General features: G+C 72.0%; 197 protein-coding genes, 5 tRNA genes, 1 pseudogene and 1 riboswitch (2 of these 204 cut by a window edge). Of the genes and pseudogenes, 78 read left to right on the top strand and 125 right to left on the bottom strand.

Annotated features, from left to right (window positions below):
• The 3 genes from smc to ACFZP7_RS24885 form a co-directional block, all read right to left on the bottom strand.
• Positions 1-1,816 carry the 5' portion of a chromosome segregation protein SMC gene (smc, locus tag ACFZP7_RS24895; RefSeq protein WP_385635779.1) on the bottom strand. It extends 1,739 nt beyond the left edge of the window, so only the first 1,816 of its 3,555 coding nucleotides appear in the window; the start codon lies at positions 1,814-1,816; the stop codon falls past the left edge of the window.
• 276 nt (positions 1,817-2,092) lie between these two features.
• Positions 2,093-2,305: a hypothetical protein gene (locus ACFZP7_RS24890; protein ID WP_003973418.1), complete on the bottom strand. Its 213-nt coding sequence runs from the start codon at positions 2,303-2,305 to the stop codon at positions 2,093-2,095.
• Between the two features lie 380 nt (positions 2,306-2,685).
• The gene (locus ACFZP7_RS24885; RefSeq protein ID WP_019328759.1) at positions 2,686-2,967 is read right to left on the bottom strand and encodes an acylphosphatase; all 282 of its coding nucleotides are present in this window, start codon (positions 2,965-2,967) and stop codon (positions 2,686-2,688) included.
• 186 nt (positions 2,968-3,153) lie between these two features.
• On the opposite strand from ACFZP7_RS24885, the gene ACFZP7_RS24880 reads away from it, so the two are divergent.
• Together ACFZP7_RS24880 and ACFZP7_RS24875 are read left to right on the top strand one after the other, a co-directional pair.
• A complete protein-coding gene (locus tag ACFZP7_RS24880) occupies positions 3,154-4,344 on the top strand; it encodes a CAP domain-containing protein (protein ID WP_031019191.1) in 1,191 nt (396 codons plus the stop codon).
• A 73-nt stretch (positions 4,345-4,417) separates the two neighbouring features.
• Entirely contained in the window at positions 4,418-4,825 is a 408-nt protein-coding gene (locus ACFZP7_RS24875) for a helix-turn-helix domain-containing protein (RefSeq protein ID WP_030971580.1), read from the top strand.
• A gap of 34 nt (positions 4,826-4,859) precedes the next feature.
• On the opposite strand, the gene mutM is transcribed toward ACFZP7_RS24875, so the two are convergent.
• From mutM to ACFZP7_RS24830, 9 genes are all read right to left on the bottom strand, one after another.
• Positions 4,860-5,720, bottom strand: a complete 861-nt coding sequence (gene mutM, locus ACFZP7_RS24870; RefSeq protein ID WP_385635776.1) for a bifunctional DNA-formamidopyrimidine glycosylase/DNA-(apurinic or apyrimidinic site) lyase — start codon at positions 5,718-5,720, stop codon at positions 4,860-4,862.
• Positions 5,721-5,808: 88 nt separating this feature from the next.
• Positions 5,809-6,654 (bottom strand): ribonuclease III, encoded by an 846-nt coding sequence (rnc, locus tag ACFZP7_RS24865; RefSeq protein ID WP_046250962.1) that lies wholly within the window; start codon positions 6,652-6,654, stop codon positions 5,809-5,811.
• Between the two features lie 7 nt (positions 6,655-6,661).
• Entirely contained in the window at positions 6,662-6,835 is a 174-nt protein-coding gene (gene rpmF / locus ACFZP7_RS24860; protein WP_003951102.1) for a 50S ribosomal protein L32, read from the bottom strand.
• A 2-nt stretch (positions 6,836-6,837) separates the two neighbouring features.
• Positions 6,838-7,482: a DUF177 domain-containing protein gene (locus ACFZP7_RS24855; RefSeq protein ID WP_019328754.1), complete on the bottom strand. Its 645-nt coding sequence runs from the start codon at positions 7,480-7,482 to the stop codon at positions 6,838-6,840.
• A 156-nt stretch (positions 7,483-7,638) separates the two neighbouring features.
• Positions 7,639-8,790 (bottom strand): cell division initiation protein, encoded by a 1,152-nt coding sequence (locus ACFZP7_RS24850; RefSeq protein WP_385635774.1) that lies wholly within the window; start codon positions 8,788-8,790, stop codon positions 7,639-7,641.
• Between the two features lie 142 nt (positions 8,791-8,932).
• A complete protein-coding gene (gene coaD, locus ACFZP7_RS24845) occupies positions 8,933-9,412 on the bottom strand; it encodes a pantetheine-phosphate adenylyltransferase (protein ID WP_019328752.1) in 480 nt (159 codons plus the stop codon).
• A gap of 26 nt (positions 9,413-9,438) precedes the next feature.
• Positions 9,439-10,026, bottom strand: coding sequence for a 16S rRNA (guanine(966)-N(2))-methyltransferase RsmD (gene rsmD / locus ACFZP7_RS24840; RefSeq protein ID WP_062132845.1), 588 nt, complete (start codon positions 10,024-10,026; stop codon positions 9,439-9,441).
• Positions 10,027-10,102: 76 nt separating this feature from the next.
• Positions 10,103-12,310 (bottom strand): ATP-dependent DNA helicase RecG, encoded by a 2,208-nt coding sequence (gene recG / locus ACFZP7_RS24835; protein ID WP_385635772.1) that lies wholly within the window; start codon positions 12,308-12,310, stop codon positions 10,103-10,105.
• A 94-nt stretch (positions 12,311-12,404) separates the two neighbouring features.
• Entirely contained in the window at positions 12,405-14,237 is a 1,833-nt protein-coding gene (locus ACFZP7_RS24830; RefSeq protein WP_385635770.1) for a DAK2 domain-containing protein, read from the bottom strand.
• 264 nt (positions 14,238-14,501) lie between these two features.
• Here ACFZP7_RS24830 and rpmB point away from each other — a divergent pair, with 264 nt between their 5' ends.
• Positions 14,502-14,687 carry a 50S ribosomal protein L28 gene (gene rpmB, locus ACFZP7_RS24825; RefSeq protein ID WP_003993230.1) on the top strand — a complete coding sequence of 62 codons (186 nt, stop codon included), beginning with the start codon at positions 14,502-14,504 and terminating at the stop codon, positions 14,685-14,687.
• Between the two features lie 144 nt (positions 14,688-14,831).
• Here the strand turns inward: rpmB and thiD are convergent, their stop codons facing one another.
• Together thiD and ACFZP7_RS24815 are read right to left on the bottom strand one after the other, a co-directional pair.
• Positions 14,832-15,644 (bottom strand): bifunctional hydroxymethylpyrimidine kinase/phosphomethylpyrimidine kinase, encoded by an 813-nt coding sequence (gene thiD / locus ACFZP7_RS24820; protein ID WP_220672404.1) that lies wholly within the window; start codon positions 15,642-15,644, stop codon positions 14,832-14,834.
• 32 nt (positions 15,645-15,676) lie between these two features.
• Positions 15,677-16,645 (bottom strand): thiamine-phosphate kinase, encoded by a 969-nt coding sequence (locus ACFZP7_RS24815; RefSeq protein WP_019328746.1) that lies wholly within the window; start codon positions 16,643-16,645, stop codon positions 15,677-15,679.
• Between the two features lie 228 nt (positions 16,646-16,873).
• On the opposite strand from ACFZP7_RS24815, the gene ACFZP7_RS24810 reads away from it, so the two are divergent.
• On the top strand, positions 16,874-17,107 hold the full coding sequence (locus ACFZP7_RS24810; protein WP_019328745.1) for an Lrp/AsnC family transcriptional regulator: 234 nt from the start codon (positions 16,874-16,876) through the stop codon (positions 17,105-17,107).
• Positions 17,108-17,343: 236 nt separating this feature from the next.
• On the opposite strand, the gene ACFZP7_RS24805 is transcribed toward ACFZP7_RS24810, so the two are convergent.
• From ACFZP7_RS24805 to ACFZP7_RS24795, 3 genes are all read right to left on the bottom strand, one after another.
• Entirely contained in the window at positions 17,344-18,513 is a 1,170-nt protein-coding gene (locus tag ACFZP7_RS24805; RefSeq protein WP_029394057.1) for a D-alanine--D-alanine ligase family protein, read from the bottom strand.
• Between the two features lie 104 nt (positions 18,514-18,617).
• Positions 18,618-19,628, bottom strand: coding sequence for an NAD(P)H-dependent glycerol-3-phosphate dehydrogenase (locus ACFZP7_RS24800; protein WP_385635767.1), 1,011 nt, complete (start codon positions 19,626-19,628; stop codon positions 18,618-18,620).
• Entirely contained in the window at positions 19,625-20,434 is an 810-nt protein-coding gene (locus ACFZP7_RS24795; RefSeq protein ID WP_385635764.1) for a lysophospholipid acyltransferase family protein, read from the bottom strand. Before ACFZP7_RS24795 ends, ACFZP7_RS24800 begins: the two co-directional genes overlap by 4 nt.
• 143 nt (positions 20,435-20,577) lie before the next feature.
• Here ACFZP7_RS24795 and cofC point away from each other — a divergent pair, with 143 nt between their 5' ends.
• On the top strand, positions 20,578-21,216 hold the full coding sequence (cofC, locus tag ACFZP7_RS24790) for a 2-phospho-L-lactate guanylyltransferase (protein ID WP_019328741.1): 639 nt from the start codon (positions 20,578-20,580) through the stop codon (positions 21,214-21,216).
• A gap of 9 nt (positions 21,217-21,225) precedes the next feature.
• Positions 21,226-21,429: a hypothetical protein gene (locus ACFZP7_RS24785; RefSeq protein ID WP_019328740.1), complete on the top strand. Its 204-nt coding sequence runs from the start codon at positions 21,226-21,228 to the stop codon at positions 21,427-21,429.
• Positions 21,430-21,564: 135 nt separating this feature from the next.
• Here ACFZP7_RS24785 and ACFZP7_RS24780 read toward each other — a convergent pair whose 3' ends face one another.
• The 4 genes from ACFZP7_RS24780 to leuC form a co-directional block, all read right to left on the bottom strand.
• Positions 21,565-22,224: an HU family DNA-binding protein gene (locus ACFZP7_RS24780; protein ID WP_019328739.1), complete on the bottom strand. Its 660-nt coding sequence runs from the start codon at positions 22,222-22,224 to the stop codon at positions 21,565-21,567.
• Positions 22,225-22,361: 137 nt separating this feature from the next.
• A complete protein-coding gene (locus tag ACFZP7_RS24775) occupies positions 22,362-22,592 on the bottom strand; it encodes a hypothetical protein (protein ID WP_029394056.1) in 231 nt (76 codons plus the stop codon).
• 276 nt (positions 22,593-22,868) lie between these two features.
• On the bottom strand, positions 22,869-23,462 hold the full coding sequence (leuD, locus tag ACFZP7_RS24770) for a 3-isopropylmalate dehydratase small subunit (protein WP_030971555.1): 594 nt from the start codon (positions 23,460-23,462) through the stop codon (positions 22,869-22,871).
• 5 nt (positions 23,463-23,467) lie between these two features.
• Positions 23,468-24,898 (bottom strand): 3-isopropylmalate dehydratase large subunit, encoded by a 1,431-nt coding sequence (gene leuC, locus ACFZP7_RS24765; RefSeq protein WP_030971553.1) that lies wholly within the window; start codon positions 24,896-24,898, stop codon positions 23,468-23,470.
• 197 nt (positions 24,899-25,095) lie between these two features.
• Here leuC and ndgR point away from each other — a divergent pair, with 197 nt between their 5' ends.
• Complete coding sequence (gene ndgR, locus ACFZP7_RS24760; RefSeq protein ID WP_010984119.1) at positions 25,096-25,812, top strand: IclR family transcriptional regulator NdgR; 717 nt, start codon at positions 25,096-25,098, stop codon at positions 25,810-25,812.
• 165 nt (positions 25,813-25,977) lie between these two features.
• Here the strand turns inward: ndgR and ACFZP7_RS24755 are convergent, their stop codons facing one another.
• The 10 genes from ACFZP7_RS24755 to ACFZP7_RS24710 all read right to left on the bottom strand — a co-directional run bounded on the left by ACFZP7_RS24755 (position 25,978) and on the right by ACFZP7_RS24710 (position 30,877).
• Positions 25,978-26,472, bottom strand: a complete 495-nt coding sequence (locus ACFZP7_RS24755; protein WP_030971550.1) for a DUF4188 domain-containing protein — start codon at positions 26,470-26,472, stop codon at positions 25,978-25,980.
• A gap of 337 nt (positions 26,473-26,809) precedes the next feature.
• Positions 26,810-26,882, bottom strand: a tRNA-Glu gene (locus ACFZP7_RS24750).
• A 43-nt stretch (positions 26,883-26,925) separates the two neighbouring features.
• Positions 26,926-26,997 (bottom strand) — tRNA-Gln (locus tag ACFZP7_RS24745).
• Between the two features lie 20 nt (positions 26,998-27,017).
• Positions 27,018-27,090, bottom strand: a tRNA-Glu gene (locus tag ACFZP7_RS24740).
• A gap of 62 nt (positions 27,091-27,152) precedes the next feature.
• Positions 27,153-27,225 (bottom strand) — tRNA-Glu (locus ACFZP7_RS24735).
• 39 nt (positions 27,226-27,264) lie between these two features.
• Positions 27,265-27,336: transfer RNA gene (locus ACFZP7_RS24730), tRNA-Gln, on the bottom strand.
• Between the two features lie 93 nt (positions 27,337-27,429).
• A complete protein-coding gene (locus tag ACFZP7_RS24725; protein WP_385635761.1) occupies positions 27,430-28,164 on the bottom strand; it encodes an HAD family hydrolase in 735 nt (244 codons plus the stop codon).
• 102 nt (positions 28,165-28,266) lie between these two features.
• On the bottom strand, positions 28,267-29,751 hold the full coding sequence (gene gltX, locus ACFZP7_RS24720) for a glutamate--tRNA ligase (protein ID WP_385635759.1): 1,485 nt from the start codon (positions 29,749-29,751) through the stop codon (positions 28,267-28,269).
• Complete coding sequence (locus tag ACFZP7_RS24715; RefSeq protein WP_019328732.1) at positions 29,744-30,520, bottom strand: fumarylacetoacetate hydrolase family protein; 777 nt, start codon at positions 30,518-30,520, stop codon at positions 29,744-29,746. The genes gltX and ACFZP7_RS24715 overlap by 8 nt, the downstream gene beginning before the upstream one ends.
• A 168-nt stretch (positions 30,521-30,688) precedes the next feature.
• A complete protein-coding gene (locus ACFZP7_RS24710; protein ID WP_030971546.1) occupies positions 30,689-30,877 on the bottom strand; it encodes a hypothetical protein in 189 nt (62 codons plus the stop codon).
• 602 nt (positions 30,878-31,479) lie between these two features.
• On the opposite strand from ACFZP7_RS24710, the gene ACFZP7_RS24705 reads away from it, so the two are divergent.
• The 8 genes from ACFZP7_RS24705 (at position 31,480) to ACFZP7_RS24670 (ending at position 42,198) form a co-directional block, all read left to right on the top strand.
• On the top strand, positions 31,480-35,370 hold the full coding sequence (locus ACFZP7_RS24705; protein WP_385635757.1) for a nitrate- and nitrite sensing domain-containing protein: 3,891 nt from the start codon (positions 31,480-31,482) through the stop codon (positions 35,368-35,370).
• A gap of 9 nt (positions 35,371-35,379) precedes the next feature.
• Positions 35,380-35,793 (top strand): roadblock/LC7 domain-containing protein, encoded by a 414-nt coding sequence (locus ACFZP7_RS24700; protein WP_003973453.1) that lies wholly within the window; start codon positions 35,380-35,382, stop codon positions 35,791-35,793.
• Positions 35,794-35,904: 111 nt separating this feature from the next.
• Positions 35,905-36,303 (top strand): DUF742 domain-containing protein, encoded by a 399-nt coding sequence (locus ACFZP7_RS24695; protein WP_019328729.1) that lies wholly within the window; start codon positions 35,905-35,907, stop codon positions 36,301-36,303.
• Positions 36,284-36,859, top strand: a complete 576-nt coding sequence (locus ACFZP7_RS24690) for an ATP/GTP-binding protein (protein WP_003973455.1) — start codon at positions 36,284-36,286, stop codon at positions 36,857-36,859. The genes ACFZP7_RS24695 and ACFZP7_RS24690 overlap by 20 nt, the downstream gene beginning before the upstream one ends.
• Positions 36,860-37,269: 410 nt before the next feature.
• Entirely contained in the window at positions 37,270-40,545 is a 3,276-nt protein-coding gene (locus ACFZP7_RS24685; protein WP_046251770.1) for a nitrate- and nitrite sensing domain-containing protein, read from the top strand.
• Between the two features lie 10 nt (positions 40,546-40,555).
• The gene (locus tag ACFZP7_RS24680) at positions 40,556-40,969 is read left to right on the top strand and encodes a roadblock/LC7 domain-containing protein (protein ID WP_004983065.1); all 414 of its coding nucleotides are present in this window, start codon (positions 40,556-40,558) and stop codon (positions 40,967-40,969) included.
• Between the two features lie 94 nt (positions 40,970-41,063).
• Entirely contained in the window at positions 41,064-41,636 is a 573-nt protein-coding gene (locus ACFZP7_RS24675; RefSeq protein ID WP_019328727.1) for a DUF742 domain-containing protein, read from the top strand.
• Positions 41,617-42,198, top strand: a complete 582-nt coding sequence (locus ACFZP7_RS24670) for an ATP/GTP-binding protein (protein WP_009314218.1) — start codon at positions 41,617-41,619, stop codon at positions 42,196-42,198. Before ACFZP7_RS24675 ends, ACFZP7_RS24670 begins: the two co-directional genes overlap by 20 nt.
• A gap of 250 nt (positions 42,199-42,448) precedes the next feature.
• Here the strand turns inward: ACFZP7_RS24670 and ACFZP7_RS24665 are convergent, their stop codons facing one another.
• The 3 genes from ACFZP7_RS24665 to ACFZP7_RS24655 all read right to left on the bottom strand — a co-directional run bounded on the left by ACFZP7_RS24665 (position 42,449) and on the right by ACFZP7_RS24655 (position 46,765).
• The gene (locus ACFZP7_RS24665) at positions 42,449-42,646 is read right to left on the bottom strand and encodes an acyl-CoA carboxylase epsilon subunit (RefSeq protein WP_031019155.1); all 198 of its coding nucleotides are present in this window, start codon (positions 42,644-42,646) and stop codon (positions 42,449-42,451) included.
• Positions 42,647-42,663: 17 nt separating this feature from the next.
• Positions 42,664-44,247, bottom strand: coding sequence for an acyl-CoA carboxylase subunit beta (locus tag ACFZP7_RS24660; RefSeq protein ID WP_086875687.1), 1,584 nt, complete (start codon positions 44,245-44,247; stop codon positions 42,664-42,666).
• A gap of 154 nt (positions 44,248-44,401) precedes the next feature.
• On the bottom strand, positions 44,402-46,765 hold the full coding sequence (locus ACFZP7_RS24655) for a polysaccharide lyase 8 family protein (protein ID WP_385635754.1): 2,364 nt from the start codon (positions 46,763-46,765) through the stop codon (positions 44,402-44,404).
• 138 nt (positions 46,766-46,903) lie between these two features.
• Here ACFZP7_RS24655 and hpnR point away from each other — a divergent pair, with 138 nt between their 5' ends.
• Entirely contained in the window at positions 46,904-48,397 is a 1,494-nt protein-coding gene (gene hpnR / locus ACFZP7_RS24650; protein ID WP_385638515.1) for a hopanoid C-3 methylase HpnR, read from the top strand.
• A gap of 91 nt (positions 48,398-48,488) precedes the next feature.
• Positions 48,489-49,046, top strand: a complete 558-nt coding sequence (locus tag ACFZP7_RS24645; protein WP_019329789.1) for a YceI family protein — start codon at positions 48,489-48,491, stop codon at positions 49,044-49,046.
• Here the strand turns inward: ACFZP7_RS24645 and ACFZP7_RS24640 are convergent.
• Together ACFZP7_RS24640 and ACFZP7_RS24635 are read right to left on the bottom strand one after the other, a co-directional pair.
• Entirely contained in the window at positions 49,033-49,584 is a 552-nt protein-coding gene (locus ACFZP7_RS24640) for a cysteine hydrolase family protein (protein WP_385635751.1), read from the bottom strand. The genes ACFZP7_RS24645 and ACFZP7_RS24640 overlap by 14 nt on opposite strands.
• A 4-nt stretch (positions 49,585-49,588) precedes the next feature.
• Positions 49,589-50,203, bottom strand: coding sequence for a TetR/AcrR family transcriptional regulator (locus tag ACFZP7_RS24635; RefSeq protein ID WP_371848174.1), 615 nt, complete (start codon positions 50,201-50,203; stop codon positions 49,589-49,591).
• A 76-nt stretch (positions 50,204-50,279) separates the two neighbouring features.
• Between ACFZP7_RS24635 and ACFZP7_RS24630 the strand changes: the two genes are divergently transcribed.
• Positions 50,280-51,173, top strand: a complete 894-nt coding sequence (locus ACFZP7_RS24630; protein ID WP_051890460.1) for a DMT family transporter — start codon at positions 50,280-50,282, stop codon at positions 51,171-51,173.
• Between the two features lie 186 nt (positions 51,174-51,359).
• Positions 51,360-52,544: a Cmx/CmrA family chloramphenicol efflux MFS transporter gene (locus tag ACFZP7_RS24625; RefSeq protein WP_385635748.1), complete on the top strand. Its 1,185-nt coding sequence runs from the start codon at positions 51,360-51,362 to the stop codon at positions 52,542-52,544.
• 126 nt (positions 52,545-52,670) lie between these two features.
• Here the strand turns inward: ACFZP7_RS24625 and ACFZP7_RS24620 are convergent, their stop codons facing one another.
• The 6 genes from ACFZP7_RS24620 to ureA form a co-directional block, all read right to left on the bottom strand.
• Positions 52,671-54,026 (bottom strand): hypothetical protein, encoded by a 1,356-nt coding sequence (locus ACFZP7_RS24620; RefSeq protein WP_019329783.1) that lies wholly within the window; start codon positions 54,024-54,026, stop codon positions 52,671-52,673.
• A 72-nt stretch (positions 54,027-54,098) separates the two neighbouring features.
• Entirely contained in the window at positions 54,099-55,703 is a 1,605-nt protein-coding gene (gene cimA, locus ACFZP7_RS24615; RefSeq protein WP_019329782.1) for a citramalate synthase, read from the bottom strand.
• Positions 55,704-56,056: 353 nt separating this feature from the next.
• A complete protein-coding gene (locus ACFZP7_RS24610; RefSeq protein WP_192341266.1) occupies positions 56,057-56,671 on the bottom strand; it encodes a TetR/AcrR family transcriptional regulator in 615 nt (204 codons plus the stop codon).
• 12 nt (positions 56,672-56,683) lie between these two features.
• Positions 56,684-57,703: an agmatine/peptidylarginine deiminase gene (locus tag ACFZP7_RS24605; protein WP_385635744.1), complete on the bottom strand. Its 1,020-nt coding sequence runs from the start codon at positions 57,701-57,703 to the stop codon at positions 56,684-56,686.
• Between the two features lie 43 nt (positions 57,704-57,746).
• Complete coding sequence (locus tag ACFZP7_RS24600; protein ID WP_086878183.1) at positions 57,747-59,459, bottom strand: urease subunit alpha; 1,713 nt, start codon at positions 59,457-59,459, stop codon at positions 57,747-57,749.
• Positions 59,456-60,250, bottom strand: coding sequence for an urease subunit gamma (gene ureA / locus ACFZP7_RS24595; RefSeq protein WP_385635741.1), 795 nt, complete (start codon positions 60,248-60,250; stop codon positions 59,456-59,458). Before ureA ends, ACFZP7_RS24600 begins: the two co-directional genes overlap by 4 nt.
• Positions 60,251-60,406: 156 nt before the next feature.
• Between ureA and ACFZP7_RS24590 the strand changes: the two genes are divergently transcribed.
• Positions 60,407-61,852 carry a cytosine permease gene (locus ACFZP7_RS24590; RefSeq protein ID WP_385635738.1) on the top strand — a complete coding sequence of 482 codons (1,446 nt, stop codon included), beginning with the start codon at positions 60,407-60,409 and terminating at the stop codon, positions 61,850-61,852.
• A 60-nt stretch (positions 61,853-61,912) separates the two neighbouring features.
• Here ACFZP7_RS24590 and ACFZP7_RS24585 read toward each other — a convergent pair whose 3' ends face one another.
• The 5 genes from ACFZP7_RS24585 to ACFZP7_RS24565 form a co-directional block, all read right to left on the bottom strand.
• Positions 61,913-63,001: a branched-chain amino acid aminotransferase gene (locus tag ACFZP7_RS24585; protein WP_385635735.1), complete on the bottom strand. Its 1,089-nt coding sequence runs from the start codon at positions 62,999-63,001 to the stop codon at positions 61,913-61,915.
• A gap of 259 nt (positions 63,002-63,260) precedes the next feature.
• Positions 63,261-64,304 carry a 3-isopropylmalate dehydrogenase gene (locus ACFZP7_RS24580; protein WP_385635733.1) on the bottom strand — a complete coding sequence of 348 codons (1,044 nt, stop codon included), beginning with the start codon at positions 64,302-64,304 and terminating at the stop codon, positions 63,261-63,263.
• Between the two features lie 75 nt (positions 64,305-64,379).
• Positions 64,380-64,511 carry a hypothetical protein gene (locus ACFZP7_RS24575; protein WP_007444772.1) on the bottom strand — a complete coding sequence of 44 codons (132 nt, stop codon included), beginning with the start codon at positions 64,509-64,511 and terminating at the stop codon, positions 64,380-64,382.
• Between the two features lie 310 nt (positions 64,512-64,821).
• On the bottom strand, positions 64,822-66,453 hold the full coding sequence (gene pruA, locus ACFZP7_RS24570; RefSeq protein WP_223780560.1) for an L-glutamate gamma-semialdehyde dehydrogenase: 1,632 nt from the start codon (positions 66,451-66,453) through the stop codon (positions 64,822-64,824).
• A 49-nt stretch (positions 66,454-66,502) separates the two neighbouring features.
• Positions 66,503-67,429, bottom strand: a complete 927-nt coding sequence (locus tag ACFZP7_RS24565) for a proline dehydrogenase family protein (RefSeq protein WP_019329772.1) — start codon at positions 67,427-67,429, stop codon at positions 66,503-66,505.
• 164 nt (positions 67,430-67,593) lie between these two features.
• On the opposite strand from ACFZP7_RS24565, the gene ACFZP7_RS24560 reads away from it, so the two are divergent.
• On the top strand, positions 67,594-68,868 hold the full coding sequence (locus ACFZP7_RS24560; protein ID WP_385635730.1) for a PucR family transcriptional regulator: 1,275 nt from the start codon (positions 67,594-67,596) through the stop codon (positions 68,866-68,868).
• A 158-nt stretch (positions 68,869-69,026) separates the two neighbouring features.
• Here the strand turns inward: ACFZP7_RS24560 and serA are convergent, their stop codons facing one another.
• From serA to ACFZP7_RS24530, 6 genes are all read right to left on the bottom strand, one after another.
• Positions 69,027-70,616, bottom strand: a complete 1,590-nt coding sequence (serA, locus tag ACFZP7_RS24555; protein ID WP_019329770.1) for a phosphoglycerate dehydrogenase — start codon at positions 70,614-70,616, stop codon at positions 69,027-69,029.
• A 262-nt stretch (positions 70,617-70,878) separates the two neighbouring features.
• The gene (gene ilvC / locus ACFZP7_RS24550; protein ID WP_019329769.1) at positions 70,879-71,877 is read right to left on the bottom strand and encodes a ketol-acid reductoisomerase; all 999 of its coding nucleotides are present in this window, start codon (positions 71,875-71,877) and stop codon (positions 70,879-70,881) included.
• A 139-nt stretch (positions 71,878-72,016) separates the two neighbouring features.
• Complete coding sequence (ilvN, locus tag ACFZP7_RS24545) at positions 72,017-72,541, bottom strand: acetolactate synthase small subunit (RefSeq protein ID WP_019329768.1); 525 nt, start codon at positions 72,539-72,541, stop codon at positions 72,017-72,019.
• A 21-nt stretch (positions 72,542-72,562) separates the two neighbouring features.
• Positions 72,563-74,407, bottom strand: coding sequence for an acetolactate synthase large subunit (locus ACFZP7_RS24540; RefSeq protein WP_029394301.1), 1,845 nt, complete (start codon positions 74,405-74,407; stop codon positions 72,563-72,565).
• A gap of 255 nt (positions 74,408-74,662) precedes the next feature.
• Positions 74,663-77,692 carry a putative bifunctional diguanylate cyclase/phosphodiesterase gene (locus tag ACFZP7_RS24535; RefSeq protein ID WP_385635727.1) on the bottom strand — a complete coding sequence of 1,010 codons (3,030 nt, stop codon included), beginning with the start codon at positions 77,690-77,692 and terminating at the stop codon, positions 74,663-74,665.
• Between the two features lie 393 nt (positions 77,693-78,085).
• On the bottom strand, positions 78,086-79,027 hold the full coding sequence (locus ACFZP7_RS24530; protein ID WP_193516808.1) for a 2-hydroxyacid dehydrogenase: 942 nt from the start codon (positions 79,025-79,027) through the stop codon (positions 78,086-78,088).
• A gap of 75 nt (positions 79,028-79,102) precedes the next feature.
• Here ACFZP7_RS24530 and ACFZP7_RS24525 point away from each other — a divergent pair, with 75 nt between their 5' ends.
• Together ACFZP7_RS24525 and ACFZP7_RS24520 are read left to right on the top strand one after the other, a co-directional pair.
• The gene (locus tag ACFZP7_RS24525) at positions 79,103-80,101 is read left to right on the top strand and encodes an aldo/keto reductase (protein WP_019329764.1); all 999 of its coding nucleotides are present in this window, start codon (positions 79,103-79,105) and stop codon (positions 80,099-80,101) included.
• Between the two features lie 102 nt (positions 80,102-80,203).
• A complete protein-coding gene (locus ACFZP7_RS24520) occupies positions 80,204-81,370 on the top strand; it encodes a sorbosone dehydrogenase family protein (RefSeq protein ID WP_078855222.1) in 1,167 nt (388 codons plus the stop codon).
• A 9-nt stretch (positions 81,371-81,379) separates the two neighbouring features.
• On the opposite strand, the gene ACFZP7_RS24515 is transcribed toward ACFZP7_RS24520, so the two are convergent.
• The 15 genes from ACFZP7_RS24515 to ACFZP7_RS24445 form a co-directional block, all read right to left on the bottom strand.
• On the bottom strand, positions 81,380-81,565 hold the full coding sequence (locus ACFZP7_RS24515; RefSeq protein WP_019329762.1) for a DUF6191 domain-containing protein: 186 nt from the start codon (positions 81,563-81,565) through the stop codon (positions 81,380-81,382).
• A 35-nt stretch (positions 81,566-81,600) separates the two neighbouring features.
• The gene (locus tag ACFZP7_RS24510) at positions 81,601-84,690 is read right to left on the bottom strand and encodes an AAA family ATPase (RefSeq protein WP_371848180.1); all 3,090 of its coding nucleotides are present in this window, start codon (positions 84,688-84,690) and stop codon (positions 81,601-81,603) included.
• A 104-nt stretch (positions 84,691-84,794) separates the two neighbouring features.
• The gene (locus ACFZP7_RS24505) at positions 84,795-84,980 is read right to left on the bottom strand and encodes a hypothetical protein (protein WP_019329760.1); all 186 of its coding nucleotides are present in this window, start codon (positions 84,978-84,980) and stop codon (positions 84,795-84,797) included.
• A 216-nt stretch (positions 84,981-85,196) separates the two neighbouring features.
• Positions 85,197-85,778 (bottom strand): hypothetical protein, encoded by a 582-nt coding sequence (locus ACFZP7_RS24500; RefSeq protein WP_030970765.1) that lies wholly within the window; start codon positions 85,776-85,778, stop codon positions 85,197-85,199.
• Positions 85,779-85,813: 35 nt separating this feature from the next.
• Positions 85,814-86,398, bottom strand: coding sequence for a GNAT family N-acetyltransferase (locus tag ACFZP7_RS24495; protein ID WP_164287777.1), 585 nt, complete (start codon positions 86,396-86,398; stop codon positions 85,814-85,816).
• Entirely contained in the window at positions 86,376-88,622 is a 2,247-nt protein-coding gene (locus ACFZP7_RS24490) for an MMPL family transporter (protein WP_385635723.1), read from the bottom strand. The genes ACFZP7_RS24495 and ACFZP7_RS24490 overlap by 23 nt, the downstream gene beginning before the upstream one ends.
• A gap of 223 nt (positions 88,623-88,845) precedes the next feature.
• Positions 88,846-90,360 (bottom strand): Asp-tRNA(Asn)/Glu-tRNA(Gln) amidotransferase subunit GatB, encoded by a 1,515-nt coding sequence (gene gatB, locus ACFZP7_RS24485; RefSeq protein ID WP_019329756.1) that lies wholly within the window; start codon positions 90,358-90,360, stop codon positions 88,846-88,848.
• Between the two features lie 15 nt (positions 90,361-90,375).
• Complete coding sequence (locus ACFZP7_RS24480) at positions 90,376-90,615, bottom strand: hypothetical protein (RefSeq protein WP_019329755.1); 240 nt, start codon at positions 90,613-90,615, stop codon at positions 90,376-90,378.
• Complete coding sequence (gene gatA / locus ACFZP7_RS24475; RefSeq protein ID WP_019329754.1) at positions 90,612-92,105, bottom strand: Asp-tRNA(Asn)/Glu-tRNA(Gln) amidotransferase subunit GatA; 1,494 nt, start codon at positions 92,103-92,105, stop codon at positions 90,612-90,614. The genes ACFZP7_RS24480 and gatA overlap by 4 nt, the downstream gene beginning before the upstream one ends.
• Before the next feature lie 5 nt (positions 92,106-92,110).
• On the bottom strand, positions 92,111-92,407 hold the full coding sequence (gene gatC, locus ACFZP7_RS24470) for an Asp-tRNA(Asn)/Glu-tRNA(Gln) amidotransferase subunit GatC (protein WP_003973500.1): 297 nt from the start codon (positions 92,405-92,407) through the stop codon (positions 92,111-92,113).
• A 272-nt stretch (positions 92,408-92,679) separates the two neighbouring features.
• Positions 92,680-95,190 carry an EAL domain-containing protein gene (locus ACFZP7_RS24465; RefSeq protein WP_385635720.1) on the bottom strand — a complete coding sequence of 837 codons (2,511 nt, stop codon included), beginning with the start codon at positions 95,188-95,190 and terminating at the stop codon, positions 92,680-92,682.
• Between the two features lie 258 nt (positions 95,191-95,448).
• Positions 95,449-97,650, bottom strand: a complete 2,202-nt coding sequence (ligA, locus tag ACFZP7_RS24460) for an NAD-dependent DNA ligase LigA (protein ID WP_127434415.1) — start codon at positions 97,648-97,650, stop codon at positions 95,449-95,451.
• A 15-nt stretch (positions 97,651-97,665) separates the two neighbouring features.
• A complete protein-coding gene (locus ACFZP7_RS24455) occupies positions 97,666-98,667 on the bottom strand; it encodes a methionine synthase (RefSeq protein ID WP_385635717.1) in 1,002 nt (333 codons plus the stop codon).
• A gap of 136 nt (positions 98,668-98,803) precedes the next feature.
• A complete protein-coding gene (locus ACFZP7_RS24450; protein ID WP_029394293.1) occupies positions 98,804-99,493 on the bottom strand; it encodes an SDR family oxidoreductase in 690 nt (229 codons plus the stop codon).
• Between the two features lie 27 nt (positions 99,494-99,520).
• Positions 99,521-100,060, bottom strand: coding sequence for a TIGR00730 family Rossman fold protein (locus ACFZP7_RS24445; protein WP_019329748.1), 540 nt, complete (start codon positions 100,058-100,060; stop codon positions 99,521-99,523).
• Between the two features lie 90 nt (positions 100,061-100,150).
• Here ACFZP7_RS24445 and ACFZP7_RS24440 point away from each other — a divergent pair, with 90 nt between their 5' ends.
• Together ACFZP7_RS24440 and ACFZP7_RS24435 are read left to right on the top strand one after the other, a co-directional pair.
• Positions 100,151-100,492 (top strand): DUF427 domain-containing protein, encoded by a 342-nt coding sequence (locus ACFZP7_RS24440; RefSeq protein ID WP_385635714.1) that lies wholly within the window; start codon positions 100,151-100,153, stop codon positions 100,490-100,492.
• A gap of 37 nt (positions 100,493-100,529) precedes the next feature.
• Complete coding sequence (locus tag ACFZP7_RS24435) at positions 100,530-101,309, top strand: alpha/beta fold hydrolase (RefSeq protein ID WP_385635712.1); 780 nt, start codon at positions 100,530-100,532, stop codon at positions 101,307-101,309.
• 45 nt (positions 101,310-101,354) lie between these two features.
• Here the strand turns inward: ACFZP7_RS24435 and mnmA are convergent, their stop codons facing one another.
• The gene (gene mnmA, locus ACFZP7_RS24430) at positions 101,355-102,485 is read right to left on the bottom strand and encodes a tRNA 2-thiouridine(34) synthase MnmA (RefSeq protein WP_019329745.1); all 1,131 of its coding nucleotides are present in this window, start codon (positions 102,483-102,485) and stop codon (positions 101,355-101,357) included.
• Positions 102,486-102,545: 60 nt separating this feature from the next.
• Between mnmA and ACFZP7_RS24425 the strand changes: the two genes are divergently transcribed.
• Positions 102,546-103,259, top strand: a complete 714-nt coding sequence (locus ACFZP7_RS24425) for an N-acetylmuramoyl-L-alanine amidase (protein WP_385635708.1) — start codon at positions 102,546-102,548, stop codon at positions 103,257-103,259.
• A 12-nt stretch (positions 103,260-103,271) separates the two neighbouring features.
• On the opposite strand, the gene ACFZP7_RS24420 is transcribed toward ACFZP7_RS24425, so the two are convergent.
• The 3 genes from ACFZP7_RS24420 to ACFZP7_RS24410 form a co-directional block, all read right to left on the bottom strand.
• Entirely contained in the window at positions 103,272-104,441 is a 1,170-nt protein-coding gene (locus ACFZP7_RS24420) for a cysteine desulfurase family protein (RefSeq protein ID WP_019329743.1), read from the bottom strand.
• Between the two features lie 90 nt (positions 104,442-104,531).
• A complete protein-coding gene (locus ACFZP7_RS24415; protein ID WP_019329742.1) occupies positions 104,532-104,798 on the bottom strand; it encodes a hypothetical protein in 267 nt (88 codons plus the stop codon).
• 35 nt (positions 104,799-104,833) lie between these two features.
• The gene (locus tag ACFZP7_RS24410) at positions 104,834-105,001 is read right to left on the bottom strand and encodes a hypothetical protein (protein WP_031020026.1); all 168 of its coding nucleotides are present in this window, start codon (positions 104,999-105,001) and stop codon (positions 104,834-104,836) included.
• A gap of 115 nt (positions 105,002-105,116) precedes the next feature.
• On the opposite strand from ACFZP7_RS24410, the gene ACFZP7_RS24405 reads away from it, so the two are divergent.
• Complete coding sequence (locus ACFZP7_RS24405) at positions 105,117-105,752, top strand: TetR family transcriptional regulator (protein ID WP_385635705.1); 636 nt, start codon at positions 105,117-105,119, stop codon at positions 105,750-105,752.
• 48 nt (positions 105,753-105,800) lie between these two features.
• On the opposite strand, the gene ACFZP7_RS24400 is transcribed toward ACFZP7_RS24405, so the two are convergent.
• Positions 105,801-106,661: a thioesterase family protein gene (locus ACFZP7_RS24400; RefSeq protein WP_125538460.1), complete on the bottom strand. Its 861-nt coding sequence runs from the start codon at positions 106,659-106,661 to the stop codon at positions 105,801-105,803.
• 50 nt (positions 106,662-106,711) lie between these two features.
• Positions 106,712-107,443 carry a TioE family transcriptional regulator gene (locus tag ACFZP7_RS24395; protein ID WP_355161339.1) on the bottom strand — a complete coding sequence of 244 codons (732 nt, stop codon included), beginning with the start codon at positions 107,441-107,443 and terminating at the stop codon, positions 106,712-106,714.
• 60 nt (positions 107,444-107,503) lie between these two features.
• Here ACFZP7_RS24395 and ACFZP7_RS24390 point away from each other — a divergent pair, with 60 nt between their 5' ends.
• Positions 107,504-108,706, top strand: a complete 1,203-nt coding sequence (locus tag ACFZP7_RS24390) for an erythromycin esterase family protein (RefSeq protein ID WP_385635701.1) — start codon at positions 107,504-107,506, stop codon at positions 108,704-108,706.
• On the opposite strand, the gene ACFZP7_RS24385 is transcribed toward ACFZP7_RS24390, so the two are convergent.
• The 9 genes from ACFZP7_RS24385 to ACFZP7_RS24345 form a co-directional block, all read right to left on the bottom strand.
• On the bottom strand, positions 108,684-109,370 hold the full coding sequence (locus ACFZP7_RS24385; RefSeq protein ID WP_019329736.1) for a trimeric intracellular cation channel family protein: 687 nt from the start codon (positions 109,368-109,370) through the stop codon (positions 108,684-108,686). The genes ACFZP7_RS24390 and ACFZP7_RS24385 overlap by 23 nt on opposite strands.
• An 81-nt stretch (positions 109,371-109,451) precedes the next feature.
• A complete protein-coding gene (locus tag ACFZP7_RS24380) occupies positions 109,452-110,870 on the bottom strand; it encodes an ABC transporter ATP-binding protein (RefSeq protein WP_385635699.1) in 1,419 nt (472 codons plus the stop codon).
• 35 nt (positions 110,871-110,905) lie between these two features.
• Positions 110,906-112,003: an ABC transporter ATP-binding protein gene (locus tag ACFZP7_RS24375; RefSeq protein ID WP_019329734.1), complete on the bottom strand. Its 1,098-nt coding sequence runs from the start codon at positions 112,001-112,003 to the stop codon at positions 110,906-110,908.
• A complete protein-coding gene (locus ACFZP7_RS24370; RefSeq protein ID WP_046248335.1) occupies positions 112,000-112,998 on the bottom strand; it encodes an ABC transporter permease in 999 nt (332 codons plus the stop codon). Before ACFZP7_RS24370 ends, ACFZP7_RS24375 begins: the two co-directional genes overlap by 4 nt.
• 106 nt (positions 112,999-113,104) lie before the next feature.
• Positions 113,105-114,904: an ABC transporter substrate-binding protein gene (locus ACFZP7_RS24365; protein WP_355515579.1), complete on the bottom strand. Its 1,800-nt coding sequence runs from the start codon at positions 114,902-114,904 to the stop codon at positions 113,105-113,107.
• A gap of 70 nt (positions 114,905-114,974) precedes the next feature.
• Positions 114,975-115,982, bottom strand: a complete 1,008-nt coding sequence (locus ACFZP7_RS24360) for an ABC transporter permease (protein ID WP_030970732.1) — start codon at positions 115,980-115,982, stop codon at positions 114,975-114,977.
• Positions 115,983-116,297: 315 nt separating this feature from the next.
• Complete coding sequence (locus ACFZP7_RS24355) at positions 116,298-117,095, bottom strand: enhanced serine sensitivity protein SseB C-terminal domain-containing protein (RefSeq protein ID WP_030970730.1); 798 nt, start codon at positions 117,093-117,095, stop codon at positions 116,298-116,300.
• A 124-nt stretch (positions 117,096-117,219) separates the two neighbouring features.
• Positions 117,220-117,987, bottom strand: coding sequence for an enhanced serine sensitivity protein SseB (locus ACFZP7_RS24350; protein WP_031020036.1), 768 nt, complete (start codon positions 117,985-117,987; stop codon positions 117,220-117,222).
• 79 nt (positions 117,988-118,066) lie between these two features.
• Positions 118,067-118,735, bottom strand: a complete 669-nt coding sequence (locus ACFZP7_RS24345) for an AAA family ATPase (RefSeq protein WP_019329728.1) — start codon at positions 118,733-118,735, stop codon at positions 118,067-118,069.
• A 179-nt stretch (positions 118,736-118,914) separates the two neighbouring features.
• A riboswitch (glycine riboswitch) is annotated at positions 118,915-119,008 on the top strand.
• A 160-nt stretch (positions 119,009-119,168) separates the two neighbouring features.
• On the opposite strand from ACFZP7_RS24345, the gene gcvT reads away from it, so the two are divergent.
• The 4 genes from gcvT to ACFZP7_RS24325 all read left to right on the top strand — a co-directional run bounded on the left by gcvT (position 119,169) and on the right by ACFZP7_RS24325 (position 123,556).
• On the top strand, positions 119,169-120,302 hold the full coding sequence (gcvT, locus tag ACFZP7_RS24340; protein WP_385635693.1) for a glycine cleavage system aminomethyltransferase GcvT: 1,134 nt from the start codon (positions 119,169-119,171) through the stop codon (positions 120,300-120,302).
• Positions 120,303-120,431: 129 nt separating this feature from the next.
• Entirely contained in the window at positions 120,432-120,809 is a 378-nt protein-coding gene (gene gcvH, locus ACFZP7_RS24335; RefSeq protein ID WP_019329726.1) for a glycine cleavage system protein GcvH, read from the top strand.
• Positions 120,810-120,823: 14 nt separating this feature from the next.
• Positions 120,824-122,086, top strand: a complete 1,263-nt coding sequence (gene glyA, locus ACFZP7_RS24330; RefSeq protein WP_046248338.1) for a serine hydroxymethyltransferase — start codon at positions 120,824-120,826, stop codon at positions 122,084-122,086.
• Between the two features lie 102 nt (positions 122,087-122,188).
• Complete coding sequence (locus ACFZP7_RS24325; protein WP_030970714.1) at positions 122,189-123,556, top strand: L-serine ammonia-lyase; 1,368 nt, start codon at positions 122,189-122,191, stop codon at positions 123,554-123,556.
• Positions 123,557-123,630: 74 nt separating this feature from the next.
• Here the strand turns inward: ACFZP7_RS24325 and ACFZP7_RS24320 are convergent, their stop codons facing one another.
• From ACFZP7_RS24320 to ACFZP7_RS24310, 3 genes are all read right to left on the bottom strand, one after another.
• The gene (locus tag ACFZP7_RS24320) at positions 123,631-123,945 is read right to left on the bottom strand and encodes a hypothetical protein (RefSeq protein WP_107053340.1); all 315 of its coding nucleotides are present in this window, start codon (positions 123,943-123,945) and stop codon (positions 123,631-123,633) included.
• Positions 123,946-124,164: 219 nt separating this feature from the next.
• Positions 124,165-124,962, bottom strand: a complete 798-nt coding sequence (locus ACFZP7_RS24315) for a DUF2690 domain-containing protein (protein ID WP_385635691.1) — start codon at positions 124,960-124,962, stop codon at positions 124,165-124,167.
• Positions 124,959-125,759, bottom strand: a complete 801-nt coding sequence (locus ACFZP7_RS24310) for a peptidoglycan-binding protein (protein ID WP_030970707.1) — start codon at positions 125,757-125,759, stop codon at positions 124,959-124,961. The genes ACFZP7_RS24315 and ACFZP7_RS24310 overlap by 4 nt, the downstream gene beginning before the upstream one ends.
• 374 nt (positions 125,760-126,133) lie before the next feature.
• Here ACFZP7_RS24310 and ACFZP7_RS24305 point away from each other — a divergent pair, with 374 nt between their 5' ends.
• Positions 126,134-129,805, top strand: a complete 3,672-nt coding sequence (locus ACFZP7_RS24305; protein ID WP_385635688.1) for a protein kinase domain-containing protein — start codon at positions 126,134-126,136, stop codon at positions 129,803-129,805.
• Here ACFZP7_RS24305 and ACFZP7_RS24300 read toward each other — a convergent pair.
• Complete coding sequence (locus ACFZP7_RS24300; protein WP_127441002.1) at positions 129,747-130,775, bottom strand: helix-turn-helix domain-containing protein; 1,029 nt, start codon at positions 130,773-130,775, stop codon at positions 129,747-129,749. The genes ACFZP7_RS24305 and ACFZP7_RS24300 overlap by 59 nt on opposite strands.
• Positions 130,776-130,933: 158 nt before the next feature.
• Between ACFZP7_RS24300 and ACFZP7_RS24295 the strand changes: the two genes are divergently transcribed.
• Together ACFZP7_RS24295 and ACFZP7_RS24290 are read left to right on the top strand one after the other, a co-directional pair.
• Entirely contained in the window at positions 130,934-132,349 is a 1,416-nt protein-coding gene (locus tag ACFZP7_RS24295) for an MFS transporter (RefSeq protein WP_385635685.1), read from the top strand.
• 130 nt (positions 132,350-132,479) lie between these two features.
• Positions 132,480-133,037, top strand: a complete 558-nt coding sequence (locus ACFZP7_RS24290) for a glycoside hydrolase family 25 protein (protein ID WP_385635682.1) — start codon at positions 132,480-132,482, stop codon at positions 133,035-133,037.
• Positions 133,038-133,051: 14 nt separating this feature from the next.
• Here the strand turns inward: ACFZP7_RS24290 and ACFZP7_RS24285 are convergent, their stop codons facing one another.
• A complete protein-coding gene (locus ACFZP7_RS24285; protein ID WP_385635680.1) occupies positions 133,052-133,768 on the bottom strand; it encodes an NADPH-dependent F420 reductase in 717 nt (238 codons plus the stop codon).
• A gap of 108 nt (positions 133,769-133,876) precedes the next feature.
• Positions 133,877-134,089: an EF-hand domain-containing protein gene (locus ACFZP7_RS24280; protein ID WP_019329705.1), complete on the bottom strand. Its 213-nt coding sequence runs from the start codon at positions 134,087-134,089 to the stop codon at positions 133,877-133,879.
• Between the two features lie 157 nt (positions 134,090-134,246).
• Between ACFZP7_RS24280 and ACFZP7_RS24275 the strand changes: the two genes are divergently transcribed.
• Positions 134,247-134,885: a GNAT family N-acetyltransferase gene (locus ACFZP7_RS24275; RefSeq protein ID WP_109202760.1), complete on the top strand. Its 639-nt coding sequence runs from the start codon at positions 134,247-134,249 to the stop codon at positions 134,883-134,885.
• Positions 134,886-135,044: 159 nt separating this feature from the next.
• Here the strand turns inward: ACFZP7_RS24275 and ACFZP7_RS24270 are convergent, their stop codons facing one another.
• From ACFZP7_RS24270 to ACFZP7_RS24250, 5 genes are all read right to left on the bottom strand, one after another.
• Complete coding sequence (locus ACFZP7_RS24270; RefSeq protein ID WP_019329703.1) at positions 135,045-135,659, bottom strand: ADP-ribosyltransferase; 615 nt, start codon at positions 135,657-135,659, stop codon at positions 135,045-135,047.
• 165 nt (positions 135,660-135,824) lie between these two features.
• Complete coding sequence (locus tag ACFZP7_RS24265) at positions 135,825-136,328, bottom strand: ATP-binding protein (protein ID WP_019329702.1); 504 nt, start codon at positions 136,326-136,328, stop codon at positions 135,825-135,827.
• Between the two features lie 296 nt (positions 136,329-136,624).
• Positions 136,625-137,392 (bottom strand): enoyl-CoA hydratase/isomerase family protein, encoded by a 768-nt coding sequence (locus tag ACFZP7_RS24260; protein WP_019329701.1) that lies wholly within the window; start codon positions 137,390-137,392, stop codon positions 136,625-136,627.
• An 89-nt stretch (positions 137,393-137,481) separates the two neighbouring features.
• Complete coding sequence (locus ACFZP7_RS24255) at positions 137,482-138,744, bottom strand: Ig-like domain-containing protein (protein ID WP_385635677.1); 1,263 nt, start codon at positions 138,742-138,744, stop codon at positions 137,482-137,484.
• Between the two features lie 177 nt (positions 138,745-138,921).
• Complete coding sequence (locus tag ACFZP7_RS24250; protein ID WP_031020057.1) at positions 138,922-140,160, bottom strand: Ig-like domain-containing protein; 1,239 nt, start codon at positions 140,158-140,160, stop codon at positions 138,922-138,924.
• 177 nt (positions 140,161-140,337) lie between these two features.
• Here ACFZP7_RS24250 and glgX point away from each other — a divergent pair, with 177 nt between their 5' ends.
• The 8 genes from glgX (at position 140,338) to ACFZP7_RS24210 (ending at position 154,960) form a co-directional block, all read left to right on the top strand.
• A complete protein-coding gene (gene glgX / locus ACFZP7_RS24245) occupies positions 140,338-142,605 on the top strand; it encodes a glycogen debranching protein GlgX (RefSeq protein ID WP_127441005.1) in 2,268 nt (755 codons plus the stop codon).
• A gap of 348 nt (positions 142,606-142,953) precedes the next feature.
• Positions 142,954-144,354, top strand: coding sequence for a sulfatase (locus ACFZP7_RS24240; RefSeq protein WP_046250199.1), 1,401 nt, complete (start codon positions 142,954-142,956; stop codon positions 144,352-144,354).
• A 291-nt stretch (positions 144,355-144,645) separates the two neighbouring features.
• Complete coding sequence (locus ACFZP7_RS24235; RefSeq protein ID WP_385635673.1) at positions 144,646-146,565, top strand: ABC transporter ATP-binding protein; 1,920 nt, start codon at positions 144,646-144,648, stop codon at positions 146,563-146,565.
• Positions 146,562-148,433 (top strand): ABC transporter ATP-binding protein, encoded by a 1,872-nt coding sequence (locus tag ACFZP7_RS24230; RefSeq protein WP_385635670.1) that lies wholly within the window; start codon positions 146,562-146,564, stop codon positions 148,431-148,433. Before ACFZP7_RS24235 ends, ACFZP7_RS24230 begins: the two co-directional genes overlap by 4 nt.
• A 25-nt stretch (positions 148,434-148,458) precedes the next feature.
• The gene (locus ACFZP7_RS24225; RefSeq protein ID WP_385635668.1) at positions 148,459-150,267 is read left to right on the top strand and encodes an ABC transporter ATP-binding protein; all 1,809 of its coding nucleotides are present in this window, start codon (positions 148,459-148,461) and stop codon (positions 150,265-150,267) included.
• A complete protein-coding gene (locus ACFZP7_RS24220; RefSeq protein ID WP_030970670.1) occupies positions 150,264-152,033 on the top strand; it encodes an ABC transporter ATP-binding protein in 1,770 nt (589 codons plus the stop codon). Before ACFZP7_RS24225 ends, ACFZP7_RS24220 begins: the two co-directional genes overlap by 4 nt.
• 292 nt (positions 152,034-152,325) lie before the next feature.
• The gene (locus ACFZP7_RS24215; RefSeq protein ID WP_385635665.1) at positions 152,326-154,371 is read left to right on the top strand and encodes a M4 family metallopeptidase; all 2,046 of its coding nucleotides are present in this window, start codon (positions 152,326-152,328) and stop codon (positions 154,369-154,371) included.
• A gap of 79 nt (positions 154,372-154,450) precedes the next feature.
• A complete protein-coding gene (locus tag ACFZP7_RS24210; RefSeq protein ID WP_029394280.1) occupies positions 154,451-154,960 on the top strand; it encodes a DUF1990 family protein in 510 nt (169 codons plus the stop codon).
• 24 nt (positions 154,961-154,984) lie between these two features.
• Here ACFZP7_RS24210 and ACFZP7_RS24205 read toward each other — a convergent pair whose 3' ends face one another.
• Positions 154,985-157,603, bottom strand: coding sequence for a glycosyltransferase family 1 protein (locus ACFZP7_RS24205; RefSeq protein WP_385635663.1), 2,619 nt, complete (start codon positions 157,601-157,603; stop codon positions 154,985-154,987).
• A gap of 312 nt (positions 157,604-157,915) precedes the next feature.
• Between ACFZP7_RS24205 and ACFZP7_RS24200 the strand changes: the two genes are divergently transcribed.
• From ACFZP7_RS24200 to glgB, 4 genes are all read left to right on the top strand, one after another.
• Positions 157,916-160,027 (top strand): alpha-1,4-glucan--maltose-1-phosphate maltosyltransferase, encoded by a 2,112-nt coding sequence (locus ACFZP7_RS24200; protein WP_385635662.1) that lies wholly within the window; start codon positions 157,916-157,918, stop codon positions 160,025-160,027.
• Entirely contained in the window at positions 160,024-161,724 is a 1,701-nt protein-coding gene (gene treS, locus ACFZP7_RS24195; RefSeq protein ID WP_086878758.1) for a maltose alpha-D-glucosyltransferase, read from the top strand. The genes ACFZP7_RS24200 and treS overlap by 4 nt, the downstream gene beginning before the upstream one ends.
• Before the next feature lie 99 nt (positions 161,725-161,823).
• Complete coding sequence (locus tag ACFZP7_RS24190; RefSeq protein WP_385635660.1) at positions 161,824-163,224, top strand: maltokinase N-terminal cap-like domain-containing protein; 1,401 nt, start codon at positions 161,824-161,826, stop codon at positions 163,222-163,224.
• A 41-nt stretch (positions 163,225-163,265) separates the two neighbouring features.
• A complete protein-coding gene (glgB, locus tag ACFZP7_RS24185; RefSeq protein WP_385635658.1) occupies positions 163,266-165,785 on the top strand; it encodes a 1,4-alpha-glucan branching enzyme in 2,520 nt (839 codons plus the stop codon).
• Positions 165,786-165,798: 13 nt separating this feature from the next.
• Here glgB and ACFZP7_RS24180 read toward each other — a convergent pair whose 3' ends face one another.
• The 4 genes from ACFZP7_RS24180 to ACFZP7_RS24165 all read right to left on the bottom strand — a co-directional run bounded on the left by ACFZP7_RS24180 (position 165,799) and on the right by ACFZP7_RS24165 (position 170,433).
• On the bottom strand, positions 165,799-168,063 hold the full coding sequence (locus tag ACFZP7_RS24180) for a HelD family protein (protein ID WP_385635655.1): 2,265 nt from the start codon (positions 168,061-168,063) through the stop codon (positions 165,799-165,801).
• Between the two features lie 119 nt (positions 168,064-168,182).
• The gene (locus tag ACFZP7_RS24175; protein WP_019326796.1) at positions 168,183-168,497 is read right to left on the bottom strand and encodes a thioredoxin; all 315 of its coding nucleotides are present in this window, start codon (positions 168,495-168,497) and stop codon (positions 168,183-168,185) included.
• Between the two features lie 11 nt (positions 168,498-168,508).
• Positions 168,509-168,907, bottom strand: a complete 399-nt coding sequence (locus ACFZP7_RS24170) for a MerR family transcriptional regulator (protein ID WP_019326797.1) — start codon at positions 168,905-168,907, stop codon at positions 168,509-168,511.
• 128 nt (positions 168,908-169,035) lie between these two features.
• A complete protein-coding gene (locus ACFZP7_RS24165) occupies positions 169,036-170,433 on the bottom strand; it encodes a C4-dicarboxylate transporter DctA (protein WP_019326798.1) in 1,398 nt (465 codons plus the stop codon).
• A gap of 154 nt (positions 170,434-170,587) precedes the next feature.
• On the opposite strand from ACFZP7_RS24165, the gene ACFZP7_RS24160 reads away from it, so the two are divergent.
• From ACFZP7_RS24160 to ACFZP7_RS24135, 6 genes are all read left to right on the top strand, one after another.
• Complete coding sequence (locus tag ACFZP7_RS24160) at positions 170,588-172,291, top strand: ATP-binding protein (protein WP_385635652.1); 1,704 nt, start codon at positions 170,588-170,590, stop codon at positions 172,289-172,291.
• Positions 172,288-172,992, top strand: coding sequence for a response regulator (locus tag ACFZP7_RS24155; protein ID WP_031016347.1), 705 nt, complete (start codon positions 172,288-172,290; stop codon positions 172,990-172,992). The genes ACFZP7_RS24160 and ACFZP7_RS24155 overlap by 4 nt, the downstream gene beginning before the upstream one ends.
• A gap of 106 nt (positions 172,993-173,098) precedes the next feature.
• Positions 173,099-174,478 carry an extracellular solute-binding protein gene (locus ACFZP7_RS24150; protein WP_385635650.1) on the top strand — a complete coding sequence of 460 codons (1,380 nt, stop codon included), beginning with the start codon at positions 173,099-173,101 and terminating at the stop codon, positions 174,476-174,478.
• Entirely contained in the window at positions 174,475-175,362 is an 888-nt protein-coding gene (locus tag ACFZP7_RS24145) for a carbohydrate ABC transporter permease (RefSeq protein ID WP_385635648.1), read from the top strand. Before ACFZP7_RS24150 ends, ACFZP7_RS24145 begins: the two co-directional genes overlap by 4 nt.
• A gap of 1 nt (position 175,363) precedes the next feature.
• The gene (locus ACFZP7_RS24140) at positions 175,364-176,257 is read left to right on the top strand and encodes a carbohydrate ABC transporter permease (protein WP_385635646.1); all 894 of its coding nucleotides are present in this window, start codon (positions 175,364-175,366) and stop codon (positions 176,255-176,257) included.
• An 89-nt stretch (positions 176,258-176,346) separates the two neighbouring features.
• Complete coding sequence (locus ACFZP7_RS24135; RefSeq protein WP_030970624.1) at positions 176,347-177,060, top strand: helix-turn-helix transcriptional regulator; 714 nt, start codon at positions 176,347-176,349, stop codon at positions 177,058-177,060.
• A gap of 89 nt (positions 177,061-177,149) precedes the next feature.
• Here the strand turns inward: ACFZP7_RS24135 and ACFZP7_RS24130 are convergent, their stop codons facing one another.
• Entirely contained in the window at positions 177,150-178,175 is a 1,026-nt protein-coding gene (locus tag ACFZP7_RS24130) for an ATP-dependent 6-phosphofructokinase (protein ID WP_019326805.1), read from the bottom strand.
• A gap of 253 nt (positions 178,176-178,428) precedes the next feature.
• On the opposite strand from ACFZP7_RS24130, the gene pta reads away from it, so the two are divergent.
• The 3 genes from pta to pyk all read left to right on the top strand — a co-directional run bounded on the left by pta (position 178,429) and on the right by pyk (position 183,240).
• Positions 178,429-180,522 (top strand): phosphate acetyltransferase, encoded by a 2,094-nt coding sequence (gene pta, locus ACFZP7_RS24125; protein ID WP_019326806.1) that lies wholly within the window; start codon positions 178,429-178,431, stop codon positions 180,520-180,522.
• Complete coding sequence (locus ACFZP7_RS24120) at positions 180,519-181,736, top strand: acetate kinase (RefSeq protein ID WP_031016337.1); 1,218 nt, start codon at positions 180,519-180,521, stop codon at positions 181,734-181,736. Before pta ends, ACFZP7_RS24120 begins: the two co-directional genes overlap by 4 nt.
• A gap of 73 nt (positions 181,737-181,809) precedes the next feature.
• Positions 181,810-183,240, top strand: coding sequence for a pyruvate kinase (gene pyk, locus ACFZP7_RS24115; protein WP_030970621.1), 1,431 nt, complete (start codon positions 181,810-181,812; stop codon positions 183,238-183,240).
• Positions 183,241-183,337: 97 nt separating this feature from the next.
• Here the strand turns inward: pyk and ACFZP7_RS24110 are convergent, their stop codons facing one another.
• From ACFZP7_RS24110 to ACFZP7_RS24095, 4 genes are all read right to left on the bottom strand, one after another.
• Positions 183,338-184,780 carry a hypothetical protein gene (locus ACFZP7_RS24110; RefSeq protein WP_385635642.1) on the bottom strand — a complete coding sequence of 481 codons (1,443 nt, stop codon included), beginning with the start codon at positions 184,778-184,780 and terminating at the stop codon, positions 183,338-183,340.
• Entirely contained in the window at positions 184,770-185,360 is a 591-nt protein-coding gene (locus tag ACFZP7_RS24105; protein ID WP_019326810.1) for a DUF6114 domain-containing protein, read from the bottom strand. Before ACFZP7_RS24105 ends, ACFZP7_RS24110 begins: the two co-directional genes overlap by 11 nt.
• 117 nt (positions 185,361-185,477) lie before the next feature.
• Entirely contained in the window at positions 185,478-186,110 is a 633-nt protein-coding gene (locus ACFZP7_RS24100; RefSeq protein WP_019326811.1) for a DUF6230 family protein, read from the bottom strand.
• Between the two features lie 654 nt (positions 186,111-186,764).
• The gene (locus ACFZP7_RS24095; protein WP_385635638.1) at positions 186,765-187,742 is read right to left on the bottom strand and encodes a tetratricopeptide repeat protein; all 978 of its coding nucleotides are present in this window, start codon (positions 187,740-187,742) and stop codon (positions 186,765-186,767) included.
• A 248-nt stretch (positions 187,743-187,990) separates the two neighbouring features.
• Here ACFZP7_RS24095 and ACFZP7_RS24090 point away from each other — a divergent pair, with 248 nt between their 5' ends.
• Entirely contained in the window at positions 187,991-188,626 is a 636-nt protein-coding gene (locus ACFZP7_RS24090) for a TetR/AcrR family transcriptional regulator (RefSeq protein WP_030970610.1), read from the top strand.
• Positions 188,627-188,753: 127 nt separating this feature from the next.
• Here ACFZP7_RS24090 and ACFZP7_RS24085 read toward each other — a convergent pair whose 3' ends face one another.
• From ACFZP7_RS24085 to ACFZP7_RS24065, 5 genes are all read right to left on the bottom strand, one after another.
• Complete coding sequence (locus ACFZP7_RS24085; RefSeq protein ID WP_030970608.1) at positions 188,754-190,454, bottom strand: methylmalonyl-CoA mutase; 1,701 nt, start codon at positions 190,452-190,454, stop codon at positions 188,754-188,756.
• A 93-nt stretch (positions 190,455-190,547) separates the two neighbouring features.
• On the bottom strand, positions 190,548-190,889 hold the full coding sequence (locus ACFZP7_RS24080) for a DUF3817 domain-containing protein (protein WP_030970606.1): 342 nt from the start codon (positions 190,887-190,889) through the stop codon (positions 190,548-190,550).
• Positions 190,890-190,945: 56 nt separating this feature from the next.
• Positions 190,946-191,455: a MarR family winged helix-turn-helix transcriptional regulator gene (locus tag ACFZP7_RS24075; RefSeq protein ID WP_019326816.1), complete on the bottom strand. Its 510-nt coding sequence runs from the start codon at positions 191,453-191,455 to the stop codon at positions 190,946-190,948.
• Between the two features lie 77 nt (positions 191,456-191,532).
• On the bottom strand, positions 191,533-191,826 hold the full coding sequence (locus ACFZP7_RS24070) for an MTH1187 family thiamine-binding protein (RefSeq protein ID WP_019326817.1): 294 nt from the start codon (positions 191,824-191,826) through the stop codon (positions 191,533-191,535).
• Entirely contained in the window at positions 191,823-192,167 is a 345-nt protein-coding gene (locus tag ACFZP7_RS24065) for a DUF3817 domain-containing protein (RefSeq protein ID WP_109202746.1), read from the bottom strand. Before ACFZP7_RS24065 ends, ACFZP7_RS24070 begins: the two co-directional genes overlap by 4 nt.
• Positions 192,168-192,344: 177 nt before the next feature.
• On the opposite strand from ACFZP7_RS24065, the gene ACFZP7_RS24060 reads away from it, so the two are divergent.
• From ACFZP7_RS24060 to ACFZP7_RS24045, 4 genes are all read left to right on the top strand, one after another.
• Positions 192,345-192,977, top strand: coding sequence for an AIM24 family protein (locus ACFZP7_RS24060; RefSeq protein ID WP_030970605.1), 633 nt, complete (start codon positions 192,345-192,347; stop codon positions 192,975-192,977).
• 2 nt (positions 192,978-192,979) lie between these two features.
• The gene (locus tag ACFZP7_RS24055) at positions 192,980-193,630 is read left to right on the top strand and encodes an AIM24 family protein (RefSeq protein ID WP_385635636.1); all 651 of its coding nucleotides are present in this window, start codon (positions 192,980-192,982) and stop codon (positions 193,628-193,630) included.
• Entirely contained in the window at positions 193,627-194,403 is a 777-nt protein-coding gene (locus ACFZP7_RS24050) for an AIM24 family protein (RefSeq protein ID WP_030970603.1), read from the top strand. Before ACFZP7_RS24055 ends, ACFZP7_RS24050 begins: the two co-directional genes overlap by 4 nt.
• A 101-nt stretch (positions 194,404-194,504) precedes the next feature.
• On the top strand, positions 194,505-194,981 hold the full coding sequence (locus ACFZP7_RS24045; RefSeq protein WP_210902097.1) for a MarR family winged helix-turn-helix transcriptional regulator: 477 nt from the start codon (positions 194,505-194,507) through the stop codon (positions 194,979-194,981).
• A 19-nt stretch (positions 194,982-195,000) separates the two neighbouring features.
• Here ACFZP7_RS24045 and ACFZP7_RS24040 read toward each other — a convergent pair whose 3' ends face one another.
• Together ACFZP7_RS24040 and ACFZP7_RS24035 are read right to left on the bottom strand one after the other, a co-directional pair.
• Positions 195,001-196,428, bottom strand: coding sequence for a cell wall metabolism sensor histidine kinase WalK (locus ACFZP7_RS24040; RefSeq protein ID WP_031016319.1), 1,428 nt, complete (start codon positions 196,426-196,428; stop codon positions 195,001-195,003).
• Entirely contained in the window at positions 196,425-197,093 is a 669-nt protein-coding gene (locus tag ACFZP7_RS24035; RefSeq protein WP_019326824.1) for a response regulator transcription factor, read from the bottom strand. The genes ACFZP7_RS24040 and ACFZP7_RS24035 overlap by 4 nt, the downstream gene beginning before the upstream one ends.
• Positions 197,094-197,226: 133 nt before the next feature.
• Between ACFZP7_RS24035 and ACFZP7_RS24030 the strand changes: the two genes are divergently transcribed.
• Positions 197,227-197,994: a PepSY domain-containing protein gene (locus ACFZP7_RS24030; protein WP_385635633.1), complete on the top strand. Its 768-nt coding sequence runs from the start codon at positions 197,227-197,229 to the stop codon at positions 197,992-197,994.
• On the opposite strand, the gene ACFZP7_RS24025 is transcribed toward ACFZP7_RS24030, so the two are convergent.
• From ACFZP7_RS24025 to ACFZP7_RS24015, 3 genes are all read right to left on the bottom strand, one after another.
• Entirely contained in the window at positions 197,903-199,222 is a 1,320-nt protein-coding gene (locus tag ACFZP7_RS24025; protein ID WP_385635630.1) for an MFS transporter, read from the bottom strand. The two genes, ACFZP7_RS24030 and ACFZP7_RS24025, sit on opposite strands and share 92 nt — an antisense overlap.
• A 319-nt stretch (positions 199,223-199,541) precedes the next feature.
• Entirely contained in the window at positions 199,542-200,498 is a 957-nt protein-coding gene (meaB, locus tag ACFZP7_RS24020) for a methylmalonyl Co-A mutase-associated GTPase MeaB (protein WP_019326827.1), read from the bottom strand.
• A gap of 49 nt (positions 200,499-200,547) precedes the next feature.
• Positions 200,548-201,771 (bottom strand): acetyl-CoA C-acetyltransferase, encoded by a 1,224-nt coding sequence (locus ACFZP7_RS24015; RefSeq protein ID WP_385635628.1) that lies wholly within the window; start codon positions 201,769-201,771, stop codon positions 200,548-200,550.
• Positions 201,772-201,920: 149 nt separating this feature from the next.
• Here ACFZP7_RS24015 and mce point away from each other — a divergent pair, with 149 nt between their 5' ends.
• From mce to ACFZP7_RS23980, 7 genes are all read left to right on the top strand, one after another.
• Entirely contained in the window at positions 201,921-202,361 is a 441-nt protein-coding gene (mce, locus tag ACFZP7_RS24010; protein ID WP_019326830.1) for a methylmalonyl-CoA epimerase, read from the top strand.
• A 233-nt stretch (positions 202,362-202,594) separates the two neighbouring features.
• The gene (gene scy / locus ACFZP7_RS24005; RefSeq protein WP_385635626.1) at positions 202,595-206,578 is read left to right on the top strand and encodes a polarized growth protein Scy; all 3,984 of its coding nucleotides are present in this window, start codon (positions 202,595-202,597) and stop codon (positions 206,576-206,578) included.
• 207 nt (positions 206,579-206,785) lie between these two features.
• Entirely contained in the window at positions 206,786-207,718 is a 933-nt protein-coding gene (locus ACFZP7_RS24000; protein ID WP_019326832.1) for a cellulose-binding protein, read from the top strand.
• 95 nt (positions 207,719-207,813) lie between these two features.
• Entirely contained in the window at positions 207,814-208,791 is a 978-nt protein-coding gene (locus tag ACFZP7_RS23995; protein ID WP_030970588.1) for an ABC transporter ATP-binding protein, read from the top strand.
• The gene (locus ACFZP7_RS23990; RefSeq protein ID WP_019326834.1) at positions 208,788-209,564 is read left to right on the top strand and encodes an ABC transporter permease; all 777 of its coding nucleotides are present in this window, start codon (positions 208,788-208,790) and stop codon (positions 209,562-209,564) included. Before ACFZP7_RS23995 ends, ACFZP7_RS23990 begins: the two co-directional genes overlap by 4 nt.
• A gap of 133 nt (positions 209,565-209,697) precedes the next feature.
• Positions 209,698-211,011, top strand: coding sequence for an ABC transporter ATP-binding protein (locus ACFZP7_RS23985; RefSeq protein WP_385635624.1), 1,314 nt, complete (start codon positions 209,698-209,700; stop codon positions 211,009-211,011).
• On the top strand, positions 211,008-211,877 hold the full coding sequence (locus tag ACFZP7_RS23980) for an ABC transporter permease subunit (protein WP_029393652.1): 870 nt from the start codon (positions 211,008-211,010) through the stop codon (positions 211,875-211,877). Before ACFZP7_RS23985 ends, ACFZP7_RS23980 begins: the two co-directional genes overlap by 4 nt.
• Before the next feature lie 7 nt (positions 211,878-211,884).
• Here ACFZP7_RS23980 and ACFZP7_RS23975 read toward each other — a convergent pair whose 3' ends face one another.
• Positions 211,885-212,217 (bottom strand): hypothetical protein, encoded by a 333-nt coding sequence (locus ACFZP7_RS23975; protein WP_019326837.1) that lies wholly within the window; start codon positions 212,215-212,217, stop codon positions 211,885-211,887.
• A 253-nt stretch (positions 212,218-212,470) separates the two neighbouring features.
• Here ACFZP7_RS23975 and ACFZP7_RS23970 point away from each other — a divergent pair, with 253 nt between their 5' ends.
• Positions 212,471-213,499: an LLM class flavin-dependent oxidoreductase gene (locus ACFZP7_RS23970; RefSeq protein WP_030970585.1), complete on the top strand. Its 1,029-nt coding sequence runs from the start codon at positions 212,471-212,473 to the stop codon at positions 213,497-213,499.
• 75 nt (positions 213,500-213,574) lie between these two features.
• Here the strand turns inward: ACFZP7_RS23970 and ACFZP7_RS23965 are convergent, their stop codons facing one another.
• On the bottom strand, positions 213,575-213,967 hold the full coding sequence (locus ACFZP7_RS23965; protein ID WP_019326839.1) for an SCO5389 family protein: 393 nt from the start codon (positions 213,965-213,967) through the stop codon (positions 213,575-213,577).
• A gap of 280 nt (positions 213,968-214,247) precedes the next feature.
• Between ACFZP7_RS23965 and nucS the strand changes: the two genes are divergently transcribed.
• Positions 214,248-214,919, top strand: a complete 672-nt coding sequence (gene nucS, locus ACFZP7_RS23960) for an endonuclease NucS (RefSeq protein ID WP_019326840.1) — start codon at positions 214,248-214,250, stop codon at positions 214,917-214,919.
• A gap of 71 nt (positions 214,920-214,990) precedes the next feature.
• Here nucS and ACFZP7_RS23955 read toward each other — a convergent pair.
• The 4 genes and pseudogenes from ACFZP7_RS23955 to ACFZP7_RS23940 all read right to left on the bottom strand — a co-directional run bounded on the left by ACFZP7_RS23955 (position 214,991) and on the right by ACFZP7_RS23940 (position 220,062).
• Positions 214,991-217,650: pseudogene (locus ACFZP7_RS23955) on the bottom strand (ATP-binding protein).
• 276 nt (positions 217,651-217,926) lie between these two features.
• Positions 217,927-218,250 (bottom strand): STAS domain-containing protein, encoded by a 324-nt coding sequence (locus ACFZP7_RS23950; protein ID WP_003973611.1) that lies wholly within the window; start codon positions 218,248-218,250, stop codon positions 217,927-217,929.
• A 185-nt stretch (positions 218,251-218,435) separates the two neighbouring features.
• Positions 218,436-219,284, bottom strand: a complete 849-nt coding sequence (locus ACFZP7_RS23945) for a 3-hydroxyacyl-CoA dehydrogenase family protein (protein WP_019326842.1) — start codon at positions 219,282-219,284, stop codon at positions 218,436-218,438.
• Positions 219,285-219,420: 136 nt separating this feature from the next.
• The gene (locus ACFZP7_RS23940; protein ID WP_385635621.1) at positions 219,421-220,062 is read right to left on the bottom strand and encodes a TetR/AcrR family transcriptional regulator; all 642 of its coding nucleotides are present in this window, start codon (positions 220,060-220,062) and stop codon (positions 219,421-219,423) included.
• Positions 220,063-220,143: 81 nt separating this feature from the next.
• Here ACFZP7_RS23940 and ACFZP7_RS23935 point away from each other — a divergent pair, with 81 nt between their 5' ends.
• From ACFZP7_RS23935 to ACFZP7_RS23925, 3 genes are read left to right on the top strand one after another with little or no spacing between them, the layout of a single operon-like run.
• A complete protein-coding gene (locus ACFZP7_RS23935; protein ID WP_385635619.1) occupies positions 220,144-220,926 on the top strand; it encodes an ABC transporter ATP-binding protein in 783 nt (260 codons plus the stop codon).
• Between the two features lie 17 nt (positions 220,927-220,943).
• On the top strand, positions 220,944-221,693 hold the full coding sequence (locus ACFZP7_RS23930; protein ID WP_019326845.1) for an ABC transporter permease: 750 nt from the start codon (positions 220,944-220,946) through the stop codon (positions 221,691-221,693).
• Between the two features lie 13 nt (positions 221,694-221,706).
• Positions 221,707-222,279, top strand: coding sequence for a cob(I)yrinic acid a,c-diamide adenosyltransferase (locus ACFZP7_RS23925; RefSeq protein ID WP_385635616.1), 573 nt, complete (start codon positions 221,707-221,709; stop codon positions 222,277-222,279).
• Between the two features lie 37 nt (positions 222,280-222,316).
• Here the strand turns inward: ACFZP7_RS23925 and ACFZP7_RS23920 are convergent, their stop codons facing one another.
• Positions 222,317-222,931 (bottom strand): hypothetical protein, encoded by a 615-nt coding sequence (locus ACFZP7_RS23920; protein WP_030970576.1) that lies wholly within the window; start codon positions 222,929-222,931, stop codon positions 222,317-222,319.
• A 152-nt stretch (positions 222,932-223,083) separates the two neighbouring features.
• Here ACFZP7_RS23920 and ACFZP7_RS23915 point away from each other — a divergent pair, with 152 nt between their 5' ends.
• The 3 genes from ACFZP7_RS23915 to ACFZP7_RS23905 all read left to right on the top strand — a co-directional run bounded on the left by ACFZP7_RS23915 (position 223,084) and on the right by ACFZP7_RS23905 (position 226,877).
• Positions 223,084-224,280 carry a sensor histidine kinase gene (locus ACFZP7_RS23915; protein WP_385635613.1) on the top strand — a complete coding sequence of 399 codons (1,197 nt, stop codon included), beginning with the start codon at positions 223,084-223,086 and terminating at the stop codon, positions 224,278-224,280.
• On the top strand, positions 224,277-224,918 hold the full coding sequence (locus ACFZP7_RS23910; protein WP_019326849.1) for a response regulator transcription factor: 642 nt from the start codon (positions 224,277-224,279) through the stop codon (positions 224,916-224,918). Before ACFZP7_RS23915 ends, ACFZP7_RS23910 begins: the two co-directional genes overlap by 4 nt.
• 135 nt (positions 224,919-225,053) lie before the next feature.
• The gene (locus tag ACFZP7_RS23905; RefSeq protein ID WP_019326850.1) at positions 225,054-226,877 is read left to right on the top strand and encodes a glycoside hydrolase family 18 chitinase; all 1,824 of its coding nucleotides are present in this window, start codon (positions 225,054-225,056) and stop codon (positions 226,875-226,877) included.
• Between the two features lie 87 nt (positions 226,878-226,964).
• Here ACFZP7_RS23905 and ACFZP7_RS23900 read toward each other — a convergent pair whose 3' ends face one another.
• The 4 genes from ACFZP7_RS23900 to ACFZP7_RS23885 form a co-directional block, all read right to left on the bottom strand.
• Positions 226,965-227,411, bottom strand: coding sequence for a DUF2550 domain-containing protein (locus tag ACFZP7_RS23900; protein WP_019326851.1), 447 nt, complete (start codon positions 227,409-227,411; stop codon positions 226,965-226,967).
• Positions 227,412-227,553: 142 nt separating this feature from the next.
• Positions 227,554-227,928 (bottom strand): F0F1 ATP synthase subunit epsilon, encoded by a 375-nt coding sequence (locus ACFZP7_RS23895; protein ID WP_019326852.1) that lies wholly within the window; start codon positions 227,926-227,928, stop codon positions 227,554-227,556.
• 131 nt (positions 227,929-228,059) lie between these two features.
• Positions 228,060-229,508, bottom strand: coding sequence for a F0F1 ATP synthase subunit beta (gene atpD, locus ACFZP7_RS23890; protein ID WP_031016295.1), 1,449 nt, complete (start codon positions 229,506-229,508; stop codon positions 228,060-228,062).
• Positions 229,508-230,103: the 3' portion of a F0F1 ATP synthase subunit gamma gene (locus ACFZP7_RS23885; protein WP_019326854.1), read on the bottom strand. The gene runs 322 nt beyond the window's last position; only the last 596 of its 918 coding nucleotides appear in the window; the start codon falls outside the window, past its right edge; it ends in the stop codon at positions 229,508-229,510. Before ACFZP7_RS23885 ends, atpD begins: the two co-directional genes overlap by 1 nt.

Here is a 230,103-nt window from a genome sequence, read left to right as displayed (position 1 = left end):
GCCGCCGCACGGCGGGCATCAGCTCCTGCGGGCCCCGGACCAGGTCGGCGGCGTACGGCGCGCCGGCGGCGCCGGGCCGGTCCGTCGCGTCGTCGGGCGCTCCGGCGAGCAGCAGAGAGGCCCGGCCGGCGTCCTGCTTGCGCAGCAGGCGGAGGGCGTCGGCGGCGGCCGCCGGGGAGGTCACGGCGAGCGCGTCGGCGGCGGCGCCGAAGGCGGTGGCCAGGGCGGCCTCGTGACCGGGCGTCACGGTGAGGAGCCCGGCGGCCGGGCCGAGCAGTCCGGCGAGCCGGTCCTTCGCGGCGAGGACCGCGCCGGTGCCGTCCTTGCGGCGCAGCCCGAGGGCCAGGGCGTCGTGCCGGGCCTGGGTCGCCGCGCGTTCGCGCTCCGCCGCGGTGGCGGCCTCGCGGGCGGCGCTCAGGGCGGCCTCCGCCTCGGCGAGCCGGTGTTTGGCCGTCTCGTGCCGCTCGGCGAGTTCCTGGTCGTCGGCGTCGAGGCCGTCGACCTCGGCCCGCAGTGCCTCGTACTCCTCCTGCGCGGCGGCGGCGCGCTCCCGGGACTCGTCGCGGGCCTCGGCCAGCCGCTCGATCTCGGCCTGGGCGGAGGCGGCGCGGGAACGGGCGGCGCCGACCTGGCCGCTGAGCCGGGCCAGTCCTTCCCGGCGGTCGGCGATGGCGCGGGCGGCGTCCTTGAGGCGGCGCTCCTCCAGGGCCAGTTCGCGTTCGAGGTCGGCGCGGTGGGCGACGGTGTCCTCCAGGGCGCGTTCCGCCGCCTCCAGGGCCGCCTCCAGCTCGGCCTCCTGTTCACGGACGCGGGCGGCCTCGCGCTCCAGTTCCTCGGGGTCCCGGCCGCGGCGCTCCTCGGGGGGCGCGGAGGTGGCGCTCTTCACCCGGGCGTCGGCCAGCGAGACGGTGCCGCGCACCCGTTCGGCGAGCTGCGACAGTTCGTACCAGGTCTGCTGGGCGCGCTGGAGGCGCGGGGTGAGCCGGCGGACCTCGTCCTCCAGGTCCGCCTCGCGGCGCAGTGCCTTGCCCAGTTCGCGCTCGGCGGCTTCCTTGCGTTCCTTGAGCGCGGCCTCGTCGGCGATCTCGGCCTCCAGCGCCTCACGCAGCCGTACGAGGTCGTCGGCGAGGAGGCGGAGGCGGGCGTCCCTCAGATCGGCCTGGATGACGGCTGCCCGGCGGGCGACGGCGGCCTGGCGGCCCAGCGGCTTGAGCTGCCGCCGCAGCTCGTCCGTCAGGTCCTGCACGCGGGCGAGGTTGGCCTGCATCGCGTCGAGCTTGCGGAGCGCCTTCTCCTTGCGCTTGCGGTGCTTGAGGACGCCGGCGGCCTCCTCGATGAAGGCGCGGCGGCCCATCGGGTCGGCGTGCAGGACGGAGTCGAGCTGGCCCTGGCCGACGATGACGTGCATCTCGCGGCCGATGCCGGAGTCGGAGAGGAGTTCCTGGATGTCGAGGAGGCGGCAGGTGTCGCCGTTGATCTGGTACTCGCTGCCGCCGTTGCGGAACATGATCCGCGTGATGGTGACCTCGGCGTACTCGATGGGCAGGGCCCCGTCGGAGTTGTCGATGGTCAGCGACACCTCGGCCCGGCCCAGCGGCGGGCGGCCGGTGGTGCCGGCGAAGATGACGTCCTCCATCTTGCCGCCGCGCAGCGACTTGGCGCCCTGCTCGCCCATGACCCAGCTGAGCGCGTCCACGACGTTGGACTTGCCCGAGCCGTTCGGGCCGACCACACAGGTGATGCCGGGCTCGAACCGGAGCGTGGTCGCCGAGGCGAACGACTTGAAACCGCGCAGGGTCAGGGCCTTCAGGTGCACGCCGTCGGACTCTACCTCTCGCGGGTGTCTCACTCCATGAACCGGTGAACCGCCGCGGTTTCACGGGTGAACGCGCAGGGCACATCAGACGTTGAAGAGGGTGAAAGGATGCGCGGGGCAGCAACGGCGGGGGCCGAAGCCACGGACGCTGGGACTGGGGGAAGAAAGAAGGGACGCCGAAGCGTCCCTTGCAGGCTCTGACACCTGGGCGATGGTAGGGGCGGGCCCGACCACCACTGCCGTGTCGTAGTGGAGCGGTGCAGTGATCAGCAGTGATCAGGTGAGCGCAGGCTCCGCCTGGTGTGCGTCAACGCTCTCCATGCTCTCCATGATCCTGTCGTGAGAAGCGGCAGCCGCCAGCGCGTCGTTCTCCGCCTGGATCCGTCCGAGCTCGGATTCCAGGTCCTGGACGCGCTGCTGGAGCCGTCGCATCTCGGCGAGGAGTCGCGGGTCGGAGCCGCCGACGTAACCGAGAAGCGCCTTTGCCATGATGGATGGTCCTCCACAATGAGTGACCGACCGAAGCGGTGTGGGTCGTGTAGGAATCGCACCCGCGGTGCTTGGCACTATGGAGTTTTTTCTGCCGTTCAACCATGCCAAACAGCTAAGGTGCGCGGGGCTTTCAGCGTCTCACCAAAAAGTTTGACGGTCAACACGATCACGCCCCGTATTGGCGGGCGCCCGGGGGCACGCGGCCGGGAAACGGCGACGCGGCGACTCCTGCGGGCCCCTGGGGGCGTGGCGATCATCCTGGGTGCGGAGCCTGCCACGTCATCGCCGTTCTTGGCAACCACCTGCCCGTTTCTCCCTCGGACGCCCTCGCCCGGGGTTCCGCGCCGGGCTTCTCGGCACCCCCGAGCCGCCCGGTGTCAACGGATCGCGAAGCCCTCGTAGCCGCCGCGGGGTGTGTCCCAGATCTCGGTGACTCCGTCCACGCGTCCGGGCGTGTCGTCACCGCGCAGCCACTCGAGCAGCCCCTCGCAGCGCTCGCGCGGGCCCTCCGCGACGACCTGGACCCGCCCGTCGGCCAGATTGAGAGCAAAACCACTCATCCCGCCGAGCTCCAGCGCCCTCGCGCGCGTGAACCAGCGGAAACCCACGCCCTGGACCTGCCCGCGCACCCACGCGACCAGCCGTACATCCTCGCTCATGGGTGCAAGCTAACCAGTCAATGTCTCGCCGGACACTTCACCCCCTTGCGCCATGCGGTACCGTCCCCACCCAATGAAACTCACCTGAAACTCACTCGAACGTGTGAGTTCCGTGTTGATCGTGAGGACACGTCGACCGCGAGACACGTGCCGCGTGAGGACCGCGAGGACGAGGAAGGCCAGAACATGGGACGCCACCGACGCTCCGCCGCCGGCCGCGCCGCCACGGGCCGCGCCGCGGGGGGCCGGCCGACGGACGGCACGACGGAGGGGGCCGGCCGACCGCCCGCTCCCGGCGACCGCCCCACCATGGGGATCGCGCCCTACCTGAACCCCGAGGCCTACGCCGAGGTCCGCGCGAAGAGCGACGCCTACCTGTTCGCACCGGACGACGCCCCCGCGGGCGACGGAGGCGACGGCGGTCACCCGCGGGCCGGCCGCACGGTCCCGTTCCCGAGCGAGGGCTACAGCCCCGACGAGGGCTCCCCGCGTGCGGGAGCGCGCCGCCGGCGCAAGAAGAAGGCCGTCACCCCGGTCCGCACCGGACTCCTCGGGGTCTCCGCCGCCGTCGCCATCGGCACGGTGGCGGTGGCCACGGGCGCGGTGCCCGGCCTCGACAACTACCGCATCGGCGGCGCCTCCGACGGGGGCGACCGGGTGCAGGCCCGGGACGTCCCGACCAACACCCCCTCCGGGCAGGGCGGCACCTCCGGCAGCGCCGAGGCCGGGCGGGGCGGCGACACCGCCACCGGCCGCGGCACCGACCGGTCGTCCGCGCCGTCGTCCACCGCGTCCTCGCCCTCGAAGGCCCCGGCCTCGAAGTCCCCGTCGCAGAAGCCCTCTCCCTCGGCACCGGAGTCGAAGCCTGCGGCCCCGGCCGAGACGCCGTCGAAGACGGCGGAGCCGGAGTCGACCCCCGGCAAGAAGCCGAAGCCCGCGCCGTCCCGCCCGGCCACGAAGGAGCCGGCGAAGCCCAGCGCGCCCGCCGCCGCGTCGGACGAGGCCGTGGCCGGGGCCCAGGTGCTCAAGCTCGTCAACGACGAGCGGGCCAAGGTGGGCTGCCGCCCGCTGGCCGCCAACAGCGCCCTGACCGGACTGGCCGAGGACTTCAGCCGCTCCATGGCGGAGGAGGGCTTCTTCGACCACACCGACCCCGGCGGCGCGACCCCCTGGGACCGCGCCGAAGCGGCCGGGATAAGCAACCTCGGCGGCGAGAACATAGCCCGCGGCCAGGCCGACGCCCAGGCCGTGATGGACGCCTGGATGGACAGCCCGGGCCATCGCGCCAACATCCTGAACTGCGAGTTCCAGACCCTGGGCGTCGGCGTGCACTTCGGCTCCGGCGGCCCCTGGTGGACGCAGAACTTCGGCTACTGACGTCCGGCCCGCGGCACTGCCCGCCGCTCCGCGCGCCCTGCGGGGCGGCGCTGTGCTCACGTACGCTGGAGACATGTCGACCACGCAGGAGCGCACGGCGGAGCAGGAGCTGCCGTACGACGTGTTCTCCCGGGCCTGTCCCTCGCGCGGCACCCTGGAGCACGTCACGGGGCGCTGGGGCGCGCTGACGCTCGGGGCGCTGTACGAGGGGTCCTTCCGCTTCAACGAGCTGCGCCGCCGTGTCGACGGCGTCAGCGAGAAGATGCTGGCCCAGACGCTGCACGCGCTGGAGCGCGACGGCCTGGTGCACCGCGAGGCCCAGCCGACCAACCCGCCGCGCGTGGACTACGAGCTGACGGCGCTGGGGCGGGAGGTCGCGGGGCGGCTGATCGCCCTCATCGAGTGCCTGGAGGGGCGGATGGACGAGGTGCTGGCGTCGCGGGAGCGGTACGACGACGCGCGCCGGACGCCCGCGGTGTGATCGACGGCGGTGTGATCGGCGGCCGTGCGGCGGCTCACGGGGTGATCCTCGGCGGGCGCTGGCACTTCGGACAGAAGTAGCTGGAGCGGTTCATCCACGGGCGGCGGCGCATCGGGGTGGCGCAGCGGCGGCAGGGCAGTCCCTCGCGGCCGTACGCGTCGAGGGACCGGTCGAAGTAGCCGGACTCGCCGTTCACGTTGACGTAGAGGCTGTCGAAGCTGGTGCCGCCGACGGCGAGGGCCGCGTTCATCACGTCCCGGACGTGGCGGAGGAGTTCGGCGGTGCGCGGGCGGGTGAGGGTCGCGGTGGGGCGCTCGTAGTGCAGCCGGGAGCGCCACAGGGCCTCGTCGGCGTAGATGTTGCCGACGCCGCTGATCAGGGACTGGTCGAGCAGGGCCCGTTTGACGGTGGTGCGCTTGCGGCGCAGGGCGACGTGGAAGGCCGCTTCGTCGAAGAGGGGGTCGAGCGGGTCCCGGGCGATGTGCGCGATGACGTCGGGCAGGCCGTCGGGGCCGGTCTCGTGCAGGGACAGGCCACCGAAGGTGCGCTGGTCGACGAAGCGGAGTTCGGTGCCGAGGGCGTCGGCGAAGCGGACGCGGACGCGCAGGTGCTTCTCGGCGGGCGCCTCGTGCGGCTGGACCAGCAGCTGGCCGCTCATGCCGAGGTGGGCGAGGACCGCCTGGCCGGTGTCCTCCAGGGGAAGCCACAGGTACTTGCCGCGGCGGCTGGGCGTGCCGACGCGGTGGCCCTTCAGACGGTGGGCGAAGTCGTCGGGGCCGGCGAGGTGCCGGCGCACGGCGCGCGGGTGCAGCACCTCGGCGTCGGCGACGGTGCGGTGGGCGACCCAGCGCTCCAGACCGCGCCGGACGACCTCGACCTCGGGCAACTCGGGCATGGCATCCCCTCGGGTGGGCCGGTGGACGAACCGAACGCCCGCCCCGGGTACGGGGCGGGCGTTCGGGACGTGCGGTGGAACGGGTGGGTCAGGCGGAGGCCGACGAGGTGTCGGCGGCCTCGTCGGCTTCGGCGGACGGCTGGTCGGCCGTCGCCTTGGCACGCTCGTCCGCCGCGGTCTTGATCGACCGCCACGCGGATTCCGCGGCCTGCTGCTCCGCCTCCTTCTTGCTGCGGCCGGTGCCGGTGCCGTACGAGACGCCTCCGACGCGGGCGGCAGCAGTGAAGGTCTTCTCGTGGTCGGGACCGGTCTCCGTGACCAGGTACTCGGGGACGCCGAGCCCTTCGGTCGCGGTGAGCTCCTGGAGGCTGGTCTTCCAGTCCAGGCCGGCACCGAGGTTGGAGGACTTCTCGATCAGCGGGTCGAACAGGCGGTGCACCAGTTCGGAGGCCGCGTCGAGGCCCTGGTCGAGATAGACCGCGCCGATCACCGCTTCGAGGGTGTCGGCGAGGATGGACGCCTTGTCCCGGCCCCCCGTGCCCTCTTCACCGCGGCCGAGCCGGATGAAGGAGCCGAGTTCGAGCCCGCGGCCCACCTCCGCCAGCGCACGCGAGTTGACCACCGCGGCCCGCAACTTGGCCAGCTGGCCTTCGGGCAGGTCGGGGTGGGTGCGGTACAGCGTGTCCGTGACGACGAGGCCGAGGACGGAGTCACCGAGGAACTCCAGCCGCTCGTTCGTCGGCAGGCCGCCGTTCTCGTACGCGTAGGAACGGTGGGTCAGCGCACGCACCAGAAGGGCGGACTCGAGCCGGTAGCCGAGCCGCCCTTCCAGAAGCGTATGGGACGAGGCCTGGTTGTTGTCCGCCTTCTTCTTGGCGGGTGGGTCCGCCTTGGCGTCATCCGCCTTCTTGGGGACTGACACAGTGCCTCTCACCAGCCGCTCAGACCTCGAGGACCTGGCGCTTGTTGTAGGTGCCGCAAGACGGGCACGCGATGTGCTGCTGCTTGGGCTCGTGGCAGCGCTCGCACGCAACCAGGGTGGGGACCGCAGCCTTCCACTGCGACCGGCGGTGGCGCGTGTTGCTGCGCGACATCTTCCGCTTCGGAACAGCCACGGCTACTTCTCCTGCTTCTCGTCGACGCCGGCTTCGGCGCCGCTCATCTCGTCCTTCTCGCCGTCTCCGAGTGAACCGGCGAGTCCCTGCAATGCCGCCCAACGAATGTCGACGGCGTCATGGTGGTGGTCCGGGTCGTCCGCCAGGCGTGCTCCGCACTCGGAGCACAGACCCGGGCAGTCCTCCCGGCACACCGGCTGCATCGGCAGTGCGAGCACCACCGCGTCGCGCAGCACGGGTTCGAGGCCGATCAGTCCGTCCTCGACGAAATACCTGTCTTCGTCGTCCTCGGCGTCGTCGCCCGGTTCCGCCACAGGGCGGCCCCGGTCGTCGGCGTCAGGGTACGAGAACAGTTCCTGGAAGTCCGCTTCGAGCTGCTGCTCCAGCGGCTCCAGACACCTTACGCACTCCCCCTCGGCCTTGGCACGGGCGGTGCCTGTGACGAGCACCCCTTCCATGACCGACTCGAGCCGGAGATCGAGTTCCACCGGGGCGCCTTCCGGCACCGCGATGACTCCCTGGACACCGAAGTCCTTGGGAGCGTCGACCGTGCGGGACAGGCGCTGGAGCGCACCGGGCCGCCGTCCCAGCTCGTGCGTGTCGAACACGAGGGGGTCGCGGTGGTCGAGGCGCGCGTTCAGAACCATTCCTGCTTTCGGTCTTCGTGGCTGGGGTGCAGCTGGGGGGGACGCCGCCCTTCGGTGTTCCCGGGCAGCAGCGATCGCGGACATACGCGCGACCGAAGAGCCAGGATACTGGACCATTGGCTCATGGCCCAATCCGGGCCGTGGGCGGCGACCGGGCTAGAGACCGCGGCCCTGTTCGTAGGCCCTCAACTGCTCGGCGCTGATCATGCTGGTGTCGAAGAGGCTGGTCTCGTCGAGCGTCTGCGGCTGCGCCTGCGGGGGCTGTGCGGGCTGCTGGGGCTGGGGCTGGGCGTAGCCCTCCTGGCCGCCGTAGGTCTGCTGCTGGGGGTCGTAGCCCTGGATGGGGGCCCCTCCCGCCGGAGCGTAGCCGGAGGTGGGGGAGTAGGGGTCGGCGGTCTGCTGCGGGTAGCCGTAGCCGTCCTGGCCGCCGTACGCCTGCTGGTAGCCGTACGGATCGGGCTGCTGGGCGTAGCCGTACGCCGGCTCGTGGGCGGGCATCTCCGGCACGGCCGGCGCCGGTGCCGGCGCCTGGGCGGCCGCCGGACGCCGCTCGTCGTACTCGTGGCGGCGGGGCTGCCCGGCAGGGGTGTCGGAGAGGGCGGCGAGGTCGGCGAGGTAGTCGGCGTCGCTGGAGTGCTGGACGGTGGTGGTGTCGTCGGCGAGGGCGCCGAGGTCGTCGGTGGCGATGCGGCCGTGCAGCTTCTGACGGCCCCGGCCGACCGCCTCCAGGGTCTTGGCGAGCACCGCCTCGAAGGCGCCGAGCTTGGTGTCGACGTAGGCGTCCGCGTCGCGGCGCAGGGTCTCCGGGTCGTGGCTGCGTTCGGGGGCGTCCTCGTCCTCGTAGCCGTTCTCGTCGAGGCCGGGGCCGGTGCCGAGCAGCTTCTCGCGACCCCGGCCGACGGAGCCGAGGGTCTTGGTGAGGACGACCTCGAAGTTGGCGAGCTTGGAGTCGACGTAGTCGTCGGCCTCGGCGCGGACCTCCTCGGCCTCCTGGCGGGCCTCGGCGAGGATGCGGTCGGCCTCGGCCTGGGAGCGGCGGGCGACCTCGGTGTCGGAGATCAGCGAGCCCCGTTCGGCGTGGGCGCTCTCGATGATCCGCTCGGCCTCCTGGCGGGCCTGCGCGACCATCTGCTCCCGGTCGCCGATCAGCTCCTGGGCCTGGGCGAGGGAGCCGGGCAGTTCGGCGCGCAGTTCCTCCAGCAGCGAGAGCAGTTCGGCGCGGTTGACCACGCACGAGGCCGACATGGGCATGGCGCGGGCGCCGGAGACCATCGCGGTGATCTCGTCGAGCTTCTTCTGCACGTCCACCGTGTGCTCGCCACTCTCTACAGCTGTGTTGGAGACGGACGGGACGACTGTACGACCCTGGGGCGTCCGGGGGACACCGGGTGACGGATCGTCAGCCTCCGGGAGCCGTGCGGGGGCGGCGCGGGGGCGCCCGGTCCCGCGCTCAGTCCCTGCGCAGGCGCTCGGACAGGGCTTCGAGGACCAGCGGCGGCACCAGGTGCGAGACGTCGCCGCCCCAGGTGGCGACCTCCTTGACCAGGGAGGACGACAGGAAGCTGTAGGTGGGGTTGGTGGGGATGAAGAGGGTCTCCACACCGGAGAGGCCGTTGTTCATCTGGGCCATCTGCAGCTCGTAGTCGAAGTCGCTGACCGCGCGTAGGCCCTTGACGATGGCCGGGATCTCCCGCTGCTTGCAGAAGTCGACGAGGAGGCCGTGGAAGGACTCCACGCGCACGTTCCCGTACTCGGCGGTGACCTGGCGGATGAGGTCGATCCGCTCCTCGATCTCGAACAGGCCCTTCTTGGCCTGGTTGATCATCACCGCGACGTAGACCTCGTCGTAGAGGCTGGAGGCACGGGCGATGATGTCGAGATGTCCGTTGGTGATCGGGTCGAACGACCCGGGACAGACGGCGCGGCGCACTTGAGTTCCCTCGCTCTCCGGTCCGGTCATCGTGCGTCTTCGCACGTAGAGGCGGCGCGACCGTACCAAAACGTTCCCTCGCCGTAGCGCCGGGTCCGGATCGCGTCGAAGCCGTCCGGCCAGCGGAATTCGCCGCCTCTGGTGCTGCGCTCCACGGTGACGAGCGCTTCGTCGGCGAGCCAGCCCTCCGACTGGAGTGTGAGCAGGATCTCCCGAAGATCGTCGTCGGAGACGGCGTAGGGCGGGTCCAGGAAGACGATGTCGTACGGCTCGGCCGGGGCCGGGTTGCGGATGATCTGTTCCGCCTTGCCGGCCCGGACTTCGGCGCCGGGCAGCCCGAGCGACTTGACGTTCTCCCGGACGGTGCGGGCGGCGCGGGCGTCGGCCTCGACGAGCAGGACGTGTCCGGCTCCCCGGGACAGCGCCTCCAGGCCGACGGCGCCGGAACCGGCGTACAGGTCGATGACCCGTTCGCCGTCGAGGGGGCCGCCGAGCAGGGACTGCCAGGTGGAGAAGAGTCCCTCGCGCGCGCGGTCGGAGGTGGGACGGGTGCCGGTCCCCTGCGGGACGGCGAGGCGGCGTCCGCCGGCCTTGCCGGCGATCACGCGGGTCATCTGTGGGTCCTCGGTAGTCGGATGCGTGCGTTCAGTCTGGCAGGCAGGCCGGGCCCGCGCCCCCGCGGCCGTGCCCTCAGCCCTTCTCCAGGTACTGCTCCCGCTCCTCGTCCAGGAGGGCGTCCAGGGCCGTGCGCAGCTCGGGCAGGCCGGTCAGCTCCGGGTCGGCGGCCACCACCGCCGCCGCCTCCCGTCTCGCCTCGGCGATGATCTCCTCGTCCTCGATCACCGCGAGGACCCGCAGCGAGGTCCGGGCTCCGGACTGCGCCTGGCCGAGGACGTCGCCCTCGCGGCGCTGTTCGAGGTCGATGCGGGACAGCTCGAAGCCGTCGAGGGTGCCCGCGACGGCGTTCAGTCGCTGGCGGGCGGCGCTCGCCTCGGGCATCTCGGTGACCAGCAGGCACAGCCCGGGGGCCGAGCCGCGGCCGACGCGGCCGCGCAGCTGGTGGAGCTGGGAGACGCCGAAGCGGTCGGCGTCCATGATCACCATCGCGGTGGCGTTGGGGACGTTGACACCGACCTCGATGACGGTCGTGGCGACCAGGACGTCGGTCTCGCCGGCGGCGAAGCGGCGCATGACGGCGTCCTTGTCGTCGGGCTGCATGCGGCCGTGCAGGACCTCGACCCGCAGGCCCCGGAGCGGGCCCTCGGCCAGCTGCTCGGCCACGTCGAGGACGGCGAGCGGCGGCCGCTTCTCCGCGTCCCCTTCGGGGGACTGTCCGGCGCCCTTCTTCGGGTCGTCCTCGTCGCCGATGCGCGGGCAGACGACGTACGCCTGGTGGCCGTTGGACACCTCCTCGCGGACCCGCTCCCAGGCCCGCGCCAGGAAGTGCGGCTTGTCGGCGGCCGGGACGACGTGGCTGGCGATCGGGGAGCGGCCGGCCGGGAGCTGGTCCAGGACGGAGGTCTCCAGGTCGCCGAAGACGGTCATGGCGACGGTGCGCGGGATGGGCGTGGCGGTCATGACGAGCAGGTGCGGGGGCTGTTTGCCCTTGCCGCGCAGGGCGTCGCGCTGCTCGACGCCGAAGCGGTGCTGCTCGTCGACGACGACCAGGCCGAGGTCGTGGAACTGGACCTTGTCCTCGATCAGCGCGTGGGTGCCGATGACGATGCCGGCCTCGCCGGTGGCCAGGTCGAGCAGGGCCTGACGGCGGGCGGCGGCCCCCATCGAACCGGTGAGCAGCACCACCTTCGTGGCGTGCTCGGCGCCGCCCAGCATGCCGCCCTCGGCCAGCTCGCCCATCATCTCGACGACGGACCGGTGGTGCTGCTGGGCGAGCACCTCGGTGGGGGCCAGCAGCACGGCCTGCCCGCCCGCGTCGACGACGGCGAGCATGGCGCGCAGGGCGACCATCGTCTTGCCGCTGCCGACCTCGCCCTGGAGCAGCCGGTGCATCGGGTGGTCGGTGGCGAGGTCGTCGAAGATCTCGCGGGAGACCTTCCGCTGGCCGTCGGTGAGGGTGAAGGGGAGGCGGTCGTCGAAGGCCGTGAGCAGACCGTCCGGGCTCGGCTTCCTGGGGACGGCGGGGAGCTGGGTCTCGGCGTGGCGGCGGCGGGCCAGGGCGACCTGGAGGACGAACGCCTCGTCCCACTTGAGGCGGGCGCGGGCGTCCTCGATGTCCGCCTTGGTGTGCGGGCGGTGGATCTTGAGCAGCGCTTCGGGCAGGGAGACCAGGCCACGGCCCTCGCGCAGGGAGTCCGGCAGCGGGTCGACGGCCTCCTGCGCGCTGGGCAGGACCGTCTGGATCGCCTTGGCGAGCTTCCAGGACTCCAGCTTGGCGGTGGCCGGGTAGAGGGGGATGAGGGCGCCCGCCCAGGACTCCACCGTCTCGTCGCCGTCTCCGTCGCCGCGCAGCAGTTCGTACGCCGGGTGGGCCAGTTGCAGGCGGCGGTTGAAGACGGAGACCTTGCCGGCGAACATCGCGCGGGTGCCCGGCAGGAGCTCCTTGTGGGGCTTGTGCACACCGTTGCCGAAGAAGACCAGCTGGAGGCGGCCGCTGCCGTCCGTGATGGTCACCTCCAGCCGCTGGCCCTTGCCGCGCGGCGCCTTGGAGGAGGCGAAGGTGTGCAGGCGGGCGTCGGCGACCTGGGCGACCACCGTGACGTGCTCGTCCATGGGCAGGTCGGCCAGGTGTGTGAGCTGTCCGCGCTCCTCGTACCTGCGGGGGTAGTGGTGGAGGAGGTCGCCGACGGTGTGCAGGCCGAGGTGCTCGGCCATCACCTTCGCGGTGGCGGGGCCGAGCACCTTCTTCAGGGGTTCTCGCAGTGCGGGCACGAGATCCATTGCACACCACGCCACTGACAAAGGCCCGTACGCCCCGGGAGGCGCGGGAGTCGGGAGCGGCCCGTCCGGGGGGTGCCGCGCCGACCGGCGGCGGCTACTCCACGCCGACCAGCAGCAGCGCGCCCTGCCGGCCGCCGCGGTAGACCACGGTGTCGACGGCGAGGTACGCCTCCCGGACCCGGGCCTCCAGGTGGGCGGCGACGCTCTCGGGGGCCTCGTCGCCCAGGACGAGGGTGACCAGTTCGCCGCCGGCCGCGAGCATCCGGTCCAGGACGGTGGCCGCCACGTCGGTGACGTCCGTCCCGATGACCGCGACGTCACCGTCGACGAGGCCGAGGACGTCACCGGCCTGGCAGATGCCGGCGGTGGTCCACGACCGGTGTTCGGCGACGGTGACCTCGGCGTACCGGGTGGCGCCGGCCGCCGAGGTCATCGCCACCACGTCCTCGTCGAAGCGCCGGCCGGGTTCGTGCACGGCCAGCGCGGCGATGCCCTGGACCGCGGAGCGCGTCGGGATCAGGGCGACCCGGACGCCCTCGGTCCGGGCCTGCTCGGCCGCCGCCGCGGCGGTGTGGCGCAGCTCCGCGTCGTTGGGCAGCAGCACGACCTCGCGCGCGTGCGCCCGCCGCACCGCGTGGACCAGTTCCCCGCTCGCGGGCGGCTCCCCGGGGCGGGCGAGCACGGTGGTCGCGCCGGCCTCGGCGTACAGCCCGGCCAGCCCCTCCCCCGGCACGACGGCCACCACGGCACGCTGGGCCCGTTCCCGGGGTGGGCGCTCGGCGTGGGTGGTGTGCGCGTCGCCGTGCCCGAAGTGGGTGATGCGGATCCGGTAGGGCCGGCCGGCCTCCACGCCCGCCTCCACGGCGGCGCCCGCGTCGTCCACGTGCACATGGACGTGCCAGAGTCCGTCGCCGCCGACGACGACGAGGGAGTCCCCGAGGGCGTCGAGCCGTTCCCGCAGCCGCGCGACGGCCGTGTCCGCGGCTTCCAGGAGGTAGATCACCTCGAAGGCCGGCCCACCGAGCCCGTCGGTGTCGTCACCGTCGGCGTCGTCACGGTAGGCGTCGTCACCGTGGACGCGGTCCGGGGAGACGCCGTCCACCGGGCCGTGGGCCGGGGAGCACTCGGCCACGGGGGCCGCCGGGCCGTGCGCCGCGCGCGCGGGCGGCTCCGGGGCCCGGCCCGTGAACGTCTCCACGAGGGCCGCGAGGACGGTCACCAGTCCGTGTCCGCCGGCGTCGACCACACCGGCCCGCTCCAGGGCGGGCAACTGCTCCGGCGTCGTGGCGAGGGCCGCGCGGGCGCCCTCATGGGCCGCGCGGGCCACCTCGGCGCAGTCGCCCTCCGCCGCGTCGGCCGCGTCGGCGGCGGCCGTGGCGACGGTCAGGACGGTGCCCTCGACGGGGTGGGCCACGGCCTGCCGGGCGGATTCGGCCGCGTGCCGCAGAGCCAGCCGCAGGCCCGGGCCGTCGGTGTGATCGCGGTGATCCCCGTCATCCCCCTCAACACTGCGGTCGGTGTGACCGGTGTGAGCCGTCTCACCGCCGGCCGCCAGCACCTGGGCCAGGCCGCGCAGCAGCTGCGCGAGGATCGTGCCGGAGTTGCCCCGGGCGCCGATCAGCGCGCCGTGCGCCATGGCGCCGACGGCCTCGGCCAGCGAGGGCCCCTCGCCCCGCCCCACCACCCGGCCCGGCTCCGCACCCGGGGGCTCCCCCGTGCGCACCGCGTGCGCCGCGAACACCGCCTCCACCGCGGCGACCGCCGACTCGACGGTCAGGTACAGGTTGGTGCCGGTGTCTCCGTCGGCGACCGGATAGACGTTGATCGCGTCGATCTCTGCGCGCGCCCGCCCCAGCGCGCGCAGCGACAGACCGCACCAGGTACGCACCGCCGCAGCGTCGAAGAACCTCTGCGGCACCTGCGCCACCTGCGCCTCCCTGAGCTGCTGGACGTGGCTGGCAGCGTAGACCTCGCGGGGGTGTCCACCGGAAGAGGGCCGGGGGCGGGCCCCTGAGCTGCCGTGGTAGTTTCGTTGTACGGGAGCAGCCGTTGTATGCTGCTCCGGTTGCCCGATCCCGATCGGGCTCTCCCCCTGGCACCGCCACTCAGATCCCGGTCGTTCGCGTCCGAGACCTTGATCCCGGCATGCCGGGATCAACCGTAAGTGCATCTGAAGTCTTTGGAGTGACCCGTGGCTGCCAACTGCGACGTCTGCGGCAAGGGGCCGGGCTTCGGCAACAACATCTCGCACTCGCACCGCCGTACGTCCCGTCGCTGGAACCCCAACATCCAGCGTGTGCGTACCGTGGTCGGCGGGACGCCGAAGCGCGTGAACGCTTGCACCTCGTGCATCAAGGCCGGCAAGGTCTCGCGCTGACGCGTCAGCTGAGCGCGCGGCCACAGCCTGGTCCGCTGCACGAAGCCGGCCCACCTCTGGTGGGCCGGCTTTTCGCCTTTGGCCGGGCTTTCCTCCCTGCCCGGCCCTCCGGCGTCATGGAGGAGGCGGCCGCCTCCCCCTGGCTCAGGCGGTATCCCGCCTGAGCGCCCAGCCGTGATCCACGGGCCCGATACCGCCGCCGAGCGCGAACCCGGCCCGTATCGCCCCGGTGACGTACTCCTTGGCCGCCGCGACCGCCTCGGGCACCGGCCGCCCCTGGGCCAGCCCGCAGGCGACGGCCGAGGCGAGGGTGCAGCCGGTGCCGTGGGTGTGCCGGTTGTCGAGGCGCGGGGCGCGCAGCCAGTGTTCCTCACCGCCGTCGGTGAGCAGGTCGACGGCGTCGCCCGCCAGGTGGCCGCCCTTGATCAGCACCCAGCGCGGCCCGTACTCCAGCACGGCCGCCGCGGCACGGCGCAGATCGGTCTCCGTCTCGACGCGTACGCCGGTGAGTTGGGCGACCTCGTCGAGGTTGGGGGTGGCGACGGTGGCGACCGGGAGCAGCTTGGTGCGGACCGAGTCCAGCGCGGAGGCGGCGAGCAGCGCGTCCCCGTGCTTGGAGACGCCGACCGGGTCCACGACGGCGGGGGCGTCGGTGCCGGCGATCAACTCGGCGACCGTCTCGACCAGTTCCGCGGAGGACAGCATCCCGGTCTTGACGGCCTGGACGCCGATGTCGTCGACGACGCTGCGGTACTGGGCCCGCACCGCCTCCACGGGCAGCTCCCAGGCGCCCTGCACGCCGAGCGAGTTCTGCGCGGTGACCGCGGTGAGCACGCTCATGCCGTGGGTGCCGAGGGCGAGCATCGTCTTGAGGTCGGCCTGGATGCCGGCGCCGCCGCCGGAGTCGGAGCCGGCCACGGTGAGGACGTTCGGCAGGTCCGCCCCCCGCTCGCTCATCCCTCGGTCGCCCCTCATGCCTCGGTCGCCCCTCATGCCTCGACCTCCCCGCCGAAGTGGTCCCAGCCGCCCTTGCTGGTCCAGGGCGCCCCGTCGACGGTCACCTGGGGCAGCGCGGAGGGATTGAGGACCTCGCCGATGACCTTCCAGCGGGCGGGCAGCTTCACGTCCGGCGGGAAGGTCGCCACGATCGCGTGGTCCTCGCCGCCGGTGAGCACCCACTGCATGGGGTCGACACCGACGGCCTGACCGATGTCGTTCATCTGGGTCGGGATGTCGATCTGGCCGGAACGGATGTCGATCCGGACCTTGCTGGCCTCCGCGATGTGGCCCAGGTCGGCGATGAGTCCGTCGCTCACGTCGCACATGGCGGTGGCGCCGAGGCCCGCGGCGGCCGGACCCGCGTGGTACGGCGGCTCCGGGCGGCGGTGGGCCTCGACGAAGGCGCGCGGCGAGCGGAAGCCCCGGGAGAGGACGGCGAAGCCGGCCGCGGACCAGCCGAGCCAGCCGGTCACCGCGACGAGGTCGCCGGGCTGGGCGCCGCCCCGGGTGACGGGCTCCTGGTTGCGCAGGTCGCCGAGCGCGGTGATGGAGACGGTGATGGTGTCGCCGCGTACGACGTCGCCGCCGACCACGGAGGCGCCCGCGACCTGGCACTCGTCGCGCAGCCCGTCCATCAGCTCGGTCGGCCAGGTCACCGGCAGTTCGGCGGGGACGACCAGCCCGAGCAGCAGCGCGGTCGGCACCGCGCCCATGGCGGCGATGTCGGCCAGGTTCTGCGCCGCGGCCTTGCGGCCCACGTCGTACGCGGTGGACCAGTCGCGGCGGAAGTGCCGCCCCTCGACGAGGATGTCGGTGCTGGCCACGACCCGGCGGTCGGGCGCGGCCACCACCGCGGCGTCGTCGCCGGGACCCACCCGGACCGCCGGGGTGGTGGTGAGACGGGAGGTGAGCTCCCTGATGAGCCCGAACTCCCCGAGCTCACCAACAGTGCCCTTCATTGCCTTGACTCCCCTTCTGTCCCTGTCCGTGCCCGGTCGCGCGTCATCTCTGTCCTCGTTACGGTCGAAATGACCGTCGCCACGCGGTGGCGTGCTCGTCAACTCGTGTCATCGCGGCACCCCGGCGCGAACGGCCCGTCCCCCGCGGGTCTCCCCGCGGGGAGCGGCGACGCGATACCGTGGCGTTCCTTTTCCCCACATGATCCTCGTGGCCGCTCTGGAGGTTCCGTGGTACAGGCGTACATCCTGATCCAGACGGAGGTCGGCAAGGCGTCGACCGTCGCCGAGACGATCAGCAAGATCCCTGGAGTGATCCAGGCCGAGGACGTGACAGGACCCTATGACGTCATCGTCCGCGCCCAGTCCGACACCGTCGACGAGCTGGGTCGCATGGTGGTCGCCAAGGTCCAGCAGGTGGACGGCATCACCCGCACCCTGACCTGTCCGGTCGTTCATCTCTAGCCCCTCCCCCGCTCGGTCTCGCCTGTCGATCGCCGTCGCGGGCTGTCCCTCGGCAGACGACGGCGAGTCGGCGGCGGTTCCCGCGCTTCCCGGCCCGGGCGCGTCGGTCACCGAGTTGTGGCGGAACGCGGACCGGACACTGCCGCCCGCGGGCGGCGGGCTGGGAAACCCGCTGATCATACTGCGAGAAGGCGGCCCCCGAGGGGGCCGCCTTCCGGTGATCGCGGGCGGGAGCGTCAGCGCAGTCCCGTGGAGCGCCGCAGCGCCGCCTGGACCAGCCGGTCCACCAGCTCCGGGTAGGCGACGCCGGTCGCCTGCCACATCTGCGGGTACATGGAGATCGGTGTGAAGCCCGGCATGGTGTTGATCTCGTTGATCACGAACTCGTCGTCCTCGGTGAGGAAGAAGTCCGCGCGCACCAGCCCCTCGCAGGAGGCCGCGTCGAACGCCTCGACCGCGAGCCGGCGGACCTCGGCGGTCTGCTCGTCCGTGAGCGGGGCGGGGACGATCCCGGGCGTGGAGTCGATGTACTTGGCCTCGAAGTCGTAGTACGCGTGCTCCGAGGGCGGCGGGATCTCGGCCGGGACGGAGGCCCGGGGGCCGTCCTCGAACTCCAGCACCCCGCACTCGATCTCCCGGCCGCGCAGCGCCGCCTCGACCAGGATCTTCGGGTCGTGGCGCCGGGCCTCCTCGATCGCCTCGTCGAGGCCGGCGAGGTCGTCGACCTTGGTGATGCCGATCGAGGAGCCCGCGCGGGCGGGCTTCACGAACAGCGGCCAGCCGTGCTCGCCGGCGAAGTCGACGATCTTCGCGCGGGCGCCGGAACGGTCCTGCTCCCACTCGCGGGGGCGGATCACCACGTACGGGCCGACCTTGAGCCCGTAGGAGGTGAACACCGCCTTCATGTACTCCTTGTCCTGGCCGACGGCCGAGGCGAGCACGCCCGAGCCGACGTAGGGCACGCCGGACAGCTCCAGCAGGCCCTGGAGGGTGCCGTCCTCCCCGTAGGGGCCGTGCAACACGGGGAAGACGACGTCGACCTCGCCCAGCGCCTTGGGCACGGAACCGGGTTCGCTGTAGACGACCTCGCGGTTGGCGGGGTCGACGGGGAGCACCACGCCGCCCTCGGTCGACTCGGCCAGTTCGTCGACGTCGGGCGTACGGCGGTCGGTGATCGCCATGCGTTCCGGTTCGTCGGCGGTCAGGGCCCACCGGCCGTCCCGGGTGATGCCGATCGGCAGGACGTCGTACTTCGTCCGGTCGATGGCCGCGAGGACGGCGCCGGCGGTGACCACGGAGATCCCGTGTTCGGAGCTGCGTCCGCCGAACACGACGGCCACGCGCGGCTTGCGAGGGGGCTGCTCCGGACTCTGCTCGGGGCTCTGGGGGAGGTTCTCGGTGCTCATATCGCGTTGAGAGTACCCGCCCCCGGTGCCGCGAGACAGCGTCGGCGGGGCCGCGTGGCGCGGGCGTGACCCGGGCGCCGGGCGGGATTCCGGTCGGGTGTCGCTCAGCGTCGTTCCGGCTTCGCGCTGCGCGACATCAGCTCCTTCACCGCCACCATCGGGGCCTTGCCCTCGTGGACGATCGCGACGACGGTCTCGGTGATCGGCATGTCGACGCCGTACCTGCGGGCCAGATCCAGCACCGACTGGCAGGACTTGACGCCCTCGGCGGTCTGCTTGGTGACCGCGATGGTCTCCTGGAGGGTCATGCCCTTGCCGAGGTTGGTGCCGAAGGTGTGGTTGCGGGACAGCGGCGAGGAGCAGGTCGCCACCAGGTCGCCGAGGCCGGCCAGGCCCGAGAAGGTCAGCGGGTCGGCGCCGAGGGCGACGCCGAGGCGGGTGGTCTCGGCGAGGCCGCGGGTGATCAGGGAACCCTTGGCGTTGTCGCCCAGGCCCATGCCGTCCGCGATGCCGACGGCCAGCCCGATCACGTTCTTCACGGCGCCGCCCAGCTCGCAGCCGATGACGTCGGTGTTGGTGTACGGGCGGAAGTAGGGCGTGTGGCAGGCGGTCTGGAGGCGCTGGGCGACCGATTCGTCGGGGCAGGCGACCACGGCGGCGGCCGGCATGCGGGCGGCGATCTCGCGGGCCAGGTTGGGGCCGGTGACCACGGCGATGCGCTCGGGGCCGACCTTGGCGACGTCCTCGATCACCTCGCTCATCCGCATCGCGGAGCCGAGTTCGACGCCCTTCATCAGCGACACCAGGACCGTGCCGGGCGCCAGCAGCGGCGACCAGTCGGCGAGGCCCGCGCGCAGGGTCTGGGAGGGCACCGCGAGGACGGTGAAGTCCGCGCCCCGCGCGGCCTTGGCGGCGTCGGTGGTGGCCCGCAGGTTGGCGGGGAGTTCCACGCCGGGGAGGTAGTCCGGGTTGGTCCGGGTGGAGTTGACGGCGTCGGCGAGTTCGGCGCGGCGCCCCCAGAGGGTGACGTCGCAGCCGGCGTCGGCGAGGACCATGCCGAAGGCCGTGCCCCAGGACCCGGTGCCGAAGACGGCCGCCTTGACGGGGTCGCTCACGTGCTCTGCCCTTCCGCCTGCTGCGGCTGCTCGTCGTGCTGCTCGTCCGTCGCCCGTTCGCCGCGCCGGGTCTGGGCCTGGGTGCGGCGGCGCTGCTCGATCCGCTCGCGGCGCGGGTCGTAGGGCGTCGCGGGGGCCTTCTCGCCGCGGATCTCCTCCAGCTGGCGGGTGACGGCGGCCATGATCACCTCGGTGGCCTCCTTCAGCACCTCCGCGGTCATCTCCTTGTCGTAGAACCGCGACAGGTCGACCGGCGGGCCCGCCAGCACGTGGTGGGTCTTGCGCGGGAGGAGGTGGGGCTTCTTGGCGTAGGGCGGCAGCAGTTCGTTGCAGCCCCACTGGGCGACCGGGATCACCGGGCACTTGGTCTGCAGGGCGACGCGCGCGGCACCGGTCTTGGCGGTCATCGGCCAGCCGTCCGGGTCGCGGGTGAGGGTGCCCTCCGGGTAGAAGGCGACGCACTCGCCGCGCTCCACGGCGTCGATCGCGGCCCGGAAGGCGCTGAGCGCGTCCGTGCTCTCGCGGTAGACGGGGATCTGTCCGGTGCCCCGCATCGCGGCACCGACGAATCCTTTCTTGAAAAGACCGCTCTTCGCCAGGAATCGCGGGACCCGCCCGGTGTTGTACTGGTAGTGCGCGTACGCGAAGGGGTCGACGTGCGAATTGTGGTTCACGGCGGTGATAAATCCGCCATCGGCCGGAATGTTCTCCATTCCCCGCCAGTCCCGCTTGATCAGAACCACGAGCGGCGGTTTGCAGATCACCGCGGCGAAGCGGTACCAGAAGCCGATTCTGCGGCGGGGCACGCTGACACCTTTCCTCCAGGGCCTGGGGCCGGACAAGTGTCGCCCCGGGCCGCCCGTCTGTCGAGAACACCGTACGCCCCGGCGAGTGAACCGGCGGATCTCCCAGGTGACAATGGCGACGACGAGAGAAGGACGGAACGCTCGTGCAGTGGACCTTGGTCGTACCCGTGAAGCCCCTCGCCCGGGCCAAGAGCAGGCTGGCGGACACCGCGCACGACGGGGTGCGGCCGGGTCTCGCGCTGGCGTTCGCACAGGACACCGTGGCGGCCGCGCTGGCCTGCCCGGAGGTGGCGGATGTGGCAGTCGTCACGGACGACGCCCGGGCGGGGCGGGAGCTGGCCGGACTGGGCGCCGGGGTCGTCGCGGACGAGCCGGGCGGGGGTCTGAACGCCGCCCTGGCGCACGGGGCGGCCGTGGTGCGGGCGGGACGTCCCGCCCTTCCGGTGGCCGCGCTCAACGCCGATCTTCCCGCACTGCGGCCGGCCGAATTGACGCGGGTCCTGGCGGCGGCCGCCGAATTCCCGCGCGCTTTTCTCGCGGACGCGGCCGGAATCGGCACGACGCTGCTGGCCGCGATGCCGGGCCGGGAATTGGCTCCCGCTTTCGGGACGGATTCCCGGGCCCGCCACCGGGCGTCCGGCGCGGTGGAACTCCGTCTCGACGAGGTGGATTCCGTACGGCAGGACGTCGACACCGGGGGCGATCTGCGCGCCGCGCTGACGCTGGGGGTGGGGCCCCGGACGGCCGCGGTGGCGGCGCGGTTGCTGATCGCCGGGCAGTAGGCTTCCGGCATGCAGGCGACCGCATACACGTACGACCCGGAAAAGCGCAGCGGGCAGGTGCTGCTCGACGACGGCACGCCCGTGCCCTTCGACGCGGCGGCGTTCGACGCGGGGGGCCTGAGGCTGCTGCGGCCCGGGCAGCGGGTGCGGATCGAGACCGAGGGGTCGGGCGCGGAGCGGCGGATCACGCTGGTGACGTTGCAGACCTTCTGACCGGCCGGGTGCCCGGTCCGGGCGCGCACACGCCGCGGGCCGGACTCCGAGAGGGAGTCCGGCCCGGCGCGTGAGTGCCCTGCGACCTGCCGCGTGCCGCTGCGTTCCGTGATGCCGCCGCTTCGTGCGGTGCCGCTACTTCTTGCGGGCGGTGGCCTTCTTGGCGGTGGTCTTGCGGGCGGTCGACTTCTTGGCCGGGGCCTTCGTCGCCGTCGCCTTCTTCGCGGGGGCCTTCTTGGCCGTGGTCTTCTTCGCCGCCGCCGTGGTCTTGGCGGTGGACTTCTTGGCGGGGGCCTTCTTCGCCGCCGCCGTGGTCTTCGCCGCCCCGGTGGTCTTCTTCGCGGTCGTCTTCTTCGCCGCCGCGGTCGTCTTCTTGGCCGCGCCCGTGGTCTTCTTCGCGGCGCCCGTGGCCTTCTTGGCGGCGGCCTTCTTGCCCGCGGCCTTGGAAATGGTGGGCGGCGGGCCGGAGAGGCTGCCCTTCGGGGCCTTCTTGACCGCGATGTCGTTCTTCGGGAGCTTCTTCGAGCCGCTCACCAGGTCCTTGAAGCCCTGGCCCGCGCGGAAGCGCGGCACGGACGTCTTCTTGACCCGAACCCGCTCGCCCGTCTGGGGGTTGCGGGCGTAACGGGCCGGGCGGTCGACCTTCTCGAAGGAACCGAATCCGGTGACCGAGACCCGGTCGCCCGCGACCACCGCGCGGACCAGGGCGTCCAGGACCGCGTCGACGGCGTCGGCGGCCTGCTGGCGACCGCCCAGCTTGTCGGCAATCGCTTCTACGAGCTGCGCCTTGTTCACGTCTTCCCCTTCGGAGACATCGCCAGAACGAATGTGTTCAAGCTTTTTCGCACGTTAGGCAGATATATACCGCAAATCAAACACGAAACGGGCTAATCACCCTTGTGCCGCAACGGACTCGGGCCGCCCCGGCCTGCTCAGCCGTCCTCTTCGGGGAACCGACCCTCGTCGAGGTCCGCGTTGAACCGCTCCAGGCGCCGTTCCGCACCGGCGAGATCGTGTTTGGCCGCGGCCGTAATGACCAGCAGCTTCCGGGTCAGCGCCATCCGTACGCCCTCCGGGACTTGCAGTGCGCGCACTCTTGTGTGCGCTTCCTTGAGCCGGGACGCGACCGCCGCATAGAGCTGGAGTTGGCCGTCGTGTTCCATGCACAGATTGTGCCATCTGGGGCGAGTTGTCGCCTGCGCAGGGGGCAACTGCCGCCTCGACCGGCCTTTCGAACCCACCCGGAAGACGCGCCTCCACGACACCGGTACCCCGCCAACCACGCCTCTAACGTGGGACGTTGACCGTCCGGGCCGTGAGAGCCACCGTCCTGCGGACGCAGAAAAGGCTGTACCCCCGATCGGGCCGATCGGGGGTACAGCCGGGGTGTCGGGTGGCCGAAACTCGACCTTGCCGGGGCCTCGGAGGAGGCTCCGGTGTCAGACCTGGAGGGTCTGCGGCTTGAACGACGGGCGCTTCGCCTCGTACGCGGCGATGTCCGCCTCGTTCTGGAGGGTGATCGAGATGTCGTCCAGCCCGTTCAGCAGCCGCCAACGGGAGTTCTCGTCCAGCTCGAAGGAGGCGGTGATGCCCTGCGCGCGCACCTCGCGGGCCTCCAGGTCGACCGTGACCTCGGCCTGCGGGTCGCTCTCCGACAGCTCCCACAGCGCGTCGACGATCTTCTGGTCCAGGACCACCGTGAGCAGCCCGTTCTTCAGCGAGTTGCCGCGGAAGATGTCGGCGAAGCGGGAGGAGATCACGGCCTTGAAGCCGTAGTTCTGCAGCGCCCAGACGGCGTGCTCACGGGAGGAGCCGGTGCCGAAGTCGGGGCCGGCGACCAGGACCGTGGCGCCCTCGCGCTCGGGCCGGTTGAGCACGAACTCCGGGTCCTTGCGCCAGGCCTCGAACAGCCCGTCCTCGAACCCGTCCCGCGTCACCTTCTTGAGCCAGTGGGCGGGGATGATCTGGTCGGTGTCGACGTTGGAGCGGCGCAGCGGGACGGCCCGGCCGGTGTGGGTGGTGAATGCTTCCATGACTCTCAGACTCCAGCGGGCGTGGGGACGTCGGCGGCGGACAGGTCGGCCGGGGAGGCCAGATGGCCCAGCACGGCCGTCGCGGCCGCGACCTGCGGCGACACCAGGTGGGTGCGGCCGCCCTTGCCCTGCCGTCCCTCGAAGTTGCGGTTGGAGGTGGACGCGGAGCGCTCACCCGGGGCCAGCTGGTCCGGGTTCATGCCCAGGCACATCGAGCAGCCCGCGTGCCGCCATTCGGCGCCGGCCTCCTTGAAGACCACGTCCAGGCCCTCGGAAACGGCCTGCAGACCCACCCGCGCCGAGCCGGGGACGACCAGCATGCGTACGCCGTCGGCGACTTTGCGGTCCTTGACGATCTCGGCGGCGGCGCGCAGGTCCTCGATGCGGCCGTTGGTGCAGGAACCTACGAAGACGGTGTCCACCTTGATGGAGCGCAGCGGCTGGCCGGCCTCCAACCCCATGTACTCCAGGGCCTTTTCGGCGGCGAAGCGCTCCGAGGCGTCTTCGTACGAAGCCGGGTCGGGGACGGCGGCGGACAGCGGCGCGCCCTGGCCCGGGTTGGTGCCCCAGGTGACGAACGGCGACAGCTCGGCGGCCTCGATGACGACCTCGGCGTCGAACTCGGCGTCGTCGTCGGTACGCAGCGTCTTCCAGTACTCCACCGCCGCGTCCCAGTCGGCGCCCTCGGGGGCGTGCGGGCGACCCCGGAGGTAGGCGAAGGTGGTCTCGTCGGGGGCGATCATGCCCGCCCGGGCGCCGGCCTCGATGGACATGTTGCAGATGGTCATGCGGGCCTCCATCGAGAGCTTCTCGATGGCCTCGCCCCGGTACTCCAGGATGTAGCCCTGGCCGCCGCCGGTGCCGATCCTGGCGATGATCGCGAGGATCAGGTCCTTGGCCGTGACGCCCTCGGGCAGTTCGCCGTTGACGGTGATCGCCATGGTCTTCGGGCGGGCCATGGGCAGCGTCTGGGTGGCCAGCACGTGCTCGACCTGGGAGGTGCCGATGCCGAACGCCAGCGCGCCGAAGGCGCCGTGCGTGGAGGTGTGCGAGTCGCCGCAGACCACGGTGGTGCCGGGCTGGGTCAGGCCCAGCTGCGGGCCGACCACGTGCACGACGCCCTGCTCGACGTCGCCCAGCGGGTGCAGCCGGACGCCGAAGTCCGCGCAGTTCTTGCGCAGCGTCTCCAGCTGGGCCCGGGAGACCGGGTCCGCGATGGGCTTGTCGATGTCGAGGGTCGGGGTGTTGTGGTCCTCGGTGGCGATGGTCAGGTCGAGCCGGCGCACGGGGCGGCCGCTCTTGCGGAGGCCGTCGAAGGCCTGGGGGCTGGTCACCTCGTGCAGCAGGTGCAGATCGATGAAGAGGAGGTCGGGCTCGCCCTCGGCGCGCCGGACGACGTGGTCGTCCCAGACCTTCTCCGCGAGTGTCCTACCCATCGCTTTCCCTCCGGCCGACGGCAACGCGACGGCCCAACTAGAGATCTTGGGGAAGCGGCGCCCGCACCCCTGTGTTTCCGGGCGACCGCCACCAGGCCCTTTGGTCACGGGCCGCTGTGACTTCCTGCCACCAAGAGTGGCGGGTTCCACGGAAAATTGAACTTGCGTTTCACAGAGTGAGACGGGAGTATCGTTGCATGGACAACAGTAGCGGCGTCGGCGTTCTGGACAAGGCGGCCCTCGTCCTGAGCGCTCTGGAGTCCGGCCCGGCCACCCTCGCGGGACTGGTCGCGGCGACCGGACTGGCACGACCCACGGCCCACCGCCTGGCCGTGGCGCTGGAACACCACCGCATGGTGGCGCGTGACATGCAGGGCCGTTTCATTCTCGGCCCGCGCCTGGCCGAGCTGGCCGCGGCGGCCGGCGAGGACCGCCTGCTCGCCACGGCGGGCCCGGTCCTCACCCACCTGCGTGACGTGACGGGCGAGAGCGCCCAGCTCTACCGCCGCCAGGGCGACATGCGCATCTGCGTCGCCGCGGCCGAGCGCCTGTCGGGCCTCAGGGACACGGTCCCGGTCGGCTCCACGCTCACGATGAAGGCCGGTTCCTCGGCGCAGATCCTCATGGCCTGGGAGGAGCCCGAGCGCCTCCACCGCGGCCTCCAGGGCGCCCGCTTCACGGCGACGGCCCTGTCCGGCGTGCGGCGCCGCGGCTGGGCCCAGTCCATCGGCGAGCGCGAGCCGGGCGTCGCGTCCGTCTCCGCGCCCGTGCGGGGCCCCTCCAACCGCGTGGTGGCCGCCGTCTCCGTCTCCGGCCCCATCGAGCGCCTGACCCGCCACCCGGGCCGCATGCACGCCCAGGCGGTCATCGACGCCGCCGGCCGCCTCTCCGAGGCCCTGCGCCGCACGGGCTGACCGCCACCCGGGCACGCGACCCCAGAAGGGCCCGCCTCAACGCCGCGGCGGGCTCTTCCCGGTGGGGGCCGGGCGTGCGGAAACACCCCGTGGACGGGACGCCGCCGGCATGCGGCTCCCCGCCCCCCGGGCCCTGCCCCGCGATCGGCCGACGGCACGGCCCGTTCAGGCGGCCTTCTCCCCCTTCGACCGGTGGGCGAACCGGTCCTTCGCGTACCGCCCCCGGGCCTCCAACGGCACCTGACCGTGCGCGTCCGCCAGCCCGAACGCCGGCATGTCCCCGTAGATCGCCTCGTACGACCCCTCCGGCACGACGTACGCCTCGTGCCAGATGCCGACATGACCGCGCACCCTGCCGCCCCGGTCCATCCGGTTGACCCGCGCCCACACGACGCGGTGGAACGCGTCCGCCGCGCTCGCGTACGCGTACAGCTTCTCCTTCGACTCCCAGTACTGGACGAGGTAGTACGTCCGCGGGGAGGCCGTGAGCAGCACCCGCGACAGCAGCCCCCGTCCCGGGTCCCTCTTCAGTTCCGCCAGCATCCGGAACATCGCCAGCATCACGGGCAGCCAGTGGTGCACCGCCCAGAACCTGTTGATCCGCATCCCGATCAGCAGGACGACGACGTCCCCCCGAGCGTCCGCGGTCGTGAGCCGCATCGTGCGGCCCGTCCGTTTCCCCGCGTTCTCCGTGCTCTCCGTGTTCCCCGTGTCAGCCATGCTTGGACAGTGCCGCTCCCCCATGAAGGGCGCAAGACATGCGACTCGCTCAACTGAGCAACCGCAGCGGTGTCTCCACCGCGGAGTACGACGAGGCGCCTGGGCGCCGGCTGTGACGGGGGCGCCGACCGGCTCGCGCCGTACGCGGAGTTGGCGCGTCGCACCGCCGCCCCGGACCTGGACGACCTCTTACCCGCGCCGGCCGGTGCACGGCTTCGAGTGGACCGCCGACGGACACGACGAAGGCCCTCCGCCGAAGCGGAGGGCCTTCTCGATGTACCCCCGACCGGATTCGAACCGGCGCTACCGCCTTGAGAGGGCGGCGTGCTAGGCCGCTACACAACGGGGGCGTGGATCCTGCGAGCGTGGAAACTGCATCGCCGCAGGTCCGAGCTGGTCTACCTGGACTCGAACCAAGACTAACTGAACCAGAATCAGTCGTGCTGCCAATTACACCATAGACCAATGTGGTTTAGACCAGTCAGTACCCCCGACCGGATTCGAACCGGCGCTACCGCCTTGAGAGGGCGGCGTGCTAGGCCGCTACACAACGGGGGCCCTAGCGATCCTGCATCGGGGTCGGCGGGAGCTACCCTGACCGTCCCCGCGGGAAGGATCTGTACCCCCGACCGGATTCGAACCGGCGCTACTGCCTTGAGAGGGCAGCGTGCTAGGCCGCTACACAACGGGGGCTTTGCGGATCATCTCCGCGGCGCAGATAAGCTCTGCGAGCTGGCCTACCTGGACTCGAACCAAGACTAACTGAACCAGAATCAGTCGTGCTGCCAATTACACCATAGGCCACTGGAACGCAAGCCCCTGGGGGGATCTTGTTCTAGTTTCGCGCTTTCGGTTCCCGGACCTTTCGGCCCGCTCCCCGGCGGCGCAGGAAGAACATTACCTGAAGGTGGACGGGGCTCCAAAACGAGTATCGGCACCGAGGATCGCCGGGAGTTCGGACAGGGACGCGATGCGGCGCGGTCCGGCGGGCGGGTCGAGGGTCGCGTACGCGCCGCCGCGGTCGACCCACACCGACAGCAGCCCGGCGTCGGCGGCCCCCCGGCCGTCGATCTCCGGGTGGTCCCCGACGTAGGCGGTCTCGTGCGGGGCGAGGCCCAGGGCGTCGCAGGCGGCGAGGAAGGCGCCGGGCTCCGGCTTGGAGATGCCCAGCTCGGCGGCGCACAGGATGGCCTCGAATCGGTCGTGCACGCCGAGGACGCGCAGCTTGCGGTCCTGGACGGTGAGGCTGGAATTGGAGAGCACGGCGTGCCGGTGGGTGCCGGCGAGGGCGTCCAGGACCGGCAGGACGTCGGGGAAGAGGGACCAGGCGGCCTCGTAGTGCGTGACGTAGCGCTGGAACCAGTCGTCGGCCTCGGCGTCGGTCAGCTCGGGGCGGCCGAGGAAGACCCGGGTGCGGTCGCGGCGCTGTGTGACGAAGTCGACTTCGCCGGCCGAGAAGCGCGCCCACTGCTGGTCGGTGATCTGCCGCCAGCGCACCAGCGCCTCCTCGGCCGTCCCGTACCCGGCGAGGAGCCCCTCGGCGATCAGGTGGGCGCGCATGCCCTCGCGGTCGGCGGTGGTGTAGTCGAAGAGGGTGTCGTCCACATCCCAGACCACGGCGCGGATGCTCATGATCCGACGGTAGCGCCGCCGGGCCCGTCGTGTCCGGAGTACGGCGAAGGGGCGGCCCCGGAAGTCCGGGAGCCGCCCCTGGGGCGCGGGTGCGGTGCGCGGTCAGGCCGCGAGCCGCGCCAGGGCCGCGTCGATGCGGGTCAGCGCCTTCTCCTTGCCCAGGACCTCCAGGGACTCGAAGAGGGGCAGGCCGACCGTGCGGCCGGTGACGGCGACGCGGACGGGGGCCTGGGCCTTGCCGAGCTTGAGGCCGTGGGCCTCGCCGGCGGCCAGGACGGCCTCCTTCAGGGACTCGGGGGAGGTCCAGTCGGCCGCGTCCAGCTTCTCGCGGGCGGTGCGCAGCAGGGCGTCCGAGCCCTCCTTCATCGCCTTGGTCCAGCTGGCCTCGTCGAAGACCGGCTCCGGCAGGAACAGGAAGTCGACGTTGTCGGTGATCTCGGAGAGGACCTTCAGGCGGGTCTGCGCGTGCGGCGCGATCGCCTGCCACTTCGCCTCGTCGAAGTCCTCCGGCGCCCAGGGGGCGACGGGGGCCTTCAGCCAGGGGCGGCAGCGCTCGGTGAAGTCCTTCACCTCGAGCATGCGGATGTGGTCGGCGTTGATCGCCTCGCACTTCTTCAGGTCGAAGCGGGCCGGGTTGGGCTGGACGTCGGTGACGTCGAAGGCCGCGACCATCTCCTCGATCGTGAAGATGTCCTGGTCGGCGGAGAGCGACCAGCCGAGCAGGGAGAGGTAGTTGAGCAGGCCCTCGGGGAGGAAGCCGCGCTCGCGGTAGAGGTTCAGGCTCGACTGCGGGTCGCGCTTGGAGAGCTTCTTGTTGCCCTCGCCCATGACGTACGGCAGGTGGCCGAAGGCGGGGGTCTCCTTGGCGACGCCCAGCTCGATCAGCGCCTTGTAGAGGGCGATCTGGCGGGGGGTGGAGGAGAGCAGGTCCTCGCCGCGCAGGACGTGGGTGATCTCCATCAGGGCGTCGTCGACCGGGTTGACCAGCGTGTAGAGCGGGGCGCCGTTGGCGCGGACGATGCCGTAGTCCGGGACGTTCTCCGGGAGGTAGGTGATCTCGCCGCGGACCAGGTCCGTGAAGGTGATCGCCTCGTCGGGCATCCGGAAGCGGACGATGGGCTCGCGGCCCTGCGCCGTGTACTCCTCGACCTGCGCGTCACTCAGGTCGCGGCAGTGGCCGTCGTAGCCCGAGGGCTTGCCGGCGGCGCGGGCGGCCTCGCGGCGGGTGTCCAGCTCCTCCTGGGAGCAGTAGCAGCGGTAGGCGTGGCCGGCGTCCAGGAGCTTCTGGGCGACGTCCCGGTAGACGTCCATGCGCTGCGACTGGCGGTACGGCGCGTGCGGGCCGCCGACCTCGGGGCCCTCGTCCCAGTCGAAGCCCAGCCAGCGCATCGAGTCCAGGAGCTGCTGGTACGACTCCTCCGAGTCGCGGGCCGCGTCGGTGTCCTCGATGCGGAAGACCAGCGTGCCCTGGTGGTGCCGGGCGAACGCCCAGTTGAACAGGGCGGTGCGGACCAGACCCACGTGGGGGTTGCCGGTGGGGGACGGACAGAAACGGACGCGTACGGGGGAGCCGGGTGCGCTAGCCACGCTTGACAACCTTGTTGGTGAGAGTGCCGATGCCTTCGATGGTGACGGCGACCTCGTCGCCGACGTTGAGGGGGCCGACCCCAGCCGGGGTGCCCGTGAGGATCACGTCGCCGGGGAGCAGCGTCATGGCCTCGGAGATGTTGACGATCAGGTCCTCGATGGAGTGGATCATCTCGCTGGTGCGGCCGAGCTGGCGCTGTCCGCCGTTGACCGTCAGCTGAATCGTGAGGTCGGCCGGGTCCAGGTCGGTCTCGACCCAGGGGCCCAGCGGGCAGGAGGAGTCGAAGCCCTTGGCCCTGGCCCACTGCTTCTCGCGGCGCTGCACGTCACGGGCGGTGACGTCGTTGGCGCAGGTGTAGCCGAAGATCACGTCCTTGACGCGCTCGCGCGGCACCTCGCGGCACATGCGGCCGATGACGACGGCGAGCTCGGCCTCGTGGTGCAGTTCCTCGGAGAAGGAGGGGTACTGGATGGCGTCGCCGGGGCCGATGACCGAGGTGGACGGCTTGAAGAAGGCGAACGGGGCGTCGGGCACCTCGTTGCCGAGTTCCCGGGCGTGCTCGGCGTAGTTGCGGCCGAAGGCGACGACCTTGTTGGGCAGGACCGGCGGCAGCAGCCGCACCTTGCTCAGGGGCACCTTGGTGCCGGAGAGCTCGAAGTCCGCGAACGGGATGCCCTTGATGATGTCGAGGACGAGCTGGTCCGGCTGGTCGCCCTCGACCGCGCCGAAGGCGACGTTCCCGTCGATGGAGAACCTGGCGATGCGCACGGGTTGCTTGGCCCCTCGCTGAGCTGGCTGGAGTCTGACGCTCCAGGCTAACGCGGCAAGGCGGGGGCGCCTCGCGCATGACCGCCTCCCTCTCGGGGTGGCGGTTCGCGGCGCGGGCGCCCTGGTGTTCCGTGCGGCCGGCTGAACGTGCCGCGGCCGGCCGGCGTACTACTCTGCGGCGGAGGCTCCGACGGGGATCTCCATGAGGATCGTGCGGCGGGGGTTGGCCGTCTGGGTGGGGAGCTCGACGGCGTGCTCCGGCAGCTCCGGCGTCTGCAGTTCGTCGGCGCCGTCGAGGTGGGCCAGCGTCGTGCGTCGCGGGTTGGCGATCTTGTGGAACATCAGCGTCGTCTTCACGGTTGTACGGAACCCTGTCGTGTCGGGGCGCCGGAGGGGCTGCAAGGAGCCCTGCGGGGGCGCGGGTTGTCGGTTTTGCCTTCTCTGTAAAGCGTCAGGCTAAACATGCGATTCCCCGCCTCCTTGACCGAGGCCCATGATCAGCGTGTGAGTTTGCTCACTTATCAAGGGTCAAACCGGTCAATTCAGGCTGGTGCCCCACCCAGACGAAACAGACATTGCCCACCTGAAGCCATCATTCCGCTCCTGATCATGTCGACTGGGACACCTTCCCCGGTCCGGCGAATCGCGGGCTTACGCCCGTTTTGCGGGTGATCATTTTCTACGTCCGGTGATCCGCCCCTCACGTGCTGTCACCTCTGTCACGGCGTGGTCCACGGGCCTTGTTGGAGATCCGGCACTGTGCTGGAATCTCACGGACCGCTGCGGGATCGAGCCGGTGCACAGGGGGCGCACACCAGCGCCGAGCGGCGGCGAGAAGGGGGAACCAGCGCCGGTCACTCACGACCACCACGGGGGCGTATTCAGGGCGCCCCTATGACGCCGACACCGTGCCCGACCGTTGACGCGGACGGGTGCCTGGTCCAGAGGTTGCGACGCTAGTGCAGGGACGTTTCAAGAGGGATGGCAGCGCTTCGGCGGAGCCGGAGCCGCAGCACGGCGGGACTGGCCCCAAGGCCGTCAGCTCCTCGCCCCAGCACGCCCAGAACCCGGGCCAGGCGCAGCCGAGCGACGGCAAGGACGGCGCCGGACGCCCCGGCCAGGGGGCGGCCTCCGCCGCGGCCGGCCAGCAGCCGCCCGCCAAGCCGGCCAAGGGCTCGACCGGCCCGGGCCCGCGAATAGCCCTGCGCAACTGGCGGATCTCGACCCGCCTGGTGTCGCTGCTCGCCCTCCCGGTGGTCGCGGCCACCTCGCTGGGCGCGATGCGCATCAGCCAGTCGATGGACGACATCCAGCAGCTCGACAACATGAAGCTGCTGACGGAGATGACCAAGCAGGCCACGGAGCTGGCCGCCGCGCTCCAGGAGGAGCGCGACCAGTCCGCCGGTCCGCTGGCGCACGGTTCGTCGTCCGGCGCGATCACCGTCAAGGGCGACCGCGAGCGGACCGACCGCGCCCGCAAGAACTTCCTCGACAGCTCCGAGGCGATCGACGCCGCCAGCAAGGACGGCAACCTCGTCGGCGTCCGCGACAGCCTGGTCGGCCTCGCCGGCGACCTGAACGACCTCGAGCGCATCCGGAGCAACGCCTACCAGGCCGAGGACAACTCGACCCAGACCGTCGAGGCCTACCACCGCCTGATCACCCACCTGCTCGACCTCTCGCAGGACATGGCGGAGGCGACCAGCAACCCCGAGATGATCCAGCGCACGCGCGCCCTGGCCTCCTTCTCCTCGGCCAAGGAGTACGCGTCCATCCAGCGCGCCGTGCTCGCCGCCGCGCTCCCCGCGAACACCACCGACAAGGCCGACCTCGCGGAGAACGACCGGCTCTACGCCGAGTCCGCGCTGCAGAGCCAGAAGTCCGAGATCCGCAGCTTCACCAGCATCTACGGCGACGGTGCCGAGGAACTCCTCAAGCCGATCTCCGAGGGCAACCCGGTGATCGAGTCCTCCGACGCCTACGCCGGCCGCGCACTCGCCAAGAAGGACGCCCTCGGCGGCCTGGACAAGCGGTCCTACCAGGACTGGCTGGACGACTCCTCCACCAAGATCCAGCAGATGAAGAACATCGAGCTGAAGCTGCTGGAGGACATGGAGCAGCAGGCCCGTGAGCTGCGCAGCGAGTCCGAGCGCGAGGCGATCATCTCGGGTGTCGTGATCCTGCTGGTGCTCGGTGTCTCCCTGGTCGGCGCCTTCGTGGTGGCCCGCTCCATGATCCGCTCGCTGCGCCGCCTGGAGGACACCGCGACCAAGGTCGCCCAGGACCGCCTGCCCGAGCTGGTCAAGCAGCTCTCCGAGACCGACCCGCAGGACGTCGACACCTCGGTGGAGTCGGTCGGCGTGCACTCCCGGGACGAGATCGGCCGTGTGGCCGCGGCCTTCGACGACGTGCACCGCGAGGCGGTCCGCCTCGCCGCCGAGCAGGCCCTGCTGCGGGGCAACGTCAACGCGATGTTCACCAACCTCTCGCGCCGCTCCCAGGGCCTCATCCAGCGTCAGCTCTCGCTCATCTCCGAACTGGAGTCCCGCGAGGCCGACCCGGACCAGCTGTCCTCGCTCTTCAAGCTCGACCACCTCGCGACGCGCATGCGCCGTAACGGTGAGAACCTCCTCGTCCTCGCCGGTGAGGAGCCCGGCCGCCGGTGGACCCGCCCGGTCCCGCTGGTCGACGTGCTCCGTGCCGCCGCCTCCGAGGTGGAGCAGTACGAGCGCATCGAGCTGGCCTCCGTGCCGACCACCGAAGTGGCCGGCCGGGTGGTCAACGACCTCGTGCACCTGCTCGCCGAGCTGCTGGAGAACGCGACCTCGTTCTCCTCGCCGCAGACCAAGGTCAAGGTCACCGGTCACGCGCTGCCCGACGGCCGGGTGCTGATCGAGATCCACGACACCGGCATCGGCCTCTCCCCCGAGGACCTCGCCGCGATCAACGAGCGGCTCGCCTCGCCGCCCACCGTGGACGTCTCCGTCTCCCGCCGCATGGGCCTGTTCGTGGTCGGCCGTCTGTCCCAGCGCCACGGCATCCGCATCCAGCTGCGTCCGTCCGACTCCGGTGGTACGACCGCGCTGGTCATGCTGCCCGTCGACGTCGCCCAGGGCGGCCGCAAGCCGCAGCCCAAGCCCGGCCAGCAGGGCGCCGGCAACGGCGGTCCGGCCGCGGCCCAGGCGGCCGCGGGTGTCGCGGCGGCCCGGCGCGGCGGCGGCCAGGGCGGCGGTGCCTTCGGCGGTGGCGGTGCCCTCGGCGCCGGTGCCCCGGGCGGCGGCCGGCTGGCCTCCGGGCAGGGACCGCGGGCCGCACTGCCCGGGCGCGACGCGGGCGGCCGTCCGGGTGCGCCGGGCGGCGCGCGCGGACCCCAGGCCCCCGCGGGACCGGGCGGGCAGAACCGGCAGGCCCCGGCCGGAGCCGGTGCCGGACAGGCACCCGGTGCACCGCAGGGCCTGCAGGCCGCGGGCATGAACGCGCCGCAGGGCGGCGCCTCGCAGGGCAACGCTCCGCAGGGTCAGGACATGTTCGGCGGCGGACGCGGCCCCTCGGCACCCGCGCAGCCCCCGCAGCCCCCGCAGCGCGGGAAGCGCCGGGGCAACGGCAACGGTGACGGCGACGCCGACCAGGGCCGTCGTCCGCAGCTGCCGCCGCGCGGCGGACCGCGGGCCGAGCTGCCCGGCGGCAACCCGCAGCCCCGCACGCCCAGCTGGAGCGACGAGAACGCGCAGCCGTCCGTGCCGCGCGCCTCCCTGGACGCCCCGCGCGGCCACGAGGAGCCGGACAGCGGCCGTACGGCCCGCGCCCCGCACCACGACGACCGGCAGGGTCCCGGCTCGACCACGGAGATGCCGGCGGTGCCCGCCCTCGGCGAGACCCAGGGCCCCGGCGCCACGGCCGAGTTCGCCCGCCCGGACTTCGACGCCCCGGCCCCCCGCCGGGAGGACCCGCAGAACACCGGCGGGTTCGGCCGGCAGCCGCAGGACCCGTTCGGGCAGGACCAGTACGGTGCCGGCGCACCGCACGGCGACCGGTTCGCGCGGCCCGAGCCGGCCGCGCCGCAGCACAACGGTGGCTTCGTCCGCTCGGACGTCTTCGGCGGGCAGCCCGGCCAGACGGGTCCGCACGCCGGCCAGGCGGGTCCGAACGACCCGGCCGCCACCGGCGGTTTCCCGGGCGTCCAGGGGTACGACGACGGCGGCACCGGGCAGCACCGGCTGCCGGAGCGCCAGTCCCCGGCCTCCACCGGTCAGTTCGAGTCTCCGCAGGTGAACGGCGCGAACGGCTTCGCGGCCCCGCAGCCGCCCGTTCCCCAGCAGCGTCCCGCCGCCCAGGAGCCCCAGATCGGGACGGCCGCCCAGCGGCCGAACGACGGCTGGGCGCTTCCTCCGGCCTCCGGTCCGGGCGACGGCCGCACACCGCTGTACGACACGCTGGAGACCAACTGGTTCCACGGCGACCGTGAGGCGAGGGCCCAGCAGGACGCCCCCACCGCGGCCCCGGAGCCCCAGGCCTCCCAGCCCCAGACCCCGGCGGCGCCCCAGCGGCCCGCCGCCTCCGCCTGGCGCAGCTCGCCCAACGACGACCTCGTCCGACAGGCCGAGCGCGTCCGGCAGCCCGCGGCAGGCGGGGTCACCACCTCCGGCCTGCCGCGCCGGGTCCCCCGGGCCAACCTCGTCCCGGGCACGGCTCAGCAGCAGTCCCACCAGAACGGTCCGCAGGTCTCGCGCGCGCCCGACGACGTGCGCGGCCGGCTGACCAATCTCCGTCGGGGAATCGCACAGGGCCGTCAGGCCGGTACCAACCAGACCGGCAGCTACCCGCGGCCCACTCACCAGCAGGAGCGTTAGTTGAGCCCGATGAGCCAGGCGGCACAGAACCTCAACTGGTTGATCACGAATTTCGTGGACAACACCCCGGGGGTGTCCCACACCGTCGTCGTGTCCGCCGACGGACTCCTCCTGGCGATGTCGGAGGGCTTCCCGCGCGACCGCGCGGACCAGCTCGCGGCCGTCGCCTCGGGGCTCACCTCGCTGACCGCGGGGGCGTCCCGGATCTTCGAGGGCGGCAACGTGGCGCAGACGGTCGTGGAGATGGAACGCGGGTTCCTCTTCCTCATGTCCGTCTCGGACGGCTCGTCCCTGGCCGTCCTCGCGCACCCGGAGTGCGACATCGGCCTCGTCGGCTACGAGATGGCGCTCCTGGTGGACCGCGCCGGCGCCGTGCTCACGCCTGACCTGCGCGCCGAGCTACAAGGAAGTCTGCTCCACTGATCGGCCCCGGCACCACCCGTGTTACCAAATCACCGTCCGGCCGCCACAATCCCCCCACCGGCCTCGTCAGACGGCACGACTGACCGACCTGCTGTCCCGCCCGGAGGATTCATGACCCCGCCCACCGCCTCTCATGATCCGTACGCGGAGCCGTACGAGGACGAGGGCGACCAGCCACTGGTCCGTCCCTACGCGATGACCGGTGGCCGGACCAGGCCGCGCTACCAGCTCGCCATCGAGGCGCTGATCAGCACGACGGCCGACCCGGCAGCGCTCATGGGGCTCCTTCCCGAGCACCAGCGCATCTGCCACCTGTGCCGCGAGGTGAAGTCGGTGGCCGAGGTGTCGGCCCTGCTGGCCATGCCGCTGGGCGTGGCCCGGATCCTCGTCGCGGACCTCGCGGAGGCCGGGCTCGTCGCGGTGCACCAGCCGGGCGGCGACGAGAACAACGGCGGTGCGCCGGACGTGACACTGCTCGAAAGGGTGCTCAGTGGACTTCGAAAGCTCTGACGGAGGGCGGGCGACCACCTCCGCGAAGATCGTGGTGGCCGGCGGCTTCGGCGTCGGCAAGACCACGTTCGTGGGCGCCGTCTCCGAGATCAACCCCCTGCGCACGGAGGCCGTGATGACCTCCGCCAGCGCCGGGATCGACGATCTCACGCACGCCGGTGACAAGACGACCACCACGGTCGCCATGGACTTCGGCCGCATCACGCTCGACCAGGACCTGATCCTGTACCTGTTCGGCACGCCCGGCCAGGACCGCTTCTGGTTCATGTGGGACGACCTGGTGCGCGGCGCCATCGGCGCGGTGGTGCTGTGCGACACCCGCCGGCTGGCCGACTGCTTCCCGGCGGTGGACTACTTCGAGAACAGCGGTCTGCCGTTCGTCGTCGCGCTCAACGGCTTCGACGGTCAGCAGCCGTACTCCCCGGACGAGGTGCGGGAGGCGCTGCAGATCGGCCCGGACACCCCGATCATCACGACCGACGCCCGGCACCGCGCCGACGCGAAGAGCGCGCTGATCACGCTGGTGGAGCACGCGCTGATGGCCCGGTTGCGGTAGGTACGCAGGCGAGCGCAGTCAAGTCGGCAGTGATCTACGGCAGTTGTCGTAGACGGAATGGAGCCGGCTGTGTCCTTTGACACGGTCGGCTCCACCGTTCATAACGTTTCGGCAGAGGAATCGGGTGGTATCGACACGCGACGCGGTCAACTGGTCTCGCTGCGCGCACGAACGCCCCGTCTTTTGACGGGCCTCGCTCTTTTTGACCGTTTTATCTGGGGCTTACATCACGTGTAACCCCGGCGTTCGACTGTTTGGAAGAGCGCAGGTCGCCGTGCTGGAATGCCAGAACTGCCCGATGGTCAATGACGCGCGAGACGTACTCACCGGTAGCGCGTACTCGTGACGGACTGGGCTCTGAGACACAGCGGCACGACGTAGGTGCCGACCGCCGAGAGGTTGTTGGTCGAGTGAGGCGAAGCAAGAACAGTCCCGAGCCATCGGCCCGGGGCAACTTCACCCCGCCGCCGCGTACAGCGGCGCCCGCCCCCGTGCCCGCTGCGGAGACCAAGGAGGAGCCCGCCCCGAGCGGCGGCCGTTTCTCCCCGCGCAACTGGCGGGTCACCACCCGGCTGAACGCGATCCTGCTCATCCCCGTGCTGGTCGGTCTGGTCATGGGCGGCTTCCAGGTGAAGAGCTCGATCGACACCTGGCAGGACGCCGAGGACGCCGAGAGCACCGCACGCCTGGTCCAGGCGTCGCTGAACTACGCGAACGCCCTCTACAACGAGCGCGACACCACCGCCGCCCCGCTCCTGCAGGGCAAGGGCGAGCAGGACACCGCGGTCGTCCAGGCCCGCCAGGCGACCGACAAGGCGGCCGACGCCTTCGACGAGGCCGCCCAGGGCATGCCGTCCAAGCCCGGCCTGGAGCGCCGGCTGAAGGTCTTCCGCGACCAGGAGCCCAAGCTCCAGTCGCTGCGCGCGGCCGCCTACACCCCCAAGCTCAAGGGCGTGGAGACCGAAGAGGGGTACACCGGCGTCGCCCACCCCCTCATGGAGTTCGCCAACGAGCTGGGTCTGGGCACCGGCAACATCACCTCCTACGGCCGTACCGTCTACGCCATCTCCCTGACCAAGGCGGCGCTCTCGCTGGAGCGTTCCATCGGCATGCACATGCTGGTGAAGCCGGGTCCGGAGCCGAGCCACCTCGCCAGCCAGCGCGTCGCCCTCTCCTCGTACGCCTACCTGGAGCGGATCGCGATCGAGGAGTACATCGGCGGCGGTACCGAGGCGGACGCCCAGAAGCTCGAGGACGCCGAGGCGCGGCTCAAGGAGGACGGCGCGGCCATGGCCAAGGAGGCCAAGGCCAAGGACCCGGACTACGTCCCGCCGCCCACCAACCCGACCACCATGGTCTCGGAGCTGGCCCAGCTCGGCTCCACGGACACCAGCGCCCGCGCCGACCTGGCCGAGCAGGGCATCACGCCGGACAACTGGTGGGCGGTCAACACCCTCAAGTTCGACGCGTACCAGAAGATCGAGTCGGACCTCGCCGACAAGGCGGTGTCCGAGGCGTCGGCCATCGCCGACGACGCCGAGCAGGACGCCTACATCACCGGTGCCGCGGTCGTCGTCGCGCTGCTCGCCGCGTTCGTCCTGGCCGGCATGGTGGCCCGCCAGATGAGCCGCTCCATGCGCCAGCTGCGCACCGCCGCCTTCGGCATCGCCGAGCAGCGCCTGCCGATGCTGGTCGACCAGCTCTCCCGCACCGACCCCGGCCGGGTCGACACCCGAGTCGCGCCGATCCCGATCACCTCGACCGACGAGATCGGCGAAGTCGCCCGCGCCTTCGACCAGGTGCACCGCGAGGCGGTCCGGCTCGCCTCCGAGCAGGCCCTGCTGCGGGGCAACATCAACGCGATCTTCACCAACCTGTCGCGCCGCAACCAGTCGCTGATCGAGGGCCAGCTGACCCTGATCACCGACCTGGAGAACAACGAGGCCGACCCCGACCAGCTGGAGAACCTCTTCCGGCTGGACCACCTGGCCACCCGCATGCGCCGCAACGGCGAGAACCTCCTGGTCCTCGCCGGCGAGGAGCCCGGCCGCCGCTGGGACCAGCCGGTCCCGCTGGTCGACGTGCTGCGGGCTGCCTCCTCCGAGGTGGAGCAGTACGAGCGCATCGAGCTGTCGGGCGTCCCCGAGGCCGAGATCCACGGCCGTGCCGTGACCGACCTCGTGCACCTGCTCGCCGAGCTGCTGGAGAACGCCACCACGTTCTCCTCCCCGCAGACCAAGGTCCGCGTCACCGCGACCCGGCTTCCCGACGGCCGCGTGATGGTCGAGATCCACGACAAGGGCATCGGCCTGACCGCCGAGGACTTCGCGGACATCAACCACAAGCTGGCCAACCCGCCGACCGTGGACGCCGCGATCTCGCAGCGCATGGGCCTGTTCGTGGTCGGCCGGCTGTCCGACCGGCACGGCATCCGCGTCCAGCTGCGTCCCTCCGGCGAGCAGGCGGGCACCACCTCGCTGGTCATGCTCCCGGACGCCATCACCCACGGTGGCGGCGGCGAGCAGCAGCAGCGCGACGAGTTCACCGTCTCGCAGATCATCCCGGAGCAGAACTTCCCGACCGGCGAGAACTTCGCCCAGGTCGGCCAGCCGATGCGGACCGCCGCCGAGCTGGGCTTCGACGACAGCCGGTACGCCGACGTCCCCGACGACATACGCGAGCTGGACCCTGTCGGCCGCTCGCTGATGCGCGAGGAGCGCCGGGCGGCCCTGGAGGCCCAGTCGCACCCCGAGCTGACCGGCCCCGAGGAGCACGGCGGGCGCGAGGAGGCCGAGGCCCCCGGCTACCAGGACCAGTTCACCGGGCAGCAGCCGGTCTACGAGCAGGGCCAGGGCGGTTACCAGGACCAGCAGACCGGCGGCTACGACCAGCAGGCGTACGCCGACCAGCAGCAGGCGCCGTACCAGGACCAGCAGCAGACGTACGACGAGCAGTACTTCGCGCCCAACGGCGGCCTGCCGCAGGGCGAGGGCTACCCGGCGGGCGGCGGCTTCCAGGACCCCGCGTTCGCGGAACCGGCCCGCAACGGCCACCAGTCGGCCGGCTCCGGCGCTCCGGAGGGCTACTCGGCCTTCGAGCAGCGGCGCCACCAGGACGACTGGCCGCAGCAGGACGGCTATCAGAACGGCTATCCGGACCAGTACCCCTCCGGGGCACCCGAGGCGGAATCCGCGCAGGCCGCTGACGTGAACGAGGCGGACCGCGTAGGCTTCGACCGTCCGGGTCCGGCCGCCTCCGCCACCCACGAGCTGACCGACGCCGGTCTCCCCCGCCGCGGATCCGCCGGGGGCGGCGCGGGCAGTGCGGGGCACGTGGGCCAGGAGACGCCGGCCGACACGGCCGGTGCGAACGGCACGGACAACTGGCGGTCGGCCAACGACGACCGCTGGCAGCAGGCCGCACAGCTGCGCAGGCCCAAGGCGGGCGGGGTGACCTCCTCGGGGCTGCCGCGCCGGGTACCCAAGGCCAATCTGGTCGAGGGCACCGCCGAATCCACTCCACAGGGAGGCCCCCAGGTCTCCCGCGCTCCGGAGGACGTCCGGGGCAGGCTGAGCAACCTGCGGCGCGGCGTCGAACGGGGCCGCAACGCAGGCAGTGAAACGAACGGCCAGGACACAAGGAATGAACACCGTGGTCCTGACAGCACCTACAACCAGGAGCGTTAGTGTGAGCCCGATGAGCCAGGCGGCACAGAACCTGAACTGGTTGATCACCAACTTCGTGGACAACACCCCGGGGGTGTCCCACACGGTGGTGGTCTCCGCCGACGGACTCCTTCTCGCGATGTCCGAAGGGTTTCCGCGCGACCGCGCCGACCAGCTGGCGGCCGTCGCCTCCGGCCTGACCTCGCTGACCGCCGGTGCCTCGCGCATCTTCGAGGGCGGCAGCGTGAACCAGACGGTTGTGGAGATGGAGCGGGGATTCCTCTTCATCATGTCCATCTCCGACGGTTCCTCCCTCGCGGTTCTCGCACACCCGGAGGCGGACATCGGTCTCATTGGGTACGAGATGGCCCTCCTGGTGGACCGTGCCGGCACGGTTCTGACGCCCGATCTGCGGGCGGAGCTCCAAGGGAGCCTTCTCAACTAAAGGACAGACGGTGCGTTTTGGCGTCCCGTGGCCGTAAAGTTTCGGGACGCGGCTCCACAGTGATGGATGCCCGGCACAGTCGGAGGAGGAAAAAGTGGCAACACCCCCAGGCGGTCCGTCTTCGGGCAACTGGTCGTACGGCCCTGCCCAGGGCCAAGGCGACGGCTCGGCGAACGGGTACGGCTACCCCTCCGTCCCGGACCACCGGCAGCCGTACGCGCCGCAGGGCCCCGGCCCTTCGCCGTACGACCAGCCGCAGGCTCCGCGCATCCAGCCCGTGCAGCCGCAGCGCCGCACCCCTGAGCCGGCGCCCGCGGGGGCGTCGAACAACCCCCTGGTGCGCCCGTACGCCATGACGGGCGGCCGCACCAGGCCGCGGTACCAGCTCGCCATCGAGGCGCTGGTGCACACCACCGCGCAGCCGCACCAGATGCAGGGCCAGCTGCCCGAGCATCAGCGGATCTGCAACCTCTGCCGGGAGATCAAGTCGGTGGCCGAGGTCTCGGCCCTCCTGACGATCCCTCTCGGCGTGGCCAGGATCCTCGTCGCCGACTTGGCGGAGGCGGGACTGGTCGCCATCCATCAGCCCGGCGGCGACGAGAACGCCGGCGGCCAGCCAGACGTGACACTGCTCGAAAGGGTGCTCAGTGGACTTCGCAAGCTCTAGCGGCGGTCCTTCCCGCTCCACCACTTCCGCGAAGATCGTGGTGGCGGGCGGCTTCGGCGTGGGCAAGACCACGTTCGTCGGCGCTGTCTCGGAGATCAATCCGCTGCGCACCGAGGCCGTGATGACATCCGCGTCGGCGGGCATCGACGACCTCACCCACACGGGGGACAAGACGACCACGACGGTCGCCATGGACTTCGGACGCATCACGCTCGACCAGGACCTGATCCTGTACCTCTTCGGTACGCCCGGCCAGGACCGCTTCTGGTTCATGTGGGACGACCTGGTGCGCGGCGCCATCGGGGCGATCGTGCTGGTCGACACGAGGCGGCTCGCCGACTGCTTCCCCGCCGTCGACTACTTCGAGAACTCCGGTCTGCCGTTCGTGATCGCGCTGAACGGGTTCGACGGACAGCAGCCGTACAACCCGGACGAGGTCCGGGAGGCGCTGCAGATCGGCCCGGACACCCCGATCATCACGACGGATGCGCGGCACCGGGCCGACGCGAAGTCCGCGCTGATCACGCTCGTCGAGCACGCGCTGATGGCCCGTCTCCGCTAGCACTTCCTCAGCCTGCGGGCAGTCGTGCCGCCTGGGGCGGCACGGGTGGGCGCAGGCGGCACCCCGCTGCGCCGGGTTGCGTTACGCCCCCTGCGGCCACTGGGCTGCCGGGGGCTGTTTCGTTGCCGGGTGCGGGTGGTTCGTGGCCGGTCGCGCAGTTCCCCGCGCCCCTGGGTGGGCTGCCCCTGGCCCGCGTCACGCGTAGAGGCCCCCTCCTGGGCGGAGGGGGCCTCTACGGCGTGTCGCGGCGTCAGCGCCAGCTGTGCGGGGCGCGGAAGCCGGGCTCGCGTTCCAGGCGGCGCCAGCCGGCCCGGACGCGGCCGCCGCCGTGGGTCGGGGCGATCTCGGCGGGGCGGGCGGCGGCGCGGGCGAGGAGGAGGGCCGTGAGGGCGGCGACCTCCTCGGGCTCGGCGTGGCCCTTCTCGACGCGGATGTCGGCAGGGGACATGGTCGTGGCTCCTCGGGTCACTGCGGCGGGTTGCCGTGCTTGCGGGAGGGCAGGTCGGCGTGCTTGGTCTGGAGCATCGCCAGGGACTTGATCAGCACCTCGCGGGTCTCGGCGGGGTCGATGACGTCGTCGACCAGGCCGCGTTCGGCCGCGTAGTAGGGGTGCATCAGCTCGGTCTTGTACTCCTTGACCATGCGGGCGCGCATGGCCTCGGGGTCCTCGGCCTCGGCGATCTGCCGGCGGAAGATGACGTTGGCGGCGCCCTCGGCGCCCATCACCGCGATCTCGTTGGTCGGCCAGGCGTAGGTGAGGTCGGCGCCGATGGACTGGGAGTCCATGACGATGTAGGCGCCGCCGTAGGCCTTGCGCAGGATCAGGGAGATGCGCGGGACGGTCGCGTTGCAGTACGCGTACAGCAGCTTGGCGCCGTGGCGGATGATGCCGCCGTGCTCCTGGTCGACGCCCGGCAGGAAGCCGGGGACGTCCAGGAAGGTGACGATGGGGATGTTGAAGGCGTCGCACATCTGGACGAAGCGGGCGGCCTTCTCGCTGGCCTCGATGTCCAGGACGCCGGCCAGGGCCTGCGGCTGGTTGGCGACGATGCCCACGACCTGGCCGTCGAGGCGGGCCAGGGCGCAGATGATGTTGCGGGCCCAGCGCTCGTGGACCTCCAGGTACTCGCCGTCGTCGACGATCTCCTCGATGACCTTGGCCATGTCGTAGGGACGGTTGCCGTCCGCCGGGACCAGGTCGAGGAGGGTGTCGCCGCGGCGGTCCGCGGGGTCGCCGCACTCGTGGCGGGGCGGGTTCTCCCGGTTGTTCTGCGGGAGCATCGACAGCAGGTAGCGGACCTCGGCGAGGCAGGTCTCCTCGTCGTCGTAGGCGAAGTGCGCCACACCCGAGGTCTCGGCGTGGACGTCGGCCCCGCCCAGACCGTTCTGGGTGATCTCCTCGCCGGTGACCGCCTTGACCACGTCGGGACCGGTGATGAACATCTGCGAGGTGTCGCGCACCATGAACACGAAGTCGGTGAGGGCGGGGCTGTAGGCCGCGCCGCCCGCGCACGGGCCGAGCATCACGCTGATCTGCGGGATGACCCCGGACGCCTTGGTGTTGCGCTGGAAGATGCCGCCGTAGCCGGCGAGCGCCGAGACGCCCTCCTGGATCCGGGCGCCCGCGCCGTCGTTGAGGGAGACCAGCGGGGCGCCGGCCGCGATGGCCATGTCCATGATCTTGTGGATCTTCGTGGCGTGCGCCTCGCCCAGCGCACCGCCGAAGATCCGGAAGTCGTGCGCGTAGACGAAGACCGTCCGGCCCTCCACCGTGCCCCAGCCGGTGATCACACCGTCCGTGTACGGCTTCTTGGCCTCCAGCCCGAACCCGGTCGCCCGGTGCCGCCGCAACTGCTCGACCTCCCGGAACGACCCCGGGTCCACCAGCAGCTCGATCCGCTCCCGCGCGGTCAGCTTACCCTTGGCGTGCTGCGCGGCCGTCGCCTTCTCGCTCGGCCCGGCCAGTGCCTGCGCACGGATCTCGTGCAGCTCGGCCACCCGCCCGCGCGCGTCCGTCGGCTCACCCGGCGCCTCATCCAAAACGGTCATGTAGCGACTCTACGAACCCGACCAAGGAATGCGAGCCGTCGACTCCGTACAGTGTCCGGCGCGTTTTCCTGGTAGCACTGAACAGAACCCCCATGGCATGCAGCCTTTTCGACTGCTCAGGGGGCCTGTTGCTTGTAGAGGTCGCACAAAGTCGTCAGGTGAGAGTCACCTCACATTCATGGGTGGTACATACCACCCCTGGGGTGACGCGCAGGTGCAGTCGGCGGCCCGTCGAGAGGATCCGGACCGTCTCGTCGGCTCGCACCACGGCGCGTACGGGGTGGTCCCAGATGATCTCCAGGGGTCGCCCCGTGCGCGGCGGTTCGCTCACGCAGAGGGTAGCGGTGCGGCCCCGGCGCCGGACCAGCACGCTCGCCCCCGCGGTGGAGGTGAGCGGTCCCGCCGTACCGGCCTGCCAGAAGTTGGCCGCCGTGAGGCCGAGCGGGGGGACGGCGACGGCCTGGCGGCGGCCGTCGTTGGCGAGGACGGTCAGCCGGTGGCGGTCGGTGGCACGGCGGGCGACGGCCCGCGCGGAGGCGCCGGGCATGAGGACGTAGAGGTAGGTGGCGTCGGTCGGGTCCGTGCCGTGGTCGAGCCAGAGGGTCTGCCAGCGGCGGGTGCGGCGCTCGGAGGTGCTGGTGGTGTTGATGTCGGACCAGGCGCCGGTGCGGTCCTCGCGCAGGGTCCGCAGCTCGCCGTCGGGCACGATCCAGCCGCCGTGGCCCTCCAGGTGGGCCCAGTGGCGGCCGCGGACCAGGGCCTGGGTGCCGCCCTCGCCGAGGTTGCGGTTGTCGACGACGGTCTCGACCGGGACGCCGTCCGCGCAGCTGATGCCGGCGCCGAGGCAGACCACCTCGTCGTCGAGGAAGAACCAGGACTTGCGGGCCTCCAGGGTCGAGCCGAGCCCCTTGAGGTGCTGCCCGACGGCCGCGTACTCGCCGTCGGTGGCGCCGCCGACCCAGCGCACGTCGGGCTTGGGCGCGCCCCACTCGCCGCCCGCGCGGTCGGCCAGGCGTCGGGTGGAGACGGTGGTGCCGGGCAGCCGGTACCAGTCGACCGTCGGCCAGAACCAGTCCGTGTACTGGTCGGATCGGGTCCCGTTCGCCCACCAGGTGAGCATGCCGGCGCCGGTGTGCCAGCCTCGCGGGTTCTCGCCGTTGCCGCACTCGTAGTGTGCGATGCGGTCACTGGCCATGGCGAGGCCGGCGGTGAAGGCGGGGCGGCGGTGGACGGCCCGGTCCATGGCGGCGAAGAGCCGGTGCCCGACGGGCTCGGGCGCGGCCTCGACGGGCGCGTCGGCGATCGCGTGCAGCCGGGCCAGGTCGGCGACCGGGAACTGCGGTGCCGTGAGGACCGGGGTGACCGTGTCCCGTTCGATCCAGCCCTTGATCCTCGCGTACCAGCGTTCGCGCTCGGCGGGGCTCGCGCCGCCCGCGAGGACCGCCATGGCGGCGATGATCTGCTGGCCGTGGAAGTGGTCGCCGCGCATGACGTGCAGGTCGTCGCTCTTGAGGTAACCCCGGCTGATGGCCCGCCCGTTGACGGTGTCCATGACGAGTCCGTCGTGGATCAGGGGCGCGTAGGCGTGCTCCACGCTGTCCAGGACGATCTGTCTGCCCGGGTCGGTCACCTCCCACTCGGAGCCCGCCAGCAGGGTGAACAGCCGTCCGAGGCCGTCCAGCATGACCTGACCGTACGTCCCCGAGTAGGCGACCCAGGTGTGCTGCACGAAGGAGCCGTCGGCGTAGAGGCCGTCGCCCTCGGTCACGTAGGGGAAGACCGGCGAGAGGGCGTCGCGGGCCAGGGCGATCTTCTCGGGGGCGCGGCCCAGGATGCCGCGCAGGGCGACGGAGCGGCACAGGTCGACGCGGTTGGCGCCGGTGGAGGTGCCGGAGTAGTCGCGGAGCATCGCCTCGGGGACGAAGTGGTCGACGGCCGCGCAGGCGGCGGTGACGCGGTCGGGGCCGAGCCGGTCGTACAGGGCGGCCGTGATGTCCATCAGGAGGCGGGGGCTGCCGATCTGCCATTCCCACCAGTTGCCGTAGCGGGTGGTGGAGGGGTTGTACACGGTGGCCGAGAGGTGGTCGAGGCCGCGCAGGATGCCGGCGAGCAGGGCCTGGTCGCCGGTGGAGCCCGTGCCCTGCTGGACGTACGCCTGGGTCATGGTCCACAGGCGGCCGTAGGCGAAGGTGATGCCGGCGGGCGGGTCGAAGGGGTGGCCGGGCCACAGGGAGGTGGGGGTGGGGTCCATGGTGGCGTGATGGTCGCGGGCCCGGGCCCCGGTGTCGGCGAGGCGCGAGGCGTACGGTTCGGCGGCGGGGTCGTAGCCGGCGCCGAGGGCGATGGCGAGCCAGCGGTTGCGGAGGGTGTCGTAGGGGTCGGCGCGTACCGCGGCGGGGGCCGGGGCAGCCAGGGCGGGGGTGAGCGCGGCGGCCAGTCCGGTCGCGAGGAGGAAGGCGCGTCGGCTGGGTCCGGCACCGGTACGGCGGGCGTGCGGCCACAGGGAGGTCATGCCCATGTCCCTTCCCCGATCCGGGGTCGGCCAGGCGGCGGTACGGGGGCTGCGGCGGCGAACGGGAGGGGTTACGAAAAGGGGGCCCGACCGCCGTTCCGGTTCGCCTCCGTTCCGGTGCGCCCAGACCCCGACGAGGTGACCATGCGCCTGCTGCTCGTGCATCCCAGCGCCCTGATGTACTCCGAGATCTTCCTGCGCCTGGAACCGCTCGGGCTGGAACGGGTGGCGGGCGCCGCCCGCGACGCGGGCCACGAGGTGCGGGTCGTGGACCGCCAGGTGCTCAGCGAGCGGGTGCTGCGCGACGAGGTGCGGGCGTTCCGGCCCGAGGCGCTCGGGATCTCGCTGAACTACCTGGCGAACATCCCGGAGGCGATCGAGCTGGCGGTGAAGGTGAAGCGGGTGGTCCCGGACTGCTTCGTCTTCTTCGGCGGGCACAGCGTCTCCTTCGTCGCCGAGGACGTGCTGGAGCAGGCGGCCGGGGCGGTGGACGCGGTGGTCCGGGGCGAGGGCGAGCCGGCGATCGCGCCGCTGCTGGAGGCGGTGCGCGACGGCGGGGTCGACGGCGTCCCCGGCATCGTCACCGCCGCCGGACGCGGTCCCGCGCCGCTGATGATGCACGGCATCGACTCCCCGCTCCCGGCCCGCGACCTGATGCGCAACCGGCGCCGCTACTTCATCGGCGAGCTGGACCCGTGCGCCTCCATCGAGTTCACCCGCGGCTGCCCGTGGGACTGCTCGTTCTGCTCGGCCTGGACGTTCTACGGCCGCAGCTACCGCAAGGCCTCCCCCGAGGCGGCGGCCGAGGACCTGGCGCGCATCCGCGAGCCCAACGTCTTCATCGTGGACGACGTGGCCTTCATCCGGCCCGAGCACGGCAACGCCATCGCCGACGAGGTGGAGCGGCGCGGCATCCGCAAGCAGTACTACCTGGAGACGCGCAGCGACGTGCTGCTGCGCCACCCCGAGGTCTTCGAGCGGTGGGCGCGACTCGGCCTGCGCTACATGTTCCTGGGCATGGAGGCCATCGACGCCGAGGGGCTCGACCTGTTCCGCAAGCGGATCAGTCCGGACGAGAACGTCCGTGCGCTGGAGGCGGCCCGGCGGATGGGCATCCAGGTCGCGATCAACCTGATCGTGGACCCGGCCTGGGACGAGGAGCGTTTCCGGGTGGTGCGGGAGTTCGCGCTGTCGGTGCCGGAGATCGTGCACTTCACGGTGATGACGCCGTACCCCGGCACGGAGATCTGGCACACCGAGTCACGCCGCCTGACCACCCGCGACTACCGCCTCTTCGACATCCAGCACGCGGTGGTGCCGACGACGCTGCCGCTGGACCGGTTCTACGAGGAGCTGGTGCGGACCCAGGCCGTGATCAACCGCAAGCACCTTGGCCTCAGGACGGCGTTCGGCGCGGCCCGGATCCTCGGCCGGAACCTGCTGCACGGGCAGACGAACTTCGCGCGGATGCTCTGGAAGTTCAACCAGGTCTACAACCCGCGCCGGCAGTTCGCGGACCACGGCATGCCCGTCCGGTACGAACTCCCGCTGCCGCGGCCCGTCGACGTCGGCGACCGGCGGCAGCTGTACGTGCACACCCGGCCCGCTCCGCAGACGTCGCCGCCACGCCGGTCGTAACCGTTGAAGGCCCCGCGGAATAGGACTAGAGTCGGCACCGTTGAACTGGTTGAACATTCAACATCACGGGCGAACCTTCCTGGAGGACACCATGACCACGACCCCCGACCTCGCGACCCTGACCGGCGAGTACACCATCGACCCGGCCCACACGACGATCGGCTTCACCGCGCGCCACGCCATGGTCACCAACGTCAAGGGCAAGTTCCTCGACTTCAGCGGCACCCTGCACCTGGACGGCACCGACCCGGCGAAGTCCACGGCGACCCTCGACGTCACGATGGACAGCATCGACACGGGTTCCGCCGACCGCGACGGCCACCTCAAGAGCTCGGACTTCTTCAAGACGGACGAGTTCCCGAAGATGACCTTCCGTTCCACCTCGGCGGAGTCCCTCGGCGGCGACGACTACCGCATCACCGGTGACCTCACGATCCTCGGCACCACCCGGCCGATCAGCATCGACCTGGAGTTCAACGGCGCCGCCAAGGACCCGTTCGGCAACGAGCGCGTCGGCTTCGAGGGCAAGGCCGAGATCAAGCGCTCGGAGTGGGGCCTGACCTGGAACGCGGCCCTGGAGACTGGCGGCGTGCTGGTCTCCGACAAGATCAAGCTCAACTTCGACATCTCGGCGATCAAGCAGGCCTGAGCTCGACGTCGGCGGCGGCCCGGACCCGGATACGCCGGCCGGGCCAGCCGATCGTCCGGTAGATCGCGTTGCACTGCGCGATCGAGTCGTCGGCCGGCACCAGGCGGCCCGCGTCGGCGGGGGTCCGCCGCGAGGTGGTGTGCCCGTCGGCCACCACGACCAGGTCGTACCCCCGGCTCAGCGCCTGCCGCGCCGTGGTGTCCACGCAGACCTCCGTGGCGAAACCGGTGACGACGACCTCGGTGACGCCGAGCCCCCGCAGGAGACCGTCGAGGTCGGTGCCGAGGAAGCTGTCGGGGGTGGTCTTGTCGACGACCGGCTCCCCCTCGCGCGGCGCCAGCTCAGGCACCACCCGCCACCCCTCGGTGCCGGGCACCATGCCCTCGTCCCGCTGCCGGACGGTCACCACCGGTACCCCGGCCGCCCTGGCCCGTTCGCTGAGCCCCGCGATCACGGCCACCGTCTCGGCGGCCCGGTGCGCCAGGGCGACGGTGGCGTTCTGCATGTCGATGACGAGAAGCGCGGTACGGGACGGCATGGGCTCACCGTAGCGGCGCCTCCCGCGAGGGCGCCCCGTTCTCCAGCAGTCCCCGCGCCTGGTCGAGGGCCGCGCCGAAGGGGTCAGGGAAGACCCCGAGGCCGTGCGCGACCAGCGCTCCCTCGTGCAGCAGCATCAGGGCCCGCCCCAGACGGTCCGCCCCGGCCGGGTCGACCCGGCGGGCCAGGCCGGTGAACAGCTCCAGCATCCACCGCTTCTGCCCGGTGATGACCGCGTACGCCGGATGGGCCGGGTCGCTGATCTCCGCGTGCGCGTTGATCATGCTGCACCCCTTGGCCCCGTACTCCGCCGCCCACACCCGCGAGGCCTCGAAGACGGCCGCCACCCGGTCCGCCGTCCCCTCCCCCGCCGCGTCCAGCCGGCCGGCGAGCAGCGCCCGCCAGCGCTCGTCGCGTCCGGCCAGGTACTCCACGACGATCTGCTCCTTCGAGCCGAACCGGTCGTACAGCGTCTTCTTGGTCACCCCGGCCTCGGCGGCGATGAGATCCACCCCGACGGCGTGGATGCCGTGCGCGTAGAACAGCCGCTCGGCGGCCTCCAGCACCCGTCGCGCGCCGGGCGTCATCCGGACGCGGCGCGGTTCCTCTTTCGACCCCATGCTGCCCAGTATACCGATCTGTATAGTGGGCACCCGAGACGAGTAAACCGATCTGTCTACTCGGGATGTGGTCGACGTGAACGCCCTGCTCTCGGTCGCCTTCGTACTGTGCTGGAGCTCCGGTTTCATCGGCGCCAAGCTCGGCGCGGGGACCGCGGACGCGAGCACGCTGCTGATGTGGCGGTTCCTGCCGCTCGCGGCGGTCCTGGTCGCCGCCGCGGCCCTCTCCCGGAAGGCGTGGCGGGGCCTGACGCTCCGGGACGCCGGCCGGCAGGTCGCCATCGGCGCGCTCTCCCAGAGCGGCTACCTGCTCAGCGTGTACTACGCCATCCAGCTCGGCGTCTCCAGCGGCACCACCGCCCTGATCGACGGCGTCCAGCCGCTGGTCGCCGGTGCGCTCGCCGGGCCCCTGCTCCGGCAGTACGTGTCCCGCCGGCAGTGGCTGGGACTCTGGCTGGGTCTGGCCGGTGTCGCCACGGTGACCGTGGCCGACGCCGGGGCGTCGGGCGCGGACGTGTCCCGGTGGGCGTACTTCATACCCTTCCTCGGCATGCTGTCCCTGGTGGCGGCCACCTTCCTGGAAGGCCGCTCGCCCAGGCCCGTCGCGCCCCGGGCGGCGCTCACGATCCACTGCGTGACCAGTGCCGTTCTCTTCTCGGCGCTCGCGGTGGGCGCCGGGGCCGCGGTCCCGCCCGCCGACTCCTCGTTCTGGACGGCGACCGCCTGGCTGGTGGTGCTGCCCACCTTCGGCGGCTACGGGCTGTACTGGCTGCTCCTGCGCCGGTCGGGCCTCACCGAGGTCAACACGCTCATGTTCCTCATGGCTCCGGTCACGGCCGTGTGGGGCGCCCTGATGTTCGGCGAGCACTTCGGCGTGCAGACCGCGATCGGCCTGGCCGTGGGCCTCGCGGCCGTCGTGGTCGTGCGGCGCGGGCGAAATCCGGTCGCGCCGCTCGCCGCGAGCCGCTAATGTGCCCGGCGTGAACAGCCCCGAAGCGTCCAGACTCCGGCCACCGGTCCTCCGGTGGCTGTTCGTGATGCCGGGCCGCGGGACGCGCTGAGCGCGTACCCGTAGTCACCGCCGCACACCACCGCCCCCGGACGGCCGTCCGCCGTGTCGTGTTTCGCGTCGACTTCCGGGTGCGGGGTTTCTTTCATGCCGTTCGCTCTTCTTCTGCTGGGCCTTGCCGTGTTCGCCCAGGGAACGTCCGAGTTCATGCTGTCCGGGCTGGTGCCGGACATCGCGAGGGATCTACGGGTCACCGTGCCCGCGGCGGGGGCCCTGACCTCCGCCTTCGCGGTGGGGATGGTCGTCGGGGCGCCGTTGATGGCGGCGCTCGGGCGGCGCTGGTCGCGGCGGGGCGCCCTGCTGGGCTTCCTGCTCGTCTTCCTCGCCGTCCACGTGGTCGGTGCGGTCACCGACCGTTTCGAGGTGCTGCTGGCCACACGGGTGGTGGGTGCGCTGGCCAACGCCGGCTTCCTGGCCGTGGCGCTGGTGACCGCCGCCGGCCTGGTGGCGCCGGGCGCCAAGGGGCGGGCCACGGCCACGCTGCTGGGCGGTGTGACGCTGGCCTGCGTGGTCGGGGTGCCCGCGGGAGCGCTGCTCGGTCAGGTGTGGGGCTGGCGCTCGGCGTTCTGGGCGGTGGCGTTGCTGTCGGTGCCCGCGGTGATCGCGGTGGCCCGGTCGGTACCGGGCGGGGCCGCCGACGCCACGCCTCCCCCGCTGGTGGACGAGGTGCGGTCGCTGCGCAGCCCGCGGCTGCTGCTCGCGCTGCTGCTGGGAGCCCTGGTGAACGGGGCGACCTTCTGCACGTTCACCTATCTCGCGCCGCTGGCCACGGAGGTCGGCGGGCTGGACGACGCGTGGGTGCCGGGGGTGCTCGCGCTGTTCGGGGCGGGCTCGTTCGTGGGGGTGAACGTGGGCGGGCGGTTCGCCGACCGCAGCCCGGCGTCGGTGGTGGCGGCGGGCGGGGCCGCGCTGGGCGCCGGGTGGTGCCTGCTGGCGCTCGGCGCCGGGCACCCGGTCCTGCTGCTCGGGCTCGTGTGCGTGCTGGGCGCGCTGTCCTTCGGGGTCGGCTCCACGCTGATCTCCCAGGTGCTGTACGCGGCACCGGACGCCCCGACCCTGGCCGGCGGTTTCGCGACGGCCGCGTTCAACGTGGGCGCGGCGCTGGGCCCGTGGGCCGGAGGGCTGGCGATCGGCGCGGGGTACGGGTACCGGTCGCCGGCGTGGATCAGCGCGGGGCTCGTCGTCTGCGCCCTGGCCCTGACCGTCGCGACGTCGGCCCGCGGCGCGGTGGGCCGGCCCGACGGGACGGCAGGCGTGCCGCGCCGGCCGTAGAACCCGTGGTGGGGTGAGGTGACCGTGGGGCCCTGATCCTCGTACTGGATGTACTCGGGTCAGGGCCCGGTGCGACGAGAGTGCGTGCGTGGCGTCGCGGGGCAGACGGGAGTTCGACGACGGGGCCTAGAAGCCTCCGCCGAAGTCCCCGCCGCCTCCGAAGCCGCCGCCCCCGCCGAAGTCGCCGCCCCCGAAACCGCCGCCGAAGTCACCGGGGTCGAAGTCCCCGCCCGTGACGTCGCCGCCCTCGTGGCCGCCGAAGTCGCCGTACCCGCCGCCGTAGCCCGCCCCGTACGCCGGACCGGCCATCATGCCGCCGAGCATCGTGCCGACCAGCAGCCCGGGCAGGATGCCGCCGCCGAAGTAGCCGCCGGCCCAGGGGCCGTAGGCCGGGCCCGCGTCCCAGTAGGGGCGCCGGCCGTACTCGGTGTCCACCTCGCGGATCATGGGGTCCTGCCCCTCGGACAACCGGGTCCGGTCGGCCGCGCAGACCGGGACCTGCCGGGTGGTGCCGCCCGGCGGGGTCCAGGTGACGTCGGCGACGGACGGGCCGTGGCGGGGGTCGAAGAAGCAGGGCGGACGGCGTTCGGGCAGCGGCCTGCCCGCGCGCCGGGCCGCGAGCTGGGACAGCGAGAAGCGGCCGTCCTCCAGGGCCTGGGTCACCGCACGGACGTCCTCCGGCCTGCGGGCGTCGGCCATGTACGTCTTGGCCTGCTCGTAGGCGTCGAGGGCCCGTGCGTAGTCCGCGCGCATCGCGTCGTCGGCGCCGGGCTCGCCGGGGTGGAAGTCGAGGCGGTCGAGTTCCTCGCCGAACGCCGTGATGTCCTCGTCGACCACGACCCGCAGCTTCTCCAGCGACTCCCGCTGCTCCGCCTCGCGGCGGCGCCGGTTGCGCCGGGAGACCGTGTAGAGGCCCGCACCGCCGGCCACCACGACCGCTCCCGCCGCGATCAGGGCGCCGGTCGAGACGGCTCCCCCGCCCCCGGAGTCCCAGGACGCCGGGGCGGAGCCGCGGACGCTGCGCAGGGCGTCGTCGACGAAGTCGTTCAGCTGGGCCTTGGCGTCACCCGCGCCCTGGGCGGCCGTGACGAGGTTGTTCACACCCTGCCGGCTCAGCACGCTGCTGTCGGCGCGCGCGTCGAACCGGTCGCCGAGCCGGACACCGTACAGACCGGTGATGCCGGTCTCGGTGCGCAGGTTCTGGAACAGGTTCCCCGTCGGGTAGTCGGCCGGGAGGACCGCGACGAAGACGGGTTCGTCCGCCTCCTCGATCTTGTCGGCGAGCGCGTCGGCGTCCGACTTCGACAACAGGTCGGTGGCGGCCGGGTCCACGTACACCGGACTCTCGCGCAGCGCCGCGCCGATCTCGGAGACATCGGTGGCCGCCTGTGCGCCGGGCGCACCGGCCATCAGCACCGCCAGCGCGGCGATGACCGGCGCGACCAGGAGGCGTATGAGGACTTGGACACGTGCGCCCTTCATACGTTCGAAAGTACCCGAATAGCCCTGAACAAGACATAAGTACGGGTACCGGAAATGACGGGCCGGCCGCGGTCACTCCGCGGGCGCCACCCCCGCCCGCAGCAGCCCGTACGTGTACGCGTCCTCCAGGGCCTGCCAGGAGGCGGCGATGACGTTCTCCGCGACGCCCACCGTGGACCACTCCCCCGTCCCGTCGGTGGTGGAGATGAGGACCCGGGTGGTCGACTGGGTGCCGTGGACGCCCTCCAGGATGCGGACCTTGTAGTCGACGAGGTCCAGCTTGGCCAGCTCCGGGTAGATCTTCTCCAGGGCGACGCGCAGGGAGCGGTCCAGGGCGTTGACCGGGCCGTTGCCCTCGGCGGTGGCGACGATGCGCTCGCCCTTGGCCCAGAGCTTGACCGTCGCCTCGTTGGCGTGGGAGCCGTCGGGGCGGTCCTCGGTGATCGCGCGCCAGGACTCGACGTCGAAGTACTTCAGCGGCCTGCCCTCGGCCTCCGCCCGCAGCAGCAGCTCGAAGCTGGCGTCGGCGGCCTCGTAGGTGTAGCCCGCCAGCTCCCGCTCCTTGACCCGCTCGACGACCCGGCCGACCAGTTCGCGGTCGCCGCCGAGGTCGATGCCCAGCTCCTTGCCCTTCAGCTCGATCGAGGCCCGGCCGGCCATGTCGGAGACCAGCATCCGCATGGTGTTGCCGACCAGCTCGGGGTCGATGTGCTGGTACAGGTCCGGGTCGACCTTGATGGCCGAGGCGTGCAGTCCGGCCTTGTGCGCGAAGGCGGAGACACCCACGTAGGGCTGGTGGGTGGAGGGCGTGAGGTTGACGACCTCGGCGATGGCGTGGGAGATGCGGGTCATCTCGCGCAGCCGGCCCTCGGGCAGCACCTTCTTGCCGTACTTCAGCTCCAGCGCGGCCACGACCGGGAACAGGTTGGCGTTGCCGACGCGCTCGCCGTAGCCGTTGGCCGTGCACTGCACGTGGGTGGCGCCCGCGTCGACCGCGGCGAGGGTGTTGGCGACCGCGCAGCCGGTGTCGTCCTGGGCGTGGATGCCGAGCCGGGCACCGGTGTCGGCGAGCACCGTGGCGACCACGGCCTGGATCTGCGCCGGGAGCATGCCGCCGTTGGTGTCGCACAGGATGACCACGTCGGCGCCCGCCTCGGAGGCGGCCCGTACGACGGCCTTCGCGTACGCGGGGTTGGCGCGGTAGCCGTCGAAGAAGTGCTCGCAGTCGACGAAGACCCGGCGGCCCTGGGCCTTGAGGTGGGAGACCGTGTCCGCGACCATGGCGAGGTTCTCGTCGAGGGTGGTGCGCAGGGCCAGCTCGACGTGCCGGTCGTGGGACTTGGCGACCAGGGTGATCACCTCGGCGCCGGACTCCAGCAGCGCCCTGACCTGGTGGTCCTCGGCGGCGGTGGCGCCCGCGCGACGCGTGGAGCCGAAGGCGACCAGCTGGGCGTGCTGGAAGTCGATCTCCTCGCGGGCGCGGGCGAAGAACTCGGTGTCCCGCGGGTTCGCGCCGGGCCAGCCCCCCTCGATGAAGCCCACGCCGAAGTCGTCCAGGTGCCGTGCGATGGCCAGCTTGTCCGCGACCGTGAGGTTGATGCCCTCGCGCTGCGCGCCGTCGCGCAGGGTGGTGTCGAAGACGTGGAACGAATCGTCGAGTGCGCTGGGTGCGGTCATGATCTGAAGGCTCCTGTATGGGATCTCGGTCTACCGGAATGACCGGTTCCACCGTCCGTCTATGATCCCTCGCGCTCTCTTCCCGGCTGGGGGTGGGCCAGGAAAACGAAAAACCTCTCGCGGGTGCGAGAGGTCTGCGCGCGGGTCGAGGACGACGGTGTCCACCCGTACCTGGTCGTACGTGGTGGTCACTGCGGACCGGCGCGCCTGCTGCCAATAATCATGGCGAACGAGAGCACGTCGGCAGTCTGGCACAGTCCGTCCCCCTGCTCACCGTCCGTCTCAGGATGCGAGCAGCGGCCGTCCGGAACCGGGCGCCCCGCGCGTCGGGGACGCCGTCCCCGTCCGGCCGCTCAGGTCGCGGCGTAGAGGCCGTCCGCCAGGAACTCCCGCACGTGGCCGAGCACCTGCTCCCGGTCCGTGCCGCGCAGTCCGATCGCCACGTGGATGGCGAAACCGTCGAGGAGGGCGCGCAGCCGGGAGGCGAAGCGGTCGGGGTCGACGGCACGGAACTCACCGCGCGAGACCCCTTCGGCGAGCAGCGCGACGAGATCGCGGTGCCAGGCGCCCTCGATGGCGGCCTGCCGGTCGCGGGCGGCGGATTCGGCGGCGGCGCTCTGCGAGCGGTTCCAGACCTCCAGCCACAGCGTCCAGTGCGGGTCGCGGTGGCCTTCGGGGACGTACAGGTCGACGTAGGCGTCGAGGCGTTCGCGGGCGGTGCCGGGCCGGGTGAGCAGGCGTCCGCGCGCGACGCCGAGGCGGCCCTCGCTCCACTCCAGGGTGCGCAGCAGCAGCTCGTCCTTGGAGTGGAAGTAGTAGAGGAGGTGGCCGCTGCTCATGCCGACCTCGCGGCCGAGCGCCGCCATGGTCAGCTTCTCCAGGCCGCGCTCGGCGATCATCTCCATGGCGGCGGCGAGGACGTCCTCGCGGGGCGGTGCGTTCTTCCGCGCTCGCTCCGCACCGGCCATGGCTGACTCCTTCTAGACCCTCGGCTGCTGTTGCGTGATGCAGTGGATGCCGCCACCGCCCGCGAAGATCGTACGGGCGTCCACCAGGGTCACCGTGCGCTCGGGGAAGAGGCGGCGGAAGATGCCCGCCGCGAGTTCGTCGTTCGGGTCGTCGAAGGCGCACAGGACGACGCCGCCGTTGCACAGGTAGTGGTTGATGTACGAGTAGTCGACCCAGTCGCCGTCCTCGTCCTTCAGGACGGTCGGGGCGGGGACCTCGACGACCTCCAGGCGGCGCCCCTGGGCGTCGGTCTGGCCGCGCAGGATCTCCAGGTACGTCCGCGAGCGGGCGTGGTCGGGGTGGGCGGGGTCGCGCTGGCTGTGCACGACGACGGTGCCCGGGCGGGCGAAGGCCGCGACGATGTCGACGTGGCCCTGGGTGCCGTACATCCCGTAGTCGCCGGTCAGGCCGTGCGGGAGCCAGATCGCCTTGGTGGTGCCGAGCTTGGCGTGGATCTCCTCCTCGACCTGCTCACGGGTCCAGCCGGGGTTGCGGCCGGCGCCGAGCTGGACGGTGTCGGTCAGCAGGACCGTGCCCTCGCCGTCGACGTGGATCGCGCCGCCCTCGTTGACGAGCGTGCTGCTCAGCGCGGGGACGCCGGCGAGGTCCGCGACATGGCGGGCGATCTTGGAGTCGTGCTCCCAGCGGGCCCAGTCCTGGGCGCCCCAGCCGTTGAACACCCAGTCCACGGCGGCCAGTCGGCCCTGCCCGTCCGTCACGAAGGTCGGGCCGATGTCCCGCATCCAGGCGTCGTCCAGCTCCCGCTCCACCAGCTCGACGTCCGGCCCGAGCAGCTCGCGCGCGGACTCTCCCTGACCGGGCCCGTGCACCATCGTCACCGGCTCGAAGCGGCGCACCGCACGGGCCACGGAAGCCCAGGCCGCACGGGCCTCGGCCAGCTCCTCGGCGTCGCTGAACGTCGGGTTGGGGCCGGGCCAGGCCATCCAGGTGCGTTCGTGCGGGGCCCACTCGGGGGGCATGCGGAAGGTCATGGAGGTGTCCCAGGGGGTCGGAGGAGGATCAGCCGGAGGAGGATCAGAGGAAGTAGAGACGGTTGAGCGAAACGGACTCGGCCGGCTCGGAGCGCAGCGGTTCCCCGTCGAGGGTGACGAGCCCGGTGCGCTGGTCGACGTCGACGGCGCCGGTACGGGAGTTCAGGCGCAGGTCGGCCGGTCCGATGCCGCGCGTGCCGCGCACGGCGACCCGGCGCCGGCGGGTCGGCATGGTGTCGTTGCCCTGGTCGAGGGCGGCCTGCGCGACGAAGGCCACCGATATCTCGGCCGGGGTGGCGCCGTGGGCACCGAACTGCGGGCCGAGGACCAGCGGTTCGCAGGTGTCGGTGGCCGCGTTGGGGTCGCCGACCACGCCGTACGCCGGGAAGCCCGACTTGAGGACCAGCTGCGGTTTGGCTCCGAAGTGGTCCGGGCGCCACAGCACGATGTCGGCCAGCTTGCCGACCTCGATCGACCCGACCTCGTGGGAGAGGCCGTGGGCGATGGCGGGGTTGACGGTCAGCTTGGCCATGTAGCGCAGGACGCGCTCGTTGTCGTCGTCGCCGTCGGCGCCGAACTGGGCCTTCATCTTGCCCGCCATGGCGAAGGTACGGCGGACCGTCTCGCCGGCCCGGCCCATGCCCTGCGCGTCGGAGGAGGTGATGCCGATGGCGCCCAGGTCGTGCAGCACGTCCTCGGCGCCCATGGTCCCGGCGCGGATGCGGTCGCGGGCCATGGCGGCGTCGCCCGGCAGGTCGGTCTTCAGGTCGTGGACGGAGACGATCATGCCGTAGTGCTCGGCGACCGCGTCCCGGCCGAAGGGCAGGGTGGGGTTGGTGGAGGAGCCGATGACGTTGGGGACGCCGGCCATCTTCAGCACGTTGGGCACGTGTCCGCCGCCGCAGCCCTCGATGTGGAAGGCGTGGATGGTGCGGCCCTCCAGGACGCGGAGGGTGTCCTCGACGGAGAGGCATTCGTTCAGGCCGTCGCTGTGCAGGGCGACCTGGACGTCGTGCTCCTCGGCGACGCGCAGGGCGGTGTCCAGGGCGCGGGTGTGGGCGCCCATGTCCTCGTGCACCTTGAAGCCGGACGCGCCGCCCTCGGCCAGCGCCTCGATCAGCGGGGCGTCGTGGGAGGACGAGCCCCGGCCGAGGAAGCCGATGTTGACGGGCCAGGCGTCGAAGGCGCCGAACGCGTGCTTGAGCGCCCAGGGCGAGTTGACGCCGACGCCCCAGACGGGGCCGAACTCCTGCCCGATGATCGTCGTCACGCCGGAGGCGAGCGACGCCTCCATGATGCGCGGGGAGAGCAGATGGACGTGGGTGTCGACGGCACCGGCGGTGGCGATGAGCCCTTCGCCGGAGACGATGGTGGTGCCGGTGCCGACCACGACGTCGACCCCGTCGAGGGTGTCGGGGTTGCCGGCCCGCCCGATGCCGCTGATCCGCCCCTCGCGGATGCCGATCGACACCTTCCGGATGCCCTGGACCGCGTCGATCACGACGACGTTGCTGATCACGACGTCGCAGGTCTCGCGGACGGCGGCGGCCTTGAGGTGCAGTCCGTCGCGGGCCGTCTTGCCGAAGCCGGCGAGGAACTCGTCACCGGCCAGCTGGCTGTCGGACTCGACGCGGATCACCAGCCCCGAGTCGCCGAGGCGGATGCGGTCGCCGGCGCGGGGCCCGTGGGTGGCGGCGTAGGCGCGCGGGTCGACGTGGACGGACTCGCTGATCTCGCGTCCCTTCGAGCGGCTCATCGCCCGCCTCCTTCCGCCGCTTCCGGCTGACCCGGCTGTTCCGGCTGTCCCGGCTGTCCCGGCTGACCCTGCACGTCCCGTACTCCTTGTTCTTCCCGCACGTCCCGCCCTTCCCGGGCGACCCCCAGGTATCCGCAGGCGGCGGCCCGGCGGAGGGCCTCCGCCTTCGCCCCCGGTGCGTCCAGCGGTCCGTCGACCAGGCCGGCGAAGCCGATCGCGATCCGTCGTCCGCCGATCGGCACGAGGCCGACCTCGGCGCTCTCCCCCGGCCCGAAACGGACCGAGGACCCGGCGGGGACGGCCAGACGCATGCCGTAGGCCCGTTCGCGGTCGAAGTCGAGGCGCGGGTTGGCCTCGAAGAAGTGGAAGTGGGAGGTCACGGAGACCGGCACGGTCGCGGTGTTGGTGACCGGCAGCCGCACCGCCGCCTCGGGCTCGGCGTGGTCGGGCCCGGGCAGCAGGGCACCCGGCGCCTCGTCACCGAGACCGCCGCCGATGGGGTCGGAGACGACGGCGAGCCGGGACCCGTCGTCGAAGACGGCCTCCACGTGCACCTCGGTGACCACGTCCGCGACGCCGGGCAGCACGTCGTCGGGGCCGAGCACGGACCGGGCGCGCTCGATCGCCTCGGCGAGCCGGGCGCCGTCGCGCGCGGCCTCGCACACGGTGTCCGCGATCAGCGCGGTCGCCTCCGGCACATTGAGCCGCAGCCCCCGGGCACGGCGGGCCCGGGCCAGCTCGGCCGCCCCGAAGAGCAGCAGCCGGTCACGTTCCGTGGGAGTCAGTCTCACGACGTGGCACCTCCTTGCCGTCCACACATTAGAGCATCACTCTAAACATCGATTCCCCGTGACGGAACCATTGACGGACGGTACAGGCGGACGTCACATTGAGCGTCGCTCAAATCGTCGCTCACATCCCTGGACGGCCGTCGAAGGAGACCAGCCATGCCGATCGAACAGCGCGGAGTCGACACCATCCCCGAGGAGGAACGCACCAGCGGGCCACGGGATCTCGTCTCGATCCTGCTGGGCTCCAACCTCTGCCTGGGCGTGATCGTCTTCGGCTGGCTGCCGCCGTCCTTCGGCCTGGGCTGGTGGGCGTCGGTCGGCTCGGTGGTGGCGGGCACGGTGGTCGGCACGGCCCTCACCGCGCCGCTGGCCCTGATCTCGCTGCGCACCGGCACCAATCTGTCCACGTCCTCCGGCGCCCAGTTCGGGGTGCGCGGACGGCTGGTCGGCTCGGTGGTCGGGCTGCTCCTGGCCCTCGGCTACACCGCGCTGACCGTGTGGATCGGCGGGGACGTGGTGATGGGCGTGCTCGGCCGGCTCGTCGGTCTGCCGCAGGGCGGCGCCGCGTACGCCGTCGTCTACGGACTGCTCGCCGCGGCGACCGTCGCGGGCGCGGTCTACGGGTACCGGGTGCTGCTGGCGATGTCCCGGGTGCTGGCCTTCGGGATGACCGCCCTGCTGGTCCTCGGTCTGATCGCCTACGCCCCCGACTTCACGACCGCCGCGCTGCCCGAGGCGGGCGGGTACCTGCTGGGCGGGTTCTGGCCGACCTGGCTGCTGGCCGCCGTGGCCGCCGGCCTCTCCGGGCCGATCGCCTTCATCACGCTGCTCGGCGACTACACCCGCTACATCTCCCCCGCCCGTTTCTCCTCCCGCCGGGTGCTGCGCGCGACCTGGCTGGGGCTGATGCTGGGTCTGCTGGTGCCGCAGCTCTTCGGCACCTTCACCTCGTACGCCGCCCGCGCCGCCCTGGACTACGCCGGCCCGCTGGTCGACGCCGCGCCCACCTGGTACCTGGTGCCGCTGCTGCTCGCCGCCTCCGCGGGCTCGGTCGGCAACGCGGGGCTGATGCTGTACTCCATGGGCCTGGACCTGGACGCCATCCTGCCGCGCGCCTCCCGGGCCCGGGCCACCTGCGCCGTCGCGGTCGTCGCCACGGCCTGCGTCTTCTTCGGCCACTTCGCCTGGGACGCGCAGTCGGCGATGACGTCCTTCGTGCTGCTGCTGACCGCGATCGGCACCCCGTGGGCGGTCGTCACCCTCATCGGCTTCGTCCGCTGCGGCGGACGGTACGACGCCGACGCGCTCCAGGTCTTCAACCGCCGGGCGCGGGGCGGGACCTACTGGTACCGCGCCGGCTGGAACGTGCCGGCCACGGCGGCCTGGGCGGCGGGCGCGCTGGTCGGCGTGCTGGCGGTCTCCCTGCCGTCGTACGAGGGTCCGCTGCTGGCGCTCACCGGCGGCGTGGACTGCAGCTTCCTGCTGTCGGGGCTGGTGGGCGGGGTGGTGTACGTGCTCCTGCCACAGCCCCGGGCCCACGCACCGCGGAGCGCGGGACCCGCCGGCTCAGCCCGTCCGGCGCTCGAGGACGAGGCCGTCTAGGCCGGAGCGGGGGCCCGGGGCGAAGCCCCCGGCCAGGCCCGCCCCGGCGCCGGGCGGTCCTCAGACCAGCTGGTGCATCCAGCCGTGCTTGTCCTCGGCGGTGCCGCGCTGGATGTCCAGCAGCGCGTCGCGCAGCCGCTGGGTGACCTCGCCGGTCTCGCCGCCGCTCTGCTGCCACTGGGCCCCGGCGCGCTTGACCGTGCCGACCGGGGTGATCACGGCCGCCGTACCGCAGGCGAAGACCTCGGTCAGGGTGCCGTTCTCCGAGTCGCGCTGCCACTGGTCGACCGAGATCCGGCCCTCCTCGGCCTCATAGCCGAGGTCACGGGCGACGGTGAGCAGGGAGTCGCGGGTGACGCCCTCCAGGATGGAGCCGGTGAGCGAGGGCGTGACGATCTTGTTTCCGTACACGAAGTACAGGTTCATGCCGCCCAGTTCCTCGACCCACTTGTGCTCGACCGCGTCGAGGTAGCAGACCTGGTCGCAGCCCTTGGCGGCCGCCTCGGCCTGCGCGAGCAGGGAGGCCGCGTAGTTGCCGCCGGTCTTGGCGTCGCCCATGCCGCCGGGGACGGCGCGGACGCGGTCCTCGGAGACCCAGATGGAGACGGGCTTGACGCCGCCCGGGAAGTAGGCGCCGGCCGGGGAGGCGATGACCAGGAAGAGGTACTCGCCCGCGGGCTTCACGCCCAGGCCGACCTCGGTCGCGATCATGAACGGGCGCAGGTAGAGGGACTCCTCGCCGCCGTGCGCCGGCACCCACTTCTCGTCCTGGCGCACCAGCGCGTCGCACGCCTCGATGAAGGTCTCCACCGGCAGCTCCGGCATGCCGAGCCGGCGCGAGGACGCCTGGAAGCGCTGCGCGTTCTTCTCCGGGCGGAAGGTGGCGACGCTGCCGTCGGGCCGGCGGTACGCCTTCAGGCCCTCGAAGATCTCCTGCGCGTAGTGCAGGACCATGGTGGCCGGGTCGAGGGAGAGCGGGGCGTACGGGACGAGCTGTCCGTCGTGCCAGCCACGGCCCTCGGTCCACTTGATCGTCACCATGTGGTCGGTGAAGTGGCGGCCGAACCCGGGGTTGGCCAGGATCGCCTGGCGCTCTGCGTCGGAGAGCGGGCTGGCGGAGGGCTTGAGCTCGATCGTGGGCGTCGTCATGGGTTGATGTCCTTCACCGGTTTGATTGTGACGGGCCGCTGTCACGCCCGTACGGCCGGTGGCCGGTGCTAGGACGTCCGAGCATTCCCTCAAGTCGCGGCTTCGCGTTCGATTATCGCGCGTGTCCCGCGACGGATGAAACGGGGTGAATGCGGCCCAGGGTTCGATGGTCGCACCTGGCGGACGCAGGAGAAAGCCGCCGGGTGCCTTGTTTTTCGGACCCGGCGGCTTCGAAAGGTTGGATTTCGAGCGTGCCGGGTCAGCCGGCTACGCGTACGGCGAGGGCGTCGCCGATCTCCGAGGTGGAGCGGGCGGGCTTGTCGCCGCGCTCGCCGAGATCGGCGGAGACCGCGTCGTCGATGCGGGCGGCCTCGGCCTCGTAGCCGAGGTGGCGCAGGAGCAGGGCGACGGAGAGGACCGTGGCGGTGGGGTCGGCCTTGCCCTGGCCGGCGATGTCGGGCGCGGAACCGTGGACCGGCTCGAACATCGAGGGGAACTCGCCGGACGGGTTGATGTTCCCGCTCGCGGCGACGCCGATGCCGCCGGAGACGGCCGCGGCGAGGTCGGTGATGATGTCGCCGAACAGGTTGTCGGTGACGATGACGTCGAAGCGCTCGGGCTGGGTGACGAGGTAGATCGTCGCCGCGTCGACGTGCATGTACTCGGTGGTGACCTCGGGGTACTCCTCGGCCACCTTGTTGAAGACGTTCGTCCACAGGTGACCGGCGAAGGTCAGCACGTTGTTCTTGTGGATCAGCGCCAGCTTCTTGCGCGGGCGGGCCTGCGCGCGGGCGAAGGCGTCGCGCACGACGCGCTCGACACCGTAGGCCGTGTTGACGGAGACCTCGGTGGCGACCTCGTGCTCGGTGCCCTTGCGGATGGTGCCGCCGTTGCCGGTGTACGGGCCCTCGGTGCCCTCGCGGACGACGACGAAGTCGATCTCCGGCTGGCCGGCGAGCGGGGTGGCGACGCCGGGCAGGAGCTTGCTCGGGCGGAGGTTGACGTGGTGGTCGAAGGCGAAGCGGAGCTTGAGCAGGAAGCCGCGCTCCAGGACGCCGGACGGCACGCTCGGGTCACCGATCGCGCCGAGGAGGATGGCGTCGTGGGCCTTGAGGGCGTCGAGGTCGGCGTCGGTGAGGGTCTCACCGGTGGCGTGGTACCGCCGGGCACCGAAGTCGAACTCCTTGGTCTCCAGCTTCACATCCTGCGGAAGGACGGCGGAGAGGACCTTCAGACCTTCGGCCACGACCTCCTGGCCGATGCCGTCACCGGGAATCACTGCGAGTTTGATGCTGGGAGACATGACGGCACCCTACTGCTCGTCCCACGGGATGACATGCGGCGTCCGGCATTCGGACGCCACTGTCGTCCGCGCGGCTCAGTGACCGGTGGCGCCGCCGTTGTCCCGGCGGTCGAGGGCGCGCTGGAGGGCGGCGGCCGCGTTCTTGCGGTCGGAGTCGCTCGTACGGGAGAGGTGGCGGACTCGGCGGCGGACGGTGGTCTCGGCCATGGGAATCGACTCCTTCGGCACAGCACACGGAAGGGTGCGGAGAAAGGGGATTGCGTGAGGCCGGAAGGGGCGGGGAGCGCGATGCCGCAGGGGTTGCCTGCACGGGGCCCGGCTCACGACCGCCCTTCGCTCGATCGAGCGGGACGTTCGGCTCCTACAAAACTAAGGGAGCGCGGAGCGTCTGTCTCCACAATTACTCGGACTTCCTACTATCTGAGACGGTGGCCTCGGCCACACCGCACCGACCTGCGAAAACGCCGACGGGCCAGGTCGGGTGACCTGGCCCGTCGGCGGGCGTACCGAGGGGGCGTCAGCCCATGTGCGGGTACGTGTAGTCGGTCGGGGCGACCAGCGTCTCCTTGATGGCGCGGGTCAGCGTCCAGCGCATCAGGTTCTGCGGGGCACCGGCCTTGTCGTTGGTGCCGGAGGCACGGCCGCCGCCGAAGGGCTGCTGGCCGACGACGGCGCCGGTCGACTTGTCGTTGATGTAGAAGTTGCCGGCCGCGTAGCGCAGCTTCTCCATCGTGTACGCCGCCGCAGCGCGGTCGTTGGAGATGACCGAGCCGGTGAGGGCGTAGTCGGAGACGGACTCCATCTGGGTCAGCATCTCGTCGTACTTGTCGTCCTCGTAGACGTGCACGGCGAGGATCGGGCCGAAGTACTCGGTGCGGAAGACCTCGTTCTCCGGGTCGGTGCACTCGATGACCGTCGGGCGGACGAAGTAGCCGACCGAGTCGTCGTAGGAGCCGCCGGCGACGATCGTGCAGGCGTCGTCCTCCTTGGCGCGGTCGATGGCGGCCTTGTTCTTGGCGAAGGACCGCTCGTCGATGACGGCGCCGATGAAGTTCGACAGGTCGGTGACGTCACCCATGGTGAGGTAGTCGACCTCGGCGGCGAACTCCTCCTTGAAGCCGTCGTTCCAGATGGACGCCGGGATGTACGCGCGGGAGGTGGCGCTGCACTTCTGGCCCTGGTACTCGAAGGCACCACGGGTCAGCGCGGTCTTGAGGACGGCGCGGTCGGCGCTCGGGTGGGCGACCAGGAAGTCCTTGCCGCCGGTCTCGCCGACCAGGCGCGGGTAGGTGCGGTACTTCTCGATGTTGTTGCCGACCGTCTTCCACAGGTGCTGGAAGGTCTTGGTCGAGCCGGTGAAGTGGATGCCCGCGAGGTCCCGGTGCTCCAGGGCGACCTCGGAGACCGCGATGCCGTCGCCGGTGACCAGGTTGATGACGCCCTTGGGCAGCCCGGCCTCCTCCAGCAGCTGCATCAGCAGCACGGCGGCGTGGGTCTGCGTCGGGGACGGCTTCCAGACCACCACGTTGCCCATCAGGGCCGGGGCGGTGGGCAGGTTGGCCGCGATCGCGCTGAAGTTGAAGGGCGTGATCGCGTAGACGAAGCCCTCCAGCGGACGGTGGTCCATGCGGTTCCACACGCCCGGGGAGTTGGCCGGGGGCTGCTCGGCCAGGATCTGGCGGGCGTAGTGGACGTTGAAGCGCCAGAAGTCGACCAGCTCGCAGGGGCTGTCGATCTCGGCCTGCTGGGCCGTCTTGGACTGGCCGAGCATGGTGGAGGCGGCGATGGTCTCGCGCCACGGGCCGGACAGCAGCTCGGCGGCGCGCAGGATGATCGCCGCGCGGTCGTCGAAGGACATCGCGCGCCACGCGGGGGCGGCGGCCAGGGCGGCGTCGATCGCGTCCTGGGCGTCCTGCTGGGTGGCGTTGGCGTACGTGCCCAGGCGCGCCTTGTGGTTGTGCGGCTGCACGACGTCGAAGCGCTCACCGCCGCCCATCCGCTTCACACCGCCGATGGTGCAGGGCAGGTCGATCGGGTTGTCGGCCAGCTCCTTGAGCTTGGCCTCCAGACGGGCACGCTCGGGCGAGCCGGGGGCGTAGCCGTGCACCGGCTCGTTGACGGGGGTGGGGACCTGGGTCACAGCGTCCATGGGTTCCGTTACTCCTTGACTTGAGCGGGTTGTGCGAGCGGGTGCGGGCTCAGCCCTTGCTCACCATCGAGCGGGCGAAGAACCGGAGGTTGGCCGGCTTCTCCGCCAGACGGCGCATGAAGTAGCCGTACCAGTCGGTGCCGTAGGCGGTGTACACGCGCATGCGGTGGCCCTCGGCGGCGAGCCGCAGGTGCTCGTCGCCGCGGATGCCGTACAGCATCTGGAACTCGTACTCGTCGAGCTTGCGCCCGGCGGTGCGGGCCAGCTCCTGCGCGATGGAGATCAGGCGCGGGTCGTGGGACCCGATCATCGGGTAGCCCTCGCCCTCCATCAGGGTCCGCAGGATGCGCACGTACGCCTTGTCGATCTCATGGCGCTGCTGGTAGGCGACCTCGGCGGGCTCCTTGTAGGCGCCCTTCACCAACCGTACGCGAGAGCCGTTGTCGGCGAGCCGGCGCGCGTCGGCCTCGGTGCGGAAGAGGTAGGCCTGGATGACGCAGCCGGTCTGCGGGAAGTCCTTCCGCAGCTCCTCGTGGATGGCGAACATCGAGTCGAGGGTGGTGTGGTCCTCGGCGTCGAGGGTGACGGTGGTGCCGATCGCGGCGGCGGCCTCGACGACCGGGCGGACGTTCTTCAGGGCCAGCTCGTGGCCGCCGTCCAGCGCCTGGCCGAACATCGACAGCTTCACGGACATCTCGGCGCGGGTGCCGAGGTCCAGCGGCTTGAGCCGGTCGATCAGCTCCAGGTACGCGTCGCGGGCGGCCTCGGCCTGCTCGGGGGTGGTGATGTCCTCGCCGACGACGTCCATCGTCAGCTCCAGGCCCTGGTCGGTCAGCTCCCGGATGATCGGGACGATCTGGTCGACCGTCTCGCCGGGGATGAACCGGTCGACGACCGGCTTGGTCACGGGCGCGGCGGAGACCAGCCGACGCATCCGGTCGCTGCGGGACGCGGCGAGAATCACGGGACCCAGCACGGGGCACCTCCACTTACCAACCAACACAGGGCCGCCACCCGACGTTTCGGGAACGGCACGGAGAACCACCGTGAAATCTAAGGATGACCCCGATCGTGGGCCATCGACAGCTGTCACGCATCCGTGCGGCGGATCTCAGACAGATGTATGAAGGCGGCGCACAAATGCGGCAGAATGCCCGCGTGACGTCGGATTCCAGAGGTTCCGCAGGCTCCGGGAGCACCAGTGGTGACTACCAGGAGCTGGTCGACGAGATCTCCGAGCTGCTGGGCGCCCCCGCGACCCTGGAGAACCGCGACTTCGAGCTGATCGCCTTCGGCGCCTACGACAGCGAGGGCGACCTCGACCCGTCCGCCCTGGATCCGGTGCGCACCCGCTCGATCCTGACCCGGCGCTCCACCGCGGCCGTCCGGGCCTGGTTCGAGGGCTTCGGCATCGCCCGCGCCAAGGGCCCGGTCCACATTCCGCCGACCCCCGAGGCGGGAGTCCACCGCGGACGCACCTGTCTGCCGGTACGCCATCGGGGTGTCGTCCTCGGTTATGTGTGGCTCCTGGACACCGACCCCGGACCGACCGAGCGGCAGCTGGCCGCCGCCATGGAGGTCACCGGCCGGATCGGCGCGCTGCTCGCGGACGAGGCGCAGCACGGCGCGGACCTGAGCCGGGAGCTGCGGGCGGTGCTGACCGCCGAGCGCGACTGGCAGCGGGACATGGCGGTGGCCGAGCTGCGCACCGCGCTCGGCGCCCGCGCGGACACCCCGCACGCGGTGGTGTGCGTGGCGCCCTGGCCGTCGGCCGATCCCGACGACGCCCCGTCGGTGCGCACGGTGCCGGGGGCGACGGCGCTGTGCACGGTGCCGTGGGGCACGTCGGCCCAGTCGCTGGCGCTGCTGGTGCGGCTGCGCTCGGCGGACGTGCTGACCCCGGCGGCCTCGGCGGCGGGGCGGCTGCTGGAGCGGGCACGGGGTGCGTCGGCCGGGGCCGCCCGGTCGGCGGCCGGGGCCGTGGCGGCGGCCCGGACGGGTGCGGGGGCGGCGGCGGGGGTGTCGGCCCCACGGAGCGGACTGGCGGAGCTGGGGGCGGCCTGGCGGGAGGCGTCGGCGGCGGCCCGGGCGGCTCGCGCCGAGAGCCGGTTCGCCCCGGTCGCCGAGTGGACGTCCATCGGGGCGTTCCGACTGCTGACCGAGCTGCCGGAGGGGTCGGCCCACGATCCGGCCGTGCGGGTGCTGCTCTCCCCCGCCCACCGCGAACTGGCCCGCACCGCCGAGGTCTACCTGGACTGCGCGGGTCAGGCCGGCCGCACGGCCGCCGAGCTGGGCATCCACCGCCAGACCCTGTACTACCGCCTCTCCCGCGTCGAACAGCTCACGGGACTGGACCTGGACGACGGTGAGGACCGGCTGCTGCTGCACATGGCGCTGAAGCGCGCCCGGCTGTAGCCGGGTCGGACAGGTGACGTCGCACCGGGTCCGGGTACGGCGCCGGGAGGCGCACGGAGAACGCCGGACGGACGGGAGATCCCAGTCCGTCCGGCGTCCGGGGAAGAGCCGTTCGGGGTGAACGGGTTCCGGGGGCGGCGGCTCCCGGAGGCGGTCGCTCAGACCAGGTTCACCGACCGGGCCGACGTCGCGCCGATCTCGGCCGCGACCTCCGCCAGCACCGCGGAGGGCACCGTGTCGTCGACGGTGAGCACGGCCAGCGCCTCGCCGCCGACGGTCGCGCGGGCGACCTGCATACCGGCGATGTTGATGCCGGCCTCGCCGATGACGCGGCCGACGGTGCCGACGACGCCGGGACGGTCCTCGTAGCGCAGGACGAGCATGTGGTCGGCGAGGGCCAGGTCCACGTCGTACTCGCCGACGGCGACGATCTTCTGGAGGTGCTTGGGGCCGGCCAGCGTGCCGGAGACCGACACCTCCTCGCCGTCCTGGAGGGTGCCGCGCACGGTGACCACGTTGCGGTGCTCGGGGGACTCCGAGCTGGTGGTCAGGCGGACCTCGACGCCGCGCTCCTGGGCGAAGAGCGGGGCGTTGACGTAGGACACGGTCTCGTCGACGACGTCCTCGAAGACGCCCTTGAGGGCGGACAGCTCCAGCACCTTCACGTCGTGCTGGGTGATCTCGCCGTAGACCTCGACGTCGAGGCGGACGGCGACCTCGCCGGCGAGCGCGGTGAAGATGCGGCCGAGGCGCTCGGCGAGCGGCAGACCGGGCTTGACGTCCTCGGCGATGACACCGCCCTGGACGTTGACCGCGTCGGGGACCAGCTCACCGGCGAGGGCGAGACGGACCGACTTGGCGACCGCGATGCCGGCCTTCTCCTGGGCCTCGTCGGTGGAGGCGCCGAGGTGCGGGGTGCAGACGACCTGGTCGAACTCGAAGAGCGGCGAGTCGGTGCAGGGCTCCTTGGCGTACACGTCGAGGCCGGCGCCGGCGACGCGGCCCTCCTTGAGCGCCGAGTACAGCGCCTCCTCGTCGACGATGCCGCCGCGCGCGGCGTTGACGATGCGGACGCTCGGCTTGACCTTGCGCAGCGCCTCGTCGCCGATCAGACCGAGGGTCTCGGGGGTCTTGGGGAGGTGGACGGTGATGAAGTCGGAGACCTCCAGCAGCTCGTCCAGCGACAGCACCTTGACGCCCATCTGCGCGGCGCGCGCGGGCTGCACGTAGGGGTCGTAGGCGACGACCTTCATGCCGAAGGCCGACATGCGCTGGGCGACCAGGGCGCCGATGCGGCCGAGGCCGACGACGCCGAGGGTCTTCTCGGCCAGCTCGACGCCGGTGTACTTGCTGCGCTTCCACTCGCCGTTCTTCAGCGCGGCGTTGGCCTGCGGGATGTTGCGGGCGGTGGCGACGATCAGGCCGCAGGCCAGCTCGGCGGCGGTCACGATGTTGGAGGTCGGGGCGTTGACCACCATGACGCCGGCCTTGGTGGCGGCGGAGACGTCCACGTTGTCCAGGCCGACACCGGCGCGGGCGACGACCTTGAGCTTCTTGGCGGCGGCGATGGCCTCGGCGTCGACCTTGGTGGCGGAGCGGACCAGGATCGCGTCCACGTCGGCGATGGCGGGGAGCAGCTCGGCCCGGTCAGCGCCGTTGCAGTGGCGGATCTCGAAGTCGGGGCCGAGCGCGTCCACGGTCGCGGGCGACAGCTCTTCGGCGATGAGTACGACGGGTTTCGAGCTCACGTGAGTCCTCACAAGTCCAATGCGGACGGCCGTCCCGACGGCCGCATTCGGTGTCGCTGAGCCGCGTGGAAGACGCACGACGCTGTGGGCCTGACGCGTATGTTGTGCAGCAGTCTAGTGGCGTGGCGGACGTCGTCCTGCGCCTCTGCGGAAGGATCACCCGTCCGTGGCTGGACGGGTTGGACAACGCCGTACCTCCGACGTTACCCCGGGTTCGCCGAAGGGGCCGGGGCGATGTCGCCCCGGCCCCCGGCGCTGAGGCTTACGCCTCCTCGTCGACCCAGCTCATGAGCTTGCGCAGCTCCTTGCCGGTGGTCTCCAGCAGGTGCTCGGAGTCCTGCTTCTTGTACTCGTTGTACTTCTTCAGACCGCCGTGGTACTCGTCCATCCAGTTCTTGGCGAAGGTGCCGTCCTGGATCTCGGCGAGGACCTTCTTCATCTCGGCCTTGGTGGCGTCGGTGATGATCCGCGGGCCGGTGACGTAGTCGCCCCACTCGGCGGTCTCGGAGATCGACCAGCGCATCTTCTCCAGGCCGCCCTCGTACATGAGGTCCACGATCAGCTTCAGCTCGTGCAGGCACTCGAAGTAGGCGATCTCCGGCTGGTAACCGGCCTCGGTCAGGGTCTCGAAGCCCGCCTTGACCAGCGCGGCGGTGCCACCGCACAGCACGGCCTGCTCGCCGAAGAGGTCGGTCTCGGTCTCCTCGGTGAAGGTCGTCTTGATGACGCCGGCGCGGGTGCCGCCGATGCCCTTCGCGTACGACAGGGCCAGCGCGAAGGCGTTGCCGGAGGCGTCCTGCTCGACGGCGGCGATGCAGGGAACGCCGCGGCCCTCCTCGTACTGACGGCGCACCAGGTGGCCCGGGCCCTTGGGGGCGACCATGCAGACGTCCACGCCGGCCGGGGGCTTGATGAAGCCGTAGCGGATGTTCAGGCCGTGACCGAAGAACAGGGCGTCGCCGTCCTTCAGGTTGTCCTTGATGTCCTTCTCGTAGACCTCGGCCTGGATGGGGTCCGGGACCAGGATCATGATGACGTCGGCCTCGGCGGCGGCCTCGGACGGGCTCACCACGCGCAGGCCCTGCTCCTCGGCCTTGGCCTTGGACTTGGAGCCCTCGTGCAGACCGACGCGCACGTCGACGCCGGAGTCGCGCAGCGACAGGGCGTGGGCGTGGCCCTGGCTGCCGTACCCGATGACCGCGACCTTGCGGCCCTGGATGATGGACAGGTCGGCGTCGGCGTCGTAGAACAGCTCGGCCACTGGGTTCTCTCCTTGAGTGCAGGTGTTGCGTCCCACCGTATGCCGGTGGGGGGAAGGGAAGTTTCGGGGTCTCGGAATGCGGGCGGCCGGCGGGACCGCGGCCGCCCGTTTCCGTCGGTATGCGGACCGTTTTCCGCTGTTACGCGGACCGGTCGAGTGCGCGCAGCGAGCGGTCCGTGATCGAACGGGCGCCGCGGCCGATGGCGATCGTGCCGGACTGGACGAGTTCCTTGATGCCGTACGGTTCCAGCATCCGGAGCATGGCCGACAGTTTGTCGCTGCTGCCGGTGGCCTCGATGGTGACGGCCTCCGGGGAGACGTCGACGGTCTTGGCGCGGAAGAGCTGGACGATCTCGACGATCTGGGAACGCGTCTCGTTGTCGGAGCGCACCTTCACCAGAACGAGTTCGCGCTGGACGGCCTGGGTGGGCTCCAGCTCGACGATCTTGAGCACGTTCACCAGCTTGTTGAGCTGCTTGGTGACCTGCTCCAGCGGGAAGTCCTCGACGCTCACCACGATGGTGATGCGGGAGATGTCGGGGTGCTCGGTGACGCCGACGGCGAGGGAGTCGATGTTGAAGCCGCGGCGGGAGAAGAGGGCGGTGATCCGCGCCAGGACGCCGGGGGTGTTCTCCACCAGGACGGAGAGCGTGTGCTTGGACATGGTCTCTTCGGTCTCTCTCGCTCAGTCGTCTTCGTTGTCGCCGAAGTCGGGGCGGACGTCCCGGGCGGCCATGATCTCGTCGTTGGAGGTGCCGGCGGCGACCATCGGCCAGACCATCGCGTCCTCGTGGACGATGAAGTCGACGACGACGGGGCGGTCGTTGATGGAGTTGGCCTCCTCGATGACCTTGTCGAGGTCGGCCGGGTCCTCGCAGCGGATGGCGTAGCAGCCCATGGCCTCCGACAGCTTGACGAAGTCGGGGACCCGGGTGCCGCGGGCCTCCGGGTTGACGTCGTCCGGGCCGGAGTGCAGCACGGTGTTGGAGTACCGCTGGTTGTAGAACAGGGTCTGCCACTGGCGGACCATCCCGAGGGCGCCGTTGTTGATGACGGCGACCTTGATCGGGATGTTGTTCAGGGCGCAGGTGGTCAGTTCCTGGTTGGTCATCTGGAAGCAGCCGTCGCCGTCGATCGCCCAGACGGTCCGGTCGGGGACGCCGGCCTTGGCACCCATGGCGGCCGGGACGGCGTAGCCCATGGTTCCGGCGCCGCCGGAGTTCAGCCAGGTGGCGGGCTGCTCGTACTGGACGAAGTGCGCGGCCCACATCTGGTGCTGGCCGACGCCGGCCGCGAAGACCGTGCCCTCGGGGGCGAGCTGCCCGATGCGCTCGATGACCGCCTGCGGGGAGAGCGACCCGTCCTCCGGCTGGTCGTAGCCGAGGGGGTAGGTGTCGCGCCAGCGGCTGAGGTCCTTCCACCAGGCGCTGTAGTCGCCCGTGTTGCCCTCGCTGTGCTCCTTCTGGACGGCCTGCACGAGGTCGGCGATGACCTCGCGGGCGTCGCCCACGATCGGCACGTCGGCGGCGCGGTTCTTGCCGATCTCGGCCGGGTCGATGTCGGCGTGGACGATCTTGGCGTACGGGGCGAAGCTGTCCAGTTTGCCGGTGACGCGGTCGTCGAAGCGGGCGCCGAGGGCGACGATCAGGTCGGCCTTCTGCAGCGCGGTGACGGCGGTGACCGCACCGTGCATGCCCGGCATCCCCACGTGCAGCGGGTGGCTGTCGGGGAACGCGCCGAGCGCCATCAGCGTGGTGGTGACGGGCGCTCCGGTGAGTTCGGCAAGGACCTTCAGCTCGGCGGTGGCCTGCGCCTTGAGGACGCCGCCGCCGACGTAGAGGACCGGCCGCTTGGCGGCGGTGATGAGCTTGGCGGCCTCGCGGATCTGCTTGGCGTGCGGCTTGGTGACCGGGCGGTAGCCGGGCAGGTCCATCACCGGCGGCCAGGAGAAGGTGGTCTTCTTCTGGAGGATGTCCTTGGGGATGTCGACCAGGACCGGGCCGGGGCGGCCGGTGGAGGCGATGTGGAACGCCTGCGCGATCACCCGGGGGATGTCCTCGGCCTTGGTGACCAGGAAGCTGTGCTTGGTGACCGGCATGGTGATGCCGACGATGTCCGCCTCCTGGAAGGCGTCCGTGCCGATCGCGGAGGACACCACCTGGCCGGTGATCGCGACCAGCGGCACGGAGTCCATGTGCGCGTCGGCGATCGGGGTGACCAGGTTGGTGGCGCCGGGGCCGGAGGTCGCCATGCAGACGCCCACCTTGCCGGTGGCCTGCGCGTAGCCGGTGGCCGCGTGGCCGGCGCCCTGCTCGTGGCGGACCAGGACGTGGCGCACCTTGGTGGAGTCCATCAGCGGGTCGTACGCCGGGAGGATGGTGCCGCCGGGAATGCCGAATACCGTGTCGACTCCGACCTCCTCGAGGGAGCGGATGAGGGACTGCGCGCCCGTGACGTGCTCGGGGGCGGACTGTCCTCCGGATCGGGGCCGGGGCTGCGGGTGATGGGCCCCGGTGGCCTGCTCGGTCATCGGCATTCTCTTCTCGATGCTGAGGGTTGACGCTGAGGGTTCTGCGAGGTTTCGGGCGGTGTGTGGCTGTTGCCCAGGGGTGCTGGTGCAACAAAAAACCCCTCGTGCCGTAAGGCAAGCGAGGGGAGCGCGCCGGGTGTGGGTCGCGGGGAGTCCGGGGTCGGTCCGGACGTCACCTGCTCAGCCGACGCGCTTTCCAAGTACGAGAATTCGGGTGCGCATGGCACTGACCCTCCACCCGGCACGCACCCACTGTCAAGTGGGTGGGACGGGAGTCTCATTATGTGAGCGAAGGGCCGTGCCACCATGCAGGACGGCGGGCAGACTCGCCGTGACACCGCCCGCGAAGACGGGCTCGGCCGGTCCGTGCGGGACCGGGTAGTGGCCGGTCCCGAGCGCTCTGCGCAGCCGGTACTCGTCCAGCGGACCGGAGAACGCCATGCCCTGCCCGTGCGTACAGCCCATCGCGCGCAGGGCGACGATCTGCTCGGGCAGGTCCACCCCGTCGGCCACGGACTTCAGCCCCAGGTCGGTGGCGATGCGCAGCAGCCCACTGGTGATCTTGTGCAGCCGCGCCGACTCCACGACGCCCTCGACCAGGCCGCGGTCGAGCTTGAGGACGTCCACGGGCAGCCGCCGCAGCGCGGTGATCGCCGCGTAGCCGCTGCCGAAGCCGTCCAGGGCGACGCGGATGCCGACCCTGCGCAGGGCGTTGAGCCGGCGGTCCAGCTCGTCCAGGCCGACCCGTGGGTCGATGTCCGACAGCTCGATCACCAGAGCACCGGGAGGCAGCCCGTGTCTGGTCAGCAGGGCCTCCACGGTCCCCAGCGGCATGGAGCGGTCCAGCAGGCGGCGGGCGCCGATCCGTATGGCCACCGCCACCGGGAGTCCGGCCGCCGCGCGCTCGGCGGCCTGCTCCACGGCCTCCTGGAGCACCCAGCGGTCCAGCTCGGCGGTCTTGTCGCCGTCCTCGCTCACCCGCAGGAACTCGGCGGGTGTGAACAGCACCCCCTGGGAGGAGCGCCAGCGCGGCTGGGCGCAGACCGACGTGATCCGGCCGTCCGTCAGGGAGACCACCGGCTGGTGCAGCAGCGCGAACTCCCCGTCCTGCAGCGCGGCCCGCAGACGCGTGGCCAGCTCGGCCTTGCGTACGACGTCCTGCTGCATCTGCGGTCTGTACAGCTCGACCCGTCCCTTGCCGCCGGCCTTGGCGCGGTACATCGCGAGGTCGGCGTTGCGCAGCAACTCGCCGGCGCCGAGACCGGGTTCGGCGAAGGCGACGCCGATGGAGGCGTTGACCCGGACGTCGTTCCCGTCGATGAGGTAGGGCTGCGAGAGGGTGTTCCTGAGACGGTCGGCGAGTTCCAGGATGTGCCGCTCGCGGGCCGGCCGCTCCCGGGCGGCGCCCTCTCCGACGATCAGGGCCGCGAACTCGTCGCCGCCCAGCCGGGAGGCGGTGTCGCCCTTGCGGACGGCCTCCTGGAGTCTGCGGGCGGCCTGGACCAGCAGCTCGTCGCCGGCCTGGTGCCCGATGGTGTCGTTGACGCCCTTGAAGCCGTCGAGGTCGATGAAGAGCACCGCCGTGCCGCGCAGGGCGGCGCCCCGGTCGGAGGCGCGGCGGCCGGACAGGGCCTGCTGGACGCGCCGGGTGAACAGGGCCCGGTTGGGCAGGTCGGTGAGCGGATCGTGTTCGGCGTTGTGCTGGAGCTGCGCCTGCAGTCGCACTCTCTCCGTCACGTCCCGGCTGTTGAAGATCAGGCCGCCGTGATGGCGGTTGACGGTGGACTCCACGTTGAGCCAGCCGCCCTCCCCCGAGCGGAAACGGCACTCGATGCGGGTGGTGGGCTCCTCGACCGGGCTGGCGGCGAGGAATCGGCGCACCTCGTGCACCACGCAGCCGAGGTCCTCCGGGTGGATCAGCCCGGCCAGCTCGCTGCCGACCAGTTCCTCGGCCGGGCGTCCGTAGACCCCGGCGGCGGCCGGGGAGACGTAGCGGAGGATGCCGTTGGGCGCGGCGATCATGATGACGTCGCTGGAGCCCTGGACCAGGGAGCGGAAGTGGTTCTCCTTCTGGGCCAGTTCCTGGGTGAGGGTGATGTTGTCGAGCAGCATGATGCCCTGGCGCACGACCAGGGCGAGCACCACGGTGCCGCCGGTCAGCAGCACCACACGGTCGACGCTGCGGCCGTTGAGGACGTTGTAGAGGATGCCCAGCGTGCACACGGCGGCGGCGAGGTACGGCGTGAGTGCGGCCAGCGAACCGGCGATGGGCCGGGCGGCCGGGTACCGCCCGCGCTCGCCCCCGGGGCCCGCCCCCGGCGCGGACCCGGGCACGGCCGGCGGCGCCGGGGGGTGGCCGGTGGAGCCGCGCTGTCCGGGCACGTGCTCGCGCACCACGCGGGTGTGCCCGCCGGTCCGCTCCTCGTCCGCCGCCCGACCGTGCCGGGAGGCGGCCCACGGGGCGTAGGCGAGCAGCAGCGATCCGGCGAACCAGCCCGCGTCGAGCAGTTGCCCGGAGCGGTAGCTGTTGTGCAGCAGGGGCGAGGTGAACAGGGCGTCGCACATCACCGTCAGAGCGAGTGCCCCGATGGCGGTGTTGACGGCGGAGCGGCACACCGGCGAGCGCCGGAAGTGCAGCGCGAGCACCATGCTGACGAGCGCGATGTCGAGCAGCGGGTAGGCGACCGAGAGCGCGGTCTCCGCCACGCTGGCACCGGCACCGGCCTTCGCCGCCTGGGCCAGCGCCAGGCTCCACGCCAGGGTCAGCAGCGAACCGCCGATCAGCCAGGCGTCGAGGCCCAGGCAGATCCAGCCCGCCTTCGTCACCGGCCGTTTGGCCAGCACCAGCAGGCCCACGATGGCGGGCGGCGCGAAGCAGAGGAAGAACAGGTCCGCGTAGCTGGGGCTGGGCACGGGCTGCCGCAGCACGACCTCGTACCACCCCCAGACGGCGTTGCCCAGGGAGGCCATCGCCGAGGAGAGGGCGAACAGCAGCCAGGCGGGCCGGAAACGGACGCGACGTCTGCGGGCGTAGACGAAGCAGGAGACGGCGGCGGCCCCCGCTGCGGCGCTCAGCCCGAAGTCGCCCATGATCTTGGCGAGGTGGTCCGAACCCCAGCCGAACGCGGAACCGACGGCGTATCCCGCGCAGACCAGGGCCAGGACGAGCTGGCGGACCAGGGCCGGTCCACCGGCGGCGGACGACGGCCGGTAGGACACCGGTCCGGGCGCGGGCTGCGTGCGCAGCGCTCCGTCCAGCGTGGGTACGGGAGTCGGCGGGCTCACCGGGGCCTCCCGGTCCGCGCCGCTCCGGTGTCCCGCGGGCCGCGCTGTGCCGGGTGCGCCTGCTTCCTGCGGCCGCCGGGGCGGCGCTGGTGAGGACACGACCGGACGTGCCGGCCGGACCTGTCCCGTCGGCATGTCGTCGTGGTCGTGCGCCAGGGTCGTCGGCGGCGGCTCCGCCGCGTCGGGTCGTTCGTCCATAGGCCGTGCATCGCCCGTCGCCCCCCTCACAGTCTGAGATCCATCCCCGGCGCCGACCGGTGCGCGGCGCGTCCCCTGTCGGACGATACACCAGGATGGTCACTCAGGGACATAGGTTCTCTACGCTCCGTGACGACCAGCGGATATGCCCGTACCCACCGCGTCCGGAAGGTCGCGGAGGGTACCCGAAGCGGATTACGCGCCCGTCGTCAGGATCACGTTGCGCAACGGCTCCCGGTTCACGAAACGGCTCAACTGGTCCACCAGCAGCCGCTTGGCGCGCGGCAGGAAGGCGGAGGTCGGGCCTCCGGCGTGGGGGCTGACGAGTACGCCCGGAGCGTGCCACAGCGGGTGGCCCGGCGGCAGCGGTTCGGGGTCGGTCACGTCGAGGGCGGCGGTGATGCGTCCGCTCTCCAGTTCGGTGAGCAACGCCTTCGTGTCCACGACCGGGCCCCGCGCGACGTTGACGAGCAGGGCGCCGTCCTTCATCCGGGCCAGGAACTCCGCGTCGACCAGTCCGCGGGTCTCCTCGGTGAGCGGTGTGGACAGGACGACGACGTCCGCCTCCGGGAGCAGGGCGGGCAGTTCGGTGAGCGGGTGCACCGGGCCGCGCGCCGTGGTGCGGGCGGAGCGCGCGACGCGCACGACCGGCGCGACCTCGAACGGCACGAGCCGGTCCTCGATCGCGGCGCCGATCGAGCCGTAGCCGACGATGAGCACCTTGCGGTCGGCGAGCGCGGGCCGGAAGCCGCCCAGCCACTCCCCCCGGTCCTGCGCCCGGACGAAGTCGGGGACGCCGCGCAGGGAGGCGAGGATCAGGGCCAGGGTGAGTTCCGCGGTGCTGGCCTCGTGCACGCCGCGGGCGTTGCACAGCCGCACGCCCGCGGGCAGGTGCGGCAGTCCGGGCTCCACGTGGTCGATGCCGGCGGAGAGGGTCTGGACGACCTGGACGGAGCGCATCTCGGGCAGCGGGCGGGTGCCGACACCGCTGGGCTTCATGTAGGGGACGACGTAGTACGCGCAGTCGGCCGGGTCGGCGGGGAAGGTCTCCTCGCCGTTCCAGTAGCGGTAGGCGGGGCCCTCGGGGAGGCCCTCGATCTCGTCCGGCGGGATGGGCAGCCACACGTCAGCAGTCATGGTCAGGAGGCTATGTCAGGGGTGCGGAAGGGCAGAGGTTAGGTTGGGTGACCTGACGAGGGAGGGTCACGACCGGTGGAGCGCAGGACGATCGGCGCGACGGCACTCGCGGTGGGGGCCGTCGGACTGGGGTGCATGCCGATGAACTGGGCGTACAGCGCCTCCCGGCAGCGGGGCGAGGAGTCGGTGAGGGCGGTGCACCGGGCCCTGGACCTGGGCGTCTCCCTGCTGGACACGGCGGACATGTACGGCCCGTTCACCAACGAGCTCCTGCTGGGACGGGTGTTGAAGGAGCGGCGGTCGGACGCCTTCGTGTCGACCAAGGTCGGGCTGCTGGTCGGCGACCAGCACATCGTGGCCAACGGCCGCCCCGGATACGTGAAACGCGCTTGCGACGCCTCCCTGCGTCGCCTCCAGACGGACGTCATCGACCTCTACCAGCTGCACCGCGCCGACCCCGAGGTGCCGGTCGAGGAGACCTGGGGGGCGATGGCGGAGCTGGTGCGGGCCGGGAAGGTGCGCGCCCTCGGGCTCTGCGCGGTCGGCGCGCGGTCGGCCCGGCGGCCGGGCGCGCGTCTGCACGACGCGACGGTGCGGCAGTTGGAGCGGGTGCAGCAGGTGTTCCCGGTGAGCGCGGTCGAGGCCGAGCTGTCGGTGTGGTCGCCGGAGGCGCTGCGGACGCTGCTGCCGTGGTGCGTCTCGCGCGGCGTCGGCTTCCTCGCCGCGATGCCGCTCGGGAACGGCTTCCTGACCGGCACGCTCACGCCCGGTCAGGGCTTCGAGCCCGAGGACCTGCGCGCCCGGCACCCCCGCTTCACCGCCGAGATGATGGCCGCCAACCAGCCGATCGTGGCGGGTCTGCGCCGGATCGCGGCCCGGCACGGGGACGCGGTCACGCCGGCGCAGGTCGCGCTGGCCTGGGTGCTGGCGCAGGGACCGCACGTGGTGCCGGTGCCGGGCACCAAGCAGGAGCGCTGGGTGAGCGAGAACGCGTCGGCGGCCGGTCTGCGGCTGACCGAGCAGGACCTGGCGGAGGTGCGCGGGCTGCCGGCGGCCCAGGGGTCGTGGGAGTAGGACGCGCGGTCACCGGTTCGGGATTCGGCGTTCGGGAACTCGGAGGGCGCCCGCGGTGTATGACAAGGAGAACCCGCCGCGTCGAAGGGACCCTGTCGACCCATGATCGTGCAACGACGAGTCGTGTCGGCCGTGACGGCCGCCGCCGCCCTGCTGCTGACGGCCGGCTGCTCCTCCGACGGCGGTCAGCCGTCGGGTGCGGACGGCAGCCCCTCCCCGAGCAGCACGGCGGCGCAGTCGCCTTCCGGCTCGGCCGCCGAGCAGACCCCGCCCGCGAAGGGCTCCGTGAAGGTGGTCCGCACCGTCGCCACCGGGTTGAAGAGCCCCTGGGGGCTGGCCCCGCTGCCCGGCGGCGGGCTGCTGGTCTCCTCCCGCGACGAGGCCACGATCACCCGGGTCGACGAGAAGACCGGCGAGAAGACGGAGCTGGGCGAGGTGCCCGGAGTGGCCGCGTCCGGCGAGGGCGGTCTGCTCGGCATCGCGCTCTCCCCCGACTACGCCTCGGACCACATGGTCTACGCGTACTTCACCTCCGCCTCGGACAACCGGATCGTACGCATGCGGTACGACGAGAAGAAGCCGTCCGGCGAGCAGCTGGGTGAGCCGGACACGGTCTTCCGGGGCATCCCCAAGGGAGTGATCCACAACGGCGGACGGATCGCCTTCGGTCCCGACGGGATGCTGTACGCGGGCACCGGCGAGAGCGGCGACACGGGCCTGTCCCAGGACAAGGAGTCCCTGGGCGGCAAGATCCTGCGGATGACCCCGGACGGCGAGCCGGCTCCGGGCAACCCCTTCCCCGACTCCGTCGTGTACTCGTACGGCCATCGGAACGTGCAGGGGCTGGCCTGGGACGACCGGCAGCGGCTGTTCGCCTCGGAGTTCGGGCAGGAGACCTGGGACGAGCTGAACGCGATCAAGCCCGGCGACAACTACGGCTGGCCCGAGGCCGAGGGCGAGGGCGGCGGCTCCGGCTTCCACGATCCGCTCGCCCAGTGGAGCACCGACGAGGCGTCCCCGAGCGGTATCGCCTTCGCCGGGGGTTCGGTGTGGATGGCGGGCCTGCGCGGTGAGCGGCTGTGGCGGGTGCCGCTGAAGGGGACGGAGGCCGCGGCCGACCCGCAGGCCTTCCTGGAGGGCGAGTACGGGCGGCTGCGCACGGTGGTCGCGGCGGGCGGCGACCGGCTGTGGCTGGTGACCAGCAACACGGACGGCCGGGGCGACGCGAAGGGCGACGACGACCGCGTCCTGGAACTGCGGGTCACCTGACGGGTGCCGTCACTCGTCGGGCGCCTCGGTGGGCGGCGGGACGTGGACGACGACCTTGCCCGACGCGAGGTCTATCGGCCCGTGGCCCGGATCGCCGTCGCCGACGTCCTCGCGGGTCAGCTCCAGCCGGTTCTGCTCGTCGCGGGTGTGCTTGCGGCCGGGGGAGAACAGTTCCTCGAATGCGTTGAACACCATGCCTCCGTCCGTCGGCGTCCCTGACAGCGTATGCCTCACTCGGCCGAACCGGACACGAGCGGACCGGCCGGGAAGAGCGCCAGCCGGTGGGCGACCGCCGCCGCCTCGCCGCGGCCGGAGACGCCCAGCTTGGCCAGGATGTTGGAGACGTGGACGCTGGCCGTCTTCGGGGAGATGAAGAGTTCCTCCGCTATCTGGCGGTTGGTGCGGCCGTCGGAGACCAGGCGCAGCACATCGCGTTCCCGGCTGGTGAGGCCCAGGGCCTCGGCCGGGTCGGCGGGGGCGCGCTCGGGCCCGGCGGCGCGACCCAGGGTGAGGCGGGCGCGCCGGCCGAGCAGGTCGACGGCGTCGGCCAGCGGACGGGCGCCGAGGTGCCGGGCGACGGTACCGGCCAGGCGGAGCAGTTCCGTGGCGCGGGCGCGCTCGTCCTCACCGCCGGTGTCCAGGAGGGCGGCGGCGAGCCGGTGGCGGACCCGGGCGAGTTCGTAGGGCCGCTCCAGGCACTCGAAGGCGGTGACCGCCTCCGTCCAGAGCGCCGGGGTGTCCCGGCCCTCGGCCCGGTGGAGTTCGGCGCGGACCCACTTCTCGTGGGCGAGCCAGACCGGTGCGCCGGTGGTCAGCGTCTTGGCGGTGCCCGCGAGCCGTTCCAGGGCCTCGGTCCGTCCCTCCTCGGCGGCCGGCAGCCCGCGGGCGTCGGCCTCCGCCTGGACGGCGGACAGCAGCAGCGGCCAGCCGTAGCGCTGGGTGCCGGGCGGCAGGCCCGCGTCCAGCACCCGGCCGAATTCGGCGCGGGCCTCCTGGACGCGGCCCTCGGCGGCGGCGATGCCGAGGGCGAGGGCGGCCAGCGGGAGGCGGTACTGCGGCATGGGGTCGTGCGTGCCGTAGGCGGCGCGGGCCTCGGCGAGCAGCCGGGCGGCCTCGGCCGTCCCGCCCCGCGCGAGGGCGATGAAGGCCCGCTTGAGGGCGGCGCCGCCGCGTGGGGCGGGACCGCGCCCCGGGGCCGAGGCCCGCGCCGCGGCCTCCAGCGCCTCGTCCCAGCGGCCGAGCGAGATCAGCGACTCGGAGAGATTGCCCCACACCCATGCCTCGGACTCCAGCAGCCCCATGCGCCGGGTGATCTCGACACCCTCGCGCAGGATGCCGATCGCCTCCTCGGAACGCCCGACGCTCTCCAGCACGGAGGGCAGGTTGACGTGGCTGCGGGCCACCACGGCGGAGCGCCCCTGCGCCACCACCTGATCCCTGACCTGGAACATCTCGGCGAGTCCGGCGTCGATGTGCCCCGCGTCGACCATCAGGCCGCCCAGCGTGAGCCGGGCGTTGAGCTCGATGTCGGCGGCGCCGACCATGCGCGCGTACTCGACGGCCCGTTCGGCGGCGACGACCGCGTCCGGACCCGGGTCGTGGAGCATCGACCAGTTCGCGGCCATGGCCAGCACCTCGGCGTGCACCTGGGAAGGCGGCAGGCCGCGCACCAGTTCCTGGGCGATGCCCAGCTCCCGCCAGCCGTCGCCGCGTCCCTGGGCCTGGACCAGCAGGGAGCGCTGCGTCCAGAACCAGGCGGCGCGCTGCGGGTCCCGGCCGCTCGCGGGCATGCCCGCGCCCGCCTCCTGCTCCTCCTCCAGCAGGCGCAGCGCCCGCTTGGTGATCTTCAGGGCGCGTTCCCGCTCCCCGCACAGACGGCCGGCGACGGCGGCCTCCGCCATCAGGTCGAGATAGCGCAGGGGCGCGGTGGCGGGATCGCAGCCGCAGGGCGGGTAGACCTCGGTGTAGTCGACCGGGCGCAGGGTGGCGCGGACCTCGTCGGGGACGGAGTCCCACAGCTCCATCGCGCGTTCCAGGAGCCTCAGTTGCTCGGAGTAGGCGTGGCGGCGGCGGGCCTCGACGGAGGCGTCCAGCACGGCAGGCAGGGCCCTGGCGGGATCGTGGGCGTGGTACCAGTAGCTGGCCAGGCGCATCACGCGCTCGGCGGCGGGCACCAGCGTGGGGTCGGCGTCCAGGGCCTCGGCGTAGCGGCGGTTGAGGCGGGAGCGCTCGCCGGGGAGCAGGTCGTCGGCGACGGCCTCGCGGACCAGGGAGTGCCGGAAGCGGTAGCCGTCCCCGTCGGGCGCGGGGAGCAGGATGTTGGCGCCCACGGCGGCGCGCAGGGCCTCGATGAGGTCGTCCTCGGCGAGGGAGGCGACGGCGGCGAGCAGCCGGTACTCGACGGTGGAACCGCCCTCGGCGACGATCCGGGCGACCCGCTGGGCGCTCTCCGGCAGGGCCTCGACGCGGACCAGGAGCAGGTCCCGCAGGGAGTCGGTGAGGCCGGTGCAGCAGCCCTCGTGGGCGGCGACGGCGAGTTCCTCGACGAAGAAGGCGTTGCCGTCGGAGCGTTCGAAGATCTCGTCGACCTGGAGCGGGTCGGGTTCGTACGCGAGGATGCCGGCGATCTGCCGGCCCACCTCGTCGCGGGTGAAGCGGCCCAGCTCGATGCGGCGGACGGTGCGCAGCCGGTCGAGTTCGGCCAGCAGGGGGCGCAGCGGGTGGCGGCGGTGGATGTCGTCGGAGCGGTAGGTGGCCAGGACGACGAGGCGGCCGGTGCGCAGGGTGCGGACGAGGTAGGCGATCAGGTGGCGGGTGGAGGCGTCGGCCCAGTGCAGGTCCTCCAGGACGAGGACGACGGTGTGCCGGGCGGCCACGCGCTCCAGCAGGCGGGCGGTCAGCTCGAAGAGCCGGGCCATGCTCTCCTCGTCGTGCCGGCCGCCGCCGGTGACCGGGGCGCCCTCGCCCAGTTCGGGCAGCAGCCGGGCCAGCTCCTCCTCCTGCCCGGCGGCGGCGTCCGCCAGCTCCCCGGGGAGTTGGCGGCGCAGGGCGCGCAGGGCGGTGGAGAAGGGCGCGAAGGGCAGCCCGTCGGCGCCGATCTCGACGCAGCCGCCCAGCGCGACGACGGCGCCCTGCCGGCGTGCGGCGTCGGCGAACTCCTCGACGAGGCGGGTCTTTCCGACGCCGGCCTCGCCGCCGAGCAGCAGGGCCTGCGGCTCGGCAAAGGCGGCGCCCTCGAGCGCCTCGTTCAGGGTGGCCAGTTCGCCGGCGCGGCCGACGAACACGGGACTGACGGACCTGGTCTCCACGGGAGGGAGCATCGCACGCGAGTCCGGCGGCGGCGCAGCTGTTTTCGCCAGGTGGACCGCGGACGGTACGACGACGGGGAGGGCGGCCGTGCGGCCGTCCTCCCCGTGTCCCCCGTTCACGCGGCCCGGGCGAACCGGTGCCGGCGGAAGCGCGACGTATGGCTCTCCTCCGGCGCGGCCGTGCGCCGGGCGTCCCGGCGGGCGGCGCGACGGGCACGGACCGCTTCGCGGGCCAGCCGGGCCTGGTCGGCGCGGCGGATCAGTTCGGTGGCGCGGGTCTGCTGGATCTCGTACTCGAACACGGTGTGTCTCCTGGGGTGAGGCCGGTTGTCGCTTCGCTGTCCTGCGATGCCTCAACCTTCGCCGCCCAGGGGGGTCCGCCACATCGGGTAAGTTCCGCATCTTCGGCGCCGGGCGGGGCCTTAGACGCGTGTGAGGGTGCTCGGACACGCCTAAGGGGTCCCAGGGCACGCGCCGTGAGGCGCGTGGATTCCCTAAGACCCCTCCGAAAGCCCTGGTCAGCCGGTGGACGGCAGACCGAGCAGGATGTCCGTGTACTTCAGGACCGCGAGCAGCAGGCCGATGACGCCGAGGGCGACGCCCGCCCAGGAGACCGACTTGATCCAGGGGGCCTGCGGGCGGCCGGGCGCGCCGAACGCGGGCCGGGCCAGCACCACGACGCCGACGATCAGCGCGACCAGGGCGAACGCTCCGCCCCACAGCGCGGTCGCGTGCCAGGCGTCGCCGTAGCCCTTCTCGATCAGCGTGCCGACGTTCGACGACGAGGAGGTCTCCAGCTGGCCGATCAGCGACTCGCGCGCGGAGGCCACGGTGCCGACCCAGCTGCCGGTCAGCGAGACGATGCCCAGCCCGGCGGAGACCACGGCCGCGGCGCCCTGGCCGACTCCGGTGGAGCCCTCCTTCTCGACGGCGCCGCCGGCGGCCGCCTGCGACGCCGTGTCGTCGTCCGTGTCCGCGGCGGCGTCCTCGGCCTCCCCGGCCTCCCCGACCGTCTGATCCGTCGCGGCCTCCTCCTCGGCCTTGACGGTCTTCTCGTCGTCGGTCTTCACGCCGGTCTCGTCCACTGTCTTCGTTCCCATGCCTCGCACCGTACGGACGCTGTCTGAGAGGTCCCTTAATGATCCCTTTGAACGGCACGCGCGCGTGCCTCGCGTGCCGCACGCCACTCGGGCGCCAGCACCGCCCACACCTCGATGTCCTGGCGGACACCGCGGTGGACGGAGCTTTCGCGCAGCACGCCCTCACGCATCATGCCGAGTCGCCGGGCGGCGTTGACACTCGGGGTGTTGGCGGACGACGCGTGCCACTCCACGCGGTGCATGCCGCGCTCGTCGAACGCCCAGTCGATCAGGACCCGGGCGCCACGCGTGACCAGGCCCTTCCCCGTCCCGGCGGGCTCCAGCCAGCAGCCGATCTCGCAGACGCCGGCGGCGGCGTCGAAGACCCTGAACAACAGTCCGCCGACGAGCTTGCCGTCCAGCCACAGCCCGTGCAGGAAGCCGCTGTCGGCGGCGTGCCGGTCGGCGTAGGACTGGAGGATCTCCCGGGCCGAGGCGACGTCGGTGGCCTTCGCGCCGAAGGGGATGTGCTGTGTGATGAACTCCCGGCCCCGGTCGAGGTGGGCCAGGAACTCCTCGGCGTGCCAGGTCTCCAGGGGGCGCAGCTCGGCTCCGTCGTCACCCAGTGGTATCGCGTACATCCTGCTGTCGTTCCTCCTCCGCAAGGACGTCCGCCACTTCGGCGTCCGTCGCCGCGGCCAGCCTCTCATGGGCGGCCCGGCACTCGGGCGGCTCGATGCTGATGCGCGGCAGGAGCTTGTCCAGGCGGCGCGGAAGCCACCAGTTGGCGCCGCCGAGCAGGTGCATCAGGGCGGGCACCAGGAGGGTGCGCAGGACGAAGGCGTCCAGGGCGACGGCGGCGGCGAGCGCGATGCCGAACATGGCGATGACGCGGTCGCCGCTGAGGACGAAGGCGAGGAAGACGGAGATCATGATGACGGCGGCCGAGTTGATCACCCGGCTGGTCTCGGCCAGACCGACCCGGACCGCGCGGCGGTTGTCGCCGGTCTCGAGCCATTCCTCGTACATCCGGCTGACCAGGAAGACCTGGTAGTCCATGGAGAGCCCGAAGAGCACCGACACCATGATCACGGGGAGGAACGGCTCGATCGGGCCGGCGCTGCCCAGGCCGAGCAGTTCGCTCCCCCAGCCCCACTGGAAGATCGCCACGACGATGCCGAAGGAGGCGGCGACGGCGGCGACGTTCATCGCGGCGGCCTTGACCGGGATGCCGATCGAACGGAAGGCGAGCAGGAGCAGCAGGCAGCCCAGGCCCACGACCACCCCGACGAAGAGGGGCAGCTTGCCGACGATGACGTCGGCGAAGTCGTCGTAGCCGGCCGTCACGCCGCCGACGTGCACGTCGAGCGCGGTGCCGGTCTCGGCGCGGGGCAGCACCTCCGCGCGCAGCCGCTCGACCAGTTCGCTGGTCTGCGGGGACTGCGGGGACGACTCGGGTACGACGGTGAGGTACGCGGTGTCACCCGCGGAGTTGTAGGACACCGGTGTCACCGAGGCGACGCCCTCGGTGGTGCGCAGGGAGGCGTCGAGGTTGTCCAGGGCGAGCCGGTCCTCGGCGCCGCCGACCTCGGTGACCAGGGTGAGCGGGCCGTTCACGCCGGGTCCGAAGCCCTCGGCGAGGAGGTCGTACGCCTGGCGGGTGGTGCTGCCCCGGGGGTCGTTGCCCTGGTCGGAGGTGCCCAGCCGCAGCCCGAGGGTGGGCAGGGCGAGGACGGTGATGACGACGAGCGCGAGGGCGCCGAGCAGCTTGGGGTGGCGTTCCACGAACGCCGACCAGCGGGCGGCGAACCCGGTGGGCAGCTCGGGCTCGGGCCCGTGCTCGGCGAGCCGGCGCCGCTCGCGCCGGCTCAGGGCGCGCGGGCCGATGTACGACAGCAGCGCCGGCAGCAGTGTGACGGAGGCCGCGACGGTGAGGACCACGGTCAGCGAGGCGGCGATGGCCACGCCGTTGAGGAAGCTGAGCCGGAGGATCAGCATGCCCAGCAGGGCGATGCACACGGTCGCACCCGCGAAGACGACGGCTCGCCCGGTGGTGGCGACGGCGTTCTCGGCGGCCTCCGCGACGGTGAGCCCCCGCTTCAGGCCGCGCCGGTGCCTGGTGACGATGAACAGCGCGTAGTCGATGCCGACGCCGAGGCCGATGAGGGTGCCCAGCATGGGCGCGAAGTCGGCGACGGTCATGGCGTGGCCGAGCAGGGTGATGCCGGCGTAGGCGGTGCCGACGGAGACCAGCGCGGTGGCGATGGGCAGCAGGGAGGCGGCGAGGGAGCCGAAGGCGAGGAAGAGGACGACGGCGGCGACGGCCACGCCGACGGCTTCGGCGAGGTGGCCCTCCGGCGTCTCGGTCAGCGCGACGGCGCCGCCTCCCAACTCCACCTGGAGCCCGTCGGTCTCAGCCGCCTTCGCGGTGTCGACGACGGCCCGCGCCTGCGCCGGGTCGATGTCCTGCGAGGCGTCCTCGAAGGTCACGGTGGCGTAGGCGGTGCGGGCGTCCTCGCTGATCCGCGGCGCGTCCGCGTCGTCGTAGGGGTTGGTCACCGCGGCCACGCCGGGGAGGTCCGCGATGCGGTCCAGGGTGCGGGTCATGGCCTGTTCGACGCCGCTGGCGCGCACGGTGTCGGTCGTCGTGTGCCAGACGATCGTGTCGCTGTCGCCGCCGAGGCCGGGGAAGCCGGAGGCGAGCAGCCGGGAGGCACGGTCGGAGTCGGTGCCGGGCACGCCGTAGTCGTTGGAGTACGCCGAGCCCGCGACGCCGGCGGCCGCGGCGACCCCGCCGAAGGCGAGGAGCCAGAGCAGGACGGTGACGAGACGACGTCGAACACACCAGCGTGCGAGGGCTGCCACGAACGTGCTCCCAGGTGTCTATTTGTGGATCTTTGACCGGGAACAGTCGTCCTTGGTGTGAACCGCCCGCAAAGAACGCATGAGCAATGCGCAATCACTCTTGCAGGCGAAAGTGATCGTTTGCCGACTTAGTGGGCTTATTCACAACAACGGCCCTGGGGAACTCGTCGTGGTGACGGGTCCCCAGGGCCGTCGGTGCCGGGCCGCTGGAGTGCTCGGGGGCTCAGCCCTCGGAGACGCCCAGCTTCTCCAGGATCAGCTCCTTGACGCGGGCCGCGTCCGCCTGGCCACGGGTCGCCTTCATGACGGCGCCGACCAGGGCGCCGGCCGCGGCCACCTTGCCGCCGCGGATCTTGTCCGCGACGCCCGGGTTGCCGGCGATGGCCTCGTCGACGGCCGCGGTGAGCGCGCCCTCGTCGGAGACGACCTTCAGGCCGCGCTTGTCGACGACCTCGTCCGGCGTGCCCTCACCGGCGAGGACGCCCTCGATGACCTGGCGGGCCAGCTTGTCGTTGAGGTCGCCCTTGGCCACCAGTTCGGTGACCCGGGCGACCTGCTCCGGCGTGATCGCCAGCTCGTCCAGGGCCTTGCCGGACTCGTTGGCGGCGCGGGCCAGCTCGCCCATCCACCACTTGCGGGCGGAGGCCGCGTCGGCACCGGCGTCGATGGTGGCGACGATCGGGTCCAGCGCGCCGGCGTTGAGGATCGCCTGCATGTCGGTGCCGGAGATCCCCCACTCCTCGCGGAGCCGGTTGCGGCGCACCAGCGGCAGCTCGGGCAGGCCGGACCGGATCTCCTCGACCCACTCGCGGGACGGGGCGACCGGCACCAGGTCGGGCTCCGGGAAGTACCGGTAGTCCTCCGCCTCCTCCTTCACGCGGCCGGAGGTCGTGGACCCCGTGTCCTCGTGGAAGTGGCGGGTCTCCTGGATGATCGTGCCGCCCGACGAGAGCACCGCCGCGTGGCGCTGGATCTCGAAGCGGGCGGCGCGCTCGACGGAGCGCAGCGAGTTGACGTTCTTCGTCTCGCTGCGGGTGCCGAACTTCTCGGTGCCGTTCGGGCGCAGCGACAGGTTGACGTCGCAGCGCATCTGGCCCATCTCCATGCGGGCCTCGGAGACGCCGAGGGCGCGGATGACCTCGCGCAGCTCGCGGACGTAGGCCCGGGCGACCTCGGGGGCGCGCTCGCCCGCTCCCTCGATCGGCTTGGTGACGATCTCGATGAGCGGGATGCCGGCGCGGTTGTAGTCGAGCAGGGAGTGCGAGGCGCCGTGGATACGGCCCGTCGCGCCACCGACGTGCGTCGACTTGCCGGTGTCCTCCTCCATGTGGGCGCGCTCGATCTGGACGCGGAAGGTCTCCCCGTCCTCCAGCTGCACGTCGAGGTAGCCGTCGAAGGCGATCGGCTCGTCGTACTGGGAGGTCTGGAAGTTCTTCGGCATGTCCGGATAGAAGTAGTTCTTCCGGGCGAAGCGGCACCACTCGGCGATCTCGCAGTTCAGCGCGAGACCGATCTTGATCGCCGACTCGACGCCGGTCGCGTTGACGACCGGGAGCGCGCCGGGCATGCCGAGGCAGACGGGGCAGGTCTGGGTGTTCGGGTCGGCGCCGAGCGCGGTCGAACAGCCGCAGAACATCTTGGTCTTGGTGCCGAGTTCGACATGGACCTCGAGGCCCATGACGGGGTCGTACGACGCCAGCGCGTCCTCGTACGACACCAGGTCGGTCGTGGTGGTCACGGTGTAACTTCCCTCTCAGCCCAGCAGGACGTCGTCGTCGCCCAGGCGCTTCAGCTCGCGGTAGAGGATGGCGAGGTTGGTGACGACGGCGGCACCGGTCACGACGGCGTCGAGCAGCCGCAGCGTGTCGTTGTCGCCACGCGCCTTCTTGATCTGCTTGTAGACACCCACGGCGCCGAACGCCGAGGTGGCCATCGAGACGTACAGACCGGACTTGGACTTCTTGAAGCCCTTGGCCTTGGACAGTGCGCTCACAGCGACGGTGCCTCCTCGATCAGCGGGTGGCCCCACTTTTCCACGAAGGCGGCCTCGACGGCGGCGCCGACCTTGTAGAGCCGGTCGTCCTTCATGGCGGGGGCGATGATCTGCAGACCCACCGGCAGGTTGTCCTCGGGAGCGAGGCCGCAGGGCAGCGACATGGCCGCGTTGCCCGCCAGGTTGGTGGGGATGGTGCACAGGTCGGCCAGGTACATCGCCATCGGGTCGTCGGCGCGCTCGCCGATCGGGAAGGCGGTGGTCGGGGTCGTCGGGGAGACGATCACGTCGACCTGCTCGAAGGCCCGCTCGAACTCCTGCTTGATGAGGGTGCGGACCTTCTGGGCGCTGCCGTAGTACGCGTCGTAGTAGCCGCTCGACAGGGCGTACGTGCCGAGCATGACGCGGCGCTTGACCTCGGGGCCGAAGCCGGCCTCGCGGGTCAGGGAGGTGACCTCCTCGGCGGAGTGCGTGCCGTCGTCGCCGGTCCGCAGGCCGTAGCGCAGGCCGTCGAAGCGGGCGAGGTTGGAGGAGCACTCGGAGGGGGCGATCAGGTAGTACGCGGAGAGCGCCAGGTCGAAGGACGGGCAGTCCAGCTCGACGATCTCGGCGCCCAGCTCCTTCAGCAGTTCGACGGACTCGTCGAAACGCTGGACGACACCGGCCTGGTAGCCCTCGCCGCGGAACTGCTTGACGACGCCGACGCGCATGCCCTCGACGCTGCCGTTGCGGGCGGCCTCGACGACCGCGGGGACCGGCGCGTCGATGGAGGTGGAGTCCATCGGGTCGTGTCCGGCGATCACCTCGTGCAGCAGGGCCGCGTCAAGGACCGTGCGGGCGCAGGGGCCGCCCTGGTCGAGGGAGGAGGAGAAGGCCACCATGCCGTAGCGGGAGACGCCGCCGTACGTCGGCTTGACGCCGACCGTGCCGGTGACGGCCGCCGGCTGGCGGATGGAGCCGCCGGTGTCGGTGCCGATGGCGAGCGGGGCCTGGAAGGCGGCGAGGGCCGCGGAGGAGCCGCCGCCGGAGCCGCCGGGGATCCTGGTGAGGTCCCAGGGGTTGCCGGTCGGGCCGTAGGCGCTGTTCTCCGTCGAGGACCCCATGGCGAACTCGTCCATGTTGGTCTTGCCGAGGATGACGACGTCGGCGTCCTTGAGGCGCTTGGTGACGGTCGCGTCGTACGGCGGGATCCAGCCCTCGAGGATCTTCGAGCCGACGGTCGTGGGCACGCCCTCGGTGGTGAAGATGTCCTTGAGCGCGAGCGGGACGCCGGCCAGCGGGCCGAGCTTCTCGCCGCGCTCGCGCTTGGCGTCCACGGCACGGGCCTGGGCGAGGGCGCCCTCCCGGTCGACGTGCAGGAAGGCGTGCACCTTCTCGTCGACGGCCTCGATGCGGGCCAGGTGGGCCTCGGTGACCTCGACGGCCGTCAGCTCGCCGGAGGCGATCTTCTCGGCGATCTCGGCCGCGGTGAGCTTGATGATGTCGCTCATGGCGGTTACTCCTCCCCCAGGATCTGCGGCACCTTGAAACGCTGCTGCTCCTGGGCCGGGGCGCCGGAGAGCGCCTGCTCGGGCGTGAGCGACGGACGGACCTCGTCCGGCCGCATGACGTTCGTCAGCGGGAGCGGGTGCGAGGTCGGCGGTACGTCTTGGTCGGCGACCTCACTGACGCGGGCGACCGCGCCGATGATGTCGTCCAGCTGTCCCGCGAAGTGCTCGAGCTCTTCGGGCTTCAGCTCCAGACGCGCCAGCCGGGCGAGGTGGGCGACCTCCTCGCGCGTGATGCCAGGCATGCAGCGTTCCTCTGGGGTGAGTGTGTGGTTGGGGCAAATCGGCTTTGGCAAGTCGGTTTGGCCCAATCCTATGGGGCGGCGCCCCGTGCCCGTGAAACGGTTTCCCCCGCCGTCGGCTCAGGCGCGGCGGGCGTCCCAGGCGGGGCTGCTCAGGAAGTGGTTGTCGTACCGCTCCTGGACGTCCAGGAGGCTCTGCGGGGTGGCCACGGGCCCGGGGTGTCCACGGCTCCGGATGGCGGGTGCCCCGGACGTCCCGGCCCGTGACGCGGGCGTCAGCCGAGCCGGCCCGGGTCGTCCGCCGCCGCGGCGGGGAGCGCCGCGGCGGGCCGCTGCCAGCCCCGGGCACCGCGGGCCAGCAGCCAGGCCGTGGTCTCCTCCGGCGGCATCGCGGCGGCGACCAGCCAGCCCTGTACGGCGTCGCAGCCGAGGTCGCGCAGGCGCTCCCAGGTCTCGTCGTCCTCCACGCCCTCGGCGACGACCAGCAGGCCGAGGGAGTGCGCGAGGTCGACGGTGCAGCGCACGATCTCGGCGTCCTCGGTGTCGACGGCCAGCCGGGCGACGAACGAGCGGTCGATCTTCAGCTCGCTGACCGGGAGCCGGCGCAGGTGGACCAGGGAGGAGTAGCCGGTGCCGAAGTCGTCCAGGGACATCTTCACGCCGTGCCCGGTCAGGGCGTTCAGGGTGTCGGCGGCCCGCTGCGGGTCCTCCAGCAGCACGTGCTCCGTGATCTCCAGCTGGAGCGCTCCGGCCGGGACGCCGTGCCGGGCCAGCCGGGCGGCGACCGAACCGGCGAAGCCGGGGGTGTGCACGTCGCGCGGGGAGACGTTGACCGCGACCGGCACGAAGAGGCCCTGGGAACGCCAGTGGGCGACCTGTTCGAGCGCGGTCTCCAGCACGTACTCGGTGAGGTGCGGCATCAGCCCGGAGGACTCGGCGATCGCTATGAACTCGTCCGGCGGCACCTTCCCCCGCTCCGGGTGCACCCAGCGCACCAGCGCCTCCAGGCCGGCCACCTGTCCGTCGAAGCGGACCTTCGGCTGGTAGTGCAGCTGCACCTCGTGGGCGTCCAGGGCGCGGCGCAGGTCGCCCAGCAGGCCGAGGCGGTCGGGGGTGTTGGAGTCCCGCTTGGACTCGTAGACCTCCACGCCGGTGCGGTCCCGCTTCGCCTGGTACATCGCCACGTCCGCCCGGCGCAGCAGCCCCTCGGCGTCCAGCGCGTGGTCGGGGAAGACGGCGACGCCCGCGCTGGCCTCCAGGACGAGGGTGAGTCCGTCCAGGTCCATCGGGGAGCCGAGAGCGCCGACGAGTCCGCGGGCGATGCGGGTCGCCGAGGTGGTGGAGTCGGCGACGGGCAGGAGGACGGCGAACTCGTCGCCGCCGAGCCGCGCGGCCTCCGCTCCGCGCGGCAGGGCCTGCCGCAGCCGGTCGGCGGTCTGCAGCAGCAGCCGGTCGCCGGCGAGGTGTCCGAGGGTGTCGTTGACCGACCGGAAGCGGTCGAGGTCGATCAGCATCAGGGCGGCGCGGGCACCGATGCGCTCGGCGTCGTCCAGCGCGGTCCAGGTCCGCTCCAGCAGCCACTGCCGGTTGGGCAGGCCGGTGAGCGGGTCGCGCAACTGCTCCTCGGCGCGGGCGCGGGCGATCCACAGGGTGGAGTCGAGGGCGATCAGCGGGATCGCGAACAGCGGCAGCAGCAGCGGCTTCGCGACGGCGACCACGCAGACCAGCGGGGCGATGCCGAGCAGTGCCACGGCGACCAGGCCCTGTCTGACCAGGGCGGTGCGGGCGACGGTGGGCAGGCCGGCCCGCGGGGTCTGCAGGTACCACAGCAGGGCGCGGGTGACGGCGAGGTAGGCGACGGCGACGAGCACCACCTTGGGCGCCGCGTACACCCCCCAGGTGGCCGGGTCCCAGGGCTCCTCCACGGACGGCACGGAGCCGCAGACACCGAGCAGCGTCGCCCCCGCGGCGATACCGAGGATGTCCACCGCGCCGTGCAGCACACCGTGCCGCCAGCGGCCCCGGCGGGCTATGCCGACCAGGACGACGACGGTGAGGCTGACCATGCCGGCCGGGACCCAGCCGTAGAGCAGCAGGACCGCCAGGGTGAGGGCGGCGCCGGAGCCGGTGCCGCCCCACCAGCGGGAGCGGCCGAGCATGACCAGGTGGCCGACGACGATGCCGGTGAGTACGGCCAGCGCCCAGCCGGCGGTGCCGGACGGGAAGAGCGCGTGGCCGCCGGTGAACGCCCGGTAGAAGCCGGCGCCCAGCACGAAGGAGGCGGCCGCGACGACCGCCGAGGGCAACGCGGGCCAGGGCAGGTGCCGTTCGCCGTCGGCGTCCGTGCCGACGGGGGCGGTGCCGGGCCGCGACGGCGCGGCGCCGGGGCCGGGGATCCGGCCTCGGGGGCCGCGGCCCGGTGCCCGGGAGGCCGGTCCGCGCCCGCCGGCCGGCCGCGTCGGCACGGGGCCGGTCGTCGACGCGGACGGCGTGTGGCCGGTTACCGACGGAGCCGAGACGTGGCCGGTACTCGACCGGGGGGCTCCCTGGCCGGTCGGCGGCGGCGCGGAGTCCTGGCCGGTGTGCGACGCCGGCGGGCCGCCGCGGCCCGTCGGCGGTGGCGCCGAGGCGCGGGCGGTCGCGGGCGGTGCGCAGCCGCGGGCGTCGGCCGCGGGGCTCGGTGCGCCACCGCCCCGCCGCCCGAACCACCGGCTCGCGTGCCACGCGCCCGCCATGCGGCGCAGACGCAGCCGTGAGCCCGCGGCGGCGCTCTCGGTCGGTTCCATTCCCGTCCCTCTCACAGCCGGCGGTGCCCACGCCACGCGGCTCCCGCCTCGACCACCATCAACGGCTCCGCGTTGGAGAACCCTTCTCCCTGTCCCTCGGGGCAGGGGAATGCCCCGACCGCAGCTGGGCACGGCAGGCGCACACCTCAACAGTAGGCCGCGGAAGGCTTCCAGGGGCACCGGTCGCCGACGGTTGCCCGAATGCGACCCGGCCACCCGTATGCATCTGGTATGCGCCGAACGGGTGGCCTTCAACCGCTATTCCTCGGCCGAAAGCGCGACTTCGGCCGCGGCTTCGGGTCCCTGTTCGAGCAGAACGGTGAAACCGTCCTCGTTCAGAACCGGCACCTTCAGTTGCATCGCCTTGTCGTACTTCGATCCCGGGTTGTCACCGACCACGACGAACGAGGTCTTCTTGGAGACCGATCCGGTCACCTTGGCGCCCCTGCTCTGCAGGGCGTCCTTGGCTCCGTCCCGGGTGAAGTTCTCCAGGGTGCCGGTGACGACGACGGTGAGTCCTTCGAGCGGGCGCGGCCCCTCGTCCTCGCCGGTCGCCTGCTCCTCCAGCGGCACTCCGGCCGCCTTCCACTTGCGGACGATCTCGCGGTGCCAGTCCTCGGCGAACCACTCCTTGACGGCGGCGGCGATGGTGTCGCCCACTCCCTCCGCGAGCGCCAGCTCCTTCTCGGTGGCCTGCTCGATCCGGTCGATGGAGCGGAACTCCCGGGCCAGCGCCTGGGCGGCGACCGGTCCCACGTACCGGATGGAGAGGCCGTTGATGAAGCGGGCCAGCGGGCGGGTCTTGGCCTCCTCGATGTGCTTCAGCAGGGCGAGGGTGTTCTTCTTGGGCTCGCCCTCCTTGTTGGCGAAGACCGTGGCGATCTTCTCCTCACCCGTCTTGGGGTCGCGCTTGGGCAGCCCGCTGTCCGGGTCGAGGACGTACGCCCTGATGGGCAGGAGCTTCTCGACGGTGAGGTCGAAGAGGTCGCCCTCGTCCACCAGCGGCGGGTCGGACGGCTCCAGCGGCCCGGTCAGCGCGGCCGCGACGACGCCGCCGAAGTGCTCGATGTCCAGGCACTCCCGGCCGGCGAGGTAGGCGACGCGCTCGCGCAACTGGGCCGGGCAGGTGCGGGCGTTGGGGCAGCGGAGGTCGATGTCGCCCTCCTTCATGGCCCGCAGCGGCGTCCCGCACTCGGGGCACTCGGCCGGCATCACGAACTCCCGCTCGCTGCCGTCGCGCAGGTCGGCGACCGGGCCGAGGATCTCCGGGATGACGTCACCGGCCTTGCGCAGCACCACGGTGTCCCCGATGAGGACGCCCTTGGCCTTGACGACCTCCTGGTTGTGCAGGGTGGCGAACTCCACCTCGCTGCCGGCCACGGTGACCGGCTCGACCTGCGCGTACGGGGTGACGCGGCCGGTGCGGCCGACGCCGACCTTGATGTCGACGAGCTTGGTGTTGACCTCCTCCGGCGCGTACTTGTACGCGATGGCCCAGCGCGGCGCCCGGGCCGTGGAGCCGAGCCGCCCCTGGAGGCGGATCTCGTCGAGCTTGACGACCACACCGTCGATCTCGTGGGCCACCGAGTGCCGGTTCTCGCCGTAGTACGCGATGAACTCCCGTACGCCGTCGAGGCCGTCGACCACCCTGTTGTGTGGGGAGGTGGGCAGGCCCCAGGTCTTGAGCAGGTCGTACGCCTCGGAGAGGCGGGTCATGCCCTTCCCCCGGTACCCCTCCAGGACGCCGATGCCGTGGACCACCATGTGCAGCGGGCGGGTGGCGGTGACGCGCGGGTCCTTCTGGCGCAGCGAACCGGCCGCCGCGTTGCGCGGGTTGGCGAAGGGCTTGTCCCCCGCCTCGTTCAACCGGGCGTTGAGCTCCTGGAACTTCTCCATCGGGAAGTAGACCTCACCGCGGATCTCCACCAGGTCGGGGACCTCGTCGCCCTTCAGGCGGTCCGGGATCTCGGCGATGGTACGGACGTTGGGGGTGATGTCCTCGCCGGTGCGGCCGTCGCCGCGGGTGGCGGCACGGACCAGGCGGCCGCGCTCGTAGGTGAGGTTGACGGCGAGGCCGTCGACCTTCAGCTCGCACAGGAAGTGGTACTGCTGCTCGCCCAGCTCCTTGGCGATGCGCTCGGTCCAGGCGGCCATCTCCTCGTCGTTGAAGGTGTTGTCGAGGGAGAGCATGCGGGAGCGGTGCTCGACGGCCGTGAACTCCGTCTCGTAGGACCCGGCGACCTTCTGCGTCGGGGAGTCCGGGGTGCGCAGCTCCGGGTACTCCTCCTCCAGCTCCTCCAGGGTGCGCAGCAGCCGGTCGAAGTCGGCGTCGCTGACGACCGGGGCGTCGTTCACGTAGTACCGGAAGCGGTGCTCCTCGATCTGCTCAGCGAGCTGCACGTGCTTCTCGCGCGCCTCGGCGGGCACGTTCGTCGTCTCCGCTTGCTTGTCGCCGGCCACCGTGTGGTCCTCCCGTTACTCTGGGTTGTCCGCGAGGGATCTCGCCGCCCGGGCGCAGTGGGCGAGGGCCCGGCGGGCGTACTCGGGGGACGCGCCCGCGAGTCCGCACGACGGGGTGACCGTGACCGCCTCCGCGAGAAGCCCCGGAGACAGCCCCAGCCTGCGCCACAGCGTCCTGACACCCATGACGCTACCGGCAGGGTCTGACAATGCGGTGTCCGTGCCCGGGACGACACCGGCGAACAGCCGGGTGCCGCCCTCGACCGCCTCACCGATCGCCTCGTCGTCACGCTCGGTGAGGAGCGAGAAGTCGAAGGAGACACCCGTGACGCCCGCGCGCCGCAGCAGGGCGAAGGGCACGTCGGGGGCGCAGGAGTGCACGACGACCGGGCCGTCGGCGTGGACGGCGGCGAGGTCGCGCAGGGCGGACTCGACGACCTGGCGGTCGACGGCGCGGTGGGTGCGGTAGCCGCTGGCGGTGCGCACCTGACCGCGCAGTACGGCGGTCAGGGACGGCTCGTCGAGCTGGAGGGCGATCCGGGCGCCGGGGACGCGGTGCCGCACCTCGGCCAGGTGGAGGCGCAGGCCCTCGGCGAGCGAGGCGGCGAGGTCGCGGCAGGCGCCGGCGTCGGAGAGGACCGCCTCGCCGTTGCGGAGCTCCAGGGCGGCGGCGAGCGTCCAGGGGCCGACGGCCTGGACCTTGAGCGGGCCCTCGTAGCCCTGGGTGAACTCCTCCAGCGCGTCGAGGTCCTCACCGAGCCAGGAGCGGGCCCGTTTGGTGTCCCGGCCCGGGCGGTCGCCGAGGCGCCAGCCGCTGGGTTCCACGCGCGCGTACAGCTCGACGAGCATCCCGGCGGTGCGGCCGATCATGTCGGCGCCGGGGCCGCGGGCGGGCAGCTCGGGGAGGAAGGGGAAGTCCTCGAAGGTGCCGGTGCTTGTCTTCACGGCCTCGCGGGCGTCCTGGCCGGGCAGGGAGCCGATGCCGGTGGCGGGGCCGAAGCGGGGGTTGTCGTTCACGGGGGAAGCGTACGCAGGTCTCCGACGGTGGGGCGGGGGTGGTCGCGCCGGTGGCGCCGGGGTGGTCGCCCCGGTGGGGCGGGCGGGGATTCACCCCCGCCGCCCCTTCCCGTCACGGGGCTGAATCAACCGGTGCCTACCGCCCCGGGCGCACCGTCAGGTCGTTGACCTCCGCGTCCCTCGGGAGGTCCAGGGCCATGAGGATCGTCGTGGCGACCGACTCGGGGTCGATCCACGCGGCCGGGTCGTACTCCTTGCCCTCCTGCCGGTGGACCTTGGCCTGCATGGGGCTGGCGGTGCGGCCCGGGTAGACCGAGGTGACGCGGACGCCGTTGGCGTGCTCCTCGTGGCGGAGGGAGTCGGCGAGGGCCTTCAGGCCGTGCTTGGAGGCCGCGTACGCGGACCAGCCGGCGTGGGCGTTGAGACCGGAGCCGGAGTTCACGAAGAGGACGTGGCCCTGGGCGACGCGGAGCTGGGGCAGGAAGAGGCGGGTCAGCTCGGCGGGGGCGATCAGGTTGACGTTGAGCTGGTTGCGCCAGGTCTTCGGGGTGAGGTCGCCGACCGGGCCGAGGTCGACGACGCCCGCGATGTGCAGCAGCGAGTCCACGCGGTCGGGCAGCGTCTGGTGGGAGAAGGCCCAGGAGAGCTTGTCCGGGTCCGCCAGGTCGCCGACGAGCGTCTTGGCGCCGGGGAGCGCGGCCGCCAGTTCCTTCGCGCGGCCCGCGTCGCGCGCGTGCAGCACGACCTCGTCGCCGCGTTCGTGCAGGCGGCGGGCGACGGCCGCGCCGATGCCGGAGCCGGCTCCGGTGATCACATGTGTAGCCATGCCCGCCATGCTCGCATCACCGGTGGCTCATTCGATGCCCTGGCTCTCCTCCAGGTAGGCGAGCGCGCCGACCGGCTCCTCGGCGAAGAAGACCAGCTCGGTGAGGGGGCGGGGCAGGAAGCCCTCGTCCTCCATGCGGCGGAACTGCTCCTTGAGGCCGTCGTAGAAGCCCGCCGTGTTGAGCAGGACGACCGGCTTGTCGGTGTGCCCGTGCTTCTTCAGCTCCAGGATCTCGGTGGCCTCGTCCAGCGTGCCGGTGCCGCCCACCATGATGACCACGGCGTCGGCCTTCTCCAGCAGCAACCGCTTGCGCTCGGCGAGGTCCCGGGCGATCACCATCTCGTCGGCGCCCTCGCGGGCCTTGGCCGCCAGGAAGTCGACCGAGACGCCGAGCAGACGTCCCCCGGCCTCCTGCACGCCGTCGGCGACGACCTTCATCAGGCCGACGTCGGAGCCGCCCCAGACGAGGGTGTGACCGCCCTTGCCCAGCAGTTCGGCGAACTCCCGCGCGGGGCGCGTGTAGCGCTCGTCGAGGTCGGCGGCGGAGAGGAAGACGCAGATGTTCATGGCCTCCACCGTACGGCCCGGCCCGGAGGGGAAGAACCCGGCCTCCGGGCACGCTGTAGTGACGGACACCACTGCCACCAGGAGGACGACGTGACCAAGGGACTCAAGGGACTCAAGGGACACCGCATCACCGTCGAGCCGAGCGAGCGGCATGTGCGCGTGGTGCGCGGCGACCGGGTGCTGGCGGAGAGCGACGCGGCGCTGGTGCTGCACGAGACGGGCTGTCCCGACCGGTACTACATCCCGGCCGGGGACGTGCGGCTGGACCTGCTGACGCCGTCCGGCACGACCACCCACTGCCCCTTCAAGGGGGACGCGTCCTACTGGTCGCTGCCCGGGGCGCCGGACCTGGTCTGGGCGTACCCGGACCCGAAGCCCGAGGTGGCGGAGATCAAGGATCACCTCTGTTTCTACGACGTCGAGGTGTCCTGAACGATCGGACGCGTGCCGTGCGGCAGTCTGCACAGGCATGGAGACAACGACTGTTTCACGTGACGGCACCCGGATCGCCTACACGCGCTCGGGGCGGGGACCGACGGTCGTGCTCGTCAGCGGCGCCCTGTCGACGGGCGGCACGATGGCGCCGCTGTCCGCCGCGCTGGCGGACCGTTTCGACGTCACCGTGTACGACCGCCGGGGACGCGGCGAGAGCGGAGACACGGCGCCCTACGCGGTGGAGCGGGAGGTCGAGGACCTGGCGGCGCTGATCGACGCGCTGGGCGGCGAGGCGTCGCTGTTCGGCGTGTCGTCGGGCGGCGCCCTGGCGCTGCGGGCCGCGGCGAGCGGGCTGCCGGTGCGCCGGGTCGCCGTGTACGAGGTGCCGTACGCCATGGACGACGCCACCGCGCGGGCCGGCGCGGAGTACCGGGAGCGGCTGACCGAGGCGCTCGGGCAGGGCCGGCACGGGGACGCGGTGGAGCTGTTCCTGCGACTGGCCGGACTGGGCGAGGAGATGATCCAGGGCGCCCGCCGGTCGCCGATGTGGGCCGGGATGGAGTCGGTGGCCCCGAGCCTGGCGTACGACGACGCGGTGATGGGCGACAACCGGGTGCCGCGGTCCGAGATCGCCTCGATCGCCTGTCCCCTGCTGGCCCTCGCGGGCGGCGCGAGCGACCGTTGGTGGCACGAGGCCGCCCGCGCGATCGCGGACGCGGCCCCCGACGGGAGCTATCGCATCGTCGAGGGGCAGACCCACATGGTGGAGCCGGGCGTGCTGGCGCCGGTGCTGACCGAGTTCTTCACGCGCTGACCAACGACCGGGTGACCGGGGAAGGCGGGTCGCCTCCCCTCGGTCTCAGGCGGCGCCCGCCGTCGCGCGCGTGGTGGACGCGATGGTCGCCGACCCCACCACCCGCGTGCCGTCGTACAGCACGATCGCCTGGCCGGGGGCGACGCCGCGCACCGGCTCGGTGAACGTCACCTCCAGGGTCCCGTCGACCAGTTCGGCGCGGACCTCGGTCTCGCCGCCGTGGGCGCGCAGCTGCGCGGTGTAGGTGCCGGGGCCGGTCGGGGCGGCACCGCACCAGCGGGGCTTGATCGCGCGCAGGGCGTCCACGTCCAGGGCCTCGGCCGGGCCGACGGTGACGGTGTTGGTCACCGGGGAGATGTCCAGGACGTAGCGCGGCTTGCCGTCGGGGGCCGGGGTGCCGATCCTCAGGCCCTTGCGCTGGCCGATGGTGTAGCCGTAGGCCCCCTCGTGGGTGCCGAGCCGGTTGCCCGCCTCGTCGACGATGTCGCCCTCCGCCTTGCCCAGACGGTCGGCGAGGAAGCCCTGGGTGTCGCCGTCGGCGATGAAGCAGATGTCGTGCGAGTCGGGCTTCTTGGCCACCGCGAGGCCCCGGCGCTCGGCCTCGGCGCGGATCTCGTCCTTGGTGGTGACCGTGTCGCCGAGCGGGAACATCGCGTGGGCCAGCTGCCGGTCGTCGAGGACGCCGAGGACGTAGCTCTGGTCCTTGGCCATGTCGGAGGCGCGGTGCAGCTCGCGGGTGCCGTCCTCGCGGAGGATCACCTGGGCGTAGTGGCCGGTGCAGACGGCGTCGAAGCCGAGCGCGAGGGCCTTGTCGAGCAGGGCGGCGAACTTGATCTTCTCGTTGCAGCGCAGGCACGGGTTCGGGGTGCGGCCGGCCTCGTACTCGGCGACGAAGTCCTCGACCACGTCCTCCCGGAAGCGGTCGGCGAGGTCCCACACGTAGAAGGGGATGCCGATGACGTCCGCGGCGCGGCGGGCGTCCCGCGAGTCCTCGATGGTGCAGCAGCCCCGGGCGCCGGTGCGGAAGGACTGCGGGTTCGCGGAGAGCGCGAGGTGGACGCCGGTCACGTCGTGCCCCGCCTCGGCGGCGCGGGCGGCGGCGACGGCGGAGTCGACGCCGCCCGACATGGCGGCGAGGACGCGGAGGGGACGGGTGCGCTGCGGGGTGTCAGTCATAACCCCTCCAGAGTACGGGGAGGCGGGAACCGGAGCGCGCGAGTATGCGTTCACGCTCACATGGGGGCGAAGCACGAATCCACAGGCGCGGCCGGCGGCGGGTCCCAGGACGGGGACCGGCGCATCGGCCGCCGGGCGCTGCTCGTCGGCGGCACCGCCGCGGCGGTGGGCACCGCCGTGCTGGCGCGCGAGGAGCTGGCGCGCCTGTGGTGGCGGGTGCCGGGGGTGGAGCGGCCCCGCCAGGAGGGCGCGGTCGACTACGCGGCGGCCCGCTGGGTGGCGGCCTCGGACGAGAACTGGCGGCGGGCGGACCGGCCCGACGACTTCGGCGTCGACATGGTGATCGTCCATGTCACCCAGGGCAGCTTCGCGAGCGCGGTGAGGGCGTTCCAGGACCCGTCGCACCGGGCGGCCACGCACTACATCGTGGGGCAGGACGGCCGGGTCACCCAGATGATCCGCGAGCTGGACGTGGCGTACCACGCGGGCAACCGCGACTACAACGAGCGCAGTGTCGGCATCGAGCACGAGGGGTTCGTGGACCGCCCGCAGGACTTCACCGACGCGATGTACGCCGCCTCCGCGCGGCTGACGGCGGGGATCTGCGCGCGGTACGACATACCGCTGGACCGCGAGCACATCATCGGGCACGTGGAGGTCCCGGGCACCGACCACACCGATCCGGGGCCGCACTGGGACTGGGACCGGTACATGGAGCTGGTGCGGCGGGCGGCGACGAGCGCCCCCTCCCCCGGCGCCTCGAAGAGCGCCTGACCCCGGCGTCGGCTAGCTGAGCCCCGCCGCCCGCGCCCGCTCCACCGCCGGGCCGATGGCCTTGGCGAGGGCCTCGACGTCAGCCTCGGTGGAGGTGTGGCCGAGGGAGAAGCGCAGGGTGCCGCGGGCCAGGTCGGGATCGGTGCCGGTGGCCAGCAGGACGTGGCTGGGCTGGGCGACGCCCGCGGTGCAGGCGGAGCCGGTGGAGCACTCGATGCCCTGGGCGTCGAGCAGGAGGAGCAGGGAGTCGCCCTCGCAGCCCGGGAAGGTGAAGTGGGCGTTGGCGGGCAGGCGGCCTTCCGGGGCCGGGTCGCCGCCGAGGATCGCGTCCGGCACCGCCGCGCGGACCGCGTCGACGAGGGCGTCGCGCAGGGCGCCGATCTCCCGGGCGAACCACTCGCGCTGCCCGGCGGCGAGGCGGCCGGCGACCGCGAAGGAGGCGATGGCGGGGACGTCGAGGGTGCCGGAGCGGACGTGGCGTTCCTGGCCGCCGCCGTGCAGGACCGGTACGGGGCTGTACTCACGGCCGAGCAGCAGCGCGCCGATGCCGTAGGGGCCGCCGATCTTGTGGCCGGAAACCGTCATCGCGGCGAGCCCGGAGGCGGCGAAGTCGACCGGGAGCTGACCGATCGCCTGGACCGCGTCGGCGTGCAGCGGCACCTCGAACTCGGCGGCCACGTCGGCGAGTTCACGGACCGGCATGATCGTGCCGATCTCGTTGTTGGCCCACATGACGGTGGCCAGGGCCACGTCGCCGGGGTCGCGGGCGATGGCCTCGCGCAGCGCCTCGGGGTGGACGCGTCCGTGGGCGTCGACCGGCAGGTACTCGACGGTCGCGCCCTCGTGCTCGCCGAGCCAGTGGACGGCGTCGAGGACGGCGTGGTGCTCGACGGGGCTGGCCAGGACCCGGGTGCGGGCCGGGTCGGCGTCCCGGCGGGCCCAGTACAGGCCCTTGACGGCGAGGTTGTCCGCCTCGGTGCCGCCGGCGGTGAGGACCACCTCGCTGGGCCGGGCGCCGAGGGCCTCGGCGAGCGTCTCGCGGGCCTCCTCGACGGTGCGCCGTGCGCGGCGGCCGGACGCGTGGAGGGAGGAGGCGTTGCCGGTGGCGCTCAGGTGCGCGGTGAGTGCCTCGACCGCCTCGGGGAGCATCGGGGTGGTCGCGGCGTGGTCGAGGTAAGCCATGGTGAGCCCGATTCTACGGGGCGCTCCCGCCCGGCCTCAGACCAAGGTTGGCCTCGTCGCCGAGTCGCCGGGACGCGGTGGTGCGGTGGCTCACAGGCTCCAGGACATCGTGTTGTCCGCGGACATGAACGCCGCCAGGACGACCAGGTCGGCGACGCCCAGACCGAGTCCGAGCAGGGCCCGGCCCCGGCGGGCGGTGCCCCGCCACAGGGCCAGGCTCGCCAGGACGATGGCGATCGGGCCCAGGACGACGTTGAGGACGAGCAGGCCGAGCAGTCCGAGGACGAAGGAGGCGACGGCCATGCCGTCGGTGTCCCGGATGCCGGTTCGGCGGCCGGCCGGTGCGGTGAGCTGCATGGTGTTCTCCCTGCCGTGCGTCGGTGGACCGTGCGTCAGTGGGCGGAGGTGCTCCGTCGGCGGCCGTGCCGTTCGCGGATCGCGAAGACGCCGAGCCATACGGCGATGACGAGGCCGGTGGCGACGGAGAAGGTCAGCGGCGCGTGGGCGACGGTGCCCAGGACCACGCCGAGGAGCAGGAGTGCGGCGACGAGAAACAGCATGGAGCGGATCCCCCAACCTTCGGTGAACGCTTGTAGTTACACTTGTTCACTGACTTCCCAGTCTAGCGCGCTCCACGACTTTTCAATTACAGAGAACAGTTGTTAACTGCATGGCATGAGTCACACCTCCGGCGTTCGCCAGGCCCAGAAGCAGAAGACCCGGCAGGCCCTGCTGGACGCGGCGCTCGTTCTGCTGGAGGACCAGAGCCTGAGCAGTCTGGGACTGCGGGAGGTCACCCGCGCGGTGGGCGTCGCGCCGACCGCCTTCTACCGACACTTCCGCTCCACGGCGGACCTGGGCGTGGCGCTGGTCGAGGAGGCGCTGGGAAGCCTGCACCCGATGATCCGGGCCACCGTGGCACCGGACGAGGACAGCGCGGAACGCATCGCGCGGGCGGTGGAGTTGATCGCCGGTCATGTGGCCGCCCACCCGGCGCACGTGCGTTTCGTCGCACGGGAACGGCACGGCGGGGTGCGGCCGGTGCGGGACGCCATACGGGAGCAACTGGCCCGCTTCGCCGGGGAGGTGAAGGACGAACTGGTCAAGGACCCGGTGTCGCGCGGCTGGAGCGAGGCCGACCTGCTGATGCTCGCGGGTCTGTACGTGGACCAGATGCTGGCCACGGCCTCGCTGTTCCTGGAGACGCTGGAGGTTCCGGGGGCGCCGGAGGAGGAGCGCCGGCGCGCGGCGGAGACCGCGGCGCGTCAGATGCGGCTGATCAGCGTCGGCCGCCGGCACTGGCTGGACTGAGGGGCGCCGGCGTCTCCGCCGGCGCCCCTCCGCCGGGCAGGGCCCCGGTCAGCCGAGGCGGACCCGGGCGAGCTGGCGGGACTGGGCGACCAGGCGGTCGGCGCTGTCCCAGACCTCGGCGTCCTCCTCCAGGAAGCCGCCGGCGAGGTTGCGGGTGGTGATGGCGACGCGCAGGGGCCCGGGGGCCGGACGGCATCGCACGTGCACGGTCAGCTCGACCGTCGGCACCCAGCCCTTCAGCCCCAGCTCGAAGGCGGTCGGCGGCAGCGCGTCCACCGCGAGGAGCAGCGAGAGGGGATCGGCGTCCCGGCCGTCGGCGAGCCCGAACCAGGCCCGCATCTCGCCCCGGCCGGAGGGCTGCCCGAGCGCCCAACCCAGGGTGGCGGGGTCCAGCTTGAGCATCAGGCGGTCGGCGATGGCCGAGCTGCCGTCGACGGGGGCGGGGCCGTCCTCGGCCCCGAAGCACTGGTCCATCGGCGGGAGCGCGGGCGGCTTCGCGGAGGTGCGGACGTCGTCGGGCAGCGCGTCCAGATCGCCGTAGGAGGCGAGGACGCGGATGCGCTCGATCTCGTTGCCCTCGTCGTCGTACTGGAAGAGGGACGCCTGGCCGGTGGAGAGGGTGCGGCCGGTCCGGACGGTCTCGGTGCGCACGACCGCAGGGCCGGGCCGGGACGCGGTGAGGTAGTGCGCGGAGATGGTGAAGGGGTCGCCGTGCGGAAGGGCGTCCCCCAGCGCACGGCCCAGGACGGCCAGCAGATAGCCGCCGTTGACGGCGCTGATGATCGTCCAGCCGGCCGAGAGGTCGATGTCGTAGACGCCGGGGGCGCGCCGGGTGAGGGCGGTGTCCCGGTCGAACTCGCTGTCGCCGATGGTGGCCCGCGTGGCCGCTGCGGAGGCTGCTTCTGGCATGGCTGTACGGTACAACACGCAATTACTAAGCGGTAGCTTTTCTCCAGGTCTCAGGAACGCTCCCGCAGGTACGCCTCCAGTTCGGCGGCGCCCGCGAGCATCGCCCGTCCTCGGGCCGCGACCCGGTCGTGCCACTCCCGCAGGGCGGCCTCCAGCGACTCCAGGGAGCCCGCCCCGCGCACCTGGTCGATCACCGGCGCGATCTGCTCCAGCGGGTACCCGCCCCGCCGGAGCTGGTGGACCAGACGGGCGTCCCGCACCTCGGCCTCGCCGTAGACCCGGTAGCCGGTCAGCGGGTCGCGGTGCGGGCGGACCAGTCCGGCCTGCTCCCACTTGCGCAGCGTCGCGGGCCGGACGCCCAGCTCCCGTGCCAGCGGCCCGATGAACACGCCGCCCCGGCCGGGCCCCCGCGCCCTCGTTCCGGACGCCAGGTCGCGCACGGCTCGCTCGACCGCCCCCAGCGTCTGCCGGTCGGTGAGCAGCTGGGCGTGGCTCTCGTCGATGATCCGGAACGCCTCGCCGCACGCGTCCCGGTTCACGGCCCGCATGACCGAGGCCGCGGTCCGGTGCCCGTGGCCCGGCACCAGGGCCAGGAAGGCGGCGAGGGCCCGCGCGTGCAGCGGGGTGTAGCGGCGGTAGCCGCCGGCGGTGCGGTCGGCGGCCGGGAGGATGCCGGACTCCTCGTAGTTGCGGACGGCCTGGGTGGACAGACCGTGCCCGCGCGCCAGATCGACCGGCCTCAGGTGTCCGTCGCTTTGAGGGTTTTCCGTCCTTGCGGCCATGGGACCAGGAGGTTATCGCGGCCAGGTTTACACCGAAAGTTCAACGATAGCGTTGAAGGTATGCCAATCGACATCAAGGACACCGCCCGTGCCGTCGGGGCGGCCGCCCTCATGGAGCTGCTGCCGGCCCGCCCCCGGGTGCTCGCACTGGGCGAGCCGACCCACGGCGAGGACTCCCTGCTCGAGGTGCGCAACGAACTGTTCCGGCGACTGGTCGAGGAGGAGGGCTACCGGACGATCGCGCTGGAGAGCGACTGCCTGGCCGGACTGGTCGTCGACGACTACGTCTCCCAAGGGACGGGCACCCTCGACGAGGTCATGGAGCGCGGCTTCAGTCACGGGTTCGGCGCCTCGGCGGCCAACCGGGCCCTCGTACGCTGGATGCGCGCCCACAACGAGGGCCGGCCCGCCTGCGAGCAGGTGCGCTTCGCCGGCTTCGACGGCCCGCTGGAGATCACCCACGCCGCGAGCCCCCGGCAGGCCCTCACCGCCCTCCACGGGGCCCTCGCCGCCCGGGGCGACGCGGACCTCCTCCCCTGCACCGCCGACGACCTCGACCGGCTCCTCGGCACCGACGACCGGTGGACGGACCCCGCGGCGATGACGGACCCGGCCCGGTCCGCCGGCCGGTCGGCCGAGGCCCGCGAGCTGCGCCTGCTCGCCGACGACCTGGTGTCGCTGCTCGACGAGCAGACGCCCCGGCTCCTCGCGTCGGACTCGCGGGACGCCTGGGAGCGCCTGCGCCTGTACGGCCGTACCGCCACCGGCCTGCTGCGCTACCACCACTGGATGGCCGACCCCTCGCCGGCCCGGATGAACCGGCTGCTGGGCCTGCGGGACCGGATGATGGCCGGCAACCTCCTCGCCCTGGCCCGCCGCGGACCGGTGCTGGTGCACGCCCAGAACGCGCATCTCCAGCGGGAGAAGAGCAGCATGCGCATGTGGCAGGGGCCGGTGGAGTGGTGGAGCGCCGGCGCACTGGTGAGCGCCCGGCTCGGCAGCGAGTACGCCTTCGTGGCCACGGCCCTCGGCACGATCCGGCACCGGGGGGTGGGCACACCGCCGCCCGGGACCCTCGAAGGGCTCCTGCACGCCCTCCCGGACGACCGCTGCCTCGTCGACGCCGCGTCGCTGGCCGCCGCCCTCGGCGACACACCACCCGCTCCGCGCGAGTCCCCGTGGTTCGGCTACGCCTCGCTCGACCCGCGGCACCTGCCCGCGATCGACGCGGTGGTGTTCGTCAGGGACGTCCCCGAGCGGTAGCGCCCTCGGTCCCCTCGACCACCGTCGACCGCCGGTTCCAGGCGCGCGGGGCCCGCCAGTGGAAGCGCAGGGCGAGCAGGCGCAGGACGAAGGCGGTGACCACCGCGAGGCCGCTGGTCACCGGGGTGAGGGCCTCGTAGCGGATGCACACGGCGACCATGGCGGCGCCGACGATCGCCGGGACGGCGTACAGGTCGCGGTCCCAGCGCAGCAGCGAGGGCACCTCGTTGGCGAGCACGTCCCGCAGGACGCCGCCGCCGACCGCGGTGGCCAGGCCCAGGCAGGCGGAGGCGGTCAGCCCCAGTCCGTAGTCGTACGCCTTGGTGGTGCCGGCGACGCAGAACAGGCCGAGGCCGGCCGCGTCGAAGACGTTCACGCCGGTCTGCAGGCGCTCCACGTGGGGGTGGAGGAAGAAGACCAGCGCCGTGGCGAACAGCGGGGTCACGAAGTACCCGAGGTCCGTGAAGGCCGCGGGCGGCACGGCCCCGATGACGAGGTCCCGGAACAGCCCCCCGCCCAGCGCGGTGACCTCGGCGAGGACGGCGATGCCGAAGACGTCGAAGTTCTTGCGTACGGCCAGCAGCGCGCCGGAGATGGCGAAGACGAAGATGCCGACCAGGTCGAGCGTGTGCTGGACGGTGGGGGTGAAGAGTTGCTCGTACACCCTGCCATTCTCACCTGCCGCTGAGCCCCCACCTTGCAAACGAAGGCGGGGGCTCAGCGGCGCGGCAGGGACACCGCGAGGTCACTTCTCCTTGGCGGGAGGCTCCTCGTCGGCGCTCTCGGCACTCTCGGTGCCCTCGGCACTCTCGGTGCTCTCCGCGTCCCCGGTGCTCTTCTTCGGGGACCCGGTGCTCTTCTCGCCGTCCTCGGGAGCCGTCTTCACGGACTCCGGGGTCGTCTTCGCGGACTCGGTGCTCTTCTTCCCGGACTCGGCGGCCTCGGTCTCGCCCTCGGCCTCCGGAGTCTCCGCCTGTGCGGCTTCCGCCTCCGCGGCCTCCACCTCCGCGGCCACCGCCGCCGAGGTCCGGGCCGACTCCGCGAGCGCGTCCTCGGCCACCAGCTCCGCCGCCTCCTTGGCGTCGGAGAGCAGGACGACGTCCTGCGGGGCCTGGTCCTCGAAGTTCTCCGGGTGGTGGCAGGCGACCTGCTGTCCGGGGCGCAGCTCCTTCAGCGGCGGCTCGGTCGTGGCGCAGATCTGCGTCGCCTTCCAGCACCGGGTGTGGAAGCGGCACCCGCTCGGCGGGGAGATCGGCGAGGGCACGTCGCCCTTGAGCAGGATGCGCTCGCTCTTGGCGGCCTTGCGAGCCGGGTCCGGGATCGGGACCGCGGACATCAGGGCCTTGGTGTACGGGTGCATCGGCGACTTGTAGAGCAGGTCGCGGTCGGCCAGCTCCATGATCTTGCCGAGGTACATCACCGCGATCCGGTCCGAGACGTGCCGGACGACGGACAGGTCGTGCGCGATGATCACGTACGTCAGGCCCAGCTCCTGCTGGAGGTCGTCGAGGAGGTTGACGACCTGGGCCTGGATCGACACGTCGAGCGCGGAGACCGGCTCGTCGGCCACGACCAGCTTGGGGTTGAGCGCGAGCGCGCGGGCGATGCCGATGCGCTGGCGCTGACCGCCGGAGAACTCGTGGGGGTAGCGGTTGTAGTGCTCGGGGTTGAGACCGACCACCGACAGCAGCCGCTGGACCTCCTTCTTGATCCCGCCCTCGGGCTCGACGCCCTGGAGCTTGAAGGGGGCGCTGACGATCGTGCCGATGGTGTGACGCGGGTTCAGCGACGAGTACGGGTCCTGGAAGATCATCTGCACGTCGCGGCGCAGCGGGCGCATGCCGCCGACCCCGAGGTGGGTGATGTCCTTGCCCTCGAACTCGACCTTGCCGGCGGTCGGCTCCAGCAGCCGGGTGATCAGCCGGCCCATGGTCGACTTGCCGCAGCCCGACTCGCCCACGACGCCGAGGGTCTCACCGGAGCGGACCTCGAAGTCGATGCCGTCGACGGCGCGCACCGCGCCGACCTGGCGCTGCAGCAGGCCCTTCTTGATCGGGAAGTGCTTCTGCAGCCCGGTCACCTTGAGCAGGGTCTCGCCGCGGGCGGCACCCTCGGTGAGGGTGGCAGTGCCTGCCGAGCCGTCGCTCTGTGCGGGGATGGTCACCGCTTCGTCCTCTGCCTTTGCCTTTGCTTCGTCGCTCACAGCTTCGGCGCAATCTCTTCGGTCCAGATCCGCTCCCGCTGCTCCTGCGACATGTGGCAGGCGGCCCAGTGCTTGCTGCCGACCTCGGTCAGCTCGGGGCGGACCGTGCGGGTGACGTCGTCCTTGGGCACGTCGGCGTACGGACAGCGCGGGTTGAAGGCGCAGCCGGACGGGAGGTTGATCAGGGAGGGCGGGGACCCCTTGACGGGGATGAGGCGTTCCTGCTGGTCGCGGTCGAGCCGCGGCATCGAGCCGAGCAGACCCCAGGTGTAGGGGTGCCGGGGCTCGTAGAACACCTTCTCCGCGGGGCCCCGCTCGACGCACCGGCCGCCGTACATCACCAGGAGGTCGTCGGCCAGCTCGGCGACGACACCGAGGTCGTGGGTGATGATGATGACCGCGGAGCCGAACTCCTTCTGCAGGTCCCGGATGAGGTCGAGGATCTGCGCCTGGACGGTCACGTCCAGGGCGGTGGTCGGCTCGTCCGCGATGAGCAGTTCGGGGTTGTTGACCAGCGACATCGCGATCATCGCGCGCTGGCGCATACCGCCGGAGAACTCGTGCGGGTAGCTGTCCACCCGCTTGTCGGGCTGCGGGATGCCGACACGGTCCAGCATCTCCACGGCGCGGCGCTTGGCGGTCTTCTTGTCCACGTCGTGGTGGATGCGGTACGCCTCCACGATCTGCTGCCCGATCGTGTAGTACGGGTGCAGCGCGGACAGCGGGTCCTGGAAGATCATCGCCATCTCCCGGCCGCGCAGCTTGCGCACGTGGTCCGGGTCGGCGGAGAGCAGCTCGGTGCCGTCCAGCCAGATCTCGCCGGAGATCTGGGCCTTGCGCTTGCCGTACTGGCCGGCGGTGTGCAGGCCCATGATGCCGAGCGAGGTCACCGACTTGCCGGAACCGGACTCGCCGACGATGCCGAGGGTCTTGCCCCGCTCCAGCTGGAAGCTGAGCCCGTCGACGGACTTGACCAGGCCGTCGTCGGTCGGGAAGTGCACCTTGAGGTCGCGTACTTCCAGGAAGGCGCTCGGCGCGGCCGAGGTGCCGGTGGGCTCGCCCACGGCGGCTCCGCTCTTGCTGAGTTCGGTCATGCGAGCCTCACTCGGGGGTCGATCACGGCGTACAGGACGTCCACCACGAGGTTGGCGATCAGCACCGCGAGAGAAGTGATCAGGGTGACGCCCAGGATAAACGGCAGGTCCTGGTTCTGGATCGCGTCCAGGACCTTCTGGCCGAGGCCGGGGAGGCTGAACGTGGTCTCGGTCAGGATCGCGCCGCCCATGAGGGCGCCGAGGTCCATGCCGAGCATGGTGAGCAGCGGGGTCAGCGTCGACCGCATGGCGTGCTTGCGGATGACGACCGGTTCCCTCAGGCCCTTGGCGCGCGCGGTGCGGATGTAGTCCTCGCCGAGGATCTCCATCATGGTGGCCCGGGTGATCCGGGCGTACATCGCGGCGTACAGGAAGGCCAGGGTGACCCAGGGCAGGATCATGCCGCCCAGCCAGCCGGTGAGGCTGTCCTCCAGGGGCACGAACTCGCCGTCGATCCAGCCCAGGCCGTAGGAGAAGATCGCCAGGCTGAGCAGACCGGTGAAGTAGATGGGGAGGGAGACGCCGGCGAGCGCGACGATCATCGCGCCGCGGTCCCACAGGGTGCCCCGCTTGAGGGCGGAGAGCACACCGGCGGCGAGGCCGAAGATCAGCCACAGCACGGCGGCACCGAGAGCGAGGGCCAGGGTCACCGGGAAACGCTCGGTCAGCACCGGCCAGACGGCCTGCTCGGTCTTGAAGGAGTATCCGAAGCACGGCGCGGAGCAGTTGGTCACGTCACCGCCGGAGGCGTAGGTGCGCCCCGCGAAGATGCCCTTGATGAACTCCCATGCCTGGACGACGACCGGGTCGTCGAGGCTCAGCTTCTGCCGCACGGCCTCGACGGCGTCGGGGCCGGCCTGCTTGCCCACGTAGTTCAGGGCGATGTCGACGCCCGCCCACTTGGGGACGAGGAAGAAGATGCAGAAGACCACCAGGATGATGACCACCAGCATCACTGCGGCGGCGAACAGCCGCCTGATGAGGTAAGCGAGCACAGCGTGCGGCCCGCTGCGGACCGCGGGCCCAGGAGATCGTCCCGGGCCCGCGGTCACGCCGCGCCGGCCTTCACCTGCCTTTCGTGCCGTACGGCGGGTGTGCCGGTTACTTCTTCGGGTTCTTCAGGCCGAGGTTGACGAAGTCGTACATACCGCTGTAGCCGTCGGTGGTGTACACGTTCGCCAGGTTGTTCGAGCGCCAGTTGATGAACTTCTCGAAGACGAAGGGCAGGTAGTACGCGCCCTCCATCACCTTGTGGTTGATCTCCGTGGCGATCTTGGCCTTGCCGGCGTCGTCCAGCTCGGTCAGGTAGTCGGCGAACAGGCCGTCGATCTTCTCGTCCTTGATCAGCGCGAAGTTGTTGTTGGCGCTGTCGAGGATGTAGTCGCTGTGCCACAGCGGCAGACCGTAGCCCTGGACGGACGGGAAGTCGGGGCCCCAGCCCATGATGATGACGCCGTAGCCCTTCTTGGCCACGTTGGAGGGGCTGCCGACGACGCTGGCGTACTGCGAGCCGTCGTACTGCTCGATCTCCAGGTCGATGCCGACCTTCTTCAGCGACGCCTGCATCGACTCGGCGGTGGCGACCTCGACCGGCTTGTTGTTCCGGACCGCGATCTTGCTCTTGAAGCCGTTGGGCTTGCCGCAGGCCTTCAGCTCTTCCTTGGCCTTCTCGACGTTGCCCTTCTTGTTCTCACCGGCCATGCCGTACGGGTCGTACTTCTGGCCCTCGGAACCCGGGACGGACGGCGGCAGCATGTTGGTGCCGATGTCGCCGCCGGCGACCGGGCCGCCGCGCGCGGTCTGCAGCGAGACGTGGTCGGCGCCGAAGAGCATCGCCTTGCGGCAGTGGATGTTGTCGAACGGCTTCACGTTCTGCGCGAAGGTCGCGTAGCGGATGTAGCCGGAGACCGGGTTGTCCAGGTTCGCCTTGTGCTCCTTCAGGGCGGTGGTGCGGCCCTGCGGGGACAGACCGGTCTGGGCGAGGTCCAGGTCGTAGTCACCCGCGATGAGACGGGCGTCCAGGTCGTTGGCGTTGGAGAAGAACTTGATCGTGATCTTGTCCGGGTACGCCTTGCGGACCGGGTCCGACTCCTGCTTCCACTCGGTGTTGCGGACCAGGGTCAGGTCCTTGCCGGGGTTGTAGGACTCGAACTTGTACGGGCCCGAGGAGAACGGGCGCAGGCCGTACTTGGACTTGGTGTCCTTGTCCTGGCGGACCGGGGACGCCGAGGTCAGCGCCAGCATCTCCTCGAAGTCCGAGTTGGCCTCGGGCAGCTTGAAGACGATGGTCTTGTCGTCCGGCGTCTCGATCGCCTTCAGACCCAGCTTGTCCTTGGACTTGTCCTTGTAGGGGCCCTGGTACTCGTCCTTGGGGTCGAGCACCTCCTTGAGGTACGTCGGGCCGCCCGACAGCACGTCCTGCGCCCAGACGCGCTCGATGCCGTACTTGACGTCCTTGGAGGTGATCGGCTTGCCGTCCTCCCAGGTGACGCCGTCACGCAGGGTGTACGTGTAGGTCTTGCCGTCGTCGGAGACCTTCGCGAGACCGGTGGCGAGGTCGGGGGTGACCTCGGCGCCCGCCTTGCCCGGCTCCGTCTTGTTCGTGACGAGCTGGCGGCTGTAGTAGCGGGAGAAGTTCCACATGAAGCCGTAGTAGCCGCGCGTGGTGTCCCACGAGTCGGCGTCCTGCGAGCTGGCGAACTTCAGGGTGCCGCCCTTCTTGGCCGCGGAGGCCTGGGCGACCTTGTTGTTGGCCGCGTCGAAGCCCGGCGCGCCGTTCTTCGAGCCGCCGTTGCTGTCGTCTCCGCCGCCGCCGCACGCCGCCGTGGTCAGCAGCGCGGCGACCACTGCGGCAGCGGCCAAAGCCTGCTTGCGCCGCCCTGAGGTGCGTTGGGTAGTCACGATCTCGGATCCTCCGGATTAGATGAGAGACCCCGTGCAGGTGCCACGGGTCGCTTTGCGGTACGGCAGGTCAGCGGGAGCCCTTCGGGTCCAGCGCGTCGCGTACGCCGTCACCGAAGAGGTTGAAGGCAAGAACGGTGATGAAGATCGCCACACCCGGGATCACCATGTACATGGGATCCGACTTGTAGTAGTCGATCGCGCTCGACAGCATCTGCCCCCAGGAGGAGGTGGGCGGCTTGACGCCCACGCCCAGGAAGCTGAGTGCGGCCTCGGTGAGGATGTTGGTCGGGATCATCATCGTGGTGTAGACGATGATCGGCGCGACCAGGTTGGGCAGCAGTTCCTTGAACAGGATGTAGAAGCGTCCGGCACCCAGGGACCGGGCCGCCTCGACGTACTCCCGCTCGCGCATGGACAGGGTCTGGCCGCGGACCACACGGCCGATGTAGGGCCATCCGAAGAAGCCGATGACCAGGATCATCATGAGCAGGCGGACACCGGTGCCGCTGAGGCCCAGCATGCTGTCCGGCATGACCGAGACCAGCGCGATGATGAACAGCAGCTGCGGGAAGGCCAGCAGGCCGTCCATGACCCGGCTGATGAGGGCGTCGACCCAGCCGCCGAAGAAGCCGGCGAGGACACCGAGGACGGTACCGATGATCACGGCCACGATGGCGGACAGGAAGCCGACCAGGAGCGAGATCCGGGCACCGTGGACGATGCGGGCGAAGATGTCGCGGCCGTTGACGGGCTCGACGCCCAGCCAGTGCTCGCCGCTCATGCCGCCCAGGGAGCCGGTGGGGGTGCCGAACAGCGGGTCGATCAGGTCCTCGTGGAACTCGTTGGGATCCTGGCCGTAGAGGGAGGTGATCAGGGGCGCGAGGATCGCGACCACGATGAGGAAGAGCACGACGATGCCGCCCGTGAGGGCCAGCTTGTCCCGCTTCAGGCGCTCCCAGGCGATGCGGCCGAGGGAGCGCCCCTGAACCGCCTTGGCCTCGGCGCCGGCGACCGCCGCCTCCTCGGCCGCACTCGGGGCCGCTTCCGCGGTCGGCTCGTGCAATGGTGCCGTCATCTGGCAGGGACCCCTCTCAACCGGCGGTAGCCGGCCCGCACTTGCCGCTGTAGCGGCGTGATCAGTCCGTCGTACACAGGGGCGAACAGCCACCCCTTGCTGCGGGAGTCTTCAACGCTTTGGCGATCTGTAGCCAGACTTGACAGGGAAAGGATGCGCAACCGTGATGCTGTTTGAGGTGTTCCGTTATCCGGACAGTGGGTAACGGCGGCCGGACGCGGACGAGTTGGGACATCTACGGCACAGTGTCGCCAACCGCCTTCGTCTACGCGCGAAGATGTCCTCCCACCGGGAGCGGGGCGGGTCGCGGAACCGTCAGTACCGGCCCTGTGCCGGAGGGTATCCGTACCCGCCCGCGGGCGCCGGGGCGGGGGCGGCCCCGTGGGCTTCGCGGTCGTAGAACGGACGGGTGCGGGCGCGCAGCCACATGGCGACCGGATCGTGGGTGTCCGTCATCGCGACCGTCGACACCGGCAGACCTTCCGGGACCGCGCCGACGGACTGCTGCATCATGGCGCGCACCGCGTCGACGGCCGGCGGGGAGGTGTCGTACACGTCGAGGCCGATGGCGAGGTAGGGCGCCCCGAGCGCCGGCTGCACCCAGGCGCGGCGCAGTGCGCGGACCGCCGGGGTGCGGTGGGCGTTCTGCGCGAGCAGGGCGTAGAACTGCGGGATCTCGATGGCCGGTTCGGACAGGCGCAGGGGGCCGGCGGGCTGGCGGTCCAGGCCGGAGGCGATGCGGCGCAGGTCGAGCCACGGGATGCCGACGCCGCCGCCGGGGGCGTGCGGGTTGAGCCACAGGCCGTAGTGGTCGGGGTAGAGGGCGCGGGCCACCTCCAGTCCGTCGACCACCTCGTACGAGCGGTTCCAGCCACTGGCGGAGAGTTCCTGGGCGGAGGTGACGCAGGGGGCGTACCCGAAGCCGTCGACCTCCATCTTCCCGTACTGGGCGTCCGGGGAGCCTGCCTGACCGTGCCAGAGCAGCATCCAGACCTGGCCGGAGGCGGGGGTGGCGAGCGCGCGCAGCAGGGCCTCGTAGGCGTCGTAGCGCCCGGGGGTCACCTGGCGCAGCATGTGCTCGACCTGTCCGGTCGTGGTGCCGCTGGCGCTCACGTGTATCGCCCCTTCGAGAAGTTCCCCTGTTGTGAACCCAGCTTAAGGCTCCGCCGGGCGGGGGACGCCTGTGCGCTCGGGGGTGCCGTCCGTCCTCCCCCGCCCGGCACGGCCCCCGCCGGTGTCACAGGTCGCGGTCGTAGAACGGGCGGACGTTCGTCCGCATCCAGTCGCAGACCGGGTCCTGGGCCGCCTCCAGGAGGACCAGGTTGACCTGGGTCTTGAGAGGGGCCTTGGCGAGGGCCCGGCCCAGGGCGTCGAGGGGGAGGGCGCGGGCGTCGCCCTCCCAGTGGGCGAGTTCGACGCCGACGAACATGACCGGGTCGGCGGTCTCGATGGCGGCCATGCAGCGTCGTGCGGTGCGGACGACGCCGGTGGCGGCGAACTCGGCGGAGGCGGCGGCGAGGAAGTCCACCGGGTCGTCCTGCCAGTCCGGTTCGAAGAGGCGGACCCGGCCGCCCGAGGCGGGTCCGTCCAGCGGGGTGCGGCCGGCCCGGCACAGCTCGGCCACGGCGGGCGGCGGCAGCGGGACGCCGACCACGCCCTCCGGGTTGACGACGACGCCGACCTGCGGGGGCAGGCCCCGGGCGAACTCGACCGCGGGGGCGATGGTGTACGCCATCTGCGCGCCGGCGACCTGGCGGAGCTGCTCCTCGGAGCTGAACACCGGCACGTAGGCCTGGCCCTCGATCTCCAGCGTGGGCAGGTCGAGCGGACCGCTGTGCGGTCCGCCGCCGTTGGGCAGGGGTATCCACAGGAAGCTCCGGCCGAGCACCTCCACGATCCGTCCGCCGGCGGACGGGACGCCGAGGGACGCGGACAGCACCTCCTCCAGCTCGTTGCCGGGCCACCCGCCGTGCGGGTGGGGGTGCGCCTGTGCCGGGAAGTCCATCTGCCTACCTACCGCCTGCCTGGTACCGCTGCTGTGGCTGAAAAGGCTAACCCGTTCGACCGCAGGGCCCTACGGTGCGTCACCCCGTGAACGCGATCCGGTGGAGCGTGTCGGCCGCCGCCCGGTCCAGGAGGATCGCCGACGCACAGCCGGCCGGCAGGGTGCCCTCGGTCACCGCGCGCAGCAGGCGGGCGTTGGCCGTGCGGTGGCGCAGGAAGGCGTACCGCGACACGCCCCGGCCGCGCTCGCGCTGGCCGGCCAGGGCCTCGTCGGCACCGACGTCGAGCAGGAGCAGGTGCAGGGTGCCCTCGCGGCGGCGGGCCTCGCGGGCGAGCCAGGCGCGCACCCAGGACTGCGTGCCGCAGTCGTGCACCACGACGCCCTCGCCGGAGCGCACGGCCTTGCGCAGCCCGGCGTAGTGGGCGAGACGGACCAGGGGGCGGTAGAGCGCGTACGGCAGGAAGCGCGGCATGCGGCGCTCCCAGCGGTCGCGGGTGTCCTGGGAGTCGACGCGGGTGCCGCGCACGGTGCGCTCCATCAGCGTCGACTTGCCGCTGCCGGGCAGACCGGTGATCACCACCAGGTCCCGGGGTCCGAAGAGCAGGGCGTGCGGGCTGCGGCCCTCCCGGTCCCGCAGGTCGCGGACGACCGGTGCGGGCAGCTCGGCGCACGCCTCCGGGGCCGGGGCGACGGGCTGCTCGGGCAGCGCGAGACCCGAAGTGGCGGCGTACGCCGTGGTCCTGTTCACCGTGATCGTCCTCCCCTGGGGCGGTTCACGAGTTCCCATCCCCGTCGAGTGTAAAGAGAAGGTAATGCGCAGGTCTCGCGTTTTCGTTCGCTTACTGCCACAGGCCGGTTACAGATCACGGTCTGCCACGGATCGGCGGGGCGTGCAATGATGGCGGCGCCAACTGCATACCGGCCGTTTGAATCCGCGCGGGAGAGTCCCCGGCCGCGCCGGGGCGCCGAAGGAGCAAGTCCCTCCCTTGAATCTCTCAGGCACCGTTACCGCGCGGGCGAGGCACATCTGAAAAGCGGGCCGCCGCCCGACGGCGGCCCCACCCAAGGTGCAAGCCCTGATCGCCGTACTCCGGTGGTCGTGGCGAACCTCTCAGGTTCCGATGACAGATGGGGAGGAACGACCTCGCCCGTGCCGTCCTGTCCTGGGAGACGACCGACCGATGAGCAGTACAGAACTCCGCCGTACCGCGCTCGACGCCACGCATCGCGCGCTGGGCGCGACGATGACCGACTTCGCCGGCTGGGACATGCCGCTGCGCTACGGCTCCGAGCGCGACGAGCACGTCGCGGTGCGCACCCGCGCCGGGCTCTTCGACCTCTCCCACATGGGCGAGATCACGGTCACCGGCCCCCAGGCCGCCGATCTGCTGAACTACGCGCTGGTCGGCAACATCGGCAGTGTGAAGCCGGGCCGCGCCCGCTACACCATGATCTGCCGTGAGGACGGCGGCATCCTGGACGACCTGATCGTCTACCGGCTCGGCGAGGCCGAGGCCACTTCTTCCCACTACATGGTGGTCGCCAACGCCTCCAACGCCCAGGTGGTGCTGGACGCGCTGACCGAGCGGGCCGCCGGCTTCGACGCCGAGGTCCGCGACGACCGCGACGCGTACGCGCTGCTCGCGGTGCAGGGCCCCGAGTCGCCGGCCATCGTCAAGAGCCTCACCGACGCCGACCTGGACGGCCTGAAGTACTACGCCGGACTGCCCGGCACGGTCGCGGGCGTCCCCGCGCTCATCGCCCGCACCGGTTACACCGGCGAGGACGGCTTCGAGCTGTTCGTGAAGCCGGAGCACGCCGTGGAGCTGTGGCGGGCGCTGACCGAGGCGGGCGAGGGCGCCGGGCTGGTCCCCTGCGGCCTGTCCTGCCGCGACACGCTCCGTCTGGAAGCGGGCATGCCGCTGTACGGGCACGAGCTGACGACCGAGCTGACGCCCTTCGACGCCGGGCTCGGCCGGGTGGTGAAGTTCGAGAAGGAGGGCGACTTCGTCGGGCGCGCCGCGCTCACCGAGGCCGCTTCCCGGGCCGAGCAGAACCCGCCCCGCGTCCTGGTGGGCCTGGTCGCCGAGGGCCGCCGGGTCCCGCGCGCCGGGTACCGGGTCGTCGCCGGCGGCGAGGTGGTCGGCGAGGTGACCTCGGGCGCCCCGTCCCCGACACTGGGCAAGCCGATCGCCATGGCCTACGTCGACCCCGCGCACGCGGTGCCGGGCACCGAGGGTGTCGGCGTGGACATCCGGGGCAGCCACGAGCCGTACGAGGTCGTGGCGCTGCCCTTCTACAAGCGCCAGAAGTAGACACTGGGCGGCGGGGCCCCGCCGCTCCGCGCGCCCGCCGCCCGCGACCGCCGCTCACCAGCGGTTTCGGCGGCCCTCTCGCATCACCCCCGTCACCAGCATTTTCCCGCGTACAGGAGAATTCAGGCCATGAGCAACCCCCAGCAGCTGCGTTACAGCAAGGAGCACGAGTGGCTGTCGGCCGCCGAGGACGGCGCTTCGACGGTCGGCATCACGGAGCACGCGGCCAACGCGCTCGGTGACGTCGTCTTCGTCCAGCTCCCCGAGGTCGGCGACTCGGTGACCGCGGGCGAGACCTGCGGCGAACTGGAGTCGACCAAGTCCGTCTCCGACCTGTACTCCCCCGTCTCCGGTGAGGTCACCGAGGTCAACGAGGACGTCGTCAACGACCCGTCGCTGGTGAACAGCGCCCCCTTCGAGGGCGGCTGGCTGTTCAAGGTGCGGATCACGGACGAGCCGGCCGACCTGCTCTCCGCCGACGAGTACACCGCCTTCACCGCCGGCTGAGGAGTCACGCCCGCATGTCGCTTCTGAACACCCCCCTGCACGAGCTGGACCCCGACGTCGCCGCCGCCGTCGACGCCGAGCTGGACCGCCAGCAGTCCACCCTCGAGATGATCGCCTCGGAGAACTTCGCCCCCGTCGCGGTCATGGAGGCCCAGGGCTCGGTCCTCACCAACAAGTACGCCGAGGGCTACCCCGGCCGCCGCTACTACGGCGGCTGCGAGCACGTCGACGTGGTCGAGCAGATCGCCATCGACCGGGTCAAGGCGCTGTTCGGCGCCGAGCACGCCAACGTGCAGCCGCACTCGGGCGCCCAGGCCAACGCGGCCGCGATGTTCGCGCTGCTCAAGCCGGGCGACACGATCATGGGTCTGAACCTCGCCCACGGCGGGCACCTGACCCACGGCATGAAGATCAACTTCTCCGGCAAGCTCTACAACGTCGTCGCCTACCACGTCGGCGACGACGGCCAGGTCGACATGGCCGAGGTGGAGCGCCTGGCCAAGGAGAACAAGCCGAAGCTGATCGTGGCCGGCTGGTCGGCCTACCCGCGGCAGCTGGACTTCGCCGCGTTCCGCAAGATCGCCGACGAGGTCGGCGCGTACCTCATGGTCGACATGGCGCACTTCGCCGGTCTGGTCGCGGCGGGCCTCCACCCGAACCCGGTCCCGCACGCCCACGTCGTGACCACCACCACCCACAAGACGCTGGGCGGCCCGCGCGGCGGTGTGATCCTCTCCACGGCCGAGCTGGCCAAGAAGATCAACTCCGCCGTCTTCCCCGGTCAGCAGGGTGGCCCGCTGGAGCACGTGGTGGCCGCCAAGGCCGTCGCCTTCAAGGTCGCCGCGAGCGAGGACTTCAAGGAGCGCCAGCGTCGTACGCTGGAGGGCGCCCGCATCCTCGCCGAGCGCCTGGTGAAGGACGACGCGAAGGCGGCGGGCGTGTCGGTCCTGACCGGCGGCACGGACGTCCACCTGGTCCTCGTCGACCTGCGCGACTCCGAGCTGGACGGCCAGCAGGCCGAGGACCGCCTCCACGAGGTCGGCATCACGGTCAACCGCAACGCCGTCCCGAACGACCCGCGTCCGCCGATGGTGACCTCCGGTCTGCGCATCGGCACGCCGGCCCTGGCGACCCGCGGCTTCACGGCCGAGGACTTCGCCGAGGTCGCGGACGTGATCGCCGAGGCGCTGAAGCCGTCCTACGACGCCGAGGCCCTCAAGGCCCGGGTGAAGGCCCTGGCCGACAAGCACCCGCTGTACCCGGGTCTGAACAAGTAGACACCGCGTGTGCACAGGGGTGCCGTGCCCGTCACGAGCGGGCACGGCACCCCACCCCCCGAAGCACCACCTCTGCACCACCCCCGTTCTGAGGAGTCCCCCGTGGCCATCTCGGTCTTCGACCTGTTCTCGATCGGCATCGGCCCGTCGAGCTCCCACACGGTCGGCCCGATGCGCGCGGCCCGCATGTTCGCCCGCCGCCTGCGCAACGAGGAGCTGCTGGGCTCCGTCGCCTCGGTCCGCGCCGAGCTGTACGGCTCGCTCGGCGCCACCGGCCACGGCCACGGCACGCCCAAGGCGGTGCTGCTCGGCCTGGAGGGCGACTCCCCCCGCACGGTGGACGTGGAGACGGCCGACGACCGCGTCGAGACGATCAGGACGTCCGGCCGCATCAGCCTCCTCGGCGAGCACGAGATCGCCTTCTCCTACGACGACGACATGGTCCTGCACCGCCGCAAGGCCCTCCCCTACCACGCCAACGGCATGACCCTGTGGGCGTACGACGCCGAGGGCGCCGAGGTGCTGACCAAGACCTACTACTCGGTCGGCGGCGGCTTCGTCGTCGACGAGGACGCGGTGGGCGCCGACCGCATCGTGCTCGACGACACCGTGCTGAAGTACCCCTTCCGCACCGGCGACGAGCTGCTGCGCCTCGCCCGGGAGACGGGCCTGTCCATCTCCGCGCTGATGCTGGAGAACGAGCGGGCCTGGCGCGACGAGGACGAGATCCGCGAGGGCCTGCTGGAGATCTGGCGCGTGATGCAGGCGTGCGTCTCCCGCGGCATGTCCCGCGAGGGCATCCTGCCGGGCGGCCTCAAGGTCCGCCGCCGCGCCGCCAACACCGCCCGCAAGCTGCGCTCCGAGGGCGACCCGCAGGCCCTGGCGATGGAGTGGATCACCCTCTACGCGATGGCCGTGAACGAGGAGAACGCCGCCGGCGGCCGGGTCGTCACCGCCCCGACCAACGGCGCGGCGGGCATCATCCCCGCGGTCCTGCACTACTACATGAACTTCGTCCCCGGCGCCGACGAGGAGGGCGTGGTCCGCTTCCTCCTCGCCGCCGGCGCCATCGGCATGCTCTTCAAGGAGAACGCCTCCATCTCCGGCGCCGAGGTCGGCTGCCAGGGCGAGGTCGGCTCCGCCTGCTCCATGGCCGCCGGCGCGCTGGCCGAGGTGCTGGGCGGCACGCCGGAGCAGGTCGAGAACGCCGCGGAGATCGGCATGGAGCACAACCTCGGCCTCACCTGCGACCCGGTCGGCGGCCTGGTCCAGATCCCGTGCATCGAGCGCAACGGCATGGCCGCGGTCAAGGCGGTCACGGCGGCCCGGATGGCGATGCGCGGCGACGGCTCCCACAAGGTGTCCCTGGACAAGGTCATCAAGACCATGAAGGACACCGGCGCCGACATGTCGGTCAAGTACAAGGAGACGGCGCGGGGCGGGCTGGCGGTCAACATCATCGAGTGCTGAGCGGAAACGACTCGCCCGGGCGGGCGCCGCGAGGTGCGGCACCCGCCCGGGCCGGAGCGCCGGCGAACGTCCGGTCAGCAGCGGACGGTCGCCTTGTAGACCTTGATGCCCTTGCTGTTGAAGTGGACGGTCTTGCCCTTCGCGATCGTGGTGCAGGGGTGGTCCGTGCCGTACTTCATCTGGACCTTGACCTTCATCGCGCCCTTGCAGGTGTTCCTCACCTGGACGGTGTAGACGCTGGGCTGGTTGAACGTGGCGGTCTTCACGCAACTGGGCACCGGCCTCGCCTTGCCCGCGGCCTGGGCCGGCGCGGCGGCGGTGACGCCCATGCCCGCGCTGAGAACGGTCGCGGCTACGAGCGAGCCGACCAACGACTTACGTGACCTCATGCTGCTCCTATGCGGTGTGTGGCGCAGATCCGCAGTACCCCCGTGGCCTGCGGCTTCTCCAGTAAGACACGGCCCGGGGGCGATCGCCGCCGTCAGCTCGCGAGAGAGGACGTCCCACGCGGTGACCTGCGGTGACGGGGCTCGGAGAGGGACGAGGAGGGACGCGCGGGACGGCGTGGGACAGGGCCGCTTCCTCGGGTCCCCCCAGGGCGTCGTCCACTAGGACGTGAGGCAGTGGCGCTCCGCCGTGTCGCCGAGGATCAGACAGGCCCTCAGGCCTTCGGGACCACCGCCGACCATGGGAGTGGAGAGGTAGCCCTCGGCGTCGAATCTGTCCTTGATCTCGGTCCAGCGCGTGCCCTGGCCCGGAGCGCTGATCTCGACGCGGTCACCGACCCGGCCGAACCAGATCCGCGCCCAACTCGCCTCGCAGAACGGGCTGTACCGGATGTCCATGGACGGTCCCCGTTCGGGGCGCCGTTCGGCGACCGTGCGGGTGCCGGAGCCCGCGATGGCGCACGCCTGGGGCTGGGAGGAACGACCGGTGCACTCCGCCCCCGTGCAGCCGGGGCGCAGAGGCTCGGGCCGGGAATCGGAAGCGGAGTCGCGCGGGAGGCTGACCGCCGCGAGCACGGCCACCAGTGCCAGCCCACCGGCGAACACGGTCGTCAGCACGGGGCGGCGCAAGCGCGGGCGGGCGCGTTCCCGGACGGGCCGGGACTGCCGCGGGCCGGGCTCGGACGGCGGGGGTGGCGGCGGGGGCGGGCCTCCGGGCTCGGCCGCGAGGTCCCACAAGGCGAGCAGTCGGCCGGGGGGCTCGTCCGCCAGCGCGCACAGCTCCTGGACCAGCGCACGCGGAGGCAGCAGCGTTCCGTTGAGGTAGCGGTGCCACGAGGACCTGCTCGCCGTGGTGCGCCGGGCGAGGGCGTCCAGGCTCAGACCCGTACGCGCGCGCAGCACGGCCAACTCGCGCGCGAGGACGAGAAGACCGTGTTCCGGCCCGCTCCGGTGCGTCACCGGCGCAGGGCTTCCCAGGTGTGGGGGCCCATGTGCCCGTCCGTGACGAGACCGGCCGCCTCCTGGAAGCGCTTGACCGCCTTCTCCGTCTCCGCACCGTAGGCGCCGTCGACCAGGCCCGGTGAGTAGCCGCGGTGTGCCAGGAGACACTGGGCCTCGACCACGTCCCAACTCGTGGAGATCTGCTGGAGCAGGGCGTCGCGCGTGTCGCTGTGCCCGGCGTGCAGGAGGCCGTCTTCGCGGTGGATGTCGCAGGCGTGGGTCCGGCCCGGTTCGAAGACGAACGCTGCCTTCTCACCGCGGCGGTCGTCGCCGTTCACGGCTCCGCTCGACTCACGGGAGACCAGGAACACCGTGGCCGCGGCCAGTGTCCCCAGCGTGGCGACCGTGGCCGCGACGAGGGCGGTACGGCGCGCCGGCCGCCGGGGCGGGGCGGCCGGGGCCGCGTCCTGGTCCGCGGGGCCGACGGACTCGGCGTCCCCCGGCCCGGGCAGGGCGTCCGGCGTGACCGCGCTGCCCGCCCCGCCGCCCGCCGACCAGCTGTCCTCCGCCAGGGACCGCAGAGCAAGCGCCCGGTCCACGTCCCCACCGCCGAGCCGGGCCAACTCCTCCACCACAACGGCCGGTGGCAGGTACGAGCCGTTGAGATACCGCTCCCAGGACGACTTGCTGCAACTCGTCCGGTCCGCCAGGGCGGCGAGGCTGAGACCGCTGCCGCTCTTCAGTCGGCGTAACTCGGCCACGAACTGACGCCCCGGCTCATCGAGTGCGTCCGGCAGTTCCTTCCACTGAGCCATCGGCAACTCCTCCCCCTCCATGCTCACGCACCGAAGGCATCGTAATCACCGGCCCGATCCTCGTGTCGGACCGCGGGCCGACGTCCCAGCCGTCCCGCGATGTCCCATCGCACCGCGTGTTCGAGCTGGCCAGAGCCCGGGACGTCCCGAGTTCGGCACACCGCTTGTCCAGGTACTCGCCGTGCTCGCAGAATCGCCGCGCACCACGGGTGCGGAGGCGCGGCCCACTCCGGCGCGCATCGTCAAGAGAGTGTCGCTGATGGTCAACGACAGGGCCGGAGGCTCTTCACAGACTCAAGGGCATCAGAGGTATCGGCCCGGCCTGCTGCCGGCGGATGCCCTCACCGACACGAGGGAACGGGGAGACGACCAGCGTGGGTTCGGCTCTGACTCGGGACGACCCCGAGCGCATCGGCGGGTACTGGCTCGCGGCCAGGCTCGGCGCCGGCGGACAGGGGGTGGTGTACGAGGCGTACGACGCGTCCGGCGCCCGGTACGCGCTCAAGACGCTGCACCGGGAGGCCGCCCCCGTCCTCCGGGACCGGTTCGCGCGGGAGGCGGAGGCCGCACGGCGGGTGGCCGCGTTCTGCACCGCGCGGATCCTCCTCGCCCGTGTCGACGACGACGTTCCGTACCTGGTCAGCGAGTACGTGCCGGGACCGACCCTCGCCGCGGAGGTCAGGGCGAAGGGGGCCCTGGGCCAGGACGCGGTGCTGCGGCTGGCCACGGGGGTGGCGACCGCGCTGGCGGCGATCCACCAGGCGGGCGTCCTGCACCGCGACCTGAAGCCCGGGAACGTGCTGCTCGGCCCCGACGGGCCGCGGATCATCGACTTCGGCATCGCCCGTGCCCCCGACATGTCCCTGACCGCCACCGGCGCGATCATGGGCACGTTCGGCTACATGGCTCCCGAGGTGCTGGCCGGTCAACGGGCCACCCAGGCCTCCGACGTGTTCGCCTGGGCCGCGGTCGTGCTGTACGCGGCGACCGCCACCGAGCCGTTCCGCGGTGAGAACATCGCCGAGGTCGCCCACCGCACGGCCACCGTCGACCCTGATCTGGGCGTCCTTCCGCCGGAGATACGGCCGCTCATGGCCGCCGCCCTCGCCAAGGACCCGCAACACCGCCCCACCGCGAGCGACCTGCTGCTGGGCCTGGTGGGGGCGCCGGTGAAGGCCGCGGACCCCCGTGCCGCGCTGATGGAGGCCGGGGCACGGAAGGCCGCTGCCCCGGCCGCGGACACCGCTCCGGCCGACGGCGGCACGTCCCCCGGCACCGGCGCGGGCCACACCGTCGTGGAAGCACCGCTCGGGGAGCGCGCAGAGGCCGCTTTCCAGGCGCTCGCCCCCACCACCCAGCTCGCCGCCCACGCGTTGCTGCTCCGGCTCACCGTGCCGGGGTCCGCGGCCGACGGCTCCCAGGACTCCGTACGCACCGCCGGACCGGCCGAGCTCCTCTCGGACCGGCCCGAGAGCGAACGGCTCGGCATCACCGCGGCGGTTCAGGGCCTCGCCGCGGCCGGAGTGCTGCTCACGGACGCCGACGGCTCGGTACGGCCGGCCAGCGCCGCCCTGCTGCCCGCCTGGCGGCGGCTGCACGCCTGGATCGACACCGACCGGCCGGGGATCGACCGTCTGCAGCGCATCGGTGCGGCGGCCCGGTTGTGGCAGGCGCACGGTGAACGGGCGGAGGACCTGCTGCGCGGCACCGAGTTGCGCGGCTGCCTCGACTGGCTGCCCACGGCCCCGTACCACCTGCGGCCCAACCCGCTGGAACTGCGCTTCCTCACGGCCGGGCGCACCGCCGCCGCCCGCACCGCACGGCGCCGTCGCCAGTTGCTGGCGGGGCTCGCCGGCACGACGGTGCTCGCCCTGGTGGCGGGCGGGGTGGCGTGGACGCAGAACCGGGAGGCCGAGCAGCGCCGTTCCCAGGCCACGGCCCGGGCCGTGGCGCGGACGGCGGAAGCGCTTCCCGGTACGGAACCGGAGACGGCGATGCTGCTGGGGCTCGCCTCCTGGAGGATCGCCGAAGTCCCCGAGGCACGGGCGGCGCTGATCGCCGCCGCCGTCCAGCCGGAGCGCTCGGTGGTCGACATCGCGGGCCTGGAGGGCACGCCCGAGGTGATGTCCCCGGACGGGCGCCGACTCGTCACCGTGTCGCCTCAGGGCGTCCGCTTCTGGGACGTGTCCAAAGGCGCGGCGGGCTCCGCGAAGCCCTTGGCGACCCTGTCCCCGAAGGACTACCGGCTGGACCGGATCACCGACAGCGCCCACGCCCCCGCCTTCAGCCCCGACGGCAAGCTGATGCTGCTGAGAGGCGAGGACGGCTCCTTCCGGATCGTCAACACCGAGGACGGCACCGCGGCGGCCCCTCCGATCGAGGCACCCGACTACCAAGGCTGGGAAGGCGTCTCCAACAGCGGGCACGTGCTGCTGACCCAGGCGGGCACCCAGGCCACCGTCTTCGACCGCTCGGGTCGCAGGGGTGCCTCGCAGCCGACGCGCACCCTTGACTTCCAGTACGCCGTCACACCCGACGGCACACGTTTCGTGTCCTGCGTGGGACAGCGGGTCCAGGTGCGCCCCGTCGACTTCGGGGACCCGGTCATCGACGAGCCCGCACCCGACCCCACCCCCCGAAGCGCCGGCCAGTGCAGCTTCCGCTTCAGCCCGGACGGCCGCTACCTGGCCGTCGAGCAAGGGGTCTTCGCGGACGTGTACGACCTGAAGAGCGCCGAGAAGCTCACCAAGGTGCGCAACCAGGGCTCGGCCCTGCGCTTCAGCTCCTTCGGCCGCTTCCTCATCGGCGTCGCCGGGGAGACGATCACGGTCTGGGACCGCGAGGACGCCGAACGCCCGCTCTTCACGGTCGCCCTGCCCACCGAGGACCGCACCGAGAACACCTTCGAGGCGCGGTACATCGCACTGGACGAGGAGGCCCGGCTGCTGCGGCACTACTCCCCCGACACCGGCCTGCTCCACGAGATCGACCTCGAAGGAGCACTCGACCGCGGAGCGCGGGACCGGGCCGCCTCCGCGCTCTCCGGCGACGGGCGCTTCGCCGTCCTCACCGACGGTCACCTGGACGGCCCGTCCTTCCAGGTGGTCGACCTGCGTGACGGCAAGCGCGTCGGCTCCCCGGTCACCCCGGACGCGATCGTCGGCATCGGAGACATCGGAGTCGTCCACAGCGCCGTGGACGACGACGGCCGACTGCTGGTGCACACACGGGGAGAGCAGGGCGAGGGGCGCTACGAGCAGCGTTTCGACGTCGTCGTCCACGACGTCCGGGCCGGCAAGGAGCTCCACCGCATTCCCCTCGGCGACGACCGTCGGCCCGCGCACCTGGCCCTCTCCCCGAACGGCCGTCACCTGTCCCTCTCCGTCCGCACGACCGGCGGGCAGGAACCCACCGCCCCCACCATCGAGGTGTGGGACCTCCAGCGGCGCAAGAAGATCCACGAGTTCAAGGGCCACGACGGGCACGGAGCGTTCAGCCGGGACAGCGAACGTCTGCTGACCACCACCGGCGCGGTGCTCGACCTGACGACGGGCACGACACACACCGGCCGGCTCGGGAAGGGCGGGACCGACGACGTCGTCGCGTCACCCGACGGACGGTTCGTCGCCGCCCTCAGGCCCTCCGGATGGCTGGAACTGTGGGACGGCACGGCGCGCGACCGACTGGCCCGCATGCCCAGCAGCCTCGTGCCGGGCGGCGCCCGCTACGGGGCCCGTCTGGGCGCGATGGCGTTCTCCGACGACGGGCGTTTCCTCGCCGTCGCCGTGGACGACGACGCCGTCCAGCTCTGGGACACCGGGGCCCGGCTGCCGCTCGGGGAGCCCCTGACCCTCACCGGGCAGCGGATCGACACCCTCTCCTTCGACGGCACGACCCTGCGCACCGTCACCGGCGACCGGCGTCAGGCCCTCGACCTCGCACCCGAGAAGCTGGCCGCGACGGTGTGCCGACGGGTGGGGCGCGACATCACCGCGCAGGAGTGGCGCACCTACGTCCCCGACGCTCCCCACCGGAGTCTGTGCTGAGCCCGGCCTTCCTGTACTCGCTGGGGGAGACGCCGTAGGCGGCCCGGAAGGCGCGGCTGAAATGCGCCGGCGTGGTGAATCCGCAGCGGGCCGCGATCGTCTGGACCGGTGTGTCGAGCAGGGCGGGGTCGGCGAGGTCCCGGTGGGCCTGTTCGAGGCGCCGGTGACGGATGAGGGCGGCCACGGTGACGCCCTCCGGCTGGAAGAGACGATGCAGGTGCCGGCTGGAGATGTGGTGCGCCGCCGCGACGGTCTGCGGAGTGAGCCGGGGGTCGCGGAAGTGGTGCAGGATGAAGGAGCGGATGGTCAGGACGAGATTGCGGGTGCGGGTCTCCGGCGGCAGGGCCGCCTCGGCGTCCAGCTCGTGGGAGATCAGCCCGGCCACCAGATCGACCAGCACACCGCTGAGGCGCGGCGCGTCGGACGGCCGGTAGGCGTCCGGCTCGTCGGACACGTGGCTGATGAACCGCGTCAGCAGCGCGCCGTAACCCCGTCGGCCGGACAGCCGTCGGCCGAGCACGCCGTCCAGGGCCCCGGTGCCGGGCAGGTGGAGCCGGGACTTGGGGATCTCGACGCCCACGCCCACCAGAGGCCGCTCGGCGTGCGAGCGGACGTCGTAGGGGCGGGAGGTGTCGAGGAAGTAGAGGTCGTACGGGTCGTTGACACTGCGGTGGCCGCCGCGGTCGACGTGGACCGTCCCGCTGCCGGGCAGGACCAACGACATGTGGAGGAGCTCGGGGTCGGACTGCCGGATCATCCTGGGCGTGCGCCGATACCGTGACGCGCAGACACTCACGGGCCACAGCCACGCGTCCTCGAGGTGCAGCAGCCGCTGGCGGGCCCAGAAATCCTCGGCGCGCGGACTGGTGATCTCCGAGGGCGCCATCGTGTGCTCGAAGCGCTCCCGCCAGGAGTCGAACCGGTCGCTCCGCGCAAGGGCATCCGTCCGGAACTCCGACGCGGTCAGCACTGGCCGCCCTCCCCCTCGTACACCCCAGTTCGGGTGAGCATATCCAAGGACCCGAACGGGCCCGACCCGGGCGTCTCACATCGTGAAACCGACTTCCCGGAAAACAAGACGCCTGAGATCGTTGCCCTCCCCATGTTTCGCACGTGAAAGACCGAGCAATGCCCGCACCAGCACCCGGTTCAGCCCAGGCCCCCGTCAACTCCCGGTCGCGGGTCCTCATCGCCAGCCTCATCGGCACCACGATCGAGTTCTACGACTTCTACATCTACGCGACTGCCGCCGTACTGGTCTTCCCCCAGCTGTTCTTCCCCAGCAGCGACCCGACCACGGCCCTGCTGTCGTCCTTCGCGGTCTTCGGCGCCGCCATGGTGGCCCGGCCGATCGGCGCCGTGTTCTTCGGTCACCTCGGTGACCGCCTCGGCCGCAAGAAGACGCTGGTCGTCTCCCTCCTCACCATGGGCATCGCCACCTTCCTCATCGGCGTGCTGCCCACCTACGCGCAGGCCGGCTGGATCGCCACCGCGCTGCTGGTGCTGATGCGGCTCGCGCAGGGCTTCGCGCTGGGCGGCGAATGGAGCGGCGCCGCGCTGGTCGCCACCGAGAACGCCCCCAAGGGCAAGCGCGCCCTGTACGGCACCTTCCCGCAGCTCGGCGCCCCGCTCGGCTTCATCATCGGCAACGGTCTGTTCCTGGTCATCGGGGCGCTGCTGCCGTCCGCGGCCGGTGCCGACCCCACCCAGCCGTCCGAGGCCTTCACCAGCTGGGGCTGGCGCATCCCGTTCCTGTTCTCGGCCGTGATGGTCGCCATCGGCCTGTGGGTGCGCTCGCGGCTCGTGGAGTCGGCGGTGTTCACCAAGACGCAGGAGACCGGGAAGGTGCGCAAGCTGCCGCTGGCCACCGTGATCCAGGGCCACTGGAGGCAGCTGATCCTCGGCACCTTCATCATGCTGGCGACGTACGTGCTCTTCTACCTGATGACCACGTTCTCGCTGAGCTACGGCCGCACCGCCGAGGACGCCGCCGTGCCGGGACTGGGCTACAGCTACACCACCTTCGTCCTGATGATGATCTTCGGTGTGCTGTTCTTCGCCGTGTTCACCCTGGTCTCCGGCCCGCTCGCGGACAAGTACGGGCGGCGCACCACCCTGATCTGGATCACCGCCGCGATCGTGGTCTTCGGCCTGGTCTGGGTGCCGCTGATCGGCCTCGGCACGCTCGGCGTGGTGCTGTGGCTGGTGCTCGGCTTCACCCTGATGGGCATGACGTTCGGCCCGATGGGCGCGCTGCTGCCCGAGCTGTTCCCGACCAGCGTGCGCTACACCGGCTCCGGCATCTCGTACAACGTCAGCTCGATCCTGGGCGCGGCCGTCGCGCCGTTCATCGCGGTGGCGCTGTGGGAGGCCGGGGACGGCTCGCCGTGGCTGGTCGGCGTCTACCTCTCCGCGATGGCGGTACTGACGCTGACCGCGCTGCTGCTCGGCAAGGAGACCAAGGACGTCTCCCTGGACGAGGGCGAGACCGCGCCGGCCGCCGAGGACGCCCCGGCGGCCCCGGTCACCACCTCCGCCCCTTGATCCGACCGGCGTTCACCACCGCCGTACGCCGAGCGCCCGCGCGCCCGGCGTACGGCCGCCGGTCTCCGGGCATAACAACAACCTCCGCCCCGAAGGCACTTCAGCCCCACCGGCATCCGAGGGAGTCCGCATGCTGCGCGGCATCGACGTGAGCGCGTACCAGTCCTCCAGCTACGACACGGACGGCCTCTCCTTCGTCTTCATCAAGGCGACGGAGGGCCGTTCGTACGTCAACCCCAAACTCGCGGCGCAGACGAAACGGGCCCGCGACGCCGGGCTCGTCGTCGGCTTCTACCACTTCCTGTGGCCCGGCAACCTGACCGCCCAGGCCGAGTACTTCGTGTCCAAGGCGCCCGAGAGGAAGGGTGACATCCTCGCCGTCGACTGGGAGACGACGGGCGAGGGCACCCACGCGAGCAACTCGGAGAAGGACCGGTTCATCCGGAAGGTGAGAGAGCTGCGGCCGGACAACAGGGTGGTCCTCTACTGCAACCGGAATTTCTGGCTGAACGTGGACACCACCTCGTACGCGGGTGACGGCCTCTGGATCGCCGACTACGTGTCGGCCGGCAAGCCCCGCATCCAGGCGAAGTGGCGCTTCCATCAGTACACCGACGACCCGGTCGACACGAACGTGGCGGACTTCGGCAGCAAGACCGCGCTGAAGGAGTGGGCCCAGAGGGCCTAGCCCTCTGCGTCCGCCTAGCCCCTGAACGCCGCCGGGCGCTCAGGCGACGCCTCCGCCAGGGCCTTGGTGACGCCCTCGACGCCCGCTCGCAGGCCGTAGACCGGGGTGTCGGGCTGCTGGCGCCAGGACTCGTCGATGCCGCCGGCGTCGACGGTGTCGAAGCCCAGTTCGCCGATGAGGGCGCGGACCTTGGCCTTGGCCGCCTCGTCGTCGCCGGCGACCGGCAGCGCCATGCGGTCGGGGTCACCGACCGGGCGCGGGCGGTCCAGGATGTCCTGGGCGTACGTGCCGTTGAACGCCTTGATCACGGGGTGGCCGAGGTGCTCCTCGACCCAGCGGCTCTCGGTGCGGCCCTCGTCCTCGATGGCGGCGATGCGCCCGTCGCGCTGCTGTGGGTAGTAGTTGTTGGTGTCGATGACCGCCACGCCGTCGGCGGCGCCGTCGAGGATGCCGGAGGGCAGGTCGGGGACCGCCTTCAGCGGGACCGTGACGACCACGACCTCGGCGCCCCGGGCCGCCTCCTCGGCTCGCACCGGGGTGGCGCCGGTCTCCTCGGCCAGTGCCGTGAGCGTGTGCGGTCCGCGGGAGTTGGCGACGGAGACGTCGTGCCCGAGCGCGGTCAGGCGCCGGGTGAGGTTGCCGCCGATGTTGCCCGCGCCGATGATGCCGATCTTCATGATGCCGACTCGCCTTGCCTTTCGGGGGTCGTGTCCTGCGGAACCCGGCGGCACGCGCCGGTGATCAGCAGCAACCCCCGGACGGCGCGGGCTATTCCGGCGAGTCCGGACGAACCGAGGGGCGCCCGTCCGGTGACCGGACGGGCGCCCCTCGCGGTGTCGCTACTTGTTCAGGTACGTCCAGAACTCGTCGAACGACAGCACCTTGTCGCCGTCCAGGTCGCGGCCGGCGATGATCGCCTCGGCCACCGACTCGGTGACGTTCCAGTCGCCGCCCTGGGCCAGCGCGGTCTTGAACTCGGCCGCGGTGATGAAGCCGTCACCGTCCGTGTCGATCCGCTCGAACTGCTTGCGTGCTTCCTCGATGTCCGCCACCGGTCCGCCCCTCTTTTCCGTGCTCTGCTCGTCCTGTGGACGCGTCTGACGCAGGTCAGATTAGCTGCCCGTGCGCGCGCCCGGTGCGGCGACCACCCACTCGTCCACGTGTGTGAGTGTGGGGCCTTCCAGTGGGTGGAGACGCGAGGAGCGCGGTGTGGTGGAGAGCCTGCGGGACATTCTGGAGGCGGCGGCGCGGGGCGTCTTCCCGGCGGCGGACGGCGGGGTCACCGTGGTGCCGCAGCACGGTGAGCGGGACGCGGGGGTGATCGCGTTCACGGCGCACTCGGTCGTCTTCACCGACGAGGCGGAGGGGTGGGTGCGCGAGACGCTGGGGGCGCTGGACTGCGATCCGCTCGCCGCGGCCATGCATCCCCGGTTCCTGACCGCCCTCGCGGCGCGGACGGGGCGGGCCGTCGACACGGTCGACGTGCTGCTGACCGGCGCTCCGCTGCCGGGCCGGCCGGAACCGGCGCTGGAGGAGGTCGCCGATGCCGGGCATCCGCGGGTGGTCTCGGCGGGCCGGCGGCGCGACGGGGTGCGGGTGTGGACGGTGGACGGCGGGGTGCTGGTGCTGGGCCGTGGGGTCGCCGGGCGGCTGGAGGTCGCGGTGGAAGTGGCGGAGGGGGCGCGCCACCGGGGGCTGGGGCGGCGGCTGGTGGCGGCGGCGCGGCGGCTGGCCGGGGGTGAGCCGGTGTGGGCGCAGGTCGCGGCGGGGAACGCCCGCAGTCTGCGGGCGTTCCAGGCGGCGGGTTACCGGCCGGTGGGGTCGGAGGCGCTGTTCCTGCGCCCGTGAGCGGTGCCCGGTGCCGGGTTTCGGTGCCGGATTTCGGTGCCGGATTCGGTGCCGGGTTTCGGTGCCGGGTTTCGGTGCCGGGTTTCGGTGCCGGGTTTCGGTGCCGGGTTTCGGTGCCGGGTTTCGGTGCCGGATTCGGTGCCGGGTTTCGGTGCCGGGTCAGTGCCAGGGCTTGTAGTGCGGGTTGCTCTCGCACTCGCTCATGATCTCGGTCTTGGTCTGCCGGTCGACCGGGCAGACGCCGATGATGTACTGCCGCTTGATGCCGCCGGGGAAGGCGACCTCGACCTGGTCGGCCCACTTGTGGGTGTCGCCGATGGTCTTGTTGACGTCGATGCCGCCGGGGGCGTCGATGTAGTAGTTGTAGCCGGACTTGTACCAGGTCTTGTAGAGGTCGTGGTCGTAGGTGGTCGAGACGTACGGCGAGGGCTGGTTGACGAGGACGTACTTCTCGACGTCGTACTGGCCGTTCTGGACGTCCTTGGCGTGGAAGCCCTCTTCGAAGACGACCTGGGGGCCGCGGCTGTCGCTGCGGTAGAGGGTGCCGCAGGTGGTGCGCCAGACCGGTTCGGGTGTGATGCGGTCGAGGTCGACGCCGGAGTCGGCGGCGGCCCTGAGCTTGTCGTCGAACTGGGGGCAGGCGGGGGCGGCCTTGGCGGCGGGGGCCTTCGGCGTGGCCGTCGTGCCGGGGGCCGTGGCGGCCGTGGTGGCGAGGACGGCGGAGAGGGACAGGACGGCGGCGGCGCCCCGGCGGCGCAGGCGAGTGGTGAACATGGTGCTTACGATCCCCGGTGCGGAGCGGCAGGCTCCGGATCTTCACCCGTAGGTGGCGTGTCCGCCGAACCGCCTTGCGCCCGGGGGAAGATGGGCCCTCAGTGGCGTCTCACCGGTGCCTCGCCAGGGCCTCGCCTCCGGGACCTCCGGTGCCGCACCGGCGTCTCACCGGTCGACCACCCGCAGCTCGAACCAGGTCGTCTTGCCGCGCGGCAGCAGGTCGACGCCCCAGCGGTCGGACAGCTTGTCGACGAGGAAGAGGCCCCGCCCGCTGATGTCCGTGTCCTGTACCGGCATCAGGCACGGCAGCCCCCGCGAGGGGTCGCGGACCTCGACGCGGATCCAGCCGGGGCGGCGGCGCATGTGGAGGCCGAAGACGCGGGCGCCGGTGTGGCGCACGGCGTTGCCCACCAGCTCGGAGACGAGCAGGACGGTGTCCTCCGTGACCCGGGGACCGAGTTGCCACTGGCGCAGGGCGACGACCTGGGCCAGTCGGCGGGCGGTGGCGGCGGATTCGGGGCGGGAGGGTAACGGAACCTCATGCTCCGTGGGATTGCCGAACAGTTCCAGCGCCTTGAGCGCGTGTTCGTCCTCGACCGCCGGCGACCAGCGCGCCGCGGTCGCACGTCCGGCTCCCCGCGGCTGTTCCGTACCCTCCAGCCCCGCCATGCCCCCATCATGGCCGCCCCCGGGGGCCTCCGGGGCCGTTCCCGGGGAATACACCCCCGCGAGGCCCTTGCCCGGCGACGGTCGTTCGGCATATGCCACGGGCAGTTCGGGACCGGAGAAACCCCTACTGACCTGCGCGGACGGCTCGGCCGGAGACAAGCGGCTGACTCCCTCGACAGGACGTGCTTAATGGTGCGTTAAGGCTGCCATAAACCGCCCCATCGAGGGACCCGGATCAGACACCGCGTCAACTGCAAGCGCTTCAGCCGGACTTCGCGCGATTCATCGCGGCCCGCTCAGAGGAACTTGGCCTTGCCGGGGCCCTCTTCCACGAAGCTGCGCATCCCGCGTTCGCGGTCCTCGGTCGCGAACAGGCCCGCGAACCAGTTCCGCTCGACGGCGAGACCGGTCTCGATGTCCGTCTCCAGGCCGGTGTCGATCGCCTCCTTCGCCGCGCGCAGCGCGATGGCGGGGCCCTTGGCGAGCCGCGCGGCCCAGGCGTGCGCCTGCTCGTAGACCTCGGCGGCCGGTACGACGCGGTCCACCAGGCCGAGCGCCAGCGCCTCGTCGGCCCTGACCTGGCGGCCGGTGAAGATGAGGTCCTTGGCCTTGGAGGGGCCGATCAGCCGGGACAGTCGCTGGGTGCCGCCGGCGCCGGGGATCAGGCCGAGCAGGATCTCGGGCTGGCCCAGCTTGGCGTTCTCGCCGGCGATGCGGAAGTCGGCGCAGAGCGCGAGTTCGCAGCCGCCGCCGAGGGCGTAGCCGGTGACCGCCGCGACCACGGGCTTGGGGATGCGGGCCACCGCGGTGAAGGAGTCCTGGAGGGCGCGGGCGCGGGCGATCATCGCCGCGTGGTCCATCACCTGCATCTCCTTGATGTCCGCGCCCGCCGCGAACACCTTCTCGCCGCCGTGGACGACGACGGCGCGCACGTCGTCGCGGCGGGTGACCTCCTCGGCGAGTTCCTTGAGCCGGTCCTGGGTGGCGATGTCGAGGGCGTTCATGGGCGGGCGGTTGAGGCGCAGCGTGCCGACGCCGTCCGCGACTTCCAGTTCAACGGTCATGCCAGCAGGTTAACGGCGACTAACGACGGCGGCCCCGGTGCCGTACCTCACATCGAGGACGGACACCGGGGCCGTACGGGCGGGGGAGGCTACGCCTTCCACTTCTCCCAGGACATGTTCCAGCCGTTGAGGCCGTTGTCCGGGGCGATGGTCGCGTCGTTCGAGTTCTTCACCACGACCACGTCGCCGATCATCGAGTTCTCGAAGAACCAGGCGCCCGGGGCCTTCTCGTCCCAGCCGCCGCGCACGTCGCGCAGGCCGATGCAGCCGTGGCTGGCGTTGCGGTTGCCGAAGGCGTCGCCGCCCCAGTAGTTGCCGTGGATGAAGGTGCCGGAGGTGGACAGGCGCATGGCGTGCGGGACGTCCTTGATGTCGTACTCGCCGCCGTAGCCGACGGTCTCGCCGTTCATGCGGGTCACGGGGAGCCGCTCGGTGATGACCATCTGGCCGTTCCAGGTCTCGTAGCCGGGCGCGCCGGTGGTGACCGGGATGGTCTTGATCTTCTTGCCGTCCCGCACGACCTCCATGGTGAGCTTCTTGGCGTCGACGACGGAGACCTGGCCGCGGCCGATGGTGAAGGAGACGGTCTTGGACTGTTCGCCGTAGACGCCCTCGCGGCCCTCGACGCCGTCGAGGTCGAGGTCGACGGTGACCTTGGTGCCGGGCTTCCAGTACTTCTCCGGGCGGAAGTCGAGTCGGTCGTTGCCGAACCAGTGCCCGGCGACCTCGACGGCCGGCTCGGTCTTGATGCGGATGGCCTTCTCGACGTCCTCGGGGTTGGTGATGCCCCGGGTGAAGCGGATCGAGAACGGCATGCCGACGCCGACCTTCGAGCCGTCCTCGGGGGTGAAGTGGCCGATGAAGGTGTTCTGGGGCGTCAGGGTGGTGAAGCGGGAGTCCTCGGCGGCCGTGCGGCCCTCGGAGTCCTCGGCGACCGCGTGCACGGTGTACGTGGTGGCGGCGGCCAGGTGGGTGGACGGCGTCCAGGTGGCGCCGTCCCCGGATATCTTCCCGTCGATCTTCGCGCCCTCGGCGTCCTTGACGACGACCTCGGTGAGCTTGCCCCGGGCGGCGCCGACCTTGAGGGTGCCGCTGGTGTCGACGCCCTTGGCCCCGTCCTTCGGGGTGATGCTGACGACGGCCTCGGACTGCTTGCTCTGCGCGGCCGTGGAGTCCTTGGCGTTCTTCCCGTCGTCCCCGTTCCCGGCTCCCGGGCCGGACCCTCCGCCGCCGCACGCGGTGAGTGTCAGCAGCACGCCCAGTGCCAGCGCCGGCAGTGCCCTGCCGCGTCCCCTGCCGCCCCGTCCCCGGACACCCGCCCGCGACGCCCCCGATATCGGACGCACGTTCAACTTGTCTCCCCTCGCCGGGCCTGGTCCGGCCCGCGCCCCAGTGCGCCGACGCGCACCGGCGCATCGTAACCGCAGGCCACGGGCCTGGGGGACAGGGGAAATGTCACTGTTCCGTACCGAGTTGACGGCCCGGTGTCGTCGGCGGCACGTCGGGGTCACGCGGGCGTCACGCCGGGGTCACTTCACGGCGCTGCCCGCCTTCCACTTCTTCCAGCTCATGTTCCAGCCGCCGAGCCCGTTGTCGGGCGCGACCGTCTTGTCCTTGCTGTTGACGACCTCGACGACGTCACCGATGAGACTGCGGTCGAAGAACCAGCCCGCCGGGGTGTCGGAGCCGCCGCCCTTGACGTCGCGCAGGCCGACGCAGCCGTGGCTGACGTTGGCCCGGCCGAAGGTGTCGGCGGGCGCCCAGTAGTTGCCGTGCAGGAAGGTCCCGGAGCTGGTCAGGCGGATGGCGTGCGGGACGTCGGGGATGTCGTACTCGCCGCCGAAGCCGACGGTGCGGCTGTTCATGCGGGTCACGTCGAGCATCTCGGTGATGACCATCTTGCCGTTGTACGTCGGGGTCTTCGGGGCACCCGCGGTGATCGGCACGGTGGTCAGCAGGGTGCCGTCCCGGCGGACCTCCATGGTCCGCTTCGCCGCGTCGACGAGGGAGACCTGGCTGCGGCCGACGGTGAAGGAGAACGTCTTGTGCTGGAGCCCGTAGATCCCGGGGGCGCCCTCGACGTCCCGCAGGTCCAGGGCGACGGTGACCTCGGTGCCCGGCTTCCAGTACTTCTCCGGGCGCAGGTCCAGGCGGTCCTTGCCGAACCAGTGGGGGCGCACCTCGACGGACGGCTTCGCGGTCACCTCGACGGCGCGTTCGACGGCGGCGCGGTCGGTGATCTCGTCGCTGAACTGCAGCGAGACGATCATGCCGGTGCCGACGACGGAGCGGTTCTCGGGGGCGACGTAGGCGATGAAGCGCTCGTCGGGGACGTAGGTGGTGAAGGTGGTGTGCCGGGCGGAGCGCCGGCCGTGGCCGTCCAGGGCGACCGCGTCGACGGTGTACTTGGCGGCCAGGGCCAGCCGGGCGTCGTCCGGTTCCCAGCGCAGTCCGTCCTCGGAGATCCGGCCGGGGACCTCGGTCTGCCGCGCGTCCTGCGACTTGACGACCCGCACCGACTCCAGCCGGCCGTCGGGCACCCGCACCGACAGCTTCTTCTCGGGCCGGACCGCCTTGCTCCCGTCCTGGGGGGTGACGCGGATGACGTCCTCGGCCGACGGGGGCTTGCCGAGGATCTCGCCGATGTCCGAGCCGATGCCACCGCCGTCCGAGGTGCATCCGGCGGCCCCGGCCAGCAGTCCTGCCCATGTCAGTACGGCGGCCAGAGCGGTCGCCGCGCGCCGTGCGCGCCCATGTACGTGCCTCACATTCACCCGTAACGACCGGTACGCCCTGGGGAAACGTGAGTGCGAGCCATGCGGTGGGCAGAACTGTGGGGAGGACGACGCGACGGGGTGCGGCGGTCGGGACACCGCACGCCCTTTTCCGTCGTCCCTTCCGCCCGTCCGAGGCACGTCGTTCCACGAGCCGCAGGAGGCTGACAGGTGTCCAGCGCAGCCGAGCAGGAGGCGGTGGCCGGGAAACAGGCCGCCGAGGACGGACCCGCGCGCCCCGCCGTCGTGGTGAACGGCGCACGGCGTGCCGCGCCGCCGCCCGCCGTGCCGGCCTGGCCGGGAACACCGGTGCCGCTGGGCGCCCGTTTCCGGACCGGCCCGGACGGTGTGGCGGGGACGAACTTCGCGCTGTGGGCGGGCGGGGCGGAGGCGGTCGAGCTGTGCCTCTTCGACGGGCGCGGTCGAGGCGCCAGGGAGAGCCGGGTGCGGCTGACCGAGCTGACGCACGAGATCTGGCACGGTTTCGTGCCGGGGGTGCGGCCCGGACAGCGCTACGGCTACCGGGTGCACGGCCGCTGGGACCCGTGGACCGGCGCCCGCTGGAACCCGGCGAAGCTGCTGCTCGACCCGTACGCACGCGCGGTCGACGGCGACTTCGCGCTGCCGCCCGAGGTGTACGGGCACGTCCGCGACTGGCCGGAGCAGCACGTGGCGGACACCGTCCGCGACGACCGGGACTCGGCGCCGTACGTCCCGAAGGGGGTCGTGGTCCATGACGACGACGACTGGTCGGACGACCGCCGGCCCAAGACGCCGTGGGCGGACTCGGTCATCTACGAGCTGCACGTGCGCGGCTTCACCCGGCTCCACCCGGACATCCCGCCCGAGCTGCGCGGCACGTACGCCGGCCTCGCGCACCCGGCGGCGGTCGAGCACCTGACGCGGCTGGGCGTCACGGCGGTGGAGCTGCTGCCGGTGCACCAGTTCGCGCACGAGAGCCATCTGCTGGAGCGCGGTCTGCGCAACTACTGGGGCTACAACTCCGTCGGGTACTTCGCCCCGCACGCCGCCTACGCCGCCTCCGGCACCACCGGGGAGCAGGTCGGCGAGTTCAAGCGGATGGTGCGCGCGCTGCACGCGGCGGGCATCGAGGTGATCCTCGACGTGGTCTACAACCACACGGCGGAGGCGGGCGAGCTGGGCCCGACGCTGTCCCTCAAGGGCATCGACAACCGCGGCTACTACCGCCTCCAGCCCGATGCCCGCCGCTACGCCGACTACACCGGCTGCGGGAACACCCTGCACGTCGTCCAGCCGCACGTGCTGCGCCTGATCACCGACTCGCTGCGGTACTGGGTGACGGAGATGGGGGTGGACGGCTTCCGCTTCGACCTGGCGGCGGCGCTGGCCCGCTCGATGCACGACGTCGACATGCTCTCCCCCTTCCTCGCGGTGATCGCCCAGGATCCGGTGCTGCGGCGGGTGAAGCTGATCGCCGAGCCGTGGGACGTGGGCTCGGGCGGCTACCAGGTCGGCGCCTTCCCTCCTCTGTGGACGGAGTGGAACGACCGCTACCGCAACGCGGTGCGGGACTTCTGGCGGCACGCGCTGCCCGACGTCAGGGAGATGGGCTACCGCCTGTCGGGCTCCAGCGACCTGTACGCCTGGGGCGGACGGCGCCCGTACGCCTCGGTCAACTTCGTCACCGCGCACGACGGCTTCACCCTGCGCGACCTGGTGTCGTACGAGCGCAAGCACAACGAGGCCAACGGCGAGGGCAACCGGGACGGCACGGACGACAACCGGTCCTGGAACTGCGGCACCGAGGGCGAGACCGACGACGCTCGGGTCCGGGCGCTGCGGCGTCGCCAGCTGCGCAACCTCCTGACGACGCTGCTGCTGTCGACCGGGGTGCCGATGCTGGTCGCCGGTGACGAGTTCGGCCGCACGCAGGGCGGCAGCAACAACGCCTACTGCCAGGACAACGAGATCAGCTGGCTGGACTGGAGCCTGCGGGACGACCCGGAGTGGCGGCCCCTGTTCGAGCTGACCTCCCGGCTGATCGCGCTGCGCCACCGGCATCCCGTGCTGCGCCGCCGGGCCTTCTTCTCCGGCCGCGCGCACTCCGCGGACGGCCTGCGGGACCTGGCCTGGTTCACCGCGCGGGGCGGCGAGATGACGGAGCAGGACTGGTACGCGCCCGCCGCCACCCTCGGCATGTACCTCTCCGGGCGGGACATCCCGGGCCGCGACGAGCGCGGGGCGCCGATCACCGACGACAGCTTCCTGGCCGTCCTGCACGCCGGGGAGCGCCCCGTCTCCTTCGTCTTGCCGGGCGCGCCGTGGGCGGAGCGGTACGAGGTGGTCGTGGACACCGCCCGCGAGGAGCAGACCGAGGCACCGGCCGCGGCGCACCCCGCGGGCACGGAGATCACGGTGCCGGCGCGGTCGGTGCTGTTGCTGCGCGTCGTCGGCTGAGTCTCGTTGCGGCTCCGTGAACTCGGCGGTGATCTTCTTGACCGTCGTGTCGCCCGGCTGGCAGCGTCTGGGGCATGAGGTCACCCGCTGTCCGGCGTCGCACGGGTGTCGCACTGGTGGTGCGACACCACGTCGACCTGTGCCGGCAATCCAGCGCCGTCTGTCGCTGACCCTGCTCTGACCCAGGTCTGCCCCAGGTCCGATGCGGGCCTGACGCGGTGCCGACCCGGTCCTGATCCGCGGCTGACCCGGTCCTGATCCGGGCGTCCCGTCCGGGCCCCGCACCTCTTCACCTCTCCGCTCCTCCCTTCCGCTTTCCCGCCTGTCTCTCTACTCCGGGGATGACGCATGCCTGAAATATCCCGTCGTGTCTTCGGTGGCCTGGTCGGCGGCGGGGCGGTGTCGGCCGTCGCCGGCACGTCCGCCACCGCCTCGGCCGCTCCCGCCGAGCGTCCGTTCCGGTCCCGTCCCGCCGCCGGCCGACCGCACAGACGCCCCAACATCCTGTTCATCCTCGGCGACGACCTCGGCTGGGCCGACCTGTCGTCGTACGGCGCCCCGCACATCCGGACGCCGCACCTGGACCGGCTCGCCGCGCAGGGAGTGCGGTTCACCGACGCCTACTCGGGCTCGGCGACCTGCTCACCGACCCGCTTCAGCCTGTACACGGGCCGCTTCCCGGGCCGCACGAAGGGCGGCCTGTCCGAACCCCTCGGCCATCGCTCCCAGGGGCTGGACCCGAGCCACCCGACCCTCGCCTCCCTGCTGAAGAAGGCGGGCTACGCGACCGCCCTGATCGGCAAGTGGCACTGCGGCTGGCTCCCCGACTTCAGCCCCACCAAGTCCGGCTGGGACGAGTTCTTCGGCAACTTCGGCGGCGCGCTGGAGTACTTCTCCAAGCTGGGCCAGCTGGGCGACTACGACCTGTACGAGGGCGACGCCACCTATCAGGACCTGCGCTACTACACGACGGTCCTGACCGAGCGGGCCGTCGAGTACGTCGGCCGCGACCACGACCGGCCCTGGCTGCTCAACCTGAACTTCACCACCCCGCACTGGCCGTGGCTGACCGAGGACGACGCGGAGACCGGCGCGCGGATCGCGGCGGAGATCCGCTCCGGCTCGGTGCTGGGCGCCTTGCGGCACGACGACGGCGGCTCGGTGGAGAAGTACCGGCAGATGGTCGAGGACCTGGACGCCTCGGTCGGCCGGGTGCTCGCGGCGCTGCGCCGCTCGGGCCAGGAGGAGAACACGCTCGTCGTCTTCGCCAGTGACAACGGTGGGGAGCGCTTCTCCTACCAGTGGCCGCTCAGCGGCGGGAAGTCCGAGCTGCTGGAGGGTGGCATCCGGGTGCCGACCATCCTGCGCTGGCCGGCCGGCGTGGACGCCCGCCAGGTCAGCCACGTACCGGTGTACTCACCGGACTGGACGGCGACCCTGCTGGAGCTGGGCGGCGCCCGTCCTCACCCGGCGTACCCGTTGGACGGCCACAGCCTGGCCGGATACCTCCTGCGCGGCGAGAAGGTGCCCGAGCGCGATCTGTTCTGGCGGGTGCGGGGCAACCGGGCCCTGCGCCGCGGCGACTGGAAGTACTACCGGGACGCGGACGGCCGGGACCACCTGTACGACCTCGGCACCGATGTCCGCGAGCAGGCCGACCGCGCCGCCGAACGGCCTGCTCTGCTGGCCGAGTTGAGGTCCGCCTGGGAAAAGGTGGACGGCACGCTGCTGCCGTATCCGGCGGCCTGAGCGGCGCGGCGGGCGCGTTCGTCGAGGCCGGGGACGCGGAGGCGGCCCGCGTCTCCCCCTCCTCGAGGGCGAGCGACACACCGTCGACGGCGGGGTGACCGCCGTAGGACTTGCGCAGGTCGGTGACGTCGATGACGGGCATGGCACCAGCGTCCCGGGGAGCGGGCGCCCGGCACATCGGTCGTCGCGCTCGAAGGCGCATCAGCCGATCGGTCGATGCTCCCGTACGACCCCCGGTGCGCGCGGAAACTCGGTGGGCAGTGTCAGTGGTGAACCGTAGGCTCGCTGCTGATGCCCACGACACCCGCCCCCGCCCCGGACCGCCCTGCCGAGAAGCGTTCCACCGTGCGTGCCCTGCTGCGGCTGTGGCCGTATGTGCGGCCGGTGCGGGCCCGGTTGGCGAGCGCGGCGGTCATCGCGATCCTGGCCTCCTGCGTGGGCCTGGTGATCCCGCTCGTCCTGAAGTGGATGGTGGACGGGCCGGTGGCCGACCGGGACCCGGCCGGTGTGTGGCTCGGCGCGCTGTACCTGCTGCTCCTCGGGGTGGCGGAGGCGCTGCTGTTCGGGCTGCGGCGGTGGCTGGTGGCCCGGCCGCTGTCGGCGGTCGAGGCGGGGATGCGGGCGGATCTGTACCGGCACCTGCAACGGCTGCCGGTGGCCTTCCACGACCGGTGGGCCTCGGGCCAGTTGCTCTCGCGCGGGACGACGGACCTGATGCTGCTGCGTATGTTCCTCGCCTTCCCGCTGACGTTCCTGCTGGTCAACGGCGTGACGATCCTGGTCGGCGTGGGCATCATGCTGGTCCAGGACTGGACGCTGGGGCTGGTGATCCTCGGCCCCGCCATCCCCGTGATGATCACCTGCGGGATCTTCGAGAAGAAGTACTCCGCCGTGGCGCGGCGCGCGCAGGACCAGGTCGGGGACCTGACCACGGTGGTCGAGGAGAGCGTGCTCGGCATCCGGATCATCAAGGGGTTCGGCCGGCACCGCAGCCAGGCCCGCGCCTTCCACGAGCTGTCGCACACGCTGCGCGGGACGGAACTGCGCAAGGCGCGGCTGCTGGCGTCCATCTGGGCGGTCATCGTGACGCTGCCGGAGCTGGCGATCGGTGCCGCGCTGGTGGTGGGGGTGGTACAGGTGGCGGACGGGTCGCTGTCGGCCGGGACGCTGGTGGCGTTCCTGTCGACGGCGCTGGCGCTGCGCTGGCCGGTGGAGTCCATCGGCTTCCTGCTGGCGATGAGCCAGGAGGCGGCGACGGCCACGGACCGGTACTTCGAGGTGATGGACGCGCAGGCGGAGGAACCGGGGGGTTCGCGTGGCTCCGCGTCCGTGTCGGGGGGCGCCGGGCGCCGTCCGGCGGCGCGAGGCGCGGCCCCGGTCGGGCGCGGTGCCGCCCCGGCGGTGCGAGCGTCCGCGGCCACGCCGGGTGACGGGCTGCGGTTCGAGGGGGTCCGGTTCCGGTACCCCGACGCGCCGCCCGGCTCGCCGCCGCTGCTCGACCGGATCGATCTGCACATCCGGTCCGGGGAGTCGCTGGCCCTGGTCGGCGCCACCGGCAGCGGCAAGACCACGCTCACCGCGCTCGTCCCCCGCCTGTACGAGGTGACCTCCGGGCGGATCACGCTGGACGGCCGGGACATCACCGCCCTGCCCCGCGAGGAGTTGCGCGCGCTGGTCGCCGTCGCCTTCGAGGAGCCCACCCTCTTCTCGGCCACCGTCGGTGAGAACGTGCTGATGGGGGCCGGCGGCGCGGCGGGTGCCGAGGAGCTGGACCGGGCCCTGGCCGTCGCGCAGGCCGGCTTCGCCCACACGCTGCCCCAGGGCACCGGCACCCAGGTCGGCGAGCAGGGCCTGAGCCTGTCCGGCGGCCAGCGTCAGCGCCTGGCGCTCGCCCGGGCGGTCGTCGGCAGGCCGCGGTTCCTCGTCCTGGACGACCCGCTGTCCGCGCTGGACGTGCACACCGAGGCCGCGGTGGAGGCCGCCCTGCGGCGGGTGCTCGCGGACACCACCGCGCTGATCGTCGCCCACCGCCCCTCCACGGTGCTGCTCGCCGACCGCGTCGCGCTGCTCTCGGGCGGCCGGATCGCCGCCGTCGGCACCCATCACGAACTGCTGCGCACCGACGCCGAGTACGCCCGTCTGATGTCCGGGCTCGACGGGCACCGGGAACCCGGGGAAGCCGGGGAAGCCGGGGAAGGGGACGACCGATGACCGCGCCCACCGCCACCGAGCCGGACAGGGAGCAGCCCGAGGACGGGCCGGTGGCCGAGGACCCGGCCCGCGCGGCCGACGACGCCTTCGACCGGGACGTCCTGCCCAGCCCGCCGGGCGCGACCGGTGCCCTGCTGCGTTCGCTGCTGGCGCCGATGAAGGCCCGCGTCGCCCTCACCACCTTCCTGCTGCTGCTCCAGCAGGCGGCCGTGCAGGCGGGCCCGCTGCTGGTGGCGTACGCCATCGACCACGCCGTACCGGCGCTCAGGGACGACGACCACGGCCCGCTGATCGCGGTCGGCGCCGGCTACCTGATCTGTTCGCTGGGGGCGGGTGCGCTCCAGTACGCGTTCGTCGCGGCCGCCGCCCGCGTCAGCCAGGACGTGCTGCTGGACCTCAGGGGCCGGATCTTCCGGCACGCCCAGGCACTGAGCGTCGACTTCCACGAGCGCTACACCTCGGGCCGGCTGATCTCCCGGTCCACCACGGACGTGGAGTCGCTGCGCGAACTGCTCGACGAGGGCCTGCAGGAGCTGGTCACGGTCGTCCTGTCCTTCGTCTACATCGCGGCGCTGCTGCTCTGGCTGGACCTCGGGCTCGGCGGTGTCGCGGTGGCGTCGTTCGTGCCGCTGTACGCGCTGGTGCGGCTGTACCGGCGGCGGGCGGGCCGGGTGTACGAGCGGAGGTCCACGGCGATCGCGGCGGTGATCGTCAAGTTCGTGGAGACGATGAACGGCATCCGCCCCGTGCGCGCCTTCCGCAGGGAGGCCGCCAACGACGCCGACTTCGCCGTGCTGAACCGGCGTCACGAACGGTCCAACGGCGACGCGCTGCTGGAGATGGCCCGCTACGTCGTCGGCTCACGGCTGGTCGCCAACACCGCTGTGGCCGGGATCGTGCTCTGGGGCGCCTACCGGGTCGCGGACGGCACGCTGGCGCTCGGGGTGCTGGCTGCGGCGGTCCTCTACCTGCGCAGGCTCTACGACCCGATCGACCGGCTCGGCATGTTCCTGAACTCCTACCAGTCGGCGGCGGCCTCGCTGGAGAAGATCGCCGGGCTGCTGGCGCAGACGCCGTCCGTGCCGGAACCGGCCGCGCCGAGGGAGCTGCCGCCGCCGGCCTCGGAGCAGCCGGGCCGCGAGGTGGTCTTCGACTCCGTGCGCTTCGCCTACCGCACCGGCGGGGAGGTGCTGCCCCGCTTCGACCTGACGATCCCGGCCGGCCAGACCGTCGCCGTCGTCGGCTCGACCGGCGCCGGCAAGTCGACCCTGGCCAAGCTGCTCGCCCGGTTCTACGACCCCTCCGACGGGCGCGTCCTGCTGGACGGCACCGACCTGCGCGACCTGGCCGTGCCGGAACTGCGGCGGGGCGTGGTGATGGTGACGCAGGAGGCGTTCCTGTTCTCCGGGACCGTCGCCGACAACATCGCCATCGGCCGTCCGGAGGCGACGCGGGAGGAGATCGAGCGGGCGGCGAAGGCGATCGGCGCCCATGACTTCGTCGCCGCGCTGCCCGACGGCTACGACACCGACGTACGCAAGCGGGGCGGCCGCATCTCCGCCGGTCAGCGGCAGTTGGTGGCCTTCGCGCGGGCGTTGCTGGCGGACCCGGCGGTGCTGATCCTGGACGAGGCGACCAGCTCGCTGGACATCCCCGGTGAGCGGGCGGTGCAGCGCGCGATGGCGACGGTGCTGAAGGGCCGCACCGCCGTGGTGATCGCGCACCGCCTCTCCACCGTGGAGATCGCCGACCGGGTGCTGGTGATGGAGCACGGCCGGATCGTGGAGGACGGCACGCCGGAGGAACTGATCGCCGGTACGGGCCGCTTCGCGGACCTGCACCGGGCGTGGCGGGACAGTCTGGCGTGAGGGCGGGCCGTCCGAGGGGACCGCGGTGATCGACGCGTACGCGGACCCGGGCACGCCGGACCGCAGGGGCGGCTGGCGGTACCTGGCGTGGCTGGTGCGGCGGCAGTGGCCGCGCTGTCTGGCGGGGGCGGTGCTGGCCAGCGTCTGGATGGTGCTGCTGGCGGCCACGCCGTACCTGATGGCCCGGGCGATCGACCACGGGCTGACCACCGGCGACCTGGGCGCGCTGGCCGGCTGGACGGGCGCGCTGGTCGCCGCCGGGGTGTTCAACGCCTGGCTGGGCATCATGCGGCACCGCACCATGACGCGGGTGCGGATGGACGCCAACTTCCGCACGGTCAAGGTGGTCGTCGGCCACGCGGCACGGCTCGGCGCCGCGCTGCGCCGGCAGGTCGGGGCCGGGGAGGTCGTCACCATCGGGGTGGGCGACGTGCAGACGATCAGCACGTCCCTGACGGCCGTGGGCCCCGGCGTCGGAGCGGTCGTCGCCTACGCCTGCGTCGGCGGGCTGCTGCTGTCGGTGTCGACGCGGCTCGCCCTGGTGGTGCTGCTCGGGGTGCCGCTGCTCGGGGTGGTGCTCGGGCCGCTCATGGGACGGCTGCAGGGCCGGGAGGCCGAGTACCGGGAGCGGCAGTCGGTGCTGACCGCGCGGATCGGCGACCTCGCGGGCGGCCTGCGCGTGCTGAACGGGCTGGGCGGCAAGAGCCTGGTCGCGGAGGCGTTCCGCCGGGACTCGGGGCGGCTGCGCGAGCAGGGCTACCGGGTCGGTGCGGTGACCAGCTGGATCCAGGCCCTGGGGGTGGGCCTGCCGATGCTGTTCCTGGCGCTGGTGACCTGGATGGGGGCCCGGCTGGCCGCGCGCGGGCAGATCAGCGTGGGCGAGCTGGTGTCCGTGTACGGGTACGTGGTGGCGCTGGGCTGGCCGGTGGCGTTCCTGATCGAGATGGGCCACCAGCTCAGCCGGGGCGTGGTGGCCGCCCGCCGGGTGGTCGCCTTCCTGCGGCTGGAGCCCGAGTCGGACACCGGCACCCGTGACGCCCCCGCCGAGCCGTCGGTCCTCTACGACCCGGCTTCCGGCGTCCGTGTCCGGCCGGGCCGTCTGACCGCCCTGGCCGGTGCCCGCCCGGCCGACGCCGCCGAGCTGATCGACCGCCTGGGCCGTTACGCCCCCTCCGAGGTGACCTGGGGGGACGTCCCGTTGTCCGAGGTCCCGCTCGCACAGGTCCGCGAGCGCATCCTGGTCGCGGAGGCGGAGGCCGACCTCTTCGCGGGCACCCTGCGCGAAATCATCGGTGTTCGGGGGAGGCCGATCGAGGGCGCGGACCGGGGCGATGTGGGGCTCCGCCGCGCGGGCCCGACCGGGCACGACGAACCGGCGGACGCCCGACGCCCCCTCGGGGCACCCTCGCACGCGAGCCTGGCCCGAGCGATCCGCACGGCCGCCGCCGAGGACATCCTCCAGTCGCTCCCCGACGGCCTGGAGTCCCCGGTCGCGGCCCAGGCCCGCGACCTGTCCGGCGGTCAACGCCAACGCGTCCGCCTGGCCCGCGCCCTGTTCGCCGACCCCGAGGTCCTGCTGGCCGTGGAGCCGACCTCCGCCCTGGACGCCCACACCGAGGCGACCGTCGCGCGCCGCCTGCGGGACGCCCGCGCGGGCCGTACGACCGTGGTGGCCTGCACCTCCCCCCTGCTGCTCGACCGGGCGGACGTGGTGCACCACCTGGTCGACGGCAAGGTCGTCGCCACCGGCACCCACCGCGAACTCCTCGCCGCCGAGCCGGGGTACCGCGCACTGGTCTCCCGGGAGGACGGCGAGGACGAGGTGGTCCGATGACATCCGCAGGACAGCTCCCCGTGGCCGATCGCGCCGGTGTCCGCCGTGCGGCGGCCGGCCTGGTCCGCGCCGACCGGCGCGCCTTCGCGGTCGTCCTCGGCCTGAACGCGCTGGCCGCACTCGCCGGGCTCGCGGGTCCGTGGCTGCTGGGCCGGATCGTCGACGAGGTGCGCGCCGGGGCCGGTGTCGGGGCCGTGGACCGGATGGCGCTCGCCATCCTGCTGTGCTCCCTCGCCCAGCTCCTGCTGGCCCGCTGGGCGCGGTACGTCGGGCACCGCTTCGGGGAGCGGACCCTCGCACGGGTGCGGGAGCGGTTCGTGGACCGGGCGCTGGCCCTGCCCGCCTCGGTCGTGGAGCGGGCGGGCACCGGCGACCTGACCACGCGGGGCACCGCCGACGTGACCACGGTCGGCACGACGCTGCGCGACGCCGGTCCCGAACTGCTGGTCAACGGCGTGCAGGCGCTGTTCCTGACCGTCGCGGTGTTCGTGCTCGACCCGCTGCTCGGTCTGGTGGGGGTGCTGGGTCTGACGCCCGTGTGGTTCGCGTTGCGCTGGTACCTGCGCCGGGCGCGGGCCGGCTACCTCGCCGAGGGCGCGGCCACCTCGGAGGTCGCCGAGAGCCTGACGGCGACCGTGGCCGGGGCCCGCACGGTCGAGGCGCTGTGGCTGACCGAGAGCCGCGTCGCGGTGAACCGGCGGGCGCTGGAGGAGTCGCGGCGCACCCGCTTCCACACGCTGTTCCTGCGCAGCGTGTTCTTCCCGGCGGTGGAGATCTCGTACGTCGTCCCGCTGGCGGGCGTGCTGCTGATCGGCGGTGTGCTGCGGGCGCACGGGGCGGTGAGCCTCGGCGCGGTGGTGTCGTGCGCCGTGTACCTCCAGCAGCTCGCCGGGCCGCTCGACGAGGTGCTGATGCGGATCGAGCAACTCCAGGCGGGCGGGGCGTCGTTCGCCCGGGTGGAGGGGCTGGCGCGGGCTCCGCGGGCGACGGCGGACCGGTCGCCGGCCCCGGCGGACGACCGCATCGACGTGTCCGGTGCGCGCTACGCCTACGACCGGGGCGGCGAGGTGCTGCGCGGGGTGGACCTGACGGTGCGGCCGGGCGAACGGCTGGCGGTGGTCGGGCCGTCCGGGGCCGGCAAGACGACGCTGAGCCGGCTCCTGGCGGGGGTGGACGCGCCCACCGAGGGCTCGGTGACGGTGGGCGGGGTGCCGGTGGTGGCGCTCGGGCCGGAGCGGCTGCGCCGCCAGGTCGTGCTGGTCACCCAGGAGCACCACGTCTTCCTCGGCTCGGTCCGGGACAACCTGCTGATCGCCGAACCGGCGGCCACGGACGCGCGGTTGTGGTCCGCGCTGGCGGCGGTCGGCGCCGACACCTGGGTGCGGGAGCTGCCCGGCGGCCTCGACGCGGAGCTGGGCACCGGCGGTCACCGCGCGGACGGCTCGCAGGCCCAGCAGCTGGCGCTGGCGCGTGTGGTGCTGGCCGACCCGCACACCCTGATCCTGGACGAGGCCACCGCCCTGCTGGACCCGACCACGGCCCGGCACACCGAGCGGGCTCTGGCCGCCGTGCTGGAGGGCCGCACCGTCATCGCCATCGCCCACCGCCTGCACACCGCGCACGACGCCGACCGGGTCGCGGTGATGGAGGACGGCCGGATCACCGAACTGGGCACGCACGACGAGCTGGTGGCGGCCGAGGGCGCGTACGCGGCGCTGTGGAGATCCTGGCACGGGGAGCCGTCCCCCGGGCCCGTTACTGACTGAGCGGGCAGTCAGTACCACACTCGGGCGACCCTTCCGTATATCGAACATGAACGCCCGGACAACGAACGATTTCCGGCCAACTTCCTGACGCGCTCCTGACAAGAGTGCCGCTCGGCTGCCACTCTTCCCACGGCCGTTCCACAGCGCCCCCACAGCTTTCCCGTCAGCGCCGTGCGGCGGCCAGCTCCTGGCACGTGGTTTCTGCGTACCGAACCAGCACCGCCCGGCCGGCCCACCCGCCGACCGGTCTCCCCTGGCCGCGCGACCCGCGGCCACGCAGAAGGAGTCAGTGTTGAGCAGCAGTTCTCCCCACAGACGCACCTCCCACACCGCGTCCCCCCGCACCACCGGCCGCCGCACCGCCGCCGCCGTCGCGCTGGCCGGTGTCGCCGCGCTGATCGCCACGGCGGTCCAGTCGGGGGCCGCCACCGCGGCGCCCGCCCAGGCGCCCGCTCCGGGCGCCGAGTCCGTCAAGCTCAGCCCGGCCCAGCGCGCCGAGCTGATACGCGACGCCGACGCCACCAAGGCCGAGACCGCCGGCGACCTCGGCCTGGGCGCCAAGGAGAAGCTGGTCGTCCGTGACGTGGTCAAGGACCGCGACGGCACCGTGCACACCCGCTACGAGCGCACCTACGACGGGCTCCCCGTCCTCGGCGGCGACCTCGTGGTCACCAGCGACGCCGGGAAGACCGAGCGGGTCGTGAAGGCCACGCAGAAGCCGATCGCGCCGGCCACCGTGACGCCGAAGATCTCCGCCGCGAAGGCCGAGACGCAGGCCGTCGCCGCCGCGAAGGCCGCCGGGGCCGAGGCGCCGGACGCCGAACGCGCCCCGCGCAAGGTGATCTGGGCGGCGAACGGCACCCCGGTCCTGGCGTACGAGACGGTCGTCGGCGGCCTCCAGGAGGACGGCACGCCGAACGAGCTGCACGTCGTCACCGACGCCGCCACCGGCGCCAAGCTCTACGAGTACCAGGCGATCCACAACGGCACCGGCAACACCATGTACAGCGGCACGGTGACGCTGGGCACCGCGCAGTCCGGGTCGTCGTACACGCTGACCGACACCGCGCGCGGCAACCACAAGACGTACAACCTCAACCGGGGCACCTCCGGCACCGGCACGCTCTTCACCGGCCCCGACGACGTGTGGGGCAACGGCAGCGCGTCCAACGCCGAGACGGCCGCCGCCGACGCCCACTACGGGGCCGCGCTGACCTGGGACTACTACAAGAACGTCCAGGGCCGCTCCGGCATCCGCGGCGACGGGGTGGGCGCCTACTCCCGCGTCCACTACGGCAACAACTACGTCAACGCCTTCTGGTCGGACTCCTGCTTCTGCATGACGTACGGCGACGGCTCGGGCAACGCCAACCCGCTGACGTCCATCGACGTGGCCGCGCACGAGATGACGCACGGCGTCACCTCCCACACGGCGGGCCTGGTCTACAGCGGCGAGTCCGGCGGCCTCAACGAGGCGACCAGCGACATCTTCGGCGCGGCCGTGGAGTTCCACGCGAACAACGCCTCCGACGTCGGTGACTACCTCATCGGCGAGGAGATCGACATCAACGGCGACGGCACCCCGCTGCGCTACATGGACAAGCCCAGCAAGGACGGCGCGTCCAAGGACTACTGGTACTCGGGGATCGGCAACGTCGACGTCCACTACTCGTCGGGCCCGGCCAACCACTTCTTCTACCTGCTGAGCGAGGGCAGCGGCACCAAGACCATCAACGGTGTCACCTACGACTCGCCCACCTCGGACGGCCTCCCGGTCACCGGCATCGGCCGCGAGAAGGCCGCGAAGATCTGGTTCCGCGCGCTGACCACCAAGTTCACGTCGACCACCAACTACGCGGGCGCCCGCACCGGCACCCTCGCGGCGGCCGGTGAGCTGTACGGCACCGACAGCACCGAGTACAAGGCGGTGCAGGACGCGTGGGCGGGCATCAACGTCGGCGCCCGGCCGGGCGGCGGCGGAGGCGGCGGCACGTCGTTCGAGAACACCGCCGACGTGGCGATCCCGGACAACGGCGCGGCGGTCACCTCGTCGGTCGCCGTGACCGGCCGGACCGGCAACGCGCCCGCCAACCTCCAGGCGGCGGTCGACATCGTGCACACCTACCGCGGTGACCTGGTGATCGACCTGCTGGCCCCGGACGGGACCGCGTACCGCCTGAAGAACTCCAGCTCCTCGGACTCCGCGGACAACGTCAACCAGACGTACACGGTGAACGCCTCCTCGGAGACCGCCAACGGCACCTGGAAGCTGCGCGTCCAGGACGTGGCGGCCCGGGACACGGGCTACATCAGCGGCTTCAAGCTGACCTTCCCGTAGGCCCGGCGGACTCCCCCCACGGAGCGGGGCGCCGCCCGGGAGGTCCGGTCCTCCCGGGCGGCGCCTAGTCTTGGTGCCCATGTCCTTCACGTACGACGACGTCGGCGCCACCCGCGAGCAGGACCGCTGCCCGCCCGGCTTCCGCTCCATGCACGTACGCACCCGCCTCGGGGAGGGCGAACCGGTGTTCCGGCGCGCGGCCGAGGCCGTGCTCACCTGGGAGATGCACCGGGAGATGGGCGTCGGCATCGACGCGAGCGCGGAGCGCGCCGCGCCCGGTGTCGACGTCACGGTCACCCTCGCCGGGATGATCAAGGCGCCCTGCCGGGTGGTGTGGACGCTGGAGGAGCACCGCCGGGCGGGCTGGGCCTACGGCACGCTGCCCGGCCACCCGGAGTCCGGCGAGGAGGCCTTCGTGGTCGACCGCACGGGCGACGGCACCGTCTGGCTGACGGTGCACGCCTTCAGCCGCCCCGCCAAGTGGTACGCCAAGGCCGGCGGGCCCGCCGCCCGTGCCTTCCAGCACGCGTACGCCCGCCGCTGCGGCACCGTCCTGCGGCGGCTGAGCGGGGGCGACGAGGAGGACTGAGCCCCGCTCGCCGCCCCGGGGCGCTCACCTCATCAGCAGCCCCGCCGCCTGGGCCAGGTCGTCGGAGGGCACCGCGACCAGGCCCGCCTCCGCGCCGGACGCCAGCAGCCGGTGCGCGGGCAGGATGCGGACCGTGTAGCCGAAGGGGCCGGTGCGGTCCAGGGCGAGCGGGCCCTCGTACAGCCAGCGGCCCTCCAGGTCGGGGCCGCCCACCGGCTTGAGCGGCACGGTGGCCGCGTCGGTGATCCGGTCCTCGGTGTCGACCCGGCCGGAGACCGCCTGCACCTCCACGTCGTCCGGCGCGAGGTCGCCGAGGTTCACCCGCACCCGCAGCCCGAGCGTCGTGCCGAGTTCGGCGCTGGCGGTGGCGGCGGACGTCTCCACGTGGTCGACGCTGACCCCGGGCCAGGCGGCGCGCACCCGGGCCTTCCACTCGGCCAGCGCCCGCGCGGCGTCCGGGTCCATCGCGCGGTGTGCCTCGGCCGCCGGGGTGTAGAGGCGTTCGACGTACTCGCGGACCATGCGGCCGGCCAGCACCTTCGGTCCGAGCAGGCTGAGGGTCCTGCGGACCATCTCGATCCACCGGTCGGGCAGCCCGCTCGCGCCCCGCTCGTAGAAGCGCGGGGTGATCCGCTGCTCCAGCAGGTCGTAGAGGGCGTCGGCCTCTATGGCGTCGCGCCGGTCCGGGTCGGTACCGGCGCCGTCGGCGGTGGGGATCGCCCAGCCGAAGTCCGGCTGGTACCACTCGTCCCACCAACCGTCCAGCACCGACAGGTTGAGGCAGCCGTTGAGCGCCGCCTTCATGCCGGAGGTGCCGCACGCCTCCAGGGGCCGCAGGGGGTTGTTCAGCCAGATGTCGCAGCCCGGGTAGAGCTTCTGCGCCATCGCCATGCCGTAGTCCGGCAGGAAGACGATCCGGTGCCGCACCCGCGGGTCGTCCGCGAACCGCACCAGCTCCTGCACCAGCCGCTTGCCGCCGTCGTCCGCCGGGTGCGCCTTGCCCGCGACGACGATCTGGACGGGCCGCTCGGAGTGCAGCAGCAGGTCCATCAGCCGGTCGCGGTCGCGCAGCATCAGCGTCAGGCGCTTGTACGAGGGGACGCGCCGCGCGAAGCCGATGGTGAGCACGTCGGGGTCGAGGACGCCGTCGATCCAGCCCAGCTCGGCGGTCCCGGCGCCGCGCTGCCGCCAGGAGACACGCAGGCGTTCGCGCACCTCCTCGACCAGTTGCTCGCGCAGGGTGCGGCGCAGCTCCCAGATGTCCTGGTCGGGGATGTCGGCGACCGAGTCCCAGCGGTCCGAGCCGCCGACGGTCAGCGCGTCCTCGGCCCGCTGCACGCCGATCTGCCGGGCGCCGAGCCGGAACACCTCGGGCGCGACCCAGGTCGGGGCGTGCACGCCGTTGGTGACGGAGGTGATCGGCACCTCGTCGGCGTCGAAGCCGGGCCACAGTCCGGAGAACATCTCCCGGCTGACCCCGCCGTGCAGCAGGGAGACGCCGTTGGCGCGCTGGGCCAGCCTGAGGCCCATCACGGCCATGTTGAACAGGTTGGGCTCGCCGCCGGGATAGGTCTCCATGCCGAGGCGCAGAATCGGGTCGACGTCCAGGCGCGGGAGTTCGGCGTCGGGGCCGAAGTGCCGGGCGACCAGCCCCCGGTCGAAGCGGTCGATGCCGGCCGGGACCGGGGTGTGGGTGGTGAAGACGGTCCCGGCCCGGACTGCCTCCAGGGCGGAAGGGAACTCCAGCCCCTCGTCGCAGAGTTCGGCGATGCGTTCCAGCCCGAGGAAGCCCGCGTGGCCCTCGTTGGTGTGGAACACCTCCGGCGCGGCGTGGCCGGTGAGCCGGCAGTACGTGCGCACCGCCCGGACACCTCCTATGCCGAGCAGCATCTCCTGGAGGAGCCGGTGCTCGCTGCCGCCTCCGTAGAGCCGGTCGGTGACCCCGCGTTCGCCGAGGTCGTTCTCCTCCACGTCCGAGTCGAGCAGCAGCAGCGGCACCCGGCCGACCTGGGCCAGCCAGATCCGGGCGCGCAGCTCCCGGCCGCCGGGCAGGGCCAGGGCGACGTGGGCGGGGGTGCCGTCGGGCTCCTCCAGGAGGGCCAGCGGCAGCTCGTGGGGGTCGAGGACGGGGTAGTGCTCCTGTTGCCAACCGTCCCGGGAGAGGGACTGGCGGAAGTAGCCGTGCCGGTAGAGCAGGCCGACGCCGATGAGCGGCACGCCCAGGTCGCTGGCGGCCTTGAGGTGGTCGCCGGCCAGGATGCCGAGGCCGCCGGAGTACTGGGGCAGGGCGGCGGTGATGCCGAACTCGGGCGAGAAGTAGGCGACGGCGGCGGGCAGTCGGCCAGACTGGGCCTGGTACCAGCGGTCGCCGGTCATGTAGTGGTCGAGGTCGTCGGCCACCGCGGTGAGCCGGCGCAGGAAGCGCCGGTCCTCGGCCAGCTCCGCGAGGCGGGCCGGCGGCACGGTGCCGAGCAGCCGTACGGGGTCGCGGCCCGACTCGGCCCAGCACGCTGGGTCGACGGACTGGAAGAGGTCGCGGGTCTCCGGGTGCCAGGACCAGCGCAGATTGCGGGCCAGATCACTGAGCGGCCGGAGGGGGTCGGGGAGTACGGGACGGACGGTCAGTCGACGGATCGCCTTCACCCCTCCGACGTTACCGGCGTGATGTGTCCGTCGCTGGGGGCTTCGCCCGAAGATCTCCGATTCGGCCTGAATGGCATCGCTCCCGTTCGCCGGACGGGCTAATAACGACCGGCGTGTCGATCTCCCGGCGGGGAAGGCGTTCGGTCAGGGCCCGTCGCGTGTGTCGACATACGCGTGAGTAGTTAACAAAGTGCCGGATTGCCCACCCGAACAGTGTGGGAAGGCTCCTGCGGTACACCCCGCACGCACCGCCGCAGGACCCACCTCCCCAGAGTCATCCGCCCACCCACGTTGACGCGGACAGGAGCGGTCATGCCCGCCACGCACCACTCGTCAGCACGGCCCGGAGCGACCCCGGGCGCACCCCCCGAGGCGCCACGCGGAGCCCCGCGCACCACCTCTCGCGACACCCCGCGCGAAGCCGCCGTCCCGGACGTCACCACCGTCGTCGGACGCATCCCCGTCCTGGACGTCCGCCCGATCGTCCGTCAGGGACGCAGGCCCGCCAAGGCGGTGACCGGCGAGTCGTTCCAGGTCTCGGCCACCGTGTTCCGCGAGGGGCACGACGCGGTCGCCGCCAACGTCGTACTCAAGGACCCCGAGGGGCGGCCCGGCCCCTGGACCCCGATGCGCGAACTGGCCCCGGGCACCGATCGCTGGGGCGCCACCGTCACCGCCGGCGAACCCGGGCTCTGGACGTACGCCGTGGAGGCGTGGAGCGACCCGGTCACCACCTGGCGCCACCACGCGCGGATCAAGGTCCCGGCGGGCATCGACACGGGGCTGGTCCTGGAGGAGGGCGCCCGGCTCCACGAGCGGGCCGCCGCCGAGGTGCCCGGCGACGCGGACCGGCGCGTCCTGCTGGCCGCCGTCGACGCGCTGCGGGACGAGGACCGGCCCGCGGCGTCCCGGCTGGCGGGGGCGTTGACGCCGGAGGTGGACGCGGTGCTGGCCCGGCACCCGCTGCGGGAGCTGGTCACCACCTCGGACCCGCTGCCGCTGCTGGTGGAGCGCGAACGCGCCCTGTACGGCGCCTGGTACGAGTTCTTCCCCCGTTCCGAGGGCACCCCCGACCGGCCGCACGGCACCTTCCGCACCGCCGCCCGCCGGCTGCCCGCGATCGCCGCGATGGGCTTCGACGTCGTCTACCTCCCGCCCATCCACCCCATCGGCACCACCCACCGCAAGGGCCGCAACAACACCCTCTCCGCCGGACCCGACGACGTCGGCGTCCCCTGGGCCATCGGCTCCCCCGAAGGCGGCCACGACGCGGTCCACCCCGCCCTGGGCACCCTCGACGACTTCGACCACTTCGTCGCCGAGGCCGCACGCCTGGGCCTGGAGGTCGCCCTCGACTTCGCCCTCCAGTGCTCCCCCGACCACCCGTGGGTCCACAAACACCCCGAGTGGTTCCACCACCGCCCCGACGGGTCCATCGCCTACGCCGAGAACCCGCCCAAGAAGTACCAGGACATCTACCCCATCGCCTTCGACGCCGACCTCGACGGCCTGGTCACCGAGACCGTCCGCGTCCTGCGCCACTGGATGGACCACGGCGTGCGGATCTTCCGCGTCGACAACCCCCACACCAAACCCGTCGTCTTCTGGGAACGGGTCATCGGCGAGATCAACCGCGCCGACCCCGACGTCGTCTTCCTCGCCGAGGCCTTCACCCGCCCCGCGATGATGCACACCCTGGCCCAGATCGGCTTCCAGCAGTCCTACACCTACTTCACCTGGCGCAACACCAAACAGGAGCTGACGGAGTACCTCACCGAACTGACGGGGGACGCCGCCTCCTACATGCGGCCCAACTTCTTCGCCAACACCCCCGACATCCTCCACGCCTACCTCCAGCACGGCGGCCGGCCCGCCTTCGAGGTCCGCGCCGTCCTCGCCGCCACCCTCTCCCCCGCCTGGGGCATCTACAGCGGCTACGAACTCTGCGAGAACACCCCCCTGCGCGAAGGCAGCGAGGAATACCTCGACAGCGAGAAGTACCAGCTCAAACCCCGCGACTGGGCCACCGCCGCCCGCGAGGGCACCACCATCGCCCCCCTCATCACCCGCCTCAACACCATCCGCCGCGAGAGTCCGGCCCTCCGCCAACTGCGCGATCTGCACTTCCACCACACGGACAAGGAAGAGGTCATCGCCTACTCGAAGCGGCAGGGGTCGAACACGGTTCTGGTGGTCGTGAACCTCGACCCCCACCACACCCAGGAGGCCACGGTCTCGTTGGACATGCCGCAACTCGGCCTGGACTGGCACGAGTCGGTGCCGGTGCGCGACGAGCTCACCGGCGAGACCTACCACTGGGGCAGGGCCAACTATGTGCGCCTGGAGCCGGGCCGGACGCCCGCGCACGTCTGCACGGTTCTGCGACCGTCCAACCCGCAGATCGGAGGGTCACCCACCACATGATCTTCAACGAGCCCGTGCCGGACACCTTCGAGGACACCCCGGCCAAGGACCGCGACCCGGACTGGTTCAAGCGAGCCGTCTTCTACGAGGTGCTCGTCCGTTCCTTCCAGGACTCCAACGGCGACGGCATCGGTGACCTCAAGGGCCTGACCGCCAAGCTGGACTACCTGCAATGGCTGGGCGTGGACTGCCTGTGGCTGCCGCCCTTCTTCAAGTCGCCCCTGCGCGACGGCGGCTACGACGTCTCCGACTACACCGCCGTCCTGCCGGAGTTCGGCGACCTGGCCGACTTCGTCGAGTTCGTGGACGCCGCCCACCAGCGCGGCATGCGCGTGATCATCGACTTCGTCATGAACCACACCAGCGACCAGCACCCGTGGTTCCAGGAGTCCCGCAAGGACCCCGACGGCCCCTACGGCGACTACTACGTCTGGGCCGACGACGACAAGCAGTTCCAGGACGCGCGGATCATCTTCGTGGACACCGAGGCGTCGAACTGGACCTACGACCCGGTGCGCAAGCAGTACTTCTGGCACCGCTTCTTCTCCCACCAGCCGGACCTGAACTACGAGAACCCGGCCGTGCAGGAGGAGATGATCTCCGCCCTGAAGTTCTGGCTGGACCTCGGCATCGACGGGTTCCGGCTGGACGCGGTGCCCTACCTGTACCAGGAGGAGGGCACCAACTGCGAAAACCTTCCGGCGACGCACGCCTTCCTGAAGCGGGTGCGCAAGGAGATCGACGCGCAGTACCCGGACACGGTCGTGCTGGCGGAGGCCAACCAGTGGCCGGAGGACGTGGTCGACTACTTCGGCGACTTCGCCTCCGGCGGCGACGAGTGCCACATGGCCTTCCACTTCCCGGTCATGCCCCGCATCTTCATGGCCGTGCGCCGCGAGTCCCGCTACCCCGTCTCCGAGATCCTCGCCAAGACCCCCGCCATCCCGTCCGGCTGCCAGTGGGGCATCTTCCTGCGCAACCACGACGAGCTGACCCTGGAGATGGTCACCGACGAGGAACGCGACTACATGTACGCGGAGTACGCCAAGGACCCGCGTATGCGCGCCAACATCGGCATCCGCCGGCGCCTGGCGCCGCTCCTGGACAACGACCGGGACCAGATCGAGCTGTTCACCGCGCTGCTGCTGTCCCTGCCCGGCTCGCCGATCCTCTACTACGGCGACGAGATCGGCATGGGCGACAACATCTGGCTCGGCGACCGCGACGCGGTCCGCACCCCGATGCAGTGGACGCCCGACCGCAACGCCGGTTTCTCGTCGTCCGACCCCGGCCGCCTGTTCCTGCCCACGATCATGGACCCGGTCTACGGCTACCAGGTGACGAACGTCGAGGCGTCCATGGCCTCGCCCTCGTCGCTGCTGCACTGGACCCGCCGCATGATCGAGATCCGCAAGCAGAACGTGGCCTTCGGCCTGGGCTCGTACACCGAACTGCCCTCCTCCAACCCCGCGGTGCTGGCCTTCCTGCGGGAGTACGAGGACGACCTGGTGCTGTGCGTCCACAACTTCTCCCGGTTCGCGCAGCCCACCGAGCTGGACCTGAGTGCCTTCGAGGGACGCCATCCGGTCGAGCTGTTCGGCGGGGTCCGCTTCCCGGCCGTCGGCGAACTGCCGTACCTGCTGACCCTCGGCGGACACGGCTTCTACTGGTTCCGGCTCCGCAAGGACGCCGTCTAGGCCACACCGGTCCGATCCCCGGCGCGGGGCGGTTTCCACCGCCCCGCCCGGGGCACGCATCAGTAACACCCCGACGACCCGGGGAAGGGACGCGACGCCATGTCGGAAGCCGTCACGAGCACCGTCACGAGCACGAGCCCGCCAGGTCTCCTTGCGTCACTCGACCCACTCCTGCGGGAATGGCTGCCCCGGCAGCGGTGGTTCGCGGGCAAGGGGCGTCCGGTCACCGGTTTCTCGCTGGTCGCCGCCACCGACCTGCTCCCGTCCGAGGCCCGCCTCGGCCTCCATCATGTGCTGGTCCGCGCGCACCAGCAGCCCGTCGCGGCCCCGGGCGCACCCGAGGAGCCCGGCGACTGCTACCAGCTCCTCATAGGCACGCGCGAGGCGCTGCCGCCCCGGCTGGCGCCCGCGCTGATCGGACACGTGACCGAGGGCCCGCTGGCCGGCCGCACCGCCTACGACGCCCTGCACGACACCCGGCCCGCCGAGGTGCTCCTGGAGGCGATCCGCACCCGGGCCCGCGTCGGCGGACTCCGCTTCGAGCGGGAGGGCGAGCGGGAGATACGCACGGGGCTGGTGCCCCGGCTGATGACCGCCGAGCAGTCGAACTCGTCGGTCGTGTATGGAGATACGTTCATTCTGAAGCTGCTGCGCCGGATCGTGCCGGGCGTCAATCCCGACCTGGAGCTGCCGCTCGCGCTGGCCCGCGAGGGCTGCCCCCGGGTGCCCGCGCCGGCGGGGTGGCTGGTCGCCGACCTGGCCGACCGGACCTGGGTGCTGGGGGTGCTCCAGCCCTTTGTGCAGGGCGCGGCGGACGGCTGGGACCTGGCCCTGCGGGAACTGGCCAAGGGCGAGGACTTCGTGGCCGAGGCGCGGGCGCTGGGGCGGGCCACCGCCGAGGTGCACACCGCGCTGGCCCGCGCGCTGCCGACCGTCACCCTCGGCCACGGCCAGATCCGGCAGCTCGCCGACGGAATGATCGAGCGGCTGGAGGAGGCGGCGCGGGCGGTGCCCCTGCTGCGGCCGTACGCGCCCGCGCTGCGCACGGCGTTCACCGCGCTGGGCGACCTGGCGGCCGAGGGCCGGACCTGGACCGCCCAGCGCGTCCACGGCGACCTGCACCTCGGCCAGTGCCTGCGCTCGCCCTCCGGGCAGTGGTCGTTGATCGACTTCGAGGGTGAGCCCGCGAAGCCCCTGGCCGAGCGCCGGATGCCGCAGCCGCCGGTGCGCGACGTCGCCGGGATGCTGCGCTCCTTCGACTACGCCGCGCACTCGGCGTCGGCCCCGGCGCCCGGCTGGGCGGAGTCCTGCCGGGCCGCCTACTGCACCGGGTACGCGGAGGCCGGCGGACAGGACCCGCGCACCGACCCGGTGATGCTGCGCGCCTGCGAGACGGACAAGGCGGTCTACGAGGTCCTGTACGAGGCCCGGCACCGTCCCGACTGGCTGACGGTCCCGCTGGCCGCGGTGCGCCGCCTGTCCGCGCCCGATCCGCTATGACGCCCACCTCTTGACCCCACTGCGCCCAGGAGGCCCCTCCCGTGACCCCCCGCCCCTCGTCCAGCGGTCCCGACCCGGAGAAGGCGGCCGCCAAGAAGGCGGCCGCCAAGAAGGCGGCTGCGAAGAAGACGACCGGCAAGAAGACCACCGCGAAGAAGGCGACCACGAAGAAGGCGACCGCGAAGAAGGCCGTGCCGGAGAAGACCGTGCCGGAGAAGACCGCGGTGAAGAAGACCCCGGCGAGGAAGGCCGTCGCCGGGAAGGCGGCCGTCAAGAAGACGGTCGTCCAGAAGGCGGCCGGCGAGAAGCCCGTCGCCGCGAGGGCGGTCGGTGAGAAGGCCGTACCCGCCGCCGCCCGTCTCGCCGAGCCCCCCGCCTCCCCCGCCCTGGACCCCACCGACCGGGAGCGGCTGCTCGCCGGCACCCACCACGACCCGCACTCCGTGCTGGGCGCCCACCCGGTGCCCGGCGGGATCGCCGTGCGGGCCTTCCGGCCCTTCGCCCGCGCGGTGAGCGTCCTCGGCGGCGGGCTGCGGGCCGAGCTGCACGACGACGGGGACGGCTTCTTCTCCGGCCTGCTGCCGCTGGACGAGGTCCCGGCGTACCGGCTGCTGGTGACGTACGAGGGCACGGACCAGGAGGTGGAGGACCCGTACCGCTTCCTGCCCACGCTGGGCGACCTCGACCTGCACCTGATCGGCGAGGGCCGGCACGAGCAGCTGTGGCAGGCGCTCGGCGCGCACCCGACCACCCACGAGGGCGTCGCGGGCACCCGCTTCACCGTCTGGGCGCCGAACGCGCGCGGGGTGCGGGTGGCCGGCGGCTTCAACTTCTGGGACGGCACCGGTCACCCGATGCGCTCGCTGGGCGGCACCGGGGTGTGGGAGCTGTTCCTGCCCGGCATCGGCCCGGGCGAGCTGTACAAGTTCGAGATCACCCGGCCGGACGGCTCGCGCACCTTCCGCGCCGATCCGCTGGCCCGCCGTACCGAGGTGCCGCCGGCCACCTCCTCGGTCGTCCACGTCTCCGACTACACCTGGGGCGACGAGGAGTGGCTGGCCCGCCGCGCGGACGCGCCGGCGCACGAGGCGCCGATGTCGGTGTACGAGGTCCACCTGCCGTCCTGGCGGCCCGGGCTCACCTACCGGGAGCTGGCCGAACAGCTCCCGGCGTACGTCAGCGACCTCGGCTTCACCCATGTCGAGCTGATGCCGGTCGCCGAACACCCCTTCGGCGGCTCCTGGGGCTACCAGGTCACCGGCTTCTACGCGCCCACGGCCCGCCTCGGCGACCCGGACGACTTCAAGTACCTGGTGGACCGGCTGCACCGGGCCGGGATCGGCGTCCTGATGGACTGGGTGCCCGCGCACTTCCCGCGCGACGACTGGGCGCTGGCCGAGTTCGACGGGCGGCCCCTGTACGAGCACTCCGACCCGCTGCGGGCCGCGCACCCCGACTGGGGGACGCTGGAGTTCGACTTCGGGCGCCGGGAGGTGCGCAACTTCCTGGTCGCCAACGCCGTGTACTGGTGCGAGGAGTTCCACATCGACGGACTGCGCGTGGACGCGGTCGCCTCGATGCTCTACCTGGACTACTCGCGCGAGCCGGGCCAGTGGACGCCGAACGAGCACGGGGGCCGGGAGAACCTGGACGCGGTGGCCTTCCTCCAGGAGATGAACGCGACGGTGTACCGGCGGGTGCCGGGCGTCGTGACGGTGGCGGAGGAGTCGACGGCTTGGGACGGGGTCACGCGGGCCACCCACCACAAGGGGCCGAGCGGCTTCGGCGGGCTCGGCTTCGGGCTGAAGTGGAACATGGGCTGGATGCACGACTCGCTCCAGTACATGAGCCACGAGCCGGTGCACCGCATGTACCACCACGGGGAGATGACCTTCTCCATGGTGTACGCGTACAGCGAGAACTACGTGCTGCCGATATCGCACGACGAGGTGGTGCACGGGAAGCGGTCGCTGGTCTCGAAGATGCCGGGCGACTGGTGGCAGCAGCGGGCGAACCTGCGGGCGTACCTGGGCTTCATGTGGGCCCACCCGGGCAAGCAGCTGCTGTTCATGGGGCAGGAGTTCGCCCAGGGCGCCGAGTGGTCCGAGGCGCACGGTCCCGACTGGTGGCTGCTCGACCCGGAGTACGGGGCGGCGGCGGACCACCGGGGCGTACGGGATCTGGTGCGCGACCTGAACGCCGCCTACCGGGACACGCCCGCCCTGTGGCGGCGCGACACCCACCCGGAGGGGTTCGCCTGGGTGGTCGGGGACGCCGCCGAGGACAACGTCCTGGCGTTCCTGCGGCTGGACGCCGACGGCACCCCGCTGCTGGCGGTGTCGAACTTCGCCCCGGTCGTCCGGCACGACTACCGTCTCGGCGTCCCGGACGACGTGCCCGCCTGGCACGAGGCGCTGAACACGGACGCCTCGCGCTACGGCGGTGGCGGTGTGACCAACCCGGACCCGGTCAAGCCGGAGGCCCTGGGGTGGCACGGCCGGCCGGCGAGCATCCGGCTGACCCTGCCTCCCCTGGCGACGGTGTGGCTGCGTCCGGCCTGAGGAGCGCCGGGGCCTACGCGTCCACCAGCCCCTTCGGCAGCGGCCCGGTGTGCAGGACGCCGAGGCGCTGGGTGGCCCGGGTCAGGGCCACGTACAGGTCGCTGGTGCCGTAGCGGCCGGGCTCGACCACCAGGACGGAGTCGAACTCCAGGCCCTTGGACTGGCGCGGGTCGAGGAGCACCACGCGGTGGGTCAGGTCGGGCTCGCCGCCCGCCGTGACGCCGTCCAGCCGGGCGGCGAGCGCGGCGTGCAGCTCGCGCGGGGCGATGACGGCGAGACGGCCCTCCTCGGGGGTCAGCTCGCCGACCGCCTCGGCGACCGCCGCCGGGAGGTCGTCGGTGGCGCGGACGAACGGCCGTACGCCCGTGGACCGCACCGAACTCGGCGGTTCGAAGGAGGGGTCCTCGGCCCGCACCACCGCCGCCGCCACGTCCATGATCTCGGCCGGGGTGCGGTAGTTGACGCCCAGGCGGGTGTGCTCCCAGCGGTCCTCGACGTAGGGGGCGAGGATCTTCGACCAGGAGCCGACGCCGGCCGCCTCCGCGGTCTGCGCGGGGTCGCCGACCAGGGTCATCGAGCGGGTCGGACAGCGGCGCATCAGCAGCCGCCAGGCCATCGGGGACAGCTCCTGCGCCTCGTCCACGATGATGTGGCCGAAGGCCCAGGTGCGGTCGGCCGCGGCACGCTCGGCGGCGCTGCGGTGGTCCTCGGCCTCCTGGCGTTCGGCGAACCGCTCGGCGTCGATGATGTCGTGGGCGAGCAGGACCTCGGCGTCCTCCTCGGCCTTGTCCTCGAACTCGTAGGTCCGGGAGGCGTACGACACGTCCAGCACGCCCTGGGCGTAGGCGATCTGCGCCGCCCGCTCGCGTTCGGCGCGGGTGCGGGCGAACCGGTCGTCCACGCCGAGCAGTTCGGCCGCCTCGTCCAGCAGGGGTACGTCGGCGACGGTCCAGTGCCGGGTGACCGGGCGGCGGACGGCGTCGGCGTCCTCGGGGCTCAGGAAGTCCTCGGGGGCGGCGAGGAAGTCGGCGACCAGGCGGTGCGGGGTCAGGCGGGGCCACAGCTGGTCGACGGCCGACCAGACCTCGGGGTTCTCGGCGAGTTCGTCGCGGATCTGGGTGATGTCGCTCGCGTCGAGCAGGCTGGAGCCGTCGAAGGGGTCGGTGCCGATGCGTTCGGCGTACAGCTCGGTCAGCGTGTTGAGGATGTGTCCCTCGAAGTGCTCGCGGGCGGCGTTGTGCGGCAGCTTCGCGGCGCGGGTGCGTTCCCGGGCGACGCCGACGAGGCCGTCGTCCAGCATCAGGACCTCGCGGTCGTGCTCGATCGCGATCACCGGGTCGGGCAGCGCCTGCCGGGCGCGGACCACGTCCGCGAGTACGTCGGCCATCTCGGCGCGGCCCTTGACCGCCGCCGCCTCGGGAGTGTCCGTCGCGGTGGCCTTCACGCCGGGGAACAGCTCGCCGACCGTGGCCAGGAGCACGCCGGTCTCGCCCAGCGAGGGCAGCACCTCGCCGATGTAGCCGAGGAAGGCCGGGTTGGGTCCGACGATGAGGACGGCGCGCTTGGCGAGCAGTTCGCGGTGCTCGTAGAGGAGGTAGGCGGCGCGGTGCAGGGCGACGGCGGTCTTGCCGGTGCCGGGGCCGCCCTCGACGACCAGGACGCCGCGGTGCGGGGCGCGGATGATGCGGTCCTGGTCGGCCTGGATGGTCTGCACGATGTCGCCCATGCGGCCGGTGCGCGCCGAGTTCAGCGCGGCCAGCAGCACGGCGTCGCCGGACGGGTCCTCGTGGCCGGTGCGCGTCTCGTCGTCGACGTCGAGGAACTCGTCGTGCAGGGCGGTGACCCGGCGGCCCTCGCTCGCGATGTGCCGGCGGCGGCGCAGGCCCATCGGGGTGTGGCCGGTGGCCAGGTAGAAGGGGCGGGCGACGTCGGCCCGCCAGTCGATGAGGACCGGGGTGCGTTCGGCGTCGTCGGCGCGCAGGCCGATGCGGCCGATGTGGTGGCCCTCCCCGGAGGTCAGGTCGATCCGGCCGAAGCAGAGGGAGCCGTCCACCGCGTTGAGCGCGGCGAGCAGCCCGGAGCGCTCGGCGACCAGGATGTCCCGCTCCAGCCTGGCCTGCTGGGGGGTGTTGCCCTGCGCGAGGGCCTCGGTGACCGACACCTCGGCGTCGCCGCGCAGCGCGTCCACACGCGCGTACAGTCCGTCGATGAATTCCTGCTCGTGCCGCAATTCATCGTCCGGAAATTCGGTGTTTGACAATTCCACTCCCGGCCGCATATACTGTGCCTACTGAACTTCTTCGTGACCTCATTCTTCTGAAGTCACGAATCAACGAATATACGCAGAGAAATCCCCCGAGCGCAATTGCTCGGGGGATTTTTCGTGGGCCGGGCCGGTCAGACGACGTCGGCCAGTTCCTCGAGGAGCCGCCGCTTGGGCCGGGAGCCCACCATCGACTTCACCGGCTCGCCGCCGCGGAACACCAAGAACGTCGGCATCGACAGCACCTTGTACGCGTGGGTGGTCGCCGGGTTCCGGTCGACGTTCAGCTGCACGATGCGGAGCCGGTCCCCCTCCTCCTCGGCGAGGGCGCTGAGCACCGGGGCCATCTGCCGGCACGGCGGGCACCAGTCCGCGGTGAACTCCACCAGCACGGGCAGCTCCGATCCGATCACCTCCGCCGCGAAGTCCGCGTCCGTCACCTCGGGCACCCCGCTGGTCCTCATCCGTGTCCTCCCAGTTCGCACTTGGGCTCCGGACCCCCCGGAACCGCCGCCTCGGCCCGCGCGAGCTGCGCGCCCACCTGCGCCCGCACCGACGTCAGCTGCTCGATCAGCGTGTCCAGTTCCGCCAGCTTGCGCCGGTAGACCACGAGGGACGCCGGGCAGGAGTCGCCCTCGGGGTGCCCGGCGCGCAGGCACTCCACGAACGGGCGGGTCTCCTCCAGGTCGAACCCGAAGTCCTGGAGCGTCCTGATCTGCCGCAGCAGTCTCAGGTCGTCCTCGTCGTAGGTCCGGTAGCCGTTCTCGCCCCGCCGCGCGGGCAGCAGGCCCCGCGACTCGTAGTACCGCAGCGTCCGCGTCGTGGTCCCGGCCCGTGCGGCCAGCTCGCCGATTCGCATGCGGACGAACGTAAGCCTTGACGCGGGCGTCAAGGCAAGAAGCCCCGCGCCGGGGGCGCGGGGCTTCTTCGGGGGCCGGGCGGCTGAGCGACGGGGGGAGCACCTCAGCCGCCCGGAGCGTGCGGTCGTCAGGCCCGCGCCAGCTCCTTCTCGCCGCCCTGCTCGGGCAGGTCGGACGCGTCACCGGCGTCGTCGTCGGCGCCGTGGTGGTCGTCCAGCAGGGTCTTCTCGTCGAACGGGGCCCGGCCGGCCAGCACCTCGTTCACCCGGTCCTTGTCGATCTCCTTGGTCCAGGTGCCGATCAGGACCGTGGCCACGGCGTTGCCGCCGAAGTTGGTCAGCGCGCGGGCCTCGCTCATGAAGCGGTCGATACCGACGATCAGGCCGATGCCGTCCACCAGGGCGGGCTTGTGCGACTGCAGACCGCCCGCCAGCGTGGCCAGACCGGCGCCGGAGACACCGGCCGCGCCCTTCGAGGCGACCAGCAGGAAGAGCAGCAGCGGGATCTGCTCGCCGATCGACATCGGCGTGCCCATGGCGTCGGCGATGAACAGCGAGGCCATGGTCATGTAGATCATGGTGCCGTCGAGGTTGAAGGAGTAGCCGGTCGGGACGGTGATGCCGACCACCGGCTTGCTGACGCCCAGGTGCTCCATCTTCGCGATGAGGCGCGGCAGCGCCGACTCCGAGGAGGAGGTGGACAGGATCAGCAGGAACTCGCGGCCCAGGTACTTGAAGAGCGAGAAGACGTTCACGCCGGCGACGACGCGCAGCAGCGTGCCCAGGACCAGGAAGAGGAAGAGGACGCAGGTCACGTAGAAGCCGAGCATCAGCACGGCCAGGCTCTTGAGGGCGTCGACGCCGGCCGAGCCGGTGACGGCCGCGATGGCGCCGAAGGCGCCGACCGGAGCGGCCCACATGATCATCGCCAGGACGCGGAAGACCAGCCGCTGGATGTGCTCGATGCCGCGCAGGACCGGCTGACCGGCGTTGCCCATGGCCTGGAGGGCGAAGCCGCACAGCAGGGCGATCAGCAGCGTCTGGAGGACCTCGCCCGAGGTGAACGCCGACACGATGGTGGTCGGGATGATGCCCATCAGGAAGTCGACGGTGCCCTTGGCCTCCGCGTCGACCTGCGCCTGACCGGTCTCCTTGACGGCGTCGGTCACCGCCAGACCGGTGCCCGGGTCCAGGATGTTGCCGACGATCAGGCCGATGGCGAGCGCCACCAGGGACATCACCAGGAAGTAGACCAGCGCGATGCCGCCGACCGCGCCGACCTTGGCGGCCTTGCGCACGGAACCGATGCCCAGCACGATCGTGCAGAAGATGATCGGCGAGATCATCATCTTGATCAGGTTCACGAAGCCGGTGCCGAGCGGCTTCAGCTCGGTCGCGAAGTCGGGCGCGATCAGACCGACGGCGATACCGAGGGCGACCGCGATGATCACCGCGATGTAGAGATAGTGCGTGCGGTCGCGCTTGGCTTTGGGTGCGGCAGGTGCCGTAGCGGCGTTGCTGGTCACGGCGGCCCTCCTTGACGACGTCGTCGGCATCACCGGCGTGCGGCTCACGTCCGGGGGTGTGTTTCGGGGATGCGGCGACTATCTCCCGTGCTGTGAGCGCGGTCACCCTTGCGTTCATTTAGTTCACAATCAAGCCAGGAGAGAGACTTGCGGCATGCACCTCCGCGTCCCGAGACCCCGCAGCCTGGCCGGTCAGCTCTTCGCCATGCAGGCCGTGCTGATAGCGGTCGTCGTGGCCGGATACGCGCTGTTCACCTACATCAGCGACCGGGGGCAGGCGCAGGACGCGGCCGGGCGGCAGGCCAGGGCGGTGTCGCTGGCGATAGCCGACTCGCCGTCCGTGCTGGAGGCCATCGGCTCCCCCGATCCGACCGCGCGGCTCCAGCCGTACGCGGTGCGGGTCATGCGAGACACCGACGTGGACTTCGTGACGATCATGGACCCGGAGGGCATCCGCTGGACCCACCTGGACCCGGGGCAGATCGGCCGTCCCTTCCGCGGGCACATCGAGCGCGCCCAGCGGGGCCAGACCTTCACCGAGACCTACACGGGCACGCTCGGGCCGTCGGTGCGCGCGGTGACACCGGTGCTGGACGACGGGCGGGTGGTCGGACTGGTCAGCGCCGGGATCAAGGTCGAGGAGATCAGCAAGCGGGCGCAGGAGCAGCTGACGGCGCTGCTCGGGGTGGCCGCGGGGGCGCTGCTGCTCGGCGCGGTCGGCACGTACGTGATCAACGCGCGGCTGCGCCGGCACACGCACGGGATGAACGCGGACGAGCTGAGCCGGATGCACGACTACCATCAGGCGGCGCTGCACGCGGTGCGGGAGGGTCTGCTGATGCTGGACGGGCAGTACCGTGTCGCGTTGATCAACGACGGCGGACGGGAGCTGCTGGGCGTGGCCGGTGACGTGGTGGGCGCCTCCGTCGCGGACCTGGGGCTGCCGGCGCAGCTGACGGGGGCGCTGCTGGCGTCGGAGCCGCGGGTGGACGAGGTGCACCTGACCGACCGGCGGGTGCTGGTGGTGAACACCTCGCCGGTCTCCGGCGGCGAGCGGCGGGGCACGGTGGTGACGCTGCGGGACGTGACCGAGCTGCAGTCGCTGATGGGCGAGCTGAACTCGGAGCGCGGCTTCACCCAGGCGCTGCGTTCGCAGGCGCACGAGGCGGCCAACCGGCTGCACACGGTCGTCTCGCTGATCGAGCTGGGACGGGCGGAGGAGGCCGTGGACTTCGCGACGGCCGAACTGGAACTGGCGCAGGCGCTGACCGACCAGGTGGTGGCGGCGGTGAGCGAGCCGGTGCTGGCCGCGCTGCTGCTGGGCAAGACGGCGCAGGCCAACGAGCGGGGAGTGGAGCTGGTGGTGTCGCGGGAGAGCCGACTGGACGACGGACTGCTGCCGCCGTCCCTGCCCGCCCGGGACCTGGTGACGATCCTGGGCAACCTGGTCGACAACGCGGTGGACGCGGCCCAGGGCCGGGTGCCGTCGCGGGTGACGGTGGCGGCGTACACGGAGGCGGCCCGGGGCGGCGAGGTCACCGGCGCGGCTCCGGCGGCCGGCGGCGGGTCCGAACTGGTGCTGCGCGTGTCGGACACGGGCGCGGGGGTCGATCCCGCCCATGCCGACCTGGTCTTCCAGCGGGGTTTCTCGACCAAGCCGGCCGGTGAGGGCGGGCGGGGTCTGGGGCTGGCGCTGGTCAGCCAGGCGGTGCAGCGGCACGGCGGCACCCTGACGGTGACGGAGGCACCGGGCGGTGGCGCCCGGTTCGAGGCGCGGCTGCCGCTGGACGACCCGCAGGGCCGCGCGCCGGCACCGGACGCCCCGGCGGGCAGACGTGCGGCCGGGGGTGCCGTATGAGCGGCACCGCCGAGCAGCCCATCCGGGTCCTGGTCGTCGAGGACGACCCCGTGGCCGCCGACGCGCACGTGCTGTACGTCGGCCGGGTCCCGGGGTTCACGGCCGTCGGCAAGGCGCACTCCGGGGCGGAGGCCCGGCGGATGCTGGACCGCACGCCGGTGGACCTGCTCCTGCTCGACCTGCACCTGCCGGACGGACACGGGCTGCAACTGGCCCGTTCGCTGCGGGCCGCCGGGCACCACACCGACGTGATAGCGGTGACGTCGGCGCGGGACCTGACGGTCGTCCGCGAGGGGGTGTCGCTGGGCGTCGTGCAGTACGTGCTGAAGCCGTTCACCTTCGCCACCCTGCGCGACCGTCTCGTGCGCTACGCGGAGTTCCGGGGCACCGCCGGGGAGGCGAGCGGGCAGGAGGAGGTGGACCGGGCGCTGGCCACCCTCCGGGCCCCCGGCCCGGCCGCCCTGCCGAAGGGACTGAGCGGTCCGACGCTGGAACGGGTGACGGGAGCGCTGCGCGGCTCGGACGAGGGTCTGACGGCGGCCGGGGTCGCGGAGGCGGTGGGCATCTCGCGCATCACGGCCCGCCGCTATCTGGAGCACCTGGTGGAGGCGGGCCGGGCGGGGCGGAGCCCGCTGTACGGGCAGGTGGGGCGGCCGGAGTTGGTGTACCGGTGGGTGCGGGAGAGCGAGCGGGGCCGATGAACACGAGTTGTCCACCGCACACGCATTGACCTGACTAGACCACTCCTCTTACGTTCGCCGAGCAGCCGTCCCGGCCACAGCGTCGTGCCCGTAGGAGGTCTTGCCCGTGCGTCCCACCGTCCGGTCCGTCCGGTTCACCGCCCTGTTCGCCCTCACCGCACTCGCCTCCGCCTCGCTCGCCGCCTGCGGCAGCGGCTCCGGCGGCGACCCGGACACGGTGAAGGTCTCCTTCAAGCAGTCGACGGACAACTCCATCAAGGTGATGGACACCTACCTCGCCGACATCAAGAAGCAGTTCGAGAAGGCCAACCCGGGGAAGAAGGTCGAGCTGGTGCCGATCAAGGCGCCGGACTCGGAGTACTACACCAAGCTCCAGCAGATGCTCCGCTCCCCCAAGACCGCGCCCGATCTGGTCTACGAGGACACGTTCCTCATCAACTCCGACATCACCAGCGGCTACCTGAAGCCCCTCGACGACTACCTGGCGAAGTGGAAGGACTGGGACCGGTTCATCGACACCGCGAAGGCGGCGGCCAGGGGCGAGGACGGCAAGACGTACGGCGTGCCGGACGGGACGGACACCCGGGGGCTGTGGTTCAGCAAGGACGTGTTCGCCAAGGCCGGACTGCCCGCCGACTGGCAGCCCGGGACCTGGGACGAGGTCCTGGACGCCGCCCGCACCATCAAGGAGAAGGTCCCCGGCGTCACACCGATCAACGTGTACACGGGCAAGCCCGCCGGCGAGGCCGCCACCATGCAGGGTTTCCAGATGCTGCTGTACGGCACGGGGGACGGCGGCTCCGACCCGCTGTACGACAAGGACAGCAAGAAGTGGGTCAAGGCGGGGCAGGGGTTCGAGGACTCCCTCGCCTTCGTCGAGACCGTGTACAAGGAGAAGCTCGGCCCGGAGGTCTCCGACGCGCTCGACCCCAACTTCGGCACGAAGGTGCGCGGTGAGCTGCTGCCGCAGGGCAAGTTGGGCATCGCGCTCGACGGCTCCTGGCTGCCGCAGGACTGGCTGGAGGGCAGCGGGCACGAGTGGCCCGAGTGGTCGAAGGAGCTGGGACTGGCCGCCATGCCCACGCAACACGGGCAGGCGCCCGGCAGGGTGAGCATGTCCGGCGGCTGGACCTGGGCGATCCCGGCCAAGGCCGGCAACCCGGACCTGGCCTTCGAGTTCATCAAGACGATGCAGACCAAGGCCAACGCCCAGAAGTGGTACGTCGCCAACTCCGGCATCGCGGTCCGCGAGGACGTGGCGAACGATCCCGCGTACGTCGAGGCGCAGCCCGGCATCTCGTTCTTCACCGACCTCGTCGAGGTCACCCACTACCGGCCCGCCTACCCGGCGTACCCGAAGGTGTCCGTCGCCGTCCAGGAGGCCATGGAGGGCGTCACGACCGGTGACATGACGGTCGAGGAGGCGGCACGCGGGTACGACGAGGCGCTCGAGGAGGCGACCGGCGGCCAGGTGGTCGGCGAGTGAGCGCTGCCACGCCCCCGCACACCGGCCCGCGCCGCCGGCTGGTCCGGGCCCTGCCCCTGACCCCCGCCGTCGTCCTGCTGCTGCTCTTCCTCGCCGGCCCGATCGCGTACTGCGTCGTCATCGCCTTCACCGACCTCCAGCTCACCGGGCAGGCGGAGGAGTCCTTCGTCGGCTTCGACAACTTCACCCGCGCCTTCGGGGACGAGGCGTTCCTCAACGCCGTATGGCTGACCCTGGTGTTCACGGTGCTGTCGTCGCTGATCGGGCAGAACACCCTGGGTCTGGCGCTGGCCTCGCTGATGCAGCGGGCCTCCAAGCCGGTCCGTACGCTCACCGGCGGCATCGTCGTCACCGCGTGGGTGCTGCCGGAGGTGGTGGCCGGCTTCCTGCTCTACGCCTTCTTCCGCCGCGAGGGCACCCTCAACGCCCTCCTGGACTGGCTCCATCTGCCGTCCCAGAACTGGCTGTTCACGCTGCCGATCCTGGCGGTGTCCTTCGCCAACGTGTGGCGGGGCACGGCGTTCTCCATGCTGGTGTACTCGGCGGCGCTCAACGAGATCCCCAAGGAGGTCACCGAGGCCGCCGAGGTGGACGGGGCGAGCGGCTGGCGCCGGATGTGGCACATCACGCTGCCGATGATCCGCCGCTCCATCGGCACCAACCTCATGCTGAACACCCTCCAGACCCTGTCGGTCTTCGGGCTGATCTGGGTGATGACCCGCGGCGGCCCGAGCGGCAGGAGCCAGACGCTGCCGCTGTTCATGTACGAGCAGGCCTTCCAGAACAGCCTGATCGGGTACGGCACGGCGGTGGCGCTCCTGCTGCTGCTGATCGGCTCGCTGTTCTCGGTCGTGTACCTGCGCCTGCTGGGGACGGAGGTCTGAGATGGCGTCCACCCTCGCGCCCCGGGCGGCCCGCAAGACCCGGTCGCCCGCCGCGTCCCGCCGTACCCCCGCCTCCCGGCGCACCCGGCGCCGGCTGGCCGCCGACGCGGGGCTGCTGGCGGCCGCCGCCGCCTTCGTGCTGCCGCTGGCCTGGGTGGTGCTGTCCGCCCTGGACCCGCGGGCGAGCCTGCGGGTGAAGGTCCCCGACGGGGTGACGCTGGACAACTTCGACGCGATCCTCACCCCGGAGGTCACCTTCACCCCGCTGCTGAACAGCCTGGTCCTGTGCGGCGGCGCGACGGCCCTGACGGTGGTGTGCGCGGCGCTCGCGGCGTACCCGCTCTCCCGGTTCCCGTCACGGCTGAACCGGCCGTTCCTGCTGACCGTCCTGTTCGCGACCAGCCTGCCGATCACGGCGATCATGGTGCCGGTCTACGCCCTCTTCGTGCGGGTGAACCTGATCGACACCATGCAGGGGACGATCTTCTTCTTCGCCGCCTCGCAACTTCCCTTCGCCATCTGGCTGATGAAGAACTTCATGGACGGCGTGCCCAAGGAGCTGGAGGAGGCGGCGTGGACGGACGGCGCGTCGTCTCTCCAGTCGCTGCTGCGGATCGTGCTGCCGCTGATGGGGCCGGGCGTGGCGGTGGTGACCGTCTTCTCGTTCGTGATGATGTGGGGGAACTTCTTCGTCCCGTTCATGCTGCTGCTCACCCCGGACCAGATGCCGGCCTCGGTGAGCATCAACGACTTCTTCGGCAACCGGGGCATGGTGGCCTACGGGCAGCTGGCGGCGTTCTCGATCGTCTACTCGACGCCGGTGATCCTGCTGTACGTGCTGATCTCCCGGCGGCTGGGCGGGGGGTTCGCGCTGGGCGGCGCGGTCAAGGGATGACGGGGACCGGTCCGCGTCCGCCCGTAGGTTCCTACGATCCGTATCGCTGGCTGAACAGCCCGTAGTCAAGAAGTGCCCGGACCCCTACGGTGTGGCGCGTGCGCCGACCCTCACCTCACCCGAACCCGTCGGGTCCCCCGTTCAACGCCCTCGCCGCCCGCCGGCTGCGTGCCGCCCTCAACATGGGGCCCGAGCACGTCGCCCACGGCATGCGGGTGTCGTACGGCCTGCCGTACGTCACCCCGGACCACGTCATCGCCTGGGAGCGCGGAGTCGCCTCCCCCGCCGGTTCCGAACTCACCGCGCTCGCCGGGGTGCTGTGGTGCTCGCCCGGCGACCTGATTGGCCGCCCCCAGACCCTGCGCGAGCACCGCGTCGCACGCGGCCTGGCGCCGGAGGACGTGGCGCGTGCCGCCGGGGTGGCGCTCACCGCCTACCTGCGGATGGAGGAGACGGACGGCTGGCGCGGCACCGACCGCCAGTCGGCCGCGCTCGCCCATGTGCTGGACCTCGCGCTGCCCGACTTCGTGGCCGTCACCGGGCGCGAGGAGAAGCTCGCCGAGCTGCTGACCAGCGCCGTCACCACCCGCTGGCAGGGGTATGTGCGTCCGGTCGCCAAGATCGCCCCGCTGGACCGGCGCGTCCTGGAGAACGTCCTCCAGGTGCTGCACCAGGACTACCAGGGGCACATGACCGCCACCCTCAGCTGGGGCGGCGGCGGCCCCGACTCCAGCGCGGCGGGCCGTGACTTCCTCGACCGGGTCGTGGAGCACTTCTGGGCGGCGGTCGAGAAGCACCCGTGAGGCCCGGCGGCCGAAGAGCGCCCGTGCCGCCCGGCGGCCGAGAGGCGCCCGTGAGCCGGGGCCGGGGTCGGGGCCGGGGTCGGGGCCGGCTAGAAGACCGACTCGGCCTCGTCCATCCGGTCCTTGGGCACCGTCTTCAGCTCGGTGACCGCCTCGGCCAGCGGCACCATGACGACGTCCGTGCCGCGCAGCGCGGTCATGCGGCCGAACTCGCCCCGGTGCGCGGCCTCCACCGCGTGCCAGCCGAAGCGGGTGGCGAGCACCCGGTCGTACGCGGTGGGCACGCCGCCGCGCTGGACGTGGCCGAGGATGACCGGCTTGGCCTCCTTGCCGAGCCGGCGCTCCAGCTCGTACGCCAGTGCGGTGCCGATGCCCTGGAAGCGCTCGTGGCCGAACTTGTCGATGGCGCCCTTGCCGTAGTCCATGGACCCCTCGACGGGGTGGGCGCCCTCGGCGACGCAGACCACGGCGAACTTCTTGCCGCGGGAGAAGCGCTCCTCGACCATCTTGACCAGGTCGGCCGGGTCGAAGGGGCGCTCGGGCAGGCAGATGCCGTGGGCGCCGGCGGCCATGCCGGACTCCAGGGCGATCCAGCCGGCGTGCCGGCCCATGACCTCGACGACCATCACGCGCTGGTGGGACTCGGCGGTGGTCTTCAGCCGGTCCATCGCCTCGGTCGCGACGCCGACCGCCGTGTCGAAGCCGAAGGTGCGGTCGGTGGAGGAGATGTCGTTGTCGATGGTCTTCGGCACGCCGACCACCGGCAGACCGGCGTCGGAGAGCATCCGGGCGGCCGTCAGGGTGCCCTCGCCGCCGATCGGGATCAGCGCGTCGATGCCGAAGCTCTGGATCATGTCCCCGGCGTTCTCGCACGCCTCGCGGAGCCGGTCGCGCTCCAGGCGGGAGGAGCCGAGGATGGTGCCGCCGCGGGCCAGGATGCCGCTGACCGCGTTGAGGTCGAGGGCGCGGTAGCGGCCGTCGAGCAGACCGGCGTAGCCGTCCTCGAAGCCGATGACCTCGTCGCCGTAGTTGTCGACCGCTCGGTGCACGACCGACCGGATCACTGCGTTCAGGCCGGGGCAGTCGCCGCCTGCGGTGAGTACGCCGATACGCATCGTGCTGTGTCTCCTGCTCGCTGTTGACACCGGTGAGCCGATTCAATTGTTCCACGCTCCGGGCGCCCTCGAGCACTGACGGACCCGGGCGGTCGTTGACGGGCGCCTTATCCATCGCCGGAGGTATTGTCAAGAGGGTTCCGCTCACCCCGGTGGGCGATTTTTCTGCACGGGACGGCCGCCACCCGTGCGACGGGACGGCCGCCCGGACGAAGCGCCACCACTCGAACCACAGACGAAACGGAGAGCACGCGTGACGCGCAGCGTGTACGTGACCGGTATCGACCGCGGCGACGGCCGCCAGGTCGTCGAACTGGGGGTCATGGAGCTCCTGACCCGGCAGGTCGACCGGGTCGGCGTCTTCCGGCCCCTGGTCCACGACGGACCCGACCGGCTCTTCGAGCTGCTGCGGTCCCGCTACCGGCTCTCGCAGGACCCCGCCACCGTGTACGGCATGGACTACCAGGAGGCGTCCGCCCTCCAGGCCGAGCAGGGCACGGACGAGCTGGTCTCCGCCCTGGTCGACCGCTTCCACCTGGTCGCCCGGGACTACGACGTCGTCCTCGTCCTCGGCACCGACTTCGCCGCCACCCAGCTCCCGGACGAGCTGTCGCTGAACGCGCGGCTGGCCAACGAGTTCGGCGCCTCCGTCCTCCCGGTGGTGGGCGGGCGCGGGCAGACCGCCGAGTCGGTGCTCGCCGAGACCGTCAACGCCTTCCGCGCCTACGACGGGCTGGGCTGCGACGTCCTGGCCATGGTGACCAACCGGGTCGCCCGCGAGGACCGGGACGAGATCGCCGGGCTGCTCGGGGGCCGGCTGCCGGTGCCCTGCTGGGTGGTGCCGGACGAGCCCGCGCTGTCCGCGCCGACCGTCTCGCAGATCGCGCACACCCTCGGCGCCAAGGTGATCCTCGGCGACGACTCGGGGCTCGCCCGGGACGCGCTGGACTTCGTCTTCGGCGGGGCCATGCTGCCCAACCTGCTCGCCGCCCTGACCCCGGGCTGCCTGGTGATCACCCCCGGCGACCGCGCCGACCTGGTGATCGGCACCCTCGCCGCGCACAGCGCCGGCACCCCGCCGATAGCCGGTGTGCTGCTCACCCTGAACGAGGTGCCGGGGGACGGCATCCTCACCCTCGCCGCCCGCCTGGCCCCCGGCACCCCGGTGCTGTCGGTGACCGGCAACAGCTTCCCCACCGCCGAGCAGCTGTTCTCCCTGGAGGGCAAGCTGAACGCGGCCACCCCGCGCAAGGCGGAGACCGCCCTCGGCCTCTTCGAGCGGTACGTCGACACCGCCGACCTCAGCAAGCGGGTCTCCGCGCCGAGCAGCGACCGCGTCACGCCGATGATGTTCGAGCACAAGCTGCTGGAGCAGGCCCGCTCCGACCTGCGCCGGGTCGTGCTCCCGGAGGGCACCGAGGAGCGGGTGCTGCACGCGGCGGAGGTGCTGCTGCGCCGGGGCGTGTGCGAGCTGACGTTGCTCGGTCCCGTCGAGCAGATCCGCAAGAAGGCCGCCGACCTGGGCATCGACCTGGAGGGCGCCGAGCTGATCGACCCGGCCGTCTCCGAGCTGCGGGACTCCTTCGCCGAGAAGTACGCGGCCCTGCGCGCCCACAAGGGCGTGACCGTGGAGCTGGCGTACGACGTGGTCTCCGACGTGAACTACTTCGGCACCCTGATGGTGCAGGAAGGGTTCGCCGACGGGATGGTGTCGGGGTCGGTGCACTCCACGGCGGCGACGATCCGCCCGGCCTTCGAGATCATCAAGACCAAGCCGGACGCGTCGATCGTGTCGTCCGTGTTCTTCATGTGCCTGGCCGACAAGGTGCTGGTCTACGGCGACTGCGCGGTCAACCCGGACCCGGACGCGGAGCAGCTCGCCGACATCGCCACGCAGTCGGCGGCCACGGCGGCGCAGTTCGGCGTCGATCCGCGGATCGCGATGCTGTCCTACTCGACGGGCACCTCCGGTTCCGGCGCCGACGTCGACAAGGTGCGCGAGGCGACCGAGCTGGTCCGCTCCGGCCGGCCCGACCTGCGCATCGAGGGGCCGATCCAGTACGACGCGGCCGTGGAGCCGTCGGTCGCCGCGACCAAGCTGCCGGGCTCGGAGGTCGCCGGGCAGGCCAGCGTGCTGATCTTCCCCGACCTCAACACCGGCAACAACACCTACAAGGCCGTGCAGCGCTCGGCCGGCGCGATCGCCGTCGGCCCGGTCCTCCAGGGGCTGCGCAAGCCGGTCAACGACCTGTCCCGGGGCGCGCTCGTCCAGGACATCGTCAACACCGTCGCCATCACGGCGATCCAGGCCCAGCAGTCCCCGACCGAGAAGGCGTCCGCCCAGTGAGTTCCACCCGTGTCCTCGTCCTCAACTCCGGCTCCTCGTCGGTGAAGTACCAGCTGATCGACATGCGCGACGGCAGCCGGCCGGCGGCGGGGCTGGTCGAGCGGATCGGCGAGCAGACCTCCCGGCTGATCCACACCCACGTCGCCGACGGCGACACCCGGGAGCAGAACGGCCCGATCGCCGACCACGAGGCCGCCCTCAAGGCGGTCGCCGCGGAACTGGGCCGGGACGGCCTGGGCCTGGACTCCCCGGAGCTGGCCGCGATCGGGCACCGGGTGGTGCACGGCGGCATGTTCTTCACCGAGCCGACCCTCGTCGACGAGAACGTGCTCACGGAGATCGAGCGGCTGATCCCGGTCGCGCCGCTGCACAACCCGGCCAACCTCACCGGTATCCGCACCGCGCGGGCGCTCCGTCCCGACCTGCCCCAGGTGGCGGTCTTCGACACGGCGTTCCACACCACCATGCCGGAGTCCGCGGCGCGCTACGCGATCGACCCGAAGATCGCCGACCGGTACCGGGTCCGCCGCTACGGCTTCCACGGCACCTCGCACGCGTACGTCTCCCGCGAGACCGCGCGGCTGCTGGGCAAGGACCCTTCGGAGGTCAACGTCATCGTGCTCCACCTCGGCAACGGCGCCTCGGCCTCGGCGGTCGAGGGCGGCCGGTGCGTGGACACCTCCATGGGACTGACCCCCTTGGAGGGCCTGGTGATGGGTACGCGGTCGGGAGACCTGGACCCGGCGGTCATCTTCCATTTGGAGCGCGTTGGCGGAATGTCCACGGACGAGATCGACACTTTCCTGAACAAGAGGAGCGGTCTGTTCGGTCTGTGCGGCGACAACGACATGCGGGAGATCCGCCGCCGGGTGGACGAGGGCGACGAGCGGGCGCGACTGGCGTTCGACATCTACATTCACCGGTTGAAGAAGTACATCGGTGCCTATTACGCCGTACTCGGACGGGTGGACGCGGTGGCCTTCACGGCCGGCGTCGGGGAGAACTCGGCGCCGGTGCGGGAGGCTGCGGTGGCGGGCCTGGAGGGGCTCGGCCTGGCGGTGGACGGCGAGCTGAACGCCGTACGCGGCGATGAGGCGCGGATCATCTCGCCCGCGGACGCGCGGGTGGCGGTGGCCGTGGTGCCGACCGACGAGGAAATGGAGATCGCGACCCAAACCTACGCGCTGGTAAATGGCTCGGGGAATCTCACCTGAGCGGCATCCCGCCCTTTTGTATTTTCCGCCAGACGGAATATTCCGCAGCGAAACAAACCGATAGGATCGCCCCATGCGCCGTTCGAAAATCGTCTGTACTCTCGGCCCCGCGGTCGACTCCCACGAGCAGCTCGTTGCGCTGATCGAGGCCGGCATGAACGTGGCCCGCTTCAACTTCAGCCACGGCACGCACGCCGAGCACCAGGGCCGTTACGACCGTGTCCGGGCCGCCGCCAAGGAGACCGGCAGGGCCATCGGTGTCCTCGCCGACCTCCAGGGCCCGAAGATCCGCCTGGAGACCTTCGCGGAGGGACCCGTCGAGCTGGTGCGCGGTGACGAGTTCACCATCACCACCGAGGACGTGCCGGGCGACCGGACGATCTGCGGCACAACGTACAAGGGCCTGCCCGGTGACGTCACCAAGGGCGACCAGGTGCTCATCAACGACGGCAACGTCGAGCTGAAGGTCACCGAGGTCGAGGGCCCCCGGGTGAAGACGATCGTCATCGAGGGCGGCGTCATCTCCGACCACAAGGGCATCAACCTGCCCGGCGCGGCGGTCAACGTCCCCGCGCTGAGCGAGAAGGACGTCGAGGACCTCCGGTTCGCGCTGCGGATGGGCTGCGACCTGGTCGCCCTCTCCTTCGTCCGGGACGCCAAGGACGTCGCCGACGTGCACCGCGTGATGGACGAGGAGGGCCGCCGCGTCCCGGTGATCGCCAAGGTGGAGAAGCCCCAGGCGGTCGACAACATGGAGGACGTCGTGATGGCGTTCGACGGCGTGATGGTCGCGCGTGGCGACCTGGCCGTCGAGTACCCGCTCGAGAAGGTCCCCATGGTGCAGAAGCGCCTGATCGAACTGTGCCGGCGCAACGCCAAGCCGGTGATCGTGGCGACCCAGATGATGGAGTCGATGATCACCAACTCCCGTCCGACCCGCGCCGAGGCCTCCGACGTGGCCAACGCGATCCTGGACGGCGCCGACGCGGTGATGCTGTCCGCCGAGTCGTCGGTGGGCGCGTACCCGATCGAGACCGTCAAGACGATGTCGAAGATCGTCACCGCCGCCGAGCAGGAGCTGCTCTCCAAGGGCCTGCAGCCGCTGGTGCCGGGCAAGAAGCCGCGCACGCAGGGCGGTTCGGTGGCCCGCGCCGCCGCCGAGATCGCCGACTTCCTGGGCGGCAAGGGCCTGGTGGCCTTCACCCAGTCCGGTGACACCGCCCGCCGGCTCTCCCGCTACCGCGCGGCCCAGCCGATCCTGGCCTTCACCACCGACGAGTCCACCCGCAACCAGCTGGCGCTCAGCTGGGGCGTGGAGCCGCACGTGGTGCCCTTCGTCAACACCACCGACGAGATGGTCGACCTGGTGGACCAGGAGACGGCCCGCCTCGGCCGCTTCAGCGACGGCGACATCGTCGTGATCACCGCCGGTTCGCCCCCCGGCGTGCCCGGCACCACCAACATGGTCCGGGTCCTCCACCTGGGCGAGACGCGGCGCGGCTGACACCCGCCCCCCCTTCCGGTACGGCACTGAGGGCGCCCCCTGCGACAGGGGGCGCCCTCAGTGGTGTCGCGGCTCCCGAACGGGTCCGTGGGCGGGCTCAGGTCGTGTACTGGTGGAGCCCGGGGATGTGCAGGGTGCCGCCGAACTGGCCGGCCTGGACGACCGTCACCTTGGTGAAGTAGATGAGCGGGATGTCCAGCGGCGGCGGGTGCTCCGGGTCGAAGGTGATCGGGATCAGCCCGAGCAGGTTGCCCGAGATGCTCTCGGTGTACATCACCGTGTCGCCGTCGCGGATGGTGGACGTCGAGCCCTCGGCCGCCTGCACGTGGTAGGTCTTGCCGGACTGCTCGTCCTTCACCGTCTGGTGCAGGTCGCCGATGTCGGTGCCGCCCGAGATGACGTACTTCAGCACCTTCTTGGTGGTGCCGTCGGCCGTCTTCACCTCGACGACGCCCTTGTAGGAGGCGCCCTTCAGCAGCAGCGAACTGGCGTTGAGGTACCAGGGGTCGTCGGGCAGCGGCACCGTGTTGTCGACGCCGCCCTCCGCGTCCGTGGCGACCGGGCAGTCCTCGGGATCGGTGCCGGCGCTCTCGGAGGCGCTGGGGGACGGGCTGGGCGAGGCGGTGGCCTCTCCGGCCGCCTCCTCGGCGTCCTCCTCGGCGTCCTTCGCGTCCTTCGCGTCCTTCGCGCCCTCGGCGGCTTCCTCGGCCTTTCCGGCCGCCTCGTCCACCGGCTCCCCGGCGTCCTCGGCCGCCTTCGACGCCGCGTCGGCCGTGTCCTTCACGGCGTCCTCGGCCGTGCCGGCGGCCTCCTTCGCCGGGTCGGCCGCGTCCTCCCCGGCGCTCGCCGACGCCGAGGGGGTCGGCGTGGGGCTCGGGGTCTCCTCGGCCTTGTCGCCGCCGGTGAAGATGCCCTCGATGGCGTCGCCGAGGCCGCCCAGCAGTCCGCCTTCGGACTCGGACGGGGACGGGGACGGGGTCGGCTCCGCGGCGTCCGCACCGGGCTCCTCCCGGCTCTGCGGCTCCTTGCTCGGCGACTCCTGGGAGGCGGAGGGGCTGGGGGCCGGGCCGGCCTCGTCGTCGGAACCTGAATCCGACGAAGAGGTGCCGCCCGCGTCCTCGGCCGCTCCCTCGCCCTTGCCCGAGTCCTCGCCGGATTCACCGGACTCGCCGGAGGCCGACGTCTCGGGTTCCGGCTTGCCGTCCTCGCCGTCCTCGGCCCCGTCGGTCGCCGAGGGCGAGGCGGAGGCGGACGGGTCCTTCTCGGCGTCCTCCAGGGCCGCCACGCAGTCCTTGTACTCGTCCGCGGTCAGGCTGTTGGAGGTGGGCTTCGCCGTGTCGTTGCCGTCGGCGAGGGCCAGCGTCGGCGTGAACCCCATCCCCATGAGGACGGCCGTGGGCATCGCCGCCAGGGCTATCGCCTTCCCGGCCGGCATGTGGAACCTGGTGAACAACGGCTTCTTGGGTGCCGCGTGGCGCGGCCCGGTTCTCACACGGAACGACTCCACGTCAGTCCCGCGGGTCACCTCGTCAGCCGGCACTGTGCCTCCCGTTCGCCCCGTTGGCCGGGCTCGTTCCTGACAGATCGTTCGGCTCTCCCGCCCCGTCCCGCGGCTGCGGCACCGTGGACTCGGGCACCGGGGTGCCGGGAGCCTCGGTCACGGGAGACACGCTCTCGGGCGCGCCGCCCGTCCCCTTGCCCTCCAGCGGCGGCTCGGCCTGCGGCGGCTCGCCCGGCGCCCACGACACGGCCATCGCCCCGCCGATCAGCGCGAGCAGGAAGCCGATGAGGAACCCGCCGAGGTTGGACACGGGGATGGACACCAGCGCCAGCAGGATCGCCGCCACGCCCGCGAAGACCCGGACGTGCTTCTGGAACCACAGGCTGACGCCCAGGACGACCAGCAGCACGCCGATGATCAGGGATCCGGCACCCGCGGTGGTGGCCATCGCCAGCGTCAGGTGACCGATCTGGAGGTTCGCGTACGGGAAGTAGGCGATGGGGAGTCCGCCGAGCGCGACGAACAGGCCGGCCCAGAACGGCCGCGCGCCTCGCCAGGCACGGAACTGCAGCCTCCGGCGGGTGAACTGGCCGGCTGCGGCAGGAGTCTCGGCGCTCATGGAAAACAGCTCCCTGGTACGGCTTTGCTGTGGTGGAGATGTGGACCGTGCGCGAGGACACGGCCGGAGAGTGGACGGGCGGGGGCGCCACCGGCTCCCCCGCCCGTCAGGGGGTGCTTAGTAGCACTCCTTGACACCCTTGGACAGCGACATCTTCAGTCCGCTGAGCTTGAAGGTTCCGGCGGTGGTCGCCCACGCCGTCTGCTTCACGTCGGTCAGCGTGGCCGAGTCGGCCTGCTGCGAGAACCCGTACGGGTTCGCCGTGTCGCCCTTCTTGATGCCGGGACCCTTGTTGGCGTCCTTGGCGGCCACACCGATGTCGATGCCGCGGAACGTGGCATCGGCCTCGAGCTGCTCGACGTCGATGTACAGGTTCTTGGCCTCGACCGGGGTGCTGCCGCCGCCCGCCTTGAGCATGAGGCTGACCGAACCGATCAGCGGGATGTCCGGGGTGACCACGGACTGGCACATGCCCTTGATGGACGCGGACCTGAACGCCGAGACGGCGACGGGGTGAGCCGTCTTCTCGCCCTTCAGCGTGTAACCCGAGTCAATGGCCCCGTACTGGGAGAAACCCGTACCGTCGAGCCGGTCCGCCGTCACCTTGAACGACTGTCCGGACACGCTGAACGACGCGGCCAGGGCACCCTGCCCCAGCGCGACGCCTATCGCGGCCGTCGCGGCGACGCTGGGCACCATCACCACAGCGAACCGCTTCCATCTGGTCCCGCCACGCACCTGGGACTCCATATTTCCTCCTTCTCGGACGTACATCTCCTGGCCTCGGCCCGCCCCCGGAACGGCGGCCGGCCTGGCAGGGATGGGAGAAGTGCTACGTCCTCGGGAAGGAGAGCGCCCGCGCTCGACGGCACGTACCAGACGAGCCCGAATCACCGGCGATCACCCCCGAGCGACAACCACTGGTCGCGCCTGACACGCATCACGCACAACCCTGCTGGACAGGCTTCACCGGGTGGGCGAAGACCCCCCTGTCCAAGAGCCGGCGCCACTGGTGCCGGCTCTGCTCGGTGGGGACCCAGGAACCCCCGCGACCCGACTGGCTTTCGGGGTACGGGAATGGACCGAGCGTCGCCGATCGTGGTGCATTCTCGCCGTCGACACAAGGGGGTTCGTTACTCACTAGTAACGGCCGGATAACCGTGGGACGACACACGGATCCCGAACGGCGACGCTGGGTGTGTCATACGGGCAGAACAAAACTATTGATCGCTGGACAGAACCCGACAGATCGGCGCCTGCGACTTACTGCCAGTAACAGCGGCCGCGATTGCCAAGATTTGGCAAAGCGCGGCCGCAGTGGCGTACCGGAGACAGCTCTTTCACACGGGCACCACCCGGGCGAACGGTCGGCGACCGATCGGTGTCGGGCGGCGGAACCGCCCGCTAGAACAGGGCGCGGGCCAGCGCCCTGCGAGCCGCGGCCACCCGCGGGTCGTCCGCGCCGACGACCTCGAACAGCTCCAGCAGCCGCAGCCGGACGGTGTCCCGGTCGTCCCCGGCCGTGAGGCGGACCGTGTCGATGAGCCGCCCGAAGGCGTCCTCCACGTGACCGCCCACCAGGTCCAGGTCGGCGGCGGCGATCTGCGCCCGGGCGTCGCCGGGCTTGTCGGCCGCCTCCTGACGGACCCGCTGCGGGTCGGCGTCCTGGACGCGCTGGAGCAACTCGGCCTGGGCGAGGCCCAGTTTGGCCTCCGTGTTGGCGGGGTCCTCGGCCAGCACGTTCTTGTACGCCTGGACGGCACCGCCCAGGTCGCCGGCGTCCAGAGCCTGCACGGCGGCCTCGAGCGCCGCGTCGTGCGGGCCGGCCGGACGCTCGGGGGCGGCCGCCTGGGCCGCGCCCGGCTCCGCCTCGGGGTCGACGGCGAGGCCGGTCAGGCCGAACCGCTGCTCGGCGACCTGCACCAGCTGGTCGAGGGTCTGGCGGATCTGCGTCTCGCTCGCGGCGCCCTGGAAGAGCGGCAGCGCCTGGCCGGCCACGACCGCGAACACGGCCGGGATGCCCTGGACGCCGAACTGCTGCATCAGCATCTGATTGGCGTCGACGTCGATCTTGGCGAGGAGGAAGCGCCCGTTGTACTCGACGGCGAGCCGCTCCAGGACCGGGCTCAGCTGCTTGCAGGGCTCGCACCACTCGGCCCAGAAGTCGATGACGACCGGGACCTCGGTGGACCGCTGCAGGACGTCGCTCTCGAAGCGGGCCTCGTCGACGTCGATGACGAGGTCGGCCGGGGAGACGGCGCCCGTCCCGCCGTTCCTGGCCGCCTCGGCGCGCGCCTGCTCCGCCTTCGCCTTGGCCTCCTGGGCCTGCTTCACCGCGGCGAGGTCGACGACCCCGCTCATGGACATGTTCCGTGGCTGCATGGGTCTATCCTCCCCCGTACCGCGCGTGTGCGTGAAAAGCGGGGTGAAAGCCCGCCTGTTCGTGTGCTGTTGGCAGTCCTGCCGGCGCCGGGTCCCCACCCCACGCCCGTGGTCGTCGCTGGGGCGCGGGCGGTCCCGCGCTTTCGCTACGACCCGTAGCGTAATGCCAGGACGGTCCGCCGGGACAGCCCTCCCCAGTGATCTGCCTCACGGACGCCCGCTCGTTACTCGCCGGTTAAGGTCGGGGGATGCAGAGCAGCACCCCCGCCGGCCGTGCCGGGCGCCCGCGCAGCGCCGCGGCGGACACCGCGATCCTGGCCGCGACGCGGGCGGCCCTGGTGGAACTGGGCTGGTCGAAGCTCACCCTTCAGGACGTGGCCACGCGGGCCGGGGTTGCCAAGACGACGCTGTACCGCCGCTGGTCGGGCAAGAACGAGCTGGTCGTCGACGCGGTCGCGGAGCTCTTCGACGAGCTGCGGCTCCCCGACCTCGGCTCCCTGGCCGCCGACATCGAGGGCGTGGTGCTCCAGTTCGCGGCGATCCTGGCCCGTCCCGAGGCCAAGAGCGGGCTGATGGCGGTGGTCGCCGAGTCCACCCGCGACGAGGCGCTGCGCGAACGCATCCGCACGTCGATCGTGGAGCGGCAGAAGCGGCTGGTGCTGGAGGGCCGGGCCCGCGCGCAGGCCAGGGGCGAGCTGCCTCCCGAGCCGGACGCGGCGGAGGCGGCCCGCACGGCGGACCTCATCTTCGACGTGGTGGCGGGCGCGGTGGTGCACCGCACCCTGGTCAGCGCGGAGGCGGCGGACGGTGCGTGGGTGCGCAGCTTCACCCAGGTCCTGCTCCGGGGCCTGACCACACCCCCGACCGAACCACCCACCCCCTGACCACCCGGCCGACCGGGCAGACCGGCGAAGGCCGGGGGTCCAGGGGGCGGAGCCCCTGGGGACGCCCGCCCCGGCCGGTCGGCGCGGGCGGAGCCCCCTGGGGACGCCCGCCCCGGCCGGTCGGCGCCTAGAACCCCGCCGGTTCCGTGTACACGCCCCACTCGTCGCGCAGCACCCCGCAGATCTCGCCCAGCGTCGCCTCCGCGCGCACCGCGTCCAGCATCGGCTCGATCATGTTCCCGCCGGAGCGGGCGGCGGCCAGCATTCCGTCCAGCGCGGCGCGCACGGCCGCGTCGTCGCGGGCGGCCTTGCGCTCGCCCAGCACCCGCACCTGCTCGCGCTCCACCTCGTGGCTGACCCGCAGGATCTCCAGGTCCCCGGTGACGGAACCGGTGTGGACGTTGACCCCGACGACCTTCTTCTCGTCCTTCTCCAGCGCCTGCTGGTACCGGAAGGCGGACTCGGCGATCTCGCCGGTGAACCAGCCGTCCTCGATGCCGCGCAGGATGCCCGAGGTCATCGGCCCGATGGGGTGCTGCCCGTCGGGGTGGGCCCTGAGCCCCCGCTCCTTGATCTGCTCGAAGATCTTCTCCGCGTCGGCCTCGATCCGGTCCGTCAGCTGCTCGACGAACCAGGAACCGCCCAGCGGGTCGGCGACGTTGGCGACGCCCGTCTCCTCCATCAGCACCTGCTGGGTGCGCAGGGCGATCTCGGCGGCCTGCTCGCTGGGCAGCGCGAGTGTCTCGTCGAGCGCGTTGGTGTGCAGGGAGTTGGTCCCGCCGAGCACCGCCGCCAGCGCCTCCACGGCCGTACGCACCACGTTGTTGTACGGCTGCTGGGCGGTCAGCGAGACACCCGCGGTCTGGGTGTGGAAGCGCAGCCACTGCGCCTTGTCGGACTTCGCGCCGTACACGTCCCGCATCCACCGCGCCCAGATCCGGCGCGCCGCGCGGAACTTGGCGATCTCCTCGAAGAAGTCGACGTGCGCGTCGAAGAAGAAGGACAGCCCGGGCGCGAAGACGTCCACGTCCAGTCCGCGGCTGAGCCCCAGCTCCACGTACCCGAAGCCGTCCGCCAGCGTGTAGGCCAGCTCCTGCGCGGCCGTGGCCCCGGCCTCGCGGATGTGGTAGCCGGAGACCGACAGGGGCTTGTACGCGGGGATGCCGGCCGCGCAGTACTCCATCAGGTCGCCGATCAGACGCAGATGCGGCTCGGGCTGGAAGAGCCACTCCTTCTGCGCGATGTACTCCTTGAAGATGTCGGTCTGCAGCGTGCCGTTGAGCACGGACGCGTCGACGCCCTGCCGCTCGGCGGCGACCAGGTACATGCAGAACACGGGCACGGCGGGCCCGCTGATCGTCATGGAGGTCGTGACGTCACCGAGCGGGATGTCCTTGAACAGGACCTCCATGTCGGCGGCCGAGTCGATGGCCACCCCGCAGTGCCCGACCTCGCCGAGCGAGCGCGGGTCGTCGGAGTCGCGGCCCATCAGCGTCGGCATGTCGAAGGCGACCGAGAGCCCGCCACCGCCGTTGCGGAGGATCATCTTGTAGCGCTCGTTGGTCTGCTCGGCGTTGCCGAACCCGGCGAACTGCCGGATGGTCCACGTGCGCCCCCGGTACCCGGTCGGATGCAGACCACGGGTGAAGGGGTACTCCCCCGGCCAGCCGATCCGCTCGAAGCCCTCGTAGGCGTCCCCCGGCCGGGGTCCGTAGACCGGCTCCACGGGATCGCCGGAGAGCGTGGTGAAGTCCGCGTCGCGCTTGCGCGCCGCGTCGTACCGGGCCTGCCAGCGAAGGCGGCCCTCCTCTATGGCGTCAGCGTCCATACCCTCGAATTTACTAGGACGTCCAAGTAAATGTCGATGGGGTACCGCCGTACGGGTGTCCGCACGGCGGTGGAAGGGCCCGGAAAGAGGCGGCTACGCCTTGGCGGCGGCGGGCGTCTCGGCCGCGGCGACCTTGGCGTCCAGTTCCTGGCTGACCTTGCGTTCCACGAAGAACGCGGCGGTCGGGATGGTGCCGGCCAGCAGCACCCACAGCTGCTTGCTCACCTTCCACTTCGCCTTGGCGCCCAGGTCGAAGGCGAAGACCAGGTAGATCACGTACAGCCAGCCGTGCGCGATGCTGACGACGCGGGTGAAGTCGGCCGCGCCGTCCATGTCCAGCAGGTACTTGGCGATCATGCCGAGGCAGAGCAGGATCAGCAGCACACCGGTGACGTACGCCATGACCCGGTAGCGGGTCAGCACGCTCTTTTTCATGGGAACGAGCGTAACCGTCCGTTTCGCGCGATCTTCGGGCGGGCCCGGCGACTCGCTCAGACTTCCTCGAAGTCCCCGGCGGCGACCCGCAGCGGCCTGAGCATCGCGAAGATCTCGCCGCACTCCTCGGCGTCGTACGCGCTCAGGCCGAAGTCCATCGCCATGAGGTCGCGGGTGGCCGACTCGACCACCTCGCGGCCCTTGTCGGTGATGGTGGCGAGCGTGCCGCGGCCGTCGTTGGGGTTGGGGCGCTTGTCGACCAGGCCGGACCTCACCAGCCGGTCGACGGTGTTCGTCACGGAGGTGGGGTGCACCATGAGGCGCTCACCGATCTTGGACATCGGCAGCTCGCCCGACTTGGAGAAGGTCAGCAGCACCAGCGCCTCGTAGCGTGCGAAGGTCAGCCCGTACGGCTTGACCACCGCGTCCACCTCGGCCAGCAGGATCTGGTGCGCCCGCATGATCGAGGTGATCGCGGCCATGGACGGCACGGCGCCCCAGCGCTGCTTCCACAGTTCGTCGGCGCGGGCGATGGGGTCGAAGGAGAGACTGAGGGGCTTCGGCACGGCATCAGACCCTACCGGCCGGTCATATCCCGGTCAGCCCCGTCTCGCCTTTCGATACCACCGCCCGCGGCGCACCGCTACCGGGCGAGGTGCCGCTCCACGGTCTCCACCTTGGAGGTGAGGCCGTCGCTCACGCCGGGGCGGATGTCCGCCTTGAGCACCAGGGACACCCGCGGCGCCCGGGCCTCGACGGCGGCGACGGCACGCCGGACGACGTCCATGACCTCGTCCCACTCGCCCTCGACGGAGGTGAACATCGCGTCGGTGCGGTTCGGCAGGCCCGACTCGCGGACCACCCGGACGGCGTCGGCGACGTACTCCCCCACGTCCTCGCCGACGCCGAGCGGCGTCACGGAGAAGGCGACGATCATGCGCCCACGACCCCTTCCCGGCGGGCCCGGGAGGCGATGACCGCGCTCTCGGCCTCGCGCTTCAGCTTGCGCTCGGCGAAGAAGCCGCCGGTCGGCAGGACCGACATGACGAAGTAGAAGGCGGCGGTGCCGAAGGACCACTTGGCGCGGTTCCAGGCGTCCGCCCAGAAGATCACGTACAGCACGAAGAGGACGCCGTGGACCATGCCCATCACGGGCACCGCGTTGAAGTCGGTGGTCCGCTTGAGCACGGAGCACACCAGCAGCAGCAGGAAGGAGATCGCCTCGGGGCCGGAGACCAGGCGGAGGCGGCGGAGGGCGGAGGCGGTCTTGAGGTCCACGGGTCACCTTCGGTGGGAGGGGAAACGATCGGTACTCGGGCACGCTCGGCGAGCAGGCGGTTTGTGAACGGACGCACAAGCGCGCGTCCATTGTGGCAAACCCCCGACGCGCCCGGGCGAGGGGGTGGGATCCCTGTCGGCGGAGCCGCCCGGCGGGCTACCTTCACATTTGTGGCGATGTTCCGACTTCAAGGAAGCAAGGTACTCGCCGTCGACATGACCGGAGACGCCGTGAAGGCGAAGAACGGCTCGATGGTCGCGTACGACGGGGAGATGGCCTTCAAGAAGCTGAGCGGCGGCGGTGAGGGCATCCGGGGCATGGTGACCCGGCGGATCACCGGCGAGCAGATGACGGTGATGGAGGTGAAGGGCCACGGGACCTGCTGGTTCGCGGACCGGGCCTCGGAGATCAACCTCGTCGGCCTCCAGGGCGACAAGCTGTACGTCGAGTCGAGCAACTTCCTGGCGGCCGACGCCGGGCTGCGGACCGGCACCAGTTTCACCGGCGCCCGCGGCGCCTCGCAGGGCAACGGGCTGTTCACCACGACCGTGGAGGGGCACGGGCAGGTGGCGATCATGTCGGACGGGCCGGCCGTGGTGCTGCGGGTCAGCGCGCAGTATCCGCTGACCGTCGACCCCGGGGCGTACGTCGCGCACCAGGGGAACCTGCGGCAGTCCTTCCAGTCGGGTGTGACCTTCCGCACCCTTCTCGGCGAGGGCGGCGGGGAGGCCTTCCAGATCCGCTTCGAGGGCGACGGGCTGGTGTACGTGCAGCCGAGCGAGCGGAACACGATCGCGGGGGACGTCTGACCATGGGCTTCCAGGAGATCAACTCGAAGATGGTCCGGGCGGCCGTGGCGCCCGGGCAACGGCTGTTCAGTCAGCGCGGCGCGATGCTCGCGTACCAGGGGGAGGTGTCCTTCACCCCCAACATGGCGGGCGGCCAGGGCGGCGTCATGTCGATGATCGGGCGCCGGGTGGCGAACGAGGACACCCCGCTGATGACCGTCGAGGGCAGCGGCACGGTGCTCTTCGGGCACGGCGGCCACCACGTGCAGGTGATCGACCTCGCCGGCGACACGCTGTACGTGGAGGCGGACCGGCTCCTCGCCTTCGAGGGCACGCTGGAGCAGAACACCGTGTTCCTGGGCTCCCAGGGCGGGGTCATGGGCATGGTGCGCGGCCAGGTCAGCGGACAGGGGCTGTTCACCACCACGCTGCGGGGCCACGGCTCGGTGGCGGTGATGGCGCACGGCGGCGTCTTCGAGATCCCGATCACCCCGCAGCGTCCGGTGCGCGTCGACCCGCAGGCCTACGTCGCCCACCACGGCGACGTGCGCAACAAGCTGTCGACCGCGCTGGGCTGGCGGGACATGGTGGGACGCGGCTCCGGCGAGGCGTTCCAGCTGGAGCTGAGCGGAAGCGGCACCGTGTTCGTCCAGGCGTCGGAGGAGAAGCTGTGAGCACCGTCCACCACGACCCGGCGACCCTGCCGGCGGACGACAACGTCAATCCGTACACCTTCTGCGTGGAGCTGAAGGGGAGCCAGTGGTTCCTGCAGAAGGGAAAGATGATCGCCTACTACGGGACGATCGACTTCAACGGGATCGGGCACGGGCGGCTGGACCGTCTGGTGCGCACGTCGTTCCATTCGCCTCTGCACGCGAGCGACTGGGTCGTCGCCGAGGGCTCGGGCAAGATGCTCCTCGCCGACCGGGCGTTCGATGTGAATTCCTATGACCTCGAGGACGGCAATCTGACCATTCGCTCGGGCAACTTGCTCGCTTTTCAGCCAAGTCTCGCCCTCAAACAGTCGATCGTGCCGGGTTTTCTGACTCTGATCGGAACCGGAAAGTTCGTGGCCGCGTCGAACGGTCCGGTGGTGTTCATGGAGCCGCCGATCCGGGTCGACCCCCAGGCCCTGGTCGGCTGGGCGGACTGCCCGTCCCCGTGCCATCACTACGATCACGGGTACATGACCGGCCTGCTGGGCGGTCTACGTGCGATGACGGGCCTCGGCGGGGCCTCCGGCGAGGAGCACCAGTTCGAGTTCGTGGGCGCGGGCACGGTGCTGCTGCAGTCGAGCGAGGCGCTGATGCCGGAGCAGGCCACGGGCGTCACCCCGCAGCAGGCGGGGGTGCCCGGAGGCGGTGCTTCCGGCGCTCCGGGGGGCCGCTCCGGGGTACCGGGGCTTCCCGGACAGCTGGGAGACCTCCAGCGCCGCTTCGGGCTGTGAGCGGTAATCTGCGGAGTGTGACGTCGAACGCGTGCGCACCGTCACCGTCACGGATCACCCCTCACTAGTTCGCCTTTCAACATTTTAGGTAGACTTCATACATGGAGACCGAGACGGCCACCCGCTGGCTGACCGATACGGAGCAGTGTGCCTGGCGCACCCACCTGGAGGTCAACAGGCTGTTGACGCACCAGCTCGAGAAGGACCTGCAGCCGTTCGGCCTGACGATGAACGACTACGAGATCCTGGTGAACCTCTCCGAGTCGGAGGGCGACCGCATGCGGATGAGCGACCTGGCCACCGCCACGATGCAGTCCAAGAGCCGCCTCTCCCACCAGATCACCCGCATGGAGAACGCGGACCTGGTCCGACGGGAGAACTGCGAGTCCGACCGCCGCGGCCTCTACGCCGTCCTCACCGAGCACGGCCTGGAGACCATGCGGAAGGTCGCTCCGCACCATGTGGCGTCCGTCCGCCGGCACTTCATCGACCTGCTGGAGCCCGAGGCCCTGATCGAGCTGGACAAGGCGCTCAAGCCGATCGCGGAGCACCTGCGCGGACAGCGCGGGCGCCCTTGACCACACCCCTGGGACCGTCCTAGACGGAATCGGCCTGGACACCCGGCAGGCGGAGCTCGAACAGGGCGCCGCCTGCCGGCGCGTCGTGGACCGTGAGCGTGCCGCCGTGCCGTACGGCGACGTCCCTGGCGATGGCCAGCCCGAGACCCGCCCCGCCGTCGTCGCGGCTGCGGGCGGCGTCGAGCCGTACGAAACGCTCGAAGATCCGCTCCCGGTCGGCCGCCGGCACTCCCTCCCCGTCGTCGGCCACCGCCACCACGACCGCGCCGCCGTCCCGCCGCACGGCCACCTCCACCGCCGAGCGGGCGTGCCGCTGGGCGTTGTCCAGCAGGTTGGCCAGCACCCGCCCCAGCTGCCCGCGCGACCCGGCCACCGTCACCCCGTCCTCGGCCCGCACCCGCACCCCGGTCCGGCCGCCGGCCTCCTCCCGCGCGAGCGCCGCAAGGTCGACGCGGGCGTCGGCGGGCCGCTCCCCCGCGTCCAGCCTGGCCAGCAGCAGCAGGTCGGCGGCGAGCCGCTGCAGCCGGACCGTGTCCTCCACGGCCCCGTCCAGGTCCAGCAGCTCCGGATGGGCGGCGGCCACCTCCAGCTGGGTGCGCAGCGAGGCGATCGGGCTGCGCAGCTCGTGCGAGGCGTCGGCGACGAAGCGCCGCTGCCGCTCCACCGAGGTCTCCAGGGCGGCCAGCGTCTCGTTGGTGGTCGAGGCGAGCCGGGCCACCTCGTCGTGCGTGCCCGGCACCGGGACGCGGCGCGCCAGGTCCTCGCTGGCGGTGATCGCGGCCATCTCCCGGCGGATGCCCTCCACCGGGCGCAGCGCCCGCCCGGTGACCAGCCAGGTCACCCAGGCGACGACCGCGAGCAGCAGCGGGAAGCCGATCAGCATCACGGTCAGCGCGGTGTTCACGGCGCCGTGCTCGGCGGAGAGCGGGGCGCCGGCCCAGACGGTGAGCTGCTCCCCGTCCCGGGTCTCCACGGGCACGGCGGCGAAGCGGTAGTCCTCCGTGTCCCCGTCGATCGTCGCCGTGCCGTCGCTGACGGTGGTCCGCTCGCCGATCTCGCCGGCCTCGAGCGACTCGCCGGAGTCGTCATCGTCGTCGGAGTCGCCGTCGCCGGTGCCGGTGGGTGCCGGCCGCGGCTCGACCGCGTCGACGCCGGTGCCGGTGATGCGCTCCAGGTCCTCGCTGGCGGCGACGAGCCCGCCCGCCTCGTCCACGATCTGCACGGGCCGGTCGTCCACGTCCAGGCTCAGCTCGGTGTAGCGCGTCCCGACGGCCAGTTCGGTCGCGACGTCCCGTGCGGAGCGTTCCGCCTGGGTGCCGGCCTCGCCGAGCAGGTTGGAGCGCAGGGACAGCAGGACGGCGGTCCCGGCGGCGACGAGGGCGACGGCGACCACGAGGGTGGCGCCCAGCGTGGCCCGGGCCCGGACCGATCCGAACAGGCGGCTCATCGTCCGCTCTCCAGCCGGTAGCCGGCGCCGCGCACGGTGCGGATGAGGCCGGGGCGCAGCTTGCGCCGCAGGGCGCTGACGTAGACCTCGACGATGTTGGGGTCCCCGTCGTAGGCGAAGTCCCAGACGTGCTCCAGGATCTCGGCCTTGGAGACCACCTGCCCGGCCCGCAGCACCAGTTGTTCGAGGACGGCGAACTCCTTCGCGGTGAGGGTCGCCTCGCGCTCGCCCAGGAAGACCCGGCGGGCGGCGGTGTCGACCCTCAGGTCCCCGTGGACGTGCACGGGCGAGGCCCCGGCGCCCTGCGGCCGGCGCCGCAGCAGGGCCTTCACCCGGGCGACCAGGACGACGTACGAGAAGGGTTTCGTCAGGTAGTCGTCGGCGCCCGTGTCCAGGCCCTCGGCCTCGTCGTACTCGCCGTCCTTGGCGGTGAGCATCAGGATCGGCACGTCGTGGCCGGCGGCGCGCAGGGCGGCGCAGACCCGGTAGCCGTTGAGGCCGGGGAGCATGATGTCGAGGATGACGAGGTCGTACACCCCCTCGCCGGCCCGGTGCAGGCCCTCCCGGCCGTCGTGGACGACGTCCACGGCGTAGCCCTCGGCGGTGAGGCCCTTGGCGAGCGACAGGGCCAGCCGCTTCTCGTCCTCCACGATCAACAGGCGCATGCCGCAAGGGTCGCAAAACGAAGCTGAAGAACCCTTCAGGCGGCTTCAGCTCGGCCTCAGCGTCGGTCGGTGACAGTGAGTGCGTCGCCATCACGGCGGCACCAGATCTCTGGACGACTCGGGAGGAATCCGAATGAAGCGCAACATCGTGATCGCCGCCGTCACGGCCGCCGCACTGATCGGGGGCGGTACGGCGACGGCGCTGGCGACCACGGGTGACGACGACCCGGGTACGACGCGTCAGTCGGACGTCCGGGCCTCGGGCGGCGACGACGCGGACGACCGTGCGGGGGACGACGCGGACGACCGGGACGACTCCCGCGACGACGACCGGGGTGACGACGGGGGCGACGACCGCGACGACGCCGCCCGCGCGTCGTCCGCGAAGGTGACGGCGGCCGAGGCCGTCGCCGCCGCGCTGCGCGAGGCTCCGGGTACCGCCGTCTCCGCCGAACTGGACGACGAGGACGGCGACGACGACGGCGACCGTGAGCGCGCCGTCTGGGAGGTCGACGTCCTCGCCGGCGACGGCACCTGGCACAGCGTCCGGATCGATCCGGGCACCGGCAAGGTCCTCGGCTCGGAGACCGACGACGAGGACGACACCGACGAGGTGCGGGCCGCGCTGAAGGGCGCCTCCGTGGACGCCGCCGAGGCCGCGAAGGCCGCCGCCGGCCGCGGGGTCGTGACCTCCGTGGAGCTGGACGAGGACGGGTACTACGGCGACGGCAAGGCCGCCTGGGAGGTCGAGACCCTCTCCTCCGGCAAGGGCGAGCAGGACTGGCGCGTCGACCTGAGGACGGGCAAGGTCACGGCCGACCGCTCGCACCACTCGGGCTCCGACGACGCGGGCTCCGACCACTCCGACGACTCGGACGACTCCGGCTCGGACGACGACTGACCGGCCCCGGCCGCCCGGCGGACCGGTCGCGGCGGCGCCCCGGCACCAGCGCCGCCGCCACGGCGACCGCGCCGGACACCGCGAAGCACACCGGCAGCGGCAGCCGTTCGACCAGCAGGCCCACGGCTCCGGCACCGGCGGAGAGCCCGGCGTTCACGGCGGTGTTGCACCAGGTGCCCGCGCGGACCCGGAAACCGGGGGCCGCGCTCTCGTCGGCGACCAGATAGGCCGTGGTCAGCGCCGGGGCCACGAACAGGCCCGCGCACGTGACGGCCAGGATCAGCGTGCCGAGGCCGGGCGCCAGACCCGCGGCGGCGAGGCAGAGGCCGAGACCCGCCGCGAAGAACGGCAGCCGGGCGCGGGTCGGCGAGCTCCAGGCGACGGCGCCGTTGACGAGACCGCCGACCGCACTGCCCACTGACAGCGCCGCGAGCACCCAGGCGACGGCGCCGTCCCCGAGGCCGCGCTCCCCCGCGTAGGCGACGACGAGGAGGTCGACGGCGCTCACCGAGACACCGACGCACGCGGCGACGACGACGGGTTGCAGCAGGGCCCGGCCCTGCCCGGTGCCGTCCCCTCCGGGTGCGGGGCCGTCGCTCTTCTCCGGCCCCGCCGGCCCCAGGAGGGCCGCCGCCGGTGAGGAGACGAAGGCGAGGGTGCCCGTCACCACCAGGAACGCGCTGAGCACGACGCCGACGGCCGGCGGGGCGACGGTCACGACAGCGCCGACCAGGAGCGGGCCGGAGACGAAGAGCAGCTCCTCGGCGACGCCGTCGAGGCTGTAGGCGCGCAGCAACAGCTGCCGGTCGGGAAGCATCTCGGCCCACACCGCGCGCATCGTGGAACCGAGCGGCGGCGTGCAGGCCCCCGCGAGCGCGGCGGCCACGGCGAGCAAGGCCGCGGGCACCCCGGGGCGCCGGCAGAGTTCCGCCAGCACACAGAGCAGACCGCCGTACGACAGGGCCATGGGGATCAGGGCCCGGCGCAGGCCGTGCCGGTCGACGAGTGCCGCGCGGTACGGGGAGACGAGGACGCCGGTGGCGCCGAAGACGGCCATGACCGTGCCGGCCACGGCGTACGACCCGGTGGACCGGGTCAGGGACAGCATCAGGGCGAGGGAGACCGTGCCGTAGGACAGCCTGCCGACGAGGGCGGCCGCGAACGTACGGCGGGCATGGGGGACACGGAGCACGGCGGCGTACGAAGGCCGCGGAGAGAGCGTGGACACGCGAGGTTCCTCGGAGGGAGGCGACAGGGGGACGCCGAAGCGCGCGACGGCCGGATGCGGCGGTCGCGTGCGGGGCGGGCCCTAGGCCAAGAGGAGGAACATGCGCGTCAACGTAGCAGCGCGTCCTGACGACCGCACGCCCTTTTTTCATCCCCGGCCACCGCGCACACGAACGCGACCGGGGTCCTCCGGAGCACGGGCACCACTCCCCCCGCCCCCGGCGACCGGCCCGACGCCGCACTTCCCCGTCCGGGCATCGGTCGCCATGGCCGTGGCGGAGGGGCGCCGGGCGTCGGTGTGCCGGGTGCCGGGGCCGGTGTCAGCCGTTGGTCAGGCCGGTGACCAGCTCGTCCGCCGCCCGGTACGGGTCCAGCTCGCCCGTGACGATGCGCTCCGCGAGGGCGCCGAGGCGGCGGTCGCCGTGGAGGTCGCCGATGCGTTCGCGCAGGGTGGTGACGGCGATGGTCTCGACCTCGCGGGCGGCGCGGGCCCGGCGGCGCTCCGCCAGCACGCCGCGCTCCTCCATCCACGCGCGGTGCTTCTCCAGCGCCTCCACGACCTCGTCGACGCCCTCGCCGCGCGCGGCCACCGTCTTGACGATCGGCGGGCGCCAGTCGCCGGGCCCGCGGGCCTCGCCCAGGCCCAGCATGTGGTTCAGCTCGCGGGCGGTCGCGTCGGCGCCGTCGCGGTCGGCCTTGTTGACGACGTAGACGTCCCCGATCTCCAGGATTCCGGCCTTGGCCGCCTGGATGCCGTCCCCCATCCCCGGGGCGAGGAGGACCACGGAGGTGTCGGCCTGGGAGGCGATCTCGACCTCCGACTGGCCCACGCCGACCGTCTCCACGAGGACCACGTCGCAGCCGGCCGCGTCGAGGACGCGGATCGCCTGCGGGGCCGCCCAGGCGAGGCCGCCGAGGTGGCCTCGGGTCGCCATCGAGCGGATGTAGACGCCCGGGTCGGAGGCGTGCTCCGACATCCGGACCCGGTCACCGAGCAGGGCGCCCCCGGAGAAGGGGGAGGACGGGTCGACGGCCAGGACGCCGACCCGCTTGCCCTGCTTGCGGTACGCCGTCACCAGTGCCGAGGTGGAGGTCGACTTGCCGACGCCCGGGGAGCCGGTCAGACCGACGACGTACGCGCTCCCCGTGAGCGGCGCGAGGGCCGCCATGACCTCCCTGAGCTGCGGGGACGCCCCCTCCACCAGCGAGATCAGCCGGGCCACGGCCCGCGGCCGGCCTTCCCTGGCCTGGGCCACCAGCGAGGAGACGTCCTGCATCACAGCTCCGTTCAGCGTTCGGATGTAAGTCGCGACCCGGCGATCCGGGTCAGGCCTTCGGTACCCGCACGACCAGCGCGTCACCCTGACCGCCGCCGCCGCACAGCGCCGCCGCGCCGACGCCGCCGCCGCGCCGCTTCAGCTCCAGCGCCAGGTGCAGCACCAGGCGGGCGCCGGACATGCCGATGGGGTGGCCGAGGGCGATGGCGCCACCGTTGACGTTCACCTTTTCGGTGGAGACGCCGAGGTCCTTCATTGACTGCACGGCGACCGCCGCGAACGCCTCGTTGATCTCGATCAGATCGAGGTCCGAGACCTCCAGCCCCTCCTTCTTCAGAGCGTGCTGGATCGCGCGGGACGGCTGCGACTGCAAAGAGTTGTCCGGCCCGGCGACATTGCCGTGCGCGCCGATCTCCGCGAGCCACTCCAGGCCCAGCTCCTCGGCCTTGGCCTTGCTCATCACGACCACGGCCGCCGCGCCGTCGGAGATCTGCGAGGAGGAGCCCGCGGTGATCGTGCCGTCCTTGGAGAACGCCGGGCGCAGCTTGCCCAGCGACTCGGCGGTGGTGTCGCCCCGGATGCCCTCGTCCTGGCTGAAGACCACCGGCTCGCCCTTGCGCTGCGGGATCTCCACCGGGGTGATCTCGGCCTCGAAGACGCCGTTCTTCTGGGCCGCGGCGGCGCGCTGGTGGGAGAGCGCGGCGATCTCGTCCTGGGCGGCGCGCTCGATGCCGAGGCGGGTGTTGTGCTTCTCGGTGGACTCGCCCATGGCGATGCCCTCGAAGGAGTCGGTCAGACCGTCGTGCGCCATGGCGTCGAGCATCTGGACGGCGCCGTACTTGTAGCCCTCGCGGGACTTCGGCAGCAGGTGCGGGGCGTTGGTCATGGACTCCTGGCCGCCGGCGACGACCACGTCGAATTCACCGGCGCGAATCAGCTGGTCGGCCAGCGCGATGGCGTCGAGGCCGGAGAGGCAGACCTTGTTGATCGTGAGCGCCGGGACGCTCATGGGGATGCCGGCCTTCACGGCGGCCTGGCGGGCCGGGATCTGCCCGGCACCGGCCTGGAGCACCTGCCCCATGATCACGTACTGGACCTGGTCGCCGCCGATCCCGGCCCGGTCGAGGGCGGCCTTGATGGCGAAGCCGCCGAGGTCGGCGCCGGAGAAGGACTTGAGCGAGCCGAGGAGCCGACCCATCGGGGTGCGGGCACCCGCGACGATGACGGAGGTCGTGCCGTTCTTCCCAGAGCTTGCGGAGTTTCCAGAAGACATGAGCTGCGATCCCCTTTTCCGGCCCGCACAGGCCGAGGAGTGAACGAGGGTTTACTCGAATGTACTGAGCGGTATGCCGCCCGTCACCCGGCGGTCGGTGTGATCGCGCGCACGTTGCGTAACCACCTCCGGGGCGCTGCACTGAATCCATGCTGACGCGAATCGACCACATCGGAATCGCCTGCCACGACCTCGACACGACCGTCGAGTTCTACCGTGCCACCTACGGCTTCGAGGTGTTCCACACCGAGGTCAACGAGGAGCAGGGGGTGCGCGAGGCCATGCTCAAGATCAACGATACGTCGGACGGCGGCGCCTCGTACCTCCAGCTGCTGGAGCCGACCCGCGAGGACTCCACGGTCGCGAAGTGGCTCGCCAAGAACGGCGAGGGCGTCCACCACATCGCCTTCGGCACGGCGGACGTGGACGCCGACGCCGCGGACGTCCGGGGCAAGGGCGTACGCGTGCTGTACGACGAGCCCCGGCGCGGTTCCATGGGGTCGCGGATCACCTTCCTGCACCCCAAGGACTGCCATGGCGTACTGACAGAACTCGTCACTTCGGCGGCTGTTGAGTCACCTGAGCACTGACCCTCGTACATATGGGCCGGTAGGGTTGGGTGCGGTCGCCGCTCAGTCCGGGGTGACCCGGTCCTGCCGTCTGTGGTGGCGGGACTGCCGGGGTCCGTGTTTCGGGGGGCGAACGCCGGGGCAGAAGCGCTTGCTCCGCCGTTGATCTGACACCATTCCCCGGGGGCACCGTCCGGCGGACGGACGGAGCTCGTTCGGAAGTTTTGCGACCAGGGGACGGATGGGACCGCGCAGTGCGGGGCTACGAGAGCCAGGAGCGAGAGCCGGCGGCTGACGTCGACCACCTCTCTCGGTTCGAGGCCGAGATGAAGCGGCTGAAGACCGAGCGGGAAAAGGCGATCCAGCACGCCGAGGACCTCGGCTACCAGGTCGAGGTGCTGCGCGCCAAGCTGCACGAGGCGCGGCGCACCATCATGTCCCGGCCCGCCTTCGACGGCGGCGACATCGGGTACCAGGCCGAGCAGTTGCTGCGCAACGCGCAGACCCAGGCCGACCAGCTGCGCGCGGACGCCGAGCGGGAGCTGAGCCAGGCCCGCGCGCAGACGCAGCGCATCCTCCAGGAGCACGCCGAGCAGGCGGCCCGGCTCCAGGCGGAGCTGCACCAGGAGGCGGTGACCCGGCGCCAGCAGCTCGACCAGGAGCTGGCCGAGCGCCGGCAGACCGTCGAGTCGCACGTCAACGAGAACGTGGCGTGGGCGGAGCAGCTGCGCGCCCGCACCGAGCAGCAGGCCCGCCGGCTGCTCGACGAGTCCCGCGCCGAGGCCGAGCAGGCGATGGCCGCGGCCCGCGCGGAGGCCGAGCGGCTGACCACCGAGGCCCGCCAGCGGCTGCGGAGCGAGGCCGAGAGCGCCCGCGCGGAGGCCGAGCAGCTGCTGCGCCGCGCCCGCGCCGACGCCGAGCGGCTGCTGAACGCCGCCTCCACCCAGGCCCAGGAGGCCACCGACCACGCCGAGCAGCTGCGCAGCTCCACGGCGACCGAGTCGGAGGAGGCGCGGCGCCGGGCCCAGGAGCTGAGCCGGACCGCCGAGCAGCGGATGACCGAGGCCGAGGAGGCGCTGCGCAAGGCGCAGGCCGAGGCCGAGAAGGTCGTCGCCGAGGCCAAGGAGGCCGCGGCCAAGGCCCTCGCGAGCGCCGAGCAGACCAACGAGCAGCGCACCCGCACCGCCAAGGAGCAGGTCGCCCGGCTGGTCAGCGAGGCCACCAAGGACGCCGAGACGACGAAGTCCGAGGCCGAGCAGCTGGTCGCGGACGCCCGCGCCGAGGCCGAGAAGATCGTCGCCGAGGCCGTCGAGAAGGCCCGCACGCTCACCGCCGAGGAGTCGGCGACCCAGCTGTCCAAGGCGGCCAAGACCGCCGAGGACGTGCTGAACAAGGCGTCCGAGGACGCCAAGCGCACCACGAAGGCCGCCGCCGAGGAGGCCGAGCGCATCCGCTCCGAGGCCGAGGCCGAGGCGGACCGGCTGCGCGGCGAGGCGCACGACATCGCCGAGCAGCTCAAGGGCGCGGCGAAGGACGACACCAAGGAGTACCGCGCCAAGACGGTCGAGCTGCAGGAGGAGGCGCGCCGGCTGCGCGGCGAGGCCGAGCAGCTGCGGGCCGACGCGGTCGAAGAGGGCGAGAAGATCCGCGCCGAGGCCCGCAAGGAGGCCGTGGCGCAGATCGAGGAGGCGGCGAAGACCGCCGAGGAGCTGCTCGCCAAGGCGAAGGCGGACGCCGACGAGCTGCGGCAGACCGCGACGGCGGACGGCGAGAAGGTCCGTGCCGAGGCCATCGAGCGGGCGACGACCCTGCGCCGACAGGCCGAGGAGACCCTGGAGCGCACCCGCGCGGAGGCCGAGCGGCACCGTGCGGAGGCCGCCGAGCGGGCCGAGGAGCTGCAGGCGGAGGCCGAGCGCGCCGCCCGCGAGCTGCGCGAGGAGACCGAGCGTGCCGTCGAGGCCCGCCGCGAGGAGGCCGCCGAGGAGCTGTCCCGGCTCCAGACGGAGGCCGAGGAGCGCCGGGCCGCCGCCGAACAGGCGCTGACCGAGGCCCGCGAGGAGGGCGAGCGGATCCGCCGCGAGGCCGCCGAGGAGAGCGAGCGGCTGCGCACCGAGGCCGCCGAGCGCATCCGTACGCTCCAGCAGCAGGCCGAGACGGAGGCCGAGCGGCTGCGCACCGAGGCCGCCGCGGACGCCTCCGCCTCCCGCGCGGAGGGCGAGGCCGTCGCCGTACGCCTGCGGTCGGAGGCGGCGGCCGAGGCGGAGCGGCTGAAGTCGGAGGCGCAGGAGAGCGCCGACCGGGTGCGGGCCGAGGCGCAGAGCGCCGCCGAGCGCATCGCCGCCGAGGCGTCCGAGACGCTGGCCGCCGCCCAGGAGGAGGCCGCCCGGCGCCGCCGCGAGGCCGAGGAACTGCTCCGGGACGCCCGGCAGGAGGCCGACCAGGAGCGCGAGCGGGCCCGCGAGCAGAGCGAGGAGCTGCTGGCCTCGGCGCGCAAGCGGGTGGACGAGGCGCAGGCCGAGGCGACCCGGCTGGTCGAGGAGGCCGACCGGCGCGCCACCGAGATGGTGTCGGCCGCCGAGCAGCACGCGACGCAGGTACGGGAGTCGGTCGCCGGACTGCACGAGCAGGCCCAGGAGGAGATCACCGGGCTGCGCAGCGCCGCCGAGCACGCGGCCGAGCGCACCCGGCGCGAGGCCGAGGAGGAGGCGGACCGGGTCCGCGCCGACGCCTACGCGGAGCGGGAGCGGGCGAGCGAGGACGCCGGGCGCCTGCGGCACGAGGCACGGGAGGAGACGGAGGCCGCCAAGGCGCTGGCCGAGCGGACGGTGTCCGAGGCGATCACGGAGGCCGAGCGCATCCGCGCGGACGTCGCCGAGCACGCCCAGCGGGTGCGCACGGAGGCGTCCGACGCCATCGCGGAGGCCGAGCAGTCCGCGGCGCGCACCCGGGCCGACGCCCGCGAGGACGCCAACCGCATCCGGTCCGACGCGGCGACGCAGGCGGACACGCTGATCACCGAGGCGCGTTCCGAGGCGGAGCGGCTCACCACCGAGACGGCCGCGGAGACGGACCGCATCCGCACGGAGACCCTCGCGGAGACCGACCGCATCCGCACGGAGACGGTCGCGGAGGCGGAGCGCGTCCGCACCGAGGCGGCGAACGAGGCGGAGCGCCTGCGGTCGGAGTCGGAGGCGGAGGCCGACCGGGTGCGGGCCGAGGCGAGCGCCCAGGCCGAGCAGCTGCTCTCGGACGCCACCGGGGAGGCCGAGCGGCTGCGCGCCGAGGCCGCCGAGACGGTCGGCTCCGCGCAGCAGCACGCCGAGCGGCTGCGCACCGAGGCGGAGCGGGTCCGCACCCAGGCGGCTCAGGAGGCCGAGCGGGTGACCGCGGCCGCCCGCGAGGAGGCCGAGCGCACCCTCGACGAGGCCCGCAAGGACGCCAACAAGCGCCGTTCGGAGGCGGCCGAGCAGGTCGACACGCTGATCACCGAGACCACCGCCGAGGCCGACAAGCTGCTCGCCGAGGCCCAGCAGCAGGCCCAGAAGGCCACCGCGGACGCCGAGTCGCAGGCCGACACGATGGTCGGTGCCGCCCGCGCGGAGGCCGAGCGGATCGTGGCGGAGGCGACGGTCGAGGGCAACACCCGGGTGGAGAAGGCCCGTACGGACGCCGACGAGCTGCTGGTCGGCGCCCGCCGGGACGCGACCGCCATAAGGGAGCGCGCGGAGGAGCTGCGCGAACGCCTCACCACCGAGATCGAGGAGCTGCACGAACGCGCCCGCCGCGAGGCCGCCGAGACGATGAAGTCGGCCGGCGACCGCTGCGACGCGCTCATCAAGGCCGCCGAGGAGCAGCTGGCCAAGGCGGAGGCGAAGGCCAAGGAGCTGGTGTCGGAGGCCAACTCCGAGGCCGGCAAGGTGCGCATCGCCGCCGTCAAGAAGGCCGAGGGGCTGCTCAAGGAGGCCGAGCAGAAGAAGGCCAAGCTGGTCCGGGAGGCCGAGGAGCTGAAGGCCGAGGCCGTCCGCGAGGCCCGCGAGACGGTCGAGGAGGGCAAGCGCGAGCTGGAGGTCCTGGTGCGGCGCCGCGAGGACATCAACGCGGAGATCTCGCGGGTGCAGGACGTGCTGGAGGCTCTGGAGTCCTTCGAGGCGCCCGCGGGCGGCGGCAAGGACAACGGGGTCAAGGCCTCCGCCACCGTGGGTGCTCCACGTTCGGGTGGCAAGTCGTCAGACGGCTAGCGTCCAGGGCGGTTTCGGTGTTTGCTGGAGATCTTTGGCGTATGTCCGGACAGACCCTTGACCAGAACTTTGGCAAGCCGTCCGCGTGTCAGCCACCCAAAAGAGGTGTCATTCTCCGTATCAAACGTGCATCCGCTCGATGACACACCGCATCGGCGCCTAGGATTCCCTCTATCACCTCACCCGGTCTCTTTCGACAGGAACCCCATGAGCGACACTTCCCCCTACGGCTTCGAGCTTGTGCGGCGTGGGTACGACCGCGCTCAGGTGGACGAACGTATCTCCAAGCTCGTCTCCGACCGTGACAGCGCTCTCGCCCGCATCACCGCTCTGGAAAAGCGCATCGAGGAGCTCCACCTCGAGACCCAGAACGCCCAGGCCCAGGTGAACGACGCCGAGCCGTCGTACGCCGGTCTCGGCGCCCGGGTCGAGAAGATCCTGCGGCTCGCCGAGGAAGAGGCGAAGGACCTGCGCGAGGAGGCCCGGCGCGCGGCCGAGCAGCACCGCGAGCTGGCCGAGTCCGCGGCCCAGCAGGTGCGCAACGACGCGGAGTCGTACGCCGCGGAGCGCAAGGCCAAGGCCGAGGACGAGGGCGTCCGCATCGTCGAGAAGGCCAAGGGTGACGCCGCGCAGCTGCGCTCCGAGGCGCAGAAGGACGCGCAGTCCAAGCGCGACGAGGCCGACGCCCTCTTCGAGGAGACCCGCGCCAAGGCCGCCCAGGCCGCCGCCGACTTCGAGACCAACCTCGCCAAGCGCCGCGAGCAGTCCGAGCGTGACCTGGCCTCCCGTCAGGCCAAGGCCGAGAAGCGGCTCGCGGAGATCGAGCACCGCGCGGAGCAGCTGCGCCTGGAGGCGGAGAAGCTGCGCACGGACGCCGAGCGCCGCGCCCGCCAGACCGTCGAGACGGCGCAGCGCCAGGCCGAGGACATCGTGGCCGACGCCAACGCCAAGGCCGACCGGATCCGTTCGGAATCGGAGCGCGAGCTGGCCGCCCTGACCAACCGTCGCGACTCCATCAACGCGCAGCTGACCAACGTGCGCGAGATGCTGGCCTCCCTCACGGGCGCCGCGGTGGCCGCCGGTTCGCCGGCCGACGACGAGCCGGTCTCCCGCGGGGTGCCGGCCCAGCAGTCCCGCTGACGCGGGGCGTACGCCGGCCGAACACGTACGGAACAAGGACGAAGCCTTCTGTCACCGGGGTGGCAGAGGGCTTCGTCCCGTTCTAGCGTGGGCGCATGATCGAGCTCGAGGGGCTGACCAAGCGGTACGGCGAGAAGGTGGCGGTCAACAATCTCTCCTTCACCGTCAGACCGGGCATCATCACGGGCTTCCTCGGCCCCAACGGTGCGGGCAAGTCGACCACCATGCGGATGGTGCTGGGTCTCGACCGGCCGACGGCCGGGGACGTCCGGATCGACGGCAAGCACTACGACCAGCTGAAGGACCCGCTGACGTACATCGGCGCGCTGCTGGAGGCCAAGGCCTGGCACGGCGGACGCAGCGCCTACAACCACCTGCTGTGCCTCGCCCAGAGCAACGGCATCCCGACCAGGCGGGTGCGCGAGGTCCTGGACACGGTCGGGCTCACGGCGGTGGCCAAGAAGAAGACGAAGGGCTTCTCGCTCGGCATGGGCCAGCGCCTGGGCATCGCCGCGGCGCTGCTGGGCGACCCGCGCATCCTGATGTTCGACGAGCCGGTCAACGGGCTCGACCCCGAGGGCATCCACTGGATCCGCAACCTGATGAAGACGCTGGCCTCCCAGGGCCGTACGGTCTTCGTCTCCTCCCACCTGATGAGCGAGATGGCGCTGACGGCGGACCATCTGGTCGTCATCGGCCAGGGCAGGCTGCTGGCGGACACCTCGATGGCCGACTTCATCGCGGAGAACTCCCGCAGCTACGTCCGCATCCGCACCCCGCAGCGCGAGCGCCTGCTCGACGTGCTGCACGGCGAGGGCGTCACGGCCGTCGAGGCCGGCGAGGTGCTGGAGGTGGACGGCGACAAGGCGGAGGCGGTCGGCGAGCTGGCGGCGCGCCACCAGATCGTGCTGTACGAGCTGAGCCCGCAGCGGGCCTCGCTGGAGGAGGCGTTCATGCAGCTGACGGCGGAGTCGGTGGAGTACCACGCGCACGACGGACAGCCGGCCGGTCCGGTGCCGCCGGGGCAACAGCAACAACAGCAGCAGTGGGGCAGCGAGTGGAGGAAGGGATGAGCATGGCGGCGACACAGGTCGTCCGGTCCGAGTGGACCAAGATCCGTTCGGTCGCGTCCACGGTGTGGACGCTGGGCCTCGCCGTGGTCGTCACCATCGCCCTCGGCATGCTGATCTCGGCACTGTCGAAGAGCGAGTTCGACAACATGGGCCGGGAGGACCAGCTCACCTTCGACCCGACCTTCATCAGCTTCGCCGGGACCAGCCTCGGCCAGCTGGCGATGATCGTGTTCGGTGTGCTGGTGGTGGCGAACGAGTACAGCACCGGCATGATCCGCACCTCGCTGGCCGCCGTGCCGAAGCGCGGCACCTTCCTGTTCAGCAAGATCGCGGTGGCCACCGCGCTGGCCCTGGTGGTCAGCATGATCACCAGCTTCGCCACCTTCTTCCTCGGGCAGGCCATGCTCGGTGACCTGAAGGCGTCGATCGGCGACCCGGGTGTGCTGCGCGCGGTCTTCGGCGGCGGGCTCTACATGACGCTGATCGCGATGTTCTCCATGGGCGTCGCCGCGATGCTGCGCTCACCGATGCTGTCGCTGGGCATCCTGATGCCGTTCTTCTTCCTGATCTCCAACATCCTGGGCAACGTCCCGGCCACCGAGAAGGTCGGCCGGTTCCTGCCCGACCAGGCCGGCAGCAAGATCATGCAGGTGGTCGCGCCGCTCGACGACGACGTGCCCTACGGACCGTGGGGCGGGCTCGGGATCATGGCATTGTGGGTGATCGCGGCCCTCGTGGGCGGGTACGCGGTGCTGAAGAAGCGGGACGCCTAGTCCGGTCCGGCGAGGTTTCAGGGGGCGTCGGATTTTGCCCGGGCTTGAACGGAACCGACAGCGCCTCGATATCCTCCTAACCCTTACGGGGGCGTGCGCCCTGCTGTCCTGAACCTTCCGATGGGTGCGGAGCATGATCGAGGCTGTCGGCCTGACCAAGCGCTACGGCGACAAGACCGCCGTGCACAATCTGTCCTTCCAGGTGCGGCCAGGCGCCGTCACCGGCTTCCTCGGGCCGAACGGCTCGGGGAAGTCGACGACGATGCGCATGATCCTCGGCCTGGACAACCCCACGGCCGGACACGTCACCATCGGCGGCCACCCGTACCGCAAGCTGCCGAACGCCCCCCGCCAGGTGGGCGCGCTGCTCGACGCCAAGGCGGTGCACGGCGGCCGGTCCGCCCGCAACCACCTGCTGAGCCTGGCCCAGCTGTCGGGCATCCCGGCCCGGCGGGTGGACGAGGTGCTCGGCGTGGTGGGCCTCCAGGACGTGGCCAAGCGGCGCTCCAAGGGCTTCTCGCTCGGCATGGGCCAGCGGCTCGGCATCGCCGCCGCCCTGCTCGGCGACCCCCAGGTGCTGCTCTTCGACGAGCCGGTCAACGGGCTCGACCCCGAGGGCATCCACTGGGTCCGCAACCTGATGAAGGCGCTCGCGGCGGAGGGCCGTACGGTCTTCGTCTCCTCGCACCTGATGAGCGAGATGGCGCTGACCGCCGACCACCTGATCGTCATCGGGCGCGGCCAGCTGATGGCCGACATGAGCGTGACGGACTTCATCTCGGCCAACTCCGCCGACTTCGCCCGCGTGCGCACGCCGGACACCGAACCGCAGCTGCGCGAGAAGCTGACCGCCGCGCTGACCGAGGCGGGCGGGCACGTCATGTCCGAGCAGGACGGCGCGCTGCGGGTGACCGGGCTGCCGCTCCCCCGGATCAGCGACATCGCCCACGACGGCGACGTACGGCTGTGGGAGCTGTCGCCGCACCAGGCGTCGCTGGAGGAGGCGTACATGCGGATGACGCAGGGCGCCGTCGACTACCGGTCGACCGACGACCAGAAGGCGGGGCTCCAGCAGCCGCTGCCGCCCGGCGCGCAGCCGCCGATGCCGGTGCCGGGCCAGGGCCAGCCCGGCTGGTACGCCCCGCCGCCGCCCCAGCAGGGCGGCCTGCCCTTCGCGGCGCCGCAGGGCGCGCCGGGACAGGCTCCGGCGGGGCCGTACGGCGCCCCGGCCGCCCCCGGCGCGATGCCGGGCGGACAGCCCGCCAATCCGTACGCGGCCCAGCCGGCCCCCGCGCCGCAGGCCCCGCAGGCACAGCCGGCCCCCCAGGCCCAGCCGGCCCCCCAGGCTCCGCAGGCCGCGCAGGCGCCCGCGCAGGCACCGGCGGCGCCCGCCGCCCCCGCCTCCGCGCCCGTCACCGACCCGACCAAGTCCGAGGACGCCCGATGAGCACGCCCCAGCCCCCGATGCCGCAGGCCGCACCCGACTGGCAGGCGGCGCCCGGTTCGCCGTACCCCACGTACACGTCGCCGATCCCGGTGGTGCGCACGCACCTCGGGCACGCGGTCGCCTCCGAGTGGACGAAGATCAAGTCGGTGCGCTCGACGATGTGGACGCTGGGCGTGTTCGTCCTGCTGGTCCTCGGCCTGGGCCTGCTCACCGGCGCGGTGGTGGCCAGTTCGGACACCGACGTGGACGGCGAGAGCCCGCTCGCCCTCGGCTTCTTCGGTCTGCTGCTCGGCAGCATCTGCCTGATCACCCTCGGCGTGCTGACCACGGCCTCCGAGTACGGCACCGGCATGGTGCGCACCACGATGACCGCGTGCCCCACCCGCGGCCGGGTCCTCGCGGCCAAGGCGATCGTGTTCTTCCTGGTCGCGTTCGTGGTGACGCTGGTGTCCGCCACGCTCGTCGGCCTGATGCACGTGACGATGCTGGAGGGCAACGGGGCGGGCGAGCCCACCGGGAGCGAGTGGCTGAAGGGCACCGTCGGCGTCTCGCTCTACGTGGCGCTGCTCGGCATGCTCTCGCTGGCCGTCGGCTCGATCATCCGTCACTCGGCGGGTGCCATCACCATCATGATCGGCGCCCTGCTCGCCCCGCTGGTGATCGCGCTGTTCATGTTCTCGGAGTCGCTGAAGGACGTGCAGCAGGCGCTGTTCGAGTACTCCATCCCGAACCAGATGAGCATCTTCTACGCCAACTCGCTCAGCGATTCCGGCCCGTCCGGCTGGGACCCGCTGTGGATCATGCTCGGCGTGACGGCGGTCGCGTTCGCCGGCGCCTTCGCCCTGCTGGAGAAGCGGGACGTGTAGCCGGCGTTCAGAACCTCGGCGCGTTACGGGACCGCTGCACCCGCGTGGTGCGGCGGTCCTTCGCGTTCCAGCAGGACTTGTGCCAGTGCCGCCGCTCGTCGACGCCCGAGTGCGCCGGCCAGGCCACCACGTGCGGGACGCCGTCCGGGATGAGCTGGTCGCAGCCCGGGCAGCGGTACGACTTCCCCTGCGCGCTGGCGCCCGCCACGTGCCGTACGCTCCAGTCCTCGCCCTGCCAGCTCTCCGAGGACTGCCAGCCGCCGTAGCGCCCCGAGCCGTCGTCCTCGGCGCTGCGGCCGGGCGAACCGGCTCCCTTGGGTCGGTTGCGACGCGGGGACACAGGACACCTCACGGAGCTATACAGGGAGTACGGGCGGCATCCAGCCTACGCGGGACGGGGCGGGGTACGCGTACGGCACCAACCCCCACAACTCGCCCCGCACGGACCCCCGCAAGGGCGGTCGGCCCCTCGCCGACGGCCGATTCTGCAGACAATCCGCAAATTACCCCGCCCGGCCGTGTCCTCGGCACGTGTCAGACGGTTATGCCCTGTGGGGGAGCTCCGTGTCGGAGCCGAGGAAGCAGGAAGAGCAATGCGCGTTGGAAGTTTCGTGTTGGGCGCCCAGTTCCCGGGCCAGGGTCACGGGGAGGCGCTGCACCGCGCGGTCCGCTCGGCGGAGGTCGCCGAGGAGGCGGGGCTCGACACGGTCTGGCTGGCCGAGCACCACTTCGTCCCGTACGGCACGTGCCCGTCGGCGGTGACCCTGGCCGCGCTGCTGCTGGGCCGCACCCGGCGCATCCGGGTCGGCACCGCGGTCAGCGTGCTGCCCACCGCCCACCCCGTGGCGCTCGGCGAGCAGGCCGCGCTGCTGCACGTCACGAGCGGCGGCCGCTTCTCGCTGGGCGTGGGCCGCGGCGGCCCGTGGGTCGACCTGGAGGTGTTCGGCGCGGGCCTCGAGGCGTACGAGGAGCAGTTCCCCGAGTCACTCGATCTGCTGGTGCGCTGGCTGCGCGAACCGGCCGTCGGCGCCTCGGGCGACCGCTTCCGCTTCCGTGAGGTGCCCGTCGTCCCACGGCCCTCGGAGTCCCTGTCCGAGGAGCCCGGCCCGGAGGTCGTCGTCGCCTGCACGTCCCCGTCGAGCGTGCGCACGGCGGCCGAGCGGGGACTGCCGATGCTGCTCGGGATGCACGTCGGGGACGAGGAGAAGGCGGAGATGGTCGCCCTGTGGCGGCGGCACGCCCGCGCCGCCGGGCGGCCGTCGGCGGAGATCCACGGCGCGGCCCACGTCTCGGCCGGCGTCTGCCAGATCGCCGACCGGCGCACGGACGCGGCCGAGACTCTGCTCAAGGCCATGCCCGGCTGGCTCCGTCAGGGCCTGGGCGCCCACGTCACCGTGGACGGCCGCGCCCGGCGGATGCGCGACCCGCACGCCTACACCGAACTGCTCTGCGGGCTGCACCCGGTGGGCACGCCCCGCCTGTGCGCCGACCGGCTCGCGGCGACCGGCGAGCGCACCGGCATCAGCCGCTTCGCCCTGCTCGTCGAGGGGTCCGGAGACCTCGCGGCGACCGAGGAGAACGTACGGCGGCTGGGCGCCGAGGTGCTCCCCCAACTCCGGTGAGCACACCGGCGGCGCGCATGCCGCTCCGGTGCGCACTGCACCTCCCGCGCACGGAGCGGCAAGCGGACGGTCTCGTCAGCAGTCGCGGAACTCGGGCGACTGGTTCAGCACCTGGCTGCGTACCGAGGTGAAACGGGTCAGCGTCTCGTCGACGGAGGAGTCCAACGGGAACACCGCCACCCGGTGGCAGTTCTGGAAGGCCAGCCGCACTCCGAAGTGCCGCTGAAGCGCACCGCGTATGGCGTCACTCGCCAGCGCACGCAGCAACTGGCCGCGCGCCTGCTCGTCCGGCGGGGGCGTCTGGTTGTCGGCGAACGCACCGCCGTCGACCTTCAGCTGTGCCACCAGGGAGCTGACCATCTCCCATGCGTAAGGCAGGGAAGTCCGGACGCAGTCGACGAAGGCTGCTTCGTCGACCTCGCCTCGCTCGGCCTGTTCGAGTAGGGCCGGTGAGACGTCGAGCGACATGGGTTCTCCTCTCGCACCCCCGATGGTCAGGGGTTGCCGGACAGTTAAGGGAGTGCGCGATTTTGAACACGCTGAGTACACACCTCGCGACCTCCCGTTCAATACCGTAAGCAACCGATCGAGGACGCACCAGGAGAATGCCCAGATGGGCAACAACCGGTACGCGCACTATCGGCCAGTGCGCAAGACGGGGCCAAAGGGAGAACTGGGACGGCCCGCGGTACCGTCCCGGCACCGGCGAATCGCGTCGGGCCGGGCGCGTCGAGTAGCGTTGCCGACCATGCGTCTCGTCATTGCCCGCTGCTCGGTCGACTACGCCGGGCGGCTCACCGCCCACCTGCCCTCGGCTCCCCGCCTGATCCTGGTCAAGGCGGACGGCAGCGTCTCGATCCATGCCGACGACCGGGCCTACAAGCCCCTCAACTGGATGTCGCCTCCATGCACCCTCAAGGAGGGCACGGGCGAGGAGGAGGGCGTCTGGACCGTCGTCAACAAGGCGGGCGAGAAGCTCATCATCACGATGGAGGAGATCCTCCACGACTCCTCGCACGAACTGGGCGTCGACCCGGGCCTGATCAAGGACGGCGTGGAAGCGCACCTCCAGGAACTGCTCGCCGACCGCATCGAGACGCTGGGCGAGGGCTACACCCTCATCCGCCGCGAGTACATGACGGCCATCGGCCCCGTCGACATCCTGTGCCGCGACGCGGAGGGCCGGACCGTCGCGGTGGAGATCAAGCGGCGCGGCGAGATCGACGGCGTGGAGCAGCTCACCCGGTACCTGGAGCTGCTGAACCGCGATCCCCATCTCGCCCCGGTGCGCGGCGTCTTCGCCGCGCAGGAGATCAAGCCGCAGGCCCGGGTGCTCGCCACGGACCGCGGGATCGGCTGCCAGGTGCTGGACTACGACGCGCTGCGGGGCATCGAGGACGACAAGCTGCGGCTGTTCTGAGGGGGCGTCAGCCTCCCGTGACGTGTGTGAGGGCCGGGTCCGTGGAGCGGACCCGGCCCTCACGCGCGCTCTCAGATGATCCGGGTCTCCGCCGAGCCCGTACCGCCCGGTGTCCCCGTGCCCCCGCCGGTGCCCGCGGTGCTGCTCCGCGAGGCGGTGGTGGGGGTGTCGGCGGGGGAGCCGGCGGTGGTGGGCGAGGTGACCGGCCCACTGGCGCTGTTGGACGTCTCCGGGGTCGAGGGCGGAGGGGTGTCCGTCCCGGTCGGCGTGCCCGGGCTGCTGGGCTCACCGGTCGGCGTGGTGGGCTCCGGGTCCGGCTCGGTGTCGGTGGGCTTCGGCGAGGTCGGGTCCGGGTCCGGGTCGCTGGACGACGGCGGCCTGGACGACGAGGTCGCCTCGCCCGGCTCGCCGGAGTCGCCCGGGTCCGGGGAGTCCGGGTCGTCGGGCTCGCCCGACGTGCTCGCACCGTCGGACGGCCGGGCCGACTCCGTCGGCGTCGGGTCGTCGGACGTGCCGACCGTGCCGTCCGGGCCCGGGTCGGTGGGCCGGCCGGACGGGCCGGGGCCCGCACCGTCGTCCGCCGGCCGGTCCGCGCCGAGGCCGCCGTCGTCGATGCCCTGGCTGGCCGACGGGTTGACGCCGACCTGGTCGGAGGGATCGCCCGCGTCGTTCTCGGAGGTGGCGCCGAGGGTCACCACCGTGCCGAGCACGGCGACGAGCAGCGCGCCCGCTCCGGCGGCCACCAGGTTGCGGCGGGCGAAGCCCTTGATGCCGCCGCCGACCGTCCGGGACCGCTTCGTCTCGGGTTCCCGGCTGGTGACCAGGGTCGGGGACTGCGGAGGCGGCTGGAGCGGCGGGAAGGGCGCGGGAACGCCCGCGGACGGCGACACCGACTCCTCGTTGCGGGCGTCGGGCACCTCCTCCCCCGCGGTCGGTCCGAGGCCGAGGCCCACGCCGACGGCTCCGGCTCCGGCGGCGGCTCCCTGCGCGCCGAACACCCCGGCGCCGAGGCCGGGGGTGTCCCCGGTCCGGTCGGCGACCAGGGCCAGGGCACGGCGGCCGGCGACGGCGCCGCGCTTGTCGGACAGCGCGCCGCGGAGCCCGATGGACGCCTCCAGTTCGGCGCGGGCGCGGTCGAGCCGGTCCTCGCACAGCGCGAGGATGCCGAGTTCGTGGTGGAAGTAGGCCTGCTCGGCCACGTCGCCGGCGAGCCGGGACGCCTCGGTGCCGGCGCGCAGCGCCCGCTCCCAGGCGCTCCAGTGCAGCCCGGCGGCGAACGCGGGCGCCGCGGTGCGGGCCAGCTGGACCGCGGCGCTCTCCTCGCCCTCCGCGGGCGGGGTGGTCGTCGGCACCAGCGGCGCGAGGGCGCCAGGACCGCGTCGGCCTCGGCGCAGACCCGCTCGGGCGTGACCGAGGGGTGCCCGGCCCACCAGGCGTAGTGCTGGGCGGCGGCCAGGACGCGCTCGGCCGCGCCGTCGGCGTACCCGGCGCTCTCCAGCTGGGTGAGCACGCCGGCGGCGAGCCGGTAGCGGGCGCCGACGGGTGAGACCAGACCGCAGTCGGCCAGTTCACCGAGGGCGGCGTCCGCGTGGGTGTCACCGACCAGGGCGGGCAGGTGCGCCTGGTGCGGCACCTCGCCGCCGAGCGCGACGGCGAACTCCAGGGTGGCGCGGGCCGAGGCGCTGAGGCGGGAGGCGAGCAGCGGGGCGGGCGCCGCGGCCTCGCCGAGGGACGGCAGGGGCACGTCGTCGCCGTCGGCGGTGTCGTGGTGGGTGTCGTCGGCGGGGCGGGCGTCGGCGAAGACGCCGAACTCGTCGACGGCGTCGGCACCGGCCCGCTGCCGGTCGCGCCGGCGCAGCAGGGCACCGGCCTGGACGAAGCGCAGGGGCAGGCCCTCGGACTCGAACCAGAGGTCGCCCGCCCAGTTCGCCTCGTCCTCGGTCAGGGTGCGGCCGGCGGCGCGCTCCAGCAGCTCCACGCCGTCCGAGCGGTCCAGGCCGGTGAGGAAGACCTCCTCGACGGCCGAGTCGGCGGAGGGCGCGGGCACGTCGGGGGTGGCGCCGATGAGCCAGGCGCACTCGGGGGTGGCGTCCAGCAGTTCGTCGAGGGCGCCGCCGCCGAACTCGACGTCGTCCAGGACGACGACGGCGCCGACCTCCCGGAGCCGGTCGAGCAGTTCCGTGCGGTCCGGTCGGTGCAGGGGCGCGCGGTGGACGGCGTAGAAGAGGTCGTGGAGGAGGTCGTCGGCGGTGCGGTGGAAGCCGTTGAGGCGGACGACGCCGTCGGGGGCCAGGCCCGCGCAGTCCTCGGCGACGACGTCGAGGAGGCTGCTGCGGCCCGAGCCGGCGGGGCCGGTGAGACGGACGGAGCGGCCTCGGGCGAGCAGCCGCACCAGCCGTTCGCGTTCGTCGTCGCGGGCCAGCAGTCCGAGCACGGTGCGGGTCGGCCCCGGCGGGACGGGCGGTCGCGCGGCGCGGCTCACCTCGGCGCGTTCGGCCGCGGTGAGCTTCTCGGGCCGGGCGGGGCGCTCGGCGGGCGGGCAGAGTTCGATCTCGCTGCCGTCGACCGGGTTGACGGTGAGCAGGAGGTCGCCGGAGACGAGCTGCACCGTGCGGGCGAGCGCGGGCGCGTGCTGTCCGAAGTCGGTCGTGAGGGGGTCCCTGGGCGGGCGCGGGCGCGGCGTGTCGCCGTCGTGGCCGTGCTCCTCGGGTCCCCGGTTGTTCGGGTCCATAGGTTCAAGCCCCCCAAAAGCGTCGTGTGCCGGTCCACGGTCGGGACCACCCTCCCGGCCTTGCCGCACACCGCGCTGTCGCTTCTGGTCCGGGCCCGCCGGTGGGTTGCGAAAGGGGCGGGCAGCCAGACCCTAAACCTTCGCTCAGTATCTCCGACAGTCCGGGGTGCCGACCCGTCCGAGACGTCACGGTCTCGTGAGGATTGCGTGCGTCGGGCGTTTCACCGGGCGGTGTCCCGGTCTCCGCCGTCCGCGGGGCCACGGGCGCCCGCGGCGTCACACCCGGGGCAGGGTCTCCACGCCGATCCCGCCCTCGATGGCCAGGATCCGGTGCAGCCGGGTGGCCACCAGCAGACGCTGCATCTGCGGCGGCACGCCGCGCAGCACCAGCCGTCGGCCGCAGCGGCCGGCCCGCCGGTGGGCTCCCATGATCACGCCGAGTCCGGTGGCGTCCCAGGAGTCCAGTTCGGACAGGTCCAGCACCAGGTCGCCGACTCCGTCGTCGACGGCCGAGTGCAGGACCGTACGGGCGTCCGCCGCGCTGCGGACGTCGAGGCGGCCCCCGACGACCAGCTCGACGTGGTCGCCCCTGATGTGCATATGCGCTCCCCGGCGTGGGTCTCTTCGTCTTCGTCGTCTGTGCGGTGCGGCTCGGCGTGGTGGTCCTTCGGCGATATCAGGTGTTGCAACCTCTGACTGGCCGAAACGATCGGAGGTTGCCGCCTGTAAGCGAACCGATACCGAATTCACCCCGCCGTGTGATGTTTCCCGGGGCCCGTGCGACCTCAGTGCTTGTAGAAGCCCTGCCCGCTCTTGCGGCCGATGTCACCGGCGTCCACCATCCGGCGCATCAGCTCCGGCGGGGCGAACTTCTCGTCCTGGGACTCGGTGTAGATGTTGCCGGTGGCGTGCAGCAGGATGTCGACGCCCGTCAGGTCGGCGGTGGCCAGCGGCCCCATGGCGTGCCCGAAGCCCAGCTTGCAGGCGAGGTCGATGTCCTCGGCGGTGGCGACGCCCGACTCGTAGAGCTTGGCGGCCTCGACGACGAGGGCGGAGATGAGCCGGGTGGTGACGAAGCCGGCGACGTCGCGGTTGACGACGATGCAGGTCTTGCCGGTGGACTCGGCGAACTCCCGGGCGGTGGCGAGCGTTTCGTCGCTGGTCTTGTAGCCGCGCACCAGCTCGCACAGCTGCATCATCGGGACCGGCGAGAAGAAGTGGGTGCCGACGACCCGCTCGGGGCGCTCGGTCACGGCCGCGATCTTGGTGATCGGGATGGCGGAGGTGTTGGAGGCGAGGATCGCCTCGTCCTTCACCAGCTTGTCGAGCGCGCGGAAGATCTCGTGCTTGACTTCCAGCTTCTCGAAGACGGCCTCGACGACGACGTCCGCGTCGGCGGCGGCGTCCAGGTCGGTGGTGGCGGTGATGCGCGCGAGGGCGGCCTCGGCGTCGTCGGCGGCGAGCTTGCCCTTGGCGACGAACTTGTCGTATGACGCCTTGATGCCGTCGGTGCCGCGCCGCAGGGCCTCGTCGGTGACATCGCGCAGGACGACGTCCCAGCCCGCCTGGGCGGAGACCTGGGCGATGCCGGACCCCATGAGACCGGCTCCGATGACGGCGAGCTTCCGTGCCACTGTGCGACTCCCCTGATGCGCGCTGATTCTCGTCTCTCGGCCGGAGATTAGCGGGCGTGAGGCGCTGTGTGACCGGTTAGTAACGCGCGTCACGTCTCAGATGACGGACATCACACCGGGGTGTGCCATTCGGGTGTCAGACCGAGCCCCGTACGGCGTAGTTGAGCACCCTCTCGCTCAACAGCTCCTCCATCTCGTCCAGCAGCAGGAGGACGTCGCGGGAGACCTCCGAGGGCTTTCCGCCGGCGAGCATGCGCTCTCCGATGGCCGCGACGACCGTGCCGTGCAGCCAGTTGATCTGACCCGCCATCAGGGCGGGCGTCATGTCGTCCGCCGCGCCTCCGGTCTCCTCGCGCAGGGTGTGCTCCAGGTTCAGGAGCACCTCCTGGCCGATCGCCCACATCCGCGAGCGCAGGGCGGGTGAGTCCTGGATGACCTTCATGAACCGCGCGTAGCCGTCCATCAGGCCGAGGCGGGGCGAGACGGATTCGACCTCCTCGCGCAGCTCGCGCAGGACCGCCCGGGCCGCCGACTCCCCGTCGCGCCGCCCGCGCACCCAGCGCGAGAGCCGGTCGACGACGCCCTTGGAGCGGTCGAGGAACAGGTCCTCCTTGGCCGGGAAGTAGTTGTAGACGGTGTTGACGGAGACGTTCGCGGCGTCCGCGACCTCCGCCACCGTCACGGCCTCGAAACCGCGCTCCAGGAACAGACCCGTGGCGACGTCCGAGATGTACTGCCGCGTCTGCCGCTTCTTCCGTTCCCTGAGTCCCTCGGCCATGCCCGCCATCCTAGCTTCGCTGGTGCCGATGAAAACTTGGGGTCGTTGCAAAATTTCAGTGACTCTGTTTTTCTGGACCGCATGGCAATCATCAGTACGGCCGGCCTGGCCCGTACCTTCGCGACGAAGCACGGCCCGGTGGAGGCCGTGCGCGGCATCGACCTGACCGTCCGCGAGGGCGAGATCCTGGGCTTCCTGGGACCCAACGGCGCCGGGAAGACCACCACCCTCCGGATGCTCACGACCCTGCTCGCCCCCACCGGCGGCGCGGCCACCGTCGCCGGCCACGACCTGGCGACCGACCCGGCGGGCGTGCGCGCCGCGTGCGGGTACGTGGCCCAGTCGGGCGGGGTGGACACCCAGATCACGGTGCGGGAGGAGCTGGTCACCCAGGGCCGTCTGTACCGGCTGTCCCGGGCGCGGGCCGCCGAGCGCGCCGACGAGCTGGCCCGCGACCTGGACCTGACCGGACTGCTCGACCGCAGGTGCGGCGCGCTCTCGGGCGGGCAGCGGCGGCGGCTGGACATCGCGATGGCCCTCACCCACCGCCCGAAGGTGCTCTTCCTGGACGAGCCGACGACCGGCCTCGACCCCGGCAGCCGCGCCGGCCTGTGGGAGCTGGTGCGCCGGCTGCGCGACGAGCACGGCACCACCGTCTTCCTGACCACCCACTACCTCGACGAGGCCGACGCCCTCTCCGACCGCCTGGTGGTGGTGGACCGGGGCGTGGTGGCGGCCGAGGGCACCCCGAGCGCGCTGAAGCTGGAGTACGGCGGCTCGCTCGACGCCTCCCTCCAGGAGACCTTCTTGGCCGTCACCGGCCGCGGCGCCGCTCCCGTCGACACCTCCCCCGTAGCCGTCTAGCACCCCCGGGAACACCGATGCTGCTCCACGACACCGGCCTCGTCTACGGCCGCTATCTGCGCCAGTCCCTGCGCTCGCGCTTCGCCCTGCTCTTCGGCGTGCTGATGCCGCTGCTGTACCTGCTCTTCTTCGGGCCGCTGCTCACCGGCCTGCCGCTGGGCGGGCAGGGCAGCTCCTGGCAGGTCCTGGTCCCCGGTCTGCTGCTCCAACTCGGCCTCTTCGGCGCCTCCTTCGCCGGCTTCTCGATCATCATCGAGAACGGCCAGGGGGTGATCGAGCGGATGCGGGTCACGCCCGTCAGCCGCCTGGCGCTGCTGCTGGGGCGGGTGCTGCGGGACGCGACGGTCTTCGCCTTCCAGGCGGTGCTGCTGGTGCTGGCGGCGCTGGTGATGGGCCTGCGCGCGCCGCTGCCCGGCGTGCTGATCGGCTTCGCGTTCGTCGCCCTGCTCACCGTCTCGCTGGCGTCGCTGTCGTACGCGCTGGCGATGAAGGTCCGCACCCCGCAGGAGTTCGGGCCGACGGTCAACGCGCTCACCATGCCGTCGATGCTGCTGTCCGGCCTGATGCTGCCGATGACGCTGGGCCCCGTCTGGCTGGACGTGCTCTCGCACCTGATGCCGTTCCGCTATCTGGTCGACGCGGTCCGGGACGCCTACGTCGGGTCCTACGCGACGGCGCACATGCTCTACGGCTCCCTGGTCGCCGTCGCCTTCACCGCACTGGCCGTGACGGTGGGCACACGCGTCTTCCGTACCGCCGGAGCGTAACTACGCTGGCCCCATGGTCAACCTGACGCGCATCTACACCCGGACCGGCGACCGGGGCACCACCGCCCTCGGCGACATGAGCCGGGTCCCCAAGACCGACCTCAGGATCTCCGCGTACGCCGACGCCAACGAGGCGAACGCGGTGATCGGCACCGCGATCGCCCTCGGCGACCTGCGCGAGGAGGTCGTCAAGGTCCTCGTCCGCGTCCAGAACGACCTGTTCGACGTGGGCGCGGACCTGTCGACGCCGGTGGTGGAGAACCCGGAGTTCCCGCCGCTGCGGGTGGAGCAGTTCTACGTGGACAAGCTGGAGGCGGACTGCGACCGCTTCCTGGCCGAGGTGGAGAAGCTGCGCTCCTTCATCCTGCCCGGCGGCACGCCCGGCGCGGCCCTGCTGCACCAGGCGTGCACGGTGGTCCGGCGGGCCGAGCGCTCGACGTGGGCGGCCCTGGAGGTCCACGGCGAGACGATGAACCCGCTCACCGCGACCTACCTCAACCGCCTCTCCGACCTCCTCTTCATCCTGGCCCGGGTGGCCAACAAGGAGGTCGGGGACGTGCTGTGGGTGCCGGGCGGCGAGCGCTGAGCGCTCCGCGGGCAGGGGCGTGACGGCCGTCGGCCGTCTACCGCTTCGTCGTGGCCGGCCGCGCGGTTCCGCGCGCCTCTTCGGGGGCGCGGTCGACGGGCCGGGCCGCCGAGCCGCCCGCCGGGTCCTTCTTCGGCCAGATCAGGTAGGCGAGCGCCACCAGACCGTGGATGCCGAGGGCCCGCAGCGCCGCCCACTGGAAGGCGCGCAGCGACGAGACGTCGCCCTCGTCGCCGACGTACCAGACCGCGCCCTGGAGCAGCGCGCAGGCCACGGCCGCGGCCAGCAGGGTGCGCAGCCACAGCCGGCCCTCGTGCCGGGCCCGTGCCATGCCGTAGCGCGGGGGCTTGACCGGGGGCGGGCCGCCGCCGAGGCGGTGTGCGGCGTGGCCGTCCAGCCAGCGGATCGTGTAGTGGCCGTAGGCGACCGTGTAGCCGATGTACAGCGCGGCCAGTCCGTGCTCCCAGCCCGGTTCGGCGCCGTTCTTCAGGTCCCATGCCGTCACGGCGAACAGCACCAGTTCCAGCACCGGCTCGCACAGCAGCAGGAAGACGCTGGTGCGGCGCCACTTCAACAGGTAGCGGGCGGCGAGTCCGAGGGCCAGCAGGACCCAGAAGCCGACCTCGCAGGCGATGATCAACGCGACGACCACGACGTACTCCCTTCGTTCACCCTTCCAGGCTGCCGTCGCGGGCCGCCGGGTTCGTCGTCGCCGGGGGCGAACCTCCGGTACATCGAAAGATGCAGTGCGGGTCCGTCCCGGGGGATCAGGCGAGCGGGGCGCGGGCCGTGTTGGATGGTGACATGGCCGTACGACTCCCCCGCCCGCGCCGCTTCGACGTGTACGCCGCGTCGGCCGGTCTGCTCGGCGGCCTGACGCTGTGGGGCATCGGTCTGGGCGTGCGGCCCGCCGACGAACCCATCGTGCTGTTCGACGGCCGCTGGCCGCTGCTGGTCCCGCTCGTCGTCATGGCGGGCTGGGAGCTGCTGCGCCGGGTGGCGCCGCGCACCGGGCTGCTGATCGGCACCGCCGCGCTGATCACGGACACCGTCACCCAGGGCAGCCTGGTCACGGTGATCATGTACACCGACCTGATGTACGCCGCCGTGCTGTACGGTCCGCCCGCCTCGGCCCGCCGCATCCCGTGGGTCACCGGGCTGCTCACCGTGGCCGCGACCCTGGTGCCGTTCGCGGTGTGGCGGGTGCCCGAGGCGTTGCTCATCGGTGTCGCCGTCGGCATCGTGTCCTTCGCCCCCGCCTCCACCGGGCTGATCGTGCGCAACCACCGCGAGGCCGCCGACGCCGCCCTGCTGCGCGCCGAGCAGACCGCGCTGCTCGCGGAGATGGACCGGGTGCAGGCGGTGACCGCCGAGCGGGCCCGGATGGCCCGGGAGCTGCACGACATGGTCGCCAACCACCTGTCCGCGATCGCCATCCACTCCACGGCCGCGCTCTCCCTCGACGACCCGGCGACCACCCGGCAGGCGCTCGGCGTGATCCGCGAGAACAGCGTCGAGGGGCTGGCCGAGATGCGGCGGCTGATCGGCATCCTGCGGGACGACGGCGCCGGCACCGAACCGGCCGCCGCGCCCACCCTCGACGGCCTGGGCGCGCTGGTCGACGCGGCCCGCGCCAACGGCCTCGACGTCACCCTGGAGTCGGCGCCCGGCGAGGGGCTGCCCGCGCCGGTCGAGCTGGCCGCGTACCGGATCGTGCAGGAATCCCTCACCAACGCCCTCAAGCACGCCGCGCCGGGGACGGTCCGCGTCGGTCTCGCCCGGCACGACGACACCCTGCACGTCCGGGTGACCAGCCCGTACGGCGACCGGGACGCCCCGCGCGCCCCCGGCTCTGGCGCCGGTCTGGTCGGCATGCGCGAGCGGGCCGCGCTGCTGCGCGGCACCTTCGAGGCCGGCCCGGTCGCCGACTCCGGGGCGCCGGGGGGCAAGATCTGGTCGGTACGCGCCGCGCTGCCCCTGAACCAAGGAGACCCCGCATGATCCGCGTCCTGGTCGCCGAGGACCAGTCGGCCGTCCGCGCCGGACTGGTGCTGATCCTGGGCAGCGCGCCGGACATCGAGGTGGTCGGGGAGGCGGCCGACGGCGAGCGGGCGGTGGAGCTGGCCCGGGAGCTGCGGCCCGACCTGGTGCTGATGGACGTCCAGATGCCACGGCTGGACGGGGTGTCGGCGACCCGGCGGGTGGTCGACGAGCAGCTCGCCGACGTCCTGGTGCTGACCACCTTCGACCTGGACGAGTACGTCTTCGGGGCGCTGCGGGCGGGCGCGGCCGGGTTCCTGCTGAAGAACACCGAGGCCAAGGACCTGATCGCGGCGGTGCGCACGGTGGCGGGCGGCGAGGGGATCGTCGCCCCGGCCGTCACCCGGCGGCTGATCGCGGAGTTCGCCGCGAAGCCGGTGCGGGAACCGGCCGCGGAGCCGGAGGCGCTGGCGGAGCTGACGCGGCGCGAGCGCGAGGTGCTGTCCTGCCTCGGTGAGGGGTTGTCCAACGCGGCCATCGCCGAGCGGCTGGAGATGGCCGAGGCGACGGTGAAGACGCACGTCAGCCGCCTGCTGGGCAAGCTGGGTCTGCGCAGCCGGGTGCAAGCGGCGGTGCTGGCGCAGGAGTTGGGGATCTAGTTCATCGCTGAACGAAGGCGTTGATCACTGGTCCAGACCTATTGACCTATGGTCCAGACCTTTCTATTCTCGCGGCACTGCGGGCATGAGGCTCAGTCATGCCCACAACAACATCCCCACATAAGGAGGCGCAGCATGCGCTTCAGACACAAGGCCGCGGCGCTCGCGGCGACCCTGGCGCTTCCCTTCGCCGGGCTGGTCGGACTCGCGAGTCCGGCCCAGGCGGCCACGAGTGCGACGGCCACCTTCGCCAAGACCTCGGACTGGGGCACCGGCTTCGGCGGCAAGTGGACGGTGAAGAACACCGGCACCACCACCATCAACGCGTGGACCGTGGAGTGGGACTTCCCCTCCGGCACCAAGGTCACCTCCGCCTGGGACGCCACCGTCACCAACTCGGGTGACCACTGGACCGCCAAGAACGTCGGCTGGAACGGCACCCTCGCCCCCGGGGCGTCCGTCTCCTTCGGCTTCAACGGCAGCGGACCCGGCTCCCCCGCCAACTGCAAGCTCAACGGCGGCAGCTGCGACGGCACCTCCGTCCCCGGCGACGCGGCTCCCTCCGCGCCCGGCACACCCACCGCCTCGGACATCACCGACACCTCGGTGAAGCTGTCCTGGTCCGCGGCGACCGACGACAAGGGCGTCAAGAACTACGACGTCCTGCGCGACGGCGCCAAGGTCGCCACGGTCACCGGCACCACCTACACCAACACCGGCCTGACCGCCGGCACCGACTACTCCTACACCGTCCAGGCCCGCGACACCGCCGACCAGACCGGTCCGGTCAGCGGCGCGGTGAAGGTCACCACCACCGGCGGGGGCGGCCCCCAGCCGCAGCCGGGCGACGAGGTCAAGCTCGGCTACTTCACCAACTGGGGCGTCTACGGGCGCAACTACCACGTGAAGAACCTGGTCACCTCCGGCTCCGCCGAGAAGATCACGCACATCAACTACGCCTTCGGCAACGTCCAGGGCGGCAAGTGCACCATCGGTGACGCCTACGCCGACTACGACAAGGCGTACACCGCCGACCAGTCCGTCGACGGCGTCGCCGACACCTGGGACCAGCCGCTGCGCGGCAACTTCAACCAGCTGCGCAAGCTGAAGGCCAAGTACCCGCACATCAAGGTGCTGTTCTCCTTCGGCGGCTGGACCTGGTCCGGTGGCTTCCCCGACGCGGTGAAGAACCCGGCCGCCTTCGCGAAGTCCTGTCACGACCTGGTCGAGGACCCGCGCTGGGCCGATGTCTTCGACGGCATCGACCTGGACTGGGAGTACCCGAACGCCTGCGGTCTCAGCTGTGACACGACCAGTGCCCCGAACGCCTTCAGCACCATGATGAAGGCCATGCGCGCCGAGTTCGGCAACGACCTGGTCACCGCGGCCGTCACCGCCGACGCCTCCGACGGCGGCAAGATCGAGGCCGCCGACTACGGCGCCGCGGCGCAGTACATCGACTGGTACAACGTGATGACGTACGACTTCTTCGGCGCCTGGGCGAAGAACGGCCCGACCGCTCCGCACTCGCCGCTGACCTCGTACGACGGTATCCCGCAGCAGGGCTTCAACTCCGCCGAGGCGATCGCGAAGTTCAAGGCGGCCGGCGTGCCGTCCGACAAGCTCCTCCTCGGCATCGGCTTCTACGGTCGCGGCTGGACCGGCGTCACCCAGTCCGCGCCCGGCGGCACCGCGACCGGCCCGGCGGCCGGCACCTACGAGGCGGGCATCGAGGACTACAAGGTCCTCAGGAACAGCTGCCCGGCCACCGGCACCGTCGCCGGCACCGCGTACGCGCACTGCGGCACCAACTGGTGGTCCTACGACACCCCGGCCACCGTCAAGTCCAAGATGGACTGGGCCGAGCAGCAGAAGCTCGGCGGCGCCTTCTTCTGGGAGTTCAGCGGTGACACCGCGAACGGCGAACTGGTGAGCGCCATCGACAGCGGTCTGAAGTAACCCTTGCTCACAGGGCCGAGGCCCGTCGCCCCCGGGCGGCGGGCCTCGGCTCGTCCCGCTCAGGCACGGCCGGGTCCGGCCGGTGGCTCAGGCGACGTTCACCCGCTGTCCGGGCGGGGCCGCCTCCAGCCACGCGAGGAATCCGGTCAGCGCGTCCTCGCTCATCGCCAGTTCGAGCCGGGTGCCGCGATGGAGACAGACGAGCACCACGGCGTCCGAGAGCAACGCCAGCTCCTCCTCCCCCTCGGGCAGCCGGCGGCCGGCCACTTCGATGGCCGAGCGCTCCAGTACCCGGCGCGGGCGGGGCGAGTACGAGAAGACGCGGTACCACTCGACCCGGTCCCCGTTGTAGCGGGCCACGCCGTAGGCCCAGCCCTTGCCGCCGGCGTCGCCCTCCTTGGGGGCGTCCCAGCGCAGGGAGCAGTCGAAGGTGCCGCCCGAGCGCTGGATCAGCCGGCGGCGCAGTCCGAAGACGAAGAGCCCGATCACCACCAGGGCGACAACGATTCCGCACACAGTCAGAGCGAGGGCCATCGACACCGACCTCCTCGTCTCCTAGGTAACGGAACGGAAAAAACACCCGGATCTGCCTCAGCCGCGGCCGGGTCCGGATCGCTCCGGTCCCAGCCGCGGCTGAGTGACGTCAGGGCACGACGTTATCGCACAGTGCTGTGGATCAGCGTCCCGCCGCCGCGCGCAGACGGACGTCCGCGCGACGCTCGGCGTGGGCGTCGCCCTCCGCCTTCGCGCGCTCGAGCTCCCGCTCCGCGCGCTGGACGTCGATCTCGTCCGACAGCTCGGCGATCTCGGCCAGCAGGGACAGCTTGTTGTCCGCGAACGAGATGAAACCGCCGTGCACCGCGGCGACGACCGTCCCACCGTCACTCGTACGGATGGTCACCGGGCCCGACTCCAGCACACCGAGCAGCGGCTGGTGACCGGGCATGACGCCGATGTCGCCGGACGTGGTGCGCGCGACGACCAGGGTGGCCTCGCCGGACCAGACCTCTCGGTCGGCCGCGACCAGCGCGACGTGCAGCTCAGCAGCCAAGGTGGCTCCTCGGGTCACCACCCGGCGGGAGAGCCGGGTGTTGGTTACAAGTCTAAGGGGCGTGCCGGAGGGGACGGGGTGCGCCCGCCCCCTCCGGGTGGTGAACCGTGCGGCTCACCGTGAGCCGAGGCTCAGGAGACGCCCAGCTCCTTGGCGTTGTTCTTCAGGTCCTCGATGCCACCGCACATGAAGAACGCCTGCTCCGGGAAGTGGTCGTACTCGCCGTCGCAGATCGCGTTGAAGGCCGCGATCGACTCGTCCAGCGGGACGTCCGACCCGTCGACGCCGGTGAACTGCTTGGCGACGTGGGTGTTCTGGGACAGGAAGCGCTCCACGCGACGGGCACGGTGGACGACGAGCTTGTCCTCCTCGCCGAGCTCGTCGATACCGAGGATCGCGATGATGTCCTGCAGGTCCTTGTACTTCTGCAGGATGTTCTTCACGCGCATCGCGGCCTGGTAGTGGTCCGCCGCGATGTACCGCGGGTCGAGGATGCGGGACGTCGAGTCCAGCGGGTCCACGGCCGGGTAGATGCCCTTCTCGGAGATCGGACGGGAGAGAACCGTCGTCGCGTCGAGGTGGGCGAAGGTGGTGGCCGGGGCCGGGTCGGTCAGGTCGTCCGCGGGGACGTAGATCGCCTGCATCGAGGTGATCGAGTGACCACGGGTCGAGGTGATGCGCTCCTGGAGGAGACCCATCTCGTCGGCCAGGTTCGGCTGGTAGCCCACCGCGGAGGGCATGCGGCCGAGCAGGGTCGACACCTCGGAACCCGCCTGGGTGAAGCGGAAGATGTTGTCGATGAAGAACAGCACGTCCTGCTTCTGGACGTCGCGGAAGTACTCGGCCATGGTCAGGCCGGCCAGCGCGACGCGCAGACGGGTGCCCGGCGGCTCGTCCATCTGACCGAAGACCAGCGCGGTCTTGTCGATGACGCCGGACTCGCTCATCTCGTCGATGAGGTCGTTGCCCTCACGGGTGCGCTCACCGACACCGGCGAACACGGAGACACCGTCGTGGTTGTTGGCGACGCGGTAGATCATCTCCTGGATGAGCACCGTCTTGCCGACGCCGGCGCCGCCGAACAGACCGATCTTGCCGCCCTTGACGTACGGGGTCAGCAGGTCGATGACCTTGACGCCGGTCTCGAACATCTCGGTCTTCGACTCGAGCTCGTCGAAGTTCGGGGCCTTGCGGTGGATCGGCCAGCGCTCACCGGTGTAGGTCTCGTCGACGTTCAGCACCTCACCGAGGGTGTTGAACACCTTGCCCTTGGTGAAGTCGCCGACGGGGACGGAGATGGCCGAGCCCGTGTCGGTCACCGGGGCCTGGCGGACCAGACCGTCGGTGGGCTGCATGGAGATGGTGCGGACCAGGCCGTCACCGAGGTGCTGCGCGACCTCGAGAGTCAGCGTCTTCAGCTCGCCCGCCTGCGCCGGGTCGGCGACCTCGACGTGCAGCGCGTTGTAGATGTCCGGCATCGCGTCGACGGGGAACTCCACGTCGACGACCGGGCCGATGACCCGCGCGACGCGGCCAGTGGCCACGCCAGCAGGAGCGGTCGGCTCAACAGTGGTGGTCATTAGTTGTCACTCCCCGCGGTCGCGTCGGCCAGGGCGCTCGCGCCACCGACGATCTCGCTGATTTCCTGGGTGATTTCGGCCTGGCGGGCCGCGTTGGCAAGACGGGAGAGCGTGTTGATCAGCTCGCCCGCGTTGTCGGTGGCCGACTTCATCGCGCGTCGCGTGGCGGCGTGCTTGGAAGCGGCCGACTGCAGCAGCGCGTTGTAGATGCGGCTCTCGACGTAGCGCGGCAGCAGGGCGTCGAGGACGTCCTCCGCCGACGGCTCGAAGTCGTACAGCGGAAGGATCTCTTCCTTCGCCGCCGACTCCTGCGCGACCTCTTCGAGGCGCAGGGGCAGCAGCCGGGAGTCGACCGCCGTCTGCGTCATCATCGAGACGAACTCCGTGTAGACGATGTGGAGCTCGTCCACGCCGCCTTCAGCGGTGTCCTTCTCGATGGCCTCGATCAGCGGCGCCGCGACCTTCTTGGCGTCCGCGTACGAGGGCTCGTCGGTGAAGCCCGCGAACGACTCCGCGACCTTGCGCTCGCGGAAGTTGTAGTGGGCGAGACCGCGCCGGCCGACGATGTACGTGTCGACCTGCCTGCCCTCGCGCT

This window comes from Streptomyces sp. SudanB5_2050, assembly GCF_964272335.1.
Taxonomy (GTDB): Bacteria; Actinomycetota; Actinomycetes; order Streptomycetales; family Streptomycetaceae; genus Streptomyces; species Streptomyces rochei.
This window is presented reverse-complemented; position numbering and strand designations above follow the sequence as displayed.

Bases quoted from the DNA above. Each gene is read 5' to 3' on its own strand.
- ACFZP7_RS24105 (WP_019326810.1), bottom strand. From the start codon at position 185,360: ATGAGCGCCGAGACTCCTGCCGCAGCCGGCCAGTTCACCCGCCGGAGG.
- ACFZP7_RS24405 (WP_385635705.1), top strand. From the start codon at position 105,117: ATGAGTCACACCTCCGGCGTTCGCCAGGCCCAGAAGCAGAAGACCCGG.
- ACFZP7_RS24180 (WP_385635655.1), bottom strand. From the start codon at position 168,063: ATGCGGCCGGGAGTGGAATTGTCAAACACCGAATTTCCGGACGATGAA.
- thiD (WP_220672404.1), bottom strand. From the start codon at position 15,644: ATGAGCGAGCGGGGGGCGGACCTGCCGAACGTCCTCACCGTGGCCGGC.
- ACFZP7_RS24540 (WP_029394301.1), bottom strand. From the start codon at position 74,407: ATGACCGAGCAGGCCACCGGGGCCCATCACCCGCAGCCCCGGCCCCGA.
- leuD (WP_030971555.1), bottom strand. From the start codon at position 23,462: ATGGAAGCATTCACCACCCACACCGGCCGGGCCGTCCCGCTGCGCCGC.
- recG (WP_385635772.1), bottom strand. From the start codon at position 12,310: ATGGATCTCGTGCCCGCACTGCGAGAACCCCTGAAGAAGGTGCTCGGC.
- ACFZP7_RS23965 (WP_019326839.1), bottom strand. From the start codon at position 213,967: ATGTCGCTCGACGTCTCACCGGCCCTACTCGAACAGGCCGAGCGAGGC.
- ACFZP7_RS23940 (WP_385635621.1), bottom strand. From the start codon at position 220,062: ATGGCCGAGGGACTCAGGGAACGGAAGAAGCGGCAGACGCGGCAGTAC.
- ACFZP7_RS24660 (WP_086875687.1), bottom strand. From the start codon at position 44,247: ATGACCGTTTTGGATGAGGCGCCGGGTGAGCCGACGGACGCGCGCGGG.
- ACFZP7_RS24640 (WP_385635751.1), bottom strand. From the start codon at position 49,584: ATGCCGTCCCGTACCGCGCTTCTCGTCATCGACATGCAGAACGCCACC.
- ACFZP7_RS24130 (WP_019326805.1), bottom strand. From the start codon at position 178,175: ATGCGTATCGGCGTACTCACCGCAGGCGGCGACTGCCCCGGCCTGAAC.
- ACFZP7_RS24560 (WP_385635730.1), top strand. From the start codon at position 67,594: ATGCGGCAGAATGCCCGCGTGACGTCGGATTCCAGAGGTTCCGCAGGC.
- ACFZP7_RS24035 (WP_019326824.1), bottom strand. From the start codon at position 197,093: ATGCGCCTGTTGATCGTGGAGGACGAGAAGCGGCTGGCCCTGTCGCTC.
- ACFZP7_RS24420 (WP_019329743.1), bottom strand. From the start codon at position 104,441: ATGGCTTACCTCGACCACGCCGCGACCACCCCGATGCTCCCCGAGGCG.
- mutM (WP_385635776.1), bottom strand. From the start codon at position 5,720: ATGCCCGAGTTGCCCGAGGTCGAGGTCGTCCGGCGCGGTCTGGAGCGC.
- ACFZP7_RS24375 (WP_019329734.1), bottom strand. From the start codon at position 112,003: ATGACCGAACTCAGCAAGAGCGGAGCCGCCGTGGGCGAGCCCACCGGC.
- ACFZP7_RS24085 (WP_030970608.1), bottom strand. From the start codon at position 190,454: ATGGACGCTGACGCCATAGAGGAGGGCCGCCTTCGCTGGCAGGCCCGG.
- ACFZP7_RS24635 (WP_371848174.1), bottom strand. From the start codon at position 50,203: ATGGGGTCGAAAGAGGAACCGCGCCGCGTCCGGATGACGCCCGGCGCG.
- ACFZP7_RS23950 (WP_003973611.1), bottom strand. From the start codon at position 218,250: ATGCACATCAGGGGCGACCACGTCGAGCTGGTCGTCGGGGGCCGCCTC.
- ACFZP7_RS24785 (WP_019328740.1), top strand. From the start codon at position 21,226: ATGCAGGCGACCGCATACACGTACGACCCGGAAAAGCGCAGCGGGCAG.
- ACFZP7_RS24360 (WP_030970732.1), bottom strand. From the start codon at position 115,982: ATGACGGCACCATTGCACGAGCCGACCGCGGAAGCGGCCCCGAGTGCG.
- ACFZP7_RS24495 (WP_164287777.1), bottom strand. From the start codon at position 86,398: ATGTACGCGATACCACTGGGTGACGACGGAGCCGAGCTGCGCCCCCTG.
- ACFZP7_RS24530 (WP_193516808.1), bottom strand. From the start codon at position 79,027: ATGACTGCTGACGTGTGGCTGCCCATCCCGCCGGACGAGATCGAGGGC.
- ACFZP7_RS24700 (WP_003973453.1), top strand. From the start codon at position 35,380: ATGAGCCAGGCGGCACAGAACCTCAACTGGTTGATCACGAATTTCGTG.
- ACFZP7_RS24100 (WP_019326811.1), bottom strand. From the start codon at position 186,110: ATGGAGTCCCAGGTGCGTGGCGGGACCAGATGGAAGCGGTTCGCTGTG.
- ACFZP7_RS23995 (WP_030970588.1), top strand. From the start codon at position 207,814: ATGATCGAGCTCGAGGGGCTGACCAAGCGGTACGGCGAGAAGGTGGCG.
- ACFZP7_RS24500 (WP_030970765.1), bottom strand. From the start codon at position 85,778: ATGGGAACGAAGACAGTGGACGAGACCGGCGTGAAGACCGACGACGAG.
- gcvH (WP_019329726.1), top strand. From the start codon at position 120,432: ATGAGCAACCCCCAGCAGCTGCGTTACAGCAAGGAGCACGAGTGGCTG.
- nucS (WP_019326840.1), top strand. From the start codon at position 214,248: ATGCGTCTCGTCATTGCCCGCTGCTCGGTCGACTACGCCGGGCGGCTC.
- ACFZP7_RS24030 (WP_385635633.1), top strand. From the start codon at position 197,227: ATGAAGCGCAACATCGTGATCGCCGCCGTCACGGCCGCCGCACTGATC.
- ACFZP7_RS24160 (WP_385635652.1), top strand. From the start codon at position 170,588: ATGCACCTCCGCGTCCCGAGACCCCGCAGCCTGGCCGGTCAGCTCTTC.
- ACFZP7_RS24045 (WP_210902097.1), top strand. From the start codon at position 194,505: ATGGAGACCGAGACGGCCACCCGCTGGCTGACCGATACGGAGCAGTGT.
- ACFZP7_RS24235 (WP_385635673.1), top strand. From the start codon at position 144,646: ATGCCCACGACACCCGCCCCCGCCCCGGACCGCCCTGCCGAGAAGCGT.
- ACFZP7_RS24775 (WP_029394056.1), bottom strand. From the start codon at position 22,592: ATGGAACACGACGGCCAACTCCAGCTCTATGCGGCGGTCGCGTCCCGG.
- atpD (WP_031016295.1), bottom strand. From the start codon at position 229,508: ATGACCACCACTGTTGAGCCGACCGCTCCTGCTGGCGTGGCCACTGGC.
- ACFZP7_RS23980 (WP_029393652.1), top strand. From the start codon at position 211,008: ATGAGCACGCCCCAGCCCCCGATGCCGCAGGCCGCACCCGACTGGCAG.
- rsmD (WP_062132845.1), bottom strand. From the start codon at position 10,026: ATGACCCGCGTGATCGCCGGCAAGGCCGGCGGACGCCGCCTCGCCGTC.
- ACFZP7_RS24580 (WP_385635733.1), bottom strand. From the start codon at position 64,304: ATGTCTCCCAGCATCAAACTCGCAGTGATTCCCGGTGACGGCATCGGC.
- ACFZP7_RS24655 (WP_385635754.1), bottom strand. From the start codon at position 46,765: ATGGGCATGACCTCCCTGTGGCCGCACGCCCGCCGTACCGGTGCCGGA.
- ACFZP7_RS24270 (WP_019329703.1), bottom strand. From the start codon at position 135,659: ATGTTCACCACTCGCCTGCGCCGCCGGGGCGCCGCCGCCGTCCTGTCC.
- ACFZP7_RS24450 (WP_029394293.1), bottom strand. From the start codon at position 99,493: ATGGCTACACATGTGATCACCGGAGCCGGCTCCGGCATCGGCGCGGCC.
- ACFZP7_RS24320 (WP_107053340.1), bottom strand. From the start codon at position 123,945: ATGAGGTCACGTAAGTCGTTGGTCGGCTCGCTCGTAGCCGCGACCGTT.
- ACFZP7_RS24015 (WP_385635628.1), bottom strand. From the start codon at position 201,771: ATGTCTTCTGGAAACTCCGCAAGCTCTGGGAAGAACGGCACGACCTCC.
- ACFZP7_RS24350 (WP_031020036.1), bottom strand. From the start codon at position 117,987: ATGGACTTCCCGGCACAGGCGCACCCCCACCCGCACGGCGGGTGGCCC.
- ACFZP7_RS24855 (WP_019328754.1), bottom strand. From the start codon at position 7,482: ATGGTTCTGAACGCGCGCCTCGACCACCGCGACCCCCTCGTGTTCGAC.
- ACFZP7_RS24155 (WP_031016347.1), top strand. From the start codon at position 172,288: ATGAGCGGCACCGCCGAGCAGCCCATCCGGGTCCTGGTCGTCGAGGAC.
- pruA (WP_223780560.1), bottom strand. From the start codon at position 66,453: ATGGACGCTGTGACCCAGGTCCCCACCCCCGTCAACGAGCCGGTGCAC.
- ACFZP7_RS23935 (WP_385635619.1), top strand. From the start codon at position 220,144: ATGGCAATCATCAGTACGGCCGGCCTGGCCCGTACCTTCGCGACGAAG.
- ACFZP7_RS24080 (WP_030970606.1), bottom strand. From the start codon at position 190,889: ATGAAAAAGAGCGTGCTGACCCGCTACCGGGTCATGGCGTACGTCACC.
- ACFZP7_RS24400 (WP_125538460.1), bottom strand. From the start codon at position 106,661: ATGCCAGAAGCAGCCTCCGCAGCGGCCACGCGGGCCACCATCGGCGAC.
- ACFZP7_RS24410 (WP_031020026.1), bottom strand. From the start codon at position 105,001: ATGCTGTTTCTCGTCGCCGCACTCCTGCTCCTCGGCGTGGTCCTGGGC.
- ACFZP7_RS24000 (WP_019326832.1), top strand. From the start codon at position 206,786: ATGAGCGACACTTCCCCCTACGGCTTCGAGCTTGTGCGGCGTGGGTAC.
- gatC (WP_003973500.1), bottom strand. From the start codon at position 92,407: ATGCCTGGCATCACGCGCGAGGAGGTCGCCCACCTCGCCCGGCTGGCG.
- ACFZP7_RS24510 (WP_371848180.1), bottom strand. From the start codon at position 84,690: ATGCTCCCTCCCGTGGAGACCAGGTCCGTCAGTCCCGTGTTCGTCGGC.
- ACFZP7_RS23985 (WP_385635624.1), top strand. From the start codon at position 209,698: ATGATCGAGGCTGTCGGCCTGACCAAGCGCTACGGCGACAAGACCGCC.
- ACFZP7_RS24725 (WP_385635761.1), bottom strand. From the start codon at position 28,164: ATGAGCATCCGCGCCGTGGTCTGGGATGTGGACGACACCCTCTTCGAC.
- hpnR (WP_385638515.1), top strand. From the start codon at position 46,904: ATGCGCCTGCTGCTCGTGCATCCCAGCGCCCTGATGTACTCCGAGATC.
- ACFZP7_RS24070 (WP_019326817.1), bottom strand. From the start codon at position 191,826: ATGATCGTCGCCTTCTCCGTGACGCCGCTCGGCGTCGGCGAGGACGTG.
- ACFZP7_RS24665 (WP_031019155.1), bottom strand. From the start codon at position 42,646: ATGTCCCCTGCCGACATCCGCGTCGAGAAGGGCCACGCCGAGCCCGAG.
- ACFZP7_RS24645 (WP_019329789.1), top strand. From the start codon at position 48,489: ATGACCACGACCCCCGACCTCGCGACCCTGACCGGCGAGTACACCATC.
- ACFZP7_RS24875 (WP_030971580.1), top strand. From the start codon at position 4,418: ATGTCGACCACGCAGGAGCGCACGGCGGAGCAGGAGCTGCCGTACGAC.
- ACFZP7_RS24465 (WP_385635720.1), bottom strand. From the start codon at position 95,190: ATGGAACCGACCGAGAGCGCCGCCGCGGGCTCACGGCTGCGTCTGCGC.
- ACFZP7_RS24880 (WP_031019191.1), top strand. From the start codon at position 3,154: ATGGGACGCCACCGACGCTCCGCCGCCGGCCGCGCCGCCACGGGCCGC.
- ACFZP7_RS24265 (WP_019329702.1), bottom strand. From the start codon at position 136,328: ATGGCGGGGCTGGAGGGTACGGAACAGCCGCGGGGAGCCGGACGTGCG.
- ACFZP7_RS24520 (WP_078855222.1), top strand. From the start codon at position 80,204: ATGATCGTGCAACGACGAGTCGTGTCGGCCGTGACGGCCGCCGCCGCC.
- meaB (WP_019326827.1), bottom strand. From the start codon at position 200,498: ATGCAGGACGTCTCCTCGCTGGTGGCCCAGGCCAGGGAAGGCCGGCCG.
- ACFZP7_RS24290 (WP_385635682.1), top strand. From the start codon at position 132,480: ATGCTGCGCGGCATCGACGTGAGCGCGTACCAGTCCTCCAGCTACGAC.
- ACFZP7_RS24425 (WP_385635708.1), top strand. From the start codon at position 102,546: ATGGGGGCGAAGCACGAATCCACAGGCGCGGCCGGCGGCGGGTCCCAG.
- ilvN (WP_019329768.1), bottom strand. From the start codon at position 72,541: ATGTCCAAGCACACGCTCTCCGTCCTGGTGGAGAACACCCCCGGCGTC.
- ACFZP7_RS23970 (WP_030970585.1), top strand. From the start codon at position 212,471: ATGCGCGTTGGAAGTTTCGTGTTGGGCGCCCAGTTCCCGGGCCAGGGT.
- cimA (WP_019329782.1), bottom strand. From the start codon at position 55,703: ATGACCGCACCCAGCGCACTCGACGATTCGTTCCACGTCTTCGACACC.
- ACFZP7_RS24590 (WP_385635738.1), top strand. From the start codon at position 60,407: ATGCCGATCGAACAGCGCGGAGTCGACACCATCCCCGAGGAGGAACGC.
- ACFZP7_RS24755 (WP_030971550.1), bottom strand. From the start codon at position 26,472: ATGCGGCTCACGACCGCGGACGCTCGGGGGGACGTCGTCGTCCTGCTG.
- ACFZP7_RS23990 (WP_019326834.1), top strand. From the start codon at position 208,788: ATGAGCATGGCGGCGACACAGGTCGTCCGGTCCGAGTGGACCAAGATC.
- ACFZP7_RS23915 (WP_385635613.1), top strand. From the start codon at position 223,084: ATGGCCGTACGACTCCCCCGCCCGCGCCGCTTCGACGTGTACGCCGCG.
- ACFZP7_RS24200 (WP_385635662.1), top strand. From the start codon at position 157,916: ATGCCCGCCACGCACCACTCGTCAGCACGGCCCGGAGCGACCCCGGGC.
- ACFZP7_RS24625 (WP_385635748.1), top strand. From the start codon at position 51,360: ATGCCGTTCGCTCTTCTTCTGCTGGGCCTTGCCGTGTTCGCCCAGGGA.
- mnmA (WP_019329745.1), bottom strand. From the start codon at position 102,485: ATGACTGACACCCCGCAGCGCACCCGTCCCCTCCGCGTCCTCGCCGCC.
- ACFZP7_RS24090 (WP_030970610.1), top strand. From the start codon at position 187,991: ATGCAGAGCAGCACCCCCGCCGGCCGTGCCGGGCGCCCGCGCAGCGCC.
- ACFZP7_RS24620 (WP_019329783.1), bottom strand. From the start codon at position 54,026: ATGAAGGGCGCACGTGTCCAAGTCCTCATACGCCTCCTGGTCGCGCCG.
- ACFZP7_RS24055 (WP_385635636.1), top strand. From the start codon at position 192,980: ATGGGCTTCCAGGAGATCAACTCGAAGATGGTCCGGGCGGCCGTGGCG.
- gatA (WP_019329754.1), bottom strand. From the start codon at position 92,105: ATGAGCGACATCATCAAGCTCACCGCGGCCGAGATCGCCGAGAAGATC.
- ACFZP7_RS24310 (WP_030970707.1), bottom strand. From the start codon at position 125,759: ATGGCTCAGTGGAAGGAACTGCCGGACGCACTCGATGAGCCGGGGCGT.
- treS (WP_086878758.1), top strand. From the start codon at position 160,024: ATGATCTTCAACGAGCCCGTGCCGGACACCTTCGAGGACACCCCGGCC.
- ndgR (WP_010984119.1), top strand. From the start codon at position 25,096: ATGGACAACAGTAGCGGCGTCGGCGTTCTGGACAAGGCGGCCCTCGTC.
- mce (WP_019326830.1), top strand. From the start codon at position 201,921: ATGCTGACGCGAATCGACCACATCGGAATCGCCTGCCACGACCTCGAC.
- ACFZP7_RS24885 (WP_019328759.1), bottom strand. From the start codon at position 2,967: ATGAGCGAGGATGTACGGCTGGTCGCGTGGGTGCGCGGGCAGGTCCAG.
- ACFZP7_RS24585 (WP_385635735.1), bottom strand. From the start codon at position 63,001: ATGACGACGCCCACGATCGAGCTCAAGCCCTCCGCCAGCCCGCTCTCC.
- ACFZP7_RS24040 (WP_031016319.1), bottom strand. From the start codon at position 196,428: ATGAGCCGCCTGTTCGGATCGGTCCGGGCCCGGGCCACGCTGGGCGCC.
- ACFZP7_RS24140 (WP_385635646.1), top strand. From the start codon at position 175,364: ATGGCGTCCACCCTCGCGCCCCGGGCGGCCCGCAAGACCCGGTCGCCC.
- ACFZP7_RS23930 (WP_019326845.1), top strand. From the start codon at position 220,944: ATGCTGCTCCACGACACCGGCCTCGTCTACGGCCGCTATCTGCGCCAG.
- ACFZP7_RS24295 (WP_385635685.1), top strand. From the start codon at position 130,934: ATGCCCGCACCAGCACCCGGTTCAGCCCAGGCCCCCGTCAACTCCCGG.
- glyA (WP_046248338.1), top strand. From the start codon at position 120,824: ATGTCGCTTCTGAACACCCCCCTGCACGAGCTGGACCCCGACGTCGCC.
- ACFZP7_RS24575 (WP_007444772.1), bottom strand. From the start codon at position 64,511: ATGGCCGAGACCACCGTCCGCCGCCGAGTCCGCCACCTCTCCCGTACG.
- ACFZP7_RS24210 (WP_029394280.1), top strand. From the start codon at position 154,451: ATGTCCTTCACGTACGACGACGTCGGCGCCACCCGCGAGCAGGACCGC.
- ACFZP7_RS24395 (WP_355161339.1), bottom strand. From the start codon at position 107,443: ATGGCCGCAAGGACGGAAAACCCTCAAAGCGACGGACACCTGAGGCCG.
- ACFZP7_RS23910 (WP_019326849.1), top strand. From the start codon at position 224,277: ATGATCCGCGTCCTGGTCGCCGAGGACCAGTCGGCCGTCCGCGCCGGA.
- ACFZP7_RS24435 (WP_385635712.1), top strand. From the start codon at position 100,530: ATGGAGACAACGACTGTTTCACGTGACGGCACCCGGATCGCCTACACG.
- ACFZP7_RS24610 (WP_192341266.1), bottom strand. From the start codon at position 56,671: ATGGCCGGTGCGGAGCGAGCGCGGAAGAACGCACCGCCCCGCGAGGAC.
- ACFZP7_RS24680 (WP_004983065.1), top strand. From the start codon at position 40,556: ATGAGCCAGGCGGCACAGAACCTGAACTGGTTGATCACCAACTTCGTG.
- ACFZP7_RS24600 (WP_086878183.1), bottom strand. From the start codon at position 59,459: ATGAGCCGCTCGAAGGGACGCGAGATCAGCGAGTCCGTCCACGTCGAC.
- ACFZP7_RS24605 (WP_385635744.1), bottom strand. From the start codon at position 57,703: ATGACCTTCCGCATGCCCCCCGAGTGGGCCCCGCACGAACGCACCTGG.
- ACFZP7_RS24240 (WP_046250199.1), top strand. From the start codon at position 142,954: ATGCCTGAAATATCCCGTCGTGTCTTCGGTGGCCTGGTCGGCGGCGGG.
- ACFZP7_RS24515 (WP_019329762.1), bottom strand. From the start codon at position 81,565: ATGGTGTTCAACGCATTCGAGGAACTGTTCTCCCCCGGCCGCAAGCAC.
- ACFZP7_RS24260 (WP_019329701.1), bottom strand. From the start codon at position 137,392: ATGACCGTTGAACTGGAAGTCGCGGACGGCGTCGGCACGCTGCGCCTC.
- ACFZP7_RS24805 (WP_029394057.1), bottom strand. From the start codon at position 18,513: ATGAGCACCGAGAACCTCCCCCAGAGCCCCGAGCAGAGTCCGGAGCAG.
- ACFZP7_RS24390 (WP_385635701.1), top strand. From the start codon at position 107,504: ATGCCAATCGACATCAAGGACACCGCCCGTGCCGTCGGGGCGGCCGCC.
- pyk (WP_030970621.1), top strand. From the start codon at position 181,810: ATGCGCCGTTCGAAAATCGTCTGTACTCTCGGCCCCGCGGTCGACTCC.
- ACFZP7_RS24095 (WP_385635638.1), bottom strand. From the start codon at position 187,742: ATGCAGCCACGGAACATGTCCATGAGCGGGGTCGTCGACCTCGCCGCG.
- gcvT (WP_385635693.1), top strand. From the start codon at position 119,169: ATGAGCAGTACAGAACTCCGCCGTACCGCGCTCGACGCCACGCATCGC.
- ACFZP7_RS24890 (WP_003973418.1), bottom strand. From the start codon at position 2,305: ATGGCAAAGGCGCTTCTCGGTTACGTCGGCGGCTCCGACCCGCGACTC.
- leuC (WP_030971553.1), bottom strand. From the start codon at position 24,898: ATGGGTAGGACACTCGCGGAGAAGGTCTGGGACGACCACGTCGTCCGG.
- ACFZP7_RS23905 (WP_019326850.1), top strand. From the start codon at position 225,054: ATGCGCTTCAGACACAAGGCCGCGGCGCTCGCGGCGACCCTGGCGCTT.
- ACFZP7_RS24815 (WP_019328746.1), bottom strand. From the start codon at position 16,645: ATGAAGGGCACTGTTGGTGAGCTCGGGGAGTTCGGGCTCATCAGGGAG.
- ACFZP7_RS24220 (WP_030970670.1), top strand. From the start codon at position 150,264: ATGACATCCGCAGGACAGCTCCCCGTGGCCGATCGCGCCGGTGTCCGC.
- ACFZP7_RS24445 (WP_019329748.1), bottom strand. From the start codon at position 100,060: ATGAACATCTGCGTCTTCCTCTCCGCCGCCGACCTCGACGAGCGCTAC.
- ACFZP7_RS24190 (WP_385635660.1), top strand. From the start codon at position 161,824: ATGTCGGAAGCCGTCACGAGCACCGTCACGAGCACGAGCCCGCCAGGT.
- ACFZP7_RS24060 (WP_030970605.1), top strand. From the start codon at position 192,345: ATGTTCCGACTTCAAGGAAGCAAGGTACTCGCCGTCGACATGACCGGA.
- ACFZP7_RS24695 (WP_019328729.1), top strand. From the start codon at position 35,905: ATGACCCCGCCCACCGCCTCTCATGATCCGTACGCGGAGCCGTACGAG.
- ACFZP7_RS24230 (WP_385635670.1), top strand. From the start codon at position 146,562: ATGACCGCGCCCACCGCCACCGAGCCGGACAGGGAGCAGCCCGAGGAC.
- ACFZP7_RS23900 (WP_019326851.1), bottom strand. From the start codon at position 227,411: ATGGCCCTCGCTCTGACTGTGTGCGGAATCGTTGTCGCCCTGGTGGTG.
- ACFZP7_RS24415 (WP_019329742.1), bottom strand. From the start codon at position 104,798: ATGCAGCTCACCGCACCGGCCGGCCGCCGAACCGGCATCCGGGACACC.
- ACFZP7_RS24170 (WP_019326797.1), bottom strand. From the start codon at position 168,907: ATGCGAATCGGCGAGCTGGCCGCACGGGCCGGGACCACGACGCGGACG.
- ACFZP7_RS23925 (WP_385635616.1), top strand. From the start codon at position 221,707: ATGGTCAACCTGACGCGCATCTACACCCGGACCGGCGACCGGGGCACC.